The 230,686-nt window shown below is 33.1% G+C and carries 141 protein-coding genes, 76 pseudogenes and 1 riboswitch (1 of these 218 cut by a window edge); of the genes and pseudogenes, 79 read left to right on the top strand and 138 right to left on the bottom strand.

The genetic code is table 11. The features are described from left to right. Positions 1 to 590: MurR/RpiR family transcriptional regulator (locus ABLV90_RS00375; protein WP_460871925.1), on the top strand; the 590-nt coding region annotated here is incomplete at its 5' end. 160 nt (positions 591 to 750) lie between these two features. Here the strand turns inward: ABLV90_RS00375 and ABLV90_RS00380 are convergent. Continuing rightward, positions 751 to 2,167: pseudogene (locus tag ABLV90_RS00380) on the bottom strand (alkaline phosphatase). 263 nt (positions 2,168 to 2,430) lie between these two features. Further along, a pseudogene (locus ABLV90_RS00385) lies at positions 2,431 to 3,829 on the bottom strand (amino acid permease). Between the two features lie 348 nt (positions 3,830 to 4,177). On the opposite strand from ABLV90_RS00385, the pseudogene ABLV90_RS00390 reads away from it, so the two are divergent. From ABLV90_RS00390 to ABLV90_RS00400, 3 genes and pseudogenes are all read left to right on the top strand, one after another. Next, positions 4,178 to 5,012 (top strand): annotated as a pseudogene (locus ABLV90_RS00390) (formate/nitrite transporter family protein). A gap of 72 nt (positions 5,013 to 5,084) precedes the next feature. After that, positions 5,085 to 5,444: a hypothetical protein gene (locus ABLV90_RS00395; RefSeq protein ID WP_460871926.1), complete on the top strand. Its 360-nt coding sequence runs from the start codon at positions 5,085 to 5,087 to the stop codon at positions 5,442 to 5,444. Beyond that, positions 5,441 to 5,623 carry a hypothetical protein gene (locus ABLV90_RS00400; RefSeq protein WP_002506889.1) on the top strand — a complete coding sequence of 61 codons (183 nt, stop codon included), beginning with the start codon at positions 5,441 to 5,443 and terminating at the stop codon, positions 5,621 to 5,623. The genes ABLV90_RS00395 and ABLV90_RS00400 overlap by 4 nt, the downstream gene beginning before the upstream one ends. Positions 5,624 to 5,753: 130 nt before the next feature. Here the strand turns inward: ABLV90_RS00400 and ABLV90_RS00405 are convergent, their stop codons facing one another. From ABLV90_RS00405 to ABLV90_RS00415, 3 genes and pseudogenes are all read right to left on the bottom strand, one after another. Next, positions 5,754 to 5,945, bottom strand: coding sequence for a hypothetical protein (locus tag ABLV90_RS00405; protein WP_046465888.1), 192 nt, complete (start codon positions 5,943 to 5,945; stop codon positions 5,754 to 5,756). A 4-nt stretch (positions 5,946 to 5,949) separates the two neighbouring features. Continuing rightward, a pseudogene (locus ABLV90_RS00410) lies at positions 5,950 to 6,596 on the bottom strand (HAD family hydrolase). Positions 6,597 to 6,761: 165 nt separating this feature from the next. Beyond that, a pseudogene (locus ABLV90_RS00415) lies at positions 6,762 to 7,684 on the bottom strand (bile acid:sodium symporter family protein). A 265-nt stretch (positions 7,685 to 7,949) separates the two neighbouring features. Between ABLV90_RS00415 and ABLV90_RS00420 the strand changes: the two are divergent. Further along, entirely contained in the window at positions 7,950 to 8,480 is a 531-nt protein-coding gene (locus ABLV90_RS00420; RefSeq protein ID WP_046465891.1) for a hypothetical protein, read from the top strand. A 76-nt stretch (positions 8,481 to 8,556) separates the two neighbouring features. Here the strand turns inward: ABLV90_RS00420 and ABLV90_RS00425 are convergent. Continuing rightward, positions 8,557 to 10,157: pseudogene (locus tag ABLV90_RS00425) on the bottom strand (alpha-glucoside-specific PTS transporter subunit IIBC). A gap of 221 nt (positions 10,158 to 10,378) precedes the next feature. Here ABLV90_RS00425 and ABLV90_RS00430 point away from each other — a divergent pair. Next, positions 10,379 to 11,145: pseudogene (locus tag ABLV90_RS00430) on the top strand (MurR/RpiR family transcriptional regulator). A gap of 334 nt (positions 11,146 to 11,479) precedes the next feature. Here ABLV90_RS00430 and ABLV90_RS00435 read toward each other — a convergent pair. From ABLV90_RS00435 to ABLV90_RS00460, 6 genes and pseudogenes are all read right to left on the bottom strand, one after another. Next, positions 11,480 to 11,986, bottom strand: a complete 507-nt coding sequence (locus ABLV90_RS00435; RefSeq protein WP_046465894.1) for an SRPBCC family protein — start codon at positions 11,984 to 11,986, stop codon at positions 11,480 to 11,482. A gap of 282 nt (positions 11,987 to 12,268) precedes the next feature. Next, positions 12,269 to 13,573: pseudogene (locus ABLV90_RS00440) on the bottom strand (Na+/H+ antiporter NhaC family protein). A 123-nt stretch (positions 13,574 to 13,696) separates the two neighbouring features. Continuing rightward, positions 13,697 to 13,801, bottom strand: a riboswitch (SAM riboswitch). Between the two features lie 127 nt (positions 13,802 to 13,928). Further along, on the bottom strand, positions 13,929 to 14,543 hold the full coding sequence (locus ABLV90_RS00445) for a flavin reductase family protein (protein WP_460871927.1): 615 nt from the start codon (positions 14,541 to 14,543) through the stop codon (positions 13,929 to 13,931). Positions 14,544 to 14,613: 70 nt separating this feature from the next. Continuing rightward, positions 14,614 to 15,503 (bottom strand): annotated as a pseudogene (locus ABLV90_RS00450) (SDR family oxidoreductase). Between the two features lie 85 nt (positions 15,504 to 15,588). Beyond that, a pseudogene (locus ABLV90_RS00455) lies at positions 15,589 to 16,717 on the bottom strand (amidohydrolase). Further along, a pseudogene (locus ABLV90_RS00460) lies at positions 16,717 to 17,938 on the bottom strand (SulP family inorganic anion transporter). The pseudogenes ABLV90_RS00455 and ABLV90_RS00460 overlap by 1 nt, the downstream one beginning before the upstream one ends. Before the next feature lie 367 nt (positions 17,939 to 18,305). On the opposite strand from ABLV90_RS00460, the gene ABLV90_RS00465 reads away from it, so the two are divergent. Continuing rightward, complete coding sequence (locus ABLV90_RS00465) at positions 18,306 to 19,505, top strand: IS110 family RNA-guided transposase (RefSeq protein ID WP_427708328.1); 1,200 nt, start codon at positions 18,306 to 18,308, stop codon at positions 19,503 to 19,505. A gap of 150 nt (positions 19,506 to 19,655) precedes the next feature. Here ABLV90_RS00465 and hutI read toward each other — a convergent pair whose 3' ends face one another. From hutI to ABLV90_RS00480, 3 genes are read right to left on the bottom strand one after another with little or no spacing between them, the layout of a single operon-like run. Continuing rightward, positions 19,656 to 20,894, bottom strand: a complete 1,239-nt coding sequence (gene hutI, locus ABLV90_RS00470) for an imidazolonepropionase (protein WP_460871928.1) — start codon at positions 20,892 to 20,894, stop codon at positions 19,656 to 19,658. Further along, entirely contained in the window at positions 20,891 to 22,555 is a 1,665-nt protein-coding gene (gene hutU / locus ABLV90_RS00475) for a urocanate hydratase (protein WP_460871929.1), read from the bottom strand. The genes hutI and hutU overlap by 4 nt, the downstream gene beginning before the upstream one ends. A gap of 47 nt (positions 22,556 to 22,602) precedes the next feature. Continuing rightward, the gene (locus tag ABLV90_RS00480) at positions 22,603 to 23,877 is read right to left on the bottom strand and encodes a YjiH family protein (RefSeq protein ID WP_460871930.1); all 1,275 of its coding nucleotides are present in this window, start codon (positions 23,875 to 23,877) and stop codon (positions 22,603 to 22,605) included. Between the two features lie 143 nt (positions 23,878 to 24,020). Here ABLV90_RS00480 and ABLV90_RS00485 point away from each other — a divergent pair. After that, positions 24,021 to 24,895 (top strand): annotated as a pseudogene (locus tag ABLV90_RS00485) (LysR substrate-binding domain-containing protein). Here the strand turns inward: ABLV90_RS00485 and hutG are convergent. Next, complete coding sequence (gene hutG, locus ABLV90_RS00490) at positions 24,885 to 25,814, bottom strand: formimidoylglutamase (RefSeq protein ID WP_427707971.1); 930 nt, start codon at positions 25,812 to 25,814, stop codon at positions 24,885 to 24,887. The pseudogene ABLV90_RS00485 and the gene hutG overlap by 11 nt on opposite strands. Positions 25,815 to 26,075: 261 nt before the next feature. Here hutG and ABLV90_RS00495 point away from each other — a divergent pair, with 261 nt between their 5' ends. Next, positions 26,076 to 27,590 carry a type II CAAX prenyl endopeptidase Rce1 family protein gene (locus ABLV90_RS00495; protein ID WP_460871931.1) on the top strand — a complete coding sequence of 505 codons (1,515 nt, stop codon included), beginning with the start codon at positions 26,076 to 26,078 and terminating at the stop codon, positions 27,588 to 27,590. A gap of 225 nt (positions 27,591 to 27,815) precedes the next feature. Here the strand turns inward: ABLV90_RS00495 and ABLV90_RS00500 are convergent, their stop codons facing one another. After that, positions 27,816 to 28,505 carry a ribose 5-phosphate isomerase A gene (locus ABLV90_RS00500; RefSeq protein ID WP_427707973.1) on the bottom strand — a complete coding sequence of 230 codons (690 nt, stop codon included), beginning with the start codon at positions 28,503 to 28,505 and terminating at the stop codon, positions 27,816 to 27,818. A gap of 163 nt (positions 28,506 to 28,668) precedes the next feature. Here ABLV90_RS00500 and ABLV90_RS00505 point away from each other — a divergent pair, with 163 nt between their 5' ends. Further along, complete coding sequence (locus ABLV90_RS00505) at positions 28,669 to 29,337, top strand: MOSC domain-containing protein (RefSeq protein WP_427706632.1); 669 nt, start codon at positions 28,669 to 28,671, stop codon at positions 29,335 to 29,337. A 221-nt stretch (positions 29,338 to 29,558) separates the two neighbouring features. Here ABLV90_RS00505 and ABLV90_RS00510 read toward each other — a convergent pair whose 3' ends face one another. The 4 genes from ABLV90_RS00510 to ABLV90_RS00525 form a co-directional block, all read right to left on the bottom strand. Then, positions 29,559 to 30,575, bottom strand: a complete 1,017-nt coding sequence (locus tag ABLV90_RS00510) for an aldose epimerase family protein (RefSeq protein WP_427707975.1) — start codon at positions 30,573 to 30,575, stop codon at positions 29,559 to 29,561. A gap of 679 nt (positions 30,576 to 31,254) precedes the next feature. Then, positions 31,255 to 32,493, bottom strand: coding sequence for an ABC transporter permease (locus ABLV90_RS00515; RefSeq protein ID WP_460871932.1), 1,239 nt, complete (start codon positions 32,491 to 32,493; stop codon positions 31,255 to 31,257). Then, positions 32,486 to 33,385 carry an ABC transporter ATP-binding protein gene (locus tag ABLV90_RS00520; protein ID WP_460871933.1) on the bottom strand — a complete coding sequence of 300 codons (900 nt, stop codon included), beginning with the start codon at positions 33,383 to 33,385 and terminating at the stop codon, positions 32,486 to 32,488. Before ABLV90_RS00520 ends, ABLV90_RS00515 begins: the two co-directional genes overlap by 8 nt. 188 nt (positions 33,386 to 33,573) lie before the next feature. Further along, a complete protein-coding gene (locus tag ABLV90_RS00525) occupies positions 33,574 to 34,218 on the bottom strand; it encodes a DUF805 domain-containing protein (protein WP_460871934.1) in 645 nt (214 codons plus the stop codon). A gap of 204 nt (positions 34,219 to 34,422) precedes the next feature. On the opposite strand from ABLV90_RS00525, the gene ABLV90_RS00530 reads away from it, so the two are divergent. After that, positions 34,423 to 35,034, top strand: coding sequence for a DNA-3-methyladenine glycosylase (locus ABLV90_RS00530; protein WP_427707982.1), 612 nt, complete (start codon positions 34,423 to 34,425; stop codon positions 35,032 to 35,034). Between the two features lie 326 nt (positions 35,035 to 35,360). Here the strand turns inward: ABLV90_RS00530 and ABLV90_RS00535 are convergent, their stop codons facing one another. Further along, on the bottom strand, positions 35,361 to 36,692 hold the full coding sequence (locus ABLV90_RS00535; protein ID WP_460871935.1) for a Na+/H+ antiporter NhaC family protein: 1,332 nt from the start codon (positions 36,690 to 36,692) through the stop codon (positions 35,361 to 35,363). Between the two features lie 405 nt (positions 36,693 to 37,097). On the opposite strand from ABLV90_RS00535, the pseudogene gltS reads away from it, so the two are divergent. After that, a pseudogene (gene gltS / locus ABLV90_RS00540) lies at positions 37,098 to 38,308 on the top strand (sodium/glutamate symporter). Positions 38,309 to 38,405: 97 nt separating this feature from the next. Here the strand turns inward: gltS and fni are convergent. Both fni and corA read right to left on the bottom strand, forming a co-directional pair. Further along, the gene (gene fni, locus ABLV90_RS00545) at positions 38,406 to 39,449 is read right to left on the bottom strand and encodes a type 2 isopentenyl-diphosphate Delta-isomerase (RefSeq protein WP_460871936.1); all 1,044 of its coding nucleotides are present in this window, start codon (positions 39,447 to 39,449) and stop codon (positions 38,406 to 38,408) included. A gap of 74 nt (positions 39,450 to 39,523) precedes the next feature. Beyond that, positions 39,524 to 40,471 (bottom strand): magnesium/cobalt transporter CorA, encoded by a 948-nt coding sequence (gene corA, locus ABLV90_RS00550; protein ID WP_427706616.1) that lies wholly within the window; start codon positions 40,469 to 40,471, stop codon positions 39,524 to 39,526. 151 nt (positions 40,472 to 40,622) lie between these two features. On the opposite strand from corA, the gene ABLV90_RS00555 reads away from it, so the two are divergent. Both ABLV90_RS00555 and ABLV90_RS00560 read left to right on the top strand, forming a co-directional pair. Beyond that, a complete protein-coding gene (locus ABLV90_RS00555) occupies positions 40,623 to 41,108 on the top strand; it encodes a thioesterase family protein (RefSeq protein WP_427706614.1) in 486 nt (161 codons plus the stop codon). Next, complete coding sequence (locus tag ABLV90_RS00560) at positions 41,105 to 41,506, top strand: hypothetical protein (RefSeq protein ID WP_285323699.1); 402 nt, start codon at positions 41,105 to 41,107, stop codon at positions 41,504 to 41,506. Before ABLV90_RS00555 ends, ABLV90_RS00560 begins: the two co-directional genes overlap by 4 nt. A 196-nt stretch (positions 41,507 to 41,702) precedes the next feature. Here the strand turns inward: ABLV90_RS00560 and ABLV90_RS00565 are convergent. Then, positions 41,703 to 42,603 (bottom strand): annotated as a pseudogene (locus tag ABLV90_RS00565) (alpha/beta hydrolase fold domain-containing protein). Positions 42,604 to 42,882: 279 nt separating this feature from the next. On the opposite strand from ABLV90_RS00565, the gene ABLV90_RS00570 reads away from it, so the two are divergent. Then, positions 42,883 to 43,524 carry a hypothetical protein gene (locus tag ABLV90_RS00570; protein WP_427707986.1) on the top strand — a complete coding sequence of 214 codons (642 nt, stop codon included), beginning with the start codon at positions 42,883 to 42,885 and terminating at the stop codon, positions 43,522 to 43,524. A 76-nt stretch (positions 43,525 to 43,600) separates the two neighbouring features. Beyond that, a pseudogene (locus ABLV90_RS00575) lies at positions 43,601 to 45,201 on the top strand (IS3 family transposase). Positions 45,202 to 45,331: 130 nt separating this feature from the next. On the opposite strand, the gene ABLV90_RS00580 reads toward ABLV90_RS00575, so the two are convergent. Both ABLV90_RS00580 and ABLV90_RS00585 read right to left on the bottom strand, forming a co-directional pair. Further along, positions 45,332 to 47,233, bottom strand: coding sequence for a DHA2 family efflux MFS transporter permease subunit (locus ABLV90_RS00580; RefSeq protein WP_460871937.1), 1,902 nt, complete (start codon positions 47,231 to 47,233; stop codon positions 45,332 to 45,334). Positions 47,234 to 47,245: 12 nt separating this feature from the next. Further along, a pseudogene (locus ABLV90_RS00585) lies at positions 47,246 to 47,894 on the bottom strand (HlyD family efflux transporter periplasmic adaptor subunit). 128 nt (positions 47,895 to 48,022) lie between these two features. On the opposite strand from ABLV90_RS00585, the gene ABLV90_RS00590 reads away from it, so the two are divergent. Continuing rightward, on the top strand, positions 48,023 to 48,571 hold the full coding sequence (locus tag ABLV90_RS00590; RefSeq protein ID WP_069817578.1) for a TetR/AcrR family transcriptional regulator: 549 nt from the start codon (positions 48,023 to 48,025) through the stop codon (positions 48,569 to 48,571). A 114-nt stretch (positions 48,572 to 48,685) separates the two neighbouring features. Here the strand turns inward: ABLV90_RS00590 and ABLV90_RS00595 are convergent. The 3 genes and pseudogenes from ABLV90_RS00595 to ABLV90_RS00605 form a co-directional block, all read right to left on the bottom strand. After that, a pseudogene (locus ABLV90_RS00595) lies at positions 48,686 to 49,898 on the bottom strand (multidrug effflux MFS transporter). Positions 49,899 to 50,145: 247 nt separating this feature from the next. Then, positions 50,146 to 51,537: a zinc ribbon domain-containing protein gene (locus tag ABLV90_RS00600; RefSeq protein WP_427707992.1), complete on the bottom strand. Its 1,392-nt coding sequence runs from the start codon at positions 51,535 to 51,537 to the stop codon at positions 50,146 to 50,148. A 394-nt stretch (positions 51,538 to 51,931) separates the two neighbouring features. Continuing rightward, a pseudogene (locus ABLV90_RS00605) lies at positions 51,932 to 52,398 on the bottom strand (MarR family winged helix-turn-helix transcriptional regulator). Between the two features lie 216 nt (positions 52,399 to 52,614). On the opposite strand from ABLV90_RS00605, the gene ABLV90_RS00610 reads away from it, so the two are divergent. After that, complete coding sequence (locus ABLV90_RS00610; protein WP_460871938.1) at positions 52,615 to 53,586, top strand: YdcF family protein; 972 nt, start codon at positions 52,615 to 52,617, stop codon at positions 53,584 to 53,586. Positions 53,587 to 53,792: 206 nt separating this feature from the next. Here the strand turns inward: ABLV90_RS00610 and ABLV90_RS00615 are convergent, their stop codons facing one another. Together ABLV90_RS00615 and ABLV90_RS00620 are read right to left on the bottom strand one after the other, a co-directional pair. Beyond that, complete coding sequence (locus ABLV90_RS00615; protein ID WP_002506847.1) at positions 53,793 to 54,461, bottom strand: ABC transporter ATP-binding protein; 669 nt, start codon at positions 54,459 to 54,461, stop codon at positions 53,793 to 53,795. Further along, positions 54,461 to 55,511 (bottom strand): annotated as a pseudogene (locus ABLV90_RS00620) (ABC transporter permease). Before ABLV90_RS00620 ends, ABLV90_RS00615 begins: the two are co-directional and overlap by 1 nt. A 155-nt stretch (positions 55,512 to 55,666) precedes the next feature. On the opposite strand from ABLV90_RS00620, the gene ABLV90_RS00625 reads away from it, so the two are divergent. Together ABLV90_RS00625 and ABLV90_RS00630 are read left to right on the top strand one after the other, a co-directional pair. Beyond that, positions 55,667 to 56,341, top strand: coding sequence for a response regulator transcription factor (locus ABLV90_RS00625; RefSeq protein WP_069817568.1), 675 nt, complete (start codon positions 55,667 to 55,669; stop codon positions 56,339 to 56,341). Further along, the gene (locus ABLV90_RS00630) at positions 56,334 to 57,701 is read left to right on the top strand and encodes a HAMP domain-containing sensor histidine kinase (RefSeq protein WP_427706593.1); all 1,368 of its coding nucleotides are present in this window, start codon (positions 56,334 to 56,336) and stop codon (positions 57,699 to 57,701) included. Before ABLV90_RS00625 ends, ABLV90_RS00630 begins: the two co-directional genes overlap by 8 nt. An 89-nt stretch (positions 57,702 to 57,790) precedes the next feature. On the opposite strand, the pseudogene mqo reads toward ABLV90_RS00630, so the two are convergent. Then, a pseudogene (gene mqo / locus ABLV90_RS00635) lies at positions 57,791 to 59,270 on the bottom strand (malate dehydrogenase (quinone)). Between the two features lie 390 nt (positions 59,271 to 59,660). Between mqo and ABLV90_RS00640 the strand changes: the two are divergent. Then, the gene (locus ABLV90_RS00640) at positions 59,661 to 60,818 is read left to right on the top strand and encodes a glycosyltransferase family 4 protein (protein ID WP_460871939.1); all 1,158 of its coding nucleotides are present in this window, start codon (positions 59,661 to 59,663) and stop codon (positions 60,816 to 60,818) included. A 270-nt stretch (positions 60,819 to 61,088) separates the two neighbouring features. Here the strand turns inward: ABLV90_RS00640 and ABLV90_RS00645 are convergent. After that, positions 61,089 to 62,691: pseudogene (locus ABLV90_RS00645) on the bottom strand (L-lactate permease). A gap of 236 nt (positions 62,692 to 62,927) precedes the next feature. Here ABLV90_RS00645 and ABLV90_RS00650 point away from each other — a divergent pair. Continuing rightward, positions 62,928 to 64,620 (top strand): annotated as a pseudogene (locus ABLV90_RS00650) (CDP-glycerol glycerophosphotransferase family protein). 104 nt (positions 64,621 to 64,724) lie between these two features. Here the strand turns inward: ABLV90_RS00650 and ABLV90_RS00655 are convergent. Beyond that, positions 64,725 to 65,591 carry a hypothetical protein gene (locus ABLV90_RS00655; RefSeq protein ID WP_460871940.1) on the bottom strand — a complete coding sequence of 289 codons (867 nt, stop codon included), beginning with the start codon at positions 65,589 to 65,591 and terminating at the stop codon, positions 64,725 to 64,727. Positions 65,592 to 65,785: 194 nt separating this feature from the next. Next, positions 65,786 to 66,304 (bottom strand): GNAT family N-acetyltransferase, encoded by a 519-nt coding sequence (locus ABLV90_RS00660; protein WP_427706583.1) that lies wholly within the window; start codon positions 66,302 to 66,304, stop codon positions 65,786 to 65,788. 271 nt (positions 66,305 to 66,575) lie between these two features. Here ABLV90_RS00660 and ABLV90_RS00665 point away from each other — a divergent pair. Both ABLV90_RS00665 and ABLV90_RS00670 read left to right on the top strand, forming a co-directional pair. Then, positions 66,576 to 67,566, top strand: a pseudogene (locus tag ABLV90_RS00665) (acryloyl-CoA reductase). A gap of 213 nt (positions 67,567 to 67,779) precedes the next feature. Further along, a pseudogene (locus ABLV90_RS00670) lies at positions 67,780 to 69,139 on the top strand (sugar porter family MFS transporter). A 290-nt stretch (positions 69,140 to 69,429) separates the two neighbouring features. On the opposite strand, the pseudogene ABLV90_RS00675 reads toward ABLV90_RS00670, so the two are convergent. The 9 genes and pseudogenes from ABLV90_RS00675 to ABLV90_RS00715 all read right to left on the bottom strand — a co-directional run bounded on the left by ABLV90_RS00675 (position 69,430) and on the right by ABLV90_RS00715 (position 77,141). After that, a pseudogene (locus ABLV90_RS00675) lies at positions 69,430 to 69,832 on the bottom strand (GNAT family N-acetyltransferase). Between the two features lie 71 nt (positions 69,833 to 69,903). Continuing rightward, a pseudogene (locus ABLV90_RS00680) lies at positions 69,904 to 70,937 on the bottom strand (NAD(P)/FAD-dependent oxidoreductase). A 227-nt stretch (positions 70,938 to 71,164) separates the two neighbouring features. Further along, positions 71,165 to 71,584, bottom strand: a complete 420-nt coding sequence (locus ABLV90_RS00685; RefSeq protein WP_460871941.1) for a DUF2871 domain-containing protein — start codon at positions 71,582 to 71,584, stop codon at positions 71,165 to 71,167. Positions 71,585 to 71,730: 146 nt separating this feature from the next. Continuing rightward, a pseudogene (locus ABLV90_RS00690) lies at positions 71,731 to 72,286 on the bottom strand (YcnI family protein). Positions 72,287 to 72,326: 40 nt separating this feature from the next. Further along, positions 72,327 to 73,578, bottom strand: a pseudogene (locus ABLV90_RS00695) (copper resistance CopC/CopD family protein). A 309-nt stretch (positions 73,579 to 73,887) separates the two neighbouring features. Next, on the bottom strand, positions 73,888 to 74,334 hold the full coding sequence (gene rpiB, locus ABLV90_RS00700) for a ribose 5-phosphate isomerase B (protein ID WP_460871942.1): 447 nt from the start codon (positions 74,332 to 74,334) through the stop codon (positions 73,888 to 73,890). A gap of 33 nt (positions 74,335 to 74,367) precedes the next feature. Further along, on the bottom strand, positions 74,368 to 75,000 hold the full coding sequence (dhaL, locus tag ABLV90_RS00705) for a dihydroxyacetone kinase subunit DhaL (protein ID WP_427708009.1): 633 nt from the start codon (positions 74,998 to 75,000) through the stop codon (positions 74,368 to 74,370). 12 nt (positions 75,001 to 75,012) lie between these two features. Continuing rightward, positions 75,013 to 76,012 (bottom strand): annotated as a pseudogene (locus ABLV90_RS00710) (dihydroxyacetone kinase subunit DhaK). A 46-nt stretch (positions 76,013 to 76,058) separates the two neighbouring features. Continuing rightward, positions 76,059 to 77,141, bottom strand: a complete 1,083-nt coding sequence (locus tag ABLV90_RS00715; protein ID WP_427708011.1) for an MDR/zinc-dependent alcohol dehydrogenase-like family protein — start codon at positions 77,139 to 77,141, stop codon at positions 76,059 to 76,061. A gap of 174 nt (positions 77,142 to 77,315) precedes the next feature. Here ABLV90_RS00715 and ABLV90_RS00720 point away from each other — a divergent pair, with 174 nt between their 5' ends. Next, positions 77,316 to 78,080: a DeoR/GlpR family DNA-binding transcription regulator gene (locus tag ABLV90_RS00720; RefSeq protein WP_065338647.1), complete on the top strand. Its 765-nt coding sequence runs from the start codon at positions 77,316 to 77,318 to the stop codon at positions 78,078 to 78,080. A gap of 97 nt (positions 78,081 to 78,177) precedes the next feature. Here ABLV90_RS00720 and ABLV90_RS00725 read toward each other — a convergent pair whose 3' ends face one another. The 5 genes and pseudogenes from ABLV90_RS00725 to ABLV90_RS00745 form a co-directional block, all read right to left on the bottom strand. Beyond that, a complete protein-coding gene (locus ABLV90_RS00725) occupies positions 78,178 to 79,662 on the bottom strand; it encodes a Na+/H+ antiporter NhaC family protein (RefSeq protein WP_427708013.1) in 1,485 nt (494 codons plus the stop codon). Between the two features lie 81 nt (positions 79,663 to 79,743). After that, positions 79,744 to 81,072: an LLM class flavin-dependent oxidoreductase gene (locus tag ABLV90_RS00730; RefSeq protein ID WP_427706566.1), complete on the bottom strand. Its 1,329-nt coding sequence runs from the start codon at positions 81,070 to 81,072 to the stop codon at positions 79,744 to 79,746. Next, entirely contained in the window at positions 81,069 to 82,085 is a 1,017-nt protein-coding gene (locus ABLV90_RS00735; RefSeq protein WP_460871943.1) for an MsnO8 family LLM class oxidoreductase, read from the bottom strand. The genes ABLV90_RS00730 and ABLV90_RS00735 overlap by 4 nt, the downstream gene beginning before the upstream one ends. Positions 82,086 to 82,325: 240 nt before the next feature. After that, positions 82,326 to 83,991 (bottom strand): annotated as a pseudogene (locus ABLV90_RS00740) (Na/Pi cotransporter family protein). 386 nt (positions 83,992 to 84,377) lie between these two features. Next, positions 84,378 to 85,668, bottom strand: a pseudogene (locus ABLV90_RS00745) (ABC transporter permease). A 155-nt stretch (positions 85,669 to 85,823) separates the two neighbouring features. Here ABLV90_RS00745 and ABLV90_RS00750 point away from each other — a divergent pair. Next, positions 85,824 to 86,444, top strand: a complete 621-nt coding sequence (locus ABLV90_RS00750; RefSeq protein WP_427708019.1) for a TetR/AcrR family transcriptional regulator — start codon at positions 85,824 to 85,826, stop codon at positions 86,442 to 86,444. A 66-nt stretch (positions 86,445 to 86,510) separates the two neighbouring features. Then, positions 86,511 to 87,449, top strand: coding sequence for a magnesium transporter CorA family protein (locus ABLV90_RS00755; protein WP_427706556.1), 939 nt, complete (start codon positions 86,511 to 86,513; stop codon positions 87,447 to 87,449). Positions 87,450 to 87,561: 112 nt separating this feature from the next. Here ABLV90_RS00755 and ABLV90_RS00760 read toward each other — a convergent pair. Further along, positions 87,562 to 89,005: pseudogene (locus ABLV90_RS00760) on the bottom strand (sucrose-specific PTS transporter subunit IIBC). A gap of 141 nt (positions 89,006 to 89,146) precedes the next feature. After that, positions 89,147 to 89,722, bottom strand: a complete 576-nt coding sequence (locus ABLV90_RS00765) for an N-acetylmuramoyl-L-alanine amidase (RefSeq protein WP_460871944.1) — start codon at positions 89,720 to 89,722, stop codon at positions 89,147 to 89,149. Positions 89,723 to 89,948: 226 nt separating this feature from the next. Between ABLV90_RS00765 and ABLV90_RS00770 the strand changes: the two genes are divergently transcribed. The 3 genes from ABLV90_RS00770 (at position 89,949) to ABLV90_RS00780 (ending at position 92,556) form a co-directional block, all read left to right on the top strand. After that, positions 89,949 to 91,175, top strand: coding sequence for a helix-turn-helix domain-containing protein (locus ABLV90_RS00770; RefSeq protein WP_460871945.1), 1,227 nt, complete (start codon positions 89,949 to 89,951; stop codon positions 91,173 to 91,175). Continuing rightward, entirely contained in the window at positions 91,168 to 92,052 is an 885-nt protein-coding gene (locus ABLV90_RS00775) for a hypothetical protein (protein ID WP_460871946.1), read from the top strand. The genes ABLV90_RS00770 and ABLV90_RS00775 overlap by 8 nt, the downstream gene beginning before the upstream one ends. A gap of 156 nt (positions 92,053 to 92,208) precedes the next feature. Next, positions 92,209 to 92,556: a DUF4889 domain-containing protein gene (locus ABLV90_RS00780; RefSeq protein WP_427706547.1), complete on the top strand. Its 348-nt coding sequence runs from the start codon at positions 92,209 to 92,211 to the stop codon at positions 92,554 to 92,556. A gap of 195 nt (positions 92,557 to 92,751) precedes the next feature. Here the strand turns inward: ABLV90_RS00780 and ABLV90_RS00785 are convergent. Both ABLV90_RS00785 and ABLV90_RS00790 read right to left on the bottom strand, forming a co-directional pair. Then, positions 92,752 to 94,027 (bottom strand): annotated as a pseudogene (locus ABLV90_RS00785) (cation:dicarboxylate symporter family transporter). A 453-nt stretch (positions 94,028 to 94,480) separates the two neighbouring features. Continuing rightward, the gene (locus ABLV90_RS00790) at positions 94,481 to 94,837 is read right to left on the bottom strand and encodes a DUF3139 domain-containing protein (RefSeq protein ID WP_460871947.1); all 357 of its coding nucleotides are present in this window, start codon (positions 94,835 to 94,837) and stop codon (positions 94,481 to 94,483) included. Between the two features lie 457 nt (positions 94,838 to 95,294). On the opposite strand from ABLV90_RS00790, the pseudogene ABLV90_RS00795 reads away from it, so the two are divergent. After that, positions 95,295 to 95,734, top strand: a pseudogene (locus tag ABLV90_RS00795) (MarR family winged helix-turn-helix transcriptional regulator). Positions 95,735 to 96,117: 383 nt separating this feature from the next. Further along, complete coding sequence (locus tag ABLV90_RS00800; RefSeq protein WP_285324175.1) at positions 96,118 to 96,552, top strand: Hsp20/alpha crystallin family protein; 435 nt, start codon at positions 96,118 to 96,120, stop codon at positions 96,550 to 96,552. 86 nt (positions 96,553 to 96,638) lie between these two features. Here the strand turns inward: ABLV90_RS00800 and ABLV90_RS00805 are convergent. From ABLV90_RS00805 to ABLV90_RS00880, 16 genes and pseudogenes are all read right to left on the bottom strand, one after another. Then, positions 96,639 to 97,806, bottom strand: a pseudogene (locus ABLV90_RS00805) (nitrate/nitrite transporter). Positions 97,807 to 98,190: 384 nt separating this feature from the next. Continuing rightward, a complete protein-coding gene (nreC, locus tag ABLV90_RS00810; RefSeq protein ID WP_460871948.1) occupies positions 98,191 to 98,844 on the bottom strand; it encodes a nitrate respiration regulation response regulator NreC in 654 nt (217 codons plus the stop codon). A 21-nt stretch (positions 98,845 to 98,865) separates the two neighbouring features. Next, a pseudogene (locus ABLV90_RS00815) lies at positions 98,866 to 99,901 on the bottom strand (sensor histidine kinase). A gap of 9 nt (positions 99,902 to 99,910) precedes the next feature. Further along, the gene (gene nreA, locus ABLV90_RS00820; protein ID WP_069817505.1) at positions 99,911 to 100,363 is read right to left on the bottom strand and encodes a nitrate respiration regulation accessory nitrate sensor NreA; all 453 of its coding nucleotides are present in this window, start codon (positions 100,361 to 100,363) and stop codon (positions 99,911 to 99,913) included. 14 nt (positions 100,364 to 100,377) lie between these two features. Next, on the bottom strand, positions 100,378 to 101,055 hold the full coding sequence (gene narI, locus ABLV90_RS00825) for a respiratory nitrate reductase subunit gamma (RefSeq protein WP_427706536.1): 678 nt from the start codon (positions 101,053 to 101,055) through the stop codon (positions 100,378 to 100,380). Then, positions 101,048 to 101,623, bottom strand: coding sequence for a nitrate reductase molybdenum cofactor assembly chaperone (gene narJ / locus ABLV90_RS00830; RefSeq protein WP_460871949.1), 576 nt, complete (start codon positions 101,621 to 101,623; stop codon positions 101,048 to 101,050). The genes narI and narJ overlap by 8 nt, the downstream gene beginning before the upstream one ends. Further along, positions 101,616 to 103,183, bottom strand: a pseudogene (narH, locus tag ABLV90_RS00835) (nitrate reductase subunit beta). Before narH ends, narJ begins: the two are co-directional and overlap by 8 nt. After that, positions 103,173 to 106,857: pseudogene (locus ABLV90_RS00840) on the bottom strand (nitrate reductase subunit alpha). The pseudogenes narH and ABLV90_RS00840 overlap by 11 nt, the downstream one beginning before the upstream one ends. Positions 106,858 to 107,162: 305 nt before the next feature. After that, a complete protein-coding gene (cobA, locus tag ABLV90_RS00845) occupies positions 107,163 to 108,080 on the bottom strand; it encodes a uroporphyrinogen-III C-methyltransferase (RefSeq protein WP_460871950.1) in 918 nt (305 codons plus the stop codon). Further along, the gene (locus ABLV90_RS00850; protein WP_427706525.1) at positions 108,071 to 108,385 is read right to left on the bottom strand and encodes a nitrite reductase (NAD(P)H) small subunit; all 315 of its coding nucleotides are present in this window, start codon (positions 108,383 to 108,385) and stop codon (positions 108,071 to 108,073) included. Before ABLV90_RS00850 ends, cobA begins: the two co-directional genes overlap by 10 nt. A gap of 2 nt (positions 108,386 to 108,387) precedes the next feature. After that, positions 108,388 to 110,794 (bottom strand): annotated as a pseudogene (gene nirB / locus ABLV90_RS00855) (nitrite reductase large subunit NirB). Beyond that, positions 110,787 to 111,251, bottom strand: a complete 465-nt coding sequence (locus tag ABLV90_RS00860; RefSeq protein WP_069817488.1) for a precorrin-2 dehydrogenase/sirohydrochlorin ferrochelatase family protein — start codon at positions 111,249 to 111,251, stop codon at positions 110,787 to 110,789. The pseudogene nirB and the gene ABLV90_RS00860 overlap by 8 nt, the downstream one beginning before the upstream one ends. Then, entirely contained in the window at positions 111,220 to 111,732 is a 513-nt protein-coding gene (locus tag ABLV90_RS00865; RefSeq protein WP_460871951.1) for a hypothetical protein, read from the bottom strand. The genes ABLV90_RS00860 and ABLV90_RS00865 overlap by 32 nt, the downstream gene beginning before the upstream one ends. After that, a complete protein-coding gene (locus tag ABLV90_RS00870; RefSeq protein WP_460871952.1) occupies positions 111,713 to 111,973 on the bottom strand; it encodes a CbiX/SirB N-terminal domain-containing protein in 261 nt (86 codons plus the stop codon). Before ABLV90_RS00870 ends, ABLV90_RS00865 begins: the two co-directional genes overlap by 20 nt. Before the next feature lie 138 nt (positions 111,974 to 112,111). Further along, positions 112,112 to 112,648: a GNAT family N-acetyltransferase gene (locus tag ABLV90_RS00875; RefSeq protein ID WP_069817484.1), complete on the bottom strand. Its 537-nt coding sequence runs from the start codon at positions 112,646 to 112,648 to the stop codon at positions 112,112 to 112,114. 189 nt (positions 112,649 to 112,837) lie between these two features. Then, a complete protein-coding gene (locus ABLV90_RS00880; RefSeq protein ID WP_069832933.1) occupies positions 112,838 to 113,656 on the bottom strand; it encodes a formate/nitrite transporter family protein in 819 nt (272 codons plus the stop codon). 201 nt (positions 113,657 to 113,857) lie between these two features. Between ABLV90_RS00880 and ABLV90_RS00885 the strand changes: the two genes are divergently transcribed. Continuing rightward, on the top strand, positions 113,858 to 114,259 hold the full coding sequence (locus ABLV90_RS00885) for an Rrf2 family transcriptional regulator (protein WP_069817479.1): 402 nt from the start codon (positions 113,858 to 113,860) through the stop codon (positions 114,257 to 114,259). 68 nt (positions 114,260 to 114,327) lie between these two features. Here the strand turns inward: ABLV90_RS00885 and ABLV90_RS00890 are convergent. Further along, a pseudogene (locus tag ABLV90_RS00890) lies at positions 114,328 to 115,028 on the bottom strand (GntR family transcriptional regulator). 168 nt (positions 115,029 to 115,196) lie between these two features. Between ABLV90_RS00890 and ABLV90_RS00895 the strand changes: the two are divergent. Both ABLV90_RS00895 and ABLV90_RS00900 read left to right on the top strand, forming a co-directional pair. Next, a pseudogene (locus ABLV90_RS00895) lies at positions 115,197 to 117,092 on the top strand (beta-glucoside-specific PTS transporter subunit IIABC). 23 nt (positions 117,093 to 117,115) lie between these two features. Further along, entirely contained in the window at positions 117,116 to 118,558 is a 1,443-nt protein-coding gene (locus tag ABLV90_RS00900; protein WP_460871953.1) for a 6-phospho-beta-glucosidase, read from the top strand. A 227-nt stretch (positions 118,559 to 118,785) separates the two neighbouring features. Here the strand turns inward: ABLV90_RS00900 and ABLV90_RS00905 are convergent, their stop codons facing one another. From ABLV90_RS00905 to ABLV90_RS00915, 3 genes are all read right to left on the bottom strand, one after another. Continuing rightward, positions 118,786 to 118,962, bottom strand: coding sequence for a hypothetical protein (locus ABLV90_RS00905; protein ID WP_176721553.1), 177 nt, complete (start codon positions 118,960 to 118,962; stop codon positions 118,786 to 118,788). 83 nt (positions 118,963 to 119,045) lie between these two features. Continuing rightward, positions 119,046 to 119,519 carry an SRPBCC family protein gene (locus tag ABLV90_RS00910; protein ID WP_460871954.1) on the bottom strand — a complete coding sequence of 158 codons (474 nt, stop codon included), beginning with the start codon at positions 119,517 to 119,519 and terminating at the stop codon, positions 119,046 to 119,048. Next, on the bottom strand, positions 119,520 to 119,855 hold the full coding sequence (locus ABLV90_RS00915) for a hypothetical protein (RefSeq protein ID WP_460871955.1): 336 nt from the start codon (positions 119,853 to 119,855) through the stop codon (positions 119,520 to 119,522). It abuts the gene before it with no gap. Positions 119,856 to 120,273: 418 nt separating this feature from the next. Here ABLV90_RS00915 and ABLV90_RS00920 point away from each other — a divergent pair, with 418 nt between their 5' ends. Together ABLV90_RS00920 and ABLV90_RS00925 are read left to right on the top strand one after the other, a co-directional pair. Further along, complete coding sequence (locus tag ABLV90_RS00920) at positions 120,274 to 120,612, top strand: PadR family transcriptional regulator (RefSeq protein WP_427706514.1); 339 nt, start codon at positions 120,274 to 120,276, stop codon at positions 120,610 to 120,612. Then, entirely contained in the window at positions 120,593 to 121,372 is a 780-nt protein-coding gene (locus ABLV90_RS00925) for a hypothetical protein (protein WP_427706512.1), read from the top strand. The genes ABLV90_RS00920 and ABLV90_RS00925 overlap by 20 nt, the downstream gene beginning before the upstream one ends. 92 nt (positions 121,373 to 121,464) lie before the next feature. On the opposite strand, the gene ABLV90_RS00930 is transcribed toward ABLV90_RS00925, so the two are convergent. From ABLV90_RS00930 to ABLV90_RS00955, 6 genes are all read right to left on the bottom strand, one after another. Further along, positions 121,465 to 121,980, bottom strand: coding sequence for a YceI family protein (locus ABLV90_RS00930; protein WP_460871956.1), 516 nt, complete (start codon positions 121,978 to 121,980; stop codon positions 121,465 to 121,467). Positions 121,981 to 122,157: 177 nt separating this feature from the next. After that, a complete protein-coding gene (gene adcA, locus ABLV90_RS00935; protein ID WP_427706510.1) occupies positions 122,158 to 123,714 on the bottom strand; it encodes a zinc ABC transporter substrate-binding lipoprotein AdcA in 1,557 nt (518 codons plus the stop codon). A 158-nt stretch (positions 123,715 to 123,872) separates the two neighbouring features. After that, positions 123,873 to 124,481, bottom strand: coding sequence for a DsbA family protein (locus tag ABLV90_RS00940; RefSeq protein ID WP_460871957.1), 609 nt, complete (start codon positions 124,479 to 124,481; stop codon positions 123,873 to 123,875). Positions 124,482 to 124,524: 43 nt separating this feature from the next. After that, on the bottom strand, positions 124,525 to 124,893 hold the full coding sequence (locus tag ABLV90_RS00945) for a cystatin-like fold lipoprotein (RefSeq protein ID WP_427706506.1): 369 nt from the start codon (positions 124,891 to 124,893) through the stop codon (positions 124,525 to 124,527). 190 nt (positions 124,894 to 125,083) lie between these two features. Next, positions 125,084 to 125,416 (bottom strand): ASCH domain-containing protein, encoded by a 333-nt coding sequence (locus ABLV90_RS00950; protein WP_427706504.1) that lies wholly within the window; start codon positions 125,414 to 125,416, stop codon positions 125,084 to 125,086. Positions 125,417 to 125,535: 119 nt separating this feature from the next. Continuing rightward, positions 125,536 to 126,981 (bottom strand): MDR family MFS transporter, encoded by a 1,446-nt coding sequence (locus tag ABLV90_RS00955; RefSeq protein WP_460871958.1) that lies wholly within the window; start codon positions 126,979 to 126,981, stop codon positions 125,536 to 125,538. Between the two features lie 221 nt (positions 126,982 to 127,202). On the opposite strand from ABLV90_RS00955, the pseudogene ABLV90_RS00960 reads away from it, so the two are divergent. The 3 genes and pseudogenes from ABLV90_RS00960 to ABLV90_RS00970 all read left to right on the top strand — a co-directional run bounded on the left by ABLV90_RS00960 (position 127,203) and on the right by ABLV90_RS00970 (position 129,268). After that, positions 127,203 to 127,308: pseudogene (locus ABLV90_RS00960) on the top strand (putative metal homeostasis protein). Between the two features lie 491 nt (positions 127,309 to 127,799). Beyond that, on the top strand, positions 127,800 to 128,495 hold the full coding sequence (locus ABLV90_RS00965; RefSeq protein WP_460871959.1) for an ABC transporter ATP-binding protein: 696 nt from the start codon (positions 127,800 to 127,802) through the stop codon (positions 128,493 to 128,495). Next, positions 128,495 to 129,268: an ABC transporter permease gene (locus tag ABLV90_RS00970; RefSeq protein WP_069832925.1), complete on the top strand. Its 774-nt coding sequence runs from the start codon at positions 128,495 to 128,497 to the stop codon at positions 129,266 to 129,268. Before ABLV90_RS00965 ends, ABLV90_RS00970 begins: the two co-directional genes overlap by 1 nt. 232 nt (positions 129,269 to 129,500) lie before the next feature. Here ABLV90_RS00970 and ABLV90_RS00975 read toward each other — a convergent pair whose 3' ends face one another. Beyond that, on the bottom strand, positions 129,501 to 130,187 hold the full coding sequence (locus ABLV90_RS00975; RefSeq protein ID WP_069817446.1) for a 2,3-diphosphoglycerate-dependent phosphoglycerate mutase: 687 nt from the start codon (positions 130,185 to 130,187) through the stop codon (positions 129,501 to 129,503). Positions 130,188 to 130,565: 378 nt separating this feature from the next. Between ABLV90_RS00975 and ABLV90_RS00980 the strand changes: the two are divergent. Beyond that, positions 130,566 to 130,944: pseudogene (locus ABLV90_RS00980) on the top strand (hypothetical protein). 296 nt (positions 130,945 to 131,240) lie between these two features. On the opposite strand, the gene ABLV90_RS00985 reads toward ABLV90_RS00980, so the two are convergent. The 3 genes and pseudogenes from ABLV90_RS00985 to ABLV90_RS00995 form a co-directional block, all read right to left on the bottom strand. Beyond that, positions 131,241 to 132,829 (bottom strand): IS3 family transposase gene (locus ABLV90_RS00985; RefSeq protein ID WP_460871960.1). Its coding sequence is split into 2 segments (ribosomal slippage): positions 131,241 to 132,125 and positions 132,128 to 132,829, totalling 1,587 coding nucleotides; the frame shifts between segments, so codons are not numbered across the junction. Positions 132,830 to 132,911: 82 nt separating this feature from the next. Further along, positions 132,912 to 133,766: pseudogene (locus tag ABLV90_RS00990) on the bottom strand (cation diffusion facilitator family transporter); the annotation flags it as partial. Positions 133,767 to 133,960: 194 nt separating this feature from the next. Further along, the gene (locus ABLV90_RS00995; protein WP_069832923.1) at positions 133,961 to 134,341 is read right to left on the bottom strand and encodes a GtrA family protein; all 381 of its coding nucleotides are present in this window, start codon (positions 134,339 to 134,341) and stop codon (positions 133,961 to 133,963) included. Positions 134,342 to 134,512: 171 nt separating this feature from the next. Between ABLV90_RS00995 and ABLV90_RS01000 the strand changes: the two genes are divergently transcribed. Continuing rightward, positions 134,513 to 135,721 (top strand): multidrug effflux MFS transporter, encoded by a 1,209-nt coding sequence (locus ABLV90_RS01000; protein ID WP_460871961.1) that lies wholly within the window; start codon positions 134,513 to 134,515, stop codon positions 135,719 to 135,721. Positions 135,722 to 135,815: 94 nt separating this feature from the next. On the opposite strand, the gene ABLV90_RS01005 is transcribed toward ABLV90_RS01000, so the two are convergent. Beyond that, positions 135,816 to 136,280 (bottom strand): GyrI-like domain-containing protein, encoded by a 465-nt coding sequence (locus ABLV90_RS01005; RefSeq protein ID WP_460871962.1) that lies wholly within the window; start codon positions 136,278 to 136,280, stop codon positions 135,816 to 135,818. 168 nt (positions 136,281 to 136,448) lie between these two features. Between ABLV90_RS01005 and ABLV90_RS01010 the strand changes: the two are divergent. Then, positions 136,449 to 137,064, top strand: a pseudogene (locus tag ABLV90_RS01010) (C39 family peptidase). 70 nt (positions 137,065 to 137,134) lie between these two features. Here ABLV90_RS01010 and ABLV90_RS01015 read toward each other — a convergent pair. Next, on the bottom strand, positions 137,135 to 137,947 hold the full coding sequence (locus tag ABLV90_RS01015) for a metallophosphoesterase (protein WP_460871963.1): 813 nt from the start codon (positions 137,945 to 137,947) through the stop codon (positions 137,135 to 137,137). Positions 137,948 to 138,182: 235 nt separating this feature from the next. Here ABLV90_RS01015 and ABLV90_RS01020 point away from each other — a divergent pair, with 235 nt between their 5' ends. Beyond that, entirely contained in the window at positions 138,183 to 138,683 is a 501-nt protein-coding gene (locus tag ABLV90_RS01020) for a GNAT family N-acetyltransferase (RefSeq protein WP_285324352.1), read from the top strand. Between the two features lie 70 nt (positions 138,684 to 138,753). Here the strand turns inward: ABLV90_RS01020 and pcp are convergent. The 5 genes and pseudogenes from pcp to ABLV90_RS01045 all read right to left on the bottom strand — a co-directional run bounded on the left by pcp (position 138,754) and on the right by ABLV90_RS01045 (position 143,483). Continuing rightward, positions 138,754 to 139,396: pseudogene (gene pcp, locus ABLV90_RS01025) on the bottom strand (pyroglutamyl-peptidase I). Positions 139,397 to 139,446: 50 nt separating this feature from the next. Beyond that, complete coding sequence (locus ABLV90_RS01030) at positions 139,447 to 140,373, bottom strand: DUF979 domain-containing protein (protein WP_460871964.1); 927 nt, start codon at positions 140,371 to 140,373, stop codon at positions 139,447 to 139,449. Next, a pseudogene (locus ABLV90_RS01035) lies at positions 140,366 to 141,071 on the bottom strand (DUF969 domain-containing protein). The gene ABLV90_RS01030 and the pseudogene ABLV90_RS01035 overlap by 8 nt, the downstream one beginning before the upstream one ends. 224 nt (positions 141,072 to 141,295) lie before the next feature. After that, positions 141,296 to 141,736 (bottom strand): DUF805 domain-containing protein, encoded by a 441-nt coding sequence (locus tag ABLV90_RS01040; RefSeq protein WP_460871965.1) that lies wholly within the window; start codon positions 141,734 to 141,736, stop codon positions 141,296 to 141,298. A 133-nt stretch (positions 141,737 to 141,869) separates the two neighbouring features. Then, entirely contained in the window at positions 141,870 to 143,483 is a 1,614-nt protein-coding gene (locus ABLV90_RS01045; protein WP_460871966.1) for a M20/M25/M40 family metallo-hydrolase, read from the bottom strand. 264 nt (positions 143,484 to 143,747) lie between these two features. Here ABLV90_RS01045 and ABLV90_RS01050 point away from each other — a divergent pair, with 264 nt between their 5' ends. The 5 genes from ABLV90_RS01050 to ABLV90_RS01070 all read left to right on the top strand — a co-directional run bounded on the left by ABLV90_RS01050 (position 143,748) and on the right by ABLV90_RS01070 (position 148,161). Next, a complete protein-coding gene (locus ABLV90_RS01050; protein ID WP_460871967.1) occupies positions 143,748 to 144,260 on the top strand; it encodes a DUF4242 domain-containing protein in 513 nt (170 codons plus the stop codon). A gap of 356 nt (positions 144,261 to 144,616) precedes the next feature. Further along, a complete protein-coding gene (locus ABLV90_RS01055; protein WP_427706484.1) occupies positions 144,617 to 145,357 on the top strand; it encodes an ABC transporter ATP-binding protein in 741 nt (246 codons plus the stop codon). 13 nt (positions 145,358 to 145,370) lie between these two features. Next, positions 145,371 to 146,330, top strand: a complete 960-nt coding sequence (locus tag ABLV90_RS01060; RefSeq protein WP_427706482.1) for an ABC transporter substrate-binding protein — start codon at positions 145,371 to 145,373, stop codon at positions 146,328 to 146,330. A 5-nt stretch (positions 146,331 to 146,335) separates the two neighbouring features. Further along, entirely contained in the window at positions 146,336 to 147,097 is a 762-nt protein-coding gene (locus ABLV90_RS01065; protein WP_427706480.1) for an ABC transporter permease, read from the top strand. Positions 147,098 to 147,111: 14 nt separating this feature from the next. Further along, complete coding sequence (locus ABLV90_RS01070; RefSeq protein WP_427706478.1) at positions 147,112 to 148,161, top strand: acyl-CoA dehydrogenase; 1,050 nt, start codon at positions 147,112 to 147,114, stop codon at positions 148,159 to 148,161. Between the two features lie 151 nt (positions 148,162 to 148,312). Here the strand turns inward: ABLV90_RS01070 and ABLV90_RS01075 are convergent. The 10 genes and pseudogenes from ABLV90_RS01075 to ABLV90_RS01120 form a co-directional block, all read right to left on the bottom strand. Beyond that, positions 148,313 to 149,075, bottom strand: a pseudogene (locus ABLV90_RS01075) (alpha/beta hydrolase). A 19-nt stretch (positions 149,076 to 149,094) separates the two neighbouring features. Then, positions 149,095 to 149,785, bottom strand: a pseudogene (locus ABLV90_RS01080) (ABC transporter permease). After that, entirely contained in the window at positions 149,785 to 150,729 is a 945-nt protein-coding gene (locus ABLV90_RS01085; RefSeq protein WP_460871968.1) for an osmoprotectant ABC transporter substrate-binding protein, read from the bottom strand. Before ABLV90_RS01085 ends, ABLV90_RS01080 begins: the two are co-directional and overlap by 1 nt. 15 nt (positions 150,730 to 150,744) lie before the next feature. Further along, complete coding sequence (locus ABLV90_RS01090) at positions 150,745 to 151,380, bottom strand: ABC transporter permease (protein WP_460871969.1); 636 nt, start codon at positions 151,378 to 151,380, stop codon at positions 150,745 to 150,747. Then, entirely contained in the window at positions 151,380 to 152,564 is a 1,185-nt protein-coding gene (locus ABLV90_RS01095) for a betaine/proline/choline family ABC transporter ATP-binding protein (RefSeq protein WP_460871970.1), read from the bottom strand. Before ABLV90_RS01095 ends, ABLV90_RS01090 begins: the two co-directional genes overlap by 1 nt. A gap of 302 nt (positions 152,565 to 152,866) precedes the next feature. Next, a pseudogene (locus ABLV90_RS01100) lies at positions 152,867 to 153,341 on the bottom strand (thioesterase family protein). 1 nt (position 153,342) lies between these two features. After that, positions 153,343 to 154,308 (bottom strand): 3-hydroxyacyl-CoA dehydrogenase NAD-binding domain-containing protein, encoded by a 966-nt coding sequence (locus ABLV90_RS01105; RefSeq protein ID WP_460871971.1) that lies wholly within the window; start codon positions 154,306 to 154,308, stop codon positions 153,343 to 153,345. Continuing rightward, positions 154,305 to 155,197, bottom strand: a pseudogene (locus tag ABLV90_RS01110) (3-keto-5-aminohexanoate cleavage protein). Before ABLV90_RS01110 ends, ABLV90_RS01105 begins: the two are co-directional and overlap by 4 nt. A gap of 193 nt (positions 155,198 to 155,390) precedes the next feature. After that, positions 155,391 to 155,939 (bottom strand): TetR family transcriptional regulator, encoded by a 549-nt coding sequence (locus tag ABLV90_RS01115; RefSeq protein WP_460871972.1) that lies wholly within the window; start codon positions 155,937 to 155,939, stop codon positions 155,391 to 155,393. 287 nt (positions 155,940 to 156,226) lie between these two features. After that, entirely contained in the window at positions 156,227 to 156,823 is a 597-nt protein-coding gene (locus ABLV90_RS01120; protein WP_427706462.1) for a YdeI/OmpD-associated family protein, read from the bottom strand. A 189-nt stretch (positions 156,824 to 157,012) separates the two neighbouring features. On the opposite strand from ABLV90_RS01120, the pseudogene ABLV90_RS01125 reads away from it, so the two are divergent. Further along, positions 157,013 to 158,387, top strand: a pseudogene (locus tag ABLV90_RS01125) (APC family permease). Positions 158,388 to 158,579: 192 nt separating this feature from the next. Here ABLV90_RS01125 and ABLV90_RS01130 read toward each other — a convergent pair. From ABLV90_RS01130 to ABLV90_RS01145, 4 genes and pseudogenes are all read right to left on the bottom strand, one after another. Beyond that, a complete protein-coding gene (locus ABLV90_RS01130; protein WP_460871973.1) occupies positions 158,580 to 159,752 on the bottom strand; it encodes an MFS transporter in 1,173 nt (390 codons plus the stop codon). 235 nt (positions 159,753 to 159,987) lie between these two features. Beyond that, positions 159,988 to 160,761, bottom strand: coding sequence for an ABC transporter permease (locus ABLV90_RS01135; RefSeq protein ID WP_460871974.1), 774 nt, complete (start codon positions 160,759 to 160,761; stop codon positions 159,988 to 159,990). After that, positions 160,761 to 161,412, bottom strand: a pseudogene (locus tag ABLV90_RS01140) (ATP-binding cassette domain-containing protein). Before ABLV90_RS01140 ends, ABLV90_RS01135 begins: the two are co-directional and overlap by 1 nt. A gap of 142 nt (positions 161,413 to 161,554) precedes the next feature. Further along, complete coding sequence (locus tag ABLV90_RS01145) at positions 161,555 to 162,337, bottom strand: CPBP family intramembrane glutamic endopeptidase (protein ID WP_427708040.1); 783 nt, start codon at positions 162,335 to 162,337, stop codon at positions 161,555 to 161,557. Positions 162,338 to 162,527: 190 nt separating this feature from the next. Between ABLV90_RS01145 and ABLV90_RS01150 the strand changes: the two are divergent. Then, positions 162,528 to 164,114: pseudogene (locus ABLV90_RS01150) on the top strand (FMN-binding glutamate synthase family protein). A gap of 63 nt (positions 164,115 to 164,177) precedes the next feature. On the opposite strand, the gene ABLV90_RS01155 reads toward ABLV90_RS01150, so the two are convergent. Further along, positions 164,178 to 164,696, bottom strand: coding sequence for a thioredoxin domain-containing protein (locus ABLV90_RS01155; RefSeq protein WP_427706452.1), 519 nt, complete (start codon positions 164,694 to 164,696; stop codon positions 164,178 to 164,180). A 210-nt stretch (positions 164,697 to 164,906) separates the two neighbouring features. On the opposite strand from ABLV90_RS01155, the pseudogene ABLV90_RS01160 reads away from it, so the two are divergent. The 4 genes and pseudogenes from ABLV90_RS01160 (at position 164,907) to ABLV90_RS01175 (ending at position 171,786) form a co-directional block, all read left to right on the top strand. Further along, positions 164,907 to 165,984: pseudogene (locus tag ABLV90_RS01160) on the top strand (M42 family metallopeptidase). Between the two features lie 279 nt (positions 165,985 to 166,263). Then, positions 166,264 to 167,804 (top strand): annotated as a pseudogene (locus tag ABLV90_RS01165) (AbgT family transporter). Between the two features lie 218 nt (positions 167,805 to 168,022). After that, entirely contained in the window at positions 168,023 to 169,552 is a 1,530-nt protein-coding gene (gene ppx / locus ABLV90_RS01170) for an exopolyphosphatase (RefSeq protein WP_069817045.1), read from the top strand. 67 nt (positions 169,553 to 169,619) lie between these two features. Next, a pseudogene (locus tag ABLV90_RS01175) lies at positions 169,620 to 171,786 on the top strand (RNA degradosome polyphosphate kinase). A gap of 101 nt (positions 171,787 to 171,887) precedes the next feature. Here the strand turns inward: ABLV90_RS01175 and ABLV90_RS01180 are convergent. Then, positions 171,888 to 172,751: a hypothetical protein gene (locus ABLV90_RS01180; RefSeq protein ID WP_460871975.1), complete on the bottom strand. Its 864-nt coding sequence runs from the start codon at positions 172,749 to 172,751 to the stop codon at positions 171,888 to 171,890. A gap of 152 nt (positions 172,752 to 172,903) precedes the next feature. Between ABLV90_RS01180 and ABLV90_RS01185 the strand changes: the two are divergent. The 10 genes and pseudogenes from ABLV90_RS01185 to hisIE all read left to right on the top strand — a co-directional run bounded on the left by ABLV90_RS01185 (position 172,904) and on the right by hisIE (position 181,376). Further along, positions 172,904 to 174,206: pseudogene (locus ABLV90_RS01185) on the top strand (D-serine ammonia-lyase). A gap of 255 nt (positions 174,207 to 174,461) precedes the next feature. Then, a complete protein-coding gene (locus tag ABLV90_RS01190) occupies positions 174,462 to 175,277 on the top strand; it encodes an ATP phosphoribosyltransferase regulatory subunit (protein WP_069817053.1) in 816 nt (271 codons plus the stop codon). Between the two features lie 19 nt (positions 175,278 to 175,296). Beyond that, positions 175,297 to 175,914 carry an ATP phosphoribosyltransferase gene (gene hisG / locus ABLV90_RS01195; protein ID WP_069817054.1) on the top strand — a complete coding sequence of 206 codons (618 nt, stop codon included), beginning with the start codon at positions 175,297 to 175,299 and terminating at the stop codon, positions 175,912 to 175,914. Beyond that, complete coding sequence (gene hisD / locus ABLV90_RS01200) at positions 175,904 to 177,166, top strand: histidinol dehydrogenase (RefSeq protein ID WP_460872849.1); 1,263 nt, start codon at positions 175,904 to 175,906, stop codon at positions 177,164 to 177,166. The genes hisG and hisD overlap by 11 nt, the downstream gene beginning before the upstream one ends. Next, positions 177,159 to 178,164, top strand: a pseudogene (locus tag ABLV90_RS01205) (pyridoxal phosphate-dependent aminotransferase). The gene hisD and the pseudogene ABLV90_RS01205 overlap by 8 nt, the downstream one beginning before the upstream one ends. Beyond that, entirely contained in the window at positions 178,142 to 178,720 is a 579-nt protein-coding gene (gene hisB, locus ABLV90_RS01210) for an imidazoleglycerol-phosphate dehydratase HisB (protein ID WP_069817060.1), read from the top strand. The pseudogene ABLV90_RS01205 and the gene hisB overlap by 23 nt, the downstream one beginning before the upstream one ends. Next, entirely contained in the window at positions 178,717 to 179,292 is a 576-nt protein-coding gene (hisH, locus tag ABLV90_RS01215) for an imidazole glycerol phosphate synthase subunit HisH (protein ID WP_427706442.1), read from the top strand. The genes hisB and hisH overlap by 4 nt, the downstream gene beginning before the upstream one ends. Then, positions 179,289 to 179,994: pseudogene (gene hisA / locus ABLV90_RS01220) on the top strand (1-(5-phosphoribosyl)-5-((5-phosphoribosylamino)methylideneamino)imidazole-4-carboxamide isomerase). Before hisH ends, hisA begins: the two are co-directional and overlap by 4 nt. Continuing rightward, the gene (hisF, locus tag ABLV90_RS01225) at positions 179,991 to 180,749 is read left to right on the top strand and encodes an imidazole glycerol phosphate synthase subunit HisF (RefSeq protein ID WP_427706440.1); all 759 of its coding nucleotides are present in this window, start codon (positions 179,991 to 179,993) and stop codon (positions 180,747 to 180,749) included. Before hisA ends, hisF begins: the two are co-directional and overlap by 4 nt. Next, positions 180,746 to 181,376: pseudogene (hisIE, locus tag ABLV90_RS01230) on the top strand (bifunctional phosphoribosyl-AMP cyclohydrolase/phosphoribosyl-ATP diphosphatase HisIE). The gene hisF and the pseudogene hisIE overlap by 4 nt, the downstream one beginning before the upstream one ends. A 153-nt stretch (positions 181,377 to 181,529) precedes the next feature. Here the strand turns inward: hisIE and ABLV90_RS01235 are convergent. Together ABLV90_RS01235 and ABLV90_RS01240 are read right to left on the bottom strand one after the other, a co-directional pair. Beyond that, positions 181,530 to 182,126: an ABC transporter substrate-binding protein gene (locus tag ABLV90_RS01235; RefSeq protein ID WP_460871976.1), complete on the bottom strand. Its 597-nt coding sequence runs from the start codon at positions 182,124 to 182,126 to the stop codon at positions 181,530 to 181,532. A 13-nt stretch (positions 182,127 to 182,139) separates the two neighbouring features. Beyond that, on the bottom strand, positions 182,140 to 182,427 hold the full coding sequence (locus tag ABLV90_RS01240; RefSeq protein ID WP_460871977.1) for a hypothetical protein: 288 nt from the start codon (positions 182,425 to 182,427) through the stop codon (positions 182,140 to 182,142). Positions 182,428 to 182,625: 198 nt separating this feature from the next. Between ABLV90_RS01240 and ABLV90_RS01245 the strand changes: the two are divergent. After that, positions 182,626 to 182,993 (top strand): annotated as a pseudogene (locus ABLV90_RS01245) (VOC family protein). An 83-nt stretch (positions 182,994 to 183,076) separates the two neighbouring features. Here ABLV90_RS01245 and ABLV90_RS01250 read toward each other — a convergent pair. The 3 genes from ABLV90_RS01250 to ABLV90_RS01260 all read right to left on the bottom strand — a co-directional run bounded on the left by ABLV90_RS01250 (position 183,077) and on the right by ABLV90_RS01260 (position 184,601). Continuing rightward, positions 183,077 to 183,262, bottom strand: a complete 186-nt coding sequence (locus ABLV90_RS01250; RefSeq protein WP_427708046.1) for a hypothetical protein — start codon at positions 183,260 to 183,262, stop codon at positions 183,077 to 183,079. A 48-nt stretch (positions 183,263 to 183,310) separates the two neighbouring features. Next, positions 183,311 to 183,811, bottom strand: coding sequence for a GNAT family N-acetyltransferase (locus ABLV90_RS01255; protein ID WP_069817074.1), 501 nt, complete (start codon positions 183,809 to 183,811; stop codon positions 183,311 to 183,313). A gap of 85 nt (positions 183,812 to 183,896) precedes the next feature. Then, positions 183,897 to 184,601 carry an SDR family oxidoreductase gene (locus ABLV90_RS01260; RefSeq protein WP_427708048.1) on the bottom strand — a complete coding sequence of 235 codons (705 nt, stop codon included), beginning with the start codon at positions 184,599 to 184,601 and terminating at the stop codon, positions 183,897 to 183,899. Between the two features lie 187 nt (positions 184,602 to 184,788). On the opposite strand from ABLV90_RS01260, the gene ABLV90_RS01265 reads away from it, so the two are divergent. Further along, entirely contained in the window at positions 184,789 to 185,058 is a 270-nt protein-coding gene (locus ABLV90_RS01265) for a DUF1413 domain-containing protein (RefSeq protein ID WP_460871978.1), read from the top strand. 240 nt (positions 185,059 to 185,298) lie between these two features. Here ABLV90_RS01265 and ABLV90_RS01270 read toward each other — a convergent pair whose 3' ends face one another. Beyond that, on the bottom strand, positions 185,299 to 185,484 hold the full coding sequence (locus ABLV90_RS01270; RefSeq protein ID WP_069817088.1) for a hypothetical protein: 186 nt from the start codon (positions 185,482 to 185,484) through the stop codon (positions 185,299 to 185,301). A gap of 516 nt (positions 185,485 to 186,000) precedes the next feature. Here ABLV90_RS01270 and ABLV90_RS01275 point away from each other — a divergent pair. The 5 genes from ABLV90_RS01275 to ABLV90_RS01295 are packed head-to-tail and all read left to right on the top strand — an operon-like array spanning position 186,001 to position 188,579. After that, positions 186,001 to 186,591 carry an HAD family hydrolase gene (locus ABLV90_RS01275; protein ID WP_460871979.1) on the top strand — a complete coding sequence of 197 codons (591 nt, stop codon included), beginning with the start codon at positions 186,001 to 186,003 and terminating at the stop codon, positions 186,589 to 186,591. Continuing rightward, positions 186,569 to 186,847 (top strand): hypothetical protein, encoded by a 279-nt coding sequence (locus tag ABLV90_RS01280; protein ID WP_460871980.1) that lies wholly within the window; start codon positions 186,569 to 186,571, stop codon positions 186,845 to 186,847. The genes ABLV90_RS01275 and ABLV90_RS01280 overlap by 23 nt, the downstream gene beginning before the upstream one ends. Positions 186,848 to 186,851: 4 nt before the next feature. Further along, entirely contained in the window at positions 186,852 to 187,244 is a 393-nt protein-coding gene (locus ABLV90_RS01285) for a hypothetical protein (RefSeq protein ID WP_460871981.1), read from the top strand. After that, the gene (locus tag ABLV90_RS01290) at positions 187,244 to 188,320 is read left to right on the top strand and encodes a glycoside hydrolase family 3 protein (RefSeq protein ID WP_460871982.1); all 1,077 of its coding nucleotides are present in this window, start codon (positions 187,244 to 187,246) and stop codon (positions 188,318 to 188,320) included. The genes ABLV90_RS01285 and ABLV90_RS01290 overlap by 1 nt, the downstream gene beginning before the upstream one ends. A gap of 31 nt (positions 188,321 to 188,351) precedes the next feature. After that, positions 188,352 to 188,579, top strand: coding sequence for a hypothetical protein (locus ABLV90_RS01295; protein WP_460871983.1), 228 nt, complete (start codon positions 188,352 to 188,354; stop codon positions 188,577 to 188,579). Between the two features lie 446 nt (positions 188,580 to 189,025). Here the strand turns inward: ABLV90_RS01295 and uidA are convergent. The 9 genes and pseudogenes from uidA to ABLV90_RS01340 all read right to left on the bottom strand — a co-directional run bounded on the left by uidA (position 189,026) and on the right by ABLV90_RS01340 (position 201,253). Next, positions 189,026 to 190,820, bottom strand: a pseudogene (uidA, locus tag ABLV90_RS01300) (beta-glucuronidase). Positions 190,821 to 190,863: 43 nt separating this feature from the next. Then, positions 190,864 to 192,265 (bottom strand): annotated as a pseudogene (locus ABLV90_RS01305) (MFS transporter). A 527-nt stretch (positions 192,266 to 192,792) separates the two neighbouring features. Beyond that, positions 192,793 to 194,007, bottom strand: a complete 1,215-nt coding sequence (locus ABLV90_RS01310; RefSeq protein ID WP_427708056.1) for a helix-turn-helix domain-containing protein — start codon at positions 194,005 to 194,007, stop codon at positions 192,793 to 192,795. A 187-nt stretch (positions 194,008 to 194,194) separates the two neighbouring features. Further along, positions 194,195 to 195,274 carry a YkvI family membrane protein gene (locus tag ABLV90_RS01315; protein ID WP_427706422.1) on the bottom strand — a complete coding sequence of 360 codons (1,080 nt, stop codon included), beginning with the start codon at positions 195,272 to 195,274 and terminating at the stop codon, positions 194,195 to 194,197. Positions 195,275 to 195,837: 563 nt separating this feature from the next. Next, a pseudogene (locus ABLV90_RS01320) lies at positions 195,838 to 197,198 on the bottom strand (gluconate:H+ symporter). Between the two features lie 184 nt (positions 197,199 to 197,382). Continuing rightward, a pseudogene (gntK, locus tag ABLV90_RS01325) lies at positions 197,383 to 198,934 on the bottom strand (gluconokinase). A 35-nt stretch (positions 198,935 to 198,969) separates the two neighbouring features. Next, positions 198,970 to 199,652: pseudogene (locus ABLV90_RS01330) on the bottom strand (GntR family transcriptional regulator). A gap of 262 nt (positions 199,653 to 199,914) precedes the next feature. Next, positions 199,915 to 200,610, bottom strand: coding sequence for a GTP pyrophosphokinase (locus ABLV90_RS01335; RefSeq protein WP_427706417.1), 696 nt, complete (start codon positions 200,608 to 200,610; stop codon positions 199,915 to 199,917). Positions 200,611 to 200,839: 229 nt separating this feature from the next. After that, the gene (locus tag ABLV90_RS01340) at positions 200,840 to 201,253 is read right to left on the bottom strand and encodes a DUF2188 domain-containing protein (RefSeq protein ID WP_427708058.1); all 414 of its coding nucleotides are present in this window, start codon (positions 201,251 to 201,253) and stop codon (positions 200,840 to 200,842) included. 194 nt (positions 201,254 to 201,447) lie between these two features. Between ABLV90_RS01340 and ABLV90_RS01345 the strand changes: the two genes are divergently transcribed. Continuing rightward, on the top strand, positions 201,448 to 202,620 hold the full coding sequence (locus ABLV90_RS01345; protein WP_460871984.1) for a hypothetical protein: 1,173 nt from the start codon (positions 201,448 to 201,450) through the stop codon (positions 202,618 to 202,620). Next, positions 202,610 to 203,839, top strand: a complete 1,230-nt coding sequence (locus tag ABLV90_RS01350; RefSeq protein WP_460871985.1) for a 5,10-methylene-tetrahydrofolate dehydrogenase — start codon at positions 202,610 to 202,612, stop codon at positions 203,837 to 203,839. Before ABLV90_RS01345 ends, ABLV90_RS01350 begins: the two co-directional genes overlap by 11 nt. Before the next feature lie 128 nt (positions 203,840 to 203,967). On the opposite strand, the pseudogene ABLV90_RS01355 reads toward ABLV90_RS01350, so the two are convergent. The 4 genes and pseudogenes from ABLV90_RS01355 to putP all read right to left on the bottom strand — a co-directional run bounded on the left by ABLV90_RS01355 (position 203,968) and on the right by putP (position 209,471). Further along, positions 203,968 to 205,848 (bottom strand): annotated as a pseudogene (locus tag ABLV90_RS01355) (FUSC family protein). Positions 205,849 to 206,441: 593 nt separating this feature from the next. After that, positions 206,442 to 207,140, bottom strand: a complete 699-nt coding sequence (gene budA / locus ABLV90_RS01360) for an acetolactate decarboxylase (protein WP_460871986.1) — start codon at positions 207,138 to 207,140, stop codon at positions 206,442 to 206,444. A 202-nt stretch (positions 207,141 to 207,342) separates the two neighbouring features. Continuing rightward, entirely contained in the window at positions 207,343 to 207,627 is a 285-nt protein-coding gene (locus tag ABLV90_RS01365) for a putative quinol monooxygenase (protein WP_460871987.1), read from the bottom strand. Positions 207,628 to 207,920: 293 nt separating this feature from the next. Beyond that, on the bottom strand, positions 207,921 to 209,471 hold the full coding sequence (gene putP, locus ABLV90_RS01370) for a sodium/proline symporter PutP (RefSeq protein ID WP_460871988.1): 1,551 nt from the start codon (positions 209,469 to 209,471) through the stop codon (positions 207,921 to 207,923). A gap of 505 nt (positions 209,472 to 209,976) precedes the next feature. Here putP and ABLV90_RS01375 point away from each other — a divergent pair. Then, positions 209,977 to 211,930: pseudogene (locus ABLV90_RS01375) on the top strand (fructose-1,6-bisphosphatase). Positions 211,931 to 211,996: 66 nt separating this feature from the next. Here ABLV90_RS01375 and ABLV90_RS01380 read toward each other — a convergent pair. Further along, positions 211,997 to 213,772 carry a cation:proton antiporter gene (locus tag ABLV90_RS01380; protein WP_460872850.1) on the bottom strand — a complete coding sequence of 592 codons (1,776 nt, stop codon included), beginning with the start codon at positions 213,770 to 213,772 and terminating at the stop codon, positions 211,997 to 211,999. A 348-nt stretch (positions 213,773 to 214,120) separates the two neighbouring features. Here ABLV90_RS01380 and ABLV90_RS01385 point away from each other — a divergent pair. Then, a pseudogene (locus ABLV90_RS01385) lies at positions 214,121 to 215,180 on the top strand (hypothetical protein). A 304-nt stretch (positions 215,181 to 215,484) separates the two neighbouring features. Here the strand turns inward: ABLV90_RS01385 and mhqD are convergent. The 4 genes and pseudogenes from mhqD to ABLV90_RS01405 all read right to left on the bottom strand — a co-directional run bounded on the left by mhqD (position 215,485) and on the right by ABLV90_RS01405 (position 218,566). Next, positions 215,485 to 216,078: a methylhydroquinone degradation carboxylesterase MhqD gene (mhqD, locus tag ABLV90_RS01390; protein WP_427706395.1), complete on the bottom strand. Its 594-nt coding sequence runs from the start codon at positions 216,076 to 216,078 to the stop codon at positions 215,485 to 215,487. Positions 216,079 to 216,155: 77 nt separating this feature from the next. Next, entirely contained in the window at positions 216,156 to 217,055 is a 900-nt protein-coding gene (locus ABLV90_RS01395) for a VOC family protein (protein ID WP_460871989.1), read from the bottom strand. Between the two features lie 49 nt (positions 217,056 to 217,104). Further along, positions 217,105 to 218,062, bottom strand: a pseudogene (gene mhqE / locus ABLV90_RS01400) (ring-cleaving dioxygenase MhqE). 75 nt (positions 218,063 to 218,137) lie between these two features. Beyond that, positions 218,138 to 218,566, bottom strand: coding sequence for a MarR family winged helix-turn-helix transcriptional regulator (locus tag ABLV90_RS01405; RefSeq protein ID WP_069817135.1), 429 nt, complete (start codon positions 218,564 to 218,566; stop codon positions 218,138 to 218,140). Positions 218,567 to 218,840: 274 nt separating this feature from the next. Here ABLV90_RS01405 and aldA point away from each other — a divergent pair. Continuing rightward, a pseudogene (aldA, locus tag ABLV90_RS01410) lies at positions 218,841 to 220,267 on the top strand (aldehyde dehydrogenase). Positions 220,268 to 220,360: 93 nt separating this feature from the next. Here the strand turns inward: aldA and ABLV90_RS01415 are convergent. Then, positions 220,361 to 221,394 (bottom strand): annotated as a pseudogene (locus ABLV90_RS01415) (metal ABC transporter solute-binding protein, Zn/Mn family). A 198-nt stretch (positions 221,395 to 221,592) separates the two neighbouring features. Between ABLV90_RS01415 and ABLV90_RS01420 the strand changes: the two are divergent. Next, on the top strand, positions 221,593 to 221,871 hold the full coding sequence (locus ABLV90_RS01420; RefSeq protein WP_069817142.1) for a GNAT family N-acetyltransferase: 279 nt from the start codon (positions 221,593 to 221,595) through the stop codon (positions 221,869 to 221,871). Between the two features lie 166 nt (positions 221,872 to 222,037). Here the strand turns inward: ABLV90_RS01420 and ABLV90_RS01425 are convergent, their stop codons facing one another. The 3 genes and pseudogenes from ABLV90_RS01425 to ABLV90_RS01435 form a co-directional block, all read right to left on the bottom strand. Continuing rightward, entirely contained in the window at positions 222,038 to 223,801 is a 1,764-nt protein-coding gene (locus ABLV90_RS01425; protein WP_069833213.1) for an ABC transporter ATP-binding protein, read from the bottom strand. Continuing rightward, complete coding sequence (locus ABLV90_RS01430; protein ID WP_427706388.1) at positions 223,794 to 225,575, bottom strand: ABC transporter ATP-binding protein; 1,782 nt, start codon at positions 225,573 to 225,575, stop codon at positions 223,794 to 223,796. Before ABLV90_RS01430 ends, ABLV90_RS01425 begins: the two co-directional genes overlap by 8 nt. A 155-nt stretch (positions 225,576 to 225,730) precedes the next feature. Beyond that, a pseudogene (locus ABLV90_RS01435) lies at positions 225,731 to 226,277 on the bottom strand (hypothetical protein). Between the two features lie 188 nt (positions 226,278 to 226,465). Between ABLV90_RS01435 and ABLV90_RS01440 the strand changes: the two are divergent. Then, positions 226,466 to 227,278, top strand: a complete 813-nt coding sequence (locus tag ABLV90_RS01440; RefSeq protein ID WP_460871990.1) for a VOC family protein — start codon at positions 226,466 to 226,468, stop codon at positions 227,276 to 227,278. Between the two features lie 114 nt (positions 227,279 to 227,392). On the opposite strand, the pseudogene ABLV90_RS01445 reads toward ABLV90_RS01440, so the two are convergent. The 3 genes and pseudogenes from ABLV90_RS01445 to ABLV90_RS01455 form a co-directional block, all read right to left on the bottom strand. After that, positions 227,393 to 228,050 (bottom strand): annotated as a pseudogene (locus tag ABLV90_RS01445) (NAD(P)H-dependent oxidoreductase). Between the two features lie 404 nt (positions 228,051 to 228,454). After that, positions 228,455 to 229,262, bottom strand: a pseudogene (locus ABLV90_RS01450) (Cof-type HAD-IIB family hydrolase). A 312-nt stretch (positions 229,263 to 229,574) separates the two neighbouring features. Then, on the bottom strand, positions 229,575 to 230,686 hold the 3' portion of the coding sequence (locus ABLV90_RS01455) for a sodium:solute symporter family protein (protein WP_427706384.1). The gene runs 427 nt beyond the window's last position; 1,112 of the gene's 1,539 nt are visible here — the last part of the coding sequence; its start codon lies off the right edge, out of view; it ends in the stop codon at positions 229,575 to 229,577.

Raw genomic sequence — 230,686 nt, forward strand, 5'->3', positions numbered from 1 at the left:
TAAAAACAAAAATGCTATCTCGTGCAACAGACACGATGAACTATGTATCAACGTACATAGATGAATATAGTATTGACAGTATTTGTGAAACAATGAAGCGTTCAAATACAATATTCCTATTTGGTTATGGTGCTTCACTCGTCATCGTTACTGATTTATTTCAAAAATTATCCCGCATTGGACTCAATGTCCGTTTGTTACAAGAAACGCATTTATTTATGTCAACGTTAGCGACACACGATGAAAATGATTGTATTATCTTTGTAACAAATCAAGGTAATCACAGTGAAATGCAATCTATGGCTAAAGTCGCAATGGACTATAACATTCCAATTATTACAATTTCTAGTTCTAATGATAACCCAGTCGCAAAAGTTTCAGACCATACTTTAATATATGGTCAAACGGATGAAAACGAACTGCGTATGGTCGCAACAACATCACTATTTGCTCAACTTTTTACAGTAGATATACTTTACTATCGTTATATTGCATTGAATTATCAAAGTGCACTAGACTCTATTACGCAGTCTAAAATGGCTTTAGATAATTACCGTAAGCATTTATCTAAAATTCAATTTAAACATTAATCGATATGTTAAGTTGAACTATATTAAAGAAAAGCACCTATCGTCAGCATAATACGCTGTTTCGATAGGTGCTTTTTTATGAATTTGAATAAGGGACTAGTAAAACGTATAGCGATTTTTAGTCCCTTATTACAAGTTACCCTAAATATTGATATTTTGTTTATTTAGCTTCACTTTTTAAAAGTTCAAAAATGTTTTTAGCATTATCTGTATTATCTATATTTCCTTGGAATTTATCACTACCGGGACCAAACGCATATGTGTTCACGTCTTCACCTGTATGTCCGGTTGTAGTCCACCCCGTATTCGATTTATCATTGATTGGTTTTTGAATTGCATTTTGTAATTCTTGTAATTGCCCTTCATATGCCTCATCATCTTCATTTAATTTTTTCAGTTTTTCAGCTTCATCTTTAATTTTATCAATTTGAGTCGCTTCTACATCAAAACCATAACCTTCATTAATTACTTGTTCAAGCATCTTCACCTTTGGCAATTTGTTCAGTCATGTATGTGCCGCCTGAATGTTTCATATCGTGAATTACTTTAGGGTTCCAGAGGTAATCTTCACCTTTGGCAATTGATAAACCACCTGTCGAGTGATCTGCAGTTGCTACTACAAGTGTATCTTTATGTTCTTTAGCATAGTTCATGGCATAATCAAATGATTTTTCAAAACCTTCCATTTCTGACATTACACCAGTAACATCATTTGGGTGCCCCGCTTTATCAATCGAAGCGCCTTCCACCATTAAGAAGAAACCTTTATCATTTTGCTGTAATTTATTAACTGCAGTTTCTGTCATATCTAATAGTTTAGGATTTTTATCAGGTGCGTCTATTTGTAATGGCATATTTCCATCAGCGAACAAACCTAATATTTGTTTACTTGTTGATTTTTGTAAATCGGTTTTATTATCTACAACATCATAACCATCTTTTTTGAATTTATCTGTTAAATTACCATTTTCTTCACCGAAATATTTTGCACCACCACCGAGTAAGACATCTACTTTATGTTCGCCGTTAATTTTATCATTATAAAATAAAATTGTTGTGCGATTTCATCTTTTTTATCGCGTGAATCTACGTGTGATGCATAAGCCGCAGGTGTTGCATCTGTAATCTCAGCAGTTGAAACTAAACCGGTAGATTTACCATTTTCTTTCGCTTGTTCTAATACTGTTTTAACATTTTCTTTATTTTCATCTACACCTATTGCGCCATTATATGTTTTATGACCAGAACTAAATGCAGTAGCAGATGTTCGCTGAATCCGTTACATTCTCTTTTGGATCAGCTGGATTTGTACGTTGATTACCGACAAGATGTTTATCGAACGCAGTTTTTTCCATTTCTTTTGTTTCAGGATTATCTGCGAAATAACGATACGCTGAATTATAAGATGGCCCCATACCATCGCCTACTAAGAATATTACATTTTTAGGGTTTTCAGTATTTCCCATATAAGATACATCAGGTGTATCATTTGATGCTTTTCCATTACCAGAAGCATATGTTGGTTGTACATTGCCTAATGCCGAGCCAACAACAATTGCACTAGCTACAGTTACCAGTTACAGTTGCTAACTTATTAAATAGTTTCATAAATTAATAACTCCTTTGATATGTATTATTGTGCTTACATGTTAAGTGTAATCCATTAATTTTGCGTCAATATTTTAATAATGTAAATTTTCTGTAAAACAGTAGTTATACAAGCACTTATATCCACAGTTTTAGAGCTATTTTTTATAATAAAAAGGTTAGCTATTTTATAACTTAGTAGTTTCAGTCATAAAATAGCTAACCTATATTTCAGTTGAATTATCAACCTATGTTAAATTTGTTTATCTTTACCTAACTTATGATAGCCTTTTAAGAAAAAGAACATCGTCATGAATAATAAGAATACTATACCTATTACTACTGAGACTACTGTTTCTTTATTAAATAGCATACCTATCAATACGACAATAAAGAATGCCATTGTAATATAGTTAGTAAAAGCCCCACCTGGCATTTTGAATGGATGCCCTTCTATTTCTTCAGGATGATTTTTTCTAAACCTTAAGTGACTAATTAAAATCATAAACCAAGAGGCACCATGCCTGGTAATATAGATGCACTATAAACATATACAAATATACTATCTGCACCTTTAATAAATAATGGTAAAATAACGTTCAATAATGCACCGATTAAAATACCTAATGCAATTGCAATTACAGTCCAGACTGGCACACCATTTTTCATAACTTTACCAAAGAATTTAGGTAGCATACCTTTTTGAGATAAATTCAATGTCATACGACTTGCACTAAATATACCTGAGTTACAGCCAGACATTGCCGCAGTAAGTACAACAAAGTTTATTAGTCCAGCAAGCAAATGTAATACCAACTTTTGCAAATGTAGCAACAAATGGACTACCAATGTTACCTAATTGATCCCAAGGATAAACTGTAACAATTACAAAAATAGCTCCAATATAGAAAATTAATATACGCCAAATGACGCCATTAACTGCACTTTTTATATTTTTTTGTGGGTCTTTTGTTTCTCCGGCAGTGATTCCAATTAACTCTACACCTTGATATGAACCAATTACAATAGATAGTGCAAAAAAGAAGAACCCTAACCAACCATTAGGCATAAAACCACCGTGAGCCCATAAATTAGAAAGTCCAATTGCCTCTCCTCCATTACCTAACCCGAAGAAGATAATTCCAAAACCAGCAATTATCATTAAGATAATCGTTACGATTTTGATCATTGCAAACCAGAATTCAAATTCACCAAAAGCTTTAACTGACACAAGATTTGCACAAGCCAATAATACTACTACAATAACGCCTGGTATCCATTGCGGTAAATCAGGAAACCAATAATTCATATATTCTCCAACAGCTATTACTTCACTCATACCAACAACTACCCATTGGAAAATATTGCTCCAGGCTGTTAAATAACCAGCTACTGGATGTATGTAATCACTTGCAAAGTTAGCAAAGGAACCAGAAGTTGGGTGTAAATAAACCATCTCTCCCATTGCTCTCATTACTAAAAATATAAATATACCTGCAATTAAATATGCAAATATAACTGAAGGACCTGTCCATTTTATAGTGCTTGTAGCTCCTAAAAACAGACAGTCCGACTCCAATTGTTCCACCAAGTGCAATCATTCTCATCTGACGCGCACCTAGTCCCCTCTGTAACTCATTGTTCTCATTCATAATTCAAACCCCATCTCTTTCGATTATAAATAAAGATGAAACACTTATCATGTCGCCATTATACTATAAAATCTAAAAATTGGAACAATTATTTTCGATTTATGTAAGGGCTTACATTTCCGTTATTAATTGTATTTTATTTCGTCAAAAAAAGCAAAGTAATTTTATGAATTTCACTGTTTTTGATTTTTCAAATGTCATCACGATTTATTTAAAGTGATTCACAGTGGAACATACCTACTTCAAATATAATTCATAAAATTTATTATGGAGATATTGTGAATTTATTCACAAATACTGATTGTCATAGTATACTTGTCCTAATCTATCGAAAGTGAGGATACGTAATTGAATGAGAAAAACATTAAATGGGATAAAGTCTTCTATGGTAAGGCGTGGATTGATCATGTAGTTGATACGATTAGAACCAAGGATGTGTACTTCAAAGTTTTTACTTTAAACGTTATTTATTACGTGCAACCATGGTCAGCTTTATATTAGGTATTATTACTGTATTCATATTGTTGATTAAAGCTTCTCTTGGAAGCGATGTGCCCTCTGGTGTTACAAATTTAGTTTCATCCGTTGCCTTTAGTTTTGCATTAGTGCTAATACTATTCACCAATTCAGAATTATTAACAAGTAATTTTATGTATTTCACTGTTGGATTGTATTATCGTGTTATTAGCCCTATGCGTGTCTTAAAAATTTTCACCTTATGCTTTATAGGAAACGTGGCAGGAGGATTAATATTTTTCACACTCACACGACATTCAGATATTATGTCTCCGGAGATGTTCATACAGCTTGAAATTACAATAGAGCATAAACTATTTGCCGCAGGATTTTTAGCAATTTTAATCAAAGGGATATTCGCGAATTTTTTTATCAATATTTCATTAGTTATCGCCATGCAAATTGATGACATTCTAGCTAAAATGTTTGTCATGATGTTTGGCGGTATCCATATTCGCCTTTATGGGTTATGAACATGTCGTTTATAATTCTGTATTATTTGCTTGGTGGACTCGTTTATCAAAGTGATTTATTGGCAGTTATTCCTACATTAATCAATTTACTTGGTGTCGCAATTGGAAACTATATTGGCGGGGGTTTGATCATCGGATTGTTTTACGCATATTTAAATGATCATCATCAATATGACGGGCAAAGGTTGCATTAATTTTGTGACGTTCTATATTTCAAACTTTCTATGGTATAATTTTCATTAGATTTTATTACAAAGGAGTTCAACATGAATAAAATTTTACTTAAAAAAACAATTACAGTTTCTCTTATCTTTGGTGTGTTATTTTTCTTATTAAATTATGTTACTGGTTCAGATAGTTCAATTGGACAATTAATTTTAAAAAGTCTACTTGTAATTGTAGTATTTGCTATATTATATTATGTCTTATTTTCTATTGTTGATTCACCAGAACGAAAATATAAATTTGGTATCACGATTCCAATCGCATTGTTATTAGCTATTATCATATGTGCTTTAATATCTACTATAAAAGTTGGTATTATTGTCGGTTTAATTGTTGGTATCATCGTCGGTTATGTTTGGGAATATATAGAAAAAAATAAAAATGGTGGTGACAAATCATGAGTATGATTATAGGCGTTATTGTAATTATTTTACTGATTGTAAGTTTGATTCCTAATTTAAAAGCAGTAAAAGCCTCTAAAGAAACTGGGGAAAAAAATACGCGTTTTGCAATCATGGTAGGTATAGATTCAATACTACTTGTCCTCGTTGTAGCAACATTGATTTTCCAACTTTTATAATTAACAATGTTTATATTAAATATAAGCTAACATATATAATGCAGTTGAGTTCGCAACAGTGCTTTGTTTGCGTGCTAAAGGGATCCTCCATATGGAAGCTCCCTTTTTATATTTAAAATCAGGTCCAAATTTACAATTTATCTTGAAGCACAAAATAATATATTAAACTAGCGCCTAACAAATAAACCACCGTTCCTACCATAAATGATCTAAATTGTATTTTAAAAGGTATTTTTTTATTAAAAATCGGACCTAATACCAAATTACTTATCGCCAATACAATGGGTCCACCCAAGAAAAATAAAATTAAATATCCACTCATTTAATTAGCCTCTATTTTTCTCAAAGTACGTCGTAATGATTTCTTCACCGGTTAAATCTTTTCCAGTAAATGCCACTTCGCTAAAATCTTGTTTTTCTGTCATTGTATTTGTATTGACGATAACATCTAAACCAGCCTAAAACTGCGGCAGTTGCACCATTAACTGAGTCTTCGATTGCTAAACAATTTCCAGGATTGTAATTCAGTTTTTGAACAGCAGTGAGGTATGGCTCAGGGCTTGGTTTAACCGCTTCAACATCTTCTCTACCTACAACGATATCGATATAATTGCTTAATCCTAGACTTTCAAAAGCTGGTTTGATGTCAGCTCTATAGCTACTCGTCGCAATCGCCATGGGTATATGACATTTTTTGCAATAGTCCATTAACTGTTTCATTGCATCAATGATTGGCAAATCAACGCTTGTGCTACTATGTTCGACATAAATTTCCATGCTTATTTTCTTTACCTAATTGACTTTCTAAATAATGATGTAAATCCGTCGCGACTCCGCCAATAGATTGACGATAAAAATCCAATGTTATTTCAGTTAAATTATGTTTTTTCAAGTGCTTATTAATGATTTCAAATAGATGCCTTTCTGTATCAATAATCGTGCCATCAAAATCAAATATGACTGCTCTATACATAATATATCCTCCTCTGTCCACTTGTTGTTTCGTTAAATTATATTAATGCTAGCTTATCATATTTTAAAATCGAAATATGTAGTTTAGATTTTAAAATGGTAATATAGAAATTGAGGCTGAGACATGTGATATGTCCCAGCCTCATTATTTATGCTTCTAGTGTTATTACCGTTTATTCCAATATTTTGCTAAAATTGGTCCGGTAATATTGTGTACCAAACTAAATACTGCCCCAGGCACTGCCGATAAAGGACTAAAGTGTACAGTAGCTAATGTTACTGCTAACCCTGAATTCTGCATACCAACTTCAATCGAAACAGCTTTTTTATCAGCGCGTTCCATCCAGTTTAAATATATTTGCTAATGTATATCCTAATACATAACCAACAATGTTATGTAGTATGACTACTGCAAAAATGAGCAATCCTGTTTCTAGTATTTGTGATTTACTCCCACCTACTACAGAAGCGAGTATCAGTGAAATAGCAATTACAGAAACGATTGGCAATGCAGTTGCAGTCTTATCAGCGAATTTTTTAAATACTTTTTGTAATATAAAACCAATCGCAATAGGAATAAGTATCACTTGCACTACTGACCAAAACATACTCATAAATGAAACTTGTAACCATTCATGTGCGAATAAATAAATTAATGCTGGCGTTAAGAACGGAGCAAGTAACGTAGAGACGCTTGTAATAGCTACAGACAACGCAACATTCGCATTTGCTAAATAACTCATAACGTTACTTGATGTTCCCCCTGGACAACACCCAACTAATATCACACCAATTGCAATTTCTGGTGGTAATTGAAATAATTTAGCAATTAAAAAAGCCGCTAAAGGCATGATTGTGTATTGCAAAATCACACCAATTATTACTACGCACTTTGGCGATTGAAATACAATCTTAAAATCTTTCGGGTCAATGGTCAATCCCATCCCTAACATTACGATACCAAGTAAATATGGCACCCAACCACTTAACGTAGCTAACTGAGTTGGAAAAATAAAGCCAATTATTGCGACCGATTAACATCCATATCAAGAATGTGTTTGTTGCAAACTTACTCACTTTTGATAACATCTCTAAACACTTCCTCTATGTATTAATAATGAAAAATGTATCATACTTTAAACAGCTATACAACTGAATTTTCAAAATATTCCAACTTTTTAAAACCCAAAAATTTAACTTCAAAAATAATTTTCAACTTCGTTCTAAAGACCTAGTGTCAACATTTTAAAAGAGTGGTACAATTTAATAGAAATAAAAACTTGTATAATTTTAAGTGTAAAGAATATTATGATTAATATCCATATGACACTTTATATAGATATGGAGGTATAATATGTTTTTAGATAGAACGGAAACTTTTGTGTTAAATATAGGTGGACTTAACAAACGTGCCACACGTAAAAATTTAACTAAATTATGTAAGCAAATTAATTTTTGCAACTCATTCAAGTTTTCAATTTTTAAAGAAAATAACTTGTATGCATTAAAGGTCAACTTACCAAAATACCAGTTACCATATATTATTAGTTTTCTGAGCTTCCATAATTATTTAATTTATCAAATTATAGAAAGTAATCATTCTGAAAAATTATTAGATCTTGATCATTTATTGTTATCTTCTAAACGTTTTGAACTAACTATCGATGGACTTTACGACGCTTTTGTTAAAGACAAAGTCATTGATATTTTGAACTTAATCAATCAAACGGAGCATATTACATATACCTTCAATAGAGATAAAATAAATGTTTCTTGTTCTCCTAAAGTTTTCGCAAAACTCATCCAAATGATTGCTACTCATAACATTGATGTACTTGGTGCAATATATCAACCAAGATTAATGAATAAAGCTAGAATTTCGTAATTCGTTTATATAATAAAGCACAGCCCATGGAACGATTCCATACGGGCTGTGCTTATTTTTTATTATCTATTTAATCTTACTCTTCCTCGTTAACGATGTTTTCAAAGGCTTCTCTTACTTGTGGTACTGACATACCAACAACGACTTGGACATTTTTACCACTTTTAACTAATCCATGTGCCATTTGATTATGTGTGAAATAACCACTATCTTCTACTTTATCTATATCATTCACTGTTAATCTTAAGCGTGTCGTACAATTTGTTACGTCCTTGATATTTTCTTTACCACCAAGGCCTTCTAAATAATAATTTGCTTTATCTTCGTATTCATTACCAGTAGATGTTGCGTTTCCTTTGTCATCACTGCCTTTTTTACTCTTATAATCATGTTTACTATACAACTTCACGTCTTCTTCATCTTTCTTACGACCAGGAAGTGGAATATTGAATTTTAAAATTAAGAATCTGAATAAGAAGTAATAAATAGCTGTAAATACAAGACCAATAATGATTTGAATTACATATGTTAACCAATGATTTTGTGCTAAAGGTATCCAATTGGTAGCAAAGAAGTCTAATAGAACCGCCACCAAAGTTACCTACGAGGCCAAATCCATACATCAGTGTATCCATTGTTGCGACTAATAGTGCGTGCAATACAAATAAATAAGGTGCAATAAACAAGAATGTAAATTCTAATGGTTCTGTAATACCTACAACTACAGCAGTTAATGTAGTTGGGATAAGTAACAGCTGCAATTTTTTTCTTATTCTCTTTAGGTGTAGTTGAATACATTGCTAATGCAATACCTATCGAACCAAATACTTTACCATTACCTTGTAACATAAATCCATAAGGGAATTGTTCTTTCAATGACTTCGTACTCGTAGCAAATTCATTTACATGCGCAAACCACTCTGCTTTTAATCCGTGGTTTACCACTACTGGACCTACTTCAATTGGTGCATATATAAAGTGATGTAAACCTGTTGGAATAAGTACTCTTTCTAAGAAGTGATATAGCCATACCCCAATGTAACCCGATCCTATGATAAATCCTTGTAATGAAGAAATACCACCTTGAATCGTCGGCCAAACAATACACATGTTATCAATGCAATCGGCAACATAACAATAAACGAAATCGTTACTACAAATGTTAATCCTTGGAACACACCTAGCATTTCAGGCAGTTTCTTACTGTAGAACCTATTATGTATCCATGTCACAATACTAGAAATTATAATACCACCTAAAATATTGGTATCTAACGTTTCAATCCCGAGCAATTGCTTTGAGTCCAGTAACATTCTCGACTCCTTTTTCAAAATTAGCCCCAAATGTATGTGGCCATTGTGTAAGAATAGCGTTAATAAATGTATTAAACATGAGATAGCCCATTAACAGTCGCTAGTGCGGCATGACCAGGTGCTTTTTTAGCTAAAGAAAGTGGCAATCCGACAGCAAATACAATTTCCATATGATCGAATATTACCCAACCACCAGATTCTATTACGGACCATATTCTAAACCAAGTCGTCCCATCTTCTGCAATACTTCCCATTATTGCCGGATTTTTAAATAATGTAGCAAACCCTAAGACAATACCGAAGAAAGCAAACATCAGCGCACTGGAACTATCATCGCACTCCCAAATCGTTTAATTGCGTTCATAAAAATATACCCCCAAGTTCTATTAAATTTAGATAACTTACATTCAAATACTTATATGTAAACTTATCATTTTTTAGATACGTCTGTTTCAAATCTTATCTCAATACTAAAGGAAACGCTTACATATAAGCAATGGTTTGACTATATTACGAATAGTTTTGTATAATCAGATTATATTTCCAAAAGTTGAAAATATTTTCATGAAGTGCGAGGTTATCATATTGTTTTTAGATGAACGCGTTAATAATAACTTTAATAAATTAAATGAGAATGACTTACATATTGCTCATTTTATCAATACACATACGACAAAATGTAAAACAATGAAAATTCAAGACTTAGCAGAATATACACATGCTTCAAATGCAACTATTCATCGTTTTACACGTAAATTAGGTTTTGATGGTTATAGTGACTTTAAATCTTATTTAAAGTTTGAAACTGAAAAATCTCATAATCTCCCTTCAGACTCTATCGCGAAGGTTTTAAACAAGACGTCGAAAATACTTTTACATATTTAGAACGCATTGATTATAATCTTGTCACTGATAAAATCAATGAAGCAGAGACCGTCTATTTGTATGGGACAGGCGTCGCGCAAATGAATGTCGCCCAAGAAGCGCAACGTATTTTGTTAACAATTCATAAAAATATTATTGTTTTACATGATGTACACGAATTTAAAATGGTCCTTAATAGAACAACACCTACAGATATTTTCTTCATTATTTCTCTTTCTGGTGAATCTCATCAATTAACAGATATCACCAACTTATTACAGTTACGTCAAAAGTATTTTTTCTCCATAACTACTTTAAATGATAATACACTTGCTCAAAAAGCTGATTATAATATTTATGTCTCTAGCAACACTTTTTATCTTGTTGACGGTATAGATTATTCAAGCTTTATAAGTTATCACATATTTTTCGAAACATTATTGCGTAAGTTTAACGAGCGCATAGAAAAAGGTGAAATTATTTCTTAATAATTCACAAACTTTATGCTGAGCTTATTACTATTGCAATACAACTAAGCATCTCTAAGTTCAAATATCAGTACACCACACCATTAACATCTACTTATGGCGTGGTGTTATTTTAATTTGTTCTACGGTATTTTCAACCTAATTTCATACGAGACGCCTGAGAGGAACAGACATGAACCGAAGACTATATACAAGCTGAGACCATGCCCTAGGCAAGCGAGTATGAAATATATATTGTACAGTAGAAGTTATACTTGGGCGAAAGCGCACAAAAAAACTGCCAACAAAGCGACAACTTTGCTAACAGTTTATATTCACAACATCTCATTACATGTTAAAGGTCTGATTCAAATTCTTCCAATACCACTTGTAATTTATCAAATAATATTTCAAAACCATGCGCAGTAGAATCATGATATTCTTTTTTCTTCTGCTTATATTCCAGTGTTGTATATCTACGTTCTTTTGGCACAAAAGCTTTATAATTAAAAATCATTTGTGTGATGCCCGCTTCTCTTTCGAATATTTCAATTTCAATTGTATCTTCAGAATCACTTAACTCTGGCATACCAATTGTCATGACGATATATTCATACGGTGTTAACGTAATAAAAGAACCTTTTACTACATTTTCTTTCCCTTTACGAACGTCAACTATTTCATAACTTCCATTTTGTTCAGCGTTAATATGAATTGATTTATTTGTTCTATCTGTTGTCATAAACCATTGTTTAAGAAAACGTTGATCTGTCCATGCTTGATATAATAATTCTGGTTCAACTTTAAATAGTCGTTCAAGTCGAATCTCAACGTATTCATTTTCAACATTATATTTACCCACGATTGTTCACCTACTTTCACTCTTAATTCTATTCTAACCTATTCTACAAGACTTCTAAACAATAATCATATGAATCATAAAATGTTCTAGTCTTTACTTTAAAACGATCAACTTCTATATTTTATCGTCAATAGTCAGTAAACGTCAAAATTTTAAACGTCACTTCCGTAAAAACATGTATTTAAGAACTTTTTATATAAAATTACATTATATTCCAACATAATAAAAAGGGAGGTTCATCAGATACAAACAATGCACTGATTCTCCTTCCCTTTTAACCCCTTATTTTTTATTTAATCTTGGTAAGTTAAAGAAGATTGCAATCAAACCACAAACTCCTAAAATCATAGGATAAATAGAGTAAGGTAATAACTCAAATGGAGATATAGATGCCACACCTGCTGCCGCAATTAACTGTGGACTATAAGGTAAGAGTCCTTGGAAACAACTCGCAAACATATCCAAAATACTTGCAGATTTTCTTGGGTCTACATCGTATTCTTCCGAAATTTCTTTTGCTAGTGGACCAGACCATCAATATCGATATCGTATTATTCGCTGTTGAAATATCCGTCGCACTGACTAACCCAGACTATACCTAATTCTGCGCCACGTTTTGATTTCACTCTATTACGAACAAAGTGAAGTAACCATGTAATACCGCCGTTATGTTGAATAAGTGCTACAAGACCTCCGATAAGTAAGGCAATCATCGCTACGCTATATCTTCCATACCAATAATACCTTTTGAAATAGATCCTAATAATCCCGTCCAACCAAATGATCCATCTATAAGGCCAATTACTGCTGATAATGCGATACCACCTATAAGTACAATAATCACATTAATACCAATTAATGCTAATATCAGTACCATTAAATAAGGTAAGACTTTGATAATGTTATAGTCATAACTTTTAGTTGCATCAATTTGTGCTCCATTTGTTAAAAACCACAAAGCTATAATCGTAAATATAGCACCTGGCAACACAATTTTAATATTCACTTTAAATTTATCACTCATTTTTGTTTTTTGAGTACGTACAGTCGCGATTGTTGTATCTGAAATCATTGATAAATTATCACCAAACATTGCACCACCTACAACCGTAGCCATCGTAATAGTCTGCTGAGACATCAGTTGCTTGACTCAATCCAAATCCAACAGGCGCTATTGTCGCTACTGTACCTACAGAGGTACCCATTGAAAGCGAAACAAACATACAAATAATAAATAAATAAGCCTACGATAATTAAATTTTCTGGAATAAGTGACAATCCTAAATTAACTGTAGATTGCACGCCACCCATGTCTTCAGTAGTTTGAGAGAAGGCTCCGACCAGTATAAAGATGAGCATCATTAAAATAATATTTGAATGACCCGCGCCTTTTGTGAAGACTTCCACTTTTTTATGAAACGTTTCTTTTCTATTTAAAATCAAAGCTACAATAGATGCTACTAAAATTGCTACATTTAAAGGCATTGTTGAAAAATCACCTGTACCAATACCTACACCTAAAAATAAGCCTACAAATACGAGCAATGGAATCAATGCCCAAGCGTTACCTTTCTTTGTCTTCTCCATACAAAACCAACTTTCTATAAGGGTAAAAGCGTGAAATTTACTCATCGCTATTTCTTTGTGTTTCCTTTTTGAAAATAAAAAAACTCTTTTCTATTGAAGAAAAGAGTAAACGTTGTGTTTTCATTCTTATCTTCTAGCATACATTTATGCTACTGGAATTGGCACACGCATCATCATCATGTTGCCGAAGTATCGACGGGCCAGTCCCTCCACTTCTCTAGATAAGTTATTAAATTGTTCTATTACAGTACATTTTCAACTGTAATCCGTCAAATACTGATTTAGCTTAATACGTTAAAGCACGTTTGTCAACATTACTTTGCAATCATACGCTATATACAAAAAGTGCGACACCTTATTCAATAGGTCGCACAATCGTAAATGTTTCTCCTAACGACGCATAGTCATTGCCGGCTAAGCGCGAGACAGTCGCTAATGCCTGAGCATCAATTTTACTATCTTCAAAGTATACATCATCATCGATATGGAACATAACGACTTCACCAATAATTAAATCAGAACCTTCTTGTGGATCGCCCAATGGAATAATTCTGTTTAATTTACATTCCATGCGGACTTTTGCTTGTTGTATCCCTGGGACAGAAACAAGTTCTGAATCAATACATGTTAAATTTGTTCTTTCTAGCTCATTACGCTTACGCTCTATTGGTGTCGCCGTTTTATTAACAACTTCTTCAACAATTGTTTCATCAGTAATATGAACGACAAATTCTTCGGTTTCTTCGATATTTACTGAGGTATCTTTTCGTTCACCTTCTGAACGGACCGTAGAAATCATAATCATTGGCGGTGCGCTATTCACTATATTAAAGAAACTGAATGGCGTCGCATTTAAATGACCTGATTTATCTTGAGAAGTAACAAATGCAATCGGTCTTGGAATTATACTCCCACTCAATAATTTATAATTTTGTTTTTTAGAGAGTGTATCTGCTTTAAATTGTTTCATATTTTATTACCATACCCTTCAAAAAATAAAAGCTAGATAATCTATAAGAGATTACTAACTTTTGATATCATTAGTCTAACTGAGTTCCGCCTGTTACACCATAAACTTGCCCAGTCGTATAACTCGACTCTTCAGCGACTAAATGTACATATACTCCTGAAAGTTCAACAGGTTGCCCTGCTCTACCTAACACTTCTTTTTGACCAAATGTAGGTATCTTCGATTGTGGTTGTCCGTCCGCCAGATATTTGTAGGGGTGACCAAAATGGCCCAGGTGCTACACAATTCACACGAATACCTTTGGCACCTAATTCTTCTGATAAACTTTTAGTTAATGAAATGATTGCTCGCTTTTGAGGCTGCATAATCATGTAGGATAGGACTTGGATTATACCCTTGCACGGATGATGTTGTCGTAATTGTAGCACCCGGTTGTAAATAATCTAGTGCTTTTTGAACTGTCCAAAATATAGGATAAACGTTTGTTTCAAATGTTTCAGTAAATGAAGCTGTATCGAAACTTTTTAAATCATCTCTGTATTGTTGGTGTCCTGCTACAAGGGTTACATTATCTAAACCACCTAATTCATTATAAGCTTGCTCAACTAAATCATAGTTAAATTGTTCATTTCGGAGATCTCCTGGTATTAAAACAGCTTTTCTACCTGCTAATTCAATCACTTCTTGTACTTCTTCGGCGTCTGCTTGTTCTTCAGGAAGATAATTTATCGCTACATCTGCGCCTTCTTTCGCATACATACGCTATAGCATGACTCTTCCAATGGCAGAATCTCCACCCGTCACTAACATTTTATAATCTGTTAATCTACCATAACCAATATATGAAGTTTCCCCACAATCTGGTTTAGGTTCTAATTCTTTTTGTAAACCAGGAAGCGTTTGTTCTTGTTTTGGAAAATCTTCATTTGAAAATTTTGTTCTTGGATCTTGGGTCGCCATAATACAACACTCCTTAAATAATTATTATATCTATACATTACCCAAATTTTATAGGAGTTAATACATATACAAAGTGTTTAACAACTTATACTTCGTTCAATAATTTTTGAACAAATGTAACAAAATACTCAGGCACTTTTTCTAGAATACGTTCATCTGGGTCATACTTAGGGTGATGTAAATCATATTCACTATTCGACCCAATGAATGCAAAGACACTTGGATATTTATTTGCAAAACCAGAAAAGTCTTCGCCAATTGTTAAAGGTTTATCCATAACTTCTACATTATATCCAACTTGTTTGGCTACTTCGAGATAGCGTCATTCGTTAATTTTTCATCGTTTTTAACGGCACCTGGTAAACGATGATATAGTGTTTCTATTTCGACATCAAAGGCTTCTGCAAGTCCACTTCCAATTGCTCTAAGTCGTTCTTCAATATAAACACGTTTATCTTCATCAAAGCTTCTCACAGTACCTTGGACGTACGCTTGATCAGCAATAACATTCCATGTATTGCCACTAGATACTTCACCTATAGTTACGACTGCGCTATCAAAAGCAGATAAATTTCTACTTACAATCGATTGAACACTATTAATTAATTGTCCTAGAACGATGACAGGGTCGTTACCCTGTTCTGGTTTAGCGACATGCGCACCTGTACCTTTTATTTTAAATTCAAAACGGTCTACAGACGATGTAATTACACCCGACTTCACTGCAAATTCACCCACATCTAACGACGGATAATTGTGATAGCCTAATACAGCTTTTGCGCCATCAATCGCTCCTGATTCAGTGATATGTAGTGCCCCATAACCCAGTTCTTTTCTGCAGGTTGAAAAATAATACGGACACGTCCTTTTAATTGGCTTTCAATATCTTTAAGTCTTGTTGCTACCGCTAATATACTGGCCATGTGTATATCATGTCCACATGCATGCATCACACCTTCATTCGTTGAAGTGAATTCATGTACCACTTGCTCATGGATAGGCAAAGCATCAATGTCTGTTCTTACAGCCACGAATGTTTCACCTTGTCCCACTTCAGCAACTAAACCAGTCTCTAGTGGTAAATCAATTATTTTAATATCATACGCTTCTAATATTCGTTTCAATCTTTTTGTCGTCTCATATTCAGCATCTGAAAGTTCAGGGTATTGATGTAATGTTCTTCTCCAATTCACATAATCTTCATATTGTGGCATTATATGTCACGTCCTTTCTTATTAATAAAACGGTAAATCATGTAATAACTTATTGTTACAACAACGACGCCTAAGGCAAGGTTATTCGTAATTAAAATAATTACTACGGTAGAAATAATTAAAATGCTATTTAACAACAAGGGTGCTTTGCGAATAAATGGCAACGTTCGTCTATCAAACGTACCAAGTGAAATCGTGATTAACACAGTGGCTAACACGGCCATAGGTATGCGTCCGATAATCTCTCCAAAAATAAATAAACATATCAATAAAAAGCTGCCTGTGATGAAAGTCGACAACCTTGAATTCGCACCCATTGCTACGTTAAAGCGCGATTGCCCAACAAGTGCACTACCGCCAAACCCTCCAAACAAGCCAACGATAAAGTTCGCGATGCCTTGACCAATAGATTCCTTATTCTTATCACTGGTTGTCGAAGTTACAACATCAACCATTTGCGCAGTTAAAGTCGTTTGTATCACGGCTACAATAGCCATTGCTATACCATAAAGTAATGCAATCATCACTATATTCAAATCACTTATTTCATTTGGTATGGAAGGTATTGGCATTTTTATATGTATTGAAGCCATATCAGAAACATATTGAATGTTTGGTTTCATCACTCCTGCAAGTAACGTCAATATAATAATAGCTATTAAAGGTGCTTGGTATAAGTTTGATATATCGCCCTGCCGACCAAATAATAAGGAATGAAGCAATTGCAAACACATATGTCGAGGCTGAAATGTTAAATATATGCTTTAATTGTGATGTAAACAATAATAAACCTAATGCATTCATAAAACCAATGACTACACCCGTAGGTATGAAGTCTAACAATTTATTTATGTGACAATATCCCAATATAATTTGTATGACACCCATAAACAATGTAGCTAAAATAAGCGCGTTTAGACCATGACTTGCCATTAATGGTGCAACTACTAGTGACACACCACTACTTGGCGCTGAGACCATCAACGTTCTATTCCCAGTAAAGCTCAACACGAGCATCATCAAACCAGTACTTAACATGCCTATCGTTGGGCTTACGCCGGCGATGAAAGAGAATGCAATTGCGCCTGGAAGTAATGCAAGGGCAAGTAATATACCTGTGAGCATATTTTGACTTAAATCCCCGCTCCATTGTTTAACATAAGTAGTTTGCCCCACATTCGATGTCACCTCCCATGTATGCTTTAAATAACATGGTACCATAATTGTCGAAATATTTAATCAACTCAAACTTAATTTGTTTTACCCTTAAAATGAAGCGGGATAGATATCAAATTTGATTTCGTATTCCCGCCCTATAAGATTGATTAGAAAAAACATACTAAGATTAGCTGTGAAGAAATCTATGACGATAGATTTTTTCACAGCTATTTTTTATAGTTGTAGAGAGAAGTAGATCGAGCAGACTCTTGGATTTTAAATCCGTACTAAAAACTGATCAGCTTTACTCTCGCCTTTTGAAATTCGATTGTAGTATGTTGGGTTCTTGAAACCGTGTATAGGAAAGTGAAATGAGAAAGGTTAAGTAAAGTTTTCGCTTCTCAAACTTTTTTTAGGAGGTTTGATTTATATCGAATACTTAGGAATTGATATTAGTAAAAAAGATAGTGTAATTGCCCACTATTCTGAAAAGCAATTTGTTAAAGAATTTACAATGCAAAATAACCAAAATGGATTTAACCATTTACTTAAATATTTGAAGCAATTTCATGATATGTGTCTCATATTTGAATCGACTGGAATTTATTCAAGAGCTATGGCTAAGTTTTGTAAGACAAATCATATTAATTTCGTTGAAATTAATCCGTTAGAAGCAAAGTTTAAAACAAGTTCTTTAAGGTCCTGGAAAACGGATAAGTCTGACGCTCACAAGTTAGCTCTATTAGCACCAAATCTTTCAAAAAAGAGTATGAAACAATCAGATAGTTATATTTATTTTGAATTAAGAGAAAGAGCTCGATTTCATCTTGAAATCGAAAATAATCAAAATCGTTTAAAAATAGAATTGATTGAAGTGCTTCATCAAACTTTTCCCGGATTAGAAAATCTTTTTAAAAATCGCTATTCTATAATTGCCCTTAATATTGCGGAATGCTTTTCTCATCCAGACTTTGTGCTTCAAAAAGCCCCACACACATTAACTTTAGATATACTTAACTCAACAAATAAAGGTATGTCTCTAGAAAAAGCAGACAAGTATTCAACACTTTTACTTCAATTAGCGAATAAAAGTTATCCAAATGTAGAAGCAGAATCATTTTTAGTCCAAAAAGTTCAAATTATTACTCAACAATTAAAATTTTCTATTCAACAGATGAATAAGCTAGATAATGAGATGATTGATTTAGCACGAGAATTAAATTGCTTTCAAAATATTATTTCTATTCCAGGTATAGGAGAATTAACAGCGGCGATGATTATTGGAGAATTGGGAGATATTTCTAACTTTCACTCTCATAAACAATTAAACGCATTTGTAGGTATTGATATCAAACGATATCAATCTGGGTTAACGCATTATAGAGACACAATTAATAAACGTGGAAACAAAAAAGCACGTCGTTTATTATTTTTGGTTATATGTAATATATTACGTGGTCAACACCGTTTTGAAAATCATATAGTAGATTATTATTATAAATTAAGAAAGCGACCTAATGAGAAATCTCATAAGACTGCAATAGTAGCTTGTATGAACCGCCTATTGAAAACAATTCATTATTTAGTTACTAATAATAAGTTATATGATTATCAAATGTCCCCACATTAAAACAATCATACAATCAAATATATATTAACACCTTATTTTAAAAAATAAAATCATAAGGTCTATTTTAGTATGCCTTTTTTAAATACTAGTACTTGACTAATCGTAGGAAATGAGTCTGAGACATAAATACATGTCCCAGACTCAATGTTATTAGTTATTTAACTTAACTTGGTTATCAACCAGTAATTTGCCATCTTTAATTACTTTTTCAGCATGGTTTATACCATAATGATACGGAATATACTCATGGTTTGGTGCATCCCAAATGACAATATTGGCTTTGTCACCTTTATTAATTGTACCAGCGTCAACATCAATTGCTTTCGCCGCATTTACCGTAACGGCATTCCAAATTTCATTTGGTGATAATTTTAATTTCAATGCGGCAATCGACATCACAAGTTGTAAGTTGTTTGTTACACAACTTCCTGGATTAAAGTCTGTTGCAATTGCGATAGCCCCATCATTATCTAACATCCCTCTAGCATCTGCGTATTGTTCTTTTCCTAAATAAAACGTTGTACCTGGTAATAATACAGCTACTGTATCGCTATCTTTAAGTTTCGCTTTGCCTTCTGTACTGGATGCTACTAAATGATCTGCAGAAATTGCGCCTTCATCAATTGCTAATTCAAGACCACCTAATGGATCAATTTCATCCGCATGAATTTTAACATCAAAGCCTAGATCCTTTGTCGCTTGCATATATCTTCTGGATTCTTCTACTGTAAATACGCCTGTTTCGCAAAAGATATCTGCAAAATCAGCATACTGTTTAACTTCAGGTAATAAATCAATCATTTCTTGTAAAAAGGCTTGATTAGATTTCGCATCTTTTGGTACTGCATGTGGACCTAGGAAAGTATGTTTCATATCTAAGTTATATTTATCTGCTAAACGCTTAGATACACGTAGTTGCTTGAGTTCACTTTCTTTATCTAAACCATAACCACTCTTACTTTCAACAGCTAAAACCCCGTGTTGTATCATCGTTAACAAATTCTTTTCAGCTTTTTTAAACAGCTCTTCTTCAGTGGCATTTCGCGTTGCTTCCACTGTGGATAAAATACCTCCACCTTGTTCAAGTATTTCTAAATATGAAACGCCTTGTCTTTTAAGCGACATTTCATGTTCTCTTGAACCACCATGAACTAAATGTGTATGTGCTTCAACAAGTGATGGTGATACAACTTTTCCTGTAGCGTCGATTGTTTCCTTCGCCTCATATTCATCTGTATGGGCGCCTGAGTAAACCACTTTGCCATCTTTAACAACTACCGTTCCATTTTCAACGATTTCTAATTTGTCTAAATCTTTTCCTTTTAAAGGACGCTCTGTAGATTTTGGTAAAATTAATTGTTTAATATTTTGTATAATTAAATCATTCATTTTTTATCTCCTTTACCCGTAATCATTGGAATTTTGATACCTTTTTCTTTAGCAACATTAATTGCTGATTCATAACCTGCATCTGCATGTCTTACAACACCCATACCCGGATCTGTCGTTAATACACGTCCTAAACGACGATCTGCGCGTTCTGAACCATCAGCGACAATGACCATACCAGCATGTAATGAATAACCCATACCTACACCACCGCCATGATGGAACGAAATCCATGAGCCACCAACTGCTGTGTTAATTAAAGCATTTAATACTGCCCAATCTCCCACAGCATCTGAACCATCTTTCATGCCTTCTGTCTCACGGTTTGGACTCGCAACAGATCCTGAATCAAGATGGTCACGACCAATAACAACTGGTGCAGAAATTTCTCCGTCACGAACTAAACGATTTAAAGCTAAGCCCATTTTGGCACGTTCTTCATAACCTAACCAAGCTATACGAGAAGGTAATCCTTGGAATGCAATTTTTTCTTGAGCTAAATCTAACCAGCGAATGAGCTTTTCATTATCTGGGAATAGTTTTCTCATTTCTTCATCTGCACGTTCGATATCTTTAGGATCTCCACTTAAAGCCGCAAAACGGAATGGTCCTTTGCCTTCACAGAATAAAGGTCGGATATAAGTCGGTACAAATCCTGGGAAATCAAAAGCGTTTTCTAAGCCATTATTATAGGCAACTTGTCTAATATTATTCCCATAATCAAAAGCAACTGCACCATTTTTTTGGAATTCGATCATTAACTCAACATGTTTTCTCATTGAATCTTGCGATAACGCAACGTATGCTTTAGGATCTTTATCACGTAACGCTTTTGCTTCCTCTAAAGAATAACCTTGTGGAATGTAACCGTTCAATGGATCATGTGCACTTGTCTGGTCAGTAACAATATCAATTTTAAATCCTTTATCTAAAATGGCTTTGTGTGTATCTACAGCATTACCAACAAGTCCGATAGATAATGGTTTGCCTTCTTGTCGTGCTTCTTCGGCTAAACGTAAAGCTTCATCTAAATCATGTGTCTTCACATCGCAATAACGCGTTTCTATACGTTTATCAATACGTGTCTCATCAACATCTACACCGATTACAACACCGCCATTCATTGTAACGGCCAGAGGTTGCGCACCACCCATGCCACCTAGACCGACTGTTAAAGTCACTGTCCCATTTAACGTGCCATCGTAATGTTGATTAGCAAGCTCACCAAATGTTTCATAAGTGCCTTGAACAATACCTTGGGAACCAATATATATCCAGCTACCTGCTGTCATTTGTCCATACATCATTAAACCTTTTTTATCTAATTCGTTAAAGTGATCCCAATTTGCCCACTCTGGTACAAGCACTGAATTTGAAATTAATACACGCGGTGCTTCTTCATGTGTTTTAAATACAGCAACTGGTTTTCCGGATTGCACTAACATTGTTTCATCCGCTTCTAATGAACGTAACGTCTCTTCTATCGCTTCAAATGCTTCCCAATTTCTAGCCGCTTTACCAATACCGCCATATACAACTAAATCTTCAGGACGTTCAGCTACTTCTGGATCTAAATTGTTATACAACATTCTAAGGACTGCTTCTTGTTCCCAGCCTTTACATTCAATATCTAAACCTTTTTTTGCTACTATTTTTCTCATGAAAAATCACTCCTCATTTTAATTAATTAACCTTTGTTTAATAAATCTTAAAATAACCATAATGCGAATGGTATCGTGATGAGTAAAGTAAGTACTACTCTTTCAAACCATATCAAGACCAATTTACCAACTGATATTTTTATCTCAGTTGAAAGAATCACAGGCACCACACTCGAGAAAAAGATAATTGCCGAAACACTCATTACGCCTACTATAAATCTCGTAGCTAAATCAGCAGTTTGTGCAATCGTCGCAGGCAACAGCATTTCAACAATCGAAATGGTTGAGGCTTGTGCTAATATTGCTACATCTTGGACTGGGAATATACTTATAAATGGATAAAATATATAAGATACATATTCGATTATCGGTGTATATTCAGCAATAATTAGACCTAAGAAGCCGATAGACATAATAGAAGGCAATATCGCAATTGTCATTACGACGCCGTCACGTAAATTTTCACGTACATTTCCTATTAGTGAGTCAGCATTTTTAACAGCTAATTTAGCTTCTAACCAAGACTCTTTTAATAAAGGCATATTTCTGCGTTTTTCTTCTTTATATGGTTGGTTCTGATATGTCGTGTTTTTCTCAAATCTTATAGGTGGGAGTTGTACGGTAATGGCAGTAACTATAAAAGTCACTGCAAGTGTGAACCAAAAGTAAAGGTTCCAATGTTCGATAATACCTAGTGTATTAGCTACTATAATCATGAAAGTAGCAGATACAGTTGAAAAACCTGTCGCAACGATAACTGCTTCTTTATGCGTATAGCCGCCTTTCTTATAGACTTTATTTGTAATTAATAAGCCAATTGAATAACTCCCTACAAACGAAGCAACCGCATCAACTGCTGATTTACCTGGCGTTTTAAAAATAGGTCTCATTACTGGTCTCATAATTACGCCAATAAATTCTAATAAACCGTAACCCACTAAAAATGTTAATAAAATAGCTCCTACTGGGATTAACACACTTAGTGGTATCGCTAATTTATCGTATAAAAAAGGTCCAATACTTTCTTTCAATACAAATCCTGGTCCAAAATCAAAGACAATCATGAAAGCAATGAAGACGCCTAGTACTTTAAATAAGCTAAATATAATATCAGTTTTTGATTTGTTCCACTTTTTATTAATAAATGGATGTAATGCACCTATAATGATTAAAAGTAATACATAATATGGCAAAATTGGATTCACCAAATATGTAATCCACTGAACAATATGATCAATCAGAATTGTTGATTTACCATTAATCGTTATAGGTACAAAGAAACATATAATGCCAATCAAGCTATAAATGAAAAATTTCCACATGTACTTCACGCCCCTAACATGAAAGTACGCCTCCCGCTATATTACTAAGTATAATATGATATGATATATCCTACCAATATAAATAAACTAATTATTAATAGTTTAAGACTATAAATAAAACAAATATTCAAGGAGGCTTTGTGTTGAAAATCATTCAATTAGAGTATTTTGTCGCTGTTGTGAAATATAATAGTTTCACTAAAGCCGCTAACTTTTTACATATTAGTCAACCGTCTTTAACGACTACAATAAAAAAAATGGAAGCCAATTTAGGGTATGACCTTTTTATGAGAACTACTAAGGATATTAAAATCACTGAAAAAGGAATTCATTTTTATAATTACGCCCAACAATTGATACAGAACTATCATCAAACAATAGAAAAAATGTATGACCTTAATATGGGACATGCGCCTAAAATCAAATTGTCTATTTTAGAATCAGCAAATCAATGGATTTCTCAAGTGCTTTCTATCCATTTAAAATATAACCCCAACCAGACTTACCTTGTTTCTGAAGTGCATGACCAAAATAAAATACTGGAACAGCTCATCAATTTTGAAAATCACCTTGCATTGACCAATGAACAAATTAGTCATGAAGATATTAAATCTATTCCTCTATATGAGGAATCCTATGTCGTTATTACACCTAAAAATGCTTTTCCAGATACTAAAATAACGTCTATTAAATCATTGCCATTAATCTTACCTACCAAAGGTTCTCAAGTGCGTAAACATCTTGATGATTACTTTACACGTATGAATATACATCCGAATATCATTATGGAAGTTGATCGTTTTGAAGCGGCTACTAATTTTGTCCATAGAGGATTGGGATATGCAGTTATTCCACGTGTATATTATCAATCATTTAACGCTCGGGATTTGGATGCTTTGGAAATGCGTCCCAAATTAGGTCGTTCTATTTATATCAACTACCTAAAAAAAGAAAGCACTCAGAACGAGTACTTTCTTTTATAAATCAATGCATTGATTATTGGAATATTAAAGAATAAAATGATGCAAAAAATTAGCAGATAATTTAGCAGTTCGATTATCCACATCATATTTTGGATTCGTTTCGGCAATACTAACAGTAGAAACTTTCTCACTTGGAATAATACGTTTCGCCAATTCAAGCACAACATGTGGTGATAGGCCTAATACAGCATTTGCACTTACCCCCGGTGCGAATGCACTATCAATAACATCCATACATATCGTAAACATAATCACATCATGATCATGTATAAAACGTTCTATCTTATCCTTAATTGGAGGAGAAATTTGATGTAACAATTCATCAGAATAAACAAAACCGATGTCTCTTTCTTTCGCGTAATCAAATAGTGCTTGCGTGTTACCACCTTGTTGAATACCTAATACTAAATAATCAGTACTTTCATCCTGTTCTAAAATTTGTCTAAAGCTCGTACCAGAAGTAGAACCAGATTCTTTTCTAGTGTCAAAGTGTGCATCAATATTGATGACACCAATAGAAGCATCAGGAAACGCCTCACGTGTGCCTAAATACTGCGCATAAGCGATATCATGTCCGCCCCCTAACAAAAAGGTTTGGTTATGTCTTTGTATCGATGAAGCAACATAATGCGCAAATTCTTGTTGTGTTTCTTCTAAAGTCTCATGATTATGTTCAACATTACCATAATCATAAATTGAACATGTTCTCAAGACTGGTAAATTAGCAAAAGTTTTCTTGATTGCATCTGGGCCTAACTTAGCTCCAATTCTTCCTTTATTAAGTTCAACACCCTTATCAACCGCATAACCTAACATACCTACACCGTGACGTGGCTCATCGTACTCATCTTCAATATTACGAAATTGTATTGTTTGAAAATGCCTGAATTCTGTTTCCTCTGTTTCACTATCTACTCTTCCTGTCCATAAATCACGTTGTGCTAATTTATACATAGTTCTCCTCCTTTTGAAACTATATCGACACTTAAAGTATACGCTTACATTTTTACCAATTCAATTATATTTATAATTATCTTTACCCACTTGTTTAAAAGTTAATTTTGAAATTCATATTAAAATTGTTGCATTTAGACGTTTGATTTTGTAAAAGTATTACATTTCAATGATAAATATTTGAATTTAATTTATTTATCACTCAGAAGTATGTATAATTAGGAATAAATGATTTTTCTGAACCCTATTGGAGGTTACATAATGAATACAAAACGTATACCAGGTTTTCAATGGGCAATGATGATATTTATTTTCTTCATTATTGCTTATGCAACACCTATTATACTTAAAGATTTTCAAGGTACAATTTCTCTTAAAACTTTTGTCTTTGACATGAGCAGCTTAGCACCATTTATTGCTGCCGTTATATGTTTACTCGTCTTTAAACACAGAGGTACGCAACTTGGTAGTTTAAAGTTTTCAATTAGTTTAAAAGTTATAGAACGTATCATTTTAGCACTTGTCATACCATTAATTATTTTTATTATTGCTATGATTTGCTTCAATGTTTATGCTGATAGTTTTGTACTTCTACAAACAGACGATTTATCTGTTTCAATTATATCAATTATTATTGGTCAAATTATCATGGCTTTCTTAGTAGAGTTTGGTTTCCGTTCTTATTTACAACATATTGTTGAAACTAAGATGAATACATTTATCGCATCTATTATTGTGGGCATTATTTATTCAATATGGAATGTTAATATTTCATTTAGCTTTGATTATGCGATATATAGTTTCCTTTATTCTTTCGCTTTTTCAATGATTATTGGAGAACTTATTCGTGCTACAAAAGGACGTACAATATACATTGCGACAATATTCCATGCAACAATGTCATTTGGACTCGTTTTCTTATTTAACGAAGAATTAGGCGATGTGTTCCCAATGAAAGTAATTGCTTTAACTACGGCCGCTGTTGTCGCTGTTTACATTCTATTAAGTATTATCGTTCGTGTGATTCTTTATTTCTTCACAAAACGTAATTTAGATGAAGTGGATGATAACAACTACCTTGATCATGTTAATGAAACATCTGAAAACGATGCACAAACCGATGATGATGTTGATGAAAATAGTGTTAAAGATGAAAATAAGACAAGCACATCGTCTTCAGACAGCTTAAAGTCAACGACTGCCGCAAGTGGTGTTGTCGCGGCTCATCATACAGCGCACGACTCAGATCAACAACACACTGATGAGACAACAAAGACGACAACTTCAACAGTCGATGATAAAAATACAGCATCGTCTACAACATCTACTGTTAATGAAGCAACTGAACAAAACAACGCAGATTTAACTACTGATGATAATCAAAAAAAGACAAACACTGAAAGCAACTCGACATATAATGACCATGTTGAAATAAATGAAGAAGATGACAAATCAAAATCTAATGATAATAACGACTCAAACAATTTGACTAATAGTTCCGTTGAAGCATCTACTGAAAAAGTAAAACATGATACAACTGACAACGATAATGAGTCATTAAAAACAAGTGCACGTTATTCATCTTCTCGTAAATCTTCGGCTGTGAGTAATGCGAAAGCATCCATTACAGATGATGATCATGTTGAAGACACATCATCAACTGAATCAAACACTACAAACGCAACACATAATGATCAAGAAGTAGATAATGATTCAAATGATAAACAAACGCGTTCACCTTTTAATCTTAAAAGTAAACGTGGTCACCGTCGTTAGTTACACTAATGCGTAACATTATTAAAACTTGGGGAGTATGGTATACCTCACAAAGTGTCGACAGAGTCTCTGGCTTTGTCGGCATTTTTTGTTTATGCTTTCTGCGCGTCCGATATTGCTTTATTAACTAGTCAGTCCTCTCCCAAAGGACTACCACCTTTAAATAAAAGTACAAAAAAAGCGGATGAGACATAATTACATGTCTCATCCGCCTTTTTGTATTATTTATTTTTCAAGTACTTTCACACCGTCTGGTGAACCAATAATAATTTGGTCAGCAACATCTAAGAAATAACCGGTTTCCAATACACCCACAAGATGGATTAAATATTCATGCATTTCGTAAGCATCTATACTTCCGTTTAATTCTAAGTCCAATATATAGTTTCCATTATCTGTAATAAATGGCACATCCTCAACAACACGGCGTATTGCTTTAATATTACCCTTACCATATGACTCAATCTTTTTAGAAACGAGTAGCCAATTAAATTTATCTACTTCCACAGGAAGCTTAAACGTTTGGCCTAAATAATCTACGCATTTACTATCATCTATTAAAACAATAAATCTGTCTGCCATAGCATCAATTACTTTTTCTCTAAATAGTGCTCCACCGCCACCTTTTATAAGGTTTAATTGATTGTCTACTTCATCGGCGCCATCAATTGCGATATCAATTTTATCCACATCGTTTACATCGACTACCCGCATACCTAATTTTTTTGCGATATAAGCTGTTTTGTTTGAAGTACAGACGCCAGTTATATCAATATGTGCTTGTTCTAATTTCTCTGCGATTTTTGGCACGAGTAGTTCAATTGTTGAACCTGAACCAATACCCACAACCATACCATCTTTAATTTGGTCTAATGCATCATCAAATGTACTTAACTTCAACTGTTTTTTATTCATAATGCTTCCCCTTTACACACAGTACTTTTATCTTTATTGTACATGAGATTCATAAAAATACATAGCTAAAAAACGTAAATATAAGACGCTAATATATGTTCACTTGCATATTCTGAAAATTGTTTTAAAATGATAATCACTAAACTGCAGGAGGTACTGAATTATGATTTATGCGCTAGATGCAATTTCTACAGGTAAAATTCAAGATTTATCATACAGTACGAAAAGACCGATGCGCTCAGCCTTAAACAAAAAGAGAATTACAAGTCAAATGTGGTTATCGAAGACTGGGTTTATTGAAGATGAGCAAGAATATAAAGGACACGGTGGACCAGATAAAGCGCTATGTCTTTATAGTAAGAAGAACTATGAATTATGGAAAAATGATGTTTCTACATTACCTGACTATGCTATGTTTGGTGAGAATTTAACTGCTGTCGATTTAGATGAAAATGATATTTATTTGGGTGATCAATTTCAATTAGATGAAGCAATTGTAGAAGTATCTGAAATAAGAGAACCATGTTGGAAAATTCAAGAAAAGTATAAAATTCCAGATTTAGTTAAGCGCATGTCGCGTTCTTGCAAGACTGGGTTTTATCTTAGAGTTATCAAAGAAGGATTTGTAGATAATGGTGCAAATTTAGAATTCATACATTCTTCAAACACGCATATGCCGCTTTCAGTGTTCGAACTGAATGACATCTATTATAACGATAATAAAAATATAACGCGGTTAACAGATGCTTTGAAAAATCCCTATCTAACTGACGAGAGACATTCAAAATTGCAAAAATTTTTAAAACGCGCACAAAACATCGCAGAGAAATAACTATATAAATGGAACTAGATAGAAAACTAAATTTTTCTAATAAGGTTTGTTGTATGATTCGACTTCGGCAAAGATGACTAGAAAATGGAATACAAGAATTGTAAGTCTTTAAAAGTTTAATATAAGCGCATTTCCAATGCAGTTAACTACTGACAATATAAAAATAAGTCTGAGACATATATTAATGTCCCAGACTTATTTGCATAATATCAATTTAGTTTCTATAACTCTTTTTCAAAAATTTTATATGACGTTTTTGAATAGTATGGTTGATTAGCTTCCAATATAGATGGTGCTTTTTCTCCCATTAAGTTAATGTCATTTGGTATACATTGCGTTTCAAGCGTAAAACCAGAATGTGCCTTATAAATATTAAAGTCACTTTGCCAACTTGTAGTATCATTAAATGTGAAAATGACAACATTTGGCATGTCAGTGTTCACTGTTAATAAAAAGCGTTTATTTTCAACGGTCATTTCATTGCCACCTATATCAAATGGATGATCGATGCCGCCAAAACGTTCCATTTGTGCTTTCACAACTGGATGCTCACTCGTAAAGATGTCTTTAAATTGTATGTTTCTTTCGTTAAACGTGTCCACTAAATCAATTGGTTCCATGCTTTCAACGATATTATCGTCGCCTAATAAATACATATCTACTTTTGAACTTGAAATACTATGGTTATCAATCACATTATTATCTCTATTCAAATTAAAATAAACATGATTCATCGGATTAAATAACGTTTTCTCTGTAGCGGTTGCTTTGTATTCAATTGTCCATTTATGATCAACATCATAAGTATGAATCACTTCTAGCTCAATATCGCCAGGAAAATGGTCGTCCGAACTTTTTATAGTTGTTGTAAAAATAACTTTTACTTGGCCCACTTGCTCTTCAATTTCATAATCAAAAAAGCGTGTACCAATACCTTCTGGCCCACCATGTATGTTATGTTCACCGTTATTTGCGTCAAGCTGATAAGTCTTTCCATCTAATTCGAAAGTAGCATTTGCAATTCTACCACCATAACGGCCAATTGTTGCCCCGAAATGAAATGGATTTTCTTCATAGAATTCATCTGCTTCTACAACATTTCCAAGTACAATGTTATTATCATCGTACTTCCATGAGACAATACGTGCACCATAATTTGTAAAAACAATTTTCGTTTCTTCATTATCAATTTTAATTAAATCAATACCATTACTTTGGCTTTCTACTTTTGCAAACATCATCAATTACTCCCTTTCAAACCCAATACTTTTTCAAAAGTTAATATCAGGTTTTATCATGAATAAAAACATCACTTACAAACGTGGCCTGTAAATCACAACTCAGAAGGGGATCTTCATTGTGTTTAGGCAATGTAAACTGTCTCACTACAAGTCCAATTTATTTGAATATTTATTTTGAAAATAATAATTCAATTGTAGTGAACAATCCCTATCACACATAATACGATTAAATGTAACAACATCAATGTGATTAACTATGCTTCCCTCTAGCATAAGTTAACTTGCAAAGTCACTGTGATGCAATAACACAAATCTTGTGTAATATTTAATACTCCCTAATTCTTCTATTACTCTCTTATATTGTAACAATTTAGTCAAATGTTTATCTATACTAATCGTCAATTTTAACAAACAATCATAAAAATTGTTATACTTTTTCTATTATTATACAAATAATAGCCAAATTTTCATTGTATAATATTATAACTTTGTTGATTTCCTCTTTATTCTACTACTTAATTTATATAAGTACATAGTAATTTTATATAAACAACTTTCTATTCACTCTAAAAAGATACGTTTTTTATACACAATAAATGTATCAATCATAAAAAATAAACTACCTCCACATATTACATGTTGATGGTAGTTTATTATAATCGCTCATTTTAAATTATTATTTTTTGTTAAATATACGTTTTACCGAACTCATAAAGCCTTTATCAAAACTCAAAATCGTATCTTTATAACTACGCACTGCAACCCATAATAGTATAAAAATAGTGATAATAGATATAATCATACTTAATACAATTTCCCATATAGCAACATCTGGCGTGGATGCACGAACAAACATCACAAATGGTGAAAGTAATGGTATGAAGCTGGTAATTTTCACCAATAATGTATCTGTGTTCATGATACTAAATAAGGAAATATAAAATGCAATCATGCTAATTAATGTCATTGGCATTAATGATTGATTAATATCTTCTATACGAGCAGTAATAGATCCTAAAATCGATGCTAAAATAATATATGAAAGTATACCAATAATCATTGATATGATACCTACGACGATTAATTGCACGGTTAATTCGTTTGGTTCAATATTAAACCCTTTTAACATATCTCCAATATCAAACAATAAGAAACATATAATGCCGACCACAATAAATATACTGATTTGGGTTAATGCTACTGAAACCACACCTGCCATCTTCGCAAGAATATGCGTCACTGGTGACACACTCGTAATAATCATTTCGATAACTCGTGATGTTTTCTCAGTTGCGATTTCCATAGCAACTTGGCTCGCATAATTGAAAACGATAAAGAATATAAGCATCACGCCCGCATATACAATCATTGTATTAAAGCCTTTTTGAGCTTCACTTAAATTTGAATTGTTAGCATTATCTGCAAGCACTTCTGAAGTTACTTCACTTTGAGACTGTAACTGCTTTAATTCATCTTGTGATAAGTTTAAATTCGCCGCAACAAATTGTGTTTGTATAGTTGATAATGTCGCTTTTAATTTTTGCTTATCTTGTTCTGAAACAGTATCTTTACTCAATATTTTACCTGAAAGTTTTTTATCTTCACTCAGTTTAATAACGTAAGCTTTATCTAATTTTTCGTTTTTAACCTGTGACTTTGCTTGTTTTTCTGATAATTGCTTAAAGTCTGCGCCTTCATCAAGTTGATCACCTTGTGATTTAATGACTTTATAGATTTCATTATTCGATGAGACGACCCCTACTTTATCAGGTCCATCATCAAATAAATCAATAATTTTATTAATATTCGCCGCGCCAACCATTAAAAGAATCACAATAGCTGTAAAAATAACAAATGACTTTGTTTTGACTTTACTTTTATAAGTTAAGGAAAAAGTCGCAAAGAATTTATCCATTGACGTCACCTACTTTTGCTATAAAGATTTCATTTAGTGATGGTTCTACAACTTGGAATCGTTTGACGAAACCATACTGTATTACAACTTCATAAATTTTTTCAGCAACCTCTTCTGTCTCAATCATTGCTTTGATTTCTCTTTTACTTCTATCTACTTGTAATACACCGTCAATGCTATCTATTTCTGGCATTTCATGTTCTGTTTCTATGACGACGCTTTTCTTACCATGATTTGCTTTCACTTCATCAATTGGACCTGAAACAACAAGCTCTCCACGATTTAGAATACAGACATTGTCACATAATTCTTCTACATGTTCCATTCTATGAGAGCTATATATAATAGTAGTACCAAGATCATTTAAATCTTTAACAGCTGATTTTAATAACTCTACATTGACTGGATCTAAGCCACTGAATGGTTCATCCAAAATTAATAATTCTGGTTTATGTAACATACTTGCTAAAAGTTGGATTTTTTGTTGATTTCCTTTGGATAATGCTTCAATTTTCTTTTCTCTATTTTCGTTAATGCCAAACCTATCTAACCAATAATCTATAGCTTCCGTAATTTCTTTGGACTTCATTCCTTTTAAAGTAGCTAAATAACGTAATTCATCTTCTACTTTCATTTTAGGATGTAATCCTCTCTCTTCTGGTAAATAGCCAATGTGGTTGTATGAAGTCTTGTCTATGGGTTTGTCATTATATGCAATTTTACCTTCAGTGATTGGCGTTAGTCCTAAAATCATTCTGAAGGTTGTCGTTTTTCCCGCACCATTTCTGCCTAGAAAACCTAACATCTTACCTTGTTCTAATGATAATGAAATATCATTAACCGCTGTAAAATCTTTATATTTCTTGGTTACATGTTCAATGTTTAGTGACATTATGCCCCGACCCCTCTCTTTTTAAAAATTATATACTTTGATAATACCATTAGATCTAGCAAAGTTACATTTTAAATTCAACTTTGCTAGACATGATTCTACTTTATTACTTCTTGTGCAAGTGATATTGCACAAGAAAAAACTAACGCTGTTTCCACTTAAACTAAGTTGGTAACAGCGTTTTAATTTCAGTATTTTAATTCCTCATGTTTTTGATTATGAGTTTGTCCAAGTTGCTCATTTTCTTTTGGGTTAAAAGTATCCTCATACATGTGAGCATTCGAGCGAATGTGATTACCATATTTATGGCTCGTCCCATATTTATTTGTTTTTCTCTCACTATCCAAACAACAAATAACTAAACAATATATTCCTAATACCGCATAAATGATATATATCAACATCGGCGTAATGATACTAGAAATATTAGCATATTCAGGATCCATCGCATTTATTAATGTAATCATAATATTAGTAACAATTAATACGGCAAAATAAATCACTGGAATCAACATTTGTCTACCTGTATCATGAAATCTTCTAACCAATAATGCCCGACAAGGAATCAGTGTAGCTAATCCATATATAACAAGATATATAAAAGATATGAATATTAGAATGCCTCCAATTACAGTGATTTCACCAGAATAAGATGAAAGACCTGAAACAAGCATAATAAAACCTATAATAAGTAATATTAGCCCTGGTATCATAAAAATCATATGCCATAATATCATATACCAATATTCGCTTCGACGTGAGCGCCCTTTAAAATTAACATAGTTTATCCAGAACAATTTGAGTGCTTGAAGAAAACTAACTTTCCGCTCCATAATACTCCCCCTTTCATATTCATATGTTAAAGATAATTTTTAATTCACATTAAATTTTGGTACATTATATGTAAATTCTTTAAATATCTTATTTAGTTTAGTGTAACAAACTATTTTGTAAGTAGTAATACAATTTTACTGATTCTAAAAAAAACATTTAAAAATATTTATTTTTAAAAAAACTAGAAATCGGAGGAACAACTCATGGATTTTTTACGTCGAGATACAATAACTATTGCTAAAGATTTACTAGGTATCAAAGTGATTTTTCAAGATGAACTCGAAACATTCACTGGATATATTGTAGAAACAGAGGCCTATGTTGGCAAAGAAGACCGCGCCGCTCATGGTTTTAATGGAAAAAGAACGCCCAAAGTAGAATCTTTATATAAACGAGGTGGGACGATATATGCACACGTGATGCACAATCACCTTTTAATAAATTTTGTCACAAAAGATGAAGGCGTCCCTGAAGGTGTATTAATTAGAGCTGTCGAACCTAAAGAAGGTATCGAAACCATGAAATTAAATAGAGGAAAAAGTGGATTTGAATTAACCAACGGACCTGGAAAGTGGACCAAAGCTTTTAATATTCCTCGACATTTAGATGGTTCTCGTTTAAATGAAAGTCGTCTATTAATCGACACTAAAAATCGTAAATACCCATGTGCTATTGAAGAAAGCGGACGTATTGGAATTCCAAACAAAGGCGACTGGACATTTAAACCACTACGCTTTACTGTAAAAGGCAATCCCTATGTCTCTAAGATGCGTAAATCAGATATGACTGACCCAAAACATACTTGGCGCAAATAACTAATTATAATCATATAGAAAAGGAGCTTCCAAAAATGGAAGCTCCGCTACGTTCGTTTCTATTTCTTTTATCGATTGATTTATTCAACATTACAGACCCCACCACTGTTTAATTTAAACATATTATATTATTTTTGTTTGAAAAATGGCAGTAATTTGGGCCGACTCCTGCGGGAAAAGCACTAGCCGAATACTACTGGCTGAGGCTGTGCCCACGGAAAGCGTGCACAAAAAAGTGCCAACAAAGTCAGAGACTTTGTCGACACTCTGAGAGCTTCCAAAAATGGAAGCTCTTTTTTCTATATCAAGCATAAGTTTTTCATCAACTATTTATTTTTTAACTTTTTATTCCCATCTAATAAACCAAATTGAATTGTAATAATTGTACAAATAACCAATATAACTGGATAGAATGAATATTTTAATACTTCTAAATAAGAGACATCGCCATATTGCTCTACCATTAACATCCCACTGTCATGAGGGAGGACCATTAAAGCACTACAAGCAAATATATCTAGTAAGCTGGCCATCCGTTTAGGTGGCACTTTATATTCATCACCAATCTCTTTTGCAATTGGTGCCGAAATAATAATCGCTAACGTATTATGTGAAAGTGCGACAGACAGCACACCTGACATCATACTGATGACATATTCAGCACTTTTACGTCCTGTAGCTTTTCGCTTCATAGCTTGAATGATCCAATCTACACCACCATAGTATCGAATCAATGCTACAAGGCCAGATACTAAGAATGCTACAAGGAAAATGTTGAACATACTTTCCATACCATCACCAATCGATTTCGTAAATTGGAAGATACCCATTTGACCTTGAACCAAACCTAGTAGTCCAGCCATCCCGATACCAAGAATAAGCACAAAAATGACGTCTAAACCTGCAATAGCCGCTATTAATACAAATATATAAGGCAAAATATTAATGAAATTGAAACTTAAATCGCCTTCTACATTACCAGTCCCACCAACAATGGCATATATAATCGCTGTGATGAATGCGGCGGGCATAGCAATGAGCACATTCATTTTAAATTTATCTTTCATCTTGGCACCTACGCCGTTCGTTGCAGCAATCGTTGTATCAGAAATGATAGATAAATTATCACCAAAGTAAGCACCTGCAATAACAGCCGCACCTGCTGCCGCTACGCTTAAGTCCGCTGCTTGTGCCACGGCTACACCTACAGGAATAAATGTCGCTTGCGCTCCTGTTGAAGTCCCTAACGTTAAGGCAGCAAACCCACTCATTATAAATATTCCTGGGATAAGTAAACTTGGCGGAATCACGGATAGACCCATGTTGACCATAGCTTCTTTACCCCCCATTTCAGACGTAACCGTTGAAAAAGCACCTGCAAGTAACAAGATTAATCCAAGATTTACAATGCCTGAGTTCCCTGCGTGTTCAGTAAAAATCTGAACTTTTTTCGTAAATTTCGTTTTTCTATCATAACAAGTCCATGCTATGACAATACCTATAAAAATAGCGACATGTCGTGGCAGTTGATCAAAAGCATCCTCTTTGCCAATAATCGTAAATGTAATCCCCACACCGATATATAAAACTAAAAATATTAATAACGGCAATAATGCTAACGCACCATATTGTTTTTCACTTCTTAATGATTCATCCATATACTTACTCCTTATAACCTAGTATTTACATATGATATATAGTATATCAAAACCGATTGAATGTCATTGCATAAAACTTCATTTCTTTTATTCAGTTATTCATTTTCGTTCCATCACATTGATATAGCTCATTTTAATACTACCCCTATTATATTATGAATCAATTTTGAAGCACTGCTATTACCTTTAATACTATATAAATGAAGTAACATTAAAAATCAAAGTGTTATTTTACACAAATGAAATTAATTTTCTTTCGAATTTAATTCTTTTCTAGCGTTATAGTGTTTTAAAATGTATAATAAATACAATGGGCTTTTGTAAGCACTTTCTTGTTTTAGTGCGAAATTTGTTTACATATCACATTATAGGAGAGATTTATTTGTAAAATGAGGGGGAATGAAAATGCTAGAGCTAGATGCTATTACTACTTTAGCACTCGCGAGTGTTTTATACCTTTTTGGTATATTTATTGTGAATCACGTATCAATTTTAAGGCGATTATGTATTCCAAGCACCAGTAATTGGTGGTTTATTATTCTCAATACTAGTTGCTGTCTTACAATCAACGAATATTATAACAATAAAATTAGATTCTGATTTTATTCAGAATTTCTTTATGCTTGCTTTCTTTACAACAATTGGGCTAGGAGCATCATTAAAACTACTACGCTTAGGCGGAAAAGTATTAATATTATATTTTATCTTTTGTGGCGTTCTTGCCGTATTCCAAAATATCATCGGTGTATCTATCGCAAAAGTTTTAAATATTCCGCCATTGCTTGGACTAACAGCTGGTTCAATGTCAATGGAAGGTGGACATGGTAATGCTTGCAGCATATGGTCAAACCGTGCAAGACATGGGTATTGATTCCGCATTAACAGCCGCTCTAGCAGTTGCAACATTAGGACTTGTTGTCGGTGGTTTAATTGGTGGACCAGTCGTTAAATTTTTAATAAATAAATATAATTTAAAACCAGAACATGCAGAAGAAACAATGAAAGATTACAGTAGTGTAAAATCAAACTCATACTTAAAAAATCGCATGACACCGACAACTATTTTCCTATTACAATTTTCAATTGTAGCCATCTGTATGGCTATTGGTTCTTATTTAGGTAATACGTTCTCAGATTTAACAGGTATTAATATCCCTGTTTATGTAGGTGCTATGTTTGTTGCAGTTATCATACGTAATATTTCAGAATATAACAATTTAAATCTGATTGATATGAAGATTATCGATAGTATCAGTGATGTTTCTCTTAGCTTATTCTTATCTATTGCCTTAATGAGTATTCAACTTACTGAAATTTATCAATTAGCAGTTCCATTAATTGTTATTGTATTAGCACAAGTTGTATTCATCGTTTTATTCTCAGTCTTCGTCGTATTCCGAGGACTTGGTAAAAATTATGATGCCGCAGTTATGATTGGTGGTTTCATCGGACACGGTCTTGGTGCTACACCTAACGCAATGGCTAACTTAGATGTTATTACTAAAAAATACGGTGCATCACCTAAAGCTTATCTTGTCGTTCCGATTGTCGGTGCGTTCTTAATAGATTTACTTGGTGTACCAATCGTTACGACATTCATTAACATTTTTGGTTAAAGTAAAATGACATTTGAATCAAACTGAGATATAAACATGCTCAGTTGAATAAAAGGATGGCCGAGACAAGTATTTATGTCTTAGCCATCCTTTTTTATTACCTAATATCTAATCCTCTTTGCTCTATCCATGATTCTAGCTTAGGACTAAAGATCATTTGTGATTGTTTTAAATCTTTAATTGTTGGCGTATCAAGCATGGTCATAATTTTCTTCATATGCTCTGTGAATTGTTCAGTATAATTAATTGTCTCTGTAATGCCATGGTTCTCGACTTGGTTTAAAAATGGTCGTGACATACCAACAGCACTCGCACCTAATGCAAGGCATTTCACTGCATCTAATGGTGTTCTCACACCACCACTTGCTAATATATCCATATCTTGTTGGTGTGCAGTACTTTCTAATAATGATTCAACAGTCGTTTGACCCCATAAACCAAGATAATCCATATCTTTATACGTACGTCTTTCATTTTCAATATCTACAAAGTTTGTACCGCCGCGTCCACTTACATCAACGTATCGGATTCCAATCTCATACAATTGTTTAATTGTTTCTTTGCTCATACCAAAGCCAACTTCTTTAACAATTACTGGTACATCCACATGTGCTACAATTTGCGCAAGGTTTTCCATCCATGTAGAGAAGGTTCTATTCCCTTCTGGCATGACAAGTTCTTGGGGTGCATTTACATGAACTTGTAGCGCTTGTGCATCAAGTAATTTCACTGATTCAACTGCTTTATCTACAGGCACATCTGCACCAACATTACTGAATATAATACCATCAGGATTTGTTTCTCTTACTACACTAAATGATGAAATCATTTTACTATTACGTAAAGCAACATGTGTAGATCCTACAGCCATTGCCATCCCAGTTTCACGTGCAATGATTGCCAGCTTCTCATTGATTTCTTTCGTCCATTCACTGCCGCCTGTCATTGCATTAATATATAATGGTTTCTTAAGTGTAAAGTCCTTTAATTCACTTTGTATATTAACATCATCCACATCAATATTCGGAATTGAATGATGGACAAACCTTATTTCATCAAAATCTGAAATTGTAGCATCTTGTTGTGCCATTGCAATTTCTACGTGCTCATTCTTTCTTTGTTCTCTTTTATTATCACTCATCTTTTGCCCTACTTTCAATCCTTATTATGTTCACTCTATTATTTAAAACATTACCTATATTTTCAAATATAAAATTAAAACCATTTTTCTTTTTTAAAATAAAAAATACTCCCTATACTAATCGCTAACATGATTGCAAGCACAATGTAATAACCGTAATGCCATTTAAGCTCTGGCATATTTGAAAAATTCATTCCATATATACCTGTAATTAATGTTAGTGGGAGGAATACAACAGATACTAAAGTAAGTATTTGCATAATGCTATTCATCTTATAATATGAATATGACGAATAATTATCCCTTATTTCTTCTGTCATTTCTTGTGATAAGTTCATTATATTTTCTTGTTTAATCATATGATCGTCTATATGTTGAATATACATATGATTTTTGTCATCTACAAGTAATTGACTGCTTTCTTTCATATTCTCTACTAATTCTCTCATTGGATATATAATACGCTTTAATTTTATGATTTTTGAACGTATTTTAAATACATCATCCATTATTTCTTTAGTTGAGCTACCATGTGTTTCTCTATCTTCTAACTCATAGACTTTATTTTCGATATCATAAATTAATTCAAAATAAGTATCTACAACTTCGTCCAAAATATAAAGTATCGCATCTGAAGCATCTAAATCCGATTCATAATGACTTGAGATATACTGTTCCACTTCTTGTAATACATCAAAGGGCTTATGATGATATGTAATTAACATGTTGTCTTTAATGAACAGATTCAGAACTTTATCTCCTTTATATTGCGAGTCAACACTATGAAACACTATGTATTGATAAGTATCATAGGTTTTATATTTAGCTCTTGGAGTCCCATTTACCGTATCATCAATTTCAAGCTGATTAAAATTAAAGTAGGATTGTAACATCTCGTTTTCTTCATCAGATGGATCATTAAAATCACACCAGATAAAAGTAGCTGATTCAGGAATTTCTTTAAAGTGGTTAACTTGAGTTAAAGTTTCTTTGGAAGTCTGATATTTTATTGTCACACTCATAATTTCCCTCCTCAAATCATTTCTTCTATTTTACCATGAAATAGACCGTATGTATGGTTTGGTAAGTTTTAGTTATTTTTCTTTAGAAAATACATTTACATGTTAAAATTTAACTATTACTTTTGTTTTTAACAACCAAGGAGCTGTTTACATGGAAAAGCCTTTTACAGTAGTTCAAACTGTTGCTCAAGAAATGATTGACCATAACGGACACGTACATGATGCGAACTACAATATGGTTTTTAGTGATGCAATTAACCAATTTAATTATCAGCATGGTTTATCACTTCAAGAACGTAAAGCATTAAATTATACAATGTTCACTGTTGAGGAACAGACTGCTTATTTATCGGAATTAATTGAAAATGACCAATTCTACATCAGTGTATATATATATAATTATGATGTTAAGAGAGTACATTTCTTCTGTATAATGAAACAACAAGACGGGACGACTGTAGCTACAAATGAAGCTATGATGTTAGGTATTAGCAGAGAGACTAAAAAATCAGCCCCATTCCCTCAACATTATTTAGATCAAATTGTAAGTTACTATGATAATCAAGGACGCATCGAGTGGCCTAAACAATTAGGTCATCGTATCAACATTCCACAACAAGGAGATGCATATTCATGACACAAAGTATAAGAGAAATCGTACAATTACAACTTTATGATTTATTTGATAATACTAAATTTGAACTGAGTGAACTTAACCAAAATAAAAGTCTCGTTATTAATGGCCCTGATAGTAAACTCATTAAGCGAGGTTTAGATATAAGCTATCTCCAAGGTCAAAAGAAGGCAATCGATGCCATTCATACGCTTTTAAAAACATATACAGATGACCGTACATTCATTGAACATTATAATAATTACACGCTTATTACTTCTGAAGAATTTGAAACATCTGCTTCTAACTTTAGTTCAATGATTGAACCTCAAGATGAATTTGAATTATTTTTAGCCACTCACTATAATCTAAGGGGTCAAAAATTAGTTATTGATACAGTTAACACACTTATAAATACTTAAACGCAATGAAACCGTAGTGGGACAGAAATCTAATGTTTCTAAAAAGATTTCGTTGTATGAGTCACCTCGGCAAAGCTGACTAGAAAATAATTCAGGCTGAGACAAGTATTTATGTCCCAGCCTCGTTTTATTTTATTCTATATCCTTTGCCTTTGTAAGTTGGATTTTCATTTGAAATAACTAACTTTATCGTACATTATACATCAATTGTATTAACGATTTGTTTAACCACTTTATGAGACTCTCTAATAGGCAAAAGTTCGAATGCATGAACCATATTTTTATATTCATAATAATGTATGGGTTGTTGACGCTCTTCTAAAATATCAACCAATTTTTTCATATCTGGTTGATAAATTTCACGCGTACCACCAAACATAAATATCGGTGGTAAATGACTTAAATTCCCATTAATAGGTGAAACTTTAGGTTCATCTAGTGAAAAACCTTTTGACCAATGGCGCATAATTTTTTGAATACCATATCTATTTAGAATGACATCTTTCTTTTCTAATTCTTCTGTAATCGCTTCGTTTTGTAGATCCGCATCTAGAAGCGGTGACAGTAAATAAAGTTTATTTGGTAAGGGTTGTTGCTTATCTTGCAATTGCTCGCATAAAGCCTAATGCTAATGCACCGCCAGTCCCATCACCCATAATAACAATTTCATCACTACTCACTTCGGATAATAATTGATTATACACTTCAAAAATAGCACTATATGTGTCATCAATATAGTACTCAGGTGCTTTAGGATAAATTGGCATAACAATTTCATGTAATGTACTTAATGCGAGCTTATCCATTAATCTCCAATGAAATGCTGACGGTTGCAATACATTGTAGCCACCATGTATATATAGTATTTTTTTCTTGCGACTATGCCTAAAACAAAATCTGAAAAGCTGCATGTTCCCTATAGTTTGCTTATCCAAATCAGATTTTACATTTAATGTTTCTGGTTGTTTATGCTTTTTTTCATTCATTTTTAACCTTGTATCTAAAAATCGTTCAAAATCTTGCTCACCTTCAAATAAAATTGATCTATGTGGTAATAAATACTTGTTGATAAATTTTGTTGTCAGTCTTGATTTCATTCATAATCAACCCAATCTCTATATTTAATGTGCATTTTATCAGAATTTTTTAATATAATTTAGTATTTAAAAATTAATGTTATGGTAAAATTAATACAATGACATAAAAAAGAAGATATAATATAATGTAAGTAACATAAAAAACCCCTATTTTAAATGCTATTGAATATTAAATACATTCTATCGATAATTAAAATGTATCAGTTATTAAGCATTATAACAAAACAAAAGTCATAAAATAAGAAGATGTTAATATTAGTTTAGCGAAAGGAGCACCTTATGGCCGAAAAAAACAAACAGTTTGCCGATTTTGAGCACACATTAACGAGCGAGCATATGCAAAGAGGATCTCGCTACGGTAAAAAGAAACTTTCTTGGGTGAACATACTTATCCAACTTATCGTATTAATATTAGTAGCTATTACAGGCTATAGTATGTTTAAGGAACCTATTTTCAATCTAGTATTTGTCAAAGAAACGATTAACTTCCACCAACTTACAAACTTTCAGGAAACGATCAATAGCTTCTCTAACTTAAATATCAATGTTGAAAACATTGATAACTTACAAACAAGTATCGATCGTTTAATATTAGTGTTTTATGTATTTTTTATTGCTTGTATTTTTAGTATCATTTTAACAATTTTTACGATTATTTTTAATAGAACTGCATTAAAAGTTGTCAATATGTTTGTTATTGCTATTATGTTAGTTATTACATTTGGTTTTTCTTACTTAATTAAAAATATTGCTAAACGTATTGCCGATTCAATGAATCAATATTACGTTTCAGTTAGGCCTATTGATATATTGACAGAAGCCGACGCAATTCATAATGCGCTCATTCTTTTAGGATGTAGTATTGCTTTGATTATCATTAGTATGCTTTTTAGAAATCGTAAACCTCGTATACGTGCTTAATATCCAAAGCATAAGCATTGATTCATTAAACTAATACAACTAAATTTAAAATAGAAAGAACCAATCCATTAAACTGATATGCTCCCTTCAAAGTAGACACTTAAAAAGTAAAAACTTTGAAGGGAGTTTTTTTGTGTCTCAAAAACTTAAAGTAGATTTAAATTCACTTCTTATTGCCTTTGACAAATATGAAGAAGGCATGAGTTTTGCGAATATTGTAGATGAATTAAACCTAGATATTCATACAGGTATATTAAGAGATAAATACTATCAATATTTAGATAAAGGTATGGAATCGTTGATTCCAAAATCAAATAACAATAGTTATTCAAAAGAATTTAAAATGAACGTTGTTGATGAATATTTTCATAGTGAGTTATCTTATCGAGATTTAGCGATTAAATACAACGTGCCATCACATAAGACTATAATTAATTGGACAAAACGTTATACTGAGGATAAAGAGAACCAAAATTATTCTTCAATATCTGAGGTGTATATAATGAAAGCGAAAAAAACGACTTATGAAGAAAAATTAAATATCGTTAAATTTTATCTGGATAATGAATTAAGTTACAAAGAAATAGCCCAAAGATTTAATGTTACTTACGGTCAAGTGTACCAATGGATACAAAAATATAAAGAGCATGGCGGCGACGGTCTAATCGATGGTCGAGGTAAAGGTAAACCTCAATCAATATTAACTTCTGAAGAAGTTAATGAAGCTGAAATTAAAGCATTAAAAGAACGTAATAAAATTTTAGAAATGGAAAATAAAGTTTTAAAAAAATATCAAGAAATAGAAAGAGAGATGATGAATCAAAAATCAAACAAATCACGGCATACGAAACGATCCAAACGCTAAAAGAAGAATATCCTGTTCAACAACTATGCCAAACGCTTGGAATTTCAAGATCCAGTTATTATAAATGGATTCATCGCGTACCTACACAAAGAGATGTAGAAAACGAATCTTTAATGGAAGACATACAAGAAATATATGATAAATATAAAGGCATTTATGGTTACAGACGTATTTACATTTATATTCGAATTAAATTAGGTAAAAAAGTGAATCAGAAGCGTATTTATCAATTAATGAAAAAACTGAGACTAACTGCTGTCATACGTCGTAAGAGAGCACCATATAAACGCTCAACGCCTCAAATCACAGCTGAAAATATATTGAATCGTGAATTTCAAGAAGATAAACCTAACGTTAAATGGTTAACTGATGTAACTGAGTTTCGACTTAAAGCCGGAAACAAAGTATATTTAAGTGCTATTTATGATTTAGGTACAAATAAAATAGTTAGTTATGAAACAAGTGCTTCAAATAATAATCAACTCGTATTTAACACTTTTGATAAAGCAGTATGTAATATGGACTCTACCGAAGGTATTCTTTTGCATAGTGACCGAGGGTACCAATACACATCTAGGCGATTTAGAGATAAATTAAATCGCTTTGGCGTAATTCAAAGTATGTCGCGTGTTAGTAGATGTATAGATAATGGACCAATGGAAAGTGTTTGGGGGATTATTAAAAGTGAGATTTATAGAGGAAATAAACATTATTTATTTGAGAATATAGAAAGAGCTAAAATTATTATAGATGATTATATTCATTTTTTTAATAATGAGCGCATCACATTAAAAATGGCTGATCTCGCTTAATACGAGATCAACCTAAAATTTAATTATTTACTTGTCTACTTGACTGGGTGCAGTTCAAACAACTAACGGATTGGTTCTTTTAATTTGGAATGAGAATTTTATCCTCACGCTTTAATATTTTATAGTTACTTTAATTTTCTTTTGATAAATAATGTTCTTTCCCTTTTAAGAAAAGACTCAATATAAATGCAAGCGCACTTAAACCTGTCGCAATTAAGAATGCACTATTCACACCATTGATGGATGCGAGTTTCTGAACAAATTCTAACAATTGTGATGTCGCCAATTGTTCGCCACCCATTGCTTGTGCCATTTCTTGTAAACGATCTTTAATAAATGGATTCGTTTTATCCAAATCTTGTGAATAAGCGACGATATGTTCAGTTGTTTGTGTTGACATTACAGTCACTAATAAGGCTGTGCCTATAGAACCTGCAAGTTGTCTTAATGTATTGGATAAGGCATTACCATGCGAAATCAAACGTTGTGGTAAGGAATTCATACCTGCAGTCATAATCGGCATCATGATAAAACTCATACCAAATGAACGAATCATATAAACTACTACTAAGTGAGTATATGTTGTATTCATATCAAGTTTAGTCAATTCCCAAGTTGCATAAGTCATAATTGCTGTACCTATAAGGGCTAACGGTTTAATACCAATTGTATCTAGTAATTTACCTGAAATTGGACCCATTACTCCCATGATTAATGCACCTGGCAATAATAGTAAACCTGATTCCATTGGACTGAATCCTCTTAGATTTTGTAAATATAGTGGTAACAGAATCATACCACCAAATAAACTCATTGTAACAATCATATTGATTACAGTTGTTAAAGTGAAACCAGAATATTTTAATACTTCCATATTTAACATTGGTACACGCATTGTAAGTTCTCTGATAACAAAGGCAATAATAAAAATAACACCTAGCACTAATGAAATTAACACTATAGGTGAAGTCCATGTATTATTTCCTGCTTCACTGAAACCATATAATAACGCACCAAAACCAATAGTACTAAAAATAATACCTGGAACATCTGCTTTAGGGTTTGTCGTTTCTTGATATACTTTAAACCATATATAACCAATAATTAAAGCTACAAGTCCGATGATAAACATACCATAGAACATAACATTCCATTGATAATTTTCAACGATATATCCAGATAATGTTGGACCAATCGCCGGCGCTAAGATCATTGCAATACCTAACGTTCCCATTGCCGCACCACGTTTTTCTGGTGGGAAAATTGTCATAAATACATTTGTACCTAACGGCATTAATATACCTGCGCCAATGGCTTGCAATACGCGTCCTACCATCATCATTCCAAACGAGCCTGATATACCACAGACTAAAGAGCCTAGAGTAAATAATGCCATCGCAACTAAAAAGAGTTTACGATAAGAATATTTATTAAATAAATACGCACTGATAGGAATCAAAATACCGTTGACCAACATAAATCCTGTCATCAGCCACTGACCCGTATTCGCAGAAATATTAAAATCAATATTGATTTCTGGTAAAGCCACGTTCAATAATGTTTGGTTTAAAATTGCAATGAACATACCAAAAATCATGGCTACTAAAACTTTGGCTTGTGTAGCACCTTTACCAAACATAAATGAACTATGTTTGGCTTTTAGCTGTTCATTGACTTGGGCTTCTTCTGAATTTGGATTTATCTTTTCGTGATCAGAATCAGTTTGTTGTTGTACTTCTTCTGTTTCTGTATTTGAGTGTTCAATTTCATCATCAAGCACTTCAGAATCCGATGTAACGTTTTCACTTGTATGATGTATTTCTTCAGATTGTGACGTTGTTTCGCTAGATTTTTCATTGTCTCTTACTTTAAATTTAGATTGATAAGTTTCATTCGATGTGTTGTTTTCATGCTTAGCATGTTCCATTTGTCGCATTGATTTCTTCTTATTTTTTTTAGTGATAAATAGATTCAATAATCCGACAAGAATGAGCGCTATGACTACGTAAATTATAATGAAGGCTATTGTCATTTCAAGCCCTCCTTAGTTTTTATGAATTTTGACTTCAGCGTTCATTCCTGGAACAACATTATTAGATGGTTTTGAATCTAGTGAGATTTTTACAGGTACTACTTGAGAAACTTTAGTATAGTTACCATCACTGTTTGTTGAAGGCATCATTGAAAAACTTGAAGCTGTTGCTTTACCAACTTCTTCTACTTTACCTTTAAGTTCAGCATCTTCACCGTCTAGTGTTATATTTACATCTTTACCTTTTTCAACATCCGCAATATCTTTTTCATCAACATTTGCAGTAATGTATGAATCATCTAAATTATAAGCATAGGCAATTGGCGTTCCGGCTTGCGCCATTGAACCTTCCATACCATCTGTTTTTACAATCGTTCCATCTTGGGGCATTTTAATATCCATATTTTGTGATTGGCCATCTTCACCTTTTGTTGCGATTTCTGCAACTTTGTCGCCTTTACTTAACTTCTCATTATTCTTAACGTCAAAAGATTTAATTTCGCCTGCTGCTTGGAGCTGAAACTTTAATTTGCTCTCCATCAACTTTGGCATTATCTGTACTGACAAATCCTGTAGCTTGATTATAAAAGTGGAAACCAACTACTCCTATTATTACAAGAACTACAATGGTAATGACATTAATTAACACCATTTTCTTCATTACACTTTCCTCCTATTTGCTTTTAAAATTCACCTTATATATTATAGAGTCATGCTAAAGAAAAAAACACCGACACTTCTACTAAATGTGTCGGGTAAGTAATCATATGTTATTTTGAAGGAGATAAAATGAGACAGACAGCTAAAAATAAAATCATTCGAAATATGATTATCCTATTAGAAGAACATCCATTTGAACATATTACTATTAAAATGATTTGCGCGTATAGTGGTGTTAACAGAACGACATTCTATGATTATTTTGTGGATAAATATGAGCTTTTATCTACAATTCAAACTTATCACCTAAAGAAGTATATTCAATTATTAGATGTCTTACACAATAGCTTTGAACACACAGAAATCAACTATGAGAAATTATATAAATTTTTCAAAATCATTTTGTGCTATATCCATCGTCATTATGGCTTCTTTCACGCAATATTTGTCACAAATCCAAATCGTGACTTATTTAGCGATTATGTTAAAGAAACCAAACTCAATTATACAAAATTGTTAGATGATTATACGACCGTGGCAAATAAAAAACAGTTTGTTACGTATGCTATCGGGGGACAGCTTGGTATTATCTATTATTGGATACGAGAAGGTTGTATTGAATCACCAAATGAAATGGCACAAATTTTACTTGCAAATGCAATTAAATTAGGGCGTTAATACTGTAATCACTTTCGTATTACGATATTTCTAAAGTACATAAATGAAAAACGGTCGCTAGGTATCCACTAAGGAATCTAACAGCCGTTTTTCATTTTCTCTTTATCCAATTTACTATTTAGGCGCTACACGTTTAAATACAAAATAATTTATTATTTGAAGTATCATCAATAATACCCCTACCATCAATATAATTGTGACGTAAGGTATATAACTATCTTCCCCCATTACGCCTACTAGTGGTGATACAAGCCCACCTATTAAGAATTGAACTAATCCTAATAAGCTAGACGCACTTCCATTGCCACCTGTGTTCTCATCCATTGCAATTGAGAATCCTAGTGTCGCTACTCCTGTAACAGGAGCCACAAGAATAATAAAACCTATAAACAATAGCCAGATAGATAGATGCATGTACAAAATAATGCTTATCCACACAATACCCACTAATTGGATGATTGTTAATACACGTAAAAGAACTTGTCTATCAATATAATCCACTAACTTACCTGTTAATTGACTAGAGATAATGAGACTTATACCTACGGATGCAAACATAATGCTAAATTGCTGAGCAGACATGTCATAAATGCGTTGTGCAATAAAAGGAGATGCAGAAATATAACTAAACAAAATAACGAATGTCACACCTTGTATAAGCATAGGTAATACAAATCGAGGCGTCGCTAATAACCGTTTGAAACTTTTGAAGATACTTACGAGATGTGGGCTATCTCGTTGTTCAGTTGACAATGACTCTTTGATATTAAATATCGTTCCAAATAACATAAGCAGACCAAATATAGTTAATATGACAAAGACCATCCGCCACGTAGAAAATGATAAAATGACGCCCCCTAATGCTTGGTGCTAATACTGGTGCAACACCGTTTACTAGCATAAGTAACGCTAAAAATTTAGTTAATTGTTTTCCGGTATACAGATCACTTGATATCGCTCTAGAAATCACCGCTCCTGCTCCACCACAAAATCCTTGTACAAATCGTAAGGCAATCATCCACCAAATATTATCCACAAAAATAATACCTATACTTGCCATAGTAAATAACGCCATAGCTACGATTAGTGGTGTCTTTCGTCCTATAGCATCTGATATCGGACCTACAAATAAATTACCTAATGCTAAACCAATCATAAACAAAGATAATGTAAGTTGTGAATTAGATGTTGTTGTATTGAAATCTGATTGTATCTGTGGCAAACCTGGCAAGAACATATCAATAGATAATGCCCCTATCGCAGTCAACGCGCCTAAGATAATAACAAACAGTAAGGAATTCTTATTTTGCTTTTGATAATTAGACATTTCTATTCTCCCCAATGTTGAAGCCCTAGCAATTTTAGCTACTTAGTTAACACTTTATATCATATCATTATAAGATAAAGTTTATTGCTATTATTATAGCCTTTGCGAACGCAATTTTAAATAGATGAAGTTAAATTGATATGTAAAAGACAAAGGGAGCGGGAATACATAATCAAAATTTGATATCGTATTCCCGCTCCCACAAGGTAACTATAAAAAGTACGTTTTGCATTAAATTTTCAAATATTTAACTTTCCTCTGAGTATTTCACTACTTTTAAATCATTCGCTTTGTCATTACCTTCAAGTTGATATTCTACCTCACCATATTGGCCATCTTCTTTTAATGCTTGGCCCGTAACATAGAATGTTTTACCTTCTTTTACAATATCAGTGATTTGTGGTTGTTGAAGATAGAATAGTTCATTAGATTTAACGTCCTTTTTAGTATCCTTATATTTTTCACTATCTTTCTTTATATAAGATGATACTAAATTAAAATTACTTTGACTGCGTGCGCTAATCATTGCCGCAGTGTATTCACCGAAAAAACGAGACACCTTATTTCTAAAACTATTTTCTTCTTTTTCTTTTTCCTCAACATACTTCTCAATTTCATCATCATCAAAGTTTAAAGTAACCTGTGTTTTATCTTTGAGGTTATCTGTTTTCACTGTTGTTTCTGCTGACTTAAATGTTTTCTTCTTCGCTTGTCCTTCAGCAGATACTGTTATATCTTTTGTTTTAGGATATGGTCCAAATTCTTTGGCTTTTGCGTAATCATAAGTTTTGTCATTGATTTTCACTTTAACTGAATCTGTATCTATTTCGGATGCACCATTTAATTCAACTTGTACATATGCCTCGTTAAAATCTTCAATAACATCAACTGACTCATTGTTGCTGTTATTAAAGTTGAATTTAAGGTGACCATTGAATTGACCGTTCTCCATTTCTTTCTTAGCTTCAAGTGTGTAATCACCTGGAATAAATTTACCTAAAGAAGTTGGCTTATTTTTCTCAGCAACTACCGTTTTTTGTTTATCATCTGCCTTAAATTTATAAGTTGTTTTTTGTTTAGGTTTCACAATTGCTTCTTTAGTTGGTGCAGTAAAGCTCATATTATCAAATATTAAATAACGTGTTCCATTTTTACTGATTCTCAGAACTTTTTCTCCATTTTTGGCTGTGACAAAATCTGAATTCTTTGTATCATTTTGGTTCAATTTCGCAATTTTACTATTTACATCTTTCACAAAGTTATCCATTCCAACTTCATTTTTTATGTATTTAATATAAGCTTCAGCTTCATTTTCATCAACACTGTTATTTTGGGTACTCAAAAGCGTTGAAAGTTTTTGCGTATCGTTATTATCTACTGCATTTATTATAATCTCTGATTGTGCTTCAGGTGAATTAAAATTTCTTACTAAGAAAAAAACAATGATCAGTAAGATAAGGATAAAGAATGCAATCCCCAAAGGAATAACTTTACGTGCGTTAATGTTTGCTGTGTTTTTATTTGTTTTTGTAGAGCGCGTCATTTTTTCTGAATCGTCTTGTTTTGCTCGATAACCGCAATGACTACACCTTCTCTGCCCATTTCTTATGTTTTCTCCGCACTTTGGACATTTTTGCATTTTATCACCTCTTTACCCTCGATTTTTACACTATCCCGTTATTTTAACACATTATAGGTTGAAACTATATGTCAGATTAATACTCTATAAATTACTATACCTATGCATAATTGAAGTATTATAATGTATATTTTAATAGCTATAATATTTATTATATGTGCCTTGCTTAAAAATTGATATACGCATTTAGTCTAATGCTTCAGTTCTGTCATTGGATCATCCATTGTTCAAAACAATATATCTACAAACTTTATAACTAAATAATTCATAAAATAAAAGCGACTACTAGTCACCCTAGCTTGGATGCTAACAGCCACTTAATAAGACTCATATTTATCTAATTATAACTTGCTGTGTTTTTAGATTCGTCCTACCATACTAATATTAATTAATGTTACGAATGATGTTTGACATTAAAGTTCTTCAGTCTTTGATCAATGATTTCCAATACATAACGTGCTTGTTCAATTTCATCATCTGATAAATCATGCGAGCATATCACTCACTATGTCATTTATAATAGACTTACTTTTTCTATTAAACTGTTTGCCCTTCTCAGTTAATTTAATATATTTTAATCGTTGATCGCCTGTATCTTCAGATTTATCCCATTGTACAACCTCAGCTTGAATTAGCTTTTTTATTCTTCGACTGACGGCTGACTTTATTTACGCCTTGACGTTCTGTTATTTCTGTTAAAGTCATCGCTTTTCCATTTTCAAGCATTAAAATAACGTTTGCCTGTTCTTTTGATACATTGTACTCTTCTCTTAACGCCTTTAATAATTTAGCTAATAATGTATTTACATCATCTATGAATTCTCCCATGAATTCTATATGACTACTTAAATTTTTCACCATTGGTTGCACCTCTTCAATCTCCACTATATGTAATATCATTTTGTTATTTGTTATATTAATAGTATCAATATTTTAACTTCTATAAAAGTTAAAATATATAATGCATCCATTTATGGATGTTGTGTATTGCTTAATATTAATAGTAACGTTTTATACATTTGCTTATTTTAATAGATTCAACTACATTTAATATACTATAAAATACTGGGGTGAAACATGAATATTCTGGCACTACTCTGTAGTATACTGACAGTACTTATTTTCGTAAGTATGTATTTAAATTTAAAATATTTTGCAAATATCAATATTTTTATTTCCCAGGTAATGTTAGGTTATATTGTAATTATATTACGTATTGCTTCTCATCATATCCCTATAGATATCATTGTTGTGATGATTATTGGTTTCTTATTAGTACATATAAAACACAAACATATACTGCAATATCGTATGAGCGCGCTATTTTTAAAACGACTCTATCGCTTATCTTTTAAAGTCATTGTTTTCACACTTGCTTGTGCCTACATTAGCTTGCTACCGTTTGCATTTAATGTTGTATTTCTATGGTTAGCAACGATTGCCTTTAGCGCAATTTTCACTTTTATTTGTTATGTATCTTGCGCTTCTTGTTATTTAAATCAGCAACACATTGCAAAATTTGATACAATACTCGTCTTAGGTGCGGGTATTTTTAATGAACATGTCACGCCTATGCTAGCTAGTAGATTAGATCGAGCATTAGCCTTGTTTAATCAACAACCAAATGCGCAATTAATCGTAAGTGGCGGACAAGGTCCGGATGAACCTATATCTGAAGCTTTGGCCATGTTTCGTTACTTAGTTGACCGTGGCGTGAATCCAAATCAAATCTTAATGGAAGATGCATCTACGAGTACATACGAAAATATTAAATTTACAAAATCACTGATACAACAGTCATTTAATATAAAACCTAAGATCGTCTGTGTTACAAGTCAATTTCATATTATGCGTGCAGTCCGCTTCGGCCAAAAGTTAGACCTTAAATTAACAGGTGTAGGAAGTCATACGCCCTATCACTTTTTTGAAGTTGCTTTAATTAGAGATTTTTTAGCATTAATGTATCAATACAAGTTATTGCTAACAGTCTACTTCGCTACATTGTTTTTTGCTTGTATTTTTGCATTGTGGCATATCCCTACTCTGTAGATATATAATTTTAAAAACAACCAACTTAAATCAATTAAAAATATCAATTTAGCAAATAGGTCAACGTGACATAGTGCTAAGCATTAATTATTGGCAATAAACATAAGATGAATGAGAACGTAAAAAAACAAGAGGCTGGGACATATCACATGTCTCAACCTCTTGTTTTATATTGTCAGTGGCTGACTGAATTGAACTTTTATGGTCTATGAATTCACTATTACACCATTATCTAATTCAATTACTCTGTCTGCATACTGAAATAATCGTTTATCATGGGTAATCATTATACCTATCATTTTTTTACTTTGTATTTGATTTTTAATCATGTGAATAACTTCAGTTGCACGTTCTGCATCTAAACTTGCTGTAGGTTCATCCGCAAGTATAATTTTAGGATTGTTCATCAATGCTCTCATAATCGCTACACGTTGTTTCTCCCCACCAGATAACATATGTGGAAATACATTTAAACGGTGTTCTAATCCTATTTGTTTTAATAACATTTCCGCTCTTTGATTAGCATCATTTTTAGACATTCCAGCTTCTTTACCTATTGTCGTTAACTGTGCTTTCACTTTTAAATAAGGTACTAAATGTGAAGATTGAAATATAAATCCAATTTCATTCAATCTTAATTCTGATGCTTTTTTATCTCCTGCATATAACGGAGAACCATTATACAAAATGTCACCACTATTTTGTGAGAGTAAACCACCTAAAATAGTAAGCAATGTTGTCTTACCTGAACCTGACGCACCATTTAATATTACGAATTCTCCATCATTCACTTCAAAGTTTATTCCTTTTAATACTGGGGTTTCTGATGGACCTTTACCAAATGTTTTTTTAATATCTTTTACTTGTAAACTCATTATTCTCCACCTCCAATTGCTTCAATAGGGTCTACTTTAAATAGTTTAATGAATGATAATACCGCACCTATAATTGCCACTACAATAAATACGCCTACAACTAATAATAGATTAGATGCTGTTACGTGGAATGGCATCGATACTGGCATAATTAATGATAAACCACTCACGAAGCCGACAGAAATCAATACACCGATCATAGTAGTAATTAATATTTGAATTAATAATGCACTTAATAAATGTTTTGTTTTGATTCCAATTGCTTTTAAGATACCGATTTCTGGTATTTTTTGAATCGTCATAACATAGAAGAATGCGCTAAGTACGATCGCTGAAATCACGAATAAACTTACAATCATCATATTTAATGGCGCTTGCTCTGCTTGATAACTTGGTATTTCACTTGTAATATCATCTTGTGTAAATACTTTGACATCTGAGATTTTATTTACTTCATCTTGTTGTTTACTTGTTAAGTCTTTAACAGGATAAACTGTACTCACTTGTTTGTTCAAGTTGTCGAAACCACTGTCATTCATCATCACGACTGAGCTATGTGAATGCATCGTATCGTTGATAACACCTGATACTCTTAATTCTTTACCATCTTTAACTTCAACCATGTCACCGACGTTTATACCTTCGGCAGTAAGCTTGCTGTTGATTGCAAATTCATTATCTTTTGTTGGATAACTACCTTCTGCCAATTCAGGCTTGTCATTATCTACTGTATTAATCATCACAACATCTTCTTCGGCTTTATTAATTTTTAATGTTTGTGACGCTAATTTTAATGGTTCTTGATTTGTAATATCTTCTATTTTTTTGTTGTTCTGGTTTGATAATTGATTTCTCAATTTGTGGTTGTTTATTGTCCTGTAAAACATATTTTTCAGTTTTCATGTTGTCTAACATCGATATATTTTCTCTCGCTAACCCCTGTGCTAGTCCACTAATAAATAAGACCATAACACCTAGTAATAAAATGATTAACATAATTAAAATATAACGGAATTTATAATATTTAATCTCCTGCCATGCTAATTTCATTATTTCCCACTCCTTCTCTAAAACTTATATCTAGAGTTTATCCTCCTTATGTGAACTCAATATGAACTCATGTTCATTTTTAAAAACTTTTGTTATTTGTTAAGTCATTTAGTAACGTTTATAATGACATTAAAATGAAGAAGGAGACATTGCCCATGACAACTTGTCTAATTGTCGATGATGACAAAAAAATCTTAGAGTATGTTTCTAATTATATTAGTCGTGAAGGATTAGAAACAATTACGCAATCAAGTGCTGAAGATGCATTATCCTACCTTGAATCCAATCAAGTAGACATTGCCATTGTAGATATTATGATGGGTGGCATGAGCGGTTTTGAGCTTTGTAAGATTTTAAAAGAAGATTACAATATGCCGGTCATCATGTTAACTGCACGTGATGCTTTAAGCGATAAAGAGCAAGCTTATTTAACAGGCACGGATGACTATGTCACGAAACCTTTTGAAGTGAAAGAACTTATTTTCAGAATTAAAGCTGTGCTTAAACGCTATAATATTAATGCTAATAATGAAATTACTATTGGCAACCTGACGATTAATCAAGCGTATTTAGAATTACAAACAGCATCTAAAACGATGAATTTGCCTAATAAAGAATTCCAATTACTATTTATCCTTGCTTCTCATCCAAGACAAGTTTTTAACCGTGATGATTTAATAGAAAAAATATGGGGATTTGATTATGAAGGTGATGAACGCACTGTCGATGTTCACATTAAACGTCTTAGAAAAAGGCTTGAAAAATTGGAAGCATCAGTAACAATTCATACAGTGCGTGGATTGGGTTATAAGGTGGATGATCATGTTTAAATCACTCTATACACGCATTGCAGTGTATACCATTGTTGTTATGCTCTTCAGTGCGGCAGTCAGTTTTTTATGTACAAATATTATTTATCATAATTTTTTGAAAGAAAATAATGATGCAAAAATTATGCGCACTTTAAAAGATTCGATGGAATACCAAAATGAATCAAAAATAGATAGCTATCCACCATTTTTCAAACATTTAGGTGAAATGAACTACCAAATTATGACTATTTCAGAAAACGGAAAAAGAACATACTATGGTGAACCATTCAGAAAAGATAATATAGCTCCACAAGAAGTTCAAAGCGTACTAAACGGTAAAGATTATCATGGTATTAAAAATTTACCTTACGCGCCTATTATTACTGGTTTTTTTGAAAACACTACTCAAAACACAGTAGGTATTGCTTTTGAATCCAAAGGTCAAAACTATGCTGTCTTCATGAGACCAGATATTGGTAAAACATTTAGTGAATTTAGAATATTCTTAGCGATATTAATATCGTTATTACTCATTATCTCTATCATTCTAGTTATTTCTTCAACTTATACATTAATCAAACCCATTCAACAATTGAAAAATGCGACAGAACGTCTTATGCAAGGTAATTTTGATACGGCCATTAAGATCACCCGTAAAGATGAATTAGGCACGTTACAATATCGATTTGATAAAATGAGACTTTCATTAAAACAATTAGATGATATGAGACAACATTTCGTTCAGAACGTTTCTCATGAAATAAAAACACCATTAACCCATGTTCATCATCTACTTGATCAGCTCAAATTCGCTAAGAGTGATCAAGAACGTGAGCGCTATATTGATGATATTTACCAAATCACTACACAACTTAGCGAATTAACAAAAGAACTTTTACTGTTATCGGAAATTGATAATGGTGCACATCTTGAATTTAAAGATCACATTGAACTTAACCAACTTTTAAAACAAATTATTCGCCATGAACAATTTTCTGCCAATGAAAAAGATTTAATCATTATGTCAGATTTAGAGAATATTGAAATGATTGGTAACGAACGCTTATTACATCAAGCATTCCAAAACCTCATTACAAATGCCATTAAATATTCAATTCAAGGTGGCACGATAGATATTATGCTCAAACAAGATTTAGATTCTATCAATTGTACGATTACAGACGATGGTCAGGGTATGACTGAAGAAACCCAATCTCGTTTGTTCGAACGTTTTTATAAAGCAAGTAACCATGACAACAGTAATGGCTTAGGCCTTGCTATTGCTAAGGCCATTTTTGAACTACATGGAGGTACGATATCCATAGTAAGCGAAAAAAATAAGGGCACTACATTCTCTATCGAAATCCGTAAAAGTTAAACTAAAAGCGCACGGTTAGCCTAGTATGATACTAGATTAACCGTGCGCTTATTTTCATTGCTTATTATTATATCAATGCTAAAGCAATATTAATTTATTTTTAGATTTTTCGTGATTTCTTTATTCAATTTCGTATAAAGTGCTTCATTATCTGATAATTTCATGCCATATGAAGGTACCATTGTTTTTACTTTATCTTCCCATTGTTTAAATTCTTCACCATAGCGACGTTTAAGCATATCAAGCATAATATCTACTGCTGTAGAAGCACCAGGCGACGCACCTAACAATGCAGACAATGAACCGTCTTCAGAAGTTATAACTTCTGTACCAAATTGCAATGTTCCTTTACCATTTTCTGTATCTTTTATAACTTGCACACGTTGACCAGCTACAACAATTTCCCAATCTTCACTCTTAGCATTAGGAACAAATTGACGTAAGTCTTCCATACGCTCTTCATTTGAAAGGGTAAGTTGTGAAATTAAATATTTTGTTAAACTCATTTCTTTAATTCCTGCAGACAGCATTGTAATTAAGTTATTTGGCTTCACAGATTTAATTAAATCCATATTTGAACCAGTTTTCATGAATTTAGGTGAAAATCCTGCAAATGGACCAAATAATATTGTACGTTTGCCATCTATGTAACGTGTATCTAAATGTGGTACTGACATTGGTGGCGCTCCTACTGAAGCTTTTCCATATACTTTAGCAAGATGTTGCGTTGTAATAGATTCATCTTTACATACTAAGAACAAGCCACTTACAGGGAATCCACCAACATGTTTAGATTCTTTAATACCTGTTTTTTGTAACAATTGTAAACTTGCCCCACCGACCCCGATGAACACGAAATCACTTTCAACAAATGTCACGATATCTGTTTGTAAATCTTTAACTTTCATCTCCCAAACACCGTCTTCACGTTGTTTAAGATCTTGTACTTCATGTTCATAATTCAATTCAACTTGCTTTTCTTCTAAGTTTTCAAATAACTTTTTAGTTAGTGCACCGAAGTTAACATCTGTGCCAGTTTTATCATAACTCATTGCCACTGGTACATGAGATGTACGACCTTCCATCATCAGTGGCACCCAATCAGCTATTTTATCTTTATTATCAGTAATTTCCATATTACTGAATAGAATGTTTTTATTTAATCTCTCCACACGTCTTTTTAAGAAATCTACATTTCGGACGCCTTGTACAAAGCTCATGTGAGGTACAGGCTTAATAAACGCCTCAGGTCGCGCAAGTTGACCCTGTTTAACTAAGTAATTCCAAAATTGTTTAGTAACTTGGAATTGTTCATTAATTTTTACGGCCTTATTTATATCTATTGAACCATCTTTATTTTCTTTTGTATAATTCAGCTCACATAATGCAGAGTGACCGGTTCCTGCATTATTCCAACCATTAGAACTTTCTTCTGCTTGGTGTAGATAACCTTTCATACATCTTAATCTCTTTCTCTGGTGCGAGTTCTTTTAATATAGTTCCTAATGTTGCGCTCATGATACCGCCACCGATTAAGATGACATCTGTTTTGCTATGTTTTGTGCTCATAACAAACACAGTCCCCCTTTTATATATGTTTATAGAAACGTTATCTTTATCCTTTTAAAAAATGGGATGAAGCGTTTTCTATAACTAAAAAATAAAAAAACCTTGCCGTTATAATTGATTAAAATGTAAAAATAACGAAATATATCTTTATACTTCTCTAATTATATACGTAATTGCCCTATGAAAAAAGGGCTTTCAGTAATTCTACACAAATTTTGTTAATATGTGTTAACCAAACTGTTAAATAAAAGTTCTATTATATCTTCTAAAAAGACGTTAATACGCTTTTTAAATACTTAAATAAGTTTGATACTACTCATAAAAAAACATCATACAATTCATGATATAATGAATTCTAATTTAAGTTAAGAAACATTTGGAGGTTCTCGGATGAAATCAATCACTTTTTTCATGCATAATATTTATGCTATGGGTGGCACTGTAAAGTCTATTTCACAATTAGCTAATACGCTAGCTAAAAAAGGTCATAAAATCGAAATCATTTCTGTATTTAAAGGTGATATAAAACCTTATTTCGAACTCCATGATTCTATAGTTATAAAACCTTTGATCAATTATCAGTTACACCCTAAAAATTTTAAAGATTTATTTTTTAACCGCATCAATAAATACACTTCATTTTCTAAACCTAAAGTACTTTCAAAAAACGAACCGGGTTTAAATCAATTTTCACGTTATATAGAGAAAAAAATGATTAGATCCATCCGTAAAATTGATACGGATGTTCTAATCGGAACTAGAGCCAGTTTTAATATATTGATTGCAAAATACGCACAAAACAACATTGAAACCATTGGCATGGAGCACATGAATTTTGAAGCCCATCCCGAAGCATTTCAACAAGAAATCATTGATGCATATACCGCTTTAGATAAAGTGACTACACTTACTACTGTAGATAAAATTAAATATCAATCATTTATTCAAACACCTGTTTATGTTGTTCCAAACATTTTAGATGAACCTAGACTTACTATCACAAAAGAAAAAATAATTACTGCAGCTGGTCGTTTAGAATATGAAAAAGGGTTCGACTTACTCATCGATAGTATTAATCCTATTCAACATATCGTCAGAAAATTTGGCTATAAAGTACACATTTTCGGAGAAGGTCAGGAAAGAGAAGCGCTACAACAACTTATTGATCGTTATAATTTATCAGATATTGTTTTACTACAAGGTTCAACGCAACAATTAAACGAAAAATTAGCAATTAGTGAAATTACAGTCATTCCTTCGCGTAACGAAGGTTTCGGCATGGTTATCTTAGAAGCCATGAACCAAAGTAATATTGTAGTAAGCTTTAGTGGAAACGCTGGCCCTGATTCTATTATTAAAAATAACGTGAATGGTTATTTAATAGATCACACGAACGTGACTGAATTATCGAATAAACTACGTAGACTAATCAATCAAGAATTCAAAGAACAAGTCCTTATAGAAAATGGTTTCAAGACCGTAGTCGCTTATGCTCCTGAAGCTGTTTATCAACAGTTTTCAAATATGCTAAATTCACACACGCCATAGTACTTTATCCAAAACGTAAACAAATCAAACGTTAATTATGACGTTTGATTTGTTTTTTTAAACCTAAGTATCGACAGTGATTTGGCTCCGTCCAGTAGAATAGCACAAGCTGAAGAATACAGGCTGAGGCCGTGCTTTAGGCAAGCGAGTATGAAACTTATATAGTGAAGTCAAATTTATACTTGTGGAAAGCGCACAAAAAAACTGCCAACAAAGTCACAGACTTTGTCGACAGCCAAATAATGTGTAGTCGTTTTTAATTATTTATTTCTATATAAAGAAATTCAAGATAAATGTCCAAATACATATGAATACGAGCATCGCAATACTATAGCGTAATGTCATTTTCAACAGTTGAGATTCTTTACCAACTTGTTGAACAGATGCAGTAGCGATTGCAATAGATTGTGGAGATATAAGTTTCGTCGCTACACCACCAACAGTATTGGCAGAAACGAGTAACGCACCACTTGCTCCTATATTATTTGCAACAGTTGCTTGAATCGGCGCAAATAACGTATTATTATTTGTCACTGATCCAGTTAAGAATACGCCAATCCAACCTAAAATTGGAGATAATAATGGGAATATAGCGCCTGTTTTTGCAATACCTTCACCAATTACATTACTTAACCCCGCATACGTCATAAGTTTTGAAATTACTAAGATAAAGCATATTGTGATGATTGGTAACCAAAGTTCTTTAAATGAAAGTTTAAATAGTCGACCACCATCAGCAAAACCAACACGTTTAGACATTAAAATAGTAATAATTATTACTAAAAGAATGGCTGTACCTGTTTGACCAATTAGGTTTAATGGAAGACTAATTGCTTTATTTGCAATCTCACTGTATGTGCCCGGTAATGTGATGTTAAAGACGAACGCTTCTAATGCGCCACCTGGCTCAAACAGTGCTTTGAAATTTGGTGCACTCCATATCATTACAAATACAGTTAAAATAAAGAACGGGCTCCATGCATAAACAATTTCTTTCGCTTTATGTTGCTCAATTTGTTGTGGTTTCTCTTCTTTATTAATTCTAAAGATATGTTTTGGTTGGAATTTTTTAGAAAATAAAGCTAATGCTAACATTGCACCTAATGGCGGAATAATATCTGCTAATTCAGGTCCAACAAATAATGTAATTACAGCTTGTAATACTGTATAAGTAATACTTACAATTAAGATGGTCGGCAATGTTTCTTTAATACCTTTGAAACCATCAATAATCCATATCAATAGAAATGGTACCGCCATATTCATAATGAATAAAGTTAGCGTAGACATTTGTGAGACTGCCATACCTGTAATATCTTCTGGTAAACCTAAAGTATTAATTACAGTAATAGGTAAACCAATCGCACCAAACGCCCCTGCCGTAGCATTTGCAATTAAACATAACATCGTCGCTTGTAATGGAGCGAAACCAAGTTGAGTAAGTAAAAGTGCACAGATTGCAATTGGCACACCAAAACCTGCAGCACCTTCTAAGAACCCATTAAACGCAAACCCAATAAGTAATAATTGGATACGTTGGTCTTGTGAGATACTAGATATACTATCTTGGATAGTTTGGAACTGCCCTGTTTCAGTTGTGACTTTATATAATAATACTGCCATGATAACAATATAACCAATAGGTATGATACCTTGGAAAAATCCTTCGACAACTGCACCAGAAGCAATACTTACTGGTAGTTTAAAACACAATATTGCAATGATTAATGTAACGACTACAGTAGTTATTGCGAGCATATATCCCTTTCATTCTAAATACAGTTAAGCATAACAAGAATAAAATAATAGGAATCGCCGCAATGATAGATGAGACTAATACATTGTTAAAGGGGTTAAAAGTTTCTACAAACATTCGTTTCACTACTTCTTTCTATTTTAATTTTGGGGTAGATTATTATTGTGATTTTTTTCACAATGAAATTATAACATTTTCTGTCTTAAATACAATATACTTTTTAAAACTTTCGTTATTTTTTCTAGCGTAACACGAAGTTTAAAATTTTAAAACCTGCTGTACAAGGGATTCATTTATCTCAAGTGCACTCCGTGGTAAAATAGTAACAATAATGATTAAGTAGAGGGATATTAATGATAAAACAAATTGAATTAGCTGAGTGGCAACATTTAGAAACTCAACTAAAAAAAGCAACACTAGAAAATTATACACATTTTGTTGTAATTAACAAGAATGTAAAAATACACCAAAATATGATTGATGCAGTTAATTTGAAACCTTGCACGATTGTATCTGACTATACTGTTAACCAACAATATATAAATGATTGTCGTTATTTTGGTAAATTAGAGATTACATTTAATGACTGGATAGAAAATATTAATCACTATCCAAACATCATTTTCCATATAGAAACAACGCAAGCGTATTATAGATGACTTTAATATACAAAATGTATTTGACTTAGCTTTAATATCACTATTGCAAGATGATGTTGCTACTGACAGTCATGTCACTTTTGATTTCAGTCATTCATTCACTACAAGTAATAAGATATGGAAGGATATACATAAACTGACACCATTGAACACGACAAAGTTCAATTTAAATAAATTAGCATATGAACATAAACATGGACTTCCATTTAAAACAAATGAAACATTAGCGCCAGAACAAATGCGTTTTACTGATAAATGGTTAAATTCTACAAGTTTCAAAATGCCTCACTGGTTATTCAATATGATGCAACGTCAGTCAGTTAAAAAACATCGAGAGCAAAGCTACATATATGAAAAAAACCCGTCAAAAGTTAAAAATCATATTGTATTCTTAGGCTTTGATTATGGTTTTAGAGGTAATTCTCGTTACTTGTTCAATCACTTTGCAAAACATTTTTCAAAATTACCAATATATTTTATAACCGATGATGTCAATGGTCCAAACTTCATTAAGCCAAATGATCCAAAAGCAAAAGAGCTTATAGAAAGCGCATGTGTAGTGATATTAGAAAGTAATATTCCAGACACACTGAAACCCAATGGAACTGTTATTCAACTTTGGCACGGCACGCCCATAAAAAAACTGTTTTTAGATAGTAATGAACCGTCACAAAATCTAAATATTTACAATTACCGCGCACGTAAATACAATAAATGGTTACAACAAGATTATTTTGTGTGTGATAGTGAATCTATTATAGAATATTTCAAATCTGCTTTTCCGCAACAACAAACACATATTTTAAACTGCGGTTATCCTAGAAATAGATATTTGCTAGATAAACAAACAGATCACCATTATATTTCTTTTATTAAACGAGAATTGAAGTTAGACCCTGAAAAAGAAACTTTACTTTATGCACCAACATGGAAATCTCACCACGATGATTCAGATTTATTACCTATTAGTGATGGATTACTCAATAAATATAATGTTGTATTTAAAGGACATATTGAAGATCAATCTTCTTATATTCCTGAAAATGCAATTCTTGCACCGGCACATATAGAAGTTCAAGATTTATTATTAGTTTCAGACATTGTACTCACAGACTATTCTTCTATTATTTTTGATGCATTAACAATTAATAAAACTGTTTGTCAGTACACACCAAATCATGCTAAATACATTTCTGAACGTGGCGTCTACGATGAAGTTATGCATTCATTAGCTACTGTTAGATATAGTGATGCTAAAGCATTGCTAAATGATTTAATTAGTCATCAAATGACAGAGATTCATTCCAATTCTTTTATCAATAAAGATAATCATGCTTTTGAAACCCTGTCTCATATTATTAAAAAGTGTAATAAAACTTATAATTAACATAAAATATCGTTAAACTTACATTAAAAAGGCTAAGAAAACTCATTACAGTAATGAGATCTCCTAGCCTTTTTTATTGTGTATATCATTTTCACTTCGATTGTTTATTGATGATAAGCTGGATCTACAACTCTTACAGTCCCTTGTTGATCTACTGTAGCAATTGCATATGTTCCTGGTTCAGCTTGATTTTGGAAACTAAAGATATAACTATAGTTACCTTCGCTTCCTTCAATGGCATAACCATTGTAAGGATTAGATTGACCATTAATTGAGTTAACTTCTGCCGTTGCATTATCTAATGAGTTTTGGAAGTTAGGTAAATTCTGTAATGCGGCCTGATTATCAACAGTTCCTGACGAAATATTTTGTGAAACTGGAACCGCATTTTGTCCTTGGTACGGTGGCACATATTCTGATGCTCCTGAATTTGCTGTACCATTGTTTGTATTGTTTGCATTTGCATTCGCATTGTTTGATGCATCACTGTTAGAATTCGCATTATCATTTGCACCATTTGTATTTGCGCTATCTGCAGAACCATTAGCGTTATTACCACTGTTAGTCGCATTGCCGTTAGCATATGTACCACTAGAACTATTAGCACTATCGCCACTATTAGAGCTGTTAGCGTCATTACTACCGCTTGAATTTGAACCATTGCTGTCTGAAGCATTTCCACTGTCGCTTGATGAACTACTGCTATCTGAATCGCTATTACTGTTGCTATCAGAACTATCATCATCGCTTGAATTGCTGTCACCAGATTTACTGTCTGAATCTTTGTCTGAATCTTTGTCTGAGCTATCATTGCTCTTCTTGTCATCATTCTTAGAATCTTTTGATTGGTCTTCGCTAGATTTTTTGTCGTCTGAACTATCATCTTTTTTATTACTTTCGTCATCGCCACCATTTGAACAAGCGACTAAAGCTAAAGATAGTGTCAGAGCCCCTGCTAATAATTTTTTCATATAGAAAACCTCCTTATGTTTTAATACTCATAACTTAATGATTTAGCCATATGTATTAATTTGCCCAATAAGTTAGATGAGAATTAGTATGTTATTCACTATAAATTTAAAAATAAACATCTTTTATCAAAATTTTTTCGAAAGAAAATATAAATTTAATGAAAACTAAACAATTTATTAAATACTATTCATATCTATAAATCTTTCTCCATAATTAAATCCGTATCTATAATAGAACCTGTATAAAATTGGTGTTCTCCAGTCACTGTAAGTCCTTGTTTTAGATAAAACCGATAAGCTTGCGCATTATGCTCCCATACACCTAACCAAAGCTTTGATTTGTTCAGTTCTTTAGCTTTTGTTACTGCAAAATCAAAGACATCGCTACCTTTACCACTTCCTTGTGCTTGGGGGAGAAAATAAATACGTTGCAGTTCGAGATACTCATCACCCATAACTTCCGTTTGAGCATCATTAACATTCAATTTAAAATAACCAATTATTTCATTTTTTTCCTTATAAAAGTAAGTGAATGAATTTTTATTTAGTAATTCTTTTTCTAGTTGCTCCATAGCATAAGCTTCATTAAAATAATGGTTAAAATCTTCATCAGAATATTCGCCTGCCTCAAAAGTTGTTCTAAAAGTTGTCATGCACAAGGCTCTCAATATTTTAACCTCAGATTGTTTAACACGTTCAATACATTGGGTCATGATTTCCACCTCTATCTCAATTCATATTTGTAATTTATTATACTAATCCGAGGATAATTTTACTATAATTTGATTATAATTCCATTACTTTTAAAAGGTATATTTACAACATCGTTTTACTTTCATATAATCACAAAAGTATTTTACTTTAAAACGCTTACTTCTAAAACCTTGTGTCTAGGCTTATTGTGTAATTTGCAATTACGTGATAAAGTTGATTCTAGTTTTTTAATTGTGCATAAATATATACATAAGGGAGTGCCCTAAGGCAATGACTGAATCATTTAAAGCTTTTGTAGTCGATGAACAGGACGGCAAAGTAACAAATCAATTTAAAGATATAACTATAGATGACCTTCCAGCAGGTGAAGTGCTGATTAAGGTTAAGTACTCAGGTATCAATTATAAAGATGCATTAGCAACAGTTGAAAATTCAAAAGTTGTCAATGCTTATCCAATGGTTCCAGGCATTGATTTAGCAGGTGTAATAGAACATTCTGATACGCACGCATTCAATCCTGGCGAAGAAGTAATCGTAACTGGTTACGATTTAGGTAGTAGTCATTTTGGTGGATTTAGTGAATATGCTCGTGTCAAAGAAGAATGGATCGTGCCATTACCTAAAGATTTAACACTGGAAGAGGCTATGATCTACGGAACAGTCTGGTTATACAGCAGGATTAGCAATAGAGAAATTAGAACGTAACGGACTTTCAGTTGAAAAAGATGACGTTCTAGTACGTGGTGCTACAGGTGGTGTTGGAACACTAGCTGTTATGATGTTAGATTCTATTGGCTTTGATGTTGTAGCGAGCACAGGTAAATCAGGTGTTGAAGAAAAGCTTAAATCACTCGGTGCAAAAGAAGTTATACCTCGTATTAACGAAACTGATAATAAACTGCTTGGCAAACGTACTTGGCAAGGAGCAATTGATCCTGTAGGTGGCGAAAGTTTATCTCAGATTATCAAACAAATAGATTACAATGGAAGTATCGCAGTAATCGGTATGACTGGTGGTCATACATTTGACAGTTCAGTATTTCCTTTCATATTAAGAGGTACAAGTATTATAGGCATTGATTCAGTTTATACTGAAATGAAACAACGTAAACATATTTGGCGTCGATTAGCTAAAGACTTAAAACCAGATCAATTACATGAAATTAAACAAGTAATCAAATCTAGCGATATAAAAGATAGTATTAAAAAGGTGCTTGAACACAATAATTCTGGCCGTATCGTTATCGATTTCGAAGCCTAGTAAAATAGTGAGTTCTTGCTATCCTACTTCAATTTTATTTTGAAGTAGGATTTTTTGCATTTTAAATATAAATGAATTTATATTCGTATATAGAAAATGTTCCGTTTGATATAAACACATATGAATTAATAAAAAACTTATACTTTAATATTTACAACCAATATATGAAAGCGTATACTTATATCTATCGAATTAAATCAGGAGGGTTTGGGAATGAAAATAAATAAGAAACTCATCTTTTTCCTTGGTGCCTTAGGTGGTTTACTCTACGGTTATGACATGGGAGTCATATCTGGTGCCTTATTATTTATAAAAGATGATATTCCTTTAAATAGTTTTACAGAAGGTTTAGTCGTTTCATCTATGCTCGTTGGGGCAATTGTTGGTTCGGGAGCAAGTGGACCAATGTCTGACAGACTTGGACGTAGACGCGTTGTGTTTATCATAGCGATCATTTATATTGTCGGGGCATTAATTCTAGCATTAGCACCATCAATGCAAATCTTAGTACTCGGTCGTTTAGTTATCGGTTTAGCCGTTGGTGGTTCTACCGCAATCGTTCCAGTATACTTATCAGAAATGGCACCAACAGAACAACGTGGTTCATTAAGTTCATTAAACCAATTAATGATTACAATTGGTATTTTATCATCATATTTAATCAACTACGCTTTCACACCAATTGAAGGTTGGAGATGGATGTTAGGTCTTGCAATTGTACCTTCTCTCATCTTACTTATCGGTGTAGCATTTATGCCTGAAAGTCCAAGATGGTTACTTGAACATCGAAGCGAAAAAGCTGCTCGAGACGTTATGAAATTAACGTTTAAACACAGTGAAATAGACAAAGAAATTGCTGATATGAAAGAAATCAACAAGATTTCTGACAGCACTTGGAATGTTCTAAAATCAGCTTGGTTACGACCTACACTATTAATTGGTTGTGTGTTTGCCTTGCTACAACAAATTATAGGGATTAACGCAATCATTTATTATGCGCCTACTATTTTCAGTAAAGGCTGGATTAGGAGATGCCACTTCTATTTTAGGTACAGTCGGTATCGGCGCAGTGAACGTGGTAGTTACAATTGTGGCTATTAATATTATTGATAAGATTGACCGTAAACGCCTATTAATTATCGGTAATATCGGTATGGTAGCTTCATTATTAATCATGGCTATCTTAATATGGTCAATGGGAATTCAATCATCAGCTTGGATTATTGTTGCTTGTTTAACTCTTTTCATTATATTCTTTGGTTTCACTTGGGGTCCTGTACTATGGGTTATGTTACCAGAATTATTCCCAATGCGTGCACGTGGCGCGGCAACGGGTATGGCGACATTAGTATTGTCAATTGGTAGTTTATTAGTTGCACAATTCTTCCCACTCTTGACTGACGTATTACCAGTAGAACAAGTATTCTTAATCTTTGCGGCTATTGGTATTGTAGCTTTAATCTTTGTTATCAAATACCTACCAGAAACGCGTGGACGTAGCTTAGAAGAAATCGAAGCTGAATTACGTTCTAGAACAAATGCAGACGAAGCAAATATTAATGAAACAAAATAATCTCATTATATAAAAGGTACACTGAAACACATCAGTTTTACCTCAGAGAGGGTATGAAGTCATATGACTTCATACCCTCTCTTTTTGTGCACATTAAACATTTGGTTTTTATAGGTGTTTTCCTTCATTAAATTTTTGTGTGCATTTTCTTCTATATAAGTTCAACCAACACATAGTCGACAATCTAAAACAAACCTTTGAAATTATATACTAAACCACAGTACAACTTTTGGTGTTCAGTACAAAGTTTGATTTGTTTATGTTATTAGATAAGCCAGTTTTATTATATTTTAATATTTCCTATACATTCCTGCCGAATGCGGTTCTGTCATGATAAAACCATATTGTGCATATAATTGATCTGCTGGATAATCAGCAATTAAACTGACATAAGTACCTTGTTCCGCTTCAGCAGAAATGTAGGCCATAATATCTGTCATAATCAACTTGCCATAACCTTGCCCTTGGTAATTAGGATTAACAGCTATATCAATAATTTGAAACGCTGTCCCACCATCACCAATCACTCTCCCCATGCCAACAAGCAATTGATTATCATAAATGGTTACATCAAAACAAGCATGAGCTAAACCTTTCTCTGCTGCTTTTTGTGATTTCTCACTCAATCCTGCTATTTTACGTAAATTTCGATACTCTGAAATTGCTTGGTGCTTCATGCTTTATTTCTATCATTTACGAACAGCTCCTAAAAAAAGACTATGTAACATTTACCATATCACATAGCCTTTTAGCTTACTTTTATTTTATAGATATTTTTTCATAACTACTTTATTAGATTCTTTAAACACATCATTGTGACTAGATACATAACCCTCAGGCGTGGCTTTAGGCTCGACATATAATTTAGCTAAGTTTGCGGCATTCGCGAGCATCACTAAATGCACTAGCAATCAGATGTGCTTTTGCCTCATGATAAATAATATCACCACATGCATACAGTCCTTCAATACTTGTAGATGTATTGCCAAAACCTTTAATACTATATTCATTAAACATATCAACTTGAGTTGAAGATTCTTCTAGTAATGTACTTTCATGGTCAAACCCATGACTTATAATTACTTCATCAAATGTTTTTACAATTTGTTCTTTTGTTTCTGTATTTTCTAAAATAACTTGCTCAATTTTGGTTTGCGTAGAATCACCAATAAGTTGATGAATATGTGTATTAGATAACTTTTCAACTTCTAATTTTTCCAACACATCTTTCATTGCCTCATAGCCTCTAATATCTGCCTTACGATAAATAAGTGTGACACTTTTGGCATAACCACTTAAATCATTTGCCCAATCTAACGCAGAATTTCCAAGCACCTGAAATCAATACATTTTTATTTTTAAATTTTTTCAATGATTGGACTACATAGTGCAAATTCGTTAGTTTATAGCGCTCTGCATCTTTGATATCTAATTGCTTAGGATTAATAATCCCACCACCAATTGCAATGATGACAGATTTAGCATTATAAATATGATGTTTATCCGTTTCAATTTCAAAATGTTGTTCTGCTATTTTTCTAATATCTATGACACGTTCTTCCAAATTCACTTCAGGATTAAAATGTAAACCTTGTGCAACCGTATCTTTAATTACTTCGGCACACGGTTTAGGTGCTAAACCACCAATGTCCCATATAATTTTTTCAGGATAAACATGCATTTTTCCACCAAGTTTATCTTGTATATCAATAATTCTAACACTCATACCTCGTAAACCCGCATAGAAACTCGCGTACAATCCTGTTGGCCCACCGCCAATAATTATAACGTCATCCATAATGAATCCTCCCAAAATCTATCTTTTCTGTTGATTCTATTATGCTTGAAATGATAACGGTTATCAATGGAAACGCTGTTATTTTTAATCAATTTTACATTTATTTGTGTTCTTAAAATTAATATAACTATACGGTCATTTTTTCTTAACCCATACCTTATTAACGAAGCTGACTCATCAAGATAATAAAAAAGGATGAGACATCATTACATGTCTCATCCTCAATTTTATTTTTCATCTTTAGGATCTTTAATAATTGCACTTTTTAACAAGAAGAATAATAAAATAAATCCTGCTGTTAAAATTGTATGTCCGATACCAACAAATCCTGCAAATGATTCTGGTACTGTTTTACCTATGACTTGATATGTCCCTTTAGTAAACATCATTCCTATTGTTGTTAATACACCCAGGTTAAATATAATGTAGAACCAATTAAATAGATAATAACTACTTAAATTAAAGACTTTCGTTACAGGTAATAAAATAAGATGCATAAACATACCTAATATCAACGTATGTGTGTGTACAACTACAAGTTGTGTTTCACCAGTAAAATCATACGCTAACGTTAATTCACGATAATAAAACCCACTTAGTAAACCTAAGATTGTATAGACTAAAAAAGCATACAAAATTCTGCGCATCGAGACTCCTCCTTATAGCTATTATAGGATATTTTTTTGAAAATTACAGTGACAATTCAACAAACTTACACATTAAAAAGACAAGTCATATTTTTAAGATGACTCGCCTTTTTATTTATTTTATTAATTAACTTTACACACCTATTTTATTTAGCTGACTTTTTAAAAATTGCTATTAACGATAAAATAATTGCAACAATTGATACAATCCATAGTGCTATTGGACCATTACTAGATTGACTACTTCCGAGCAGTATCTTCGTTGCCCTTAGCTACTTTAGTAATAGGCGCAGGTTTTTCTGCATCTTCATCGCCTGTCCATTTAACAGTATCACCATCATCATAGGTTTGGTAAGCCTCCCATTTGAATTCTCCTTCTTTTTCAGGGTTAGCGACTTGAATTGGTAAATCGATGAATTCATTTGGACCAATGCCTTTATCTGTTGCTGTCCAAGTAATTTTTGTAATATTACCTTCATCATCTTTAGTTAATTTATGATCAAATTGATCATTAGGCTCTACACCAACTACTGTAAGTTCTTCCGGTACTTTTAATTCAATTTTAGTCGTATTTGCATCTTTTTCTACTGGAATTCTAACATCATACTTTTCATATGAGCCCGGTTCACTTGTATCCGGATTTAACGTTACATGTGCATCTGCACTTTTAGAAAAGCCCACTGCAATGATACATGCGACTATTGCTCGCCATAATTTGTTTGAACATTATTTTTATCTCCCTTTATCCTGGAATATTAATTTGACTCATAATTACACCAACTAATATCAATATAAGTCCTATACTTAATTCAATATACAATGTTACTTTATTTGCACGGTGTTGTTTTCCTAACGCACGTGTCGTTTGATAAAAACCTAGCGTCATCATGATGAGCGTTAATACCACTTTAACGATGAGCAATGCACTCCATGTTTGTATATCAGTCCAAATAGCTAATATATTTGTTTGATCTATAGACATCAATACACCTGAAATAATAATAAGTGCTACTGCAATTGTATTTAATTTCAATAAAAATGCTCTGATAGCCTGGCTATTCTGATTTGATTTCGCACGTATGACAAATAATAAATAAATCAATGCACCTAACCAAAGTGACATCCCGCCTATATGTACTGTTCTAATTAAAATCGACCAAATAGGCACGCTTTGAGACCATGCGTGTCCAGACATACTCAATGTGATTAGCATTATTATTGTGATGAATACGTACCAACTCTGTGCCATGTGTTTCAATGTAAATAACCCTAACAATACTATGATGACCACCATCGATAAGACAAATGGCACTTGTGTGAGTGCTCGCTGTTTGCAATGATAATACATCAGATACAACATCTGAAGAAAGTGTCATCATATAAACTAAAGCAGTTATTACTGAAAGCATCATAAGCATCCATACAATGGGTTTAAAATATCGATCAGACTTAAATGTTAATAATCCCTTCCTACTTGCCAATTGATTTACTAGAAATAGGCCAGATAATGTAATAATAAGCCCTTCAGTTATAAAGCGTAATGCACCAAACCAAAAATCTGCTTTTTCATAAAATGGTGGTGTTGTGTCAATGCCATTAGCAGTTTCTTTTCCAATTGAAAATTCAAACGTATCGCTTATCTCGTGACCGTCTGCTGACATTGTTTGCCATTTTATATTATGCGTTCCTTTTTCTAACTCATCCACAGGAAATGATAATGTCTGCGAAGAACCCGTTGTACTTGGTTTCACTTCAGCAATTTCACTTCCAGTATCATCAAAAATTTGCACACTTGAATATTGTGCGTGTACTGGTTCATTAAATTGTAGCTCAATTTCTCCTGGTTGTTCATCTACAACGCTGTTTGCGTTTGGCGTTGCTTTTTCAAGTGTGGCATGTGCTGACACTTGTTGCGTTAATGCCATAAACACTATGATTATAGTGATGAAAAATATAGACATCGTCGCTTTAGGAAATCTTATAGACAGTTGCACAACATATCCCCCTAATTATGTCTTGTACCTCTCATCATATTAAATTCAAAGTATATTCACAATATTAATTATTAATTGTCATTTTTCAGACATATCATTTACAATAATTATTTTAATTCATGTTATATACTTGCAATCAATTTATTACACATTATTCATTTATACAATGCTATCTTTTAAAAATATGATGTTTTACTTTTCAAAAATAAATATCACTTATGCGCTCTCTAAATAATAAAACGCTCATTTCCAAATTGTTGTAATTAGGAATGAGCGTTTTTAATATATGAATTGATTTCAAACTATCTTTTAGTTGTTTTCATTATGCTCAACTTGGTCTATTTTATCCACTTTACGCTGTGAACCGCCTTCCCAAGCTACGTTGAGATAAGCTTCAACGTTCTTTTTAGCGACTTCTATACCAACAATTTGAGCACCCATGGTCAAAATTTGTGCGTTATTACTTAATTGTGCACGTTCTGCAGAGTAATAATCATGTGCAAGTGCTGCACGAATGCCTTTGAGTTTATTAGCAGTGATTGCAACGCCAATACCTGTACCACAAATTAAGATACCTCTTTCATTTTGTCCTTGTTGGATGCTTTTACCTACTTCAGCGACTACATCTGGATAGTCAGTTTCTGCACATTGATGACAACCAAAATCTTCTACCTCATGTCCTAATTGTTCAACATGAGCTTTAACCGCTTCTTTTAATTCATAACCATTATGGTCTGCACCAATTGCTATTTTCATTCTAATTCCTCCTTATAGATTTAGCTACAGTAATTAAATAAATGATTTAAAAGTTTCTAACATGAGATACGAAGATGTCGCACCTGGGTCAACATGTCCTTGGGCACGGTAACCGAGTCTTTTAGAACGGCCTTTATTCGAAATAATCTCTTTCGTGCTATCCATTCCTGACTTCGCTTTAACCAGTGCATTATTAAAAGCAGGCCCAAACGGTTCGCCCTCATCTAGTGCGCTTTCTAAAGATTTATAGAATGGTTCAAGCGTATCTATCATTGTCTTATCTCCAATTTCAGCTTTACCTCTATCTTTAATACCTTTACTAAAAGCAATCCAAAATTGATATAATGCTTCATCATCTAGTTCAGTTTTATTTTTTATTGCAACGGCCGCTTTAAGATAACCAGAAGCATAGAGTGGACCAACTGAAGAACCAACTGCATCTAAAAAACTTTTCCCCACTGCAACACTAATCTTTGCGATATCGTCTTGTGTTTGTAATTCATTATTTATCGTTTTTTGTACGGCTTGATAACCAATATTCATCGTTACACCATGGTCACCGTCACCGATTTTCCTATCCAATTCACAAAGTACATCTTGTTGTTCTTCAAATAAGTTTGTTAACGCTAAGATATATGCTTTAAATGATTGACTCGTCAACGCCATAACTACTTCCTCCTACACTTCTTTAAAGTTTGGGCAATCTACAGGATGATCCATACAAGATTTCAAAGTGTCATCTAATTTCATTAAAGTCACCGAAAAGCCGCCCATTTCCATTGAAGTTATAAAATTACCTATATAAGATTTATATGTTTTAATATTTTGTTCTTTTAAAATTTCATCTACTTCTTTATTTATGATGTACAGTTCCATTTGAGAGGTTGCACCTAAGCCATTAACCAATACAACCACTTCATCGTCAGCGTTATATAATCCTTCTTTTAAAATATTTTGCATCATCACATGGACTGTTTCTTTTGCTGTGCGAATTGTTGTTTTTTCAATACCAGGCTCACCATGATGTCCTAAACCAATTTCCATCTCATTTTCTTCTAAATCAAAACTTGGTTTTCCAGTTTGAGGTAAATAGCATGGACTTAAACCAATACCCATTGAACGTGTATGATCATTAGCTAATTGGGCAATACGTCTTACCTCTTCTAAGTCATAGCCAAAATCAGCTGCTGCGCTCTGCCGCCTTATACACTAACAACTCTCCAGCTATCCCTCTACGATCATCAATATCTTTTGAAGAGGCAACATCATCATTACCTATGACCACTGCGGTTTTGATGTCATCTTCAATTTCAGTCATTTCACTAGCCATTTCAAAGTTCATCAAATCGCCTGCGTAATTACCATAAATGTATAGCACACCGTGTCCTGAACTTATTTCTTTAGTTACAGCTTGTATTGGAATAGGAGATGGAGAAGCAAATATATTACCGACAGCGACACCATCTGCCATACCTTTACCTACATAACCCAGAAACGCTGGTTCGTGTCCTGAACCACCACCTATTAATACACTTACTTTTCGATTCGTATCACGTTTCTTTCCAATTAACGCCCTTTGATGAAGTTTTGAACGTCTAATATAGTCAGGGTAGGCAATCACATAACCTGTCATTAACTCTTCAATGACATTATCGGGGTTATTAATCATTTTTTTCATTTCAATTCTCTCCTTTTTACGATGCTCTGTAATTGTACTTAGCTGTTTAAGGTACCAGAACGATTTTTAATGATTGATCACCTTTTTTCATTAGTTCAAAACCTTCCTCAAAATCTTTAAGTGCTAATTGATGCGTCACAACACCATCTGTTGGGAAATCTTCTTTTGCTATACCATCGATAACAAGCGGGTAACAATAAGGTCCTAAATGGCTACCCATTAGGTCTAATTCTTTACGGTCTGATATAATACTCCAATCCACGGTAACGGGATCTGCAAATACCGAAAATTCTACAAAACGACCTAATTTTCTAATTGCACTCAAACCTTGCTCTACTGATTTAGGATGACCGGTTGCTTCGATGTAAGTATCACAACCATACCCTTCAGTCAGCGCTTTAATTTCTTTGACGACATCTACCTTAGATGGATTCATAACAATATCAGCGCCGAATTTTTTTGCTAATTCTAAACGGTCATCTTTCATATCTAGCACTACTAACGTTTCAGCTCCTGATTTTTTAGCAGCACCCACCATGCCTAAACCTAAAGTTCCCGCACCAGATAACACAACAAAATCACCGAGTTTAACATTTGCACGTTGTACAGCGTGTAAACTACATGCATAAGGTTCTATTAAAATTGCTTTTTCAATTGGCATATCTTCCGGCACTTTATAATTAATTGCTTCTTTCGTGAATTTCATATATTCTGCCATACCACCGTTTACATTGTTTTGGAAGCCATATAGATCATGTTTTTCACACATCCAATACTGTCCATGGTTACAAAATCTACAATCCCAACAAGGTACAATTTGTTCAGAAATTACACGATCACCAATTTCAAAATCTGTGACTTCATTACCTTTTTCTACAATACGTGCAATAAATTCATGTCCAGGTATCATAGGTGCTTTGATATATGACGGCTGTGTTTCATCACCCCAAAAACTAGGTGCCCCATCATATGCTTTAATATCACCTGCGCAAATTCCACAAGCTTCTACTTTAACGACAATCTCCTTAGGATTATCAATTGTTGGCGTATCTACAGTTTCATATTTATATTCTCCAGGTGCATAAGCTACAACAGCATTCATTTTTTCCGGATAATTTTTCTTTGTCATTATTAACAGCTCCTCCACTTTTTAGAAAGCGTTTTCATTTACAACTACAATTCTAATATATTTTTTCGTTTCTTTCAAATATTTTTTCATTTATTTTCGTTTTGTCTTGTTTTTATTTGCTTGTGTACGATTTATGTTAAAATAGTTTATGATACGAAGGAGGATATGATTCATATGAAAATGTACGCAGATGAACGAAGAGAGCATATATATACCTATATAAAATCACACAAACGTGCGACTGTTAAACAGCTTTCAGATTATTTAAGTGTGACAGAAGCAACCGTTAGGAGTGATCTTAGACGTTTAGAAAGTGAAAACAAAGTCACTCGAACACACGGTGGTGCAAAAGTAACTGAAAATATGACTTCTAAATTAAACTTTTCTTATCGTCTGACACAAAAACATAGTGAAAAGTATAAAATTAGTAAATATGCATTAAAAAAGATTGAACCCCAACAATGCATTATGATTGATGCAAGCTCTACAACATATGAATTAGCAAAATTATTAGCAGAAACTACTATGGAACTTACAATTATTACAAATGGTTTAGAAAATGCGGTACTTTTAAAAGAGAACCCCCATTTAACTGTTCTAGTAGTTGGAGGATTTGTTTCCCAGGACTCAAATGCTATTACTGGTAATATAGATTCACAAATATTAGAAATGTATCATATTGATTATTTCTTTTTATCCGCAAATGGCTTTACACTTGATAATGGATTAACAGACTTCTCACTACCTGAAGTTCAATTAAAAAAACAAATGGTACGAGAAAGTGAAAATGTAATTGCACTTATTGATAAAAGTAAATTCGATATTTCTTCTACACTTTCCTTTGCCAAAATCAGTGATATCACCGAAGTCATAACGGATGAACCACCAACTCAAAAATGGACACATGACGTCCCTTTCACGCTTACAATTGCACAATAAATAAAAAGGAACAATGATGAAAACTGTTATTTTAAAAGTTAAATATGACTTCTAAAATATTACAGTACATCATTGTTCCTTATATTTTTGTTATTTTTTAAACGCCGCCGCTCCAACCTACAGCAGTAAAGATGTAAAGTATAACTGAACCAACGACAATCCAAATTAGAAACAGTGGTATCATAAATTTAAACCACGAACCAAAGTTTGCTTTGGCAATCGCGATAGCACCTACTGTTGCACCTAAAGTTGGTGTAATTAAGTTACCTAACCCTCCACCAAACGATAAAGAGGTTAACAGCATTTGATCATTAACGCCTAACGCATTAGTTACAGGTTGTAAAATAGGAATCATCACACTCATTAATCCTGAACCAGACGGTACTAGGAAATTAAATACACCTGCGACAATAAAGACGATAACAGCTACCATGCCAGATGATGAACCATCAAGTTGTGTAGTAAGACTGTTTACAATTGTACTTAATATCTTTCCTTTTTCTAAAATTACACTAATTGTATTTGCCATGATAATCGCAAATGCTACGACCAACATCGGTTTAGCACCTTCCAAAAATCCATCAACCATTGCAGTTGTCCCTTTTTGTTTTATTAAATAGGCTAAAACAAAACTAATGCCAAAAACAGTAATAAATACACCATTGCCGTATTTTTCTGTCCAGTTTAACATACCATTACCTAAGGCTAATATAATCGGCGTCACAATGACTAATGCGGCTACGATGATATCTCTCCAATTTACTTGTCTATCTTCAATTGCCATATCATCATTACTTTTGTCTTTATGATTAAACAGCCACGTTTGCGTCGGCATCATACTCTTATTTGGATCTTTAATGACTCTTCTTGCGTACCAAATCACATATAACAAGGTGATAATTAAAAACACTGCATACATGATAGCTCTTCCACCATAACCAGAATATAGCGCTACTTCAGGATAAACAATTTGGCCAATTTTAGCCATACCTGATGGAGAAATTGAAAATGCCATATACAAAGGTAAGAATGTAATCGCTAGTGCCATAATAGGGTCTAATTTCAAACGGTTTACGAGTATGACGCCAAGCGTTACGAACACGATCATTTGATCTCCACCAACGAAGAAGCCGATAAACGCCATCAAAGAAAACAACCCGATAATTAATGGTAATGCACCCGCATGTTCGAAACGAAAAATCATATAATTCGTTAATTTTGTCACAGAGTCTAATTGTAATATACCACCCATTGCGCCACCTATAAATAATAATAGTGTAATCGTTTGGGCCGATTGTATCCCCCCATTAAGTATGAGTGTAATAGCATAAAATGGGTTCACTGGACTTTGTGAAATCGCATGATAAGTCCCCTGTATCATTGATCCATCTTTATTCGTATCAAATTGTCCAGCAGGAATGACATACGTCAATAAACAAGCAAACATCATCATAATAAGCATCATTAATAGCACATGAGGTAATTGGAATTTTCTTTTCACTTTTGTTTCAGTTTGCTCTGGGGTGTTGTTGACGTTACTATGATTTACATGTTCATATGATGTTGTACTTGATTCTGACATGAACTTCTCTCCTTATATTTAAAAAACAGACACAACGTTATAAAACCAGATGCGTCTATCCACTTTATTGTTTACTGAGTATTAATGTGTTACTTCTGACTTACTATATCTATTTTCTTTAAAAGGAATACCAATGTGATCACGTAATGTATCTCCTTGATATGCTTTATCGTAATAACCTTTTTCTTCTAAAATAGGTAATACATTATTTAAAAATTCATCATATACAGGTCCGTTAATATGAGGTCCGAAGATAAATCCATCTGCTGCCCCATGTTCAAACCATTCAATGAGTAAGTTTGCTACTTCTTCATAAGTTCCAGTGAAAGGAGAGCGACGAGCTGTTTCTTCTAAAGCAACATCTCTCAATGTTAAATTATTTTGTTTTGCACGTGCCGCGATAGAATCTGCAGTTGCACGGAAGCTATTTTGCCCCACTTCACCTAAATCTGGAAACGGTGCATCGAGATCATATTGACTGAAATCATGATGATCATAATATCTGCCTAAGTAATCTAAAGCTTCGTCAATTGTCGCCAATGATTTTATTTCATCAAAGCGTGCTTCTACCTCATCGCTCGACTTACCAATAACTGGGGATAATATAGGATATACTTTAATGTTTTGTGGATCACGCCCAAACGTTTTGGCTTGTGATTTAATACTGTCGTAATTACTTTTAGCAATATCCAGTGATTCACCTAAAGTAAATACTGCATCAGCATATTGAGCCGCATATGCTTGTCCTTTAGGAGATGCACCTGCTTGAAATATGACAGGTTGACCTTGCTCTGAACGACTGGCATTTAATGGGCCCTTAACTTGAAAATATTGTCCCTTATAATCTAACGTATGCATTTTTTCCTTATCTAAATATGCACCAGTCTCAACATCAAATGTAAAGGCATCATCTTCGTAAGAATCCCATAATCCTTGAACGACTTGAAGATGTTCCTCAGCAATATCATATCTGACATCATGTTCAGGATGGTCTCCTTTACTATAATTATCAGCACTACCAGCAAGTGGCGAAGTTACTATGTTCCAGCCTGCACGGCCGTGACTGATTTTATCGATTGTTGCGAGTTGTCGAGCAACAGTGAAGGGTTCACTATATGACGTTGAAATGGTACCAACTAACCCAATACGTTGAGTTACCGGCGCAAGCGCAGCTAAAAATGTTAACGGCTCATGTCTATCTAAAAAGTGTGGAATAGATTTCTCATGAATAAATAATCCATCTGCTACAAATACAAAACTGAATCCTGCTTGTTCAGCTTTTTTAGCGACATCAAGTTGAAACTCAAAATTTGTACTGGCATCACTCGGTACGTCTTTAGATTTCCAAGCATGCATATGACCACCAGGACCGTTTAACATGATTCCAAAATCGATTTTATTTTGACTCATAATACCCCTTCTTTCTGCTTTTCTTTGTTATTCGTTATAGCTAGTTGTTCTACTGTTTTAATTCTTAATTTATGATTTTGAACTGGCATATGTAGCATAAATTCATCTATATTGCCGTCATGATTTAATTGATTGAGCTGTTGCTTAATTTCATCTGCGGAACCATTAAAAACATCTATTTGTTTTTCTTCAACTTCAAAGTCTTCGTCACTTTGTTTTTTAAATTTTTCTACTTGTTCCTTTGTATTGACAGTGATTTTTCTACCGTCCTCGAAATGTAAAGCGTAATTTGTGCTACCTTCTTTAACTATTGCTTGTTCTTCTTTATTCTCTGATACAACAGCGACTACTCCTACAATGACTCTGCCTTCAGGAAATTGTTGCTTATAATCTTTAAGGGCTTGTTGTAATGTTTCAATATTTGAATTTATGAAAAATGCATATATAAACCCAACTTTTTCTGTAGCGACAAATTGAGCAGAACGTTCACTACCACCTAGTAGATAAATTTGTGGTGTAGGTATTTCATTATTGCGAATCGTTGTTTGTAATTGTCGATAATCTTCGTCTTCAGAAAAATCGCCATTATTAAATTGATTTAATAAATGAAATTTATCATTGAAGCTTGTTTGAGGTGACTTGAATTCTGTTTGCAACGCTTGTGTTGCTAAAGGAAAGCCTCCCGGTGCTTTACCTATACCTAAATCGACTCTTCCAGGTGCTAAATGACTAATGAAATGAAATTGTTCTATAACTTTGAATGGACTATAATGTTGCAACATTACGCCACCAGAACCTACACGTATATTTTTTGTGTGATTCAATATATGTGTTACAAGTATCTCCGGACTCGTACCAGCTACTTCTTCTATATTGTGATGTTCAGCAACAAAGTACCTTGTATAATTTAATTTATCTGCTAGTTGTGCCAATTCAACGGTACGAGCTATACCGTCGTTTACTGTTTCATTTTTATCTATTGGACTTTGATCAAGAATGCTAATGGCTGTCACATGCTGTCCCCCCATATCAGTTTTCTGAAAATTTTATTATATGTAATATTATGCCTTCTATGACATTTTGTCAAGTATCCCTATCTCTTTACTAAGGATTAAAATTGAATTGGTTTGATACATGTATTTTATTGTGTCGGCTATAGCAATATTGGTTAATTTTCAACAACATAAAAAAAGCTGAGAAAGTCTGTTTTACAACAAACTTTCTCAGCTTTTAACTTTATATTTAATTAAACTTTAGTAAGTCCAACCTACAGTATGTTCTGTTTCTTCTTCATTTGAAAGTTCGTCAATATCAATCATTGCTTCTGATATATTTCTCGAATGATAGCCGATACGTTCTAGTATAGCAATCATATCTAGATATAACAGACCACCTTCTGGTGAACATTCACCTGAACTTAAACGCTTAATATGTTTTTTTCTTAAATCGTGTTCAAGTGTATATGAATCATTACTTAAATTAACAATTTCATCTTTTTTAACTTTGTCATATACGCTAAACATTTCAACTGATTTTTCGAATGACGTGTTCACGTGTGAATAGAGTTTATCGATACTTTGTGCGGCTTTATCAGAGATTTGTACTGGTTCATTATGCAATTGTTTCAAATCTAATATATATGCTTCAGATAATCCGACTACTTTTAACATCGTACGATTTACGTCAAATAACACTGACATTCTTTCTGCATCTTTTTTAGATATCTTTTTCTCAGATATTTTCGTTAAATATTCTTTTACATTTTCATGCATATTATTAATAGCGGCATGCTTTTGAAGTACTTTTTTCTCATTTTTTTCATTATATTCACTCACATTCTCTAATAAAGAGAATGTCATGCGTCCAATGTTTTGGATTTCATCTTGTGCTTCTTGTAAAGCGATACTTGGAGCTCTATTAATTAAATTTTTATCTAGATGTCTAGGTTTGTATTTTTCATTGATATCTTCACCTGGAATAAGTTTCGTAACGATCCAAGCTAAGACAAATATAAATGGTAATTGGATTAATGTATTTGTTACATTAAATGTGCCGTGTGCAAATGCAATTGTCATTTCTGGATTTAAGTTCATTGCGCCTTGCATCCATTCGACAGCCCATTGATATATAGGTAAAATCGCTAAGAATATTGCCGCACCTATTACGTTAAACATAACATGTACTGTCTGCTACACGTTTTGAAGCAAGTGAGCCAGCTAAACTTGCGAGTACTGCTGTAATTGTTGTACCTATATTGTCGCCTAATAATACTGGCAAAGCACCATTTAAACTAATTAAGTCGTTCGCAAAGAACCCTTGTAGTATACCAATTGTGGCACTCGAACTTTGGATGACAACTGTTATGATTGTACCTGTTGCTACACCAAAAATTGGATTCGTTGACATGTCTAACATGAATTGATGGAAACCATCTAAATTAGCAAGTGGTTTTACGGCGCCGCTCATTAATTCTAATCCATAGAATAGCGAACCAAAACCAAATAAAATCATACCAATATTTTTAACTTTACGTTTTTGAACAAAGAATATTAAAAATGCACCAATAGCTAATATTGGTAACGAATATGCACCAAGATCAATACCTATAATAAATGCTGTAACCGTTGTGCCTATATTCGCTCCCATTACAACGCCAATGGCTTGACGCATTGTCATAAATCCTGCACTTACAAGTCCAATCGTAATTACTGTTGTACCTGAACTACTTTGTATCAAAATCGTAACTATCATACCCGCAAGTACGCCCATAAGCGGGTTGCTCGTAAATTTATTTAATATACTTCTAAGACGGTCTCCTGCTGAAGCTTGTAAGCCGTCGCCCATTTGCTTAATCCCGTATAAAAATATACCTAATCCACCGATAAAAGTGAAAATTATCTCCATAACAGATGAATCCATTGTTACACCTCTTTAAATTATTTGTAAACTATGTGAATTATAACGCATATTTGTAAATTTAGTGTTAATTTTTTATTAAAATTAGAGGGATATTTCTAAATGTTTTTGCAATCATATTTCAACGATGTATCAGACCCCTTATAAAACGCTTTGTTATCAGTATTTCCCTAGTTATTTTATTGATTTTACGTGTAAAATAATTATGTCTTTTTAATGAATTTAATCGTATAAATATATTCAAATTAATTAATTCTCATTTTCATGTTTTTATTGAGGTGTAAGTAATAAAAAAAGGCTCCCCAAATTTTGGGAAGCCTTTTTTATTTGATCTTAATTCTAATTCAATTTTTCTCTAATTGATTGTAATATACAGTTAATTACTTTGTTTAAGATGGTAATTCTGAACGTTTTCCACTATGCTTTCTAATTATTGTCGCTAAGAGAGATGAAATGATACCGAAAATGATAAATCCTACAAACATCCACATCGTTGAATTCATTTCTAATGACTGATGCATATAGAGTAATTCTCGTAAATATTCAGCATAGTGCGTAAATGGATTCCAATTCACTATATAGTCTTGATAGAATTTAGGTAACATTTGTTTTGGCGAGGTTACGAGTTGCATGCTAAAGAACATTGCAATAAAGAAAATAGGTATTGCTTTCATACCTAGCCACGTCATTACACCCAAGATTAATCCTATAAATCCTAGAATGGAAATAGATATATAAATTGCTATTTTATTTATATCAGGGAAGTCAAAACCTAACACGCCTGACATGAAATAAACATACCCAAATCCACCAATAAATGCTGTGATTACACTTAGAATCATTTGACCTAATGAAGCAATGATACGTTGCGAAATTTTAACAATATTACTGGTTCTAAATGCAAAGAATAGCAATATTGAAACTACAATTGAACTTATCCACACTGGCATAAACATTAAGAATGGCGCGTTACCGCTAGCTTGGTGGTCCTTCACTTCATTCACTTTTTTATTTACTACATTCACTGGCGTTGTAATATCTTTGATGTCGCTCGCATTCACTTTTACATTTTGTTTATCTAATGTATCTAGCGCACTGCTCAGAAATTTGCTTATTCAGATTATCTCCTATACCTGTGAGTACACTGGATGACATTTGTGAAGCTTGCATATTTGCCCCACTGTTCGTAAGAGTTTTAAATTCAGCTTGCTTAACTGTTATACCTTGACTACTACTCGATTCACTCATTTTTTGTTGTATTTGTTTAGCTTGAGCAGTTGGCATTTCACCTGATTTCACTTTATCTTCCATTTCTTGTTTCTTACTATCCATTACTACCTTTTGAGTTTTACTCATCGCATTTTTTGAAAAGTCTTTTTCGAAAATTGCAGCACCAAAATATTTTTGTTCATCTAATCCTTTGCGTGCTTCTTTTTCACTATCTACATTGACCCATTTTATTTCATTTGAGTCACTATCCTTTAATTTATCTTCTAAATTTTCACCTATGTTTATATCTTTATTTTGAATAGATGTCCCTTCATCGTGATTCACAATTGCAATCGGCATCTCTTTCGGTTGGGGATTATATGCAGGATAAAATCCAATTGAAAAAATAGCAAGTATAATTAATATCGCTATTGGTGCAACCCAAAGTAATTTGCTTTTAAATATATTCATATTATTTACCTCCTTATTAAACATCGTGTTGATTATTGATTACTTTGTTTATTATAATGAGGTTAATCGAATATTCAATATGCAATAACAATCATATTGTTTGTTTATCAACATATAAATACATATTGTTAATTAACTCTAATGAGGTGACGACTATGCCAGAAGATCGACGTGTCCGTAAAACGAAAACAGCAATTAAAAATGCTTTTATACAATTGCTTGAAGAAAAAGATTTAGAAAAAATTACGATACAAAATATTACACAATTAGCCGATGTGAACCGTGGTACTTTTTATTTACACTATGAAGATAAATATATTTTACTTTCTGATATGGAAGATGAATATACTTTAGCTTTATCGTCTGCAGTTGATTTCGATAAAGTCATTATACAGAATGATGATTTAGAGGCCTTTACTAAGCATTTTACAGAAGATATTTTAAAAAAAGTAGTGACTTATTTATATGATCATATAGATTTCTACAAAGTTATTTTTAGCTTGGAACGTAAAAGTCAAATTGAAAATAAAATTTCCGACATCATGCTGAATAATATGAAAAAAAATGTTTCAAATAACAATACAATTGCAGATATTCCTTTAGACTATTTTCATAGTTATACTGCGGGGGCCATGATTTCATTTATTAAGCATTGGGTACAAGATGAAGATAGAATGAATCCAGAGACGGTAGTTGATTATTTGTTTAAAATTATCTTTAATGGTCCTTTACGTCTTATGGCAAATGAGCACCAACATACTGATTTCACAAATTAAACTTGTCATCTTTGTATTTCTTCGCTAGTATTAAAAAGAATTTTAGAGAAAGGAACTATTTGTATTATGATTACTGCATATAAACACACACAAACACATGAGATTGTTGAATCTCCATTAGATCAATCCGCTTCCTGGGTAAATGTAGTTGATCCAAATTGGGAAGAAATTGAATCTTTAATAAATTTATACGGTATTCCAGACGACTTTGTTCGGGACCCATTAGATACAGAAGAAAGCGCTCGTGTAGAGTATGATGAAGATACACGTTATTCACTAATCATTCTCGATATCCCAGTTGTTAATGATACAAACTTAAAAGTACTTTCATTTATTACTATTCCTTTAGGTATCATCATTGGTAACAAAAAAATAATAACCGTATGTAATACTGAAAATGAGTTTCTTGAAAAGTTTAATCGCCAAAATATTAATCTACATTTTCATAGTCGCTTTGCGCTTAATATATTACTGACAATTTCCAACCACTATAATAGAAATCTTAGATTACTTAATAAAACAAGATTACGCATCGAACGTGATTTGAAAAATAATGTCACGAATAAACAACTTTATAATTTAATGGAAGTCGAGAAAAGTTTAGTATATTTTCTTGCCGCACTTAAAGGCAATGAAGCCATTATCAAAAAATTATTCCGACTACCTGCGATTAAGCGTTTTGATGAAGATGAAGATTTGTTGGAAGATTTGGTTATCGAGAATAACCAAGCCTTAGAAACCACAAAATTATATACGGACATTTTAGAGAGTATTACAACTTCTTACGCTTCGTTACTTTCTAATGAAATGAACAATACGATGAAGACATTAACGTTGTTTACTGTTTTCTTAACCTTGCCTACATTGGTCTTTAGTTTTTTTGGTATGAACGTACCCTTACCTATAGATGATCACAGCTATGTATCATGGCTGATTGTCATTGCTATTTCATTAGTCATCGTGACGATTGTCGGCGCATTTTTATGGCGTAAACAAAAGCTTTGAAGGCATCCTAAAAATTGATATTTATCATAAAAATAAACCCACATTGTAATTAACGTTGGGTTTATTTTTATGCGTTATAGCAAAAGTCTAAATCTCACTAGAATTTATATAATTATCCTACTTCATTTTTATAGTTTTTTCTAAAAGATAGACCATACGTAACCGCAAAGGCTACGATAAAGGTAATGAGCATGGCGATACCATAATGTAACCAACCGTTATTCTGGCCGCTAATAGATATAAAACCTGGAAGTCCTGCAGTACCTAAAGCAATTGCTTTAACTTTAAAGAATGAGATGTAAGCTGAACCAATACCTGAACCTACAATCGCTCCAATGAATGGATACCTTAATTTTAGATTCACCCCAAACATTGCAGGTTCCGTAATACCTAAAAGTGCTGAGATGCCCGCGAGCAGATGCTACACCTTTTAATTTCTTGTTCTTTTTTATAATAAAGAATGCGGCTAAAGCTGCTGCACCCTGCGCTATGTTGGACATCGTTGCTATTGGGAAAATAAATGAACCACCTGTGGAAGCACTATCTGCAATGAGTTGTGTTTCAATTGCAATAAAACTGTGGTGCATACCTGTAATTACAATTGGCGCATATAACAATCCAAAAATAAGTCCTCCAATTGCGCCACCAAATTCATATAACCATGTTAGTCCATCAGACAACCAATAACCTAATGTGCGTGTGATAGGTCCAACAAATAAAAATGTTAAAAATGCAGTTACTAAAATTGAAAGTAACGGTGTTAATAAATTATCTAATACAGTCGGTACTACTTTACGTAAACCCTTTTCTAAATTAGCTAAAATATAAGCAGCTACTAACATTGGTAATACTTGCCCTTGATAACCTACCTGATTTATTTCCAAACCAAGTACATTCCAAGAAGGTATTTCTTTCCCTTCTTCTAAAGCTTTGGGATAATCATAGGCACTCATTAACTCTGGATGAACAAGAATCATCCCTAAGGCTGCACCAAGAAAGGCGTTTCCTCCAAAGCGTTTAGCAGCGCTAAATCCAATTAAAATTGGTAGTAGCGTAAACGGTGCATTCGCAAAGATGTTAATCATTTCTGCCAGACCTTTGAATTGATTATGTACTTCTATTAACGACTGTTTATCATAGAAAATACCTGGTGCTGTTAGAATATTATTAATCCCCATTAATAAACCACCTGCTACGATTGCGGGAATAATTGGTACAAATATATCAGATAACATTTTCACAAACCTCTGGAATGGATTCATGTTTTTATTACCTTCTGCTTTTACTTCTGATGTCGTAGCGACTTCTTTACCTGTTATGCTTTCTAACTCTGTAAATACCTTGTTCACAGTACCCGAACCTATAATAATTTGATATTGGCCCCCGGTAGAAAATGTTCCCTTCACAACATCCATTTCGGATAATTCTTTTTCATCTACTAAGGTTTCATCCTTAAGAACAAGACGTAATCGTGTAGCACAATGTGCCATCGCATCTATATTTTCTTCTCCACCGATTGCTTGTAGTATTTCTGCAGCAGATTTTTTATAGTTCATCTCTATACCTCCCATTTAAATAGAACCGGTTCCATAAATATGAATATTTTAATTGTAACCGGTTCCAATAATTTACGCAATAGCTAAATGAACTTTTACACTACTTATTCCAAGAGATATATGCCACATACTAAATGATAATCAGCCTATATTTTCGAGTTCAGAATCACCAACTTTATTATAATATCCTTTAATTTTAGTTATAAAATAATCTTTTAGTTTTATTATAGATTCTGGATTTGTCTGTGCATCTTCAAGATGAATCTTCCATGCCCTGTCTGAACATTCAGTTTTAAAAAATTCTTTGTGTATTCTAACGGTATTTCTGTTAACTGGTAAATTGTATTTTTTTAATAATAGCGCGACAACCCAAAAACTAACTTCTTCATTTTCCATAAATTCTTGATCTGTAAGCACACCATCTCTTTTAGATTGGCATCGTTCTATACCTATAAAATGTGTATTGGCATAGGCGTTACCACAATGCCATTCAACATATTCTGTTGGGTGAAACCAATAGCAAGTATCCGTATCTACATAAACACTTGCCCATCCTTTTTCAAGTTCATTTTTTTCGATTCTATTATTTAGCCAATCTATATAATCTTTGGCAGTATAATTCTCAGCATCATCATGAAGTACAATGCCTAATATATAAGGTTTTAAATCAGTTATTTTATTATATGTGGTATAAAAGTTGGAATAAATATGATTCATAAATGAATAACCTCCTCTAAAAAATACGTATATGAATTAAAAATGTGTTATTGTATAGTGAAAATTTATACGTGCCTCATTTTAAGTTGTTCTATATTTAATTTTTACATCGTTATAACAACATTATATTCAAAAACATTTATATTTAAAGTGTTACTGTTCACAACATTTTATTATATAATGGAATTTGTTCAACAAATCATTTTTTCTATTAGGAGTTGCTTTTATGATGGAAAGTACAACACTATGTATTCATGAATATTTAAGTACATACACACGACGTTGTATCGACCGAGTAATCTTGTTATTTTCTTTAAATAACCAACTTGACGTCGTAATCAATGGGAAACATGAGTCTGTTGGCGGCAATCTTATCGTCATCAATCATAGCGATTTATATCATATAACGAACGCTGAACAACTTGTTGAATTAACAATACCTGTACAGCAATTTGCGGAAATAGATCAATCATTCTTTCATTGTTATTATAATTTCAAATTGATAAATTCTAGTGAATATATCAAATATTTAACATTAACTATGATTGAGCAATTAAGTCGCTTAAACGATACGAAATCTTCAAATATCATTGAACTTATTACTATTTTAAATAAAGAAGCTAAAATTAAACAAGATTTTATTTATGTACCTTCTATTCAATCTGAAAGTAATTTATTAAATAAAATCACTGTATTTATTAAAGCTCATATCACTCAGCCTATTTTTTCAAAAGATATTTCTAATTCTTTTTATATATCAACACCGTATATCTCTATTTTGTTCAAGAAATACTTAGGTATAAGTTTCAAACATTATATTGCTAGCTTAAAGGTAGCCGTCTCCTTAGCAGAATTAGTACATAGTAAAGAGACAATCCATGCCATCTCAGAAAATATGGGATTTAACCATTATCCAAATTATACAAATCAATTTAAAAACCACTTGAATATGACACCTAATGAATACAGGAAAAAGTTCATGGTATTACAACGTATGCCTATTAAGCTAATTAACGAAGATGTTAGTAATTATATCCCCTATTTCGAATCTATTTCAGTAGAAAAGCCATTGCCATCTAATCAAATGAATATCGAATTGGATCAATTAACCTACAAAGATATTGCAAAAACACCGACGCTTTTTATTCACATTGATGACCTAATGGATATAGTTCAATCAACTTTAAACACCAATCTCAATTTTACTGATTTATCCGAATCCTATTTAATGATTAATAATATTAGTAAGCTAGCTTTAGAAAAGTTGAGTTTCACTGGTTTGATTGACTTCATTGATTCATTGTTTTCAAACAATGTAGGTATCGCAATTAAGATTAAATCTAGGCAGCAATTTAAATTTATTCAAGATATCATCTTACAATTTTTAAAATATAAAAATGATTATCATCAACAACAATCTAACTATAATTTTATAATGCTTTTCGATGCTTGAACATTTGTCCTTAAAAGAAATCAACCGTTTATATATTAAAGTACAAGATTTAAATATACATGTAAAATTAGCTATAACAGTTGAAGGCGTGATCAAACAAACGCATGCCTTAAAAAGTGCATTTGATATATTACGCAGATTTAACTTTGATTTTTACTTTATTGATATTGAACAAAAAGATATCCAATCATTGCTTAATAAAAAAAGTAATATGTTTAATCATTCAATGAGCTATTTTGATTACTATAACCAACTCATTGACGCATCACAAATTCACACTTCTAAATTTGTATATACCAAACTCACCAAAAAGTGTTTTAAATTATATAAAGAAAATACACCTTTAGAAACTGCCGACTTAATGTGTCATATATTAATTATGCTCAATCGCGGGTGTGGCGTAGGTTACGAATTAATGACTAAAGATAGCATGGATATTGCATTAATGAATCGTCACGGAATATATGAGCCTTTAATGTATCTATATCAAATTGTAAAACCTTTTATTGGCAAGCCTTTATCAATCCATGAAAATTATATCGTTTTTAAAGATTTTCAAAATATACACATATTATTATTTAATTCATTGAAACATCGCTTTTCACCACAAGAAGTACATAAATTTGTCCTAAGACCTCATGTATTACCTACTAAGGCAATGCTATTTATACAAACACTTAACAGAGAACATGGTTTTATTGATTACGCCCTACCACCTTTATTAAATGAAACCTATATCGAACGCACACTCTTGCATTATATAGAACAAGCAAATACGCCAAAAGCTGAGATAAAACAATTTATACGAACAGCGAATCCTCTAGAGTTTGAACTTCATTATGACGAGCTAAAGTATATACGTATCTCACCATCCTAAATAGCAATCAATGTTATACTTAAATTAGCTTATCTTATAAATAAGTCTAAAATCGTACTATTTATTATAAAACGAATATAATTATCCACTTTATAATTGCATTATTTTAGCATTTCAGATATAAAAGAAGAAACGGATATAAAGGAGATTTCAACTTTGAAAAACAAAAAAATGTTTGCAATTGTTATTAGTTCAGTGATGTTAATTGTTGCTATTGTTTTAATCGTTATGATGATGTCTAGTGGTCCAAAAGAGACTTATTATGGTTATATGGAAAACAGTACAACAGCTGAAAAAGTAATCAGCGAAAAAGATAAAAAGATAGAAGAAGATGTGAAGTTACCTTCTGAATCTGGATTTTCACCTAAGAGTGGAGATTTTGTTAAATTAGTAAAAGCTGAAGGTGACGATACTTATAGCGAAATGGAAGTTATCGATCATGACGATATGCCACATGGCTTAATGATGAAAATTCATGACATGGGTGAAATGAAAGGCATGTAATCCAAGTGATTATGCAAATGCTAAAGTACTTTCCGTCATAAAAATAAAAGCAGTTAAATTTTCTTAAGTGGAAATTTAACTGCTTTTTTCTTACTTGATTTTACCAACACTTTTATCAAATTGCTTAATCTATACAAAAACACTAAGTAGTAATTATTTCTCTACTTAGTGTTTTAAATGTCAGATTTAAATTTATTATATTGATTTCAAATATGCTTCGCCTTTTTCCTTATCATAAACATTTTCCCATTTGGCAATTACAATTGTTGATAAGGCGTTGCCCATAACGTTTACACATGTTCTTAACATATCTAACAAGCGATCCACGCCAATAATAAGTGCTAATCCTTCTGCTTGGTAGACCCATAGAAGTTAATGTTGTTATGAGAACGACAATTGAAACACCTGGGACGCCTGCCATACCTTTTGAAGCAACCATTAAAGTAAGCATAAGCATTAGTTGCTGGCCTATTGACATATCAATACCATACATTTGCGCAACGAATAATGCGGCGATGGATTGATATAATGCAGAACCATCTAAGTTGAATGTATAGCCTATTGGTACTACAAATGACGTAACGTCCTTTGGTGAACCGAATCTTTCCATTTTTTGCATAATGATTGGAAGTACGGATTCAGAGTCGGAAGTTGAAAATGCTAACAGTAATTCATTTTTTAATATTTTCATTATAGAGAAAATACTAACACCACACATTTTTGCTACAATGCCTAAAACGACAACAACGAAGAAAATCATTGCGCCAATAACAACAAGTAACAATTTTAATAATGGTAACAATGCTGAAGCTCCAAATGTCATAATTGTAGTACAAATGAATGCGAAAACACCTATTGGCGCTAATTTAAGAATTTTATTAATCATCCAAAATATAGCTTCTAACGAACCACTTAAAAAATCTTTAACTGGTTGTGCTTTCTTTCCAATCGCTGATAATGCAACACCAAAAAACACAGAAAAGAAAATGATAGGTAATAATTCACCTGCAGTTAAAGCTTCAAAAAAGTTTGTTGGTACTATACCAACGATTGTATCGATTAAATGATTTCCATATGTAGATTCCTCAGCGGCTTTAGCTGAAGTTTCATAATTTGAAATGTCACCTTTTGGTAATTTATCTGGGTCTAGTCCACTACCCGGTTTAAATATATTTGCAAAAATTAGTCCTAAACCTATTGCTATTGTTGTTATAATTTCAAAATACAAGATTGTTTTAAAGCCATAACGACCAACCGTTTTAGATTCACCTACGTTTGATATAGATAAAGCTAATGAACAAAAAACAACTGGTATTACGATCATTTTTATTAAATTCAAGAAGACGTCGCCAAACGGTTGAATATAGTTTGCGACTTCATCGTGACCATAGAGTAATAAACCTACGACCACACCTAATACCAATGCAATAATTACTCGCATAGGTAAACTAATTCTTCTAATAATTGCCATGATGTTACGCTCCTTCTTCTGACATCGCTTAATTATATCAGAATAGCTTTTTTTGTAATCACAAAAAATTCTACTAAAAAACTCATTTTATACTTTAAGTGAATTTATACGAATATAAATAATATTTAAGTAACATAATCAGTTTATAATTTTCATAAAAAGGAGTAGGACAGAAACATAATACTTCTCACAAGATTTTTTCGTATGATCCCAACCCGTCAAAGCTTACTAGAAATAAGTGAGACTGAGACATATTATTATGTCATAGCCTCACACCTATTCAACCTATATAAAATGGCCTTATGCCTCCCTTATTTTTACGTATATCCTCATTTTTTATATTTGTGTAACGTGTTATTTTACAATGAAATGTTATTGATAGTTTGCTGAGTCATAGAAAAAAACGTATCTACACTATTTGTAGATACGTTTTTTGTATGATTAATTTTATAGTTAGTCTTTAATTTTATAATCTTTTTTAAATGCATTATGCTTAGCGCCTTTGATATCTTTATTTGTCTCTGGATCAAAACCTTGAACTACAATTCCTGTAGTCATGTTGATGGGTTGAACTACATAAGTATATTTTGGATCATCTTTAAATTTAACTTCTTTATAAAACAAACCTTTTTTAGCACTGTACAGCGTTTCTTCAGATTTAATTTTCTCTGTCAAATTTTGATCTTTCATATAATGATCAACTAATTCTAAGTGTTTATGCCCTTGGTATGTTCTCATGGCAAAGAATAATACAATTGAAATTATAAGCGCTATAATTAATACACCCACAATTTTAAAAAATGTCTTCATTTATAATCTCCTCTAGTTAACGCGATATCTTTCTATAGTAAAGTAAGTCATTAACCTAATATATAAGTTATATCTTACTCAAATCATTAATACTCGCTCATTAAAATTCATAATATTAATAGTATGACTGATTATAATACAATTATAAAGCGTTATAACTGTTTTGTAACAAAATCTCCTTATATTTCAGATTAATCCAAACATCAAGTTAACATTTCTTAATATCATTTAATACTTCAATCTCATTTCAAAGTTAGTCGTATTAATTTAAAGCTTATAATCTTTATATGAATTCAAGGTAATTAAGACGTGCGGAATGTTATAGCATTAAATTTTTACTTATTTAATAAGATAATAGTTAAAAAATAGTATAAAAAGCTATATATAGAGGTGCGCAACCGTTCCTTGACAATGAATGGTGTTCATAATATGGTTAAATTTCAAAAGGGGTGATTAAATGGAGGAAAAGGACAGCTACCTGGAACAGCAACTATGCTTTCTATTTTATGTTTCTTCTAAAGAAATAATTAAGAAGTATACTTCTCATTTAAAAGAGTATGATTTAACATATACAGGTTATATCGTTTTACTCGCAATTAAGGTGGACGAAAAAATTAATATTAAGACGCTTGGTGAGCGTGTCTTTTTAGATTCGGAACACTTACACCTTTGTTAAAAAAACTTGAGAAAAAAGGTTACGTAACAAGAACTCGTGAGATTGATGACGAACGTAACTTGCAAATTGCACTTACTAATAAAGGGACAAACGTGCAAGAACCACTTTCAAAAGTTTCAAAAAAAGTTTTTAGTGAATTCGACATGGACATAGATGAAGCTATAGATTTAAAAGATACACTGCAAAAATTTGTTAATAAACATTTCGCGAAAGATATTTAATTCATATGGGGTTTGTTGAGGTTAAATGGGACAATGTAATACATACATAACATTTTTATCTTCGACTCACCTCTTTTTAATCCTACTTACTACAATCCCCACTTATTTTACTTTACTCCTGAAACTAAACTATACAATCACTTGTTATAAAACAGGCTCTACATCCTAGCGTTTCATTTCAAAATATTTCAACTTTCATGCTAAAATAATATGAATACAATGATTAATAGTTTGACTTTGATTTTCTTTGACTATTTTATTATAATGTATTTGTAAGGTAAACCAAGTGTTCACCTTAATTTTATAATTTTTATTACTTAAACTTCAATTCCATTCGATTCGATTAAATATAACAATTAAACTACGCTGAGGAGAGATGTAGCATGACTTTTGAAAATAAAAATTTTAACAATCCGTTTATCGATGTAAATCCAGGTGATTTATTCAGAGATTTTGGGAAACAAATTTTCGAACAATTTCCTGGCACTGAGGGTATTAAATCAGATATTAAAGAATTAGACAACGCCTATATCGTTGAAGCTGAACTTCCAGGTATTAAAAAAGAAAATATTAGTTTAGAATTTGAAAATAATTTACTAACGATTGAAGGTAAACAAACTGTCGAAGTTCAAGATGAAAACGACACTAAACGTGCATTACACCAAGAACGTAACCACAGTGATTTGAGCCGTCAATTCCCATTTGAAAATGTTGATGATAGTAGTATCAAAGCTTCTTATGAAAATGGTTTACTCACTGTAACATTGCCTAAAAAAGAGCAAAAAGAACAACCGAAATCAAACATCGAAATAGACTAAACATTCATAGATAACAAATAGCGCTACATTACCAACTTATGGAAATGTAGCGCTATTTGTTATCTTAATTTTAATTTCTGCCTATTTTAAGAGATCAGTCTCAAATTTTCTTTTTTTACGATATGTAGCATGGTAATAATGCCAATAACACCAAAGAATGCTAAAAATATAAATGCTAAATGGCTCGTACCGGTCATCATCGTAACATATGATATAACAATTGGAGGGAAGAAACCACCAAGCCCACCCATCATTGAAACAATACCATTCGCCGCTCCTGATTCTTTTGCAAAATAGAATGGAACGAGTTTGAATACGAGACCATTACCAGTACCTGCACAGATACTAATAAGTAAGCAACCGACTGTAAACAATAATATATGACTTGAAAATCCTAAAATAATTGCGCCTATAATCATAAATACAAAATCTATCATTAATAAAATAACTGCATTAAATTTGTCACCTAAAATCCCACCCAGTGGTCTTAAAAAAGTGGCTAACGCGATAAAGATACCAGATCTAATACCGAGCATCTACTTCACTAATGTTAAAGTTTTGAACTAAAAAATTCGGTAAAAATAATCCAAACGCTACAAAAGAACCAAATGTAATAAAATACCATAATGATAAATAATAAAGCTTAAGATCTTTCATTAATTTTTTAGACTGCTTAACTAGTGGCACCTTTATTTTTTTCTCATTCGCATCACCCAGTAAAAACATTAAAATTGCAAATAATACAATAACAATTAAATAGCCTCTAACTGTCGTTTGCCATCCAATCATACCCGCAATAGGTGGAGCTAAAAATGAAGAAATTGCAGTACCAATGTTCCCCATGCCATAAATGCCGTTAGCAAGTCCTACTCTTTCTTTAGGGAAATATTTAGGTATTGAAGTGACACCAACTGAGAAAATTGCGCCCCCAACACCTAAGAAGAAACCAGAAGCCATTAACATACCCGGCGTTTGAGCTTGGCTTAAAAAGTAAATAGGAAATAATAAAATAATAAAGCTACAGAAAAACACCCATTTAGCACCAATTATATTAGTTAAATATCCAAATGGTACTCTTAAAATAGAACCTAATATAACGGGTATTGCTAAAATAATTGAAAGTTGATTCCCCGTGATATTAACATCTTGGGAGATAAAAGGCATTAATGGAGATATAATACTCCAAGCCATAAATCCAACTACAAGACTTAGCGTTTGTAAGCTAAGTTGGAAACCACCACTTGCTTTGTTCATTCATTTCACCTTCATTTTCATCTATTTAATTTCAATGATTAAATAGCCAGTATTTCGCAGTTACTCTATAATTTAAAAATGTGGGCATTATTTAATATTTATGAAAGTTAAAACTGGTGTAATATAAGCGAATTAAAAAATGCTTTTTGTTTACAAAATACTGGCTACACTTTCATTTTATGATTATTGTGAAAAAATTAACATAAGGATTATCCCTTAAGTTAATGGGTGGTTTCCCCTATATTCATTAGCCATTATTATTACTTTATATTTCGGTTTCACAGCACAGTAAACAAATCTTTTATAAAAAAAGTTAGCGCGAAAAAATGATTGAATAGGACAATCATTTTTCGAGCTAACACTATATTGATGAATCTATGTGATTTAAAAGTCGACTAGTTTTTTCTTCATTGCATATTCAACTAATTCAGGTTTCGTTTTCAAGTCTAGTTTTTGCATGATATGTGTTTTATGTGCTTCCACCGTTTTAACAGATACAAATAACTTTTGAGCGATGTCTTTATTGCCATAGCCTTTTGCAATTAAAGGCAAAATCTCGATTTCTCTTTTAGATAAAATTTTAAAAGGATCATTACTCGCTTGAGTATCTTGAGAGGAATTGTTAACGAATTCGTTTACTAGCGATGTTGTGAGTTTCATATCTACGTAAGTTTCACCTTGATAAACGGTTCTTATAGCCAATAAAAGCTGTTCATCTGGAGCATTTTTTAAAATATAACCTTTTGCACCATTTCTTAATACATGAAATAAATATTCTTCATCGTCAAACATCGTTAATATCAATATCTTTGTTTCTGGAAAACTCTCAGAAATCTTACTTGTTGCAATAAGCCCTGATTCACCCGGTGGCATGCTTAAGTCCATAATTAAAACATCTGGCTTGTATTCCATTACTTTCTGGTACGCTTCTACACCATCAGTTGCTGTCCCAACGACTTCCATATCTTCTTGATAGTTTAAAATCATAGAAAATCCTGTGCGCACAACAGCATGATCATCTGCTATCACTATTCTCAAAATTAATTTCTCCTTATTCCCTTATATTGGAACTTCTAATGTAACAATCGTACCTCTATCAATTTGTGTATCTACACTTACTTCTGCATTGACGAGTTCTGCGCGTTCATTCATACCATAAAGTCCTAGTCCGGTACCTTGTGGTTGATCTGTTTTTATAAAGCCTTTGCCTCTATCTATAATTTCTGCAATTAATTTATGATCGTTTACATGCAAATCAATATCGACAGTATCTACACCGGCATATTTTATTGCGTTAAACAGCGCCTCTTGAACAACACGATATACGACTGTTTCAATCTCACTATCAAAGCGATGTGAAGCTAGGTTAGAATGATATTCTATGCGTATGCCATAATTGGCTTCAACTTGTTTGAAATAGGTTTTAAATGCTGCATCTAAACCTAAATCATCCAAAGATGACGGTCGCAATTCAACAGATAAATTACGAATATCATCTATCAATTTGGACATTAATCCTTCTATACGCTTAGAGTTATCTACCAAAGTTTGCATTTCTCTATGGTATTTTAGCAATCGTAATTCCACATCGATATTTAACATTTCTTGTACGAGACTGTCATGTAATTCACGTGAGATTCTTTTTCTTTCATTTTCTTGTGCAGATATCGTTTTTTGCATCATTTTTCGCTGATACATCTTATCATGACGCTCTATTTGAGGTGAAACGTTTTGTAATGTAAATGCTTTAATATCTTTTGTTTCATCAATAGTTTGATATGTCGCTGTAAAAGGTTCAACCGTACCACGCGTCGTTTTCATAAATACTTGAAAACTTGTATTTCCAACTGACTCAGCTTCTAAAAAGCAATTTGTACATGACTGTAAATCATATTCATTTGTATACCCATCACAGTGACTACATATCGTATTAGTCATTTCTTGGTAGTCATTATCCGGTGAAATAATATCATGAGCAGACTTTATTCATCGCTATCACTTGACCATGTTTATCAACAAACACTATTTTTTCACTTGTATTATTAAAATATTGAACTAACAATTGGTCTATATTTTCCATTTGATTCGTTTTCATAAAAATCACCTAGTCTTCTTCATTAAAAACACCCAATTTATTTGCGATTGAAATAGAGTGACATGTTTGAGGTAGTGGTCTATTATTTCTTTGACCTAATAATAGCACACCATAAACGTGATTTTCATACCATAATGGTATTGCTATCACTGCTGTTAGCCGTTCACATAATACGATTGGATATTTATGTTTTTCGCTCGGTAAGAGAAATTGATTGATATCTTCTATCACCATTCGCTTACCTGTTTTCATCACATTTCCTGCAATCCCTTTACCTATTCTAAGCACAATGAGTTTATAGCGAGCATTGGTACTTCCAGATACATAATTCCATTTTATAGGTGAAAATTGGTTTTCATCTTTGTAAAATGCCAATCCTGCAAAATCAAAACCTTCTTCAATACGTAGCGTGTCTAAAACGGCTTGATAATTCACTTGTTCATTAAAAGATAATAGGCTCAATCTTTTGCCTCCATTCACACTTTATGCTTTCGATAAATAATGTAACTACGACTTGCATAAGTTAGTGGCACGCTCCATACGTGGACTAATCTAGTAAACGGCCAAAAAGCCATAATCACAAATCCTAGAAGTATATGCATCTTAAACGTGAGTGGTACTTGCGTCATTAAAGTAGCATCAGGAGAAAACATAAATAGTTGTCTAAACCATATTGATATTGTCTCTCTATAATCAAATGTTGGTATCGTTGCATTTGTCACTAAAGTAGCATAACAGCCCATAAAAACAATGAATAAAAGTAAAAAATTCACAATAATATCTGAGGTAGAGCTCAATTTTCTAATGTTCTTTTTAGTTACACGGCGTGCGGTTAGCAACAACATACCTATCATAGTTATTATACCAAATATACTCCCAATATACACTGCTCCTATATGATACAAATGATCATTAACACCTACTGCTGATAACCAAGATGCAGGTATAACTAAGCCTACAAAATGCCCCATAGCTACGGGAATTATGCCTAAATGGAACATGAGACTGCCCCATTTCAATTGTTTCTTTTCAATAAATTCACTAGATTTAGCAGTCCATGAAAATTGATCAAATTTAAATCGTGCAATGTGCCCAATGAAAAAAATAGCTACGCACAGATAAGGTACAATCACCCATAAAAATTGATTAAACATTTGTCTTCACCTCTGATACAGGTTCGATGCACGCTTTTAAAGTAGCTCTTAAGCCTTTTATCAAGTAATAATATGGGCTATCTTTTTCTTTTAATTGCTGTGCCATCGCATAGGTACCATCTTCAATAATCATGATGACAAATTCAATATTTCCTTGTGCGCGTGGATCATTTTGCCATTGTGCAATATATAAAAATTCTAGCATTAAGGGTAAAAAATCTGGTAATTCGTTGGTTGCCATTTCCAATCCAAACATCTCGTATAGTACTTTTAATTTAGCAAGTAACTGTCCACGTTCCTTTTGTGTATCAAATTTATTGTAAGTCATATAAAGTGGTGCCTTTTTATTAAAATCAAATGTGTCTGAATACAATTGTTTAATTTCCAACAGGCTGCATTCATGCATCTTTTCACGATAAATTAATAAATCATCATACGCTGGATGGCTCAAATCAATCACTTCTTCAAATGTTTTCGGATGAAATGTCAATTTTTCAGGAAATTCCAACTGTTGAGCTAAGTAGCCAAAAGTTTCTTGATAATAATAATACTGCGTTAAATTAATCACGGAAAATCCCTCCATAGAAATTTTCATTGTATATCTCTTGTCCTGATTTTTCAGATGCTGTACCAACAGGTACGCCACATCCTTCACAATTAGAACCGAAGTATTCTCCACCATAACCTTGGCTACCTTGAGCACGATACGTATCTATATAGTCTTCTTTATGAGATGTTGGAATTACAAAGCGATCCTCATATTTCGCTATAGCTAACAAGCGATACATATCTTTTGTTTGGCGTTCAGTTAATCCAAGTCTTGATAATTTATCTGTATCAAATGGTTTGTTTGTCACTTACGCACGCATATAACTTCTCATAATTGCCATACGTTGCAACGCTATTTTAATTGATTCTGTATCTCCGGCAGTAAATAAATTCGCTAAATATTGAATTGGTAATCTCATCTCTTCAATCGCTGGGAATATCATATCAGGATTTCTATTTGCATCTGTTGCCGTTTGCCCTTCAAAATAACTCATGATTGGACTCAATGGTGGACAATACCAAACCATTGGCATAGTGCGATATTCAGGATGCAATGGAAACGCAAGTTTATATTCAATAGCGAGTTTGTAAACTGGTGAATTTTGAGCTGCTTCAATCCATTCCATTGAAACGCCATCTTTTTGCGCTTGTTCAATCACTGATTCATCATATGGATTTAAGAATAAATCGAGTTGTTTTTCATATAAATCTTGCTCATTTTCTGCACTAGCCGCTTCTTCAACTCTATCGGCATCATATAATAAAACACCTAAATATCTCATACGACCAGTGCAAGTTTCAGAACATACTGTAGGCGTGCCGCTTCAATACGTGGGAAACAAAATGTACACTTCTCTGCTTTATTTGTTTTCCAGTTAAAATAAACTTTTTTATATGGGCAACCTGTCATACAATATCTCCAACCACGACAAGCCTCTTGATCGACTAGCACAATCCCATCTTCGTCACGTTTATACATTGCACCAGAAGGACATGAAGCAACACAACTCGGGTTCAAACAATGCTCGCATAATCTTGGTAGGTACATCATAAAGGTTTCATCGAATTTAAATTTGATATCTTCTTCAATACGTTGAATATTAGGATCTTCTGGTCCAGTAACGTGTCCACCTGCTAAATCATCTTCCCAGTTAGGTCCCCAATTCAAATCTAATTTCTCACCTGATATTAGAGAATGTGCTTTAGCGACTGGTGAATGATTACCTGCTTTAGCTGTCGTAAGGTGTTCATAATTATACGTCCACGGCTCATAGTAGTCTTTAATCACTGGCATATCTGGATTATAAAATATTTTACCTAACGCTATTTTTGACCATTTACTACCAGATTTAAGCTCTAGTTTCCCTTTTTTATTTAAATACCATCCACCTTTATACTGTTTTTGGTCTTCCCATCGTTTTGGGTAACCAATACCTGGCTTAGTTTCTACATTGTTAAACCACATATATTCTGCTCCGGGGCGGTTTGTCCATGTACTCTTACAAGTTACACTACAAGTATGACAACCTATACATTTATCTAAGTTTAATACCATTGCGATCTGTGCTTTAATCTTCAAGCCAGTCAACCTCCTTCAGTTTTCTAACAGCTACATAAACATCTCTTTGGTTTCCAATAGGACCATAATAATTAAAGTGATAACTGATTTGCGCATAACCACCTACAAGTTGTGTTGGTTTTAAATGTATTCGTGTTGGTGCATTATGAGAGCCACCTCTTGTTTCAGTAATTTCAGAGCCTGGCGTCTCAATATGCTTATCTTGAGCGTGATACATAAACATCGTACCTCTCGGCATACGGTGCGACACAACTGCTCGAGCCGTTACAACTCCGTTTCTGTTGTAGACTTCTAGCCATTGATTATCTGCAATGTCATGTGCTTTTGCATCCTCTTTTGAAATCCAAACTGTTGGGCCACCTCTAAATAGTGTCAACATATGTTGATTGTCTTGATAAGTAGAATGAATATTCCATTTACCATGTGGCGTCAAATAACGTAATACGAGCGTTTGATCATCCATCGTGACATGCTTATCCCTTGTCCCAAATACCATTGGTGGTAAAGTTGGTTTATAGACAGGTAAGTTTTCTCCAAATTGTTGGAATATTTCATGATCAATATAATAACTTTGACGTCCTGTTAATGTTCTAAATGGAACTAAACGCTCAATATTCGTTGTAAAAGGTGAATAACGCTGTCCATTTTTATTTGAACCAGGAAACACTGCGGTTGGAATAACTTCTCTTGGTTGGGCCGTCATATTTAAAAAAGTTATTTTTTCTGATGCACGTTCACTAGAAATATCTTTTAATGGCATACCTGTTTGTTGTTCTAAATCTTCATAAGATTTTTGTGATAATTTGCCATTTGTAGCTGAAGACAGATTCAATACAGCATCTGTCGCACGTCTTGCAGTATCTATTCTAGGTCTACCATTTCTCACTGAATCTTCTTTTTCATCATTCCAAGTACCGACCATATGTTTCAACTCTTCATATTGTTCTGACACTGTAAAACTCACACCATGCGCACCCACTTTAGCTTTTTCTAATAAAGGACCAAGTGTGACATATTTATCAAATATTTTTGTGTAGTCTCGATCAACAACTGTAAAGCTTGGCATTGTCTTACCAGGAATGGCTTCTACTTCACCTTTAGTCCAGTCTTTTACAATACCGTTCACATTTGATATTTCTTGTTGTGTATCATGCGCTAAAGGTGTAGTTACGACATCTTTGTATACGCCTGTCAGATGTTTTTTCGCAGTGTCTGATACTTCTTTACTTAACAATTTGAAAATATCCCAATCTGAACGTGATTCCCATAAAGGATCTATCGCTGGATTAAATGGATGTACAAAAGGATGCATGTCCGTAGATGATAAATCATGCTTCTCATACCATGTTGCAGCGAGGCAAGACAATGTCTGAGTAAAGCGGTGTCGAAGTCATTCTAAAGTCTAGTGATACAAGTAAATCTAACTTACCTTCAGTATCGTCTCTCCATTGAATCTCTTCTGGCTTTACTTCTTCATTCGGTTCTGCCAATAATCCCGACTTCGCGCCGAGTAAATGTTTCATAAAATACTCTTGCCCTTTCGCAGAACTAGATATTAAATTAGAACGCCAAAGGAATAACGTTTTTGGATGATTCTTTTTCAAATCAGGATCTTCAATTGCAAACTGTGTTTCCTTTGATTTCACTGAATCTACTGCGCGTTTTAAAATCGCTTCATCATTAAATTCATTCGCATCTCTTGTCGCTTCACCAAATGACAAGCTATTTTTATTAAATTGTGGGTACGAAGGCAACCAACCTAATCTAGTCGCTAGCACATTATAATCTGCTGGATGTTGATGCTTAATATTCTCTGCTAATGGGGATTTTATACTATCCACATTAGACTCTTCATATTTCCACTGATCTGTTGCAAAGTAGAACCAACTTGTACCATTTTGTAATCTCGGTGGTCCTTGCCAATCTTTAGCGAATGCAAGTGTATTCCATCCTTCAATTGGTCTACATTTTTCTTGGCCAACATAATGCGCCCATCCGCCGCCATTCACACCTTGACAACCACATAGTAATACTAAATTTAAGATAGAACGGTAAATCGTATCTGAGTTAAACCAATGGTTAATACCTGCGCCCATAATAATCATCGATTTACCCTTTGTATCAATTGCATTTTGCGAAAATTCACGTGCCACTTGTGTAACTACATCTTGTTTCACACCAGTCACCGTTTCTTGCCATGCGGGTGTATAATATGAATTTGCATCTTTGTAGTCCTTAGCTTCTAATTCATGATTAAATCTTTTTACACCATATTGACTTGTCATTAAATCATAAACTGTAGTTATATAGCGTTCTTCTCCATTTGCAAGGGTAATTTTTTTAACCGCAATTGGTCGTACAAAAATGCCATTACCCTCATTATTGAAATATGGAAATTGTATTTTTTCTAATTCAAAATGATCTTCTACAAGACTCAGTGCTGGATCAATTTTACTACCGTCTTCATTTTCTAGTTTTAAATTCCATTGTTTTTCTTTTTCCCAACGTTGTCCCATTGTGCCATTTGGAACCGTTAAGTCCTGAGTGATTTTATCAAAAATGACAGGCTTCCATTCACTATGCTCTGTTGTTTCGCCTAAGTCATTTGCTCTTAAGAAACGACCTGCTTTAAAACCATTTTCATCTTTATCTAGCATGATAATAAATGGCATATCTGTATATTGTTTTGAATAATTTATAAAATGCGCATTGGGTTGATTAACGTAATGTTCTTGTAGTATGACATGCGTCATCGCTTGCGCAAGTGTCGCATCAGAACCAGGATGTGGCGCTAACCAATTGTCTGCAAATTTCACATTCTCTGCATAATCAGGTGCAATTGATACCACTTTCGTTCCTTTATATCGAACTTCAGTCATAAAATGTGCGTCTGGGGTACGGGTCATCGGTACATTAGAACCCCACATCATAATGTAAGAAGCGTTATACCAATCACTGGATTCAGGTACGTCTGTTTGTTCACCCCAAATTTGAGGTGAAGCAGGTGGCAAATCTGCATACCAATCATAAAAACTCAACATTTCTCCACCAAGTAAACTCACAAATCGTGCACCAGAAGCATAACTCAACATAGACATGGCAGGTATCGGTGTAAAACCAGCTATTCTATCTGGACCAAATTTTTTAATGGTATAAATAATTTGTGCAGATATGAGTTTACCTACGTCTTTCCAATTCGTTCTCACTAATCCACCTTTGCCTCGTGCTTGTTTATATATTTTTGCTTTTTCCTCATCTTCTACGATGGACGCCCAAGCTTCTATCGTATTATTATCATGAGTTTCTAGGGCTTCTACCCAAAGTTCCCACAACTTTTTACGGATATATGGATAACGAATTCTCAAAGGACTATATTCATACCAAGAAAATGAAGCACCACGTGGGCAGCCTCTAGGTTCAAATTCAGGCATATCAGGTCCACAACTTGGATAGTCTGTTTGTTGATTTTCCCATGTAATCACACCATTTTTCACAAATACTTTCCACGAGCAAGAACCTGTGCAATTCACGCCATGAGTCGTTCTAACTACTTTGTCATGACTCCATCTTTCTCTATACATTTTTTCCCATTCCCGACTCTTGCTTTCTAAGACTGACCAGTTACCATTAAATTTTTCAGTCGGCTTAAAAAAGCTTAATCCAAATTTTTTCATTGAAAACACCCTCTCAGATCATTGCCAGTAAAATTTTTAAAGTAGGATTCTATGGTTCACTTCATTCACTGCTTAACTAAATTGTACATTTTTTCACAAATTTCAAATATTAGGGAATCACCTAATAAGAGATGGAAATACCCTTAGTTTTTAAGCATCTACTCGTGTGCAAAAGCAATTTAATAAGACATAAATATAAAAGCTGAGACATGTGATATGTCCCAGCCTCATCATCTTTTTATTTTGGTGTTATCAGTTATCCTCTGAAATCACCTTATTTTATATCCTTAGTGTGAATTTCTTCATCAAAATGCTTGCATTAATTGTTGTTCTATAAACAACTGTTGGCTGTGATGAAGTTCATGCTTTTCATCAGGATTAATTATGCACCATCCATCTTTTTCATAGATATCAAATGCTTGTTTAATTGCTTCTAAACGCAGTCCAGTAATTAAATATTTCTTAGGAATACTTTGGTTTAAAGCACTTTTAATATTTTCACAGGCTGCTATATCTCCAACAATCACCATGCCAGGTGATATATGGTCTAAATCATCAGAAACCTGCTCCGCAATTGTAGTTACTCTACCTATGATGTGTTTTTCATTATAAGAAGAAACATTAAATATGAGCAAGACTGGATAATCAACTTGTGTAGTCTGATATATATCCTTCATAATTTCACTCAATCGCTTCACACCCATATAAATAGCTAACGTACCTCCGTTTATAAGTGTTGTAACATCAACTTGTTGCTGATTACTTTTATTCAGATATCCTGTAGCAAAAGTGACACTATGAGCGATATTTCGAATTGTTAATCCTAAACCTACTGAGGCTACAGCGGCACTCGCTGTTGTAATACCTGGTACAACTTCAAAATCAATGCCCGCTTGTGATAATGTAACAACCTCTTCATGGACTCTACCAAAAATTGCCGGATCTCCACCCTTCAATCTAACAACACATCTATGTTGCTTTGCGGCTGAAATTAACTTTTCATTTATGACTTGTTGTTGTATATGCTTACGGTATGCTTCCTTACCCACATTTATAATTTCAATTTCTGGTCTTACTAATTGTAAAATGAATGGATTGACTAATCTGTCATACAATATGATATCTGCACTTCGAATGAGACGTTCGGCCTTTCTTGTTAATAATTCCGGATGCCCAGGTCCAGCACCTATGAGATATACTTTGCCATAAGTATTTATAGGCATATATACACAGCTCCATTATGAATTTCTACAGCGTAAACATCCACACACCCTGTATCTGGTGGCTGTACGAGACCCGTTTTCAAATCTATTTTTTGATCATGCAAAGGACAATATACAAATTCACTACTCACTGTACCTTCTGAAAGTGGTCCTTGCTTATGGGGGCATCTATTATGAACTGCGTGTATTTCACCTGATTCTGTTAAAAATAGGCCAATTTCGATATCATTTATGATTACCTTTTTGCCAACTAAAGGAACAAGCTCATCGACCATTGCTACTTTTATTTTTTCTAATGCTTTCATAATTAAACTTTCTCCACTTCAAATATTTTTTGTGCTTGCTTCATTATTTAAAATGTGTGTCCATGGTTCAGCTTCTATAGCTTTTTTCACTTCCATAATACGATTAAACAAATCGTCTTGTCTTTCTTGATTTAATAAAACTGTTTGAACATTTTCAAAACCTAACCGTTTTATCCACGGTGCAGTACGTTCTGCATAAATACCGGTTTCTCTATAATATTGCATCATCGCACCACATAATTTAATGACCTCATCTTCTGTTTCGACGGTAGTTAAATGCATTCCCTCTGTTACATCCGTACCGCCATTGCCCCCAATATAAATTTGAAATCCATTTTCAACGCTGATGACACCAAAGTCTTTAACACCGGATTCTACACAGCTTCTTGGACAACCAGAGATACCCATTTTAAATTTATGTGGCGTATCGATGTATTCGAATGTTTTTTCTAAACGAATACCTAATTGTGTAGTATATTGCGTACCAAATCTGCAAAATTCCTTACCGACACAACTTTTAACTGAGCGCGTCTTTTTCGCATAGGCTGAAGCAGAACGCATACCTAAATCAGCCCATATTTGTGGTAGTAATTCTTTTTTAACACCATACAAGCCTATACGTTGAGAGCCTGTCACTTTCACTAATGGCACATCATATTTTTTAGCAACTTCTCCTAAACGTATTAATTGATCTGCATTCGTAACACCGCCGCGCATTTGGGGAATTACTGAAAATGTGCCATCATTTTGAATATTGGCATGATAGCGTTCATTTGCAAAGCGTGATTCAATTTCGTCATTGTGCTCAAATGGATAAACCATATTCAAATAATAATTAATAGCTGGTCTACACTTTGGACAACCTGCCTTATCATTAAAATTGAGCGCATGGCGTACTTCCTTAGACGTTTTCAACCCTTTTGCTCTTATCTGAGTAACAATTTGATTACGTGTGAGCTCAGTACATGCGCATATACCAGATGGTTTAGAATCAACAAAATCATCACCTAATGTATACTCTAAAATATGACCAATTTGTCCTTTACACTTACCACAAGAATTGCCAGCTTTTGTTTCTTTTGTGACTGCTTCTACACTTGTAAGGCCATGTTCATTAATCGCACTCACAATCTTACCTTTGCTGACACCATTACATCCACATACTGTCTCATCATCTGACATGTCAACAATACTTATTTCACGCGTTTCTCCGCCCTTATGCATAAGTGAAACCATTGTGTAATCCTCTAATGGTTCTTGTTTTTTCATCATATTAAAAAATCTCGGACCATCATCAATATCTCCGTATAAAACTGCTCCAACAATGCTGTCATCTTTCAAAAACACTTTCTTATAGTGGTTATTAACACTATCAAAAACCTCTACACCTTGGATATCTATACCTTCTGTAATTTGACCAGCGCTATATAAATCACAGCCCGAAACTTTTAAAGAAGTAAATGTTGTGGAACCTCGATAACCTTCTGTTTCTCGACCGGTTAAATGGTCTGCTAACACTTTACCTTGTTCATATAATGGTGCAACTAATCCATATACTTTACCATTGTGTTCTGCACATTCACCTATTGCAAAAATAGTTTCATCACTCGTTTGCATATAATCATTAACGACAATACCTCTATTCACTTTTAAGCCACTTTCCTGTGCAACTTGTGTATACGGTCGAATACCAACTGCCATGACCACTATATCTGCTTTTAATGTTGTTCCATCTGCTAACAACACGCCTGTAACATCTTCTTGTCCAAGTATTTCTTGTGTACTTGCCTGCAATTTAAAGTTCATTCCCTGTGCTTCTAAATCTGTTTTCAACAAATCTGCAGCCTTTCTATCTAATTGCATTTCCATAAGCCATTCAGCAAGATGTACCACAGTGACTTCCATACCTTGGTCCATTAATCCACGTGCACATTCTAATCCCAGCAAACCACCGCCAATTACGATAGCATGTTGCTTTGATTTAGCAATTCCAATCATACGCTCAGTGTCTTCGATCGTTCTCCAACCTATTACGCTCGGTAAAGTCGCCCCTGGTATAGGTAATACAAAAGCACTTGAACCCGTAGCAAATATACAAATATCGTAATGACATCTTAGGCCATCAGCCGTAATCACTTGTTTTAGTTCTCGATTAATCTCTACTACTGGATCATTCGTAATCAGCTGAATATCATTGTCTTTATACCACTCAAAAGGATTCATAATGGTTTCATCCACTGTCATCTTTTTCTGCAATATATTTGATAGCATGATTCGATTATAATTTGGATAGGGTTCCTTACCGATAATCGTTATGTTATATTGTTGTGCATCGCGTTCTAATATTTCTTCAATCGTGCGTATGCCCGCCATACCATTACCAATCATTACTAACTGCTTTTTAGACATCGTCTTCCTCCTCATACACTTCATTTAAAAATGTTTGTACCGCCTTTGATAGTTGTTTCACTCCGCTACAATTTGTGCCATTTGATCTAAAATGAATGTTTATGTCTTTGTATTTTATTTCTGACATATTATAAAAATCAGATTGCGCTTTATCACTGATATGGTTAACAAGTTGATAAGGCTTCGCCTCTTGCTTAATTAGATTATTAATATCTTCGTCATCTGTTGCGGCAAAAATAATATCCGCATGTTTAATATCTTCGCTGTCATAACACTTTGTAAACAACTTCATTTTAGGATATTCCATTTCAAAAAATTCTGGTAAAAATTTTTTACTTATAATAACTAGCGACTGTATATCTTCCTTAATAAGTTGTCGCACTTTTCTATACGCAACTTTACCTGCGCCAACCACTACAACACGTTTATCTGACAAGTTGAGTTGAATTGGATACACTTTCTAACACCTCTAATTGTTTAATTCTTTCTGTGATTATCATTGAGAGCAAAGGGTCAAAATTAATAGCTGATGCATAATGAATATTACAATCATCATTCATATGTGCTATATGGTATTTTGCTTTGTTCACCAAAAAGCCGTCGTAGAAAAATATGGGGACAATCAATATGTCTATATTATTTTTTAAATAGTGCTGTAACTTAAAGCGATAACTGTAGTCACCATATAATGTCATCATAGAAATAGGTGTTTCAAAAACATCACACGCTTGAGTTAACTGCCATAAAGCAATATCAGGATGACGATAACGTTCGCCGCCATGAGCCATTAAAATAATATGCTGTATTTTAGGATGCCTTTTAACTTTAGCTAAAATTTTCTGTTTAACTAGCGTTGTCATTAATTTATGTGTGCCAAGTGGCTCAGCAAATTTATATTCAATATGTGGATATCTATACTCATAAAGTTTTAAAATCATAGGGATATCTTCTAAATAATGCTTTGCTTGGAAAAAGCAAAAGTGGAATGATATTAAAACTTTTAGTACCCTGTTGAATAAGTTTGTCTAGTACTTGTTCAAGACATTGATTTTTACTTTCTAAGAAAGCAATATGATAATCATGTACGTTACGACTTAACAATTGCTCCAAAAAATCATGAAGTTCTTTATTTTGTTTCCCTTTATTCATGCCATGAATAACAAGTATATGCTCTGTCATGTGATGCCCCCTTTCTTTACACTTGCATTGTAATATAAATCCAGTTGCTTTTGTGAATAAAATCACATAACAAATTAAAAATAGGGAATCCCCTTATTCAATTACTAATGGGATTCCCTATGCATTTTATTCAATTTATTAAAATGGTGGCGTACCTAACACTTCTTCATCAAAACTTTCTGGTATAAGCACTTTTCTCATAATAACTCCTAAATCTCCATCGTTACTCTCATGCTCACCGTATATTTCATAGCCACGTTTTTTATAAATATCTAGTAGCCAAGGGTGTAAACGTGCTGATGTACCAAGCGTCACTGCTGGTGCTTTAAGTGTGTCTCTTAAATAAGTCTCCTCAACATATTTTAACAACTGACTTCCAATACCTTTACCATCATATGACGGCTTCGTAGCGAACCACCAAACAAACGGATATATTGAGATACGACGTTTTCCTTCCCAAGGATAACGTACAGTAAGTGTTGAAATTATTTCATGCTCATCTTCTAGTACAAACATCGTACTTGTTTTAATATTCTTTTTAACTAATTCAACATTCGCATTAACTGATGGCCAATCTATACCTAATTCTCTTAATGGGGTAAAAGATTCATACATCAATTTTTGTAATGCCTCCGCGTCTGATTCCACAGCAACTCTTATATTATATTCAGACATTTTGTCACTCCTTCTCATTTATAGCTTATTCATTCATAGATAACATCCCTAAAAAATCATAAACCATTTACAATCATATCAATACAATATGGCTTCTTAATTATTGAGTCAATTATTATGTTTTAAAAATCGAAAAAAGCACCATCACAAAATAAATTATGATCGTGCTTGTTACTATTATGAATACCATTAATTATGTAAGCTATTTCGTTTACCATTTAAATATGCGTAAACTAGACCAACGAAAATACCACCACCAATATAGTTACCTATAAAGGCGAACACAATATTTTTCAATACGTGTAACCATGCGACTACATCAAAATCATAAAACACCATACCTGCGTATAGCCCTGCATTAAATACAACGTGCTCATAACCCATAAATACAAAGACAATGACGCCACTAGCAATGAAAAATGCTTTAGTTAGACCGTCTTTAAATTGAATTGATAAATAAATACCAATATTAATAAAGAAATTACAAAATATGGCTTTACCTAAAATGCCATACCATGTGGCATCTATCGTCTTACCATTAACAAGTTTCGTTAAGCTTGCAACCATGTCTGAGGTCATAATCGGGGTGAATTTCATTAAACCAAACAGGATAAATCCACCTATTATATTAAATAGAAAACATACCATCATAATACCCAATGCTTTATTCATGCCAATAACTTTATAATACCAACCAACTGTTAAAAACATAAAGTTACTCGTTAATAATTCTGAATGTGACAATACAATTAAAACCAAGGCTAAACTGAATGAAATAGCTCCCATTAAATTAATTAAACCTTCATTTGTACCTGCAAATTGTGTTTTTATAGCTAGCATAAATACCGTTACAATTGCTAGTAAGAATCCTGACATAATTGATTTAAGCGCATAACGACCAGGTGTCTTATCAAACAAAACTTCCTTCATTTGTACTTGATTATTAATATTATCAATCGTTTCTCTCGACATGTAAGTGTCCTTAATGGATTTATTATTATCTACCAAGAAATATGCCCCCTTTTTGATTTAAAAAAATGATAATTTATCTATACCAATAATGTTATTATATTAGTTTCATTTGATATTTAATAGTCAAAAAATAAGTTTTTCAATTTTAAAATTTAATATATTGCGCGTTAGTTTAAAATAACGTAAACTTTACTTGTACTAGAAATACACACAAGTAAACCTAAAGGAGGCATATACTTGAATACACAATTCTCTGTTTCAATCCATATTCTCTCTCTGTTAGCTATAAAAAATGAACCTGTTTCAAGTCAATATATCGCTGACAGTATTAATAGTAACGCCACTTTAGTGAGAAAATTATGCCGTTATTTAAGAGACGGTAATTTTATACAGAGTAGCCAAGGCATCGCGGGTTATAGTTTATCTAGCGCATCCCATGATATTAGGTTAGGTGATTTATATAAGCTGATTTTTTCTAACACTACCCATTTCGCAAAAATTCATGGTCATACGAACACAGATTGTCCTGTAGGGAAAAATATTACCCACGCACTTGATGAAATATATAGTGATGTAGACGAAACGATTGTAAATAAACTTAATACCTATACGATTAAAAGTGTCATTGATCGCTTTTAAATAAATAACGCTTGATTATCTTGCTATATGCTTAATTTTCATTAAGTAAAACAAGATAACCAAGTGTTTCATTTTTGTGAAGGAATATAGAAATGAGCGTTCTGATAATGGTATATCAGATGCGAACAATCAAATGGTATGCCGGTTGTTGTATAAAATACTTGTTCATAATTTAAGCAAGGATCGCCCTCATCCAATTCTAATAATTCAGCTTCTTCTTCTTCCAATTTATCTACATTAAAATAAACATCTGAGAACCCAATCTTCACTTTTAAGTTTTGTTCTAAATATTTAAAAATAGACTTTTCTGCTATAGATTCATTTAAAAATAGCACGATATCTTTATTAAAATACGACTGCTCGAAACAAAATATTTCACCATCTACATAAACAATACGCTCTAAAACATAGACTAATGTATCTTTGTCTAACTTTAATTTTTGCCGAACGCTTTCTGGTGCAATGACTTCCTCAACGCGCAATACCTTATTTGTTACATTTAGTCCCGTAAATTCATCACTAAAACCGCCAGTTGAAAAGAGATTAAGATATCCATCTCTTTTTTTATTACGCACATAGATGCCACTACCGCGTGCTTGATAAATATTCCCTTGTTTTTCTAATATTTCCAAAGCTTTAATAATCGTGCTTTTACTCACATCATATTTTATTTTTAATGCCTCAACACTTGGTAATTTATCCCCGCTTGAAATTGACCACTTTCTATATATTCATTCATTTGTTGAGCAATTTGTTCATACTTGAGCATACACTTACCCCTTTTATATTAAAATTCACCCAATTATAACATGAATGCTAATTTAAACTACCGAACTTTTTATTTGTAAGGGTCTTTACAAATTGTACCGGTACAATTAGAATATAGGAAACGATTACACAAATCGTGTTGATTAACTTATTAAAGGGGTTGGGAAATGTGGCAGACAAAAATAAAATACTCGCACAAAGTATATTAGAGGCAGTTGGGGGTGAAGCAAACCTTGTCAATAGCACGCACTGTGCAACCAGATTACGATTAGTATTAAAAAGATCTATTCCAAATGCTAAGAAAAAAGTATCGGAAATAGATGGTGTCGTGACTGTTGTGGAAAATAATGGTCAATTTCAAGTTGTCATAGGAAATAACGTCGGTGAAGTATTTAAATTTTTTGAAGCTTTAACAAGTGAACAACCATCGGATGATAATGAACAATCTGAAAATAAAGGGTCAATACTTAACCGTGTCATCGCGACGATGTCTGCAGTGTTCGCACCATTTATTTACATTTTAGCTGCTGTTGGTATATTACAAGGTTTATTAATAATCATAAAACTGATTATTCCATCCTTTGAAAACACAGGCACTTATGAAGTTTTTAATTTCATGTCCTGGGCCCCTTTCACATTCTTACCAATATTCATCGCAATTACTGCTTCACGCCATTTTAATGTAAATACTTATATTGCAATTGCTTGTACTGCGGCATTGGTGAGTCCTGATTTAACAGGAATGGTAGAAAGAATACAAAGCGGTGAAACAATTAAATTATTTGGCATGCCGCTTACAGAGACAAGTTACACTTCATCTGTATTGCCACCCCTTTTCTTAGTGTGGATATTATCCTATATTGAAAAATACTTAAACAAATGGATACATGATGTAGTAAGACCTTTATTCACACCATTTTTAAGTATCGTCATTATGGTTCCTGTTACATTACTCGTTATTGGACCAATCACTACACTTGGCGCACATGGTATTGCCGCTGGTTTCAACTTTCTCGTTGAAGTTGCGCCATGGTTAGGCGGCGCACTTATTGGCGGTTTGTGGCAAATCTTTGTAATATTCGGTGTGCATTGGGGCATCACGCCTATGGTTTTAGCAAACTTTGAGCAACATCAAAGTGATTCATTCCAAGCTTTCCAAACAATTGCCGTTATTTCTCAAATCGGTGCTGTTATAGGTGTGTTAATTAAATCTAAGCGTACAGAAATTAAACGTGTCGCTTCTTCAGCAGGTGTTACAGGCATTTTTGGAATTACTGAACCTTCAATATATGGTATCAATTTACGCTTTAAAAAACCCTTTATTATTGCATGTATCAGCGGCGCCTTAGGTGCATTTGTTGCAAGTTTCTTTAATCCTAAATATTATGCATACGCGTAGCTGCCTGGCCCTATAACAATTATTAATGGATATAGTCCTGATAACCCTTCATCTATTTGGGGCATTTTATTAGGATCAGTAATTGCTATCATCTTACCTATCATATTAATTCAATTCTTAGGTTATGGTCATGATACGACAGAGGAAGTAGAAGACACAGAAATTAACTCAAGTACTATTCCACAAGCAGTTTCAACAAATAGCAATCTTGAAACACTTATTCATAGTCCTTTAGATGGGCAAATCCTTCCTTTAACTGAAGTCGATGACCCTATTTTCTCAGAAGGTATGATGGGTCAAGGTATTGCTATAAAACCTGCAAATAATACAGTTCACGCACCACTTGAAGGCACTGTAAGTATGATTGCTGTAAGTGAACATGCAATTGGCATTACATCTCCTGACGGTGTAGAACTATTGATTCATGTTGGTTTAGAAACTGTGGAGTTAAAAGGAGAAGGTTTTGAATTACTAGTTAATGAAAATGATGAAGTCAAACTAGGACAACCTTTATTGCATTTCAATCAAAAGTGGCTTGAATCAAGTGGATACGATACTGTAATTCCAATCATTGTCACTAATTCAGCTGAATTTAGTGAAGTAATTACTACGGATGCAGTACAAGTTTCGCAAAATGATGCATTACTAACAATTATAAATAAATAATAAGAATAAAGGAGTATATAATAATGACTAAATTACCAAAAGACTTTTTATGGGGTGGCGCTCTTGTTGCCAATCAATTTGAAGGTGGTTACGATAAAGACGGAAAAGGCTTAAGTGTTATTGATGTAATGACTAATGGAGAACATGGCAAGCCTCGTGAAATCACACAAGATGTAGACCCAAATAAATATTACCCAAATCATGTAGGTATAGATTTTTATAATCGTTATAAAGAAGACATCGCATTATTTAATGAAATGGGATTAAATTGTTTACGTACATCAATCGCTTGGTCTCGTATCTTCCCAAATGGAGATGAAATAGAACCTAATGAAGCAGGACTACAATTTTACGATAATATTTTTGATGAATTGTTAAAATATGGTATTGAGCCAGTGATTACTTTGTCTCATTTTGAAATGCCATTACATTTAGCACGTGAATATGGTGGTTTTAGAAATAGAAAAGTAGCAGATTTCTTTGCTCAATTTGCAGAAACTGTATTCAAGCGTTACAAGGATAAAGTTAAATATTGGATGACTTTTAATGAAATTAATAACCAAATGGATATAGATAATCCGATTTTCTTATGGACAAACTCAGGCGTCCTTATAGAAGAAGATGAAAACCCAGAAGAAGTACTGTATCAAGTCGCTCATAATGAATTAATCGCGAGTGCAAAAGCTGTAAAAATAGGTAGAGCAATTAACCCTGATTTTGAAATAGGATTAATGATTTCTCATGTAGCAATATATCCTTATTCTTGTAATCCAGAAGATATGATGGAATCTGTAAAAGCAAATCGTTTACGTTTCTTCTTCCCAGATGTCCAAGTTCGAGGCTACTATCCTAGCTATGCAAATAAAATGTTAGAACAAAAGAATTATGATATTGGTTGGCAAGAAGGAGATGACAAAATTTTATCAGAAGGTAAAGTTGATTATATTGGTTTTAGCTACTATATGTCTACTGCTGTTAAACACGATGCAAAATCATATACTGGAGAAAATGTTACCAATGGTGGGTTAGCGAATTCTGTCGATAATCCTCACATTCAGCAAAGTGATTGGGGTTGGGCCATTGATCCTACAGGTCTACGCTATACTTTGAATATATTATATGACCGTTACCAAATACCACTTTTCATCGTTGAAAATGGCTTTGGTGCTGTAGATGAAATTGATGAAAACGGTAAAATTCATGATACGTATCGTATCGATTATTTAAAAGCACATATTAATGCGGCAATCACAGCAGTTGACGAAGATGGTGTTGATCTAATGGGCTATACACCATGGGGTATTATAGACATTATTTCTTTCACTACAGGAGAGATGAAAAAACGTTATGGTTTAATTTATGTCGATAGAGATAACCAAGGCAATGGTACTTTAGAACGCAGAAAGAAAGATTCTTTTGATTGGTATCGCAATGTTATTGAAACAAATGGTGAATCATTAAATTAATAATAACGACTGTAATTTTCACTGACACCTGTGGTAATAGTACTAGTCATAGACTAATGCTTTTGACTACTACCTAAGTTAAGCATTATGAAGGATATTGATTTACTTAAGTATGCGCAAACAGAACTGACGACAAAGCCTGAGACTTTGTCGTCAGTATGAAGAGTAGTACGGAACTCTAATTAGAAAAATTAGAGTTCCGTACTACTCTCTTTTTATATAAAATATTAGTTTTTATACCTACTTAACACATGTAAACCATAGGCAAAAATACCATATCCTGTTAATGTACGTATAAACCATTTAAATGTAGTATGACTCAAACTTTTTTCATTTAAAAATAACGCGGGTACTAGCGTACTCACTGAATATAGTCCAAGTACTTTAACATAACGTTTATTCAATACACTCACCTCTTTTCATATACTATTATATCGAAAAGAGAGTTGGAATAAACAGGTAATTTCCAACATCTTATTGACTATTCTTATAATTTTGTTAAAAGTGTCTCTAAATTATCAAAAGTACTATTCATACCCTCTTCTACACCCATATCCAACAATTGTTGAGTCGCTTTAGGATCTGGCAATTCTGCTATAGATTTTATCGTAGTCAAACCTTTACTGTTTTCTTCTATATGAATGATGTTATGCATACCTGCCATTTTTTCATCAATATTACCATCTTTGTCTGCAAAGTAATCATAATAATCAATTAGCGTCGGTTCTTTCACTTCATTATAATTAGTCACAGTATAGCTTGTACCTTGAGGCGCACGTATAGCGAAAAATGCATGTCCACCAGTCTGAACATTAAATTTAAATACTTCAGTCTTTGCACCTTGTGGGTGAAACCATTGTTCAAATAAAGCACGGTCAGTATACGCTTTAAATATATTTTGTGCCGTTGTATTAAAATCTCTCGTAAAAATTATTTTGTTTTCCTCAACTTGAACTGTCATTTACGATTCTCCTTTATCCATAATTACATATGATATTATCTTTTTTACTTTAGCATTTTTACTATGGCTTTCAAATTCAAAGAAGTCCGCAAAATAAATTGTATCTCCATTTTGAGCAATTTGAGTGCCATGTATCGCTCCTAATTTACCATGAGAAATATTATGGGTCACTTCCAATGAATCAATATCGACTTTATGTGCGTTTAATTCATCATAAAACGCTTCAAAACCATGCAATTCAAAAGCGCCAGGAACCTCCCATATAAAATCTGCTGTAACAGCTTCCAATAATTGCACTTTATCTACTAATATTGAGCCTATTAAAAAATCTAACATTATCTTCCTTTTGGGTGCATTATCACAATTTAAATCCCCCGTTAATTTAAATGGTAAATCTGACTCCGTTTCATTTTTAAAATTTAAGTCGATATCTGTTAATGCTACATGAAGTATTTCAATCGCTTTAGGACCAATACCATGTATGCCTAATAATGTTGTTCGCTCATATTGTACAACTTCTTCTAACGTTACGACACCTATATCATTAAGAGCTTGGGTTGCAGTGCCGTCCTATTTTTGGTAAATCTGTCGCCATGTGATCTCCCCCTATCTTATGTATCACTATACCCATTTCATCGCTTAATTATTTATCAACAAATATTAATTATGACTTACTATCTTTTATCGTAAGGTAGTTGACAAAGCGTACAATTCCAACTATCTTATATTATAAGATAGTGAAAAGAGGGATTACATGTCAATTTCAAATCAAATGATGAAAGGATTGTTAGATGGCGCCATATTGGGACTGATTTCTCAAGGTGAAACATATGGTTATGAAATTCTAGATAAATTAAAATCTCAACAATTCCCTGAAATTAGTGATGGCAGTATATATCCAGTATTATTACGACTAAATAAAAATGGATATGTCACTACGATAACTAAAAAATCAGATACTGGCGGACCAAAACGTAAGTATTATTTATTAACTGAAGACGGTAAAAAAGAATTATCAAATTTCAAAAGTAAGTGGAACTATTTAAACAATGGTATGAATAATTTAATGAGGAGTGTTGACGTTGTTGACTAAAAAAGCTGAAGATTTTTTATTAAAATTAAGAATCGAATTGCTATTTCGTGGCAAGGACGAAGATGAAATTAATGCGATTGAGGAAGAATTACGTGATCATATTACAATCGCTGAAGAAAGCAATGATAATATTGATAATTTACTAAACACGCCTATCAAAAATTATGCTGATAACTTTTCTAAAGAATTGAGTTTAACTAAAGGTATTCATAAATATGTACTCTATATCATTTCATTTATGATTGTAATGACAATTGTTCCAAGAATGTTGGACAATTCATTTCAGTTAAGTTTATCTTTAATACTCTATATTTTATTCATCTTTATTGGTTCTTTTGTGTTGATATTATTTGTAGTAAAAAAAGTAATTATGCGATGGGGCGATAGTAAGAAAACATATGTTGCAGCTTTTGTTATTGCACCTTTGATTTTCGGAATTTACTTACTGTGTGAATTCGTGTTACGTAACCATCCATTATTTGTTTTTTGGTCACCCAATCAAACTACTAACTTTATAATTGGACTAATACTTTTATTAATAACGATGATTACTTGTTTTGTAATAAAACAAAAATATTTTGCTTTTTTAATATTAATCTTATGTCTCCCAGACCTTATTGGAAAAATATTTACTGGTGGAGATCATACAAGCTATAACTTCGTATTAATTGCTAGTATCGGTACTATAATTATTCTCTGGAGTCTTAGTATTTATATACTCTTTAAATATTGGCGTGAGAGAAAAGAAGAAAGTCATTAATCTATATAAAAATAGCTACTAGATACCTATATTAGGTTATCTAGTAGCTATTTCTTTTAATAAGCGTTAAATCTTAAACATTTATTTTTATATTAGTCTTCTAAAGCGAATTCTAAACTTGTTTGGAATTTCACATCTTTACCAACCATTACGCCACCTGTTTCAAGTTTTTGGTTAAATGTCATTCCATATTTTTCACGATTGATTGTACCATTTACAATAAATCCTGCAGTTTGTGCACCATTTAATGGGTTTTTGCTTGTACCTTCATAAGAAGCATCAAATGTTTCTTCTTGAGTTACATCTTTAATTGTTAAATTACCAGTTACAGATTTTTCGTCTACTGAAGTAATTTCAAATTTAATATCTGGATAGTTTTCAGTATCAAAGAAATCTCCAGTACGTAAGTGACCATCACGGTCTGCTACGTTTGTATCAACCGATTCTGCTTTAATTACGGCTGTACCTTTAAGTGAACTTAAATCATTGATGTCACCTTCTAAGTTTACATCGAAATCTTTAAATTTACCTTTAACGTTAGAAATCATTAAGTGCTTAATTGAAAATTCTACTACTGAATGTCTTGGGTCAAAATTAAATGTTGTCATAAAAAACATACCTCCAAAGTATTATTAGTTTTAGTTGATACATTTAGTATACCAGATATATTTATTATATCAAGTGAAAAGTCCGAACTTTTCATCTCCTTTAATTTCATTCCCTTAATTCACTTTTTTATTCATTTTAAATTTAAAAAGTAAATTAATTTACAGTAACTAGAATAGTTAATGCGCTAACATCTCTGCTTTAATTTCTTTACTATTTAATGCTTTAGGATAATATGTCGGCCAATTATCTAATTCTTTCATCACTTTTTCTTTATCATTACCTATAAAGATATGATAGTGATGTGCTTTCTTAGGTGCAATATTATGGTCACTAAATTGGACATACTTAGGTAAAGCTTTATCTTCATTACCTACTAATTTAAATGTATATCTTACGCCTCTGTTGCCTTTTTCATATTTCAAAATATCTTTACCATCATACTTATATTTACCTGTCGCTTTTTTACCGTTCTTTTCAAACGTAATTGAGTCGCTTGTGATATTGATATTATCTATATCTGTTTTATAACCCTTTTCGTAATATGCTTTATATTCTTTTGCTGTCATTGCATCATCTTCTTCAGCTTTATGCTTCATCACATCATCTAATGATCCATCTTTCAAATATGGATAAACTGATTGCCAATCACCTTTATAATCAGCTAATGGTCTATCTTTAACTTGATCATCCTTAAAGTAACCCTCTGAAATAGCTTTTTCATGTTTGCCTTGCTGTTTGTCATCGTTTACTTTGATATCGTTATTTAAAGCTTTATCAATATTTTCTATATTTTTATTCATAAGGGATTGGTAGGTTAAATCCTCATCCTGCTGTTGTTCTTTATTAAGTGATTCCATATTATAAAATTTTAATGGTTCAGCCTTTGTTTCTTTACGAATTGTATCTGTAACTTTATTTGAGACATTATCTTCATATAAAATATATTTTGCTCCTGAATTATTAATTTCGTTAACTACTTCTGTTAAAGCTTTTTGAGATGGGTCTTCTGCATTCATGTTTTGAACACCTTTTTGTACAAAACCATATCTTTCAGATAAATAACCTATTGATTCATGAGAAATAAACACAGCATTACCTTGTTTATCTTTCGTAACATCTTTCATTTTGTTATCTATTTTTTTTAGTTCTTTGTCTAGTTTTTTATAATTTTCTTCATAATCATTTTTGTGTTTTGGATCTTTTTTAATTAATTCATCTTTGATTTCTTTGGCGAAAGTTTGATTAAATTTAGGATCTAACCAAACATGCGGATCATATCCTCCATGATGATGTCCCTCGTGCTTATGTTCGTGCTCATGTGTATCTTCTTCGTCGTGGCTATGTTGATCTGTAAGTAACTGGGACTTGTCTAATTTATCTTCTAGCGATAATTTTTTATCATCCTCTTTTATCGTTGAAGCCACTTTTTTAGCAACAGGGTCTAGGTTGTCCCCTGTGTATAAAAACAAATCTGATTTACTCGCATTAATTATGTCTTTTTGAGTTGGTTCATAGCTATGTAAGTCTGTGCCTGCTGGATAAATTGATTCTACTGAAACATGTTCTCCTCCAATCTCTTTAGCAAATGATTTTAATGGAAAAACTGTTGTATTAATTTTTATTTTATCTTTGTCACCTTCACTTCCTGTTTCATTCGTATCAGCTTTGCCACATCCTGCTATGACAATTGCAAATGAAATGACCAAAGATATTATGTATAGTGTTTTTTTCATTCTACATCCTCCTTCAAATAGTAACGCTTACGATTTAAAATTATAAACTCCCTCCGAACAAAACGCAATACTAAATAATAATGATTACGATTTATTTTTGAGTAAAAGAAAAGCCTAAAGCACATTGTTATTACAATTTTGTACTTTAGACCATTTACTTACTTATTTTTTTCTATTAATTTTTTATAATTATCGTAATCATAAGGATCTTCTACTTTTTCTCCACCAATATAAACTGTAGGCGCTGTATCAATATTTTTGTCTTCAGCTTGTTTTTGGTCTTTCTTAGTCGCTTTCCATGATTTACTATCTTCAGTTTTATAATCTTTTTTAATTTTTTCTTTTTGGTTACTGTCGATACTTAATTTATCAATTTGTTTATCTACTAGTGATTCAGTTATCCATTCTTTTTCAGCATCGCCTTGCTGTTCAAACATTAATTTTTGAAAATCTAAATATTGTTTCGGTGCAATTTGTTGTACTGCATGCCCGGCTCTCGATCCAATAATTGAATCATCACCAAGAAAAGCCATATTCACAAATTGGTAATCTACTTTATCTTTGTCTATATAATCTTTTTTAAGTTTAGGCATAATATTACTTTCTACTTTTTTACAATAAGAACATTTAAAATCACCGTATTCTATAATTTTAATTTTCCCATTGGCACTTTGCTTGTCATCTTTATGTGCATCCTCATCACTTGAACAAGCAGTTATTAATAACATAGTAGCTATTAAACCTAAACATAGCCATAATTTTTTCATATGCTTTCCAAAACACCTCAATTTTAGATATCAGTAAATAAAATTATTCTTTAATATCCATATTTTCTTCTTTATAGTCAGGTTCATGTTTGTGTGTATATGCTTTCGAATTAAAATCTTTTAAATGTTTTGCTTTGTCGTCTTCAAATTTATAAGTATAATAATGTACCTCTTCGTCTTCTTTAAAAGGCTTATAAGCAAGCATGACATATTTACCTTTTTCATAAACGTATATATTCGCATTTTTTTTGTCGAATTTTTCTTCAAGATCACCTTTTTGTTTTTCAGATAAGTTTTCTTGATATGTTTGTTGTTTATTTACTGCTTTATCTATTTTATCAGCATACTTTCCACTACTACAGCCTGCTACAATAACCGTCGATATAGCGATCATGATCAATAATTTTTTCATTATTTGGCACACTCCTAAATCCAGTTTAACTACTCATGAATCACCTTTAAAATATACTTCTTCCATAAATATTATCATACAATGAATAACTTAAATGTTCTAGAGTGATTTTAAATTCATTCTTTTTAAATTTTTGATTTTTTACGAATAAAAATTCGGCTCGACAATTTATGCCAGGCCGAATTTATTCTTAATCTGTTAAGCGTATTTTAATTGCTAATGCACCATAATTTAATTCGTCAGTTTGCGAATATATTTGATATATGGCTGCTAATTTTTGAGAAAGCTGTTCTTCCTCTTTAGCACCAATTTCTTGATTTGTATATTGATTAACCAACGCTTGAAATGAAGGGAAATCCACTGTTTCTGTGACGACTACGTTGATTTGTTCATCCGTCTCGAGATTTGTGAAAATAATGGTATCTCCATTTTGTACTTCTTGCCTTTTTTCATCATTTAATCTTACTTCAATTGTTTTCGTCCCATTTTTAACTAAATGAAATGGTTCATTATTTAATTTCATCGAATGTTCTATGATACATACACTCCATTCTTGTATTTATGAGGTTATTTATGTTTAAAAATATCACAATTACAAATCTAATTACAGTGTTGTCTATAGTGCTTCGTACGATTAATCTATTATAATTCTTTTTGTTCTGCGCGTATTTTACGCTGACTTTTCAGCATAAACACACTGAGTAAACTGATAATAGAAATAATAACAGCAAACCAAAATGCTCCATGATAGCCACTTAATAAAGCTTCATGTTGTATTTGAGCTGCCATCTCTTGTTTTCCAATACCCTTATAATTACTCATATCAGGTGTGAAATTTTTAGAAACTTGAGTCATCACAGTAATTAAACCAGCTGTACCAATAGAAGCTGAAATTTGTTGTACTGTATTCGTCATTGATGAACCATGTGCATTCATCTCATGTGATAATTGATTCATTGTATGTGTCATTAATGGCATCAATCCTAGTGCAATACCTATCATACGAATTGCATATACCGTTGCAAGAATTGCTGATGAAGTATGTTCATCCATGATTACAAAGTAAGAAGTCGTTACTACCACAATGGACATACCAATTAATGCTAATATTTTAGCACCATACTTCTCATATAAAAATCCTGAAGCTACTGACATTATCCCCATTACAATAGCGCCAGGTAATAATATAAGCCCAGATTGAAGTGCTGAGTCTTTCATTATATTTTGAACGAACATTGGTAATATTGTTTCAGATCCAATCATTGATATCATTGTAAATGCCATAATTATAATACCTATAGCAAATTGACTGTTTTTGAATACTGAAAAGTCTAGTAATGGCGTTTTTAATTTTGTTTGGCGAACAATGAAAGTTATTACTAAGATCAATCCGCCTATTACAGTTGTTAAAACTACTGGGTCACTCCAACCATCACGTGAAATCGAACTTGTACCATAGAGTAAACCACCAAATCCTAGTATGGATAATATGATGGAGAATACGTCAACTGGCACTTTTTTATTCGTGCCCACGTTTTTCACAAACTTAAGTGCGCCGATGAATGTTAATGCTGCGATTGGTGCAACAACAAAGAAAAGTGAACGCCAATCGAAGTATTCAACAAGTACACCCGATAACGTTGGCCCTATGGTCGGTGCTAAACCAATAACTAAACCAAATGTCCCCATATACTTACCACGTTCATGAGGTTCAAAGATGTCTAATATTGTAGTCATCATAAGTGGTAACATAATTCCAGATCCTAATGCTTGAACAATTCTTCCGCCTAAAAGAATTGAAAAGTTAGGGCTAAATCCTGCAATAATTGTACCTATAAAGAATATAAATATTGCTGTTAAAAATACTTTCCTAGTTGAAAATCGTTGAATCACCATTGCTGATAATGGGACAACTACCCCATTAGTCAATAGAAAGGCTGTTGTGAGCCATTGCACTTGTGTGTAATCTATTTGAAAATCTTTCATTATACTTGGTAATGCTGTTGTTAATAACGTTTCATTTAAAAGTCCGAAGAAACCGCCAAGCAACATCATTAATATCATTAATATTTTGGTTTTTTGATTCATATTTGTCTCCTGTTTTCTTATTAGTCTATCAACCATAAAATAGCTGCATTTATGCATTATACATATATTTCAACAACATCACATCAAATAAACTTAAAAACATTACAAATAGGAGAAATTATTTTTTAATGTAAAATTATCATCTTCAAATCGTAATAATTACTATTTACAAATTGTTTCTGATACTTCATAATACACATAGATAAAGGAGGTCATATTTTATGAAATTAGATGTACAAACAGCACGTCGTAACCTAAATAGCCCCAACATAAAAACACGAAAACGTGCGCGTAAGATCATTCAAGCAACATAAGCGCAATAAATAATATATCTACTTAAATACTATAATTCAAAATTATAATGACAGCTTAAATTCCCTCCAGAATGATGTTTGTCAATTTCTATTAAATTATGCGGATTTTCTACATAAATTAAATTCCATATTACTAAGTGATAAAGATGCATAGGAGTGGGACAGAAATCTAATTTTTCTAATGACATTTCGTCGTATGAGCCCAGGCCCTACATAGCTGACTAGAAAATGGAATACAAGCGCTGAAACTCTTACATAAGAACTACTTGTCTTCATAAATGAAGTAGTAGTTCTTTAAAATCCAGATATGACTGTATTTTCAATTCAGTCAGCCACTGCCAATATAAAAATTGAGGCCGAGACATGTGACATGTCCCCGCCTTTTACTTTTTCTTCAAGATAGTTTGTATTCATAAAAATAATATAATTAAAGTATATTATTGCTCTTCCTTTTTTGGTAAAATAGTATTGCACACCAATAATTTTATTTGGAAGGAGAATTTTATGCAGCTTTTAACTTTAGAAAATATTAATAAAAGAATTAAGAAACAACAAATTTTAAAAGACATATCATTCACTCTTAAGCGGGGAGAAGTCGTAGGTTTAGTCGGTGCTAATGGAGTCGGGAAAACAACGTTAATGAAAGTTATTTTAGGGCTTTCTAATTATCAATCCGGTTCGCTTAAACTACATGGATCTATGAATAATAAGCATATCGGCGCTTTAATTGAAAACCCTGGAGTGTACCCTTTCCTTACCGGTTACGAAAACATGAACTTAATTAATGAAGATAAAGACAAAGAAAATATGGAACAAATTATAAAAATTTTAGAAATGACTCCGTTTATAAATAAAAAAGCAAAAGCATATTCTTTAGGAATGAAACAGAAATTAGGTATCGCACTTTCGCTTTTAAACCAACCTCAACTCGTTATTTTAGATGAGCCTATGAACGGATTAGATCCAAAAGCAGTGAGAAATGTGAGAGAAACTATTTTAAGACTCAAAGCACAAGGTGTTTCATTCCTCATATCAAGTCATATGTTAAGTGAACTCGTTAAAGTTACTGACTCGATTTTAATTATTGATAATGGGGCTATCGTTAAAGAAACAACAATGGAAGAACTCAATAATTCGAATGAAAGTGATTTGGAAAATGTATTGCTTAATATCATCGATCATAAGGAGGAGAGAAAATAATGGGAACATTGGTAAACCAAGAATTATATAAAATTTTCAAAAAGAAATCATCAATTATTATACCAATAATTATTTTTATTATCATGATTGGCTTAGCTATTTTAAGCAAAAACTATTCGAATGTAATTGAGTCGAAGTTGCTACTGGAACAAGGTTATAGTGGCTTTTCTTGGATTATCTTTTTAATGATAATTCAAGCGAGTACAATTATTACTATGGAATTCCATTACGGTACAATTAAAAATTTACTTTATAGAAATTACACAAGAACAAGTATTATTTTAAGTAAGTTTATTGCCTTGTTCATCTACTCTCTAATTGTATTTGTACTTTGTATTCTAATTAGTTTACTACTTAACCTTATATTTTTCTCTGACATCGATATTTTAAAACACTCAGGAGAACAATTATCTCCATTACAAAGTTTATTATTAACATCATTAGCAACTTATGTAGGTATGTGGCTCATTTTGAGTTTAACGTTGTTACTTTCTTGTATACTTAAAAGTCCGGGCGTCTCAATTGCTGTCGGTATTGTTTTCTATTTTGCTACTTCGATACTCGCTGGTATTTTATTTATGGCTATTGAGCAATGGGAATGGCTTAAATGGAACCCTATTAATATGTTGAATCTAAGTGTCCAAATTCTCGATAATGATATATACAAAAAAATGACAAAATTAGAATTACACGAATTATTTATTGGAAATATTGCATATATCGTAGTTTTCTTAATATTAGTAGTTTTAGTCTTTAGAAAAAAGAACGTTTAATTTTTAATCCTAAGATAAGTTATTAGAATCAGATACGCATGCATAAGACGTGTTCTAGATAAATAAGCAATCATAAAATTAAAATGTATCTTATATTTGAAATCATAATTTTTAAAAGTTTATAGAAATTTACCAAACAAGGTCAAAAACTTTATCGACAATATATAACAGCCCTGAATTCATAAAACTCAGGGCTGTTATATATTTTATCCAGTTTATTACTTATCTTTCATTATAAATAATATTTATCCGTCACTTTTAAATCATCTGTTAATTCATAAATAAGAGGTGCGCCTGTTTTTATTTCATAATTAACAATAGCTTCGTCAGATACATCCTCTAAATACTTAATTAGTGCGCGTAATGAATTACCATGAGCAGAAACTAACACTGTTTTACCATCTAATAACTGTTGAGAAATTTGATCATTCCAATATGGTATAACTCTGACCAAGGTATCTTTTAAACTTTCAGATTCTGGCATAACTCTTCTATCTATAAGTTCATATTTTCTATCATTTAAGTAACTATTTCTTTGTTCTTCATTTTGTTTTGGTGGTGGCGTATCATATGACCGTCTCCAAATATGAACTTGATCTTCACCAAATTCTTCTCGAGCATCATTTTTATTTAAACCTTGCAATCCGCCATAATGACGTTCATTTAATCTCCAAGATTTTATAATTGGTATAAATAACTGATCAGATTCATTTAACAAATGATATGTTGTTTTAATAGCTCTTTTTAACAGAGACGTATAAACAATATCAATTTCTAAACCTTTATCTTTTATTTTTTTACCAGAGGTGATTGCTTCATTTTTCCCCTGTTCAGATAAGTCTACATCTGCCCATCCTGTAAATAAGTTTTCAGCATTCCATAAGCTTTGCCCATGTCTACATAAAATTAATTTTGGCATAATATTTCCTTCTTTCCATTAAGTAAAATATGATTTTATGCGATATTTACAGGAATGTTACAGCAATAATACTGATTGTTTATAGTTGCAAAGCTGGCCACTCACCTATTCCCGCACTAACTATCGCATTTCTATATTAAAATTATAACAATTTACACTTTATTTTGAAATGATTGTATTCATTTATTCATAAAAGATACTTTCTTTTTATTTTTCTGTAACCTACTCATCATTTTTTGATGTTACAGTTATAAACGTTGAATTAAGAAAACAGTAAATAACTATTATTCATTAAATTTTTAAGTATTTAAATGTAAAAACATAACCTGTGATATTTAACTTTGTATACAGGTAAATCAATTAGGAGGATTTTAAAAAATGAAAAAATTATTATTAGCATCTTTCGCATCGATTACTATTGCGACAACTGGTTTAGGAGTGAGTTCAAGCGTATCAACAGCAGACGCAGCTGAGACGTCAACACAACAAACTACGCAAGCTAACAATGATGTATACAGTGAATTTATAGAAGCAGGCGGTACTAAAGCACTATGGGATAATATTGTAATGCCTGAATCAAGTGGGGACCCTGAAGCAGTAAACGAATTGGGCTATAAAGGTTTAGGACAAACTAAAGAAACTTGGGGCACTGGCACAGTTGAAGAACAAACTAAAGGTATGATTAACTATGCTGAGGACCGTTACGGTTCAATAGAAGCGAGCAATCGATTTCCGTCTAGCTAATGGTCGGTGGTAATTAATGCTACTATTCAAGCACTACGTGTAAGAATAGCTTGTTGTAAAATAACATAAAAAGGGACCTGAAATTACTTTCAGGTCCCTTTTTATGTTATTAACTCATGTATTTATCAAACAACTACAACTTTCACTAACTTTTTACTCGCATCTATAGCACAAGCCGAAGACTACTATATTAAGTCGCACCCTATGCAAGCGTGTTTGGAATTTATATATACGAAAAAATTGCAACAAAAACTGTCAACAATTGAACTGCACCCAGTCAAGTAGACAACTAAATAATTGAAATTTGTTTTAGGCTGACTTCATACCTTTAGGTATGCGGTCAGCCATTTTTAATGTAATTCGATCGTTATTAAAAAAGTTTATATATTCACTTATAACTTTTTTAGCTAATTTAACAGTTTCAAATGTGTAATTTTTATTTCCTTTATAAATCTCACTTTTAATAATGCCCCAAACACCTTCCATCGGCCCGTTATCTATACAGCGACTAACACGAGACATACTCTGTATCATTTTGTTTTCATCCAATATTTTCTTGAATCTGCTATTTGTGTATTGGAAGCCTCTATCACTGTGAAATACAATACCTTGGGTATTATCAACTTGGTTAATTGCCTTTCTAAGCGTGTTGAAAACATACTCATTATTATTAGTTGTATTCATTTCATAACTGATAATCTTCTTTGAACCTAAATCGTATATAGCACTTAAATAAACTTTTTGTCCTGTTTTGGTTTTGAATTCAGTAGTATCTGTCAGCCACTTGGTATTAGGACGTGATTCATTAAACTGACGATTTAAAATGTTTTCTGCAGTAACCGTAGGTTTGCTTTTAATGTACCTCTTTTTCTTCTTACGAATAGTAGCTTTTAAATTCATTTTATTCATCAATCTATAAATACGCTTATGATTAACTGTTTTTCCTAATTTGAGGCGAATGTATATGTAGATTCGACGATAACCATAAATCCCTTTATATTTATCGTATATTGTTTGAATAGTATCCATTAAATCTAAGTTTTCCTGTTCTAATTTGCTTACTGTTCGATGAAGCCATTTATAATAACCCGATCTGGAAACTCCTAATATTTCACATAATTTTAAGATTGGATATTTGTATTTTAATGCTTCTATCGTTTTGTACGATGCCTGTTGTCTGATTTTTGATTCATCAACTCTCTTTCTATAATTTCCTCCTTTTTTAATACTTCATTTTCCATTTGTAAATATTTATTACGCTCTTTCAAAGCTTTGATTTCAGCTTTCAACACTTCTTCATCCGTCATAATTGATTTAGGTTTATGCTTACCACGACTATCAATTAGACCATCACTACCATGTTCTTTGTATTTTTTTACCCAGTTATATAGTTGACCATAGGTCACATTGAATTTCTCGGCGGTCGCCTTATAGTTCATTTCATTCGCGATATAATATTCAACAATTTCAATACGTTCATTTAAAGTTGTTTTTCTAGCCTTCATTGTATACACCTCGGATTTAGGGGAATATGTTTTGTTTTCTATACCCTCAGTATAACGTTTTATCCAAGATCTAACAGTACCCGAACTAGGAATATTATACTTATAAGCTAAGTCATAACTTGATAATTCAGTATTGAAATATTCCTCCACAACGTTTCTTTTGAAATGTTTAGAATAGGTATTATTTTTTAAAGATGGCATTATAGATTTAATACCATTGATTTTAAAATTGCTATATTTTTCATTTAACATTGATTTACTTAAATTTATATTCAGTTCTTTTATAACGCTTGAAGCACTTACACCATTTTCCATCATTCTAAAAGCTAAAAGAAAAGTTTCTGTATTTACTTTATAAGTTTTAGACATAAAAATTCCCTCCAAAGTTTTCATTTTTTAAATGTCTACTTTGGAGGGAGCATATCAATTGTCGACAGCTTGAATATGATTTAATTTCAATTATTGTATAGATGCTTGGTTCGGGATGTACATAAACTGAAGAAATACCCTTTTCATGCATATGTTGTTCTACTTTATCACAGATATGATGCGCATCTTCTAAAGATAAATCCGATTCAACGACAATAGTTACATCTACAAAGATACTACTGCCATGGTATCGACCTTTAATATTTTGCACATCAATCACATCTTCTATTTCTAAAACATAATTTTTGTAAGCTTCTAATTCTTGTTCATTAAACCCATCACTTAGTGTAAAGATTGATTCTTTAAATATTCTAAAACCAGTGTATATAATAAGTAAACCTAAAACCGTTGCGAGTACTGTATCAAGGATTGGCAAACCAAATTGTGTAAAAATTAAGCCTACAGCTGTTCCGATACTGACTAACGCATCTGATAAATTATCCTTTGCCGCTGAATTTAGCGAACTACTATTCGTACGTTCAGCTAATTTTTGATTAATGTAAAATACTATCAGCATTATGATGCCACTTATCACACTGACATATATTGTAATTACATTAGGTGCATGGTGATCCTTAGAAAAAATCTCAGGAACACTTTCTATCACAACTTGTATACCTACAAACATTATAATAAACGAAACGAGTAACGTTGAAATATTCTCTGATTTTAAGTGTCCATATGGATGGTTTTTATCTGCAGGTTTAATAGAAATTTTCAGTCCTATAATAACCGCTAACGAGACTACAATATCAGTCATATTGTTTAAACTATCTGCTCTAACTGTTGCTGAATCATACATAGAGCCAACAATAAATTTGGCAATTGAAAGAACGATATATACAATTAAACTTAAATAAGCGCCTTTTTGCGCTGTTTTCAAATTTTCATTTTGTGTCATGTCTGATGTCCACCTTAATTAATATAGAACATTTATTATGACCTATCCCAAGCATATTTACAACAATTTTTATTCAAAAATTATTTAATATAAATAGTAAAATTATTTTTTTAGCCTTTCCTAAATAAAGTTGTTAAATTGTACAAAAAGTAAAGTTATCACTGTTCTAACTTTATTTTTAAGTCCTTAAAAATTCAGTCTTTAAGTATATATTTTGATAAAACGAAAGTTATAGGTATCGTTATAATTAACCCTGCAAACGGTGCTATTACTGAAGAAATATGAAGCCACTGTACGAAAATATACAATAGCAATGTCTGCATGCCCATATTCACAACCTGCGTTAATGGAAATTGAATAAATTTACGCCATGTGGGTTTTACTTTATATACAAAATGGCAGTTTAAATAATATGAAATTATAAAACTAACCATAAACCCACTTACATGACTGACTAAGTAATTTAAATCTATTAATTTTAATAAGATAAGGTAGACGATGTAGTAATTTAATGTATTAATGCCACCAACAATGATGAACTTTATAATTTCATAGTGGGTTTTATTTAAATTCATGAACTTACTCCTTTGATTCATATTTATAATTATTTCGCACGTTCTATTTGTTTTTTTAGTATGTAAATTATCATTGCATTTCTAAATTCATATGGGATAATTACTTAGTTACAGAATAATTAAACTTGTATGTAATAATGCATTAGAGAGAAATTTAAAGGAGCACTTAACATGGACAAAACTTCAAATCGCCAACTACCGCTAATGGTTATTATTGTGTTGGGTATTATGACTACTTTTGGTCCTTTAACAATAGATATGTACGTTCCATCATTACCAAGTGTACAAAGTGATTTTAATACAACCGCTTCTCAAGCGCAACTTACACTGTCTTTGGCTATGATAGGACTTGCAATAGGACAATTTATCTTTGGACCTTTGTCAGATGCATATGGACGTAAAAAGATTGCGTTGATTATTATCATATTATATGCAATTGCTTCATTTATTGCAGTATTCGCAAACGCTATGTCTACCTTATTAACAATTCGTTTGATACAAGGTTTGACTGGTGGCGGAGCCATCGTCATAGCTAAGGCCTCTATAGGAGATTTACATAAAGGAAAAGCCTTAGCCAAAGGTCTAGCTTCACTTCTTGTCGTGAATGGGATTATTACTATTATCGCTCCACTGATCGGTGGTTATGCCTTAAGTGTCTCAAACTGGCAAGCTATTTTCTTTATTTTAACAATTGTTAGTATGATCATATTCTTTTTCGCCCTTTTCAAAATGGAAGAAACAAGAACAGCTGATCTTTCAAAACTTAACTTCGGCACCATTTTTAAAGACTTTGGTTATTTGTTGAAAAAACCAGCTTTTGTTATTCCTATGTTGCCGCAAGGACTGACATATGTGATGTTATTCAGCTTTTCATCTGCAGCCCCTTTTATTACACAAAAAATTTATGATATGACCCCCCAACAATTTAGTGTGCTATTTGCAATTAATGGTATCGGGTTAATTATCATGAGTCAGCTCACTGCTATTTTAGTTAGCTATATAAATCGTTATGTATTACTGATTGCACTAACAATGATACAAATTGCAGGCGTCGTATTAATTTGTATCACACTCATATTACACTTACCGACCTGGGTTTTAGTCATCGCATTCTTCTTAAATGTTTGCCCAGTAACAGGGATTGGCCCGCTAAGCTTTACATTAGCGATGGAATCACGTACAGGCGGAAGTGGCAACGCCTCTAGTTTACTCGGTCTTTTCCAATTTATTCTAGGTGGTGTGATATCACCCTTAGTTGGTTTACAAGGCGGATATAGTGTCATGCCATATTTAACGATTTTAGTTATTACTACGGTGCTAATTATTTCATTAGAACTTGGCTTAAAATTCACTACCAGAAGAAGTGTATTGAACAAATAGTCTATATAAAACAGGTGGGACACCAGTCCTATTATTAAAGGGAGCTTCCAAATTTTTTGGAGGCTCCCTTTAATTTTGTGTTACTATGATTTATCTAAACGATAGGAAGCCATATTTCTGTAATATATTCTTCTGATCTTATGGGCCCTTCTTTATACAACTCAAAAAATGGCGCATCGCGAAATTCGTAATCTAATGTAGGTAAAATATGTCTATTTATCTTTTCCATACCCTTTTTAATAGACTCAGGTACTGGCCCTTTAGCATCAAAGACAATGTATCTACCCTCAGATAATTCTGTTCGCCGCCATTGCGCTTCATCCGTATCATTGGTAACACCAATGAGGCAATGGACTTCACCATTAGCATGAGGTTTATAAACAGCCAATAGCCCTTGCAATTGATTATTACCTAGTGGCATTAATTCCTGTTTCTTCCCTTTATCATCAAAATCCATCCAGAAATTAAATATATCTTCTTGCGCTTTTTGACCAGTCGTATACTCCTTTTTGACACCTAAAACTGAAGTCCGTGATAGCGTCTCTAATCTGTATTCCATACACATCCACCCCTTTTTGTTATTATAACCAAAATGCATATGCGATTTCTATCGTGAACTATTATATAGATATAAAGGCATCTTAATATGCATCTTCAAATAATGGTTATATAATAAAATAAATTTCAAAACAAGTCCCTTTTTACAAATTAAGTAAGGAGCCATAGCATGAGTCGAAAAATTTTATCTGTAAAACCAATTAGTCAGCTTTTTCCTATTCCAATGATTATGGGATGTGAAGGCGTATCCGCTGCCATGATACTACAATTTAATGCACACGCTATTCCAGCTACTCAAATTATGAAACATTGGCCTAGACATGCAAATAATCCTCATAAAGGTTATGTGGGTAATTATCTATGGATTAAATGGGGTCATCATCAAACAATATTCCCGACTGCTTTAGTTCCGTATTTAAAACAATACGATGCACATATCAATGACAGTACTGGGCAATCTTTAAATGCGCTATGTAGCATAATCGATCAAGGCCAACCAGTGGTGATTTATCACACTGTGCTAGGACAGCGTCCTCGCGAAACGTACATTTAAATTAGATAACCATCCAACTCAGTTAGTGTCCAACATTCATGTAACTGTACTCATTGGTTATGACGAACATTATTATTATTATATTGATCCACTATGGTCGCATTTAGGTAAAATAATACTTGTTCCCGCAATCATACCGAATAAATTTCAAATTATTAAAATTAAAAAAGCTAAATTAGAACAAAGTTATAATGCACCTGGCCGCATGAGTTTTTATATTCACCCATCATAATGTTGTAGAAATAAAAATGGGGCGAAGTAGAAATCTAATTTGATTTCATGTTCTCGCCCCTACAAGGTTACTAAAAAATTGAAATACTATATAATGCATGATTGATTTCTTGTTCTATATCAGGTGAACGCCATTCTCTTTGATAACCTAAACATGGACAAATGTATGTGACACCGTGTTCTTCAAATGCATTTCTAAAATGGACATGCCCCATGATGCTATAGCGAATATCATATTGTTGGTATAAAGTATCAAAATCTGATGTTCCTATAAACGCATTAAAATAATCAAATATACGATGTGGCATTGGAACTGCAAATTTCGGGTGCGTTACGATATGTGTCATAAGTATCACTTTTTTGTGTTTAACTTTTTCAATATCCTTTGCCGTTTGTTTGGTCGCAATGCGAGATAGTTTTCTATCTTCCATAGGCCAATCAATTTTCACTTTATCTTGCCATGTTGCACCGTAATATTTTCTACGAGCAATTCGCTCTATTGAAAATTTAGGATCCGCGTACGTATAATCATACCAACCTGTGTTACCGACAATGGCCCACTCATCATTGATGTCATAAGGTTTACCAATTAAGCACGTCTCCATCGACATATAAAAATCTAAAATCTCGGATGATGTAGCACCTGTATCTGTTGCCCAAAAATCATGGTTGCCCGGAATAAATAACACTTTTATTTGCGTCGTACTTTCAATGCGCTCAATAAATTGTTGCGTTAAGTTATAATTATTAGAGATATCCCCTGCAATAAGCAACAATTCTATGTCACGCTGATTTATCACTTTAATTAATACTTGTTGATAGTCTTCAGGTGTCAGTGTCTTATGTCTATCTACGTGCAAATCTGAAATCATACCTATTTTCATCTTTATCACATTCCTCTATTTCATAACACTATCATTATTACATATTCTCATATAGTTCATTAAGTAATCCGCACATTTTTGAATTGTGCTAACTAATAAAATAAATATTAACCGATAATATAACACCATCCCGTAATATATTTATTTTACATTACTATTAAAAGTGTAAACATTTCTTTTTAAAAATAAATGATGCTATAATAATATCAATTTAGTATATAAAGGAGGACATTCTATGGAGTTTACGATTAGAGCCTTGTCCGAAAAAGATAAGCACGGTAAAGCGATGGTCCATTATGAAAGCTGGCTAGAAACATACAATGACATAGCTAAGAATGATTACTTAGAAAATCTTGATAAAGAACAATTTATCAAGCAGTCCTCCTTGCATGATGTACCCACATTAGTCGCTATTGTAAATAATGAAATTGTAGGTTTTATTTCCTATGGCAAGTCACAAACATCGGTTGCTTCAGATGATTGGAGTGAAATTTTCTCATCATATCTATTAGAAGATTATCAACACCATATGATTGGTTTTGCGCTAACTCAACGTGCATTAGAATTGTCTTACCCAGATAACGTAATGCTGTGGGTCGTTGAAGAAAATGATAATGCCATCCATTTCTATGAACAGATCGGTTTCAAACGAACATCTGAGAAAAAACCTACCTATCTCGGTAAAACATATAACGAAATAAGAATGAATTTCACAAGAACAGAACACGATCATTAATACCACCATAAAAAATAAGAGGCTGGGACATAGCACATGTCTCAGTCTCTTTTTTTATAGTGTACATCTTTTAATGTGTTTCTCCTAATACCACTTTGATATCTTTGTCTGATTCAATGACAGCTTCAAGCGCGGCTTTTAAACCTTTAGCAATCGTTTGAATAGACATCGATGGCTTTTCTGGCTTATCTGTAACTTGTTCAGGTATAAATGGCACATGGATAAAACCAAATTTAATATTTGGAAACTGCGTTGCCTGTATGTAACCAAGTTGATATAAAATATGATTACATACAAATGTGCCGAGCAGTATTTGATAAGCGTGCGTGTACACCTTGTGATTTTATTGCCTCTGTCATACGTTTAACCGGTAAATTAGAAAAATAAGCAGATGCTCCAGTTGTTTGAATCGCTTCATCAATTGGCTGATTCCCTTCATTATCTGGAATACGCGCATCATCTATATTAATTCCAACTCGTTCTGGAGTTAATTCAAACCTGCCCCCTGCCTGTCCAATAGCTAAAACAATATCATATTCCTTCTGTCTTAATTGTTCTACAACGACCTCTTTACTTTTATGAAAAACAGTAGGTATTTCTAATTTATCTATCTTATGACCTTCAATTTCATCTGGCAAAAGTTTGACAGCTTCTAGAGCAGGATTAATTCTTTCTCCACCAAAAGGGTCAAATCCCGTTACTAATATATTCATCGTCTAATAGCCTCCTTTTTTTAATTGATTAACTCTACAGTAATCATGATTTAAAAAGCCCAAAAATACATTAAACCAATGTGTACAAAAATTAATAGAAACGCGATAGGTGCTTGTGCTTTAATAACACCAAATTCATCTTTCATTTCTAATAATGCTACTGGCAATGTATTAAAGTTTGTCGCCATAGGCGTTAACAACGTTCCACAAAATCCACCTGTAATTGCTAAAGCACCAGCTATAACAGGGTCTCCACCTTGCGCTATAACAAATGGAATACCAATACTTGCTGTGATAACAGTAAAGGCTGCAAAAGCGTTGCCCATTAGCATCGTAAATAATACCATGCCTAATATATATGCTGCAGCACCTAATAAATGATTGCCTTCTGGTAAGAATGAAGATATCCCTTTAGAAATAACATCTCCAACACCACTCACAGTAAATAGCACACCTAAAGCTGCTAAAAACTGAGGTAATATACCTACAGTGCCAATCTGTTGTGTTAATCTGTCGCTATCATAGAGCACATATTTGCCATTAGGTTTAATTACAACATAAGCTGCTATTAAACCTAAAACAGAGGATATACCTAAACCAATTGCCCCACCTAAGGGCGTCCAATTTGATACTGCAATGGCGACCACAGCTAGTATAATAGCTGGAACAAATAATTTATTACCATATTTTTTTGCACCTTTATCCCCTGTTCCTTCATCGACATCAATGATATTTTTGATTGTTACTTGTTTAAATAATGTTAATCCACCCATTACTAAAATAAATATACCGTTTATTACATTTGGTATATAAGGCCCTATGATAAAAGTCGTCGCTAGCAAAATCCAAAATAGTGCTGTTCCATACTTTTTCTGATGTGACGAAGCTTTTAATACACGATACGCTGTATAAAGTAATTGTAAACCTATCAATATGTAAAAGAGCTCTAAAATATTATTCAATGTGTTTTCAGTCATTTTTATTCACCTGCTTCGTGCCATACTTTTTATCTAAATACTTATCAAACCTTATATTATTAATCCATACGATAATGAAAACGATAATTGCAATTGGTAATGATGCTAACACAAGATCTATTGCATCTACTTTAATGTCTAATGACTGAAACGTGCCAACCATAAGTAACACACCTGCTGCACCAACAAATAAATTTTGTCCAAAGAAATTACCATAATTTTCCATTGCAGACGCTTGTGCTTTTATCTTCTCGATATCCGTTGCATCGACCTCTTCATCTTTTAAGTTATAACGTGTTTTTAATGCACCTTGTACCATTGGATTAATAAGTGGTCTGACAAATTGTGGATGTCCCCCTATACGAATCGACGCCACACCCGCTAGTTCTCTAATCACTAAATAAATTGTCAGCAATCGTCCACTCGTTACACGCTTTACCTTTCCTATTAAATTAGATGCTTGTTTTTTCAATCCAAATCTTTCAATTAATCCAACCATCGGTAAAGTTAAAATGAACAACGTCACCTGACCTATTATCAACAAATGCCTCCCCTAATGTATCTAGAATTGCATATAAATCTAATCCTGATACAATTCCAGTAACCACTGCGGCGATTAAAATTACTGCAATCGTGTCGATTTTAAAGACAAATCCTAATATGATAATTAAAATACCAATTAATTTTAACCATTCCATAAAATCCCTCCTTTTTACTATAGTATAAATTTATTATTCCTAAATACAATGAATTTTCAGAAAAATTATATTGATAACTCACTTTTACTAAAATCTACAAAAAAAGAGTGGAACAAGAAATCAAATTGTGATTTCTTATTTCCACCCTTACAAGGCTAACTAGAAAAAGTTTTACTTCATAAATAAATGTTATTCACTTTAATATTGACTATCAAAAACCAATTTTATAACCATTTCAATTCTGACTCAGGAACGTCACGTGAAGGCAATAGTGTCTCAACAATCAATATAATCGTACAAATTATTGATACAACATTTAAGATCATTGCAACGCTATTGATTTGTATAATATCAAATAAGATATTAACGACTATCGATAAAATAATTAAAATGAGTGCAGTAATCCTTTTTCTACCTGCATCATAAAATCTTCTTAATGTTACTGAAACCATAGGTACCATGATTGCTAAAGCAAATATACCAATAAGTGCAGATAAAATTGTCGCGACAATAAAAACGCCCGCTAAAAAGCTAATTGCGCCGATTAACGCTACGATAAAGATGCCAATGATATGAACCAATACTGGTGTCCAGAACTCTAGTCTATCTGATTTCCCTTTAAAGTCAGCATACCTCTTCCAAAAACTTTTATACGCCTCTATCATATTGTTACCACTCCATTTTCTTCTTATGGAAATACCTGTGCAATGAATATATTCACTAATATATCGCACTAACCTATACACTAACAAGCCATAGAATATAAAAATTTATTTAAGAAAATATTACAAGTTATTCTTATTCTTTTGCTGACTCAATATAAGAATTAATAATTTGTTCTAAAACAACAGGTAATTCTTCAAATGCACTCTTTTTATGCAAACGTTCACTGACTTTATGCGCGTCTTTACCTATGGGTCCACATAATAATATCGGCGCGCTAATAGTTTTTATTGCTTCAAATGGTAGTTGATATGTTTTATTAAAATTAGTCGTATTTTTTTCATAAGCAACAATTTGTTCCATATCTCCATCAAAGTTCAAATAACTACTATCACTAATACCATTAAAATAGTGAATACGTTCACTTTGACGTTGAAATTGATCGCGCAACGTTCGATGCACTAATTTGACCGTTGATTCAATACGCTTATCGTAAGACGAATTAACTGCAGGATAATATGGTGTTGCAAAAAATGTCACTACTGCCGGTGCAATATCTTTACAGGTTTGCATTAACGTATCAACAACATTGACACTTTGTAAATGTAACTCATCTGTTTCTTGAATTGCCTTATCAATTTGCTTAGTTATATAGGCCACTCCATGTTGTTTAATGGCATATTGCTTTAATTGATCATAAGTTAGCACATTAATTTTCGTATCAAATTGTCTCTCTTGCTCTTCTAATATGGAGAGCCAATCACTTTCACAGCGTTCTGTAGCGTGTACCACTGAATCGATAAATTGTCTAAACACATCATCAGGCTTATTTTTAAAAAGAAAAACATTAAATAATCCTATTGTTCTGAATGGTGTTTGGACATCGTATGCCAATTTATTATCTCTTGTATGCAGTGATACTGGAACTGGCGTCGCTTCATTTTCAAAAACTTCTTTAAATACATTGTTGTATTCAATCGCTTGAGTAATATAACTCATCATGAAGTTAGAACTCAAACCATCTAATGGGTTACCTACATGCGTTTCTTTGCCATAACATAATACGCCAGGCATAATTTTTCCAATTGACCCTGAATATATATAATGCTTTTCATCCGCACCGACTTGTTGAAAAGTAGGTTCACTATTTAAATGAAGTTGTATATCCAATTGATATTGTTGCTTTAACTGAGCGATTGCTTCTACTGCTTTACGCATCCCTGAAGAATTGACCTCTTCATCGGGTACTGTAACTAAAATTAAATTAATGTCCCATGCTTCAACACTGGCTAATTCAATTAATGAAAGATGCAACATTAGCCCTGCTTTCATATCCATTGTTCCTCGCCCAAATAAATAGGAGTCATTCTTTAAGTCTTCAATTGCTTCTGCATTTAAATAATCATGATTTTGAGAAAAGAATGACTTTAATTCATCTGGATTAAACGCGTTGGACTGAAAATTCCCATAATCCTCTACACCTACAGTGTCATAATGACTTATTAACACAATTGTTTTTGCTGATGTGTCCGCTTGATAAAATGCAACGACAGCTTCCTTATCATCTTCAGTTTGTGTCATTTGAATATGTTTTTTATGTTTTTGAAAATATGTAAGTTGTAACAATTGTTGCTTGATGAAGTTTGGAAATGTTAGCTCACCTTCAGAATTCGTCACGGTTTGATGATTCACTAATCTCTTTAATAAATTTAATCGATTTTCGTATGATTGCCATAGCAATTTTGTCACTTTATCCCCTCTATTTGTAAGCGTTTTCTCAAGTATAATATGTATTGAAATTCAATAGCAATAGATTTAATTAAAAAATAAATATTTTAACACTTTAACTCTTTCTCAATCGCTACGCAGTTAGCATTGATACTTCTTAACTCTAATATTCTATAAATTAATTAACAGTTTTCTGAAAATTAAAATTACATTCTATTATATCCTTGTAATCTGATAGGGATTGTTGTATTATTCACTTATTATCAATCTTGGAGGTTAATATTTATGACATTATATTTACTAGAAGCAAATGATTTAGCATTTGCATCAAATAAAAGCGAATTAGAAAAGAAAGCAACTGATTTAACAACGGGCGAAGTGCCAACACTTATCGAAGTACAGGCGACAGAAGACCTTACACACGGATACTTTATCGTTGAAGCTAATGATGATACTGAAGCGAAACAATTTTTAGAAGATGCTTCAATTAATATCAACCTTGTTAAAGAAGTACGTTTAGTTGGTAAAGAATTAGAAGACGTAAAAAAAGGTGATGCTCATGTAGATTACCTCGTAACTTGGAATATTCCAGAAGGCGTTTCTATGGATCAATATTTAGCACGTAAAAAGAAAAACTCAGTACATTATGAAGAAGTACCTGAAGTACAATTCCAACGTACTTACGTATGTGAAGATATGTCAAAATGTATCTGTTTATACGATGCACCGGATGAAGATGCTGTTCGCCGCGCACGTAAAGCTGTAGATACACCTATCGATGATATCGAGAAAATATAAAGAACTACTTTCTCAATGAAATTGAGATTAGTAGTTCTTATGCAATTGCTTTAGCAATTGTAATCCTTAATTCTAAAAGTGATTTTTAGTCATTAGTTTTTCTTAATGCAATAGCTAAAGCTATTGTAATCCTTAATTTTGCTTCTCAATGAAATTGAGATTAGTAGTTCTTATGCAATAGCTTAGCTATTGTAATCCTTAATTCTGCTTCTCAATGAAATTGAGATGAGTAGTTCTTATGCACTTTTTTCAAAATAAAACATTAAAATCAATCACTTCACGGGCTATGTGTATGCATAGCCCTTTAGTGTCAGAATAAACCATACTAAAACGATAAGATTAATCGAGGTGTTGTAATGATTCACATTGACCATGTTCAACATCAATTTGGCGATAACCAAGTCATTAATGATTTTGAATTAAATATAGAAAAAAGTAACATCGTAACTTTTATAGGTAAAAGTGGTTGTGGTAAATCGACGTTATTAAATATTATTGGTGGATTTTTAACACCAACTTCAGGTGTAGTAAATATTGATGGAAAAATTAAACAAACACCATCACCTGATTGTTTAATGATATTTCAACACCACAACTTACTTCCTTGGAAAAATATTAACGACAACATACGTATTGGTTTGTCTCAATACATAAGCAATGAAGACATCAATGAACAGTTAAAAACCGTAGATTTAAATCATAAAGGGAAATTATTCCCAGAAGAATTATCAGGTGGTATGAAGCAACGTGTTGCGCTTTGTAGAGCACAAGTACATCAACCGAATGTCATACTCATGGATGAACCCTTAGGCGCTTTAGATGCCTTTACACGTTATAAATTACAAGATCAACTTGTCCGTTTAAAAGAGCGCACAAAAGCAACAATCATTTTAGTTACGCATGATATTGATGAAGCAATTTATCTTTCAGATAATATTGTGCTCCTCGGTGATGGTTGTGAGATTATCAGCCAATATAATATCAAACAATCTCATCCTCGTAACCGTAATGATAGTCATTTATTAAAAGTAAGAAATGATATTATGGAAAAATTTGCTTTAAATCACCATATGGCAGAGCCAGAATATCATTTATAAGGAGTGTTAGAAATTGAAAAAATATATTGCTTTTACTTTAATACTCCTTCTTATTCTTTCAGGTTGTAGCACGAATAAAAATCAAGATAGTCAAAATGGCGACAATAAAAAGCAAACTATAAAAATAGGATATCTTCCAATAACACATTCAGCAAATTTGATGATGACAGAAGAAATTCAACAAAAATCTAAAAAATCTGGTTACAAACTTGAACTCATACGTTTTAATAATTGGCCAGACCTTATGGATGCTTTGAACAGCGGTAAAATCGATGGCGCATCTACACTGATTGAACTTGCGATGAAATCAAAGCAAAAAGGTTCAGATATTAAAGCAGTCGCCTTAGGTCATCATGAGGGCAATGTGATTATGGGACAAAAAGGTAAAGAAGCTTCTGATTTTCACAATCACGGAGAATACAGTTTTGCTATCCCACATCGTTATTCAACACATTATTTATTACTAGAAAAAATGCGAAAACAAATGAACTTAAAATCTGATACCTTTAGTTATCATGAAATGGCTCCAGCAGAAATGCCTGCAGCGTTAAGCGAAGATCGAATTTCGGGGTATTCTGTAGCAGAACCATTCGGCGCACTTGGAGAAAAATTAGGCAAAGGCGACACTTTAAAACATGGTAATGATATCGTTCCAGATGCTTATTGTTGCGCACTTGTACTTAGAAGTGATCTTATTGATCAACATCATACAGTTGCCAAAGAGTTTATGTCAGATTATAAACAAGCTGGTTATAAAATGAACAATAAAGATAAAAGTGTCGATGTCATGGCCAAAAACTTCAAACAAGACAGAAAAGTCCTAGAACAATCAGCAGAGTGGACTTCATACGGCGATTTAACGATTAAAAAAGACGGTTACAGTAAAATTACAGATTTAGTAAATGATCATAAACTTTTTAAAGCACCCGCTTATAAAGATTTTGTTGATCCTACGCTATATAAGGAGGGGTAAATGAAATGACAGCTAATATAGCCAAAAAATGGACATTACCAATCATTACTTTTATTATTTTCCTATTTATATGGCAATGCGTAATTTGGATTGGAGATTACCAGCCTATTCTTTTACCGGGACCCTTACTAGTAGCAGAAAGTATATGGCAGTTCATTATTACCGGGGAAATATTTTCACACTTAGGTATTAGTTTATTTCGCTTTATTGTAGGATTTGGATTTGCAGTTATCATAGGGGTTCCTGTTGGTTTTTTATTAGGCCGTAGTAATGCATTCTTTGATGCAATAGAACCTCTATTTCAATTAATTAGACCCGTCTCCCCTATTGCGTGGTCGCCATTCGTCGTTTTATGGTTTGGTATCGGGAGTTTACCCGCAATGGCAATTATCTTTATCGCCGCATTTTTCCCAATTGTTTTTAATACAATCAAAGGGATTAGAAATGTAGAACCACAATATTTGAAGATTGCATCTAATTTAAATTTAAGGGGATGGTCATTATATCGAAATATCCTCTTCCCTGGTGCATTTAAACATATTATGGGCGGTATACATATGGCAGTTGGAACAAGTTGGATATTCTTAGTTTCTGGCGAAATGATTGGCGCACAATCTGGACTCGGATTCTTAATTGTTGATTCACGGAATATGTTGAATTTAGAAGATGTTTTATCTGCCATATTCTTTATTGGGGTATTTGGGTTCTTAATTGATCGCATCATTAGTTATTTAGAGAAAATGATATTAACACGTTTTGGTGAATAAAGGAGAGCATATTTATGAGTTTAAAAACACATATTGAAAACGAATTAGATCCATATTTAGTAGAAATTGATGACGGTTCACACTATCCTAAAACCTTCATTCAAAATTTATTTAAAGAAGGATATTTTAAAGAAAATGATGTCAAAGCAAATTCAGAAGTTATCGAAGAAGTATCAAAGTCTTGTCTGACAACTGGCTTCTGTTTATGGTGCCAACTGGCCTTTTCTACCTATTTACAAAATGCAGAACAGCCTCATTTAAATAAAGATTTACAACAGCAATTACTATCAGGAGAGATTTTAGGTGCTACAGGATTATCAAATCCGATGAAATCATTTAATGATTTAGAATCATTCAACTTGTCACATCATTATAATGATAATCAATTCATTGTGAATGGTAGATTACCTGCGATTAGTAACATTGCCGCAGAGCATTATTTTGGTGCTATTTCTAAATCTGAAACATCAGATGAACTTGTAATGTTTATCGTTCAAGCCAATCAAGAAGGCGTTAATATAAATGAAATGTCTACCTTCTTAGGTGTGAATGGTTCAGCAACATTTTCAATTGAAATGAATGATGTGCACATACCTGAAGCACATATTATTACACACGATGCAAAAACATTCGCGTCTAAGATCCGTCCACAATTTGTAGCGTTACAAATACCGATTGCATTAGGTTCTGTGCGTTCATCACTTGATTTAATTCATAAATTCTCTAATGCACAAAATGGTATTAACAAGTATTTAGAATATGATGTTCAAGACTTTGAAACACGTTACGACAATATAAAAAAACAATTTTACAATTTATTAGATACTAATGATTTACAGGATCAATTTGGTGACTTAATTAATTTGAAAAAAGAAGCCGGTTATTTACTACTTGAAGTCAATCAAGCATCCATGGTTAATGGTGGTTCTAGAGCATATTCACCTCGTGCACCTCAAGCACGTAAATTAAAAGAAGGCTTTTTCTTTGCGGCGTTAACGCCAACATTAAGACATTTAGGTAAACTACAAGAAGAATTCAAAAGTACTAATGCTTCAATTAAATAGATTAATTTAGAAAAGTGATCACTACCATAAAACAGAAAATTACATTTTATATATTTACTTTATGTGCATATAACTTTATATAATTTCAATCCCGGAAATTGCGCACAAAAAATGTCGATAAAGTCTGAGACTTTATCGACATTTTTTTATGCTATACCTTTACAAACCATTCAATCGCACGTTTAATACTTTGATCCCAATAAGCATAATCATGTTCACCAGGTCCATCTTCAAATTGATATGGAACTGCTTTTTCATCTAAATACTTGATAAATTGTTGATTATCTTCATGTAAATCATCTTCCGTGCCACACATAATGAGTAACTCCGGAATAACTTTATTTAGGTCTATTGCTTGATCGACTAAATGATATGGATCTAAATCAGTACCTTTAACCCTTTTACTTATTCCTGCTATAGCTTCACCTGAGAAATCATACCAATCAAAATCCATAAGATGTTGACCATTAAACACTGCTGATAACGGACAAGCTTTAGCAAAACGATGCCCTTGTGATAAAGCATATTTAATGGTGCCATAGCCACCCATAGAGTGCTCGAGCAATAAAATTATCTTCTCTTTTATCAGATAATGGTAAAATTTGATGCGCATAATCTAACACTTCTAATACATAATCAAAATAGTTATGGCCATAAACCATGTTACTGTATCCACTATGGTCCGCGTTTGGCATAATGACAGCTAATTGATGCGTATTAGCATAACGTTCGATACTTGTGTAACGCATATAAGAAGTTTCATCACTTGAAAGACCATGTAGTAATAATAAAGTTTTCAGTGGTTTCGGTTGTCTTGCTTTATTAAAATAACTTTCATCTTCCGGTAAAATCACCATAAAATGATGATGCATACCTATTGTTTTAGAATTATAATTAATTGATAAAATTGCCAACTTTAATCACTACCCTTTATTAATTAATACTTTGAGGCTTATGCTTTTCTTTTTTCTGTGTTTTATTAGAAGGGTCTAAACGTTTTTCTAAAAATCTCAATCCAACGTCAATTAGAATTGCGATTAATGCAATTGGAATTGCACCCGCAAGAATAAACGTCGTGCCATCTGTTGCGTTTGTACCACGAATAATAATGTCACCTAAAGTTGGTGCTCCAATAAATGAGCCAACTGCTACAACACCAATTGCTACAACAAGTGCGATTCTTAAACCACCTAAAATTACAGATAAAGACAACGGCAACTCAATCAAACGTAACACTTGGTTTCGTGTCATACCCATACCTTTACCAAGCATCTTTAATGTTTTCATCAACACCAATAATACCTGTAAAAGTATTTTTAATTATAGGTAACAATGCATATAAGAACACTGTTAAAACAACTGTGTTTGGACCTAAGCCCATCACTAACATTAAAATTGCTAACATCGCAATAACTGGTACAGTTTGTATAATATTGGCAATTGTAATAATCGTCCATGATAATTTTTTATATCTAGCGATGATAATGCCCAATGGTATACCTACAATTGCCGCAAATAAAACGCCATATACTGACATTAATAAATGCTTAATAAATAAATCCCATAGGTAGCCAAAGTTGACTGAATAATATTCGACTAATTGCTGTAATAAATTACCTTCCATTAGTTTTGACCACCTTTCTTATCGTCTTCAAAATAGTTGTGTTCTTTCAAGAAATTTTCAGCTACAACAGCTGGTTCTTGACCTTCACCATCTGCTTGATAATTAAGCTTTTGCATTTCTTCTGTTGATATTTTGTCATTCAACTTATTAATAATTGGTTTTAATTTTGGATGTTTTTCTAATAAACTATTCGTTGCTACTGCACTCGTATCGTATGGTGGGAAAAATTGTCTATCGTCTTCAAGTACTTTTAAATCGTACCCCTCAATACGTCCATCCGTTGAATAACCAACTGCTACTTCTAAGTTTTTTGAATTTAATGCATCATATACAAGTCCGATTTGCATTGGACGCACTGTATCAAAGTCAAATCCATATTCTTTCGTAAATCCTGGATAACCATCACCTTCACGATGTAACCATGAACTGTCTACGCCAAGTCTTAACTCATCACTATATTTTTCTAAATCTGAAACAGTTTCTAAATTATATTTCTCAGCTGTTTCTTTAGTAACCATAAATGCGTATGTGTTCTCAAAACCATATGAATCAAAGAATGTTTGATCAAATTTCTTTTGGAACCCATCTTGAGTCGCTGTCATCGCTTTTTCAGGATCTTTTATTGGGTCTTCTTTTAAAGCACCTGTTAAATCTGTGCCATTGTATCTTGCCCCTGACATATTCGCGTCTCCATTCACTAAAGCATTGTGTTGAATGGTACTTGAACCTAAATTGTTAATTAATGATGGTTTAATCTTACCATCTGTGTCATGTTGTATAATGAGTCTCAACATATGAGACATAATTTGTGATTCACTCGTTGCAAGTGCTGTAATTTTAACTTCATTATCTGAGTCGCTACCACTTAAACCAGGTAAACTACATCCAGACAACACCGTCAGACACAGTACAAGCACGATACTATACTGTTTAAACTTCTTCATAATGTCCTCCTTATATTATCTGGATACTTTTAATCCTTTTGGAACAGCCCATTTTTCGACTATTGAAAGTAATACGTCTACAACTAAAGCTAAAATTGTTACAAGCACTGCCGCACTTACAATCATCAATGGATCATATAAATTTAACCCGTTAAATACAAAGTCACCTAATCCGCCCGCACCAACATAACTTGCTAGCGTCGCCCAACTGATTACATATACAGATGATAATCGAATGCCACCTAGTATAAGTGGTAAAGCTAACGGTAACTCAATATCTTTCATAAGTTGTAACTTCGTCATTCCCATACTTGTACCGACTTCTTTAATATTATTGTCTATATTTTTGACGCCTAATACAGTATTATTCAATATTGGTAAAAGTACATAGATAAATAATGCTACAATTGCAGGTAATTTCCCCACACCAAATATCGGTATCATGATAGCTAATACCGCAAGCGTTGGTATTGTTTGAAGCACACCGACAATTGTGAGTACGATATTTGAAGTTCTTTTCATTTTGGATAAGATAATGCCTAATGGAACAGCAACTACGATTGCGATTAACAATGCGATCATTGAGATATAAAAGTGTTCAGCTGTTTTTGATATCAGTTGCCCACCATATTGCTCTATGAAATCTTTCATTATTTATCAGCTCCTACATTTTCGGGCTCGACAATTGCATGTTGATTCGCATTGTCATCTTCATCTATTTCGCCCCAGATACTGTCATATACAATATCCACTAGGTTTGCTCTCGTAACTAATCCAATTAATGTTTCACCATCTTTATCCACTACCGGAACGTTTCTTACATTTCGTTTTAAAATTGTACGTACTGAATCTTGTAATTTACTGTCTATTCTTACTCTATAAATATCACGTTGCATTGTATCGATAAGCTCTTTGTTTGAACGTAATCCTTGGTTAATATCTTCAATATCTAAATAGCCCAGTAATCTATTGTTATTACCTACTACAAAAATAGTGTCTACACGACGTTCTCTCATGACTTTAACTACTTCGTTCAGTGAACGATCTGCGTGTACAGTTACAGGTTTAATCATTGCATCTTTAACTGTACGCATGTTTGGACGATCTTGAATTAATCTATTTTGACCTATAAAATCACGAACGAAATCGTTTGCAGGATGACGTAAGATATTGTCTGGCGTATCAAATTGTATAACTTGTCCTTCAGACATAATACAAATCTTATCTGCTAGCTTAATCGCTTCGTCCATATCATGTGTAACAAAAACAAATGTTTTACCTAATTTTCGTTGTAATTCTTTCACTAAATCTTGTAATGTATCTCTCGTAATCGGGTCTAATGCACCAAATGGTTCATCCATTAATATGACATCTTGTTCAGTCGCTAACGCACGCACTACCCCAATACGTTGTTGCTGTCCCCCAGATAATTGGGAAGGATATCTATCTAAAAACTCTTCTGGTAAATCTACGAGTTTAATTAATTCTTTCGCTTTACGCTCTTTCTTTTCTTGTGACCATTTTAATAATTTTGGCACTAAAACGATATTTTCTCTGATCGTCATATGAGGCATAAGTCCTATTTGTTGAATTACATAACCAATTTTTCTACGTAATTCGACTGGATTCATTTTACTGACATCTTTGCCATTGATTGTGATTTGTCCCTCAGTAGCTTCTATCATTCTGTTAATCATTCGTAAAGCAGTTGTTTTACCACTACCACTTGTTCCTATAAACGCAATAAATTCACCAGATTCAACATCTAATGTTATGTTATCTACAGCTTTCTTCCCACCACCGTAGACTTTTGATAAGTTTTTAATACTTAACATGGTTCAATCCCTTTCTATGTACATATTTAATTTAAAAATATTTCATAATAAATTTAGGACTACTTGTGGATGTTATACAAATCCTAAAATAAGTAACAACATAGCTACAAATAGCCCTAATTTATTCGTTTTGGTTGTTAAAAAACAAATCAATTATACAATAAATTAAAATTTGATTTTGTTACCCTATACAATAAGATACCTTAATTAATAAAAATAAACAATTTATACTCATGAATTTTGTTTCTTAAAACATTCAATAAACGTAGTTAATCAATCGTTTCAAATTGATTTCAATTATACTATTTATGCTTAATACCAATCAGATGACCAAGCTCTTTGGGCTGATTTTCAATCATATTGGTAGCGAGCATAATCTTCAATCGCTTTTTTTATCATTTCTGGAAATGCTTCGGGCTTATCTACAGCTGTATTCATCCCCATGAGCATCACTTCATAAGTTGCACAACGAGATTGATTTGCATCTGTTAACGTCATAAATACATGTAAACGTTTCGCATCATAATCATATAACTCAACATTAACCGAGATGTATTCATCGACTTTAATTTCTTTTAAATACATCACATGGTTTTCTAAAGTAAATACTGTGTATTGCTTTTGTGCTATCGTCTCTTTATCTAATCCTAGATAAGCAAGCCAAGCATCTGTCGCATCACTAAACACACGATTATATTCAGCGTCATTCATATGACCATTGTGATCCACCCAAATATCTTTCACTTTAGTCGTATATTCAAACTGTGAATGTATCATATTAATACACCGATGGGCTTGTAGCTTTTTTCATTGATGGTGTATCTTCTGGCCAATATGCTTCTGCTAATTTTTTAACTTTGATTAAGAATTCGTTGCGCTTTTGATCAAGCTCTGACATTGTTTGGCCCTGTGATGAAGCTTCACAACCATTAACAACTTCATCATATAAATCTTTCGTTAATTCTGGTGCTACTAATTTAGTCCATGGTTTTTTCAAAGCTGGTCCAAATTGTTTTAGCATGTGGCGCATACCGCCTTCTCCACCTGCCAAATGGAAAGTCATGAACGGTCCATATTGTGCGTAACGTAAGCCTGTCGCATGTGTGAATGCTTTATCTACTTCCTCTGTAGTAGCTATGCCATCATTTACAATATGCAATGCTTCTCTCCAAAGTGCTTCCATTAATCTATCAGCAATATGACCTTCTATTTCATGTCTTACATGCAATACGTCCATGCCGATACTTTCATAAGCTTGTTCAGCTTTTACTGTCGTTGCTTCCGCAGTTAATTGTCCTGGAACAATTTCTACAAGCGGTAAAATATATACCGGATGGAAAGGATGAGCGACAACTAAACGTTCTGGATGTTGCAAGTTTCGCTGTAATTCTGAAGGTTTAATACCTGAAGTACTTGAGCCTATTGTTGCATCAGGTCGTGCATAAAAGTCTATTTCTGTAAGCACTTGCTCTTTTATTGATTCAACTTCAGGCACATTTTCTTGTATATGATCTGCTTCTTTAACTGCTTCTTCTAAATAAGGTGTAAATGTAAGGTTTTCTAATGAAGCACCTTCTGCTAAGCCAAGTTCTTCAGCATATGGCCAATTTTGTTTTACTTGTTTCAACATGCTTTCATATGCACCTTCACTTGGATCAGTAGCAATTACTTCATGTCCATGTGCTAACATTCTTGTAATCCATCCACTACCAATAACGCCTGTACCTACGACTGCGAATTTCATTTTGTGCCTCCTTTTGGATCTCTAAGTTGATATTTTTTACGCGCTTCAGCGGGCGTCATTGGTGCTATATCTAAACCTTTTAATATTTCTACAGCCTTTTCAACGAGTTGTTCATTTGTTGCTTTGACACCTTTTGCCAAATATAAATTATCTTCTAGGCCCACACGTACATTGCCTCCACGTTTAGCCGCTTCTTCTACTGTTGGAAATTGCATTCTGCCAATACCAAATGCTGACCAATGTGCATTTTCAGGTATACGCGTCTTAAAGTATTCTATCGTTTCCGCGTCATTTTCTGCGCCCCATGGAATGCCAAGACAGAATTGGAACATCGGCTCTCCTTCAATTAAACCTTCATTTATAAGTTGCTTAGCAAACGAAATATGCCCACTATCAAAACACTCTAACTCAGGTTTAACCCCGAGCATCTTTAACAAGTTGTGCTTGTTCTCTTAACCAACCTGCTGGACTTAAATAAAGCGTATCACCCATATTGACACTACCACAGTCCAAGGTACACATTTCTGGCAATAATGCGCCTACAGGTTCATGTCTTTCTTCTGGTGTTTGCATGTCTGTTCCTTTTGCACCAGTATATGGATCTTCTAGGTTCGGAATGAAGTCTCCGCCCCCACCAGAAGTAATATTTATAACAATATCTTCGTCTGCTTCTCTAATTAATTTCACTGCTTCTTTAAAAAATTCAACGTTATGACTAATGCCACCTGTTTCTGGGTCTCTAGCATGTATATGTGCCACAGTCGCTCCTCGCTCTTGCACATTTTATCGCTGAATCAGCAATCTCTTGAGGTGTTACAGGAACACTTTTATTTTTTTCTGTAGTATCTCCAGCACCTGTTATAGCCGCTGTTAGCATAACTTTCTTCATTAATATAAACCTCCAACAGAGTTTTTTAATACATCGATTAGTGTACCAACCAGACGGTTTAGTTTCAACCTTATAACATATAAAAAAAGGGATTAATCAATTTTGAATCATTGACTATCCCTATATTATCAGTGCTTTACATGAATTTTTCATTTAATTATTTTTTTATAATTTCTAATTTTATCGACCCTTTTCAATCGATTTTTTCATTTTTAGTATAAGCTGTTAATCTTTCTAAAACTTCAGCTCGCATCGAATCATCAATGGCGACTAAACCAAATATTTCAGACAACCATAGTCCATCGACTGCCATTCGAATAATTGTCGCATCAACTTTGTCTAAGCCATCATTTTCAATATTGAATTGCCATTCTTTATATGTGTCTTGCAAAGGTAATAATAAATTACTATTTATACCTTGTGCGACTAACATTCCTGAAGTGATAGATGCATTTTCAGAACTATATTCGCGCGTGGCCTCTATAAATGCGCGTATCCACTTGCCTTGTTGTTGGTCATTACCTTGCACATGTTTATCAACGTTAATTCGATATATTTCGTCTGCATGGTCGACAAGTCCTTGAATTAATGCAAATTTGTTTTTGAAATGATACAACAAGCCACCTTTACTTACGCCTGCTTTCTTAGCAACAGCATCTAAAGTTAAATATTCACTACCTTGTTCATTAACGATAGAAGCAGCTGCTTCTAGTAATTGTATCCGTTTAGAAACTCTTGGCATTAATACACCCTCTCTCTAAAAGTACTTTACGAGTTGATTTCTCATAACACTTTTTATATTCGAGCAAACTATAAACGATAATTGTTAAAGTTGCAACTGTATCTTTTTATTATTAATTAAAATAATGACCCTTAAACAAGCGATATGAACTAAACACATGTTTTATTTTATTTGAAATAAATATGAATACCTCTTAAAAATCATTCTACACTTTTTTCAGTTTACTTAAATTAAGTTGCTACTTTGTAAACTTACTTCGTTCTTTTAATATCAAGTTCAAGTCTATATTATTTATCATCTATACCCTTACCCTCTAAAATATGATCCACATATTTTTCAACGCGTTTTTCACGTGTTGTCGCTCTTTTAGCTTGTCCTATATGGAACATGTATTGTCTTTGTCTACCAGGTGTTAAATTATAAAATGCTTCTTCAAGTTCAGCGCTGTCATTTAATTTTATTTGTAGTTCTTCCGGCATTTCATAATCTGCTGTTTTTTTCATTGGCACTTGCTTATCTGATTTTTCAATTCTTATTGCTTCTTCAACATACCATTTAATTTCATCTCTTCGTTTTTCAATTTCGTCTAGACTTTCAAAGCGCAACTGTCTTGCGGCTTGGACATTTTTCGTTTGTTGGATAAGTGATTGGTATGGGTCTTCCATGATAGATCCTTTTTCAAAAAGTAACGCGCAATAATGTTTAAAATCTTGAATAATCACAACATTTTTATTGTCTAACGTGTAACAAGGATGCATCCATTTGTAATCTTCTACTAATTCAGTTTCTCTAATAATTTCACGCATTATTTTAAATTCATCTTGCCATTGTTTTAATCTATCAATAAATGCATTTACTTTAATATGATCGTGTTCATTAGTCATAAAAATTGCACCTCTTTTTTAATTAATTTATTTATCTTTATTCTACTATGAAATGATTAATTTTATCTATATTTAATCTTTTTAACATTTATACCAAGTTTTCCGATTGATGTACTATGAATTAAATGTTTGTTATGTTATGATTTTTTTATTATTTAGACTATTACATAGAATTTAGAGGTGATTTTAATGCAACAAGCAACAAATTTAAAAAAAGTACTAGGCTTAACTGACGTCCTGGGTATAGCTATCGGGCAAATCATAGGTGCTTGGTGTCATGTCACTGACTGGAATTGGTATACAGATGACTGGTAGCGGCATAACACCTGCATTTATTTTATCTGCCCTCATCACCTTACTTACGATGCTCCCAATCGCAATATTAGGTTCGACATTACCTACTACTGGCGGAATGTATCAATACACTAGTCGTTTATTGTCTCCAAAGACAGGCATTTTTTGGTTACTATTATTTATCTTTTTGCAGATTACGTTGTCATTATATGCATTGTCATTCGCACAATATTTAGAAGGTCTTTTCCCTGGAGTACCGGTTAGGGCTGTCGCCTTCTCATTATTAACTATTTTATTTATCGTAAATATCGTTGGTATTAAATCTGCCTCTATTATTGGAAATATCATGGTAGTCACTTTAATAGTGGCTTTGTCTTGCTTTATCATATTTGGTGTTCCACATGTTAACTTTGGTGTATTTAATACGAAATCTATGCTCCCAGATGGTTTCACCGGCTTCTTTACTGCTGTAGGCCTTGTTTCTTTTGCGACAGGAGGTGCTCAAGTGGTTGCTGAACTTGGTGGAGAAATGAAAAACCCTAAAAGGGACATTCCAATTGTTATTATTGTTGCTACTATATTTGTCGGATTATTATACGCATTTATTGCCTCAATTGCAGTAGGTGTATTACCTATTCCAGAAGTAGCAGGTAGACCTTTAACGAGTGTCGCAAAAGAAGTATTACCAACCCCGGCATTTATCTTCTTCATGGTGGGTGGCGCAATGTTTGCTTTAGCAACAACACTTAATTCGACTTTTACTTGGGTAACAAAAAGTTTATTAGTGGCAATTCATGATGGTTATTTACCTAAATATTTAGGTAAAGTAAACAAACGTTTTGGTACACCTCATTGGCTATTACTTATCTTTTACATTATTGGTGCATTGCCTATTATTACAGGTATGTCTTTAGATGTTGTTGCACAACTTGGTACAGGCATCTCTCTCATCGTATTTGCATTTCCAGCCTTAGCTGTGACACAATTACCCAAAAAATATCCCGAAGCATATAAACAGTCCCCATTTAAAGTCCCTTATCCTATTCTGGTGACAATAGCTATATGTGCAATTATAGTCTTGCTATGCCAATCTTATTTGCTCATTTCAGATTTAAAATTAGGTTATATCATAGGTACCTTTATATATATTATTATCTCAGCTTTTATTGCTCATTTCTCAAATAAAAAAGCGCATTTAAACATTAGTGAAATACAACTAAATTCTAAGCATTCCCCCGAAAAACAAATCAACGTTTCTAATAATCTATAACTTAATAAAAATGAGGACGGACACATGACATCAATTTTTCAATCGACATGTGTCCGTCCTCATTACTATTTGACTTCCCAAAATTCTGTTTTCTACTTAAAATTAAATCTTAATTTACTTATAACTAAAGCTTCTTTATCACTAATTTTTGTGAGCTAATCAACAATTTTTGATGCTCTGAATTAATGTTACCTATGCTTTATTATATTTTGCTACGTTTTTTAAACTTATAACCAATATGAGTGCTAGTAAAGCAATGGCACCACTAAAGTAAGTTACAGCTAAAACATCTATTTTCGAAACAACCAAGCCACCGATGATACCACCGATACCAATACCAGCATTTAAGCTCGACATATTCCAACTCATAACTTGACTCGTATCACCGTCAACGTGTTCGATGATACCGCTTTGAACTGCCGGATTTGTACTCCATTGCATGATGTTCCAAATGAAGATGACCATTAATAGCAAGCCAGTACCTGGTAAGAAAACATTCAAGATTAACATCATAAGAATAAATATTGAAGTTGCAATCGTTAACCGACGCTTACTTGTTAATTTATCTGATAGTACTCCGCCCATCGAAGTTCCTATCACACCTGCTATACCATTGATTAATAATGCTATAGAGACAAATGATAAATCATGACCACTAGACAACATTAACGGATTAATGTAGATAAATGTAACGGAATTCGCTACTAATAATAGGAATGTAATCCCTAAATATTTTGTAATTTCTGCAGGTCTTAAGATTTTAGAATAACTGCCGCCACGTTTTTGACTACTTGTACTTGTTGTAGAAGCTTTAAACTCTGGATCAGGTACATAAAAGTACATAAGAATACCAACAAGTATACTTACAGCCACTATAAATAGAAATGTAAATCTCCAACCAACTAAGTCACCAATAATTGTTCCAATCGGCACACCGAATACGTTAGCACCACTAAAACCCGAATAAACGATACCTATCATTTTCCCACGATGTTGAGGTGCCGTTAATAAAGCAGTTAATGCTAGTATCTTCACTACAATTAAAGCTGCAGTCGCTGAAGATAAAATACGTCCAAATACTAAAATAGTAAAATCAGGTGCAACTGCAATAATTACGTTTCCTAACATAAACATTACTAATGCCCATAATAAAACTGGTCTTGGTGAAAAACGATTTGTGACTTTAACCAAGATTGGTCCTGCAATAGCAAAGGTAATTGCATATAAAGTTACTAACTGACCAATAATTGCTTCAGAAACACCTAAATCATTACTCATTAAATTCATAATCCCAGCAACCATCATTTCAACCATACCTACGATAAATATACTTAAAATAAAGGTTGTAATTCGCATAGCTGACATACGTTTCACTCCTTTCTTTCATTTCGTTGCAATTTTTACATAACCACTATATTATAAACCATTCGTCAACAGGTTTGAATACATTTACTTAGTTCAATCTCTGACTTATAAATATCATTTAACAATTCACAAATTACTGCAATATTCATTAATTAGCTCATAAAGTTAAAAGCAACAATGAATAAAGGGAGCATCCTATTTTAGATGCTCCCTGACTGAATTTCTTCTATAAAAATTAGCGTTGTTTCGCGTGTAAGTGACGTCCTATCAGTTGATTGCGATGGTTAAAGAATTGTTTGTAACTTAAGTATGTAGCAATTAGTGCTGACATGATTGTTGCTGTTGTATGAATAAACACGACCATCAATTGAAATTTCACAGCTTCTAATGGATCAACACCACCAATAATTAACCCTGTCATCATACCAGGTATAGATACAATCCCATATGTTTTAACTGAATCTATTGTTGGTACAATTGCTGTCTTTACACTTTCTCGTATTGTCGTTTTAGAAGAGAGTTTCGGTGTAGCACCTAACGCTAATTTAGCTTCAATCCTACTCATCTCTTTAACAAATTCTCTATCTAAATTCTGATAGGCTAAATTAATAGCAATCAGACCATTACTCCCAAGCATACCTGCAATCGGAATGACTTCATTAGGCTTGAACTGAATAGCACCTGTGATAATGACGCCTGCTAATGGTAATGCAACACCAATAAATATTGTCGCAAAAGATATCCAAAACACATGATGCATCACTGGCGATGCTCTACTGATTGTATTCCAAGAAGCATTAATAATAATAATTAGTACAAATAATAGGAGCAACCATTTTTGGTTTACATCAAAGATAAAATGCAAAAGATATCCTAAAATAACAAGTTGAACGACAGCCCGTGTTGTTGCTACGAGTAAATCTTTAATAATATGTAATTTTTCTTTATAAGATACAATCATAGGAAAGATTAGGAGTAACCCTGTTAACACTAAAGCTGTTGTGCTCATTATAAATCCTCCTGTTTGTCTATTTTGCCATCAACAATTCGGATTCTTTTTTGAAAATGTTTAATACTCTGATTCGTACTATGAGTAATCCATAAAATCGCAACACCTTCAGCGGCAAACTTGAAAATGAGGTCTTCTACTTTCTCACTATTTTGCGTATCCAATGCACTTGTAGCTTCATCTAACAATAGTATTTGAGGTTTATACATTAATTGTCTAGCAATTGTAATACGCTGTCTTTCTCCACACTGATAGATGCTCTACACTTGTATTAAAATTATAGTGACCTAAGCCAACAGCTTTTAATAACTTCTTAGCTCTTTTACGGTCAAATTTGTCCTCTCGAACTACAGCAGGAAACGCCATGTTATCACCAATTGTAAGATCAAATAAATCACTTTCTTGTAATAAATAACTAATGTCCATACGTAATGACTCAGGTTTAATTTGTTCATAAGCTTTGCCGTTAAAATATATTTCACCATGCGTTGGGCTAATTAAATTATTAAGCAATCGTAACAATGTACTTTTACCGCTTCCAGAAGGCCCTATAATAGCAATTGTATCTCCCTTTTCTATCTTCAAATTGATATTATCGATGATGTATCTATTGTCTATTTTGTAAGAAACATTTTTAACTTCTAACATCATCTGTCCTCCTTAAAATATGAATCATTTGATATTACTTATTCCCTAAATCTATTATTTTAATAGTCTTTTCTCACAATGAGTTTGGTTAAGGCGTTCACCTAATAATTAATATGTCGCTCATCAAATTTCATTTACTTATTTTTTATTTCATAAAAACAATAGCTATGAATGAAATTAAATTATTTACAGCATGTAACGTTATAGCCAGCGCTAAATTCATACCACTCTTTAAATAAACAAAAGCAATCCCCATCGCGATAATAATATAGGACCCTATCTCAAATGGAGATGTAGCACCAATCACATGAACACCTGCAAAAAGTATAATTGACAGGACTGTGGCAAAACCATATGTAATTTTTTTGCCTAGTTCATGGATGATTAAATGCCTAAATAATAGTTCTTCAATAATAGGCGTTAAAATCACAATATCAATAAACAAAAATGGTAACATCCTGTTATCAGAGAACATTTCTTCTAAGAACATTTGATTTTGTGTTTCATTATATTGTAATGACTTAGGCAAAAATTCCATTAACCAAGCGTATGTTGAATTTAAAATTAAAATTAATAGATATGCACCAATAATCATCAATAGATATCGAGGCACTTTTTTAAATCTATTCATTGCAATTGATATCATTCTATTTTTTCTATGCATTGCATAAAAGCTATATAGAATAATTATTTCTGCAATGACTGCGCCCATGATTAATATATTTTCATCAGTAACAAATGATTCATTTTTTATATCAATAATAGAATATATTCCATATATTAAAACAAAGAAAATAATAGGAACTATATTACTCGCAACAATATATATAGGAAATAGCCAAAAATCTTTTTTTACAATCTTGTCCTTGTTCCATATATTTTTTTCATTGTGTGTTTTTTTGATCTCTTGAGTTGACTGTTGAGCCATATGACACCTTCCTTATCATTGTATACAACGAATATACCATGATTTAAATTACTTATATACATTTTATAATATATTTATTCGGTATCTATCCTCAACACTAGTATATTGGCCAGCCTAACTTTATAGTAGTTATCATATTGTAAAAAGCGCATTTTGTTGTAGTATATATATAAATGGGGAGGGATGTTACATGACGATTTTGACAATATTACAATTCATCGTAAATATCATCTTAGTGCTAATTTTATTAAGTGTACTAATTGTTGGGGGATTTTTACTATTTAAAGATAAGCACCAAAAGCAACATAGTGTATTACGTAATTACCCATTACTTGCACGTGTTCGTTATTTTGGAGAAAAAATTGGTCCTGAACTCCGTCAATATTTATTCTTAGCGGATACGAAAGGTAAACCATTTTCCAGAAATGATTTTACTAACATCGTATTAGGCGGAAAATATAATTCTAGAATGACGAGTTTTGGTACGCAAGAAGATTACGAAGATGGGTTTTATTTACAAAATACAATGTTTCCTTTACAAACATCAGAATTACACATTGATCAGTCACCTATGATTTCTTCTTTTATCTATGAAATCGATAATGAACGTCTGTTCAATCGTGATGAACATAAAATTCAAGCTGAACTTAATCCTTACTATATATCAGAAGAAAACCGCATCACTTTAGGTGCAGAACTTAAGCATCCATTCAAACCTAAGCGCTTAGTTGGCCAATCTGGTATGAGTTATGGTGCATTAGGTAGTAATGCAATCACTGCACTGTCTAAAGGACTTGGTCAAGCGGTACTTGGATGAATACCGGCGAAGGTGGCTTATCAGAGCACCATCTTTCTGGAGACGTAGATCTCATCTTTCAAATTGGACCAGGATTATTCGGCGTACGTGATAAAACAGGCGTATTTGATATAGATGCTTTTCTTGAGTTAGCACATAGAGATAAGATTAGAGCTTTTGAAATAAAACTCGCTCAAGGTGCCAAAACGCGTGGTGGTCATATGCAAGGTAATAAAGTAACAGAAGAAATTGCAAATATACGTATGGTTGAACCATGGAAAACCATTAATTCACCTAACCGCTTCGATAACATTGATAGTCCAAAAGCTTTACTTAATTGGGTGACTCAGCTCAAGCAACAAGCTCAAAAACCAGTTGGCTTTAAAATTGTTGTAAGCAAAGTTTCAGAAGTAGAAAAACTTGTACAAACTATGGTTGAGACAAATCAATATCCTAGCTTCATAACTGTTGACGGCGGTGAAGGCGGCACTGGTGCAACTTTCCAAGAATTGCAAGATGGTGTTGGTTTACCTTTATTTACGGCTTTGCCTATTGTAACTTCATTGCTTGAAAAGCATGGCATTCGTGATCGTGTTAAAATCTTCGCATCCGGAAAGCTTATCACACCGGATAAAATCGCAATCGCTTTAGGACTTGGCGCAGACTTAGTGAACGTGGCACGTGGCATGATGATTAGTGTCGGCTGTATAATGAGTCAACAATGTCATATGAATACTTGTCCAGTAGGTGTAGCTACTACGGATCCTAAACTTGAAAGAGGACTGATTATCGATGAGAAAAAATATCGTGTCACTAATTTTGTAACAAGCTTACATGAAGGGTTATTTAATATAGTCTGCTGCGGTTGGTGTTGAATCACCTACTCAAATATCCAAAGACCATCTTATTATTAAAAATAAAGATGGCGGAATCCAATCTATACGAGACTATAAATTGAAGCTGATTGATCAACATCGATGACATAAAGAGAGCTCTATTACTTAAAAGCAATTAAACTGCTTTTCAAAGTAATAGAGCTTTTTTCTAATGACTTGCTTCATTTATTTGTTGCGTTAGTTTTGTTTCTATTGTACTTTGCGCATCTTCTAATGGATTGAACTCAAATTTCTTATCATTTATGAATACTGTTGGTATGCCTTTGATTCCACGACTAAATGCTTCTTCAGTAATCGCTAAAGCGCGTTCATCAGCTTCTTTCTGAGGTGATAAGTTAAACTCTTGCTGCATTTTTTCTTCTATAGTAGCAAAATCAACTGACCATTCTTTTTGAGTGTCATACAATTTACGTATAATTTCTAGTGTTTCATCAGTATTTTGATAATCTAAATGAATATTTGCAACCGTACCTTTTAATAATCCTTGCTTCGTTTTATCAAAATGCTTAATTACATGTTGTACTTTCCCCTGCTCTATCAGTGGTTTTAATGATTGATCTGCGGCTTTAAAATAATTTTTACAATATGGGCAAGCCAAATTTATAAATGATTCCACTTTAACAGGTGCATTTGATGAACCTAATGTAAGATGTTGAACTTCTGTCATATAAAATCCCTCCACTTTGTCTATATTTATATTGAAACATGCTTATTCTTTTTATGCACACTTTTAGTCTGAGTGATTTAGTAGGGATTTTTATTTTTCAAATAAACTAACGGCTTTTCTCACTGCTTAATCCCCCCTTACAGTCAAAATGCTATGTAATCGCATACTTCATGTTAAAATAAAGTTATCAATTTTAATGGGAGGCATTATATGAACAATTCAGTGAAGTTATTAAAATCTCTAACAGATGTTGATGGTATTGCGGGCCACGAAATGGCAGTTAAATCTTTAATGCACGAATATTTAACACAAGTAAGCGATGAAATCATAGAAGACAATCTAGGCGGTGTTTTCGGTAAAAAGACTGCCACTACAAGTAATAAAACATTAATGGTTGTTGGTCACTTAGATGAAATCGGCTTTATGGTGACTAAAATAGATAATGACGGTTTCCTAAAATTCACCCCTATTGGTGGTCGGTGGAACCAAGTCATGCTCTCTCAAAAAGTAACGGTAACTACAGATGACGGTAGAAAAATCAGAGGTATTATCGGTTCAAAACCGCCACATGTATTATCACCGGAAGAACGCAAAAAAAACGTTGATATGAAAGAAATGTTTATTGATATTGGAGTTAAAAGTAAAAAAGAAGCACAACAATTCGGTATTGAATTAGGTAATATGGTCACACCCTATAGTGAATTCGAAGCATTAGCGAATAATAAATATTTAACTGCAAAAGCTTTTGATAACCGTTACGGCTGTGCACTTGCAGTAGATGTATTACAAAACCTTAAGAACGAGACGATTGACATCAATCTTGTCTCAGGTGCCAATGTTCAAGAAGAAGTTGGTCTTCGTGGTGCTAAAGTAGCTGCCAACAAGATTAAACCTGACTTAGCTATAGCTGTAGACGTTGCTGTCGCATATGATACACCTGGAATGTCTGGTCAAGTAAGTGATACAGCAATTGGTAATGGTCCTGTTGTTATTTTAATGGATGGATCTAATATTGGTCATGTTGGTTTTATGAAACATATTAAAGCAGTGGCTAAAAAACATAATATTACGATTCAATTAGACACTACTGCTCGGCGGCGGCACAGACGCAGGAAGTATTCATGTAGCGAATGAAGGGATACCAACTGTCGCTATTGGCGTCGCATTACGTTACATGCATTCCAATGTTTCTGTGTTACACACGGATGATTACAAAAATTCAGTAGCCTTAGTTACAGAAATTATTAAATCTCTTAATGACGATGTGGTTGATCAAATCATTTGGTAAGCTACGAGTTAACTGAGACACAGTATTCAAATATAACTTTACAACAAACATAGTGTGAATTTATATAAGCTATACGGGAGCGGGACAGAAATCAAAAGTTGATTTTCTATCCCCTCTCTTTTTTTATACTTTTCAAATGAAATTTTTAAATAAATACACGAACGTTCATATATGAAATATATATTTAAAATTTGAAAATTATAAAGTTTTCAGAATATTTATTCTATTTTTATTCTTAATTTGTTATACTACCGATAACTTATTAGGGAGGTCGTTATGATGGTTTCGAATACTAAAGATAAGCCAACGCTAATAAATAGATTTTTGAATATTGTAGAAAAAGTTGGAAACAGATTACCTGACCCTAGCATTTTATTTTTCTTAATGTGTGTAGGACTCGCAATACTTACTTGGGTTGTATCATTGTTTCAGATTTCCGTAAAACATCCGGGCACAGGCGATACCATCGCAATCAAAAGTATTTTAAGTAAAGATGGACTATCGATGATTCTGAATGACGCCATAAAAAACTTTTCAGAATTTCCGGCATTAGGTCTTGTCCTTGCAGTCATGCTTGGTATTGGCGTAGCAGAAAAAACAGGTTACTTCGATAAATTAATGATTCAAGTCGTACATAAGGCACCTAAGCATTTCATTGTGCCGGTCATTATTATTATAGGTATTTTAGGCAATGCTCGCTGGTGATGCGGCGCCGATTGTGTTACCCCCATTAGCAGCTATGGTCTTTATTAAATTGGGCTACCACCCTATTGCAGGTTTAGCAATGGCTTACGCATCTGCACTTGGCGGATTCTCTGCAAATGTCATGATTGGTATGTCAGACGCATTGCTTTATGCATTTACAAAACCAGCTACAAGTATTGTTTCTGATAGTGTGCATGTCAACGTAGCAATGAACTGGTACTTTATTGCAGCAAGTGTGCTCGTCTTATTGCCTTCCGTATATTGGGTTACTATGCGTTTTGTCATTCCTAGATTAGGTAAATTTGATGATTCTAATTCAGCTATTCAAGCAGATGATTCTAATTCAAAACTCACACCCCAAGAAAACCGTGCCGTCTTTTGGGCTAATATCAGCTTTTTTGTATTAATTATATTGCTTATCATTTTAGCTATACCGCAACAAAGTTTTCTGAGGAATGCTAACACAGGTAGTTTACTGAATGATGCACCTATCATTAACGGCGTCGGCCTAATTATTTTAGTATTATTTTTAGTTCCTGGTTTAGTTTATGGCATTATGGTAAAAGAATTTAAAAGTTCTAAAGACTTAGGAAAAATGTTAGCTGATTCAATGTCATCTATGGGTTCCTTTATTGTCATTGTGTTTTTTGCAGCTCAGTTACTTGCCTTTTTAGAGTGGAGTAACCTAGGCATTATCGTTGCCGTTAAAGGTGCTTCAATACTTCAAGGTCAGAACGGCGTTGTGCTTATCCTAGGTATTATCTTATTAAGTGCACTGATTAATTTATTGATTGGTAGTGCATCTGCCAAATGGGGTATTTTAGCACCTATTTTCATACCGATGCTTATCATTGTAGGTTTCCATCCGAGCATTGACTCAAATGCTGTATAGAATTGGTGATTCCATTAGTAACCCAATTACACCTATGATGCCCTACTTGCCATTGCTATTATCTTATGCACAAAAATATGATAATGATATGAAATTAGGTTCTTTATTATCTAGTCTAATGCCCTATACAATTATATTAAGTATCGTGTGGCCATTATTCATGATTGCTTGGTATTTATTAGGTTGGCCGCTTGGCCCAGGTGGCCCTTTACATGTAAAATAAGTTATTAAAATAGAGACAGACACGTAGGAATCATTTCCGTGTCTGTCTCTTTACTTTCAACCACACTAATCTCTGAAACAACCAAAGTGTAGTTATACTTTTATTAAGTAATATTAAGATTATAGATCACATTTTTTTATAAATGTTGTAATATATAAGTAAGAAAAGGGTAAATACAGTACAAGTAAATTAAAATAACCTCATTTACTTAGGAGGAAATTATGGAACGTATAGGATTAATAGATATTGGTTCAAATACCATTCGACTCGTTATTTTTGAATTTGATCATAAAACAGGATTAAATGAAATATTAAATATCAAAACACCGGCAAGATTAAGCCAATATTTAACTGAAGATTTGGCCATGAATGATGACGGTATTGAAGTATTAACTAAAGCATTGCGCAGTTTTAAAAAGGTTGCTGACAAGTTTAATATAGATGAATTACATCCGGTAGCAACTGCGGCTATTAGACAATCTATCAACCAAGATCAGATTATAGAACATATTAAGAAAACACTTAACATCAACATTAAAATTATTTCAGAACAAGAAGAAGCATTTTATGGTTTCTACGCTATTACACATACTACTGACGTTAATGACGGCGTATCTATCGATATCGGTGGTGGCTCTACAGAAGTTACACTTTTTAAAGATAAAAAACTAATAGATTCGCATAGTTTTCCATTTGGTGTCGTTACTTTGTCCCATCGATTCTTTGAGGGTAAAGACCATAATGATAAATCAGCAATCAAAAATATGGAAAAGTTTTTAGTTAAACAATTTGAGCAACTTTCTTGGTTAAAAAATCAAGAAGTTACTTTAGTTGGTATTGGGGGTTCTGCACGTAATGTCGCGCGCATTCATCAATCTGAACACTCATATCCTATCGGCGGGGTTCACAACTATGCAATGACTGAAGCGCATATTGATGAAGTCTACTCAATCATTAAAAAAAGTTCATATGATGATTTAAAAGATATAGATGGTCTAAGTAGAGATCGTGTAGACATTATTCTACCCGCAGTAGCTGTCTTCAAGTCATTATTTAATAGAATTAACGCGAAGCAATTCACTTTTTCTCGAAAAGGACTGCGTGAAGGTTATGCGATGAAATTAATTTCTGAACGTCATCCTGAAGAATTTAGAAAAGAGAATATTCGTAAAGACGCGTTATACCATTTAGCTAATGAATATCGTATTGAGGAAACAAGTGCAAAACAACGTGTGAAGTTAGCACAAACATTATTAGAACAATTAATAGGCTTTAAAAAATTAGAGGTCACTCAAAAAGAAAACGAACTATTTGCCGAGGGTTCTTTTTTGTATTACTTAGGGAGATTTATTGATGCTGATTCAAGCTCACCGCACACTTATTATATTATCGCGAATTCAATGATTGATGGTTTTCCACACGAAGATCGAGTGAAACTCGCTTTACTTGCTAGTTTTAAAAATAAGTCGTTATTAAAATTCTTTAGTCATGAAACAAAGTGGTTGCGCGGTAAAGAACTAGATAACATCCAATGCTTAGGCGGTATTATCAAGTTTGTTAATGCGCTTAATGTGTCTCATACGAGTTCTGTAGAGCAAGTAGAATTACAACAAAATGATGATGGTTACACCTTATATGTATACTACAACGGTGAGCCTATCGCTGAAGAATATCAATCCTTGAGGCAGAAAAAACATATTGAAAAAATCTTAAAAGATGACCTATCTATCATCTTTACAAAATCTTAAAATTTATATGATAAGTTATACGTAGCAAAATCCAATATTCAGACTACAACGAGGTGTAATTAGAGTTATGCATAGAAATTTGGGAGCAAAAGATTTGAACCTACCACAATACTTTAATAATAGAGAACTCAGTTGGTTAGATTTTAACTATCGCGTATTACAAGAAGCAAGTGATAAAAACAATCCATTGCTTGAACAACTTAATTTTGTTTCGATATTTAGTTCGAATTTAGATGAATTCTTTATGGTACGTGTAGTCGGGTTACAAGACCAAGTCAAAATGGGTTATGACAAACCAGAAAACAAAGCCCAATTAACACCAAAACAACAACTTAATCAAATCAATATCAAAAATAAACAAAATGTTGACTTACAATATAAGCGTTATAACGAATTGGTAGAAGATTTACGCCAACATAAAGTTGAAATTGTTCAACCAGATGAATTACCTGAATCGTTATTATCTCAATTACAATCAGAATTCAAAACGGGCATTTTACCAACGTTAACGCCATTAGGAATAGATGCCTATCATCCATTCCCAAAACTAAATAATAAAAGCCTGAATATCTTTGTTGATATAGATACTGAAGATGCCATTAACTCTGCAATTGTTCAAATACCTTCCTTAATACCAAGGTTTTATTCATTAAATAAAGGCGATACGCAATTCATTATTATGGTTGAAGACATCATTACGCATTTTATCAATGATTTATTTAGTGGATATGAAGTATTAAATACTTTTACGTTTAGAATTACTCGAAATGCTGATTTAACTATACATGAAGACGGTGCGGAAGACCTCCTCATTGAAATTGAAAGGTTTTTAAAGGAGCGTAAACGTGGCACTGCTGTACGTTTAGAAGTAGATGGCCGATTCGCTACACATGAAGACATTGTGTGGATTATGAACCAAGTAGAAGTACATGATGATGAGGTTTATTTCGTAGACGGGCCGTTAGATTTAACGATGCTATCTAATTTAGTTGATCACTTATCTAATAAATTGAAACACTTAAAATACAAAAAGTACGTGCCACAGACACCACAGTCTTTAGGTAATCATAATGTATTTGATTTATCGTTAAAAAAAGATATATTCTTCCATCATCCTTTCGAATCGTTTGAACCTATTGTCGACTTTATACGTGAAGCCGCTGAAGATCCAGACACAATTGCTATTAAACAAACGCTTTATCGTGTAAGTAAAGATTCTCCTATTATTAATAGCTTGAAAACGGCTGCTGAAAATGGGAAACAAGTTACCGTACTTGTTGAGTTAAAAGCACGTTTTGATGAAGAAAATAATGTGCATTGGGCAAGAATGTTAGAAGATGCTCGGCTGTCACGTTATATATGGGATGACCCATTTAAAAACGCATAGTAAAATTGCCCTTGTAGTCAAACGTATCAATAATAAACTCACTTCCTTTATTCATCTAGGAACCGGAAACTATAATGATAAAACGGCTAAATTATATACAGATATGGGCTTAATTACTACCAACGATGCAATTGCTGAAGATGCTCTAAACTTTTTCAATTATCTTAGTGGGTATTCAGTCAAACCTGTTTACAATAAACTCATCGTTGCGCCATTTGATATTAGAGATGTCTTCTTAGCACGCATAGACAATGAAATTCAAACACATCACGAACATGGTAACGGCAATATTATAATGAAGATGAACTCTTTAACAGATAAAGATATTATTCTTAAATTATTTGAAGCCTCTTGCGCCGGCGTAAAAGTTCAACTTATTATTCGTGGTATTTGCTGTCTCAAACCAGGTATTCCGGGTATTAGTGAAAATATAGAAGTCGTGAGTATCGTGGGTCGCTTTTTAGAACATTCACGCATTTACTATTTCCACAATAATGGAGATGAAAAAATCTATCTATCTTCAGCAGATGCCATGACACGTAACATGATTAAACGTGTAGAAATCTTATTTCCTGTTGAAGACAAAGTCATTGCCAAACGTTTATTAGATTATATGAACCTTCAGCTATCTGATAATCAAAAAGGACGTTTTCAAGACGCACATGGACGTTATCATTACATCCAAAATAACTTGTCACCATTGAACTCTCAAGCTTATTTAATGAAGGAAGCGGTGAATTATGGTCAACAACTTCAAGATGAAGTATCGCGACCACAACCTCATGTTGTATCAGCCAATTCACCTCAAGGTTGGTTCTCTAAAATACGTCGCACCTTCAAAAAATAATCCACTACATTAAATATAGCGCTGAATGCTCCGTTTAAAAGTGAGCACCCAAGCGCTATTTATTATGTTTTTTGCCATACAATAGCGCTAGCCATTATATATTAATAGTGCTTCCACACATAATTATAAAGTTTAGACATCACCCACTTGTGTATCGGAGCTTGTGATAATAAATATACTAGCCAAGGCAATGCGGGTTCATAATGGTTCAAACCAATCACACATCTATAACTCGATGCTTGACGTTCTAAATTCGAGCATCCCATTTTTTCTCCTTTTGTACTTACTAGTAAACCGCCTGTTACTTTTAAAATGAAATTGGTTGGTGAGCTGTATGCTTTTTCCATTTTTATTAATGGATATGGAAGAAACTTCAAGCTAATTTCAAAACGTTGCTCTGTTTGCTTAATTCTAATCCATCCTAAACTACATTCTTTTAAATATTGTTCATACATACCAACAAGTTGTATTGCATTGATTTCTTTTGTAAGTAACATATGTTGAAATGAATAGACTTTTTTATATTTATTTTGCATAGGTCTCGAGCATTTACCTATTTTGTTTATAACTTTAGATGCTGACATATCGATTACTTTGACGTTTTGCGAATCAAATAAATTTTTAAAATGATTATTATACTTTTTTTCCACGTTTAATATGTGAATCTTCTTGTCACTATATGAAGGTAAGGTCTGTAATATATTTTCAATAGCCCACACATGCATACTATGCGAATGCCCTTGTAAATATGCATTGGGAAGCGCCGCTTTATTCGTTATATATATAATATGATGCATTTGTTTTAAAGTACGTTGCAATTCATAAGTTTGGAATACATTTGTTGCCATAAAACCACTATTCAAATGCGCAATATTGTTATTTGTATAAACTTCATGATGCTTTTGTAATTTCTTAATTAATTGACTACCTAAATAACAATTCGCACCAAATATAAACACTTTCATTGTTATCGCTCCTATTTACGCTCTAGTTGATAATTGATTTGATATTTTTTAAAACGACGCATCAAATGATATCATTCGTATCATTCGCATTTTAACACACTATTTTTGCTATAATTAATAAATGAAAGATTTCGTATTATAGGAGGATTTTTATGCTTGAATTAAAAAAATTAAAACAAAATTTCCCTTTAATTAATGATATGCAACAATATAAACCTATCTTTTGGGAAAATCCCAAATTTCGTCAAGTTGAAACACTGCCATTTTCAATAGAAGATATGGAGGACGCAAGCATTACGTCTCGAACGATTTAGTAATTATATACGCAAAGTATTTCCTGAAACAGAGAAAGATCATGGGTTAATTGAATCACCATTAAAGCCCATACCCTTTATGCACAACCACCTTTCTCAAACGGAACAATATGGAGCTAACGGGAAGTTATGGCTTAAATGCGATAGCCATCTTGCTATCTCAGGTTCTATCAAAGCTCGAGGTGGTATTTATGAAGTCCTTAAGCTGGCTGAAACGATAGCAATGGAACATGGTGGTCTCAAATGGACAGATGATTATCGTATTCTAGATGAACCACATTATAAAGAATTGTTCAGTAAATATAATGTTTCTGTTGGCTCAACTGGCAACTTAGGTTTAAGTATAGGTATAATGAGTGCCAAACTTGGTTTCAGTGTTACTGTACACATGTCTAGTGATGCCCGTCAATGGAAAAAAGACTTACTACGTGCGCGTGGTGTAGAAGTCGTGGAACATCAATCTGATTACCAATTTGCTGTTGCTGAGGGTAGAAAAAGTGCAGAACATGATGCATCTTGTCACTTTGTTGATGATGAAGGTTCTGCTGATTTATTTTTAGGTTATACTGTAGCCGCATTACGCCTAAGAACACAATTAGAGCGTCAAAATATTCAAGTAGATGCTGACCACCCTCTTTTTGTCTATTTACCGTGTGGCGTTGGTGGCGGACCTGGTGGTGTTGCTTTTGGATTGAAAAAAGTCTTTGGTGAACACGTTTATTGTATTTTTGCCGAACCAACCCATGCACCTTGTATGTTACTTGGCATGATGACGCAATTGCACGATGAAATTTCAGTGACTGATATTGGATTAGACGGACGTACCGATGCCGATGGACTTGCTGTGTCACGCCCTTCCCGCTTAGTCGGTCAAATCATGAATACACTTTTATATGGCACATTTACAGTTGAGGATAAGCAAATGTATCGCTACTTATATATGTTAAGTGAAAAAGAAGATATCTTTATCGAACCATCTGCCGCTTCAGGTTTTGTTGGCATTGCTGAAGCTACAAAACACGCTAAAAACAAAGGGATTCATATAGAAAATGCCAACCACATCGTGTGGGCTACAGGTGGAAACATGGTACCAAAAGAAGAAATGATGAAATACGTCATCTATGGTCAGAGTTTAATTTAAAATAGCTGATCACTATTTAGTTAGATAATTGGAAGCGGGAATATGAAATCAAAGTTCGATTTCATCATATTCCCGCTCCTTTTTAATCATTTTCTCCCATTTTTTAATAAGAAACTTTTAGTTATCTCATTTAAATCAAATATCTATTTTCAGAATATTTATTGAATTTAAAAAATAACTATGTTAAAGTATTCTTTATCAATCCACTTTAGTTCGGTAGAGTGACAAAGTAAAAAGACAAAGGATGGTCATATTATGAATACAACAACACTTATTAATAACAAAGAATTTGAATTAGCGTTTTTAAAACATTTTGAACAAGCTGGATTCAAACTTGTAGATTTCAGTTTTATCGAATCACTGTCGTGGCGAACACTGACTACAGACGATTTACAGCAAATGACTGAGCGCAGTTTCTGGCAACATGACCATCATATCTTTGCATTACGCAATGATTTTACCGATCAATTATTACGTTATTACAGTAATTATCCACCACAATATCAAAGTGTCGCGTACACCGGCCCTATTGTTCGTGATAATGAAGTCTATACTCAGTTAGGTATCGAACATTACAATCCAACCATTACAGATATGCAAAATGACTTCATCACTTTTTATGACTATATCAAAACAACTTTAAATGATGATATTGATTTTGTGATTTTAGGTCATTATCAACTGATAGATTTACTTCTATCTCCTAAAGAACAAACCAAAGAGGTATTGAAACTCATACAGGAACGCAATATTTCAGAACTTACATCTCAATTAGGTATAGCGCACCCGGTAGTTCAATTACTTACTACTAAGACAACAGAACAACTTGATTTATTAAGTCAGTTATTCCCACATGATCATCGTACAATACAAGCATTACTTCGATGGGAACAGTGGTTTAAATCTCAACACATAACTGATATTCACTTAGATATCACCCCACAACCACCGCGTTCTTATTACAAAGGTGCTTTTATGAGATGTCATCTTAAAAATAATAAAGCACAACAACTTACAGGTGGTTTTTACAAAGGTGAGTTAGAAGGCTTTGGACTTGGGTTTATACTTTAATTAAAAAGGAGAGAACATCATGCTTACTGTAGCTTTAGCAAAAGGAAGATTACTAAAAAGTTTCATTGCTTATTTGAATGAAGTAGATGAACAAGAACTTGTACGCGCATTGGAACAGAGAGAGCGTCAGTTACTCATCTCTGTAGGAGAAATCCAATTTGTTTTAGTTAAAGGAAGCGATGTACCTATTTATGTCGAACAGGGCGTTGCGGATGTAGGTATCGTAGGTAGTGACATCCTAGAAGAAGGTAATTACACAATCAATAATTTACTTGATTTGCCTTTTGGTGCTTGCCACTTTGCATTAGCGGCGAAACCCGATACAACAACTTTTACGAAGGTAGCTACATCTTATACTAAAACGGCCAGAAAATATTTTGAAGCCCAAGGATTAGACGTAGAATTAGTAAAACTATCTGGTTCTATCGAGTTAGCATGTTTAGTCGATATGGTTGATGGCATTGTAGATATCGTTCAAACAGGTACAACTTTAAAATCAAATGGGTTAGTTGAAAAAGATACAATTAAAAACATTAATGCTAAATTAATTACAAATAAGCAATCTTATTTTAAAAAATCAACCGAGATAGATGATTTTATACAAACATTGGAGGTGTCTCTCATTGATTATAAATAAAGCTACATTTTTAGAGAACTATTTAAATCAATCCGCATTAAATGAAGCATTATATCCTCTAGTTAAGGATATTTGTGACAATGTAAAACTTCAAGGTGATCAAGCTTTAAAAGCTTATAACCAACAACTTGATCATGTGGAGACATCAGAACTTGAAATTCCTTATGAAACTTTAGAAGCGACTTATAGTCGCATTGACGATGCATTACGTGACGCACTTCAACAAAGTCACTCACGTATCAAAGCTTATCAAACATCTATTAAATCCACGGAACAACAAGGTTCTAATGAATGTTATGAATTGTATCATCCATTAGAACGTGTCGGTGTATACGTGCCCGGTGGTAAAGCAAGCTATCCTTCTACTGTGTTAATGACTGTTACATTAGCTAAAGTAGCTGGTGTTAAAAATATTTTTGTTGTCACACCTCCACAAACTCAAGGATTACCTGATATTGTTTTAGCAGCTTGCTATATTGCAGGTGTCGATAGGGTATTCCAGGTCGGTGGCGCACAAAGCATCGCGGCGCTTGCTTATGGTACAGAAACAATACCTAAAGTAGATAAAATTGTAGGTCCAGGCAATCAGTATGTTGCCTACGCCAAAAAATATCTCTTTGGTCAAGTAGGTATCGATCAAATTGCTGGTCCAAGCGAAATCGCCCTAATTATAGATGAAACGGCTGATTTAGATGCTGTAACTTACGATGTATTTGCTCAAGCAGAACATGATGAACTTGCGAGAACGTTTGTGATTAGTGAAAATAAAGACTTATTACAACAACTCAAACAACGCATTCAACAAACTTTAAGTCAAATTGAACGTCAACCTATCGTTCAAGCAAGCCTAGCAAACAATCATTTTTTAATTTCAGTAGATAATTTTAATGAAGCCTGTGATTTAATGAATCAAATCGCGCCAGAACACGCATCAATTCAAACAGCTTCACCACGTGATTACCTAAATCACGTGCGTTATGTAGGCGCACTATTCTTAGGACATTATTCTCCAGAAGTAATAGGTGATTATGTAGCGGGTCCAAGTCATGTATTACCGACCAATCAAACTGCGAGATTTACCAATGGTTTATCCGTCAATGACTTTTTAACACGTCATTCTGTGATTGATCTATCTGAATCTACTTTTGAGAAAATTGAAGGCTCTGCACGTAAGCTTGCTCATATTGAACAACTTTATAACCATGAACAATCTATAGAAATTAGATCACCAAAGGAGCCACATGATGATTAGAATTAACAAAAATGAAAGTCCACTTCGTCCATTATCCGATTCACAATTGGCAACAATTATTCAAGAAGCACCATTTAATTTCTATCCAGATGACGAATATGAGCGCTTTAAAACAGCTTATGCAAATTATTATAACCTTTCAGCTAAACAAATTATTGCGGGTAATGGTTCTGATGAATTAATTCAAAAGTTAATGCTGATTATGCCAGAAGGTCCAGTACTCACATTGAATCCAGATTTTTTCATGTATCAAGCCTATGCCTATCAAGTCGATCGTCCAATTGAATTTGTGAATGCTGAGCCAGATTTATCATTCGATTTAGAGCATATTTTGCAACGTATAGATGAAGTTCAGCCCGCGTTCTTTATCATGAGTAATCCACACAATCCGTCAGGTAAGCAATATACCCAGACGTTCTTAAAAGCAATTGGGGATAAGATGGAAACATTAGGCGGCTATTTCATCATAGATGAGGCCTATTTAGATTTTGGTAATACTTATCAAATAGAGATGCAGCCGCACATTTTACAAATGCGTACACTTTCAAAAGCCTTTGGCATCGCTGGATTAAGATTAGGCATGCTGATTAGTACGCCCGAAACAATTCAAGAAATTAAAAGGATTGAGCACCCTTATCCATTAAATACAATTACTTTGCATATTGCTTTATATATGTTTGAACATACAGAAATGCTTAACAATTTTATAAATCATCAAAGACAACTTGCTATGAAATTACGCAATATGTTTGATGATTTAGTATCAGATATCATGGTCGTATTTCCTTCCTCGACTAACTTTGTTTTAACAAAGGGAACTGCAAGCACAAAGTTTAGGCGCATTTATTAAAGCGCACGGTTTCCTACCTAGAGTCTATGACGAAAACGAAATGGCTGATTATGTTCGTTATTCTATAGCTACAGATGAACAATTAGATGAATTAATCGCAATCATTAAAAATTGGAGGTCTCAATATGATTTATCAAAAAACACGTAACACCGCCGAAACCCAACTAAGTATTTCTCTCGCAGACGATCAGCGTTCAAGTAAGATTGATACTGGTGTGGGGTTTCTAGATCATATGCTCACCCTCTTTACTTTCCACAGCAAATTATCAATTATAATAGAAGCAAACGGTGATACGGAAGTCGATGATCACCATGTAACCGAAGATATTGGTATTGTGCTTGGTCAATTATTATTAGAATTAGTTAAAGAACGCAAAAGCTTTCAACGCTATGGTGTAAGCTATATTCCTATGGATGAAACACTTGCGCGCTCAGTTGTAGATATCAGTGGTCGTCCATATTTATCATTTAATGCACAATTAAGTAAAGAAAAAGTAGGTACTTTTGATACGGAACTTGTAGATGAATTCTTTCGTGCATTAGTGATTAACGCACGATTAACAACACATATTGATTTATTACGTGGCGGTAATACACACCACGAAATCGAAGGCATATTCAAATCATTCGCCCGTGCACTAAAAGAAGCTTTAGCAAGTAATGATTCAGAAGGCATACCCTCTTCTAAGGGTGTGATTGAATGATTGCTATCATAGACTACGGTCTAGGAAATATTAAAAATGTACAACGTGCGGTGGAACATTTGGGCTATGAAACGATACTGACAGATGAGCAAAATGAAATTGAAGCTTCAGATATGATCATATTACCTGGTGTTGGTCATTTTAAAGATGCCATGCAAGCGATTCAAACACGTGGTTTAGCAACAGTGTTACAGTCAATTACAGATAAACCGATTATAGGCATCTGTCTTGGCATGCAACTCTTATACGATTGGAGTGCAGAAGGAAATGTCGAAGGTTTAAAACTTTTCCCGGGAAATATTGTTCCGATTCAAACACCCTATCCTGTACCACATTTAGGCTGGAATAATTTAATCAGCAACCACCCTCAATTGGCACAAGATGTATACTTCGTACATTCATATCAAGCTGAAATGTCTGAACATGTTGTAGCTTTCGCTGAATACGGTGATCCCATTCCGGCAATTGTTCAATATAAACACTATATCGGCATTCAATTTCATCCAGAAAAAAGTGGAGCCGATGGATTAGCAATACTCAACCAAGCATTGAAAGGCGGTTTCTTATTATGATTAAACTCTGGCCGGCAATTGATTTAATCAATGCTACAAGTGTGCGACTAACTGAAGGTAAATATGATTCAGAAGAAAAAATGCCACGTAGCGCTGAAGAAAGCATCAAATTTTATAACCAGTTTAAGTGTGTTGATCGTATTCACATTGTCGATTTAATCGGCGCAAAACAGCAATCATCTATTGAAAGAAATTATATAAAAGAGTTAAGACAACTTACTGACAAACCAATGGAAGTTGGTGGTGGTATTAGAAGCATCGACACAATAGAAGCATATTTCAATGACGGTATTGATTATTGTATTGTTGGTACGAAAGGGATTCAAGATTTAGCATGGTTAGAACAAATGGCAAATCAGTATCCAAATCGTATATACATTTCTGTTGATGCTTATCGTCGTGATGTAAAAATCAATGGTTGGGAACAAGACGCTCAACTAGACCTATTTGATTTAGTTAACAAAATCGAACACTTTCCACTTGGTGGCATTATTTATACAGACATTTCTAAAGATGGCCGACTTGAAGGACCTAACTTTGAAATAACAGGACAATTAGTCGAAGCATCTGACAAACAAATTGTCGCTTCAGGTGGTATACGAAACCAACAAGACTTAACACAGTTAGAATCACTAGGCGTCTATGCTCGCAATCGTCGGTAAAGCAGCGCACAATGCTGATTTTTGGGAGGGATTATCATGATTAAAAAGAGAATTATCCCCTGTTTAGATGTAAAAGATGGTCGCGTAGTTAAAGGGATTCAATTTAAAGGGTTACGAGATATTGGTAATCCGGTAGACTATGCACTTTATTACAATGACCAAGGTGCAGATGAGCTTGTCTTTTTAGATATTTCTCGAACAGAAGCAGGTCATGATCTTGTACTTGATGTCATTGAGGAAACTGCCGAAAAATTATTTATTCCACTTACGGTTGGCGGCGGGATCGCTACTTTAGATGATATCTCACAATTACTTAATCATGGTGCAGACAAAGTTTCACTGAATTCAAGCGCACTTAACAATCCAGAGTTCATTAAACAAGCGAGTGAAAAATTTGGAAGTCAGTGCATTTGTATCGCTATTGATAGCAATTATGATGACGAACTGAACGACTATTATTGTTATACTCACGGTGGTAAACAACGTACTGATAAGCGTGTATATGATTGGGTCCAAGAAGTAGAAGCATTAGGCGCAGGTGAACTACTCATCACAAGCATGAGACACGATGGTATGAAACAAGGCTTTGATGTGAAACATTTACATGACATTGAACAACTTGTAAATATTCCTGTCATTGCTTCAGGTGGTGGCGGAAAACCAGATCACTTTGTTGATTTATTTAAACAAACAGATGTCTCTGCAGGTCTTGCGGCAAGTATATTACACGATAAAGAAACCACTGTAGATGAAATAAAACAAACGATGGCACAAGGAGGTATTCCCATTAGATGACACAACAACCTGATTTTAGTAAAGGACTCTTACCAGCAATTTTGCAAGATGTTGATACAAAACAAGTGCTCATGCTTGGCTATATGAACGAAGCGAGCATATAACAAAACTTTAGCAGATGGCATTGTTTGTTTCTATTCTCGCTCTAAAGAACGTTTGTGGACCAAAGGCGAATCTTCTGGACACACGCAAGTAGTTAAAAATATTCATTTAGACTGCGATCAAGATACACTACTCATCGATGTTGTGCCAAATGGTCCAACTTGCCATACTGGGAGCCAAAGTTGCTTTAATACCGACGTTCCTTTTAATATCCAACAATTAGAACAAACTGTAACTTCAAGTGCACAATCCAATAAAGAGAACTCATATACACAATATTTGTTAAATGAAGGTCTTGAAAAAATTACCAAAAAATTTGGCGAGGAATCGTTTGAAGTTGTTATTGGCGCGATGAAGTCTGATCGTCATGAAGTGACAAATGAAACTGCAGATTTAATGTATCATCTATTCGTATTATTACATGCTTTAAATATTAAATTTGAAGACGTCGAAGCTGTGTTAGCACAACGTCATCAGACCTCAAATAACTTCAAAGGCGAACGTAATGATATAGACAATTGGTAAAAACAACACTTACTTTACTTCGACGTGAATCCTTTTTAATTTTGATAACGTCGCAAGTTGATTGCTACCATTCGATTTTAAATCATAAAAAAGAGAGAGCGGTACAGAAATCAAAATTTGATTTCATATTTCCGCTCTCTTTCACTTTATATTTTATTTATTTTTCAAAAGTTCTTTTTTGAAAAATTCTGCTTGTTTTTCTACTGAAATCAAATCAGCATAAATGGCTTCATCCATTGAATAATAAATCACATTGTCATTTTGTACAGCTTCGTTATTATGCCATATGTTCGACTTAACAAATTCATTGTTCAGTTTCCCACCATCTTTTGTTGGTGAAAGTAAATAATCACCTGAATAGTCATTGAATTTTTCTTTAGGTACTTTCATGAATTTTTCTTTTGGCATCGCTTCTTTAGCTTCAGGATCTTCTTTTAGTTTAAATCCTTCGTAAATTGCTTCACTGCCTCGTCCAAACCTAGGTCCAAATTGATAAATATCTTTTGCTTGAATATCCATAATTGAAAAAGTTTTATCTTCCCCAATGGCTTTTTTAATTTCTTCACCATCTTTTGCTAACTTTTCAGATAGTTCATTGGCTTGTTTCTTAGCTTTGCTTTCTTTATTTACTAACTTACCAATTTCAATATGAGTATCTTTATAGTCCATATTTTGTACTTTTATAGGTACTGTTGGCGCTATTTTAGATAATTTTTTATTATTTTTATTTTCTTTATATGTAATAATCAAATCTGGTTTCAATTTAGCAGCAGACTTCTACATTTTCTGGATCAATTTTCTTAACTTTCCCCATGTCTAAATATTTAGAGTTTGGATATACATTCGTAATGCCAACAGGTTTAACACCTAATTTTTTTAAGTTCCCGTAATTTGCTGTTAAAACTAGGACTCTTTTCGGATCTTTAGGTATTTTAACTTTACTACCATCCTCTGTAGTATAAGATTTCGTCCCCTTATCATCTTTTGCATCTGATTTATTAGATTCATTGCCACTACCACATGCCGCTAAAAACATTATAAAACATAACATTAAACATAGTATTTTTTTCAAATTAATAACCTCTCCCATTATATACTACCTTTATTATAATTGAAATTGATTATCAATTGCAATTTAATTATACTTTTACAAGAAATAAATATATACTATATTTAATAAGCTAAATAAAATTACTGTTCTTTTAATTATCTTTTGATATTCTAAAATTATATTAGGGAGATGACTGAAATGGAAAATTACTTTTTAGGAATTGATCATGTACAAGTTGTCGCCTGACCAATCGTGAATCAGAAGCTCGCACATTTTATTCCGACACACTTGGATTCAAAGAAATTACAAAACCTGCTAACTTAGCTTTAAAAGGTGGCGTGTGGTTTCAAGTCGGTCATCAACAATTACATGTTGGTGTTGAAAATGACTTCTCACCAGCTAAAAAAGCACACCCTGCTTTTCTCGTTCATAACGCTACTGACGTAAGAAAATTACTTGAATCTAAAGCAATTGAAATTATATATGGGGACGAACTTGAAGGTGCCGATCGTTTTTATATTTATGATCCATTCGGCAATCGAATTGAGATTATTGAATGGTTATAATTAGGTTGTTTATTAGATTCCTTAAAAATACGCCTTGCACATAATCATTCATGTGCGAGGCGTTTATTAGGTCATTTATGCAATTATAATTGTTCATCTATCAATGTCAAAGCAATTTCTAATGCTTGAATTCTATTTTTTAATAATGTCGTTCGACTATTTGAATTTCCTTTTTGTTCTAATTGCGTCAGCGATTTTTGACATTTTGTTAAAAGCGAGCGTATTTGTTCCCTACTTTGTTGTAATTCTGTTTTTGTATACTGTTCCATCATTTTCTCCTACTGTCTGCCTTACTAATCACAAGGTTTAAAATCAGCTTAAAGTTCTAAACACATTAAGTCTTCATCATAGTAAACAGTTCCATCGTATAGTGCTTTCGGCTCAGTTCCATAACGCTTAAATCCTAACTTTTCATATAAATTAATTGCACGTTTATTTTCACTAAGCACGCATAAATTGATTGTTTTTACTGTGTTTTGTTCAACCACATAATCAATGATTTGTTGAATCAGTTGCTCAGCTATACCTTGACGTCTATATTGTGGGTGACAATATACTGAAACTAAATTACCTTTATGCTTTATTTTTTCTAAAGTCTCGCTATAAAACGTCGCAATACAAACCAGTGTTGCTTCATCAAAAGCCCCTACAGTAAAATGAGTAGCTGTATTTTCTAACCTCACTTTGAATTTCTCAATCGGAAATTCAATCTCACTAGCATAAGTAGAAGCAAAGCCATTAGGGTCTGTCTGGAGTGAATTGAGTCTTAGTAATCGATACTGTGATACATCAGCTTCACTTAAATATCTAAAGTTCATTTAATCACGCCTTTCAGTCTATCGCTACAAGTATCATCATAGACCCCTAGCGCTACCTGAAGTTAGGGGTCTGCATTATATTATTCTATACTGGTCGTACAGTTACTTCGTTCACATTGACATGGCTCGGTTGTTGTAATGCATATATAGCTGCTTCTGCAATATCTTCAGGGTCTAATTTCTTACGTTCTCCCCAATCCGTTTCTCCACTTAAAGGCGTATCAACCATTCCCGGTGAAATACTTGTCGCCCTAACGCCTGTCTTAGCCAATTCTTTTTCTAAACCTTGTGTTATCGCATGTACAGCTGCTTTTGACGCACTATATAATGTACTTTTTTTCGTTACTTCAAATCCAGAGATAGAAGTTATATTTATAATATGACCACTTGATTGACCTAAAAACGTTGGTAACACTGCATTTATGCCATAAAGTGTTCCTTTAACATTCACATCAATCATTGCATCCCACGCTTCTACATCACCGTCTGTAATTGCTGAAGACAGCATTTGGCCAGCACTATTTATTAATATATCTATACGGCCAAATTTGTCTTTTGCAGTTTGGACTAAACGCTCAACATCTTTTTTGTCTGTAATATCCACTACTAATGTCTCAACGTCTGCATTGCCTGCTGTTTGAATACGTTGGGCAGTATCGTTTAAACGTGATTCATTACGTCCTGACAACACCACTTTCACTCCATGACTTGAAAGTACTTGCGCAATGCTTGCACCAATTCCACTACTTGCACCTGTAACAATTGCAACTTTATTTTTCAATTCAACCATTTATAACTTCCTCTCTTTTTAATATATGTAATTGATTCTTTATATTTCCACATTGTATCATGCAGTTGTAAGGATAAATAAATAATTGAATTTTGGTTATCTTGTCAGATTACTTATTTCGTTATAAAGTAAGTGTGTATAATAATTATAAGTAGTAACCTGTTCGAAGCTTAAAGGAGGATGGCTCATGAATTTTGAAGAACGCTTAGCTAAGTTACGTGAAACAATTGGTAAAACAAGCTTTGATTTTCGATTTGAATCATTATTTGATAAAGAAGAATGGATTAATATGAAGATCCCGCGACGTAAACAATTAGAACGTGAATTTCATAAATTTATAGAACAAAACGACCATTTACGCATACCTTACACTACCGAGGATCATATTCGTATGCGCTTGTATAATTTAGTTTATGATTACAATGAAATTAAACATAATTTTAAAGCCTATATTTGATTCCATCATACTAAGATAACGTTTTTGTTTGCACTTTATATACAATACAAAAGCCTACACTATTGGATGAACAGTAAGTGTAGGCTTTTTAAGCTTTTAACGGACGAACGGTAAATCATGAAAGTTGATAATGGGGAGAAAATCATGCTAGAAGTTGAGTGATAACTTTCATTATTGCACAGTCATAACGAGAGATATACTCAGCTCCAAAATCACTCGATGCACACAGTGTATAAATCATTAACTAGCTACTTTTTTTGCAAGTCCATAGTTGTATAATTTCTCTGCATCAATGTAAGCGATATAATCAATACTTCTGTATCCATCTTTAATATCATTGATAATACCTTGGTTTACACCGGTATGCGTGTAAATATCATAACTGCTTTCATTTGAAAAAATTACTTCCTCAATTACTTTTCTCATTATAATCACTCCGTATTTTTGCTTTCGCTAAGCTTTATCTATCTTCTACACTTTCATCATAATAGATAGTGACTTAATTTGAAAGTATTTTGTGATTTTTTTCACAAATTCATCACTTTTAATCTTTTTGTATTTATTAAAATCGTTTATTAATTGACTTCTCAAATTAATTGAAGCGATTCTTCCATTTTCATATCGTTGAAAGTATCCTTATATCATTATTTTTATAGACATACATAAGTTATAAGTTCCTTATTACGATCTTTCACAAACAGCTTTTTTATTAAAAAAATAACCTTTTTATTAAAATTTCACTTCAAACTGAATAATTTGTGAATCTTATCACATTATTTCGTGAAATAATGTGGTATTTTTGCTTTGAGCGTGATAATTTTAATAGTGTAATGTAAGCGCTTTATAATTATTCGCTACGCTTAGACTAACAATGCTTTAACTATTTATTCGTAATGTTTAGATAGTTATAAATAAATATTATTTTTGAAAGGAGCATTTAATATGATCGAAACTTTATCACAATATCAACCTAAGTTTAAGAAATTGATTTGTGTTGATTCAGATGGTTGTGCCATCGATTCAATGACAATTAAACACGAACGTGCTTTTGGCCCTGCGCTTGTAGATGAATGGCAACTTGGTGATATCAAAGAAGACGTGTTAGAGCGTTGGAATGCTTTTAATTTATACGAAATTACAAGAGGTATCAATCGTTTTAAAGGCCTTGAAAAAATGTTGAGCGAACTTGTAGCACAAGGATTAAACATTGAAGGTTATGAAGATATAAAGCATTGGGTTCAAACAACAGCATCTTTTTCTAATCCGGCTCTAGAACAAGCAATCCAAGCCTCTCCTGAAAAGTTAGGTTTACAAAAAGCACTGTCATGGTCACACAGTGTAAATGATCACATCAAAAACTTACCTAGTATTGGTCCTTTCGACCATGTACAACGTACGTTGAAAAATGCCTCAACGTTTGCAGATATTGCAATCGTATCTTCCGCAAATTTATCCGCAGTTGCTTATGAATGGGAAACATACCACCTTACACCCTATTTAAGTGGCATGTTTGCTCAAGAAGCTCGGTACTAAAGAATACTGTTTAGAACAATTGAAACAATTTTACAATACCGAAGACATCATCATGTTAGGTGATGCTAAAGGTGACATGGATCTTGCTCAATCGCATGATCTTTATTTCTATCCTATTTTAGCAGGACATGAAAATCAATCATGGTTAGATTTTGATAATAAATATTTAAAATTATTTAAAGAAGGTCGATTCAATCAAGACATTCAATCATCCCTAACTACAATATTTTATAATAATTTCGAAGGAGAGAACTAAGTTTATGGCAAAAGTAAATTTAAAAGCAACACCTTATAATTTAGATGACGAACAAATTTCATGGGTAGAACGTACACTAGGAAATTTATCAGACGAAGAAAAAATTGGACAACTCTTTTTTAATTTATTTTCTTTAGAAGGCGGTAAGAAGTTTCATGATGCTGACTTAACAAATAAAGAAGTCTTAGAACGTTTCCACATTGGTGGCGCACGTTATGAAGGCGGGAATAAAGAAGATGTTCAAAATTTACTCAATGATTTACAAAAACACGCAAAAGTTCCAGTCTTAGTAGCCGCAAACTGTGATTCAGGTGGTAACGGGGCTTGTAAAGATGGCACCTACATCGCAAGTGTCGCACAATGTGAAGCGAGCACAAGACACAAAAGTCGCTTATAATGCTTGGCCTCGTATCAGCACGTGAATCTTCAGCTTTAGGCGTACATATTAATTTCGATCCATGTGTAGATATTTTGCAAAATTGGCGAAATACAATAGTGAACACACGTGCATATGGTACAGATGCAGAAACAGTTATAAAATATTCTAGCGCTTTTATAGATGGTTTTAATTCTGAACGCGATATGATTACTTGTATCAAACACTTCCCAGGAGATGGTACTGAGGAACGTGACCAACATCTTGTACTTGGCGTGAATGAATTATCAACACAAGAATGGGACGATAGTTTCGGTAAAGTTTATCAACATCATATCGATCGTGGCGTTCAAATGATTATGGCAGGTCATATTGCACAACCCGCTTATTCTAAAAAATTAAATCCAGCGCTTGAAGACAAAGATATCTTACCTGCTACACTCTCACCCGAATTAATTACAGGCTTATTAAAAGAAGACTTAAACTTTAATGGATTAGTTGTTACTGATGCTAGTCATATGTTAGGTATGACCGCCGCAATGCGTCGTGAAGACTATGTACCACAGGCTATTGCTGCCGGCTGTGATATGTTCTTATTCTTCAATGATTTAGAAGAAGATTATCAATTTATGTTAAACGGTTATAATAAAGGTATTATCACTGAGGAGCGTTTAAATGATGCAGTTCGTCGCATTTTAGGACTTAAAGCTCAAATGAATTTGCATAAACAACAAGCAGAGGGTACGCTGATCCGCTCACAAGAAGATTTAGCTATTATTGGTTGTGATGAACATTTAGCAATGCGTGCTGAAGCTGCTGACTTAGGTATCACTTTAGTTAAAAACACTTTAGATCAATTACCGATTCGACCTGAAACGCATAAGAATATTCAGTTATATATTATCGAAGGTGAAAAAGATGGTATCTATAAATCTGCAAACAATGTAGAAGAAGATATCATTCAAGAATTAGAATCACGCGGTTTCCATGTGACATTGAACGATGGATCTACACGAGTTAAAGGCAAAACGCTAGACTATCGTGAAAAAGTGGATGCTGACACTTGTCTTTGCAAACATTATTGGTTACGTTGCTGAAAATAATTACCGCATTAAATGGGGGACTGCCATGAGTAATGAAATTCCTTGGTATGTACATGAAGTCCCAACAGTATTTGTCTCTTTAAACTTCACAACACATTTACACGATGCAACAATGGTCAAAGCTTATATTAACGCATATCATTCGAACCCAGAAACAATCAAACAAACAGTAGACAAAATCATGGGTGAAAGTGAATTCAAAGGTACGCATAACGACTTAGTTTGGACAGATAAATGGCAAGCAAAATTATAATAATAAGTAAGTTTTATAAATTAGATTGTTGAAATATTTTTAAGAACATAAATACTTATCAACGACTAAAAGGGATTTTCCAATTATGGAAAATCCCTTTTATATTTGTCGACAAAGTCTCACGATTTTGTTGGCATTTTTTGTGCACACTTTCTATGAGTACAGAGCCTCAGCCTTGTACGCTTCGGCTAGTACTTTATTAACTAGTCAGGAGTCGGACCAAATCACTGCCACTTTTCAAACAAAAATAATACATAAATTAAGCAATGGTGGTGTAATATTAACTAAACTAATAGTTAATATATATCAAATGAAGTGATTTTTATATCAGAATTCGTTCATAATAATCACTTATTACGTAAAGTCGTTAGCAAAACGAACCCCCTACGGATGCATCGTCCATCGTAGAGGGTTCTATGTTTAAACTTCATTATGAATCCTATGTGTTAATTTTTATATCCAAAGTCAGGAATATTGTCCCAACGTTTTTTGAAATAATGTGCGACTGCTTTCGGTCTTCTCTCACGTGTGAAGATACCTTTTTTATTTCCTTGCACTCTAATAATTCCACTAGATGTTTCAAAGTCAGCAAAGTTCCATGTTTGTTCACCTATAAACTGCGGATAGTGATCTATAACTTCATGATTGGCTTCATAATAACGTATTTGATATTCTTCCGTAAATAGCTCATCATTAATTGCGTGCATCCCCGCTATTGTATCTGCGCCGTATTCTGTGAACATAATTGGCTTACCTGGTTGTCTCTCTGTCCAACCATCTAACTCTGCTTTTAATGCTTCTTTAGTCGCTTCTAAATCGCCAGACTGTGTATACCAACCGTAATATCGATTTAAGCACAGCACATCAACTAAATCTTGTACTTCACATGTATCTGGTTGTGACGTGAGAATTGTCACAATCGTTACCGGTCGTTGTTGTGGATCACATGCTCTAGCTAAGTTCACTAAAGGCTCAAAGTATGCTTTAGCACCTTCTTCAGTAGAAGCCGGTTCATTAGCAACAGACCACATTACTACACATGCATGGTTCTTATCACGTTCAATCAAACCTTTAATTACCGCTTCATGTGCTTGCTTTTGTACCAATTTCCTTAAATGTATCTCGCGTTGTACTACCAGATAAAATAGCACTAAAGTTTAAGTGCACACCTACTGCGGTCGTCTCATCAATGATGACGATTCCTTGTTCATCTGCTAAGCGCATCATTTCTTCTGAATATGGATAATGTGACGTTCTAAATGAATTGGCACCAATCCATTTCATCAAATTGAAATCTAATACATTTGTAACTTCATTCATACCACGTCCACCATAATAAGCATCTTCATGTTTACCAAAGCCTTTAAAGTAAAATGGCTTTCCATTAATTAAAAATTGTCCATCTGTTACTTCTACAGAACGAATACCGAAACGCTCCGAATACATATCAATGACTTGGTCATTATCTAACAATGTCACTTCTAGATGATATAAATAGGCATTTAAAGGTTGCCATAGATGAGGATGCTCTACTTCTATCATTCCTTCTGCACCTGATGTTTCAGCAACAATATTATCTTCTTCGTCTCGCAACTTAACTGCTATTGTAGGCACTGCTTCATTCGTTGTGACTTTATATTTTATATTAGCTCGATCTGTTAATACTTCTGGTACAATTTCAATATCTTGTATAAATACTTTAGGCGTCGTATATATTTTTACAGGTCTATGCAATCCTGCGTAATTAAAGAAGTCAAAGTTTGGTGAATTTTTCTTAATTATTTTACCATCTTTACCAATCGTTTCACTGTATTCACCAACTGGCAAAGTGGTTTCATTTAAAATATTATTCACGCAAACTGTTAAACGATGCTGACCAGAACCAAATTTCGAATCGATGTCAACTTCAAATGGTAAAAAACCACCTTGATGTGATGTTACTTCTTTACCATCTATATATACAGTTGCTTTATGTGTTGCGGAACCAAATCTTAATACAATACGTTCGTTGCTCAACACGTTAGGTATTGTAAATGTTCTTTCATACCAAACATTGCCTACATGATTACGAATATCTGAAGTAACACCTTGGTCATTATATGATCCTGGCACTGCCATAACTAATTCCGTATTTAATGGTCGTGTCACATCAATTTGATCATCTACACCTTCTAACTTAAAGTCCCAGATACCATTTAAATCAATGATACTTCTATGTTCGTTTATCACTGGATATAACATGATTTAACTCCTTCCATAACAGTTCAATTATATTAGAAATGTATTATAATTCTTCTCTAAGTGCTAATTCTTTAACAATTTGTTTATGTCTATGGTCAGTTAATGGATACGCAAAGAAGAACAATATCACTGCGATTAAACAAAGTGAAGCGGTACAATAAAGAACAATACTTTTAATCCTGCTATTGTTTCAGCTGATTGAGCCGCTTGTGGTACATAACCAATGAGCGTTAAAGCTAAACCTAGTAGGAAACCAGCTAAACCTTGTGATATTTTTCTAGTGAAACTGTAACTTGAATAAATAATACCTTCTGATCTAATACCTGATTGCCATTGGCCATATTCTACAACGTCTGCAATAAATGCCCAAGTCACAGTATTAGGAATAACTAAGAATAATTGTGCAATCGTATTAACAATTAAGAATAATAACACATTATCGGAGAAGAACATGAAGTTAATAAATTGGAATACAACGAAACCAGATACACCGATAACTGCTGTCATTTTCTTACCTAGTCTTTTACTTAAAAATGTAGTTAAGAACAATGCGGGTACTAATATAATAACGTTTAATGTACTCACAACGCCCACTAAATTAGCTTCACCCAGCACATATTGGAAGTAATATAGTTGCGAGGACTGTTGTAAGAATAATGCTGTAATCGTTAATAAAGTATATAATGCTAAAATGATAAATGGTCTATTTTTAAATAAATTTAAAAACGCTTTACGACCAATACCTTTTTCTTTCGGTCTTTCTACTGTATGGCGTTCTTTAACGCCTTTGTAACACAATAGATGGAATGTCACACCGACGACAGCAAGTATACCCACTACAACTGGATAACCTAATGCATGATTAGGGAATAGACTAACTAATGGGATAACTACAATCCCAGAAATAAACATAGCCCCTGTGAACCTAAGTTACGAAATACTGATAGTTGCGTACGATCATCTGCATTTATTGTCATAGATGCTGATAATGAACCATATGGAATGTTCACAAATGAATATCTTGCGTTAAATAACAAGTAAGTTCCAAATGCCCATATTATTTTCCCAGTTTGGCTAATATCTGGCGACATAAAGGTTAAAACTGTAAGTAAGGCGAGCGGTATCGTACCATACAAAATAAAAGGCTTAAACTTGCCACGTTTAGCAAAGTTCCTTTGATTATCTACTAAAGTCCCCACTCCAGTATCTACAAAAGCATCAAAGAACTTCGCAACAAGAAACACAGCTCCCCCAACTACTGACGGTATGCCCAAAATATCTGTATAGAATAACAATAAGTAAATTTGTCCCATATCAAACATTAAGCCATTACCTAAATCTCCAAATCCATATGCAAGTTTTTCTTTGAATTTTAATCTTGGTGATTGAATTTCTTTAAAACTCTTTAACTTACTATTTGCTGGTTTTAATTTTGCTGTAACCATGCTGATAACCTCTTTCCACTATAGAAACGTTTCTGACTACACTTTGCTGTTTAATCGTTTCTTAGTATGTATTAGTGATTGTTACAATCAATCGATAATAAGATATGCAGTGATGTAAGCGTTTTCTTATATCGTTAAAAATTTTTATCCCCATAAATCAAACTGTTTTTGAAGTCGATAGTGACATATCGCTCACCCTTATTTATAGGAATCTTAACTTTATTATATTTTTAAATACAAAACAGTCAACATTAAAATAACAACGTTGTTATAAAATGAATTTCACTTAACTAATACATCGTAAGTGTAGGTGATTCACAAACACTGTAACTACAGCTTCTTTTTGACATACAAATTCAGCTGTTCTTTTTGGTTTGCCTACAATTCATTTTTTAAATATATGTTGTAAACTTGTACGTTAAACAATGATTTTACATCATAATTATTATTTTATTGATATTTTTAATAATATATTCACTAAAAATGAAAGATTTAAAGCCTTTTTTAATTTTCTATACTTCATTATTCTAATAAAACTCTTTATGTTTTGTTCGATAATTTAATGGTGTTGTTCCGTATTGTTTTTTAAAACACTGAGTAAAATAACTTTGTTCTTTGAAACCTACATAATTAGCAACTTCAGCGACCGTCATTTTAGTTCTTGCAATAAGATCACGTCCCTTTTTAACTCTAGATTCAATGATGTATTGTGAGATAGATTTATGAATTTCCTTATTAAATATTTTGGACAAATAACTCGGAGCCAAACCAACATATGAAGCGAGTTCATCTAATGACAATGCACTATCTAAGTTTCTTTCAATATATTGAATTACCTTACTTACTTTTGGACTATAGGCATTCGCTTTTACCTTCATCGCGCTATCTGTATATGCTTTAACAATTGAATGGGTAATTTCATCTAAAGTTTCTATGTCCATCGTTTGATCTATTAATGCCGCATACTTTGCAGATATTTCGTCAATATGAATCAAACTTACACCTGCTTTTTCACCAGCTTTACGGCATAACGTATTAATCAAATATGCCTTATATTGTTCATTTGAAATATCATCCCTTACACGTCGTAAGCCTGCCACTGATAAATTCATTGCATTAAGAATTGATAAAGCCTCATTAGCATTGCCATTTTCAACTGCAGTAAGTAGCTGATTCTCTAAATTATAACGATACTCTATTTCTTTTAACGTATAATCCATTTGCGCTTTAGATTCTGCTAAATCTTCTGTATTTGAATGAAAACTAAAATCAATTTTTACAGTTTCATAATTTATATTTCTTTTTTTCAAGAATCGAACTGCTAAACGACACATTTTTTGTGCTTTAACTTGATGACATAATGGTATAGTCAGCAAATATTGTTTCAATATAGATAGTTTAGATATTTTAATATCCAAACCCTGGAGCAACTCATTACAACGACGTTCATTAGGCCGCTTCTCCATATATGGACCAACAATATAAATTTGTTTGTACTTTTTAAATTTGAAGATTAAAAAGTTCACACCAAAACGATTCGTATAATGATAAATTTTATTGCTGTGCATTTGCACAATAAAATGTTTCAATTCATTTTTGAACTGCTTGCGCGCAGTATTTGTAAACGGCGTCTTGATATGATTAATCACCCCATTCATATCACTCATATCATATCCTTCTAGCCGAATTCCCAATAATTGTAGTGCATGCATCTGTAAAATCTCTAGCGTTTCCTCATTCATAAAAAAACACCCCATTCCTTATATTTTTATTATATCTAAAAATAAGGAGTGAGGTGTGAAATTTATATTAAATTTCTTTGAACTTATCAAATAACTCTATAACTAGTTCATTTTTTATTATTAAAAAAATTCATTAAAAATATTAATTCAAACAAGATAAACGACTTTTTACGTTATACTCTCGTGCTTATTTATGTGAATTTTTCTTACCAAATTTGAGTTTAAATGGTGCATAGAATAATACAAATATTAGTACAAGTCCTAAATAACCAATTAATGGATAAAAAATTGCTACTAAATCTGTAAAACCTACGAAACTCAAGCATAAACCAACGATAACTGTAACTGTATAGAAAAGTTTAAATCGTTTCGTATCTACTACCGTAAAACGAGTTGCAAATGCATAGAACATACCTAAACCAGTATTGAAAATCATACCGAAAATGACAAAAGCCATAACGACGCCGAGTATAGGTGAAATATGATTTACGATACCTAACATTGGCATCTCCATTTCGCCAACAATATCGATTTGTGTAAAGATAGCTAAATGACTTAGTACAATCATCACACCTAATGCGAGTCCACCGAATAAACCACCTAATGCCGCAACTTTTGTATTTTTCTCAGACCCACCCATAACGATTGCCATAGAAGCACCAACTGCTGTATTAAATGATGCATAGTTTACACCTGCTACAAACCAATTGGGTAAAGTTGATGGTTTCGCATCCGACATTGTATTAAGTTGTGAAAATGATGTATCTGTTGTCATAAAACTATAAACTGAAATTATTATAATGAATATAATTAAAAATGGAGTAATATTCCCAATAACTTTAACAACGCCTTCTACTTTCATCATACCCGCAAGTAAAATAAGTATTGTCATAAGGATAGTACCTACAATTGAAGGTACTCCAAATTGTTGATTAAGGTTTGATCCAGCTCCTGCAATCATAACGACACCTACACCAAAGAGCGTAAAGATAATGACTAAATCAATAATCCATCCTAAAATTTTACCGAATATAGATTTCCCTGTGATATTATGTATAACTTCTTTATGAGAATCTGTCTTAGATTTACTTCCTAACCAAACAAGCATCATACCCACATAAGCAAATAATGCTGTAGTAATGATAGCGCCAAATGTCCCCATAATGCCAAAGCTCGTGAAGTATTGGAGTACTTCTTGCCCTGATGCAAATCCGGCTCCTACAATGACACCGATAAACGCGCTTGCGATCAGTAATATTCTTTTCATAATTAAGCCCCCTATTTTACTTACTATAAATGAGTTGTGTATAATTTCAATTCTCGTATATTTGTGTAACATCAATAACTCATATTTCAATCACTCGAAAAGATTGAAATAGGCATTTTGACACCGTTAAAAATTTGAGATTGATTCTATTTTATCATTTTAAAGCAATTTAATGTTGTTCTTCTCAATGACAACTATATTTAAGTAACGTAAAATCACAACAAAAATTTGAAAATTCATAATAAATTACATAAAAAGCCTCTTAACTATTAAGGACTCCTTTATTGAGATTATCTTTGTTCATCAATTTCATTTTTTAATTTTAATAGATATTAAGTTAATCTTTTTTCTCTTTTCCAGTTATATTTTTTATATGTGTTTGCTTTTATATGAGTTCACTCATGAGATTATTTTAGTTTAAAACGGCAATTATTTGGCCCAACTCCTGCCTCGTTAATAAAGTACTAGCCGAAGACTACAAGCTGAGGCTGTGCCCGCAGAAAGCGTGCATAAAAAAATGCCAACAAAGTCGTTAGACTTTGTCGACAAATTGTCTTTCTATTTTATACAAACATATTAAGTATAAGTATGAAGATTAAACCAGATACTGAAATCACAGTTTCAAGTAATGACCACGTTAAGAAAGTCTCTTTAACAGTCAAACCGAAATATTCTTTGAACATCCAGAAACCTGCATCATTAACGTGAGATAAAATAACACTACCCGCACCTATGGCAAGAACAACGAGCGCAACGTTAACATCTGATACTTGTAACAATGGTAAGACGATACCTGTAGATGATATTGCTCGCTACTGTTGATGAACCTAGTGCAATACGAAGTACTGCGAGCAACTAGCCATGCTAAGAATATCGGCGACATTTCTGTACCTTCAAATAATGTAGCAATCGTATCTCCAACGCCACCTTCAATTAACACTTCTTTGAAAGTGCCGCCACCACCAATAATTAAGATCATCATCCCAATTGGATAAATCGCATTAGATACTGAATCCATAATTTCTGAGTTTTTGCGTCCTTGTTTTATACCCATAGTAAAGATTGCAAACAATACCGCGATAAGCATTGCCGTAGCCGCAGTACCAATAAAGTAAATAAATGATTCAAAGCCATTGGTAGCTTCTTCATGTCCTGTAATTAATTGTACAATTGTTGATAACAACATCAAAATAACAGGGGAAATCGCAGTTAATAAACTGACTCCGAATCCTGGCATTTCTTCTTCTGAAAATTCTTTTTGTGCACCTAAGGCTGATATATCACCCTCACGCGTATAAGCTGTTGGTGCAATTTTTTGAGCAATTTTATTAAACAATGGTCCAGCTATAATTGTAACTGGAACCGCAATAATCATACCGTAAAGTAATACATGACCTAGGTTTGCGTCTAATTCTTTAGCTATAACCACTGGTCCTGGATGTGGCGGTAAAAATCCGTGTGTTACAGATAAAGCCACAACCATTGGAAAACCTAATTTCAATTGTGAAACATTTGCACGTTTAGCAATCGTAAATACTAAAGGAATCAATAATACTAAACCTACTTCAAAGAATAAGGCAATACCTACAATAAACGCAGCTACAAGCATTGCCCATTGTACATGTTTAGGTCCGAACTTATCGATGAGCGTGTCGGCAATACGTGTCGCACCCCCACCATCAGAGAGTAGTTTCCCTAATATAGCGCCTAATCCGAAGATCAATGCAATATGTCCTAGTGTACTTCCCATACCATTTTCTACTGTTTCAATGATTTTATCTAAAGGCATACCTAGTAAAATTGCTGTCACAATTGATGTGATAATTAATGAAATAAATGTGTTTAATTTCAAGAAAATAATAAGTGATAATAATACGATAATTCCTATTACCACCGTAATCAATGGCCAAATTGTTTCAAACATCATCGTTCTCCCCTTTCAAATTAAAGATTGAATTAGAACTTAACAGACATGTAACTAATCAATCATGGTAACGCTTTCTTTCATAATTAAAATTTTAAAGAGCATGTGACAAGTTTTTCATAACGTGAGTGTCGCTTGTTTACTTGTCACTTTTCTCTTTAAAGGTTATATCTATATCGTTTTGCTATGGTTTGTCCTCTGTCATATGTTCACGTTGAAATGTTGCAATTTCTGCGTAGCGATCCTCTAATGATCGACTTAAGTTGATAAATATGGAAACGAGTTGTTGATACACTTTTACATTATCTTGGTTTGGTTTATGTTCGTTTGTAGTACCGACCATCTCTTCGATAATAGAAAAATCATCAATTTCCCCAAGTGCTTTCATTCCTAATACACATGCGCCCAAACAAGAACTTTCATAACTTTCAGGTACAATTAAATTCGTATCAAAAATATCTGCCATCATTTGGCGCCACACTTCACTTTTCGCAAAACCGCCTGTTGCTTTAATTGTCGATGGCGTTTCATTCATCACTTCGATTAGCGCAAGATATACGGTGTAAAGATTATAAAGTACACCTTCTAACGCGAGCACGAATCATATGTTCTTTTTTGTGTGTTAGTGTTAAACCAAAGAATGAACCTCTAGCATCTGCATTCCATAATGGTGCACGTTCACCGACGAGATATGGATGGAAAATCAACCCTTCTGCACCTGGTTTAACTCGATTAGCAATTTTAGTTAACACATCATACGGATCGACGCCTAAACGTTTTGCAGTCTCTACTTCACTAGCTAATAATTCATCACGAAGCCAACGTAATACAACACCACCATTGTTCACAGGACCACCTATAACATAATGGTCTTCAGTTAACACATAACAGAAAATACGTCCTTTATAATCTGTACGTGGTTTATCTATCACTGTTCTTATCGCTCCTGATGTTCCTATCGTCACAGCGACTTCACCTTTTTTAAATGCGTTCACACCTAAATTGGAAAGTACCCCGTCACTTGCACCAACCACAATTGGTGTATTTTCATCTATGCCCATCAATGTTGCATAACGATGTTTCATACCTTTTAAAATGTGCGTTGTTGGTACAACCTCTGGCAATTGTGTTTCTTCAATACCTAACAATTCGAGCGCTTCTTTATCCCAAGATAATGTTTCTAAGTTAAGCATTCCTGTAGATGATGCCATGGATTGATCTATAACAAATTGCTCAAATAATTGGTAGAAAATGTATGTCTTAATATCAGCAAATGTAGCAGTTTGTTTGTATATTTCTTGTTGTTCGTGCTTCATCCAGAATATTTTTGCCAATGGTGACATAGGATGGATTGGTGTGCCGGTTCTTTGATATATTTCATTACCATTATGTTCATTTTTAATTAGTTCAGCGTATTGGCTTGCACGATTATCTGCCCAAGTTAAATTTTCAGTTAAGCGTTGATTACTTGCATCCATTGCTATTAAACTGTGCATTTGTGCACTAAAGGAGATTAATTTGAGATCCTCTTTAGCGATATTAGCTTCTCTCATTACATACTTAACTGTCATTAACACTGCATCAAATAGCTCGTCTGGGTTTTCTTCAGAAATTTCCACATTCGGTGTATGCAATGGATAACCGATATTGTGTTTCATTATAAATTGACCTTTTTCATCGTATAGTACTGACTTCGTACTCGTTGTGCCTATATCGACACCTATCATGTATTTCATGATTTTTCCTCCTACTTCTTTACCGGGTTAAAACATTAATTTAACCAGAAACTGTCAACATCCTCACCAACATCATCAAAGTTGAGATGGAATGCTTCTCTAAGTTTTGCGAGCATCTTGCTTCGCAACCGCTTCTATAAACACTTCATGATTACGATGAATGCGCTCAAAATCTTCTGGATTCTCGCTCATGCGTGTACGCATTGACAATAGTATCAGTGCTTCCATTACCGGTCTTAAGTTATTCCAAAAATTTTTTAAGTATTGGTGCTTTGAAGCGAGTATGGTTACTTCATGAAATTTCATATCATGTTCAGTAAATGCTTCTGCATCTTCGAATTTAACTGCCACTTTCATCATTTCTAATTGTTTACGTAATTCTTTAACAATCTGTTCATTATTCAAAGCTTTGATTCTACTAAACGCAAATGATTCCAACATTATTCTTAAATCATAAAGTTCTTTTTTCTCTGTATCATCAAAAGGCAATACTTCTGCGCCCATTCTTTCTAAATGTATCAATTGATCTTGCTTTAATAATTTAAATGCATCCCTAACTGGCGATCGACTAACATTAAATTCTTTAGCAATTTGATTCTCCGTCAATAACGTATCTGGCGTTATTGTGCCCTCAACAATTCTTAAACGAATCTCTGCGAGCAATCATTTCACCTTTCGAGACACCTTCTAACCATTGTTCTGGATATTTATAATTCATGATGACATCACCTCTTTTATCAATACGATATACTTGTATACAAGTATAGTAATACACAAGTTCAGTATTTGCAAACGCTTGCAAATGATATTTTTATCTCTTTTCAACTTAAAAAACCGACATGGCAGGACTTGAACCTGGCATATCGGTTATTATATTTATTTTACTTTCATAAAAAATTTGAAGCATTAAGATGGGTGAAGCTCACGACACCCGTCCCTAGCCACAACAAATTAGAGCTTCAACTTTAATGTAGCCTTATTTAATTATCGAAGACTTCAGAATGTATATTTTGCATTTTACTTTCAACCGCTGTTATTTCGTTTGCACATTGCTTTAATACATTTCTATGGTTCTCAGTATTTTCAGTGTTTTTATAGCGTATTTTATGCTCTAAGCTTGCCCACATATCCATACCAATTGTTCTAATTTGAATTTCTACAGGCACAGTTTCTACTGAATTAGCTAAAAATACTGGAATGGCTACAACGATATGTAAACTACGATATCCATTATCTTTAGGATTTCCAATATAGTCTTTACGTTTCAAGAGCTTCACATCTTCTTGTTTGAGTAATAATTCTTCTATAACATAAATATCATCAATATAATTACATATCACTCTAATACCTGCGATATCTAGTATATTTTCTTTAGCAGACGTTGTGCTTATCTCTAATCCTTTACGATTTAACTTTTTAATTAAGCTTCTCATTTCTTTAACACGACGTTCCATATGATGAATTGGGTTGTGTTTATACATTTGTTGAAAATTGTCATCTAAGATATCTAACTTAGTACTAATTTCCTTAAGCGCTGACGAGTATAATTGTTCTAAAGCAACAAACCCTATTACCATATCAAATGCATCTTCTTGATTATTGATATTTTTTATACTCGCTCTAAATTCTTCCTTCAAATTGTCTATATTTAACGAAGGTTTACGTTCAATATACATATTTCGTTCCTCCCAAAAATCTACTTAAACTACATTATAGCTAATTCCCATTTATTAACTAAATAAAAAGATACTTCAAATGTGATAAACTACACTTTTAAAAAATCGTTGTTTTGTTTTCAAAACTAAAATATATTTAAAAAAAGGAGTGGAACAGAAACCTCATTTTTAAATGAGATTTCGTTGTCCCACCCCGGCAAAGATGACTAGAAAACTGAATATTTGAATGCTATTCATCTTTCTTATGTTCTCTCACTTCTGTCGATCTGTTATCGGCAATATTACGTGCACGTTTCATGGCGTCTTCTTTCTTATCAAAACTATCGGAAGCTTGCTTAGCACCCTCCGTTTTAATCTTCCACTTATTATCTTCAAAATAAACGTGAACATCTTTATTATTTAATTTAGGATTCGCTGAATCATCTTTTTCATGTTTAGTTATTTTCTTGTTTTTCAATTCATCTAATTCTTTTTTAGAAGCGTCTTTATACCAAGATTCAGCTTGTTTCGTCGCAATTGGTATTGCTCTATCTTCTTTATAACCATCTTTAAGCATCGCATTTCCAATATCTATTGCTTTTTTAAGTTCTAGTTTTTCCATGTTTTCCCAACTTTGTGGGTAATCATTCATTGTCCAAGGCATTAACTTCAACCTCCTACGTTATAATTTATTCTTCGTCTTAATTATTGTTTACCACTACTAAAAAGTTACAAACAAAGTAATATACACTTTCAATTAAAAACTCAAACTCATTAAAAATGATTAATTTCCTTAACGAACGGGAATTAAAGTATGAATCTAATCATTTCATACACTATTTATAAAGGAGGGATATAATGACAAATATAACAATAGGTTTAATTCCTTCACCTGACATGCCACATAAACTGATAAACAAGATTTCCGATTATCTAGCTGATGATATCCAAAACCATGTAGATGATAAAACGAATTGGGAATTTGAAACACATGTCGCTTCAATGGTTGGAACTGCTGAACATATGGATAAAGCACTAGATATCGCATCAAATATTAAAAAACAAAAGAATTGGGATTACACAATTTGTATAACTGATTTACCAAGCTTATCTAATAATAAAACTGTAATTTGTGATATAAACCTAGACGACAAAACAGCATTATTATCGGTTCCAGCATTAGGTGCTGTGAATTTAAAACACAAGCTACGTCATTTCATTACATTTATTGTTAAATATTTTTTTACTTCAGGTTCAGATAAAAGCCTTTTGAAATCAAAGTATTTTAAATTAACAAAATTCAATGAAGTTATACCAAATGAAGATAACAAACAAGATAATAGAAAGCGTATTGTTTCTAAAACATCATTTTTAGGTTGGTTTCATTTAATCTTAGGCATGACTTTTTCTAATGAACCTTGGTCTGCTATTTTAGATTTCAAAAAAATTATTTCAGTATCCTTTGCAACTGGAACATATATCGCAATCTTCTCAACACCATGGGATTTGAGCTTAGATTATGAATACTGGCGCTTTATTCTACTCATGTTATTATCTATAAGCGGCATGGTCGGATGGTTAATATATTCATATAATTTATGGGAGCGCCCAAATCCAAAGACACAACAATCGTATCGTTTCATTTACAATTTCACGACATTGACTACATTATTCGCTATTACCATTTTTAATTTTGTTGCATTATTTATATTACTCACAATAAGCACATTATTATTTGTACCACCAGAGATCTTTTCTAGCTGGACTTCTTTGAATGAAAAACAGCCAACTTTCGTCAACTATATTAACCTTATTTGGTTTATAACTTCGTTGGGCATTTTAGCTGGTGCCATGGGTTCAACGGTTGAAAATGCTGAAAAAATCAAACGTGTAACATATTCATTCAGACAATATTATAGATATAAAGAACTAGAACAAGACGACGATAACACTAATAGTTCTAATCAAGCATCAGAATACAATAATGGCCAAAAACTGTCACACAGTGAGGAGGATTCCAATGACAAATAGAACGATTGAAATTGGATTAGTAGCGGCGCCAGGAATAACAGAAAAAATCGCTCACAATCTTGAAAATAACTTATCAGAGGTATTATCAAATTATTTTGCTAAAGATATCGAATGGAAAATCAATACAGTTGTTGATCCCCTCACCGGTTCTGCAGAAACCGCCAAAGAAATATTCGAGAAAATTGCTAACTACCAAAATAATAATAATTGGCAATATACGATAGGACTTACTGACCTCCCTATTATTAAAGATAATAATGTAATCGCTTTTGATATCAATAAAAGTAATGGTGCCAGTTTAATTTCCGTCCCTTCCTACGGTTGGCGACCAGTTCAAAAACGTATACAAAAATCTATAGTTGGAATTATTGAAACTGTAAATATGGATCATTCACAGGATTTACAAAAAAATAGTAACCACGATAAAGATAGTCAAGAAAAATTAAAATCACAATTTCCACTTTCAACTTTAAAATCACGTACAGCATATTTGGAAGATACAAATTCCAAACATACACATTATTTTGTTTCATCTAATACAAAAGGTTCTTTCCGTTTAATTAGTGGTATGACATTTGCAAACAATCCATTAAACATGCTCAGTAGCTTAAGTAATGTCGTAGCCATAGCATTCACTACTGGTGCTTTCGGTATCGTTTTTACTACGATGTGGAATTTAAGTTATGTTTATTCATCTTGGCGTATGTTACTCATGATGGTAGTCGCCATTTTTGGCATGATGTTTTGGATTATTGTAGCGCACCATTTATGGGAATCGAAAAAAGAGAGTAGAAATAAAAGAGTTACAATGTTATATAATTTGACGACAGTACTAACGCTAACTGTTTCACTTATCATTTATTATATAATATTATTCTTTTTATTCTTAATTGCTACTCTTGTAGTCTTGCCTTCAGGCTATTTAGGCCAAACTTTACAAATGGGTGGCCCCGCAACGTTAATCACTTATATAAATCTTGCTTGGTTTGCTACTTCTATATCAACAGTTGCCGGTGCAATTGGTGTTGGTTTAAACAATGAAGAACTCATATTAGAAAGTACTTATGGGTTTAGACAAAAAGAACGTTATAAAAAAATGGAAGACCAAGAAAAACAACAAGAACAGAAAAGAACTGAAGCTAAGAAAGATATTGAAGAGAAAAAACAAGAGGAAGAAAAGAAAGCAGAACAAGAAGGTGAAAATAAACAAGATCACTAAGGGCAGTCTTACCTCAGACAAACATCAGACTCCCTTTCGCACTTGAAAACTTGTTTGACACCTTAAAATAAATAAAAAACAAAGCAAGCCAACCCTTGATTTCATTCATCATAGGGTTGGCTTGCTTTTTAAACTTGTGCTAAATTCACTTTTTGTCTTGCATTCATACAGTTATTCTGAATACTCATCAATGATGTTTTAATGTGTATATACTGAGGTAGTTCTGGTATTTCTTGGACTTTAATATGCGAACCTCTTTCAAAATGTTTTGCTATATTTTCAAAGATAAGTAAGTATTCGCCCATTGTTTCATCATCTATATGATATCTTTCTTCATTACTCAAAGCCCTTGTAAGCATAAAGCTAATTTCTTCTAGGGCATAAATACTCGGATAATAATACTGTATGACCATCTTATTACTAAACAGTTCACCGTTTGCGCTGTTATATACTTGCTTCATGTTATTGAGTTTCACACTTAACTGAAGCATTTCTTGTTTGTCTTGTTCTCGTGATGAATATTTACTACTTGCAAACAAGTAATGGAATAATACTGCCTCGTCTCTTGCAACGTCTGCAAGTGTTGCTTGGTAACATGGATGACGCTGTCTTTCTGCCTATTATCAATAAACAAATAACAGCAATTGCAATACCCACAATTACATCAATCACACGTGGCAACGCAATTAAAATTGTTAAGTGGTTTGTTGCTATACCGTTCAACAAGATCACTTGAATCGTTATGAAAATAACAGCGAATGAATAGTTAGCCCCCACAAACACTTCTGTCACACCTGCTGCTGCAGCTAACAAGAGAATCGCAATTGGTAACGGCGGCGTCGATAATAAAATAAGAGATAATACAAGCACACCTATAATTGTACCAACTCCCCTAGATCCAAGCACGCTCAAAACTATGTAACGTTGTTGAACCTAATAGTACTGTATGTGTACTTAAAGGAATCCAATATGCTTTTTCAAAACCAAACATAAGCGCTATAAAAATTGAAATAGCCATAATAACTGTATAGCGTAATGTATTTCTAAACACAAATGAATCCAGTGTTAAATTTGTTAACATACGATGTCCGTATATAGGAACACGAATATCAATTTCATGTTCTACACGTTCATCACCTGCATTCATGATTGCATCGACTTTGAATATATTATCAACGAGATTTTGATATTGGTCATCAATTTCCACTGCTTTTGTCCATTGTTTTTTAATATCACCTTCAGAATATACAAGTTTAATTACAAAATCTGCCATTTCTTTGATTTCTTTAGGTAATGGACGTGTGTTCTTTTCATTCAGCTCTAATAATTCTGAATGAATACCTTGCGCCGTATTATGAAGTAACAGCAAACGTTGAAATTCGGGTGACTCTTTAGATTTGGCAGTACTGGAAGTGATCAGCTGAGTGTCTGAATTTCTAAAAGCAGTCACTGCGAATTGTGATGCTTTAGCAAATGCTTTCGGATCATCAAAATTATAAATAAGTTGTTTAATGATATTATAATCGTTTTTAATAGCTTTTGATTCTGCAGATTCTTTTGAGATTACTATAAGGATAGTAACAATTAATGTTGCTAATAATCCCCCAACAAACATAGCAAGCCCTCTATATAAGGCTTCTTCTGGAGCTACAGGTAAGTTAAAAGGTAAACTGAAAGCAACAATAAAGAATGTCGATGAAGGTCCAGGTATATTCAACGAACTAAATATATAATACGGAATCACCGTAACAATAAGTAGTAATACACCAAAGATAAGTGGGCTGGCTTACTGTGAGCGTACCTAATATCATTGCAATAGATAACCCTATCGATGAGAAAAATACGATACGTAGTTTCGATTTGGATGACCCACCAAATACATATATATGTGCTAAAGTACCAGTAGATATTAATAATCCTGTAGAAAGATGACCCATTAAATAACCAATAACGAGTGGGATAAACATTAATATAGCTTGTCTTAAACCTTTAGCAACATCGATTTTCATGGTATTAAATCGAACAAGTGACTTTAAATATTTAACCAATGTTGGTGTTCATCTCCTTTAATATTTTATTTTTTTATTAGTTTAATACGTATGCGCCCTACAAATTTTAGTATTTAAAAAGCACATATAAAAATGGGAGAGAGAGAGAAATCAAAAATGTGAAATTTGATTTCGTATTCCCACCCCCACAAGGCTGACTAGATAAAGGAATACAAGAGCTGAGGCTCTTGCATAAGAACTACTAGCCTTCATACATGAAGCATTAGTTCTTTAAAACTTGATACAAGTGCATTTAGATATCAGACAACTACTGTGTAATCTCAAATTTACATTTACAACGTAGTATGTTGTATTTATATCTCAGTCTCATTAGATCGTAAGCACATGTAGCCTATTTATCTCAGTTTACTAACAATTCAATATTTTTTATTATCGTAAAGCTACATATGTCCAACTCAAAACATCACTCCACCATTTTAACACTTTTCTAAAAATATTTTGCCGTATTTGATTGGATAATTTCATAGCCAAATTATTATAAATCATTTCATTGTTTGTATGATGTGAAAAATCTTTTTATAGCACTCAATGATTTATTCTGCTTCTTTAATATCTTCATGAACGCTTGAATAATCTATATCTGTTTTTAAAAATTCATCATTATTCACAGGAAAGTGTTGTTCAAGTGTTTCTATATTACTAATTTCTACAGAACCACTATTAAATTCAAAATCTAAGACATGGCCACCAAACGTTTTATTTTCATCCACAAAATGTAAATGAAATCCTCCTGCGACGACGCCATGAAATAATTGTGGAGAATAAAATCCTACAATCGTGCCATGTACTTGTTCTTTCGTATATTCAGGTTGTTTTTTAGCTGATTCTATTAATTTTGTATAAGGTCTCTCTTGCTTCGGCATCATTCTGGCATGAATCATTTCAAATTTACCGGTGATTTTGACAGCTATAAATATATTATTACTCGTTGCTTGACGTTGGATTTCATTCAACACAGCTTCAGAGTCGGTGATATATCGAACATCAAATTGCTTATCTACTTTGAAAGGGGTAACTGTAGAGAATGGTGTCATTTCGTGACCCTCTAATTGTTTGAACTCACCATATTCATTAGCATGATATGCGATACCATCTAATATAATAACTTCACCATCAGAGCCAGTTAGCGTTCCTATACCTAAATCACCATGTTCTAAAATCTCGTTAATCGTAGCAGTGCCTTCTAACAAACCTGCCATCAACGTACCTAGTGTACCGTGTTGATACAACATTATCTCTTCTCTCCTTACTAAAACGTATTACGCACTTTTAAAAAATAGGGGTATTTTTATTATAATTGCTTCCAATATGAAATTATACACCATTATATTACACTACAACAGCTTAGTGTCTTAATTAACCCTAGGAAAAAGGAATAAAAAGTCTAAACTCACAAGATTACGTAAGTTTAGACTCTTATTTTGAAATAGTCTTTTATTTAGTTTGAGAAACTTGAATATCTGGTTTAGTAATCAAATATTGCGTAACTTTTTTGAAAAAGTGTTGAAAGTGTTCTGTACCATTGTGCACTTCTAAAGCTTCTTCATTTTCATATTGTTCAATAAAAGCAAATGTATTAGGCTCATCAGTGCGTTCAAAGTGTGCATAATACAATGCGCCATCTTCTTTGTTAGTCGCTAATACAAGTGGTTCTACTAGTGCTAAATACTGATCACGCTTTGACGGGTCAATCTTCATTATAGCATTTACAGTAACCATCTTTTAATCCTCCTAGGAAATCATTATCTTTATTAATTACCGCAAACTCAATATCGCAAACATTGCATGCTTTATATCAATCATTCAAAAAAGTATCATTCAGTAATAAATCGAAATACATCATATTTTGAAGTCAATTTAATCAATAAAAAAGACTAACTCCCCCTTTGAAGTTAGTCTTTTATAATCTATAATTTCTCCCGCTTTAAACTAAATGGTGATTCCACAATCACTATTTAGTTTATTTGTTTAATTTTGTAGTCATAATTTAAACCCCTTATTTAAATTATGTACTATTTTTGCTTTTTAGCATCGTTAACAGTTTGACGTACATCTGCTAAATCAGCTTCAACATCAATCTCAGGTTTTTTAGTAAATTTACTTACTACAACCGTTACAATTAAACTTGTTAAGAAGCCTGGTATGATTTCATATAAATTAAAGAAATCATTGATTTCACCAAGTGGTTTAACAAACGCAATCCATATAACTACTACAATTGCCCCTGATAACATACCACTCACTGCACCAGTACGACTTAAGCCTTTCCAATATAATGACAATAGTACAAGTGGTCCAAATGCTGCACCAAAACCTGCCCATGCATTACCTACAAGACCTAAAATCGTGTCGTTTGGTGTCCAAGCAATCCAAAGTGATATAAGTGCTACAACGATTACTGATAAACGTCCCACCATAACAAATTCTTTTTGATGTTCTTTGGTTGCTTTCTCACCACGGAATAATTTATAAAAGTCTTCTGTTAATGAACTAGATGTCACTAACAATTGTGAAGAAATTGTACTCATAATTGCGGCTAAAATAGCAGCAAGTAAGAATCCACCAACAAGCGGATGGAATAAAATTTGTCCCATTAAAATGAATAGTGTTTCAGGATCTTGTATATCAGTACCACTTTGATTGATAAATGTGATACCTGTAAGACCGACGCCTACTGCACCTAATAAACTGATTGCCATCCAACCAATACCAAAACGTCTTGCTGTTGGTATTTGTTTGATTGATTTGATAGACATAAAACGTACAATAATATGCGGCTGACCAAAATAACCTAAGCCCCAAGCAAAGAATGAAATAATACCTATCGCTGTTGTACCTTTAAACAAGTCCAAGTTCGTAGGTTTTAATGCTGCTGCTTGTGATATTGTATCAAGTCCACTTAATTGCATCATAGCAACAATCGGTACCATTACCATAGCGATAATCATAACGACCCCTTGGAAAAAGTCTGTTAATGATACGGCTAAATATCCACCAAAGAATGTATATGCAATAACAATAGTCGCTACGATTATCATACCTAAGTGATAGTTCATACCAAATGCACTTTCAAATAACACCCCACCTGAAACCATTCCAGAATGAGTATAAAGCGTAAAGAATACGACAATAATTGCCCCGGCAATTATTTTAATAGAGTTAGATTTATCATCTAATCTATTTTTAAAGAAATCTGGTAGCGTAATGGCGTCCCCAGCTTTCTCTGTATATACACGGAGACGCGGTGCTACAACAATATAGTTTATGTATGCCCCTATAGTTAGACCAATCGCTAACCACGCTGCTGATAGCCCAGTAGTATAAACTTCCCCAGGTAGTCCCATGATCATCCAACCACTCATGTCGGATGCACCTGCAGATAGTGCTGTTACATATGGACCAATGTTTCTGCCGCCCAACATATATTCACTGACATTGCCTGTCGATTGTTTAAAGCCATAGTAACCTATGCCCAATAAAACAATGAAATAAATAATCAGCATAATATACGTTTGCCAGTTCGGGTCTACTTGACTCTGTAATGATGCTCCCAATGTAAACATTGAACAAACTCCCTTTTATTATATGATTTTGTCACATGCATTCATTATACAAAAATTAATGGAATTTTAAACCACTTATGAGAAGTTTTTTTGGTCTTTTTTTATTAAAAGGTCTTTATGACACTATAAATGCTGTTATACAAGCGTTTTTAACGGTTAAAATTAAAGGTGTAATTATTCTCTTTTCGTGCTTATAATCACACTTTCCAATTCAAAATAATGTATGTTTCCCACAACTTTTATATTAATATCATTTTAACTGTATTTGAGTAACATGTTATTTTACATTATTTTTTGTGATAATCGACCTTTTCCATTATATATATTTGCTATCGTTTATACATGACTAAGCCATTTTTTAGAATTTATGTACAGTTAATAATATAATAAGAAATGGACATAACAATTCAAAATAATGCTACAATATAGACTATATAATGAAAGCGTTTTACATAGCTGTAATACAAAACATTACAAAAATTATACAACTGGAGTGACATAAATCATGTGTAAAACAACGGATAAGAGCGTAAAGGACAGATATTTAGACTTACTTTCAGAACAATTCAACTCAAAGGAAGAATTGGCTACAGAAATCATTAATTTGGAATCTATTTTAGAACTTCCAAAAGGCACAGAACACTTCGTCAGTGATTTACATGGTGAATTCCATGCTTTCCAACATGTGTTACGTAATGGGTCTGGGAATGTACTGTCAAAGATTAACGACATTTTCCAAGATACTTTAACACGTAAAGAAATTAATGAATTTTCCTCACTCGTATACTACCCAGAAGAAAAAATAAAATTAATAAAAAACAATTTTACTTCTAAAGCTGAATTAGATGAGTGGTATGTAACTACAATTAATCGTTTAATTAAATTGATTACATATGCATCATCAAAGTATACACGTACAAAATTACGTAAATCTTTACCTAAAAACTATGTCTTCATTATTGAAGAATTACTGTATAAAAGTAATAAATACAATAATAAACATTCCTATTACGAAACATTAATCAATCAAATCATAGAGCTTGAACAATCTGATGATTTAATCATCGGTTTATCATTTACTATACAACATTTAGTAGTTAATCATTTACATGTTGTAGGTGATATTTATGATCGTGGCCCAGAACCAGATAAAATTTTAGAAACACTGATTGACTATCCTTCAGTAGATATTCAATGGGGTAATCATGACGTTTTATGGATTGGAGCATATGCGGGCTCTAAGGTTTGTTTAGCTAATTTACTGCGTATTTGCGCACGTTACAATAACTTAGATATCGTTGAAGATGCCTATGGTATTAATTTGCGCCCATTATTAACACTTGCTGAAAAGTACTATGATGGTAATAACAAAGCGTTTCAACCTAAAAATCCTCAGGATTTAACCCAAGCAGAATTAGAACAAATCACGAAAATACACCAAGCTATCGCAATCTTACAGTTTAAATTAGAAGCACCTATTATTAAACGTCGCCCGAGCATTCGAAATGGAAGAACGTTTAGTGTTAGAAAGTATCGATTATGCAAAAAATGAAGCTACATTGTATGGCAAGACTTACACGTTAGAAAATACTTGTTTCCAAACAATCGATCCAGAAGACCCTAATAAATTACTTGAAGAAGAAGAAGAAGTGATGAACAATTTATTATTATCTGTTCAACAATCAGAAAAATTAAAACGTCATATGACTTTCTTAATGCAAAAAGGCAAGCTCTATTTGCCTTATAACGGTAATTTACTTATCCATGGTTGCATTCCTGTAGATGAAAATGGTGAAATGGAATCTATGACGATAGACGGTGAAAAACGTTATGGTCGAAACTTATTAGACTACTTTGAAACTCACGTAAGAAAAGCATTCGATAATAAAGAAATTGAAGATGACTTAGCAACTGATCTCGTGTGGTATTTATGGACTGGCAAATATTCTTCATTATTTGGTAAACGAGCAATGACAACTTTTGAACGTTACTTTATTAGTGATAAATCAGCACATAAAGAAGCTAAAAACCCATATTATTATTTACGTGAAGATGTAGATATGTGTAAAAAAATGCTGAAAGACTTTGGATTAGATCCAGAACAAGGCCATATTATCAACGGACATACCCCTGTTAAAGAAATTGATGGTGAAAATCCAATTAAAGCAGAAGGTAAAATGATTGTAATCGATGGCGGCTTCTCAAAAGCCTATCAATCAACGACCGGTATCGCAGGCTATACCTTACTTTATAACTCATTCGGTATGCGGCTTGTGGCTCATAAACATTTTAATTCGAAAAAGCATGTTCTACTTAACGGTGCCGACGAACTTTCGATTCGCCGCGTCGTAGATAAAGAATTACAGCGTAAAAAAATACGTGATACGAATTCAGGTCAAACTATCCAAGAAAAAATTGATATCTTAAAAGAGTTAATGCATGACCGTTTCGTAAATTAAAACAACTCAATAAACGCATAAAAAATCCATTTGCTAACAATAAAACATTGCGCAAATGGATTTTTTCTATATATTTTGATGTAAATAAGCGTCTTTCAAATAACCAATCATCCCTTTTTCTGATTCTACAGGATTATTATTACCACGTTTGAATGTTACGACTTTACCATCGCCGATATGATAAAGTATCATATCATTTTCAGTTAACTCATCTTTACAAGATACTGGTATTTCTATAATATTGTGATCTTTAATAAAACGGTTAAACCAACGTGATGTAAAATTCCAATCAAAAAGAATATGATTTTTGATTGGCCCATCCACATTACTTCGTGCATGTTCATCACTAAATGACACGGGCATCATATCTACATTTTTCAAACCAAATTCTGGGACTAATTCATTAAATGCTAGACTGTTAAATACAAATGATTGCGTCATAAGTAAACATTTGTTGTAACGTGTCATATCTGCATAAATACGATCATTACTAGACAGTAAATTGCCTTCAAAAATTTCAAAATCTAAATCATGTGACCGTTGAGACGTATTTTTAAATAAATTAAATGCCATAACTGGAATATTATGTTCTCTCAATTTTGCACCGAGATGAAAAGCAAATTCACTTTCCCCTACAATGATTACACCAGGTGGTTCTGTACTTGAAAGCTTCATCACTTTACTCAATGGTAAGAAACTAAAACCATAAATCACTACGGTAATAAACACTAAACCAAAAGTAACTGGCGTTATGAATTCAGCCATCGGTGTACCTTTCTCTACAAATAAGCCCCCAAAAAACTGAGCAACAGTAAGAACGACAATACCACGTGGCGCCATCAAAGACACCATCGCACGTTCACGTTTTGAAATTTCTGTATTTATCGTAGCCAGTATAATTGAAATCGGTCTAATTAAAATAATCATGATTGCGCAGAAAATAAATAATTTCCACGACATGACACTTTTTAATACTTCTAATGTTAAAGAAGATGTAATTAAAATAAATACCGTTGAAATCATGATTGATGACGTGTTCTCAATAAAATGATCAGATTCTTTGAATATTAAATCGTGTCGTTTCATGCGTGCCATCATTAAACCGAAAATTGTAACTGCAAGTAATCCAGATTCTGGTAAAATTTCATCACATATAGCAAATATTAATAAAATAAAGACTAATTGAATCGGTGGCATGAGATTTTGAGGGATTAAATCACGTTTAATCAGCCACATAAATAAGTATGATGCACCAAAACCGATGACCACAGCTACTAAGAAACGTAAGACGAAACTCAATATAATTTGCAATTCAAAGCCCTGTTCAAATATTTGAAACACATAAAAAGCACCGAGCGCTAACATAGGGCCAATAGGATCAAGTATGATACTTTCCCATCTTAATATTGAATCTACACTTTTTCGAACTTTAGCTTGTTTTAATAACGGTTGAATTACGGTAGGTCCCGTTATTAAAAATAAACCGCCTAAGACGAGTGAAATTGCCCATGAGAATCCTAATACATAATGTAAGGCAATAGAACCTAAGATCCAAGCAATCGTAGCTCCTATAGTAATGATACGCATCACTGCCTTGGAAATACCTTTTAATTCACGAAAGTCTAAATTACTACTTCCTTCGAATAAGATAATTGCTACAGCTAATGATACTAATGGACTGAACACTTCTTGTCCTAAACTTTCTTGAGGATTAATCAGACCAAATATTGGTCCTACAAGTAACCCTACGATGGCCATGACGACAATCGATGGCCATTTAATTCTGGTAGCAAACCACTGGCTGAAAATGCCAAGCGCTAAAAATATAACGATAAGCAACATTAACGGTAAGTTTAGTAAAGTCACATAACTCCCTCTCTCTATTTTTAATATCAAACAACTTTTTTATGCTTTCTTTCAAAAATTCATTAACAGAAAAACATACTACCAAAATTTTAAGTTTAACGCACTAAAATGACCTTCACTATATACCCACACATATTTCACTTTAATCGTAGCGCTATTCCGAAACGCTTCATAAAGTACGTTCCTGATATACATATGTCTACACCAAATAAACTTTCGTGTTTATTTCTCTTCCTTTTTAAGGTAGAATTAACTATTGTGATGTTTTTTATATAACATAACTTAATTCGGATAATGAATTGTCATGAAAGGATTCCAAACAATATGAATAAATTAAAAGAAATTATTATTGTTGCTTTTGCATTTGTCGGTGTTGTAGTAGGTGCTTGGCTTTGCTACAGGGCAAGAAATTTTCCAATTTTTTACAAGTAACGGTAATTTTAGTATTTATGGTGTTTTTATTACTGGCTTGATTATTACTGTTGGCGGGGTTTTTGTGCTGAACACAGGTTATCGTCTGCGTTCACATAGTCATACAGAACCGATTAAATTTTACTTACCTCGTACAATTGCTACGATATTTGATATCATATTAACATTATTTTTATTTGCATTAGCAATGATTATGACTGCAGGTGGCGTATCTACAATTAATGAAAGTTTTGATATTCCCTATGGTCTTAGTTCATTTTTATTAATCTTAGTTATTTTATTAACACTATTTTTAAAATTTGATCGCTTAATTACTGTATTAGGTATGGTTACCCCATTCTTAGTCTTAATAGTAACAATTATTGCAATATATTATTTTTCAACTGGCCAATTTAATTTTGAGGCTGCTGACAACTATGCAAACAGTGAAGGCCGTACAGACAACTGGTGGTGGTTCGACGCAATCAATTATGGTAGTTTACAAATTGCTGCTGCTTTTAGCTTTCTTTCAGTAATGGGCGGACGTTTAAAATTTGAGAAATCCACTATTTGGGGTGGTATTTTTGGTGGTATTATCATCACCTTCTTATTGCTAATGCTCAATCTTGGAATGGTTACAGAGTTTGCTCAAATTACAGGCGTTGCACTCCCATCATTATTACTAGCAAATAATATTTCTCCTTTTATTGGTGTATTTATGGCTATCGTTATGATTTTGGTTATTTATAACACAGTTGTAGGTTTAATGTATGCATTTGCCTCACGCTTTACTGAACCTTATAGTAAATCGTATTACATTTTAATTATCGTAATGGCAATCATTACTTTTGCTACAACTTTTATTGGTTTTATCGAATTGATAGGCAAAGTATTCCCTATTATGGGTATTTTCGGTTTCATTCTATTAATTCCGATATTTATTAAAGGGATACTTAAAAACAAACCCGAATAACACATATTTGATCATCTATATTCCGAAAGAAAATCACTTTTATAAGATATAGTCAAAATCGAATATTTCCACCACTTTGGAGAGTGGGATAGGAATCTATTTTTCCTAGCAAGATTTCATCGTATGAAACCAGTCCGAGCACAGCTGACTAGGTAATAATCGAGTCTGAGACATATATTTTGTCTTAGACTCTTCTTTTTTATGTATTTTAAATCTAGTTATTATTACCTCTAAATAAAAAAAGACATAAACTGCATGCGCTATTTTACACACATGAAGTTTATGCCTTCTAATTCTTGCTAAATTATTGATTTAATACTGTTTGGCCCGCTTGAATACCTGCTTGAGTCAATTCGTGACTGTTCACCCAAACTTGCGTTACATTTGCTCCACGGCTTTCAAAAATATCAATTACATTCTTACTAGCTTCTACAGGAACGATTGGATCATTTTCTCCCATAGAGAGTAATACATCTACACCACTTAAATCTTTATTGTTCACTAAATCTACAGGATAAAGTGGTGCATATAACAATGCTTTTTTAAATGTAATATTATCATGTAACATCATGCTAATCGCTATATTTGAGCCATTTGAAAAACCTACTGGTATGGCTTGAGCTAAATCAAAGTTATATTTATCAGCCGCTTCTTTTAAAAATGTAATTAAGCGCTCTGTTCTATATTCTAAATCTTCGATATCGTATTTTCCTTCTCCTAGACGTTTGAAGTAACGGTTCATACCATTTTCAGAAACTTCTCCCCTAACACTTAATACATTATATTTAGAATTCAATACTTCACCTAATGGTAACAAGTCTTTTTCATCCCCACCTGTACCATGTAATAAAATAAATGTAGGTGCGTTTGCTTCGCCTTCTTTAAAAATGTGTTCCATATATCGACAGCTCCTTTTATTGTTGTATTATATTCATTCAACCTGCTAATGTGTAAAATCACTATTATAATAAACCACTATATTCTAATTGGTGGTAAATGGCGTAAAAGTTCTTCTCTTTTATCTTCAAACTGAGGTGGTAACATCAAATGTGTACCAAGTTCCTCAAATTGTTCATCAACAGTAAATCCTGGACCCTCTGTCGCAAATTCAAAAATGATACCACCATGTTCTTTCATGTAAACTGCATTAAAATAATTGCGGTCTTTAACATCTGTTACGTGATAACCTTTTCCTGTCATTTTTACTTGCCGACCACGATGGTCTTTATCTGTAGGTACAGACCAAGCAATGTGATGTACAACGCTAACACCCCAACGTACATTTTCTTTCGGTGCGACTTTCTTAACCATCACATGATGTTGCCAATCTCCAGCTGTTTCAATATGGAGATAATCATCATTTTCACTTACTTGAGACAACCCCATATCAGTTGTTAAAGTACGGGCAGTCGCTGTTGGATCCATAGACAACAGCGTCACACCATGAAAACCAATAATATCTTTGTCATTACCTGTATTTGTTTCGCCTTCAACAAGTGCCAATGGCAAACCATGTATATCATCAAACTCTAGCGTTTCTTTATCAAATAACTGTGTTCTTTCTACCTTTATATCATTTTCTTGTAAATGTTGTTCCCAAGTCGCAATAGCATCTTTTGGAATTCTAAACGCAATTCTTTCAACTTGCCCCGCACCAATACGACCTTTATGTGCATTTGGCCAATTGAAAAACGTTAATATCGTTCCATTATCGACGTTACCATTCGAGAAATATAAATGATACGTAGACGGATCATCGAAATTCACTGTCTTTTTAATTAATTTCAAATTTAATATATCTCTATAAAATTGAATATTTTCTTCTGGATTACCTACAATTGCTGAAATATGATGAATGTGTTGAATTGCTTCCATAATTGTTCCCCCTAATTATTTACCTTTACACTTTTTTAATGCGAGTGCTTTAACGTTTTGTGTTAAATGGTTTGACTTCTGATTCAATATATTCACGTTGCTCTTCTAAAAATGGTGGCAGTGCTAGACTTTCTCCAAGTGTTTCATACGGTTCGTCACCCATAAAACCTGGGCCATCTGTAGATACTTCAATTAATATATGACCGATACGTGCATATAAAGCTTCAAAATAAAATCTATCCACTAAGCCAGAATTACCTATGCCCATTTCTTTATATTTTTCCATCCATTGCTCAATTGCTTCATGATCTTTTAATCTGAATGACACATGATGTACTTCACCATATCCTTGACGCGATCTTGGTCCTTCAGCATCTTTTCTTAAAATTACTTGACCGCCATTGCCACCTTCACCGACTTCTAATAAAGCAACATTATCTTCTTCATGTTTCACTTTCATGCCAAAGACTTGTTCTAATATTTTGATGAAATCTTCAAAATAGCTAACTGTAATTTCGATTGGTCCCAATCCATAAATAGCTTTATCTGTTGGTACAGGTCCATTTTTCCATGGTGTACCCGGTGCAACACCTGTATTATGCTCATCTGATACAAGTTGGTATCTTTGACCATCCACTTCTTCAAATGGTAAAACTTTTGTGCCAAATAACGTTTGTATGCCATCATGTTTTATTTCAAAGTCATTAAAACGTTGTTCATAATATTCAAGTGTCTGCATCATTTGGAACTCTAAATGATGAACGTGAAATTGAATTTGTTCCACCAGTCCCTTTTGGCACGTTAGGAAAATCGAAAAATGTCATATCTGTTCCTGGTGAACCGACATCATCTGCAAAAAATGTGTGATACGTATATATGTCATCTTGGTTTACTGTTTTTTTAACAAGTCTCATACCTAATACTTCTGTGAAAAATTTATAGTTTCTTTCTGCATCGTCAGTGATCGCAGTTACATGGTGGATACCTAATAATTGATTGTTTGTCATAATAAAACTCCTTATTTTTTATAATTTATCTCGATTTCGAAGTAATTTTTACTAAATTTTAAAAGTGCTACTACACTACGTGGATTGAGCACTTATTTTTTTCAAAGCTTGTTTTAATGTGGTCATTTCTTCATCGGTAAGTACCGAGAATGTTGATGTTAACGTTGCCGCATGTTCTGGAAATATATCATCCATCAATGCATGTCCTTGATCGGTAAGCGAAGCATTGGTAACACGTTTATCTTGTTCATTACGTATTCTGATTACAAAACCTTTTTCTTCTAATTTATCTACAACATATGTGATACTACTGCTAGCAATTAATACTCTCTGTCCAATACGCTGTATCGGTTGATCACCTTTGTTATACAATAATTCCATTACTTCAAATTCTGTAAGATTTAAGCCATAACGTTGAACGTCTGTCCTTACAATTTGTTCCAAAAAGTCTACCGTTCGGTTTAATCCAATGAATGCATTTAATGATTCTTTTGTACGGTTCATTACGTCACCAACTTTCAATTTGTTTCGAATTCGAGATAAATATAACACCTCTCAATAACATAGTCAACAGATAAGTATAAAAAATATACCAAAATAAATAAAACATCTATTTTATGCTCTTATTTAAGACTAAAAGTCATTTTCATTACTTATTTTCACTTCAAAAGTAAATTAAAATATCTCATTAATTATTATACAAAATAATATTATTTCTCTCATTTTCGTTTTTAAAAACCACTTCAGTGGTAGAAGGAACTAGATGGAGGTGTCATAATTGAACAAAGTATTTATCAATAATGAATTTATCGAAAGTAAATCAACTGACACAGCAGACGTAATTAACCCTGCTACGGAAGAAGTAATAGATACAATTTCATTCGCAACAGAATCAGAAGTTAATGATGCAGTAGAAAAATCAAAACACGCTCAGTTAGAATGGGAAAAAGTACCTGAACCTACGCGTGCTTGATCATGTAAAATTATTAATTCCATTATTGGAACAGAATAAAGATACATTGGCAGAATTATACGTTAAAGAACAAGGTAAAACACTTGCTTCAGCTAAGGGTGAAATTGATAAAGCGATTCAGTTCATCGATTATATGACTAGCTTAAGTATGAGTAACAAAGGTGAGGTTTTACAAAACAGTCGTGAAAACGAAACTATTTTACTTACGAAAAAACCCGTTGGTGTTACTGCTGGCATTGTTCCTTGGAACGCGCCAATTATGGTATTAATGAGAAAAGTCATACCGGCTATCGTTACTGGCTGTTCGGTAGTGATTAAACCTAGTGAAGCAACTTCTTTAATTACACTTAAACTTGCAGAACTTATTCGCCAATCTACAATACCTGCTGGCCTTGTACAAATCCTACCAGGTAAAGGCGAAACAGTTGGTACTCAATTGGCACAACATCCTGACATTCAATTAATCTCTCTTACTGGTAGTATGCGTGCGGGTAAATCTGTTTATGCTGAAAGTGCTAGTACAGTTAAAAAGGTTAATTTAGAGCTTGGTGGTAACGCCCCCGCACTCGTCACTGCTAACGCTAATTTAGATAAAGCTGTTGACTATATCGTTACTGCAAGAGTAAACAATGCTTGGTCAAGTATGTACATGTCCAGAACGTATTTTTGTACACGAAGCAATTCACGATACATTTATCAATAAATTAAAAGTTAAGATGGAACAACTTAAAGTTGGCGACCCATTCAATAAGGATACGGACTATGGTGCTATTATTAATCAACAACAACTTGATAGCATTGATGACAAAGTACAAGATGCTATCAAAAATGGTGCTGACTTAATTACAGGCGGACATAAAGTGGATGGCGCCGGCTATTTTTATGAACCAACTATTTTAGATAAAGTTAATCCACAAGATAGTGCATTTAAAGAAGAAATTTTTGGTCCTGTCATACCGATTGTGACATATAATGAATTTGAAGACGCTATTGAACAAGCAAACGATACTAATGCCGGGTTATCGTCATTTATCTTTTCTGAAGATTTAAAAGAAATAATGACTGCTACAGAACGTCTTAAATTTGGCGAAGTTTATGCTAACTGTGAAGCTGAAGAAGTCGTGAATGGCTTCCATGCAGGTTGGAGAGAATCTGGTTTAGGTGGCGCTGATGGTATTCATGGTCTTGATGAATATTATAATACCACTGTATCTTATATAAGATATGACTAAACACATCAGTCATAGACTTGAATAATAATATTAAAAAGCCACGAAGAAATGCGCTAAAACAGCATTCTTTCGTGGCTTTTTGACTTTGACTTTTTAATCGTTTAAAGCTTTATCCAATGATTTTATGTTTTTTTTCATCAATGATTGGTATGAAATGTTGTCTTTATCCGCTTCGGATTTAGACAAGGTCGCCATATTATGGAAACCTAATGGTGTCGAATCAGATTCCTTCTGAATGACATCTGTTACTTTAGAAGAAATATTTTGTTCATATAAAACGTAGGGCTGTCCTGTAGCTTTAATGTTTTTAACAATATCCATCAAATCTCTTTGACTTGGTTCTTCATTATTCATACCGCTGACACCCACTTGTTCAAAACCATATCTGTTAGCTAAATAACCAATCGAATCATGTGAAATAACTACTTTATCTCGTTTCGTATCTTTAGTAATTGCTTTCATTTGCTCATCAATAGCTTCAATATCTTTAACTAATTTTTGATAATTTTTGTCATAATAATCTTGGTGTTCAGGATCTTTTTTCGTTAAATCATCTCTGATTTCTTTTGCGAATATTTTGTTCATCTCTGGATCAAGCCACACATGAGGATCATTTTTGCCATGGTCATGGCCTTCGTGTTCATCTGCTTTGTCTGAATGTTCATGGCCTTCGTGTTCGTGTGCTATTTCTTCATGTTCGTGGCCTTCATGTTCATGGCTATGCTCTGCTTCCTCGTGTTCATGATTAGCATTAAAATCTTTTTCACTCAAATTTTTTGCTAAGGGCAATTTTAAATTATCATTATTGATAGAATTTGTAATTGTTTTTGCGACTGGATCCATATCTTCACTTGAATAAACAAACAAATCACCTTTGGCAATATTAATCATCTCTTTTTGCGTAGGCTCAAATGAGTGCATATCAGCGCCCGGTGGATAAATAGATTCTGCTTCCACATATTTGCCACCGATTTGTTCGGTAAAGCTTTTGAATGCAAATGCAGTCGTATATATTTTTAGTTTATTTTTAGAACTGACGTCTTTTTTTCTTCTTTATTAATATCTCCGCACGCACTGAGTAACACAGCACATACACATGTCAGTATCAACAGTATACTTTTTTTCAAAAAAACGCTCCTCCAAATCGAAATTGTTCCGTTAAAACTATAAACTTATTTTACATATTTTTCAATGGTTTTCGCTTAATCATTATATTTTCTATACTCAACTTTATCACTTCTATGTTAATTCATACTGTAAATTGTTTAACATTCGGCAAAACGTGATATTTAGTAAGTAATACATTTATAATAGGAGTGATAATAATGGCTGATATTAAACAAGGTACCAATAAATTTTACATTGGTGATGACGAAAATAACCCACAAGCACAAATTACTTTCAAACAACAAGGTGATAATCAAATTGATATTGATCACACTGGTGTTCCAGAAGAATTTGGCGGACAAGGCATTGGTTCGAAATTAGTTAAAGCAGTTGTAGATTATGCACGTGATAATAATTTAAAAGTGACTGCATCTTGTCCATTTGCTGAAGCAGTAATTGAAAAAAATTCAGATTATCAAGATGTTTATGTAGGTTAAGTATTAAAAGTTTAAATTAGATATTTCACAATAGCTGGCTGACATTTAAATACACTTGTTTCAAGTTCTTATGCAAACGTTTCAGTTCTTGCATGCCTTGTTCTAGTCAGCCATGTAGAGGTGGATGTATGAAATCAAATTTTGATTTCATACGCCCGCCTCTTTCTTATCCATTTTGTAATAAATACATATTATGATATATACCGTGTTGTGCAATCAATTGATCATGGGTACCACGTTCTACTATTTCCCCACGGTTTAATACAAGAATTTGATCCGCATCTTGTATTGTAGATAATCTATGTGCAATTGCTAAAGTTGTGCGACCTTTTCGCATTTCATTTAATGATTTTTGTATTTGTTCTTCTGTTTCTGAATCTATATTTGCAGTTGCTTCGTCTAAAATTAATACTTTGGGATTCGTAGCAATTGTTCTCGCGAAGGCAATTAATTGTCTTTCGCCACTTGAAAAGGCACTCCCTTTTTCTATCACTTTATGATTATATTGCCCTGGCAATTTCTCAATAAAATGATTAGCATGTACAAATTCTGCTGCAGCCTTCACTTGTTCAAATGTCATTGTAGGATGGTACAACTTAATATTAGATGATATTGTACCGTAAAATATAAATGCATCTTGTAAGACTAATCCTATCTTCTCTTTTAATTCCGATTTAGGTATCGTCTTAAGTGAATTGCCATCCACTTCTATGTCACCTCGGTTAAATTCATAAAAACGCATAAACAGGTTAATGATAGAACTCTTTCCAGAGCCAGTATGACCAACTAAAGCTACCATTTCACCTGGATTGGCAGTAAAAGTGATATCTTTCAGCACATCTGTTTCACCATCATAACTAAAACTAACATGTTTAAATGCAATTTTTCCTTCTTCAATTTTGCGCGTATTGATTTCATGCTGTTGTGGTTCATAAGTGTCATCATCAATAAGTGCAAATACTCTGCTAGCTGATACGAGTGCTTGTTGTAAGATATTTAAATTCTGACTCACTTGATTAATAGGTTCAAAGAAACGTTCCATATATTGTACAAACGCAAATACAACACCCGCCGTGATACCAGTAGTAAAACTTATAACACCAAAATAACCAAGAATCATGACCACTGCAAAAACTGATATCGAACTGATGGCAGGACGTAATAATAAACTATCCAACTTTACTGTCTTCAGCATATAATCATAATGTTCGTCATTAATCTTATTAAACTCTTTATTTAATCGTTGCTCTTGATTAAACGCTTGAATAATTCTCATACCTTCAATTGATTCTGCTAATTTAGAGTTTAAATCAGATAATCTTTGTCTCGTTTTAGTAAAAAGAAAGGCAGAATATTTTCTATACGTCGCTAATATTAGAAAAATAATAGGCAAAAACACAAGTGCAATTAATGCTAATTTTACGTCTAAAATAAACATCATAATATAGCTTGCAATCATCATAAAAAATGCCATGATAAAAGTAGAAAACACACCAATAATCATATCCACGATTGTTTCTGTGTCATTCGTCAATCTTGATACAATACTGCCCCCAGGTACTTTATCGAAATACTTCATTCCTAATTTCCCTAATTTATTAAAAGCGTCAATACGCAATTGTTGAATTACCTTAAAAGCTAAATATTGGAACATATACTGACTAAAATAAAGCGTGATAGCACCTATGATTTGTATGCCTAGAAATATTACAATCAACCAAATCATAATATCTTTTGGAAAATATCGTGGCGTTAAATAATCATCAATAAATATCTTGACCATATACGGCGTCATCATACTTGCCACAGTGGATAAGATCAGCATGATAAAGGCTAACGTGATTGTACCTTTATAGGGTAGCGTATATTTAAATAACCGAATTAATGCACTCCCTTGATCCTTGGCAGTTAAGTTAGTACGTTCAGTCATTTTCATCGCCCCCTTTCGTAAGATCATCTAAGTTACGTGATAACTTATCTTGTAAAGCTTGGGCTTGATACGTTTCATAATACCAACCTTTTTTCTCTATGAGCGAAGTGTGTGTACCACTTTCAACGATTGTCCCTTCATCCAATACAATGATGAAGTCAGCATGTTTTACAGCGCTCATGCGATGTGCAGTAATGATGTTGGTTTTACCATTTCTAACACTTTCTAAATTAGCTAAAATAGCTTCTTCTGTCTGTGCATCCACAGCTGACAATGAATCATCCAAGATAAGAACTTCTGGATCTACTAACAATGCTCGTGCGATTGACACACGTTGCTTTTGACCACCAGATAAAGAAACACCTCGTTCACCAACTACAGTATGATAACTATTGGGAAAATCCATAATATCGTCATGAATAAGACTTAAGCGACTCGCTTCATAAATACTGTCATCATCAATCTCCTCATTACTAAATGCGATATTATTACGTATTGTAGTAGAAAATAAAAAGTGTTCTTGTGGCACGTAGCCAAATTGAGCTCTTAAATGCTTCACATTATAGTCTCGAATTGGATAGCCACCGTAAGTGATATCTTGTGGTCTTTTAGTATCAAATTCTCTCAATAGTAAACGTATTAATGCACTTTTCCCAGAACCTGTACGCCCTACAATACCGAGTGTCGATCCTTGCTTAACTGAAAAATGAATTCCATAAAGTCCTTGTTCATCATTACCCGGGAAATTAAATTGTTCTATATTAAATATAATGTCACCTGTTGGAGGACCATCGATTTTATAAGTAGTCTCTATATCATTCGGTAAGTTTTCAATTTCCTCAATACGCTCATAAGAAGCTTTGGCTCTCTGCACAATATTAAAAAATAAACCTAGTGCTAATAATGGCCATACAAGCATGCCTAAATACGTAGTAAAAGTGATAAGTTGTCCTAGCGTAATCTCATTTTGAAATACCATTTGTGCACCAAATGCAATTGCTAAAAAGTAACTCGTACCAATTACCAATGTTATCGTAGGGTCAAATAAGGCGTCTATTTTCGATACTTTCAAATTTTTCGCTACGACATCATCACTGAGCGCTTTGAAATCTGCTTGGTCACTTGTTTCATAACCAAATGTTTTAGTCACTTTAATACCTGCAACACTTTCTTGTGTTTTATCATTCAATTTACTAAATGCGGCTTGTGCTTTTTTAAACCCTTTGCTTAAAAGAGACCCATAGTAACTTGTTAATAACACCATAAAAGGTAAGGGAATGAGCGCAATTAATGTTAGTTTCCAACTTACCGTCGTAGCCATAGTAATTACAACGGTACCTCCACTAATTAGCGAATCAGCAATCATTAGAATACCCGCACCTGCAGCATTTTGAACTGCTCTAATATCGTTAGTTGCATGCGCCATTAAATCGCCTGTACGTCTGTTTTGGAAAAATATCGCACTCATCGCCGTATATTTTTCATATAAATAGGTTCTCAAAGTCTGCCCTAACTTTTGGCTCGTTCCAAAAATAGATAATCTCCATACATATCTTAAAACATACGTTAATATCGCTACTATAGTTAGGATAATGAGGTAGATTGTTAATAATTTGGGTGTTAACTTATTTGTCGTCATTTGATCTATTGTCTTACCTATGATTTGAGGTGGTACAATTTCAATTAATGCGATTAATAGCAACGTAAACAAACCAATAATATAGCTCATTTTTTGTTGCTTAAAAAACCATCCTAATTTCCAAAATACTTTCAAACCCTCACCCCCAAAATCACGTTAATTACATTGTCTCCATATTTTACCATAAGTTAACATATGTAAATATAGGAATATTTTTACATAATTAGTTGCTGAGAAAGATACAAAAATACCAGCAATGAGGATCACTGCCGGCATAATTATAATAAGTTTTAGTTTGAGTTTTTCCGTTGTTGTTCTTGAAATTCGTAAAACACTTGAAATAACATAATTAACATTCGTTGGGTGATACGTTTCATCTTCAATATATACGTCATGACGTGATGCTAATTTAAAGCGTTCAGACTTTGTTTGCATTAATACATTGTGTCCGTCTGTCACTTTTACGCTTCTAGAAAAAAGTCCTGATTGAAATTTTAATGTATCTCCTTTATTACCTTCAAAAAGTAATGTGGGTTTAAACCCTATTTTCGAACGAAAAACACCTATTGGATTGTCGTTTTTCTCTACTTCCCATACCGTTTTAAATGGCGTTTTAAATGCCCCACTTATGGTTTTTTCCTGAAGAATACGATACGTATCTTTGCCATCTGTAATCTCAAAGTTTTGTTTACTATTGCCAAACATTGCAAAAGCTTCTTGTGTTGATGAAGTATAAAATAACTGTAACTTAAATACCGCTTCATCCTTATCATTAAACACATCAATTGCTGATTTGGAAGAACTGAAAAAATTTTCTTTAAAATAATAATGTGGCATTTTCAAAACTCCTATCCGTTAACTTTCTTCATTTAACCCTAATATACCCGAATGTTGATATTCAAACAATAAATAATTTTGAAATTCTATTTGTATATTCAAGCAAATTGTGTTGACTTATAAAGTAAGTTACTCTAAACTCAAACTTGTAATAATAATAAATACAAGTAATGATAAGGAGCTTTATTATGACTTTTCACGATAATACATCAATCCAAGTAACGAATATCACTTTAAATGTTGAAAACCTATCAACAATGATTAAATTTTATAAACAAATTTTAGGCTTAACCGTCAATACTGAAACACAAAAGGACATTATATTTAATATAGGCAACCATGGTCACACTTTAACTTTACACGAAATCACTGATGGACGTCGCCCTTCTATGAAAGAAGCAGGTCTATTCCATATCGCTCTACTATTACCATCTAGAGTAGATTTAGCTAATTTTTTATATCACGCATCAAGTTTAGGCGTACAAGTTGGTGGAGGTGACCACCTTGTCAGTGAAGCGTTATACCTCTCAGATCCTGAAGGCAACGGAATTGAAATCTATGATGATCGCTCAAAAGATGAATGGTCATGGAACGGTAATAAAGTAAAAATGGATACACTGCAAGTCGACGTTAATGACCTTGTTGCACAACGTACAGAAACAGGTTGGCAAGGTATGCCTAGCGATGCCAAAATAGGACATTTACATTTAAAAACCGCAGACTTAGAACAAGCGCGTCGTTATTATATTGACCAATTAGGGTTAGAGCACATTTCTGATTACCCACAAGCGCTATTCATGTCTACTAACCGATACCACCACCATATTGCGACAAACGTATGGCAATCTAACACGATGCGTCAAGATAACGACACAAGTTTCGGTCTATCACATGTAGATATTTACAAACCTAGTGCAACTTCAGAACAATTTATTGGACCAGAAGGTTTTGAAATTGCAATACACAATGACACCTCACTCGTAGCAGATAAAAATGAATAACTACTAGCGTCTTTTCGAATAAAGTATACAAAGAAACCTCCAAAGCTTCTGCAAAAAGTAGATAGTTTGGAGGTTTTATTTATTATATAAATTAAATATTTTACTAATAGTTTATTATAACCACGTTACAACATCTGATTGTGGCTGACGTACTTTGTCTTTCGATTCTGTTTCTCTATAACCAAAAGCGACCATTACGGAAGGTGCAAAGTGTGCTGTATCTGCAATACCTTCTTCATCTAAGAATTGAGTAACCGCATCTAAATCAAAGCCTTCGATAGGACAAGAATCAATGTTTAACAATGCTCGCACTCGTCATCATATTACCAAGTGCAATATATGTTTGTTTTTTAGCCCAATCTAACAATGTTTGTTCAGTATCATTAATATGGAAACTTGTTTGGAAACTTTCAAATTTTTCTTCTGTTGCGGGAATACTTTCTTCACTATATTGTTTAATATCACGTATCATATGTTGAACGAAAGGTGATTTTGCTGTTACATTTTTGCGTGCTAAAAGCAATACAAAATGACTTGCTGTATCTAGTTGGCCTTGTGCCCCCCAACTGATTTCTTTCAATTTATTTCTGATCTCACTATTTTGAATTACAACAAATTTCCACGGCTCTAATCCAAGTGAACTTGGTGAAAGTCTGCCCGCTTCTAAAATAGTATTAAAATCACTGTCTTCTATTTTTTTACTTGCGTCAAAACGTTTTGTTGCATGTCTAAAATTAAACGCATCTAATATCGTTTGTTGCATTTGTGTCATAACCTGAGTGACCTACCTTTCAAATCAATTATATATCTTAGTATAGCTACTTTTTAATTCTTATTGAAATAATATGTTTATATAATTGTAGTGGCTAATATAAACGACTAAGGCTGTGCTCTTGCAAGCGAGTATGATTTATAATAAATCAACTCTCTTTATATAAACTATAGTATCCAAATCATTATTTCATACGAGACGCCTGAGGGAACAGACACGAGCCCAAGACTATAGGCTGAGGCTTATAGCCCTAGGCAAGCGAGTATGAAATTTATATAGCACTGTCAAAGTTATGTTTGTAGAAAGGACAAAAAAACTGCCAACAACGTTACGATTTTGTCGACAGTTTAAGCGTAAGGTACATAAATACAGCAAAGTTAAAGATTTCTGTCCCGCTTCCCTATTTAATTCAGTACTTTTAATACTTTTTCCTCAATCACAGTTAACACGCCTTGCTCATCATTCGTAGGTGCGATGTGATTTGCTACTTCAAATAATGTTTCATCTTCACTATTTTTCATAACATAACTATGTGTTGCAAGTTCTAACATATCTAAGTCATTATTGGCATCACCAAATGCCATCAGGCTATCAGGACTTAATTCCCATTTTTTAAGTAAACGATGCAATGCACTGGCCTTTAGTCATTCCAGGTATAATAAGATCGATACTGTCTCGACCACTCGACACAAGTTTTAAATCTTCTGTAAAGTTTTTAGTTAAATCATCATCCAGTGTCGGATGTGAGTTTCTATTAATATTCAATGCTATTTTCACATATTCATCCTCTGGCAAATCTTGAAATGACTCAATTTCTTCCAATTGACGATAATAAAAATGCGCATCTTTTTTAAATGCTTCCGTATTATCTTTTAATATATATGCACTGCGTAACCCACAAACAATCAGATTATCAATGCCACGCTCAATATTTAAATAGTCAATTACTTTTTGATAAAAGCTTCTATCAAATGCTTCATAGTCATATAAAGTATCCCCTTCATATATAACCGCACCGTTTTCAGCCACAAACAACATATCACGTTGCCCGAAAATAGATTTTAATTTTGCATATTGGTTACCACTTGCTGCAATAAACTTAATGTCATGTGCTTTGAGCTGTTGAAAAATTTGTTCAAATCTTTTTTCATCATAACCTTTTTTGGAATCTAAAAATGTTCCATCCATATCAACTGCAATTGCTTTTATCATAATGTCCCCTCAAATCTTCCTTATTATGTATATCTTTATATTATATCGACTATACAGTTTGATTCAAAGTAAATTCATTATATATTGTAATTTAATTATTAATACTTAACCCACACTGTCTTATTACAAAAATCAATTTTATATTTTTTCATGTAACTTAAATAATGGAAAACAAATACAAAAACTGCCGGAAAATTTGATGCTTTTTCGACAGTTTATATGCTTCCAATATTGTAATTTTCACTTTTATTTCAAACTATATTATAGCTTTAACAGTTATTTTAATTAAGGAAAGTTGTTGTATAATCATGCTTAACTTTTAGGTTTTTTAACATGTACTTTAGATACATAATTAGATTTTTCTTTAATATCATAAATAGTTAAACCTTTAATATCTTTCTTCTCACCTGGAACAATAATACTCACAATATAAGAGAAGATAAATGCAACTACAAATGAAATAATGGAAACGAAGAATGGTGAACTTCCTCCACCTACACCGTTAAAGATATAAGCAAATATAATTCCCAAAATCAATCCTACAATGACACCAAATGTATTCGTACGTTTTGTAAAGATACCAACCGCAAATACACCTGCTAATGGTACGCCTACAAGACCTGTAACTAATAAGAATAAATCCCATAAATCATTGGAATCCGCTGCAATAAGATAGAGTGACATTCCAAAACCAAACAAACCTGATAAAATAATCATCCATCTTGCAAACGTAACTTCTTTTTTCTCTTCACCTTTACCGAAAAATCTATGTTTAATATCGACAGATAAACAAGCAGAAATTGAATTTAAGCTTGATGAAATCGTTGACTGCGCGGCTGCAAAAATAGCAGCGATTAGTAAACCAGCAATAAATGGCGGCATTTCAGTAAGTATAAAGTAAGGTACGATTGATGATGTATTAAAACCTTCTGGCAAACTACTTTCATGGCTATAGAATGAATAAAGCATTGTACCCATACCATAAAATAATGGTGCAGAAATTAATGCTAAAGCACCATTCATCCATAATGATTTTTTTGTTTCTTTCATCGAATCTGACGCTTGATAACGTTGTACTACGTCTTGACTCGCCGTATATTGGTGCAAGTTATTAAATATATTCCCTAAGAAAATAATAGGAATCGCTGCAGCTGCTGAATTTAATTTCCAGTTATCTGCACTAATAATTTTCTTGTTCTCTAAAGCATCTGATATAAGTGTATCCATACCACCTTGTATATGCGTTACCCCTAAGATGATAATTGCTGCGGCACCACCTAATAAGATAACCCCTTGAATAAAGTCACTCCATACTACACCTTCAAAGCCCCCTAGGAAAGTATATAAGATACAAAGTATGCCGACCAGACTTGCCACTACATAAGGATTCATATCAGATACTGCTGTGATTGCCAATGTAGGTA

It is taken from the genome of Staphylococcus sp. 2S1, from assembly GCF_046721335.1.
Taxonomy (GTDB): Bacteria; Bacillota; Bacilli; order Staphylococcales; family Staphylococcaceae; genus Staphylococcus; species Staphylococcus equorum_A.

What these genes read in the sequence shown, in the direction of transcription:
- rpiB (WP_460871942.1), bottom strand. Translation starts at nt 74,334, where the DNA reads ATGAAAATAGCAATTGGTGCAGACCATAATGGTTATGAATTAAAAGAA.
- hisG (WP_069817054.1), top strand. Translation starts at nt 175,297, where the DNA reads ATGCTTACTGTAGCTTTAGCAAAAGGAAGATTACTAAAAAGTTTCATT.
- ABLV90_RS01395 (WP_460871989.1), bottom strand. Translation starts at nt 217,055, where the DNA reads ATGGAAGCAATTCAACACATTCATCATATTTCAGCAATTGTAGGTAAT.
- ABLV90_RS00625 (WP_069817568.1), top strand. Translation starts at nt 55,667, where the DNA reads ATGACAACTTGTCTAATTGTCGATGATGACAAAAAAATCTTAGAGTAT.
- ABLV90_RS01040 (WP_460871965.1), bottom strand. Translation starts at nt 141,736, where the DNA reads ATGATAGAGGCGTATAAAAGTTTTTGGAAGAGGTATGCTGACTTTAAA.
- ABLV90_RS00945 (WP_427706506.1), bottom strand. Translation starts at nt 124,893, where the DNA reads ATGAAAAAATTATTGATCATGATCGCTATATCGACGGTTATTGTAGCA.
- ABLV90_RS01365 (WP_460871987.1), bottom strand. Translation starts at nt 207,627, where the DNA reads ATGGTTACTGTAAATGCTATAATGAAGATTGACCCGTCAAAGCGTGAT.
- ABLV90_RS00725 (WP_427708013.1), bottom strand. Translation starts at nt 79,662, where the DNA reads ATGTCAGAATCAAGTACAACATCATATGAACATGTAAATCATAGTAAC.
- ABLV90_RS01285 (WP_460871981.1), top strand. Translation starts at nt 186,852, where the DNA reads ATGGCAAAAGTAAATTTAAAAGCAACACCTTATAATTTAGATGACGAA.
- putP (WP_460871988.1), bottom strand. Translation starts at nt 209,471, where the DNA reads ATGTTTACATTGGGAGCATCATTACAGAGTCAAGTAGACCCGAACTGG.
- ABLV90_RS00510 (WP_427707975.1), bottom strand. Translation starts at nt 30,575, where the DNA reads ATGTTTGCAAAAGTAGAAAGCCAAAGTAATGGTATTGATTTAATTAAA.
- ABLV90_RS00560 (WP_285323699.1), top strand. Translation starts at nt 41,105, where the DNA reads ATGACACAAAGTATAAGAGAAATCGTACAATTACAACTTTATGATTTA.
- ABLV90_RS00770 (WP_460871945.1), top strand. Translation starts at nt 89,949, where the DNA reads ATGATGGAAAGTACAACACTATGTATTCATGAATATTTAAGTACATAC.
- ABLV90_RS01260 (WP_427708048.1), bottom strand. Translation starts at nt 184,601, where the DNA reads ATGGTTGAATTGAAAAATAAAGTTGCAATTGTTACAGGTGCAAGTAGT.
- ABLV90_RS00965 (WP_460871959.1), top strand. Translation starts at nt 127,800, where the DNA reads ATGCAGCTTTTAACTTTAGAAAATATTAATAAAAGAATTAAGAAACAA.
- ABLV90_RS01020 (WP_285324352.1), top strand. Translation starts at nt 138,183, where the DNA reads ATGGAGTTTACGATTAGAGCCTTGTCCGAAAAAGATAAGCACGGTAAA.
- ABLV90_RS01085 (WP_460871968.1), bottom strand. Translation starts at nt 150,729, where the DNA reads ATGAAGAAGTTTAAACAGTATAGTATCGTGCTTGTACTGTGTCTGACG.
- ABLV90_RS00955 (WP_460871958.1), bottom strand. Translation starts at nt 126,981, where the DNA reads ATGAATCAAAAAACCAAAATATTAATGATATTAATGATGTTGCTTGGC.
- ABLV90_RS01090 (WP_460871969.1), bottom strand. Translation starts at nt 151,380, where the DNA reads ATGAAAGATTTCATAGAGCAATATGGTGGGCAACTGATATCAAAAACA.
- ABLV90_RS01190 (WP_069817053.1), top strand. Translation starts at nt 174,462, where the DNA reads ATGAATACAACAACACTTATTAATAACAAAGAATTTGAATTAGCGTTT.
- ABLV90_RS01425 (WP_069833213.1), bottom strand. Translation starts at nt 223,801, where the DNA reads ATGACTGAACGTACTAACTTAACTGCCAAGGATCAAGGGAGTGCATTA.
- ABLV90_RS00610 (WP_460871938.1), top strand. Translation starts at nt 52,615, where the DNA reads ATGAATATTCTGGCACTACTCTGTAGTATACTGACAGTACTTATTTTC.
- ABLV90_RS01145 (WP_427708040.1), bottom strand. Translation starts at nt 162,337, where the DNA reads ATGGCTCAACAGTCAACTCAAGAGATCAAAAAAACACACAATGAAAAA.
- hutU (WP_460871929.1), bottom strand. Translation starts at nt 22,555, where the DNA reads ATGAGAAAAATAGTAGCAAAAAAAGGTTTAGATATTGAATGTAAAGGC.
- ABLV90_RS00500 (WP_427707973.1), bottom strand. Translation starts at nt 28,505, where the DNA reads ATGAATAAAAAACAGTTGAAGTTAAGTACATTTGATGATGCATTAGAC.
- ABLV90_RS01015 (WP_460871963.1), bottom strand. Translation starts at nt 137,947, where the DNA reads ATGAAAATAGGTATGATTTCAGATTTGCACGTAGATAGACATAAGACA.
- ABLV90_RS00910 (WP_460871954.1), bottom strand. Translation starts at nt 119,519, where the DNA reads ATGACAGTTCAAGTTGAGGAAAACAAAATAATTTTTACGAGAGATTTT.
- hisH (WP_427706442.1), top strand. Translation starts at nt 178,717, where the DNA reads ATGATTGCTATCATAGACTACGGTCTAGGAAATATTAAAAATGTACAA.
- ABLV90_RS00995 (WP_069832923.1), bottom strand. Translation starts at nt 134,341, where the DNA reads ATGAATTTAAATAAAACCCACTATGAAATTATAAAGTTCATCATTGTT.
- ABLV90_RS01105 (WP_460871971.1), bottom strand. Translation starts at nt 154,308, where the DNA reads ATGAAATTCGCAGTCGTAGGTACAGGCGTTATTGGTAGTGGATGGATT.
- ABLV90_RS00930 (WP_460871956.1), bottom strand. Translation starts at nt 121,980, where the DNA reads ATGACAACATTTAATTTTGACCCAAGACATTCAGTAGTAGAATTTTCA.
- ABLV90_RS01420 (WP_069817142.1), top strand. Translation starts at nt 221,593, where the DNA reads ATGGCTGATATTAAACAAGGTACCAATAAATTTTACATTGGTGATGAC.
- ABLV90_RS00940 (WP_460871957.1), bottom strand. Translation starts at nt 124,481, where the DNA reads ATGAAAAAATTATGGCTATGTTTAGGTTTAATAGCTACTATGTTATTA.
- ABLV90_RS01290 (WP_460871982.1), top strand. Translation starts at nt 187,244, where the DNA reads ATGCTTGGCCTCGTATCAGCACGTGAATCTTCAGCTTTAGGCGTACAT.
- ABLV90_RS00480 (WP_460871930.1), bottom strand. Translation starts at nt 23,877, where the DNA reads ATGTGGAAATTTTTCATTTATAGCTTGATTGGCATTATATGTTTCTTT.
- ABLV90_RS00590 (WP_069817578.1), top strand. Translation starts at nt 48,023, where the DNA reads ATGAGACAGACAGCTAAAAATAAAATCATTCGAAATATGATTATCCTA.
- ABLV90_RS01440 (WP_460871990.1), top strand. Translation starts at nt 226,466, where the DNA reads ATGACTTTTCACGATAATACATCAATCCAAGTAACGAATATCACTTTA.
- ABLV90_RS01335 (WP_427706417.1), bottom strand. Translation starts at nt 200,610, where the DNA reads ATGTATATTGAACGTAAACCTTCGTTAAATATAGACAATTTGAAGGAA.
- ABLV90_RS00505 (WP_427706632.1), top strand. Translation starts at nt 28,669, where the DNA reads ATGATTTATGCGCTAGATGCAATTTCTACAGGTAAAATTCAAGATTTA.
- ABLV90_RS01275 (WP_460871979.1), top strand. Translation starts at nt 186,001, where the DNA reads ATGATCGAAACTTTATCACAATATCAACCTAAGTTTAAGAAATTGATT.
- ABLV90_RS00655 (WP_460871940.1), bottom strand. Translation starts at nt 65,591, where the DNA reads ATGAAAAAATTATTAGCAGGGGCTCTGACACTATCTTTAGCTTTAGTC.
- ABLV90_RS01310 (WP_427708056.1), bottom strand. Translation starts at nt 194,007, where the DNA reads ATGAATGAGGAAACGCTAGAGATTTTACAGATGCATGCACTACAATTA.
- ABLV90_RS00515 (WP_460871932.1), bottom strand. Translation starts at nt 32,493, where the DNA reads ATGGATAAATTCTTTGCGACTTTTTCCTTAACTTATAAAAGTAAAGTC.
- ABLV90_RS00755 (WP_427706556.1), top strand. Translation starts at nt 86,511, where the DNA reads ATGATTACTGCATATAAACACACACAAACACATGAGATTGTTGAATCT.
- ABLV90_RS01055 (WP_427706484.1), top strand. Translation starts at nt 144,617, where the DNA reads ATGATTCACATTGACCATGTTCAACATCAATTTGGCGATAACCAAGTC.
- ABLV90_RS00600 (WP_427707992.1), bottom strand. Translation starts at nt 51,537, where the DNA reads ATGCAAAAATGTCCAAAGTGCGGAGAAAACATAAGAAATGGGCAGAGA.
- adcA (WP_427706510.1), bottom strand. Translation starts at nt 123,714, where the DNA reads ATGAAAAAAACACTATACATAATATCTTTGGTCATTTCATTTGCAATT.
- dhaL (WP_427708009.1), bottom strand. Translation starts at nt 75,000, where the DNA reads ATGGCGTTGACGAGTCAATCATTTAAAGCATATATCTTAGCGTTAACA.
- ABLV90_RS01350 (WP_460871985.1), top strand. Translation starts at nt 202,610, where the DNA reads ATGACAAATAGAACGATTGAAATTGGATTAGTAGCGGCGCCAGGAATA.
- ABLV90_RS01405 (WP_069817135.1), bottom strand. Translation starts at nt 218,566, where the DNA reads ATGAACCGTACAAAAGAATCATTAAATGCATTCATTGGATTAAACCGA.
- mhqD (WP_427706395.1), bottom strand. Translation starts at nt 216,078, where the DNA reads ATGGAACACATTTTTAAAGAAGGCGAAGCAAACGCACCTACATTTATT.
- ABLV90_RS01005 (WP_460871962.1), bottom strand. Translation starts at nt 136,280, where the DNA reads ATGGAATACAGATTAGAGACGCTATCACGGACTTCAGTTTTAGGTGTC.
- ABLV90_RS01250 (WP_427708046.1), bottom strand. Translation starts at nt 183,262, where the DNA reads ATGGAACAGTATACAAAAACAGAATTACAACAAAGTAGGGAACAAATA.
- ABLV90_RS01050 (WP_460871967.1), top strand. Translation starts at nt 143,748, where the DNA reads ATGACATTATATTTACTAGAAGCAAATGATTTAGCATTTGCATCAAAT.
- ABLV90_RS00975 (WP_069817446.1), bottom strand. Translation starts at nt 130,187, where the DNA reads ATGCCAAAATTAATTTTATGTAGACATGGGCAAAGCTTATGGAATGCT.
- ABLV90_RS01095 (WP_460871970.1), bottom strand. Translation starts at nt 152,564, where the DNA reads ATGTTAAGTATTAAAAACTTATCAAAAGTCTACGGTGGTGGGAAGAAA.
- ABLV90_RS00445 (WP_460871927.1), bottom strand. Translation starts at nt 14,543, where the DNA reads ATGAAACAATTTAAAGCAGATACACTCTCTAAAAAACAAAATTATAAA.
- narI (WP_427706536.1), bottom strand. Translation starts at nt 101,055, where the DNA reads ATGTTTAATCAATTTTTATGGGTGATTGTACCTTATCTGTGCGTAGCT.
- corA (WP_427706616.1), bottom strand. Translation starts at nt 40,471, where the DNA reads ATGAGTGTGACAATAAAATATCAGACTTCCAAAGAAACTTTAACTCAA.
- ABLV90_RS01070 (WP_427706478.1), top strand. Translation starts at nt 147,112, where the DNA reads ATGAGTTTAAAAACACATATTGAAAACGAATTAGATCCATATTTAGTA.
- ABLV90_RS00870 (WP_460871952.1), bottom strand. Translation starts at nt 111,973, where the DNA reads ATGACAGAGCATATACTTGTTATTCATGGCATGAATAAAGGGAAACAA.
- ABLV90_RS00915 (WP_460871955.1), bottom strand. Translation starts at nt 119,855, where the DNA reads ATGTTAGATTTTTTAATAGGCTCAATATTAGTAGATAAAGTGCAATTA.
- ABLV90_RS00750 (WP_427708019.1), top strand. Translation starts at nt 85,824, where the DNA reads ATGCCAGAAGATCGACGTGTCCGTAAAACGAAAACAGCAATTAAAAAT.
- hutI (WP_460871928.1), bottom strand. Translation starts at nt 20,894, where the DNA reads ATGAATGATTTAATTATACAAAATATTAAACAATTAATTTTACCAAAA.
- ABLV90_RS00630 (WP_427706593.1), top strand. Translation starts at nt 56,334, where the DNA reads ATGTTTAAATCACTCTATACACGCATTGCAGTGTATACCATTGTTGTT.
- ABLV90_RS00660 (WP_427706583.1), bottom strand. Translation starts at nt 66,304, where the DNA reads ATGACCCAATGTATTGAACGTGTTAAACAATCTGAGGTTAAAATATTG.
- hisF (WP_427706440.1), top strand. Translation starts at nt 179,991, where the DNA reads ATGATTAAAAAGAGAATTATCCCCTGTTTAGATGTAAAAGATGGTCGC.
- ABLV90_RS00900 (WP_460871953.1), top strand. Translation starts at nt 117,116, where the DNA reads ATGACTAAATTACCAAAAGACTTTTTATGGGGTGGCGCTCTTGTTGCC.
- ABLV90_RS00800 (WP_285324175.1), top strand. Translation starts at nt 96,118, where the DNA reads ATGACTTTTGAAAATAAAAATTTTAACAATCCGTTTATCGATGTAAAT.
- ABLV90_RS00555 (WP_427706614.1), top strand. Translation starts at nt 40,623, where the DNA reads ATGGAAAAGCCTTTTACAGTAGTTCAAACTGTTGCTCAAGAAATGATT.
- ABLV90_RS00865 (WP_460871951.1), bottom strand. Translation starts at nt 111,732, where the DNA reads ATGATTTTAAAACTTTATGAGTATAGATATCCACATATTGAATATAAA.
- ABLV90_RS01065 (WP_427706480.1), top strand. Translation starts at nt 146,336, where the DNA reads ATGACAGCTAATATAGCCAAAAAATGGACATTACCAATCATTACTTTT.
- ABLV90_RS00790 (WP_460871947.1), bottom strand. Translation starts at nt 94,837, where the DNA reads ATGAAGACATTTTTTAAAATTGTGGGTGTATTAATTATAGCGCTTATA.
- ABLV90_RS01115 (WP_460871972.1), bottom strand. Translation starts at nt 155,939, where the DNA reads ATGCCAAGAGTTTCTAAACGGATACAATTACTAGAAGCAGCTGCTTCT.
- ABLV90_RS01000 (WP_460871961.1), top strand. Translation starts at nt 134,513, where the DNA reads ATGGACAAAACTTCAAATCGCCAACTACCGCTAATGGTTATTATTGTG.
- hisB (WP_069817060.1), top strand. Translation starts at nt 178,142, where the DNA reads ATGATTTATCAAAAAACACGTAACACCGCCGAAACCCAACTAAGTATT.
- ABLV90_RS00775 (WP_460871946.1), top strand. Translation starts at nt 91,168, where the DNA reads ATGCTTGAACATTTGTCCTTAAAAGAAATCAACCGTTTATATATTAAA.
- ABLV90_RS00520 (WP_460871933.1), bottom strand. Translation starts at nt 33,385, where the DNA reads ATGTCACTAAACATTGAACATGTAACCAAGAAATATAAAGATTTTACA.
- ABLV90_RS01120 (WP_427706462.1), bottom strand. Translation starts at nt 156,823, where the DNA reads ATGACTAATGAACACGATCATATTAAAGTAAATGCATTTATTGATAGA.
- ABLV90_RS00400 (WP_002506889.1), top strand. Translation starts at nt 5,441, where the DNA reads ATGAGTATGATTATAGGCGTTATTGTAATTATTTTACTGATTGTAAGT.
- ABLV90_RS00535 (WP_460871935.1), bottom strand. Translation starts at nt 36,692, where the DNA reads ATGGATGAATCATTAAGAAGTGAAAAACAATATGGTGCGTTAGCATTA.
- ABLV90_RS00720 (WP_065338647.1), top strand. Translation starts at nt 77,316, where the DNA reads ATGAAAATGTACGCAGATGAACGAAGAGAGCATATATATACCTATATA.
- ABLV90_RS00405 (WP_046465888.1), bottom strand. Translation starts at nt 5,945, where the DNA reads ATGAGTGGATATTTAATTTTATTTTTCTTGGGTGGACCCATTGTATTG.
- ABLV90_RS01315 (WP_427706422.1), bottom strand. Translation starts at nt 195,274, where the DNA reads ATGAAAAGAATATTACTGATCGCAAGCGCGTTTATCGGTGTCATTGTA.
- hutG (WP_427707971.1), bottom strand. Translation starts at nt 25,814, where the DNA reads ATGTATAAATTAGCACAACGTGATTTATGGACAGGAAGAGTAGATAGT.
- ABLV90_RS00615 (WP_002506847.1), bottom strand. Translation starts at nt 54,461, where the DNA reads ATGAGTTTACAAGTAAAAGATATTAAAAAAACATTTGGTAAAGGTCCA.
- ABLV90_RS00730 (WP_427706566.1), bottom strand. Translation starts at nt 81,072, where the DNA reads ATGAGTCAAAATAAAATCGATTTTGGAATCATGTTAAACGGTCCTGGT.
- ABLV90_RS00420 (WP_046465891.1), top strand. Translation starts at nt 7,950, where the DNA reads ATGTTTTTAGATAGAACGGAAACTTTTGTGTTAAATATAGGTGGACTT.
- ABLV90_RS00920 (WP_427706514.1), top strand. Translation starts at nt 120,274, where the DNA reads ATGTCAATTTCAAATCAAATGATGAAAGGATTGTTAGATGGCGCCATA.
- ABLV90_RS00875 (WP_069817484.1), bottom strand. Translation starts at nt 112,648, where the DNA reads ATGTCTGAATATAATATAAGAGTTGCTGTGGAATCAGACGCGGAGGCA.
- fni (WP_460871936.1), bottom strand. Translation starts at nt 39,449, where the DNA reads ATGAGTGATAATAAAAGAGAACAAAGAAAGAATGAGCACGTAGAAATT.
- ABLV90_RS01240 (WP_460871977.1), bottom strand. Translation starts at nt 182,427, where the DNA reads ATGTTATGTTTTATAATGTTTTTAGCGGCATGTGGTAGTGGCAATGAA.
- ABLV90_RS01295 (WP_460871983.1), top strand. Translation starts at nt 188,352, where the DNA reads ATGAGTAATGAAATTCCTTGGTATGTACATGAAGTCCCAACAGTATTT.
- ABLV90_RS00530 (WP_427707982.1), top strand. Translation starts at nt 34,423, where the DNA reads ATGGATTTTTTACGTCGAGATACAATAACTATTGCTAAAGATTTACTA.
- ABLV90_RS00685 (WP_460871941.1), bottom strand. Translation starts at nt 71,584, where the DNA reads ATGCGCAGAATTTTGTATGCTTTTTTAGTCTATACAATCTTAGGTTTA.
- ABLV90_RS00970 (WP_069832925.1), top strand. Translation starts at nt 128,495, where the DNA reads ATGGGAACATTGGTAAACCAAGAATTATATAAAATTTTCAAAAAGAAA.
- ABLV90_RS01380 (WP_460872850.1), bottom strand. Translation starts at nt 213,772, where the DNA reads ATGTTGCTTATCGTTATATTTTTAGCGCTTGGCATTTTCAGCCAGTGG.
- ABLV90_RS00495 (WP_460871931.1), top strand. Translation starts at nt 26,076, where the DNA reads ATGAATACAAAACGTATACCAGGTTTTCAATGGGCAATGATGATATTT.
- ABLV90_RS01030 (WP_460871964.1), bottom strand. Translation starts at nt 140,373, where the DNA reads ATGACTGAAAACACATTGAATAATATTTTAGAGCTCTTTTACATATTG.
- ABLV90_RS01345 (WP_460871984.1), top strand. Translation starts at nt 201,448, where the DNA reads ATGACAAATATAACAATAGGTTTAATTCCTTCACCTGACATGCCACAT.
- ABLV90_RS00580 (WP_460871937.1), bottom strand. Translation starts at nt 47,233, where the DNA reads ATGACAATAGCCTTCATTATAATTTACGTAGTCATAGCGCTCATTCTT.
- ABLV90_RS00765 (WP_460871944.1), bottom strand. Translation starts at nt 89,722, where the DNA reads ATGAATCATATTTATTCCAACTTTTATACCACATATAATAAAATAACT.
- ABLV90_RS01270 (WP_069817088.1), bottom strand. Translation starts at nt 185,484, where the DNA reads ATGAGAAAAGTAATTGAGGAAGTAATTTTTTCAAATGAAAGCAGTTAT.
- ABLV90_RS00950 (WP_427706504.1), bottom strand. Translation starts at nt 125,416, where the DNA reads ATGAAATTAAATAATGAACCATTTCATTTAGTTAAAAATGGGACGAAA.
- ABLV90_RS01155 (WP_427706452.1), bottom strand. Translation starts at nt 164,696, where the DNA reads ATGACAGAAGTTCAACATCTTACATTAGGTTCATCAAATGCACCTGTT.
- ABLV90_RS01265 (WP_460871978.1), top strand. Translation starts at nt 184,789, where the DNA reads ATGAATTTTGAAGAACGCTTAGCTAAGTTACGTGAAACAATTGGTAAA.
- budA (WP_460871986.1), bottom strand. Translation starts at nt 207,140, where the DNA reads ATGTTGTATCAACACGGTACACTAGGTACGTTGATGGCAGGTTTGTTA.
- ABLV90_RS01130 (WP_460871973.1), bottom strand. Translation starts at nt 159,752, where the DNA reads ATGTCAGCTATGCGAATTACAACCTTTATTTTAAGTATATTTATCGTA.
- ABLV90_RS01340 (WP_427708058.1), bottom strand. Translation starts at nt 201,253, where the DNA reads ATGCCTTGGACAATGAATGATTACCCACAAAGTTGGGAAAACATGGAA.
- cobA (WP_460871950.1), bottom strand. Translation starts at nt 108,080, where the DNA reads ATGCCTATAAATACTTATGGCAAAGTATATCTCATAGGTGCTGGACCT.
- ABLV90_RS01135 (WP_460871974.1), bottom strand. Translation starts at nt 160,761, where the DNA reads ATGAGCACAACAGCTTTAGTGTTAACAGGGTTACTCCTAATCTTTCCT.
- ABLV90_RS00395 (WP_460871926.1), top strand. Translation starts at nt 5,085, where the DNA reads ATGAATAAAATTTTACTTAAAAAAACAATTACAGTTTCTCTTATCTTT.
- ABLV90_RS00715 (WP_427708011.1), bottom strand. Translation starts at nt 77,141, where the DNA reads ATGACAAAGAAAAATTATCCGGAAAAAATGAATGCTGTTGTAGCTTAT.
- ABLV90_RS01180 (WP_460871975.1), bottom strand. Translation starts at nt 172,751, where the DNA reads ATGAAAGTGTTTATATTTGGTGCGAATTGTTATTTAGGTAGTCAATTA.
- ABLV90_RS00570 (WP_427707986.1), top strand. Translation starts at nt 42,883, where the DNA reads ATGGCCGAAAAAAACAAACAGTTTGCCGATTTTGAGCACACATTAACG.
- ABLV90_RS01255 (WP_069817074.1), bottom strand. Translation starts at nt 183,811, where the DNA reads ATGAACTTTAGATATTTAAGTGAAGCTGATGTATCACAGTATCGATTA.
- ABLV90_RS00525 (WP_460871934.1), bottom strand. Translation starts at nt 34,218, where the DNA reads ATGGAGCGGAAAGTTAGTTTTCTTCAAGCACTCAAATTGTTCTGGATA.
- ABLV90_RS00640 (WP_460871939.1), top strand. Translation starts at nt 59,661, where the DNA reads ATGAAATCAATCACTTTTTTCATGCATAATATTTATGCTATGGGTGGC.
- ABLV90_RS00850 (WP_427706525.1), bottom strand. Translation starts at nt 108,385, where the DNA reads ATGAAAGCATTAGAAAAAATAAAAGTAGCAATGGTCGATGAGCTTGTT.